This is a genomic window from Micromonospora sp. NBC_00821 (assembly GCF_036347035.1).
Taxonomy (GTDB): domain Bacteria; phylum Actinomycetota; class Actinomycetes; order Mycobacteriales; family Micromonosporaceae; genus Micromonospora; species Micromonospora hortensis.
The window spans coordinates 2,921,546-3,152,231 of sequence record NZ_CP108880.1 but is presented as its reverse complement, the minus strand read 5'-3'; the positions used below and the strand labels follow the sequence as shown (position 1 = coordinate 3,152,231).

Annotated in this window: 190 protein-coding genes, 1 tRNA gene, 3 rRNA genes and 6 pseudogenes (1 of these 200 only partly in view); 87 read left to right on the top strand and 113 right to left on the bottom strand. The window is 70.0% G+C overall.

The features are described 5' to 3' along the window. Nucleotides 1–6: 6 nt before the first annotated feature. The 6 genes from OHB44_RS14275 (at nt 7) to OHB44_RS14250 (ending at nt 7,008) form a co-directional block, all read left to right on the top strand. The gene (locus OHB44_RS14275) at nt 7–840 is read left to right on the top strand and encodes an ABC transporter ATP-binding protein (protein WP_330440974.1); all 834 of its coding nucleotides are present in this window, start codon (nt 7–9) and stop codon (nt 838–840) included. A 31-nt stretch (nt 841–871) separates the two neighbouring features. After that, complete coding sequence (locus tag OHB44_RS14270; protein ID WP_238684972.1) at nt 872–1,855, top strand: ABC transporter substrate-binding protein; 984 nt, start codon at nt 872–874, stop codon at nt 1,853–1,855. Between the two features lie 5 nt (nt 1,856–1,860). Then, complete coding sequence (locus OHB44_RS14265) at nt 1,861–3,960, top strand: iron ABC transporter permease (protein WP_330441229.1); 2,100 nt, start codon at nt 1,861–1,863, stop codon at nt 3,958–3,960. 25 nt (nt 3,961–3,985) lie between these two features. Then, the gene (locus tag OHB44_RS14260; protein WP_330440973.1) at nt 3,986–4,891 is read left to right on the top strand and encodes a siderophore-interacting protein; all 906 of its coding nucleotides are present in this window, start codon (nt 3,986–3,988) and stop codon (nt 4,889–4,891) included. A gap of 131 nt (nt 4,892–5,022) precedes the next feature. Next, nucleotides 5,023–6,483, top strand: a complete 1,461-nt coding sequence (locus OHB44_RS14255; RefSeq protein WP_330440972.1) for an SDR family NAD(P)-dependent oxidoreductase — start codon at nt 5,023–5,025, stop codon at nt 6,481–6,483. A 48-nt stretch (nt 6,484–6,531) separates the two neighbouring features. Beyond that, complete coding sequence (locus tag OHB44_RS14250; RefSeq protein WP_238684976.1) at nt 6,532–7,008, top strand: heme-degrading domain-containing protein; 477 nt, start codon at nt 6,532–6,534, stop codon at nt 7,006–7,008. Nucleotides 7,009–7,054: 46 nt separating this feature from the next. Here OHB44_RS14250 and OHB44_RS14245 read toward each other — a convergent pair whose 3' ends face one another. Then, nucleotides 7,055–8,431: an FAD-dependent oxidoreductase gene (locus OHB44_RS14245; RefSeq protein WP_330440971.1), complete on the bottom strand. Its 1,377-nt coding sequence runs from the start codon at nt 8,429–8,431 to the stop codon at nt 7,055–7,057. 236 nt (nt 8,432–8,667) lie between these two features. Here OHB44_RS14245 and OHB44_RS14240 point away from each other — a divergent pair, with 236 nt between their 5' ends. Beyond that, a complete protein-coding gene (locus OHB44_RS14240; protein ID WP_330440970.1) occupies nt 8,668–10,044 on the top strand; it encodes a serine hydrolase domain-containing protein in 1,377 nt (458 codons plus the stop codon). An 86-nt stretch (nt 10,045–10,130) separates the two neighbouring features. Then, the gene (locus tag OHB44_RS14235; RefSeq protein ID WP_330440969.1) at nt 10,131–11,459 is read left to right on the top strand and encodes an alpha/beta hydrolase; all 1,329 of its coding nucleotides are present in this window, start codon (nt 10,131–10,133) and stop codon (nt 11,457–11,459) included. A 54-nt stretch (nt 11,460–11,513) separates the two neighbouring features. Here the strand turns inward: OHB44_RS14235 and OHB44_RS14230 are convergent, their stop codons facing one another. Then, nucleotides 11,514–12,734 carry an MFS transporter gene (locus OHB44_RS14230; protein ID WP_330440968.1) on the bottom strand — a complete coding sequence of 407 codons (1,221 nt, stop codon included), beginning with the start codon at nt 12,732–12,734 and terminating at the stop codon, nt 11,514–11,516. Nucleotides 12,735–12,775: 41 nt separating this feature from the next. Here OHB44_RS14230 and OHB44_RS14225 point away from each other — a divergent pair, with 41 nt between their 5' ends. After that, nucleotides 12,776–13,885 (top strand): ROK family transcriptional regulator, encoded by a 1,110-nt coding sequence (locus OHB44_RS14225; protein ID WP_266302855.1) that lies wholly within the window; start codon nt 12,776–12,778, stop codon nt 13,883–13,885. 86 nt (nt 13,886–13,971) lie between these two features. Here OHB44_RS14225 and OHB44_RS14220 read toward each other — a convergent pair whose 3' ends face one another. The 3 genes from OHB44_RS14220 to OHB44_RS14210 all read right to left on the bottom strand — a co-directional run bounded on the left by OHB44_RS14220 (nt 13,972) and on the right by OHB44_RS14210 (nt 16,221). Beyond that, on the bottom strand, nt 13,972–14,355 hold the full coding sequence (locus OHB44_RS14220) for a MerR family transcriptional regulator (RefSeq protein WP_266302856.1): 384 nt from the start codon (nt 14,353–14,355) through the stop codon (nt 13,972–13,974). Between the two features lie 105 nt (nt 14,356–14,460). Continuing rightward, on the bottom strand, nt 14,461–14,913 hold the full coding sequence (locus OHB44_RS14215) for an Rv0361 family membrane protein (protein WP_330440967.1): 453 nt from the start codon (nt 14,911–14,913) through the stop codon (nt 14,461–14,463). A gap of 57 nt (nt 14,914–14,970) precedes the next feature. Beyond that, nucleotides 14,971–16,221 carry a L,D-transpeptidase gene (locus tag OHB44_RS14210; protein ID WP_330440966.1) on the bottom strand — a complete coding sequence of 417 codons (1,251 nt, stop codon included), beginning with the start codon at nt 16,219–16,221 and terminating at the stop codon, nt 14,971–14,973. Nucleotides 16,222–16,435: 214 nt separating this feature from the next. Here OHB44_RS14210 and OHB44_RS14205 point away from each other — a divergent pair, with 214 nt between their 5' ends. Both OHB44_RS14205 and OHB44_RS14200 read left to right on the top strand, forming a co-directional pair. After that, complete coding sequence (locus tag OHB44_RS14205) at nt 16,436–16,972, top strand: hypothetical protein (protein WP_330440965.1); 537 nt, start codon at nt 16,436–16,438, stop codon at nt 16,970–16,972. Between the two features lie 234 nt (nt 16,973–17,206). After that, a complete protein-coding gene (locus tag OHB44_RS14200; protein ID WP_330440964.1) occupies nt 17,207–18,340 on the top strand; it encodes a DUF1996 domain-containing protein in 1,134 nt (377 codons plus the stop codon). A 271-nt stretch (nt 18,341–18,611) separates the two neighbouring features. On the opposite strand, the gene OHB44_RS14195 is transcribed toward OHB44_RS14200, so the two are convergent. The 8 genes from OHB44_RS14195 to OHB44_RS14160 all read right to left on the bottom strand — a co-directional run bounded on the left by OHB44_RS14195 (nt 18,612) and on the right by OHB44_RS14160 (nt 29,915). Then, nucleotides 18,612–19,589 (bottom strand): hypothetical protein, encoded by a 978-nt coding sequence (locus OHB44_RS14195; protein WP_238684987.1) that lies wholly within the window; start codon nt 19,587–19,589, stop codon nt 18,612–18,614. Between the two features lie 32 nt (nt 19,590–19,621). Further along, nucleotides 19,622–21,151, bottom strand: coding sequence for an OmpL47-type beta-barrel domain-containing protein (locus tag OHB44_RS14190; RefSeq protein WP_330440963.1), 1,530 nt, complete (start codon nt 21,149–21,151; stop codon nt 19,622–19,624). A gap of 8 nt (nt 21,152–21,159) precedes the next feature. Beyond that, nucleotides 21,160–25,098, bottom strand: coding sequence for a ThuA domain-containing protein (locus tag OHB44_RS14185; protein ID WP_330440962.1), 3,939 nt, complete (start codon nt 25,096–25,098; stop codon nt 21,160–21,162). Between the two features lie 23 nt (nt 25,099–25,121). Beyond that, complete coding sequence (locus OHB44_RS14180) at nt 25,122–26,126, bottom strand: multicopper oxidase domain-containing protein (protein ID WP_091406920.1); 1,005 nt, start codon at nt 26,124–26,126, stop codon at nt 25,122–25,124. A gap of 349 nt (nt 26,127–26,475) precedes the next feature. Next, entirely contained in the window at nt 26,476–27,315 is an 840-nt protein-coding gene (locus OHB44_RS14175) for an amino acid ABC transporter ATP-binding protein (RefSeq protein WP_238684990.1), read from the bottom strand. Between the two features lie 5 nt (nt 27,316–27,320). Continuing rightward, nucleotides 27,321–28,115: an amino acid ABC transporter permease gene (locus tag OHB44_RS14170; RefSeq protein WP_091406922.1), complete on the bottom strand. Its 795-nt coding sequence runs from the start codon at nt 28,113–28,115 to the stop codon at nt 27,321–27,323. Nucleotides 28,116–28,242: 127 nt separating this feature from the next. After that, nucleotides 28,243–29,061: a basic amino acid ABC transporter substrate-binding protein gene (locus OHB44_RS14165; protein WP_330440961.1), complete on the bottom strand. Its 819-nt coding sequence runs from the start codon at nt 29,059–29,061 to the stop codon at nt 28,243–28,245. A 176-nt stretch (nt 29,062–29,237) separates the two neighbouring features. Next, entirely contained in the window at nt 29,238–29,915 is a 678-nt protein-coding gene (locus OHB44_RS14160; RefSeq protein WP_330440960.1) for a hypothetical protein, read from the bottom strand. A gap of 214 nt (nt 29,916–30,129) precedes the next feature. Between OHB44_RS14160 and OHB44_RS14155 the strand changes: the two genes are divergently transcribed. The 4 genes from OHB44_RS14155 to OHB44_RS14140 are packed head-to-tail and all read left to right on the top strand — an operon-like array spanning nt 30,130 to nt 33,181. Then, complete coding sequence (locus tag OHB44_RS14155; protein WP_238684993.1) at nt 30,130–30,765, top strand: SipW-dependent-type signal peptide-containing protein; 636 nt, start codon at nt 30,130–30,132, stop codon at nt 30,763–30,765. Nucleotides 30,766–30,774: 9 nt separating this feature from the next. Next, on the top strand, nt 30,775–31,407 hold the full coding sequence (locus tag OHB44_RS14150; protein WP_238684994.1) for a SipW-dependent-type signal peptide-containing protein: 633 nt from the start codon (nt 30,775–30,777) through the stop codon (nt 31,405–31,407). A gap of 11 nt (nt 31,408–31,418) precedes the next feature. Further along, a complete protein-coding gene (locus OHB44_RS14145) occupies nt 31,419–32,696 on the top strand; it encodes a signal peptidase I (protein WP_330440959.1) in 1,278 nt (425 codons plus the stop codon). Further along, the gene (locus tag OHB44_RS14140) at nt 32,693–33,181 is read left to right on the top strand and encodes a hypothetical protein (RefSeq protein WP_238684996.1); all 489 of its coding nucleotides are present in this window, start codon (nt 32,693–32,695) and stop codon (nt 33,179–33,181) included. The genes OHB44_RS14145 and OHB44_RS14140 overlap by 4 nt, the downstream gene beginning before the upstream one ends. Here the strand turns inward: OHB44_RS14140 and OHB44_RS14135 are convergent. The 3 genes from OHB44_RS14135 to OHB44_RS14125 are packed head-to-tail and all read right to left on the bottom strand — an operon-like array spanning nt 33,160 to nt 36,392. Next, complete coding sequence (locus OHB44_RS14135) at nt 33,160–34,089, bottom strand: sulfotransferase family protein (RefSeq protein WP_330440958.1); 930 nt, start codon at nt 34,087–34,089, stop codon at nt 33,160–33,162. The genes OHB44_RS14140 and OHB44_RS14135 overlap by 22 nt on opposite strands. 3 nt (nt 34,090–34,092) lie before the next feature. Beyond that, nucleotides 34,093–35,112, bottom strand: a complete 1,020-nt coding sequence (locus OHB44_RS14130; protein WP_330440957.1) for a sulfotransferase family protein — start codon at nt 35,110–35,112, stop codon at nt 34,093–34,095. Next, nucleotides 35,109–36,392, bottom strand: coding sequence for a glycosyltransferase family 4 protein (locus tag OHB44_RS14125; protein ID WP_238684999.1), 1,284 nt, complete (start codon nt 36,390–36,392; stop codon nt 35,109–35,111). The genes OHB44_RS14130 and OHB44_RS14125 overlap by 4 nt, the downstream gene beginning before the upstream one ends. 258 nt (nt 36,393–36,650) lie before the next feature. Between OHB44_RS14125 and OHB44_RS14120 the strand changes: the two genes are divergently transcribed. From OHB44_RS14120 to OHB44_RS14110, 3 genes are read left to right on the top strand one after another with little or no spacing between them, the layout of a single operon-like run. After that, nucleotides 36,651–37,613 carry a hypothetical protein gene (locus tag OHB44_RS14120; protein ID WP_330440956.1) on the top strand — a complete coding sequence of 321 codons (963 nt, stop codon included), beginning with the start codon at nt 36,651–36,653 and terminating at the stop codon, nt 37,611–37,613. Beyond that, nucleotides 37,606–38,385, top strand: a complete 780-nt coding sequence (locus tag OHB44_RS14115; RefSeq protein ID WP_238685001.1) for a sulfotransferase family protein — start codon at nt 37,606–37,608, stop codon at nt 38,383–38,385. Before OHB44_RS14120 ends, OHB44_RS14115 begins: the two co-directional genes overlap by 8 nt. Further along, nucleotides 38,382–39,863, top strand: coding sequence for a hypothetical protein (locus OHB44_RS14110; RefSeq protein ID WP_330440955.1), 1,482 nt, complete (start codon nt 38,382–38,384; stop codon nt 39,861–39,863). Before OHB44_RS14115 ends, OHB44_RS14110 begins: the two co-directional genes overlap by 4 nt. On the opposite strand, the gene OHB44_RS14105 is transcribed toward OHB44_RS14110, so the two are convergent. The 7 genes from OHB44_RS14105 to OHB44_RS14075 all read right to left on the bottom strand — a co-directional run bounded on the left by OHB44_RS14105 (nt 39,860) and on the right by OHB44_RS14075 (nt 49,277). Next, a complete protein-coding gene (locus OHB44_RS14105; RefSeq protein WP_238685003.1) occupies nt 39,860–40,714 on the bottom strand; it encodes a sulfotransferase family protein in 855 nt (284 codons plus the stop codon). The genes OHB44_RS14110 and OHB44_RS14105 overlap by 4 nt on opposite strands. Beyond that, nucleotides 40,711–42,312 (bottom strand): oligosaccharide flippase family protein, encoded by a 1,602-nt coding sequence (locus OHB44_RS14100; protein WP_330440954.1) that lies wholly within the window; start codon nt 42,310–42,312, stop codon nt 40,711–40,713. The genes OHB44_RS14105 and OHB44_RS14100 overlap by 4 nt, the downstream gene beginning before the upstream one ends. A 22-nt stretch (nt 42,313–42,334) precedes the next feature. After that, nucleotides 42,335–43,348 (bottom strand): Wzz/FepE/Etk N-terminal domain-containing protein, encoded by a 1,014-nt coding sequence (locus OHB44_RS14095; RefSeq protein WP_266302871.1) that lies wholly within the window; start codon nt 43,346–43,348, stop codon nt 42,335–42,337. Between the two features lie 24 nt (nt 43,349–43,372). Then, nucleotides 43,373–44,830, bottom strand: a complete 1,458-nt coding sequence (locus OHB44_RS14090; RefSeq protein ID WP_330440953.1) for an O-antigen ligase family protein — start codon at nt 44,828–44,830, stop codon at nt 43,373–43,375. Nucleotides 44,831–45,010: 180 nt separating this feature from the next. Then, nucleotides 45,011–46,303: a glycosyltransferase family 4 protein gene (locus OHB44_RS14085; protein WP_330440952.1), complete on the bottom strand. Its 1,293-nt coding sequence runs from the start codon at nt 46,301–46,303 to the stop codon at nt 45,011–45,013. Between the two features lie 245 nt (nt 46,304–46,548). Then, nucleotides 46,549–48,825, bottom strand: a complete 2,277-nt coding sequence (gene katG / locus OHB44_RS14080) for a catalase/peroxidase HPI (RefSeq protein WP_238685008.1) — start codon at nt 48,823–48,825, stop codon at nt 46,549–46,551. After that, nucleotides 48,822–49,277: a Fur family transcriptional regulator gene (locus OHB44_RS14075; protein ID WP_308193682.1), complete on the bottom strand. Its 456-nt coding sequence runs from the start codon at nt 49,275–49,277 to the stop codon at nt 48,822–48,824. Before OHB44_RS14075 ends, katG begins: the two co-directional genes overlap by 4 nt. A 198-nt stretch (nt 49,278–49,475) precedes the next feature. Here OHB44_RS14075 and OHB44_RS14070 point away from each other — a divergent pair, with 198 nt between their 5' ends. The 3 genes from OHB44_RS14070 (at nt 49,476) to OHB44_RS14060 (ending at nt 52,494) form a co-directional block, all read left to right on the top strand. Further along, nucleotides 49,476–49,883 (top strand): YciI family protein, encoded by a 408-nt coding sequence (locus OHB44_RS14070; protein WP_238685009.1) that lies wholly within the window; start codon nt 49,476–49,478, stop codon nt 49,881–49,883. 8 nt (nt 49,884–49,891) lie between these two features. Then, nucleotides 49,892–51,037, top strand: a complete 1,146-nt coding sequence (locus OHB44_RS14065) for an RNA polymerase sigma factor (RefSeq protein ID WP_330441228.1) — start codon at nt 49,892–49,894, stop codon at nt 51,035–51,037. 431 nt (nt 51,038–51,468) lie between these two features. Continuing rightward, entirely contained in the window at nt 51,469–52,494 is a 1,026-nt protein-coding gene (locus tag OHB44_RS14060; protein ID WP_238685010.1) for a glycoside hydrolase family 11 protein, read from the top strand. 256 nt (nt 52,495–52,750) lie between these two features. Here OHB44_RS14060 and OHB44_RS14055 read toward each other — a convergent pair whose 3' ends face one another. The 9 genes from OHB44_RS14055 to OHB44_RS14015 all read right to left on the bottom strand — a co-directional run bounded on the left by OHB44_RS14055 (nt 52,751) and on the right by OHB44_RS14015 (nt 62,665). Continuing rightward, complete coding sequence (locus OHB44_RS14055) at nt 52,751–54,196, bottom strand: serine/threonine-protein kinase (RefSeq protein ID WP_330440951.1); 1,446 nt, start codon at nt 54,194–54,196, stop codon at nt 52,751–52,753. Nucleotides 54,197–54,324: 128 nt separating this feature from the next. Beyond that, a complete protein-coding gene (locus OHB44_RS14050) occupies nt 54,325–55,218 on the bottom strand; it encodes an SGNH/GDSL hydrolase family protein (protein ID WP_330440950.1) in 894 nt (297 codons plus the stop codon). A gap of 193 nt (nt 55,219–55,411) precedes the next feature. Then, nucleotides 55,412–56,026, bottom strand: a complete 615-nt coding sequence (locus OHB44_RS14045) for a dihydrofolate reductase family protein (RefSeq protein WP_330440949.1) — start codon at nt 56,024–56,026, stop codon at nt 55,412–55,414. 245 nt (nt 56,027–56,271) lie between these two features. Further along, nucleotides 56,272–57,672 (bottom strand): non-reducing end alpha-L-arabinofuranosidase family hydrolase, encoded by a 1,401-nt coding sequence (locus OHB44_RS14040; protein WP_330440948.1) that lies wholly within the window; start codon nt 57,670–57,672, stop codon nt 56,272–56,274. Nucleotides 57,673–57,858: 186 nt separating this feature from the next. Further along, nucleotides 57,859–58,944 (bottom strand): hypothetical protein, encoded by a 1,086-nt coding sequence (locus OHB44_RS14035; RefSeq protein ID WP_330440947.1) that lies wholly within the window; start codon nt 58,942–58,944, stop codon nt 57,859–57,861. Nucleotides 58,945–59,001: 57 nt separating this feature from the next. Then, nucleotides 59,002–59,445 carry an OsmC family protein gene (locus tag OHB44_RS14030; protein ID WP_238685019.1) on the bottom strand — a complete coding sequence of 148 codons (444 nt, stop codon included), beginning with the start codon at nt 59,443–59,445 and terminating at the stop codon, nt 59,002–59,004. A gap of 25 nt (nt 59,446–59,470) precedes the next feature. After that, on the bottom strand, nt 59,471–61,210 hold the full coding sequence (locus OHB44_RS14025) for a multicopper oxidase family protein (protein ID WP_330440946.1): 1,740 nt from the start codon (nt 61,208–61,210) through the stop codon (nt 59,471–59,473). Beyond that, nucleotides 61,207–61,659: a DUF6220 domain-containing protein gene (locus tag OHB44_RS14020; protein ID WP_330440945.1), complete on the bottom strand. Its 453-nt coding sequence runs from the start codon at nt 61,657–61,659 to the stop codon at nt 61,207–61,209. The genes OHB44_RS14025 and OHB44_RS14020 overlap by 4 nt, the downstream gene beginning before the upstream one ends. A gap of 10 nt (nt 61,660–61,669) precedes the next feature. After that, nucleotides 61,670–62,665, bottom strand: coding sequence for a carboxymuconolactone decarboxylase family protein (locus OHB44_RS14015; RefSeq protein ID WP_330440944.1), 996 nt, complete (start codon nt 62,663–62,665; stop codon nt 61,670–61,672). Nucleotides 62,666–62,809: 144 nt separating this feature from the next. Between OHB44_RS14015 and OHB44_RS14010 the strand changes: the two genes are divergently transcribed. The 4 genes from OHB44_RS14010 (at nt 62,810) to OHB44_RS13995 (ending at nt 67,025) form a co-directional block, all read left to right on the top strand. Then, nucleotides 62,810–63,940: a sensor histidine kinase gene (locus OHB44_RS14010; RefSeq protein WP_238685023.1), complete on the top strand. Its 1,131-nt coding sequence runs from the start codon at nt 62,810–62,812 to the stop codon at nt 63,938–63,940. Then, on the top strand, nt 63,937–64,599 hold the full coding sequence (locus OHB44_RS14005) for a response regulator (protein WP_238685024.1): 663 nt from the start codon (nt 63,937–63,939) through the stop codon (nt 64,597–64,599). Before OHB44_RS14010 ends, OHB44_RS14005 begins: the two co-directional genes overlap by 4 nt. 109 nt (nt 64,600–64,708) lie before the next feature. Further along, complete coding sequence (locus tag OHB44_RS14000) at nt 64,709–65,422, top strand: hypothetical protein (RefSeq protein ID WP_266302885.1); 714 nt, start codon at nt 64,709–64,711, stop codon at nt 65,420–65,422. A gap of 76 nt (nt 65,423–65,498) precedes the next feature. Beyond that, nucleotides 65,499–67,025, top strand: a complete 1,527-nt coding sequence (locus OHB44_RS13995) for a gluconokinase (RefSeq protein ID WP_330440943.1) — start codon at nt 65,499–65,501, stop codon at nt 67,023–67,025. On the opposite strand, the gene OHB44_RS13990 is transcribed toward OHB44_RS13995, so the two are convergent. The 4 genes from OHB44_RS13990 to OHB44_RS13975 are packed head-to-tail and all read right to left on the bottom strand — an operon-like array spanning nt 67,003 to nt 71,112. Further along, complete coding sequence (locus OHB44_RS13990; RefSeq protein WP_238685030.1) at nt 67,003–67,893, bottom strand: ABC transporter permease; 891 nt, start codon at nt 67,891–67,893, stop codon at nt 67,003–67,005. The two genes, OHB44_RS13995 and OHB44_RS13990, sit on opposite strands and share 23 nt — an antisense overlap. After that, complete coding sequence (locus OHB44_RS13985; protein ID WP_238685031.1) at nt 67,893–68,786, bottom strand: ABC transporter permease; 894 nt, start codon at nt 68,784–68,786, stop codon at nt 67,893–67,895. The genes OHB44_RS13990 and OHB44_RS13985 overlap by 1 nt, the downstream gene beginning before the upstream one ends. Beyond that, nucleotides 68,783–69,895 (bottom strand): ABC transporter ATP-binding protein, encoded by a 1,113-nt coding sequence (locus OHB44_RS13980; protein ID WP_330440942.1) that lies wholly within the window; start codon nt 69,893–69,895, stop codon nt 68,783–68,785. Before OHB44_RS13980 ends, OHB44_RS13985 begins: the two co-directional genes overlap by 4 nt. Next, nucleotides 69,892–71,112 carry an ABC transporter substrate-binding protein gene (locus OHB44_RS13975; RefSeq protein WP_238685033.1) on the bottom strand — a complete coding sequence of 407 codons (1,221 nt, stop codon included), beginning with the start codon at nt 71,110–71,112 and terminating at the stop codon, nt 69,892–69,894. The genes OHB44_RS13980 and OHB44_RS13975 overlap by 4 nt, the downstream gene beginning before the upstream one ends. 185 nt (nt 71,113–71,297) lie before the next feature. Between OHB44_RS13975 and OHB44_RS13970 the strand changes: the two genes are divergently transcribed. Next, nucleotides 71,298–72,380 (top strand): LacI family DNA-binding transcriptional regulator, encoded by a 1,083-nt coding sequence (locus OHB44_RS13970; protein WP_238685034.1) that lies wholly within the window; start codon nt 71,298–71,300, stop codon nt 72,378–72,380. A 147-nt stretch (nt 72,381–72,527) separates the two neighbouring features. Then, complete coding sequence (locus tag OHB44_RS13965) at nt 72,528–75,989, top strand: alpha-glucuronidase family glycosyl hydrolase (RefSeq protein ID WP_238685035.1); 3,462 nt, start codon at nt 72,528–72,530, stop codon at nt 75,987–75,989. A gap of 196 nt (nt 75,990–76,185) precedes the next feature. Here OHB44_RS13965 and OHB44_RS13960 read toward each other — a convergent pair whose 3' ends face one another. Next, a complete protein-coding gene (locus tag OHB44_RS13960) occupies nt 76,186–79,185 on the bottom strand; it encodes a glycoside hydrolase family 95 protein (RefSeq protein WP_266302895.1) in 3,000 nt (999 codons plus the stop codon). A gap of 454 nt (nt 79,186–79,639) precedes the next feature. On the opposite strand from OHB44_RS13960, the gene OHB44_RS13955 reads away from it, so the two are divergent. Both OHB44_RS13955 and OHB44_RS13950 read left to right on the top strand, forming a co-directional pair. Then, the gene (locus tag OHB44_RS13955; RefSeq protein ID WP_330440941.1) at nt 79,640–79,951 is read left to right on the top strand and encodes a hypothetical protein; all 312 of its coding nucleotides are present in this window, start codon (nt 79,640–79,642) and stop codon (nt 79,949–79,951) included. A gap of 157 nt (nt 79,952–80,108) precedes the next feature. Beyond that, the gene (locus OHB44_RS13950) at nt 80,109–81,113 is read left to right on the top strand and encodes a hypothetical protein (RefSeq protein ID WP_238685038.1); all 1,005 of its coding nucleotides are present in this window, start codon (nt 80,109–80,111) and stop codon (nt 81,111–81,113) included. Here the strand turns inward: OHB44_RS13950 and OHB44_RS13945 are convergent. After that, complete coding sequence (locus tag OHB44_RS13945; RefSeq protein ID WP_330440940.1) at nt 81,086–81,928, bottom strand: helix-turn-helix domain-containing protein; 843 nt, start codon at nt 81,926–81,928, stop codon at nt 81,086–81,088. The two genes, OHB44_RS13950 and OHB44_RS13945, sit on opposite strands and share 28 nt — an antisense overlap. Before the next feature lie 121 nt (nt 81,929–82,049). Here OHB44_RS13945 and OHB44_RS13940 point away from each other — a divergent pair, with 121 nt between their 5' ends. Together OHB44_RS13940 and OHB44_RS13935 are read left to right on the top strand one after the other, a co-directional pair. Next, a complete protein-coding gene (locus OHB44_RS13940; protein ID WP_266302899.1) occupies nt 82,050–82,394 on the top strand; it encodes a DUF1330 domain-containing protein in 345 nt (114 codons plus the stop codon). Nucleotides 82,395–82,485: 91 nt separating this feature from the next. Next, nucleotides 82,486–83,361, top strand: coding sequence for an alpha/beta fold hydrolase (locus OHB44_RS13935; protein ID WP_330440939.1), 876 nt, complete (start codon nt 82,486–82,488; stop codon nt 83,359–83,361). A gap of 7 nt (nt 83,362–83,368) precedes the next feature. Here the strand turns inward: OHB44_RS13935 and OHB44_RS13930 are convergent, their stop codons facing one another. After that, nucleotides 83,369–83,599 (bottom strand): hypothetical protein, encoded by a 231-nt coding sequence (locus tag OHB44_RS13930; protein WP_238685041.1) that lies wholly within the window; start codon nt 83,597–83,599, stop codon nt 83,369–83,371. 125 nt (nt 83,600–83,724) lie between these two features. Between OHB44_RS13930 and OHB44_RS13925 the strand changes: the two genes are divergently transcribed. Then, nucleotides 83,725–84,120 carry a hypothetical protein gene (locus tag OHB44_RS13925; RefSeq protein ID WP_330440938.1) on the top strand — a complete coding sequence of 132 codons (396 nt, stop codon included), beginning with the start codon at nt 83,725–83,727 and terminating at the stop codon, nt 84,118–84,120. Between the two features lie 15 nt (nt 84,121–84,135). Here OHB44_RS13925 and OHB44_RS13920 read toward each other — a convergent pair whose 3' ends face one another. The 3 genes from OHB44_RS13920 to OHB44_RS13910 form a co-directional block, all read right to left on the bottom strand. Next, entirely contained in the window at nt 84,136–84,519 is a 384-nt protein-coding gene (locus OHB44_RS13920; protein ID WP_238685105.1) for a hypothetical protein, read from the bottom strand. A gap of 122 nt (nt 84,520–84,641) precedes the next feature. Beyond that, nucleotides 84,642–85,811 carry a hypothetical protein gene (locus OHB44_RS13915; protein ID WP_238685043.1) on the bottom strand — a complete coding sequence of 390 codons (1,170 nt, stop codon included), beginning with the start codon at nt 85,809–85,811 and terminating at the stop codon, nt 84,642–84,644. Further along, entirely contained in the window at nt 85,808–86,323 is a 516-nt protein-coding gene (locus OHB44_RS13910; RefSeq protein ID WP_238685044.1) for a SigE family RNA polymerase sigma factor, read from the bottom strand. The genes OHB44_RS13915 and OHB44_RS13910 overlap by 4 nt, the downstream gene beginning before the upstream one ends. A gap of 353 nt (nt 86,324–86,676) precedes the next feature. On the opposite strand from OHB44_RS13910, the gene OHB44_RS13905 reads away from it, so the two are divergent. Then, nucleotides 86,677–87,723, top strand: coding sequence for an SMP-30/gluconolactonase/LRE family protein (locus tag OHB44_RS13905; protein ID WP_330440937.1), 1,047 nt, complete (start codon nt 86,677–86,679; stop codon nt 87,721–87,723). Between the two features lie 52 nt (nt 87,724–87,775). Here OHB44_RS13905 and OHB44_RS13900 read toward each other — a convergent pair whose 3' ends face one another. Then, nucleotides 87,776–88,414 carry a hypothetical protein gene (locus OHB44_RS13900; protein WP_330440936.1) on the bottom strand — a complete coding sequence of 213 codons (639 nt, stop codon included), beginning with the start codon at nt 88,412–88,414 and terminating at the stop codon, nt 87,776–87,778. Further along, the gene (locus OHB44_RS13895; RefSeq protein WP_238685047.1) at nt 88,411–88,572 is read right to left on the bottom strand and encodes a hypothetical protein; all 162 of its coding nucleotides are present in this window, start codon (nt 88,570–88,572) and stop codon (nt 88,411–88,413) included. The genes OHB44_RS13900 and OHB44_RS13895 overlap by 4 nt, the downstream gene beginning before the upstream one ends. Before the next feature lie 74 nt (nt 88,573–88,646). On the opposite strand from OHB44_RS13895, the gene OHB44_RS13890 reads away from it, so the two are divergent. Together OHB44_RS13890 and OHB44_RS13885 are read left to right on the top strand one after the other, a co-directional pair. Next, nucleotides 88,647–92,750, top strand: coding sequence for a tetratricopeptide repeat protein (locus OHB44_RS13890; RefSeq protein ID WP_330440935.1), 4,104 nt, complete (start codon nt 88,647–88,649; stop codon nt 92,748–92,750). A 100-nt stretch (nt 92,751–92,850) separates the two neighbouring features. Further along, complete coding sequence (locus OHB44_RS13885; protein ID WP_330440934.1) at nt 92,851–93,711, top strand: oxygenase MpaB family protein; 861 nt, start codon at nt 92,851–92,853, stop codon at nt 93,709–93,711. Between the two features lie 134 nt (nt 93,712–93,845). Here the strand turns inward: OHB44_RS13885 and OHB44_RS13880 are convergent, their stop codons facing one another. Genes OHB44_RS13880 through OHB44_RS13865 form a run of 4 tightly spaced genes read right to left on the bottom strand, consistent with a single transcriptional unit; the run spans nt 93,846 to nt 99,332 of the window. Beyond that, complete coding sequence (locus tag OHB44_RS13880) at nt 93,846–96,170, bottom strand: glycoside hydrolase family 3 N-terminal domain-containing protein (protein ID WP_330440933.1); 2,325 nt, start codon at nt 96,168–96,170, stop codon at nt 93,846–93,848. A gap of 38 nt (nt 96,171–96,208) precedes the next feature. Then, nucleotides 96,209–97,075, bottom strand: coding sequence for a carbohydrate ABC transporter permease (locus tag OHB44_RS13875; RefSeq protein ID WP_091407036.1), 867 nt, complete (start codon nt 97,073–97,075; stop codon nt 96,209–96,211). Further along, entirely contained in the window at nt 97,072–98,070 is a 999-nt protein-coding gene (locus OHB44_RS13870) for a carbohydrate ABC transporter permease (RefSeq protein WP_238685051.1), read from the bottom strand. Before OHB44_RS13870 ends, OHB44_RS13875 begins: the two co-directional genes overlap by 4 nt. After that, complete coding sequence (locus OHB44_RS13865) at nt 98,067–99,332, bottom strand: extracellular solute-binding protein (RefSeq protein WP_238685052.1); 1,266 nt, start codon at nt 99,330–99,332, stop codon at nt 98,067–98,069. The genes OHB44_RS13870 and OHB44_RS13865 overlap by 4 nt, the downstream gene beginning before the upstream one ends. A gap of 181 nt (nt 99,333–99,513) precedes the next feature. Between OHB44_RS13865 and OHB44_RS13860 the strand changes: the two genes are divergently transcribed. The 5 genes from OHB44_RS13860 (at nt 99,514) to OHB44_RS13840 (ending at nt 105,973) form a co-directional block, all read left to right on the top strand. Next, nucleotides 99,514–100,518, top strand: a complete 1,005-nt coding sequence (locus OHB44_RS13860; RefSeq protein ID WP_238685053.1) for a LacI family DNA-binding transcriptional regulator — start codon at nt 99,514–99,516, stop codon at nt 100,516–100,518. Between the two features lie 145 nt (nt 100,519–100,663). Then, entirely contained in the window at nt 100,664–102,511 is a 1,848-nt protein-coding gene (locus OHB44_RS13855) for a glycoside hydrolase family 15 protein (protein ID WP_238685054.1), read from the top strand. 128 nt (nt 102,512–102,639) lie between these two features. After that, nucleotides 102,640–103,194 carry a hypothetical protein gene (locus OHB44_RS13850; RefSeq protein ID WP_330440932.1) on the top strand — a complete coding sequence of 185 codons (555 nt, stop codon included), beginning with the start codon at nt 102,640–102,642 and terminating at the stop codon, nt 103,192–103,194. Between the two features lie 319 nt (nt 103,195–103,513). Then, nucleotides 103,514–105,706, top strand: coding sequence for a HelD family protein (locus OHB44_RS13845; RefSeq protein WP_330440931.1), 2,193 nt, complete (start codon nt 103,514–103,516; stop codon nt 105,704–105,706). A gap of 24 nt (nt 105,707–105,730) precedes the next feature. After that, complete coding sequence (locus tag OHB44_RS13840) at nt 105,731–105,973, top strand: hypothetical protein (protein ID WP_330440930.1); 243 nt, start codon at nt 105,731–105,733, stop codon at nt 105,971–105,973. 94 nt (nt 105,974–106,067) lie between these two features. Here the strand turns inward: OHB44_RS13840 and OHB44_RS13835 are convergent, their stop codons facing one another. Then, nucleotides 106,068–106,841 carry an alpha/beta hydrolase gene (locus OHB44_RS13835; protein WP_238685057.1) on the bottom strand — a complete coding sequence of 258 codons (774 nt, stop codon included), beginning with the start codon at nt 106,839–106,841 and terminating at the stop codon, nt 106,068–106,070. Nucleotides 106,842–107,151: 310 nt separating this feature from the next. Here OHB44_RS13835 and OHB44_RS13830 point away from each other — a divergent pair, with 310 nt between their 5' ends. Then, the gene (locus OHB44_RS13830) at nt 107,152–107,760 is read left to right on the top strand and encodes a TetR/AcrR family transcriptional regulator (RefSeq protein ID WP_238685058.1); all 609 of its coding nucleotides are present in this window, start codon (nt 107,152–107,154) and stop codon (nt 107,758–107,760) included. A 97-nt stretch (nt 107,761–107,857) separates the two neighbouring features. On the opposite strand, the gene OHB44_RS13825 is transcribed toward OHB44_RS13830, so the two are convergent. The 4 genes from OHB44_RS13825 to OHB44_RS13810 form a co-directional block, all read right to left on the bottom strand. After that, on the bottom strand, nt 107,858–109,297 hold the full coding sequence (locus OHB44_RS13825; RefSeq protein WP_330440929.1) for a dihydrolipoyl dehydrogenase family protein: 1,440 nt from the start codon (nt 109,295–109,297) through the stop codon (nt 107,858–107,860). A 1-nt stretch (nt 109,298) separates the two neighbouring features. Next, the gene (locus tag OHB44_RS13820; RefSeq protein ID WP_238685060.1) at nt 109,299–109,856 is read right to left on the bottom strand and encodes a hypothetical protein; all 558 of its coding nucleotides are present in this window, start codon (nt 109,854–109,856) and stop codon (nt 109,299–109,301) included. Between the two features lie 79 nt (nt 109,857–109,935). Then, nucleotides 109,936–110,235: a hypothetical protein gene (locus OHB44_RS13815; RefSeq protein ID WP_238685061.1), complete on the bottom strand. Its 300-nt coding sequence runs from the start codon at nt 110,233–110,235 to the stop codon at nt 109,936–109,938. 249 nt (nt 110,236–110,484) lie between these two features. Then, nucleotides 110,485–111,720, bottom strand: coding sequence for a low temperature requirement protein A (locus tag OHB44_RS13810; protein ID WP_238685062.1), 1,236 nt, complete (start codon nt 111,718–111,720; stop codon nt 110,485–110,487). A 228-nt stretch (nt 111,721–111,948) separates the two neighbouring features. On the opposite strand from OHB44_RS13810, the gene OHB44_RS13805 reads away from it, so the two are divergent. After that, nucleotides 111,949–112,365, top strand: coding sequence for a hypothetical protein (locus OHB44_RS13805; protein WP_238685063.1), 417 nt, complete (start codon nt 111,949–111,951; stop codon nt 112,363–112,365). A 45-nt stretch (nt 112,366–112,410) separates the two neighbouring features. On the opposite strand, the gene OHB44_RS13800 is transcribed toward OHB44_RS13805, so the two are convergent. Continuing rightward, complete coding sequence (locus OHB44_RS13800; protein ID WP_238685064.1) at nt 112,411–112,920, bottom strand: hypothetical protein; 510 nt, start codon at nt 112,918–112,920, stop codon at nt 112,411–112,413. 180 nt (nt 112,921–113,100) lie between these two features. On the opposite strand from OHB44_RS13800, the gene OHB44_RS13795 reads away from it, so the two are divergent. Next, complete coding sequence (locus tag OHB44_RS13795) at nt 113,101–114,345, top strand: PQQ-dependent sugar dehydrogenase (RefSeq protein ID WP_266302911.1); 1,245 nt, start codon at nt 113,101–113,103, stop codon at nt 114,343–114,345. A gap of 60 nt (nt 114,346–114,405) precedes the next feature. Here OHB44_RS13795 and OHB44_RS13790 read toward each other — a convergent pair whose 3' ends face one another. Beyond that, nucleotides 114,406–114,963 carry a GNAT family N-acetyltransferase gene (locus OHB44_RS13790; RefSeq protein WP_330440928.1) on the bottom strand — a complete coding sequence of 186 codons (558 nt, stop codon included), beginning with the start codon at nt 114,961–114,963 and terminating at the stop codon, nt 114,406–114,408. Nucleotides 114,964–115,167: 204 nt separating this feature from the next. On the opposite strand from OHB44_RS13790, the gene OHB44_RS13785 reads away from it, so the two are divergent. Continuing rightward, nucleotides 115,168–115,731 carry a DinB family protein gene (locus tag OHB44_RS13785; protein WP_266302913.1) on the top strand — a complete coding sequence of 188 codons (564 nt, stop codon included), beginning with the start codon at nt 115,168–115,170 and terminating at the stop codon, nt 115,729–115,731. Nucleotides 115,732–115,828: 97 nt separating this feature from the next. Here the strand turns inward: OHB44_RS13785 and OHB44_RS13780 are convergent, their stop codons facing one another. Beyond that, the gene (locus tag OHB44_RS13780) at nt 115,829–116,170 is read right to left on the bottom strand and encodes a VOC family protein (RefSeq protein ID WP_238685067.1); all 342 of its coding nucleotides are present in this window, start codon (nt 116,168–116,170) and stop codon (nt 115,829–115,831) included. Nucleotides 116,171–116,365: 195 nt separating this feature from the next. On the opposite strand from OHB44_RS13780, the gene OHB44_RS13775 reads away from it, so the two are divergent. After that, nucleotides 116,366–117,937, top strand: coding sequence for an LPXTG cell wall anchor domain-containing protein (locus tag OHB44_RS13775; RefSeq protein ID WP_330440927.1), 1,572 nt, complete (start codon nt 116,366–116,368; stop codon nt 117,935–117,937). A gap of 144 nt (nt 117,938–118,081) precedes the next feature. On the opposite strand, the gene OHB44_RS13770 is transcribed toward OHB44_RS13775, so the two are convergent. The 3 genes from OHB44_RS13770 to OHB44_RS13760 form a co-directional block, all read right to left on the bottom strand. Further along, complete coding sequence (locus tag OHB44_RS13770) at nt 118,082–118,903, bottom strand: alpha/beta fold hydrolase (RefSeq protein WP_330440926.1); 822 nt, start codon at nt 118,901–118,903, stop codon at nt 118,082–118,084. A gap of 19 nt (nt 118,904–118,922) precedes the next feature. Continuing rightward, the gene (locus tag OHB44_RS13765) at nt 118,923–119,492 is read right to left on the bottom strand and encodes a DJ-1/PfpI family protein (protein ID WP_266302916.1); all 570 of its coding nucleotides are present in this window, start codon (nt 119,490–119,492) and stop codon (nt 118,923–118,925) included. A gap of 89 nt (nt 119,493–119,581) precedes the next feature. After that, nucleotides 119,582–120,325 (bottom strand): GntR family transcriptional regulator, encoded by a 744-nt coding sequence (locus OHB44_RS13760; RefSeq protein WP_238685070.1) that lies wholly within the window; start codon nt 120,323–120,325, stop codon nt 119,582–119,584. 459 nt (nt 120,326–120,784) lie between these two features. Between OHB44_RS13760 and OHB44_RS13755 the strand changes: the two genes are divergently transcribed. From OHB44_RS13755 to OHB44_RS13715, 9 genes are all read left to right on the top strand, one after another. Beyond that, complete coding sequence (locus tag OHB44_RS13755) at nt 120,785–122,149, top strand: extracellular solute-binding protein (protein ID WP_238685071.1); 1,365 nt, start codon at nt 120,785–120,787, stop codon at nt 122,147–122,149. 101 nt (nt 122,150–122,250) lie between these two features. Beyond that, nucleotides 122,251–123,096, top strand: a complete 846-nt coding sequence (locus tag OHB44_RS13750) for a carbohydrate ABC transporter permease (protein WP_238685072.1) — start codon at nt 122,251–122,253, stop codon at nt 123,094–123,096. Beyond that, nucleotides 123,096–124,007, top strand: a complete 912-nt coding sequence (locus OHB44_RS13745; protein WP_266302918.1) for a carbohydrate ABC transporter permease — start codon at nt 123,096–123,098, stop codon at nt 124,005–124,007. Before OHB44_RS13750 ends, OHB44_RS13745 begins: the two co-directional genes overlap by 1 nt. Beyond that, nucleotides 124,007–125,074 (top strand): ABC transporter ATP-binding protein, encoded by a 1,068-nt coding sequence (locus tag OHB44_RS13740; protein WP_266302919.1) that lies wholly within the window; start codon nt 124,007–124,009, stop codon nt 125,072–125,074. Before OHB44_RS13745 ends, OHB44_RS13740 begins: the two co-directional genes overlap by 1 nt. Further along, entirely contained in the window at nt 125,074–126,150 is a 1,077-nt protein-coding gene (locus OHB44_RS13735) for an ABC transporter ATP-binding protein (RefSeq protein ID WP_238685075.1), read from the top strand. Before OHB44_RS13740 ends, OHB44_RS13735 begins: the two co-directional genes overlap by 1 nt. 23 nt (nt 126,151–126,173) lie before the next feature. Next, the gene (locus OHB44_RS13730; RefSeq protein WP_330440925.1) at nt 126,174–126,320 is read left to right on the top strand and encodes a hypothetical protein; all 147 of its coding nucleotides are present in this window, start codon (nt 126,174–126,176) and stop codon (nt 126,318–126,320) included. 76 nt (nt 126,321–126,396) lie between these two features. After that, nucleotides 126,397–127,857, top strand: a complete 1,461-nt coding sequence (locus tag OHB44_RS13725) for an NAD-dependent succinate-semialdehyde dehydrogenase (RefSeq protein ID WP_238685076.1) — start codon at nt 126,397–126,399, stop codon at nt 127,855–127,857. Continuing rightward, nucleotides 127,854–128,003, top strand: a complete 150-nt coding sequence (locus OHB44_RS13720; protein WP_238685077.1) for a hypothetical protein — start codon at nt 127,854–127,856, stop codon at nt 128,001–128,003. Before OHB44_RS13725 ends, OHB44_RS13720 begins: the two co-directional genes overlap by 4 nt. After that, nucleotides 127,996–129,243, top strand: coding sequence for an iron-containing alcohol dehydrogenase (locus tag OHB44_RS13715; RefSeq protein ID WP_238685078.1), 1,248 nt, complete (start codon nt 127,996–127,998; stop codon nt 129,241–129,243). Before OHB44_RS13720 ends, OHB44_RS13715 begins: the two co-directional genes overlap by 8 nt. A gap of 115 nt (nt 129,244–129,358) precedes the next feature. Here the strand turns inward: OHB44_RS13715 and OHB44_RS13710 are convergent, their stop codons facing one another. Then, the gene (locus OHB44_RS13710) at nt 129,359–129,772 is read right to left on the bottom strand and encodes a hypothetical protein (protein WP_330440924.1); all 414 of its coding nucleotides are present in this window, start codon (nt 129,770–129,772) and stop codon (nt 129,359–129,361) included. Nucleotides 129,773–130,239: 467 nt separating this feature from the next. Between OHB44_RS13710 and OHB44_RS13705 the strand changes: the two genes are divergently transcribed. The 3 genes from OHB44_RS13705 (at nt 130,240) to zwf (ending at nt 133,463) form a co-directional block, all read left to right on the top strand. Further along, nucleotides 130,240–130,698 (top strand): hypothetical protein, encoded by a 459-nt coding sequence (locus tag OHB44_RS13705; protein ID WP_330440923.1) that lies wholly within the window; start codon nt 130,240–130,242, stop codon nt 130,696–130,698. 443 nt (nt 130,699–131,141) lie between these two features. Continuing rightward, a complete protein-coding gene (locus OHB44_RS13700; protein ID WP_258395732.1) occupies nt 131,142–131,276 on the top strand; it encodes a hypothetical protein in 135 nt (44 codons plus the stop codon). Nucleotides 131,277–131,969: 693 nt separating this feature from the next. Next, a complete protein-coding gene (zwf, locus tag OHB44_RS13695) occupies nt 131,970–133,463 on the top strand; it encodes a glucose-6-phosphate dehydrogenase (protein WP_330440922.1) in 1,494 nt (497 codons plus the stop codon). Between the two features lie 224 nt (nt 133,464–133,687). Here zwf and OHB44_RS13690 read toward each other — a convergent pair whose 3' ends face one another. Together OHB44_RS13690 and OHB44_RS13685 are read right to left on the bottom strand one after the other, a co-directional pair. Beyond that, on the bottom strand, nt 133,688–134,227 hold the full coding sequence (locus OHB44_RS13690; protein ID WP_330440921.1) for a DinB family protein: 540 nt from the start codon (nt 134,225–134,227) through the stop codon (nt 133,688–133,690). Between the two features lie 308 nt (nt 134,228–134,535). Further along, entirely contained in the window at nt 134,536–134,988 is a 453-nt protein-coding gene (locus OHB44_RS13685; RefSeq protein WP_330440920.1) for an effector-associated constant component EACC1, read from the bottom strand. A gap of 90 nt (nt 134,989–135,078) precedes the next feature. Between OHB44_RS13685 and OHB44_RS13680 the strand changes: the two genes are divergently transcribed. Beyond that, nucleotides 135,079–140,904 (top strand): caspase, EACC1-associated type, encoded by a 5,826-nt coding sequence (locus tag OHB44_RS13680; protein WP_330440919.1) that lies wholly within the window; start codon nt 135,079–135,081, stop codon nt 140,902–140,904. A 433-nt stretch (nt 140,905–141,337) separates the two neighbouring features. Here the strand turns inward: OHB44_RS13680 and OHB44_RS13675 are convergent, their stop codons facing one another. Then, entirely contained in the window at nt 141,338–142,165 is an 828-nt protein-coding gene (locus OHB44_RS13675; protein ID WP_330440918.1) for a hypothetical protein, read from the bottom strand. Nucleotides 142,166–142,204: 39 nt separating this feature from the next. Between OHB44_RS13675 and OHB44_RS13670 the strand changes: the two genes are divergently transcribed. From OHB44_RS13670 to OHB44_RS33485, 3 genes are all read left to right on the top strand, one after another. Beyond that, complete coding sequence (locus OHB44_RS13670; RefSeq protein WP_330440917.1) at nt 142,205–142,831, top strand: TetR/AcrR family transcriptional regulator; 627 nt, start codon at nt 142,205–142,207, stop codon at nt 142,829–142,831. Nucleotides 142,832–143,572: 741 nt separating this feature from the next. Beyond that, nucleotides 143,573–145,261: a hypothetical protein gene (locus tag OHB44_RS13665; RefSeq protein WP_330440916.1), complete on the top strand. Its 1,689-nt coding sequence runs from the start codon at nt 143,573–143,575 to the stop codon at nt 145,259–145,261. A 51-nt stretch (nt 145,262–145,312) separates the two neighbouring features. Then, nucleotides 145,313–145,486, top strand: coding sequence for a transposase (locus OHB44_RS33485; RefSeq protein WP_353962153.1), 174 nt, complete (start codon nt 145,313–145,315; stop codon nt 145,484–145,486). Between the two features lie 197 nt (nt 145,487–145,683). On the opposite strand, the gene OHB44_RS13660 is transcribed toward OHB44_RS33485, so the two are convergent. Next, nucleotides 145,684–147,201, bottom strand: coding sequence for a hypothetical protein (locus OHB44_RS13660; RefSeq protein ID WP_238685088.1), 1,518 nt, complete (start codon nt 147,199–147,201; stop codon nt 145,684–145,686). Nucleotides 147,202–147,998: 797 nt separating this feature from the next. On the opposite strand from OHB44_RS13660, the gene fxsT reads away from it, so the two are divergent. The 4 genes and pseudogenes from fxsT to OHB44_RS13640 all read left to right on the top strand — a co-directional run. Beyond that, the gene (gene fxsT, locus OHB44_RS13655) at nt 147,999–151,331 is read left to right on the top strand and encodes an FxSxx-COOH system tetratricopeptide repeat protein (RefSeq protein ID WP_330440915.1); all 3,333 of its coding nucleotides are present in this window, start codon (nt 147,999–148,001) and stop codon (nt 151,329–151,331) included. A 924-nt stretch (nt 151,332–152,255) separates the two neighbouring features. Continuing rightward, entirely contained in the window at nt 152,256–152,948 is a 693-nt protein-coding gene (locus OHB44_RS13650) for a hypothetical protein (RefSeq protein ID WP_330440914.1), read from the top strand. A 149-nt stretch (nt 152,949–153,097) separates the two neighbouring features. Further along, nucleotides 153,098–153,256 (top strand): annotated as a pseudogene (locus tag OHB44_RS13645) (IS701 family transposase); the annotation flags it as partial. Nucleotides 153,257–153,527: 271 nt separating this feature from the next. Further along, nucleotides 153,528–153,611: pseudogene (locus tag OHB44_RS13640) on the top strand (IS5/IS1182 family transposase); the annotation flags it as partial. 31 nt (nt 153,612–153,642) lie between these two features. Here the strand turns inward: OHB44_RS13640 and OHB44_RS13635 are convergent. Then, on the bottom strand, nt 153,643–153,969 hold the full coding sequence (locus OHB44_RS13635; protein ID WP_196930466.1) for a DUF6355 family natural product biosynthesis protein: 327 nt from the start codon (nt 153,967–153,969) through the stop codon (nt 153,643–153,645). Between the two features lie 270 nt (nt 153,970–154,239). Beyond that, nucleotides 154,240–155,220, bottom strand: coding sequence for a helix-turn-helix domain-containing protein (locus tag OHB44_RS13630; protein WP_266302935.1), 981 nt, complete (start codon nt 155,218–155,220; stop codon nt 154,240–154,242). A 243-nt stretch (nt 155,221–155,463) separates the two neighbouring features. Between OHB44_RS13630 and OHB44_RS13625 the strand changes: the two are divergent. Continuing rightward, a pseudogene (locus OHB44_RS13625) lies at nt 155,464–155,771 on the top strand (helix-turn-helix domain-containing protein); the annotation flags it as partial. Between the two features lie 758 nt (nt 155,772–156,529). Here the strand turns inward: OHB44_RS13625 and OHB44_RS13620 are convergent. Then, complete coding sequence (locus OHB44_RS13620; RefSeq protein ID WP_238685094.1) at nt 156,530–157,696, bottom strand: PucR family transcriptional regulator; 1,167 nt, start codon at nt 157,694–157,696, stop codon at nt 156,530–156,532. A 249-nt stretch (nt 157,697–157,945) separates the two neighbouring features. Between OHB44_RS13620 and OHB44_RS13615 the strand changes: the two genes are divergently transcribed. Continuing rightward, nucleotides 157,946–158,416 (top strand): hypothetical protein, encoded by a 471-nt coding sequence (locus tag OHB44_RS13615; RefSeq protein ID WP_330440913.1) that lies wholly within the window; start codon nt 157,946–157,948, stop codon nt 158,414–158,416. Nucleotides 158,417–158,559: 143 nt separating this feature from the next. On the opposite strand, the pseudogene OHB44_RS33480 reads toward OHB44_RS13615, so the two are convergent. Next, a pseudogene (locus tag OHB44_RS33480) lies at nt 158,560–158,639 on the bottom strand (IS5-like element ISSoc13 family transposase); the annotation flags it as partial. A gap of 40 nt (nt 158,640–158,679) precedes the next feature. After that, nucleotides 158,680–159,075: a hypothetical protein gene (locus OHB44_RS13610; RefSeq protein WP_330440912.1), complete on the bottom strand. Its 396-nt coding sequence runs from the start codon at nt 159,073–159,075 to the stop codon at nt 158,680–158,682. Nucleotides 159,076–160,107: 1,032 nt separating this feature from the next. Here OHB44_RS13610 and OHB44_RS13605 point away from each other — a divergent pair. Beyond that, nucleotides 160,108–160,428, top strand: coding sequence for a hypothetical protein (locus OHB44_RS13605; protein WP_330440911.1), 321 nt, complete (start codon nt 160,108–160,110; stop codon nt 160,426–160,428). A gap of 246 nt (nt 160,429–160,674) precedes the next feature. Here the strand turns inward: OHB44_RS13605 and OHB44_RS13600 are convergent, their stop codons facing one another. Beyond that, entirely contained in the window at nt 160,675–161,178 is a 504-nt protein-coding gene (locus OHB44_RS13600; protein ID WP_330440910.1) for an anthrone oxygenase family protein, read from the bottom strand. Further along, nucleotides 161,175–162,032, bottom strand: coding sequence for an NAD(P)H-binding protein (locus OHB44_RS13595; RefSeq protein ID WP_238687177.1), 858 nt, complete (start codon nt 162,030–162,032; stop codon nt 161,175–161,177). The genes OHB44_RS13600 and OHB44_RS13595 overlap by 4 nt, the downstream gene beginning before the upstream one ends. A gap of 103 nt (nt 162,033–162,135) precedes the next feature. On the opposite strand from OHB44_RS13595, the gene OHB44_RS13590 reads away from it, so the two are divergent. The 5 genes and pseudogenes from OHB44_RS13590 (at nt 162,136) to OHB44_RS13570 (ending at nt 166,854) form a co-directional block, all read left to right on the top strand. After that, complete coding sequence (locus tag OHB44_RS13590; RefSeq protein WP_330440909.1) at nt 162,136–163,095, top strand: AraC family transcriptional regulator; 960 nt, start codon at nt 162,136–162,138, stop codon at nt 163,093–163,095. A 19-nt stretch (nt 163,096–163,114) separates the two neighbouring features. Next, a pseudogene (locus OHB44_RS13585) lies at nt 163,115–163,993 on the top strand (IS5 family transposase). Nucleotides 163,994–164,037: 44 nt separating this feature from the next. Next, entirely contained in the window at nt 164,038–164,469 is a 432-nt protein-coding gene (locus OHB44_RS13580) for an ankyrin repeat domain-containing protein (RefSeq protein ID WP_238687175.1), read from the top strand. Nucleotides 164,470–164,725: 256 nt separating this feature from the next. Continuing rightward, on the top strand, nt 164,726–165,625 hold the full coding sequence (locus OHB44_RS13575) for an aldo/keto reductase (RefSeq protein WP_238687174.1): 900 nt from the start codon (nt 164,726–164,728) through the stop codon (nt 165,623–165,625). 575 nt (nt 165,626–166,200) lie between these two features. Next, the gene (locus OHB44_RS13570; RefSeq protein WP_238687173.1) at nt 166,201–166,854 is read left to right on the top strand and encodes a hypothetical protein; all 654 of its coding nucleotides are present in this window, start codon (nt 166,201–166,203) and stop codon (nt 166,852–166,854) included. 392 nt (nt 166,855–167,246) lie between these two features. On the opposite strand, the gene OHB44_RS13565 is transcribed toward OHB44_RS13570, so the two are convergent. Then, nucleotides 167,247–167,873: a maleylpyruvate isomerase N-terminal domain-containing protein gene (locus OHB44_RS13565; protein ID WP_330440908.1), complete on the bottom strand. Its 627-nt coding sequence runs from the start codon at nt 167,871–167,873 to the stop codon at nt 167,247–167,249. 369 nt (nt 167,874–168,242) lie between these two features. Further along, nucleotides 168,243–169,199 carry a tyrosine-type recombinase/integrase gene (locus OHB44_RS13560; protein WP_330440907.1) on the bottom strand — a complete coding sequence of 319 codons (957 nt, stop codon included), beginning with the start codon at nt 169,197–169,199 and terminating at the stop codon, nt 168,243–168,245. 557 nt (nt 169,200–169,756) lie between these two features. On the opposite strand from OHB44_RS13560, the gene OHB44_RS13555 reads away from it, so the two are divergent. Both OHB44_RS13555 and OHB44_RS13550 read left to right on the top strand, forming a co-directional pair. Further along, entirely contained in the window at nt 169,757–170,326 is a 570-nt protein-coding gene (locus OHB44_RS13555; protein WP_330440906.1) for an NADAR family protein, read from the top strand. Continuing rightward, nucleotides 170,323–170,967, top strand: a complete 645-nt coding sequence (locus OHB44_RS13550; RefSeq protein ID WP_330440905.1) for a hypothetical protein — start codon at nt 170,323–170,325, stop codon at nt 170,965–170,967. Before OHB44_RS13555 ends, OHB44_RS13550 begins: the two co-directional genes overlap by 4 nt. 55 nt (nt 170,968–171,022) lie before the next feature. On the opposite strand, the gene OHB44_RS13545 is transcribed toward OHB44_RS13550, so the two are convergent. Together OHB44_RS13545 and OHB44_RS13540 are read right to left on the bottom strand one after the other, a co-directional pair. Continuing rightward, a complete protein-coding gene (locus OHB44_RS13545) occupies nt 171,023–171,646 on the bottom strand; it encodes a DUF3885 domain-containing protein (protein ID WP_330440904.1) in 624 nt (207 codons plus the stop codon). 37 nt (nt 171,647–171,683) lie between these two features. Next, entirely contained in the window at nt 171,684–172,412 is a 729-nt protein-coding gene (locus tag OHB44_RS13540) for a HEAT repeat domain-containing protein (protein WP_330440903.1), read from the bottom strand. A gap of 278 nt (nt 172,413–172,690) precedes the next feature. On the opposite strand from OHB44_RS13540, the gene OHB44_RS13535 reads away from it, so the two are divergent. Next, nucleotides 172,691–173,110, top strand: coding sequence for a DUF4259 domain-containing protein (locus tag OHB44_RS13535; RefSeq protein ID WP_330440902.1), 420 nt, complete (start codon nt 172,691–172,693; stop codon nt 173,108–173,110). A 146-nt stretch (nt 173,111–173,256) separates the two neighbouring features. After that, entirely contained in the window at nt 173,257–173,664 is a 408-nt protein-coding gene (locus tag OHB44_RS13530; RefSeq protein WP_330440901.1) for a hypothetical protein, read from the top strand. A 148-nt stretch (nt 173,665–173,812) separates the two neighbouring features. Here OHB44_RS13530 and OHB44_RS13525 read toward each other — a convergent pair whose 3' ends face one another. The 3 genes and pseudogenes from OHB44_RS13525 to OHB44_RS13515 form a co-directional block, all read right to left on the bottom strand. Beyond that, nucleotides 173,813–174,010, bottom strand: coding sequence for a hypothetical protein (locus OHB44_RS13525; protein WP_330440900.1), 198 nt, complete (start codon nt 174,008–174,010; stop codon nt 173,813–173,815). 260 nt (nt 174,011–174,270) lie between these two features. Beyond that, nucleotides 174,271–174,390, bottom strand: a pseudogene (locus OHB44_RS33475) (hypothetical protein); the annotation flags it as partial. A 597-nt stretch (nt 174,391–174,987) separates the two neighbouring features. Continuing rightward, nucleotides 174,988–176,106 carry a hypothetical protein gene (locus OHB44_RS13515; RefSeq protein ID WP_330440898.1) on the bottom strand — a complete coding sequence of 373 codons (1,119 nt, stop codon included), beginning with the start codon at nt 176,104–176,106 and terminating at the stop codon, nt 174,988–174,990. A 320-nt stretch (nt 176,107–176,426) separates the two neighbouring features. Between OHB44_RS13515 and OHB44_RS13510 the strand changes: the two genes are divergently transcribed. The 4 genes from OHB44_RS13510 to OHB44_RS13495 all read left to right on the top strand — a co-directional run bounded on the left by OHB44_RS13510 (nt 176,427) and on the right by OHB44_RS13495 (nt 182,105). Continuing rightward, a complete protein-coding gene (locus OHB44_RS13510; protein ID WP_330440897.1) occupies nt 176,427–177,158 on the top strand; it encodes an NUDIX hydrolase in 732 nt (243 codons plus the stop codon). Beyond that, on the top strand, nt 177,155–178,306 hold the full coding sequence (locus OHB44_RS13505; RefSeq protein ID WP_330440896.1) for a 5'-methylthioadenosine/S-adenosylhomocysteine nucleosidase family protein: 1,152 nt from the start codon (nt 177,155–177,157) through the stop codon (nt 178,304–178,306). The genes OHB44_RS13510 and OHB44_RS13505 overlap by 4 nt, the downstream gene beginning before the upstream one ends. Further along, complete coding sequence (locus OHB44_RS13500) at nt 178,303–180,312, top strand: hypothetical protein (RefSeq protein WP_330440895.1); 2,010 nt, start codon at nt 178,303–178,305, stop codon at nt 180,310–180,312. Before OHB44_RS13505 ends, OHB44_RS13500 begins: the two co-directional genes overlap by 4 nt. A 533-nt stretch (nt 180,313–180,845) precedes the next feature. Next, the gene (locus OHB44_RS13495) at nt 180,846–182,105 is read left to right on the top strand and encodes a site-specific integrase (protein WP_330440894.1); all 1,260 of its coding nucleotides are present in this window, start codon (nt 180,846–180,848) and stop codon (nt 182,103–182,105) included. A gap of 56 nt (nt 182,106–182,161) precedes the next feature. On the opposite strand, the gene OHB44_RS13490 is transcribed toward OHB44_RS13495, so the two are convergent. The 9 genes from OHB44_RS13490 to ald form a co-directional block, all read right to left on the bottom strand. Further along, a tRNA-Pro gene (locus tag OHB44_RS13490) sits at nt 182,162–182,235 on the bottom strand. Nucleotides 182,236–182,445: 210 nt separating this feature from the next. After that, the gene (gene der / locus OHB44_RS13485; protein WP_238687164.1) at nt 182,446–183,852 is read right to left on the bottom strand and encodes a ribosome biogenesis GTPase Der; all 1,407 of its coding nucleotides are present in this window, start codon (nt 183,850–183,852) and stop codon (nt 182,446–182,448) included. Further along, nucleotides 183,849–184,529, bottom strand: a complete 681-nt coding sequence (cmk, locus tag OHB44_RS13480) for a (d)CMP kinase (RefSeq protein ID WP_238687163.1) — start codon at nt 184,527–184,529, stop codon at nt 183,849–183,851. Before cmk ends, der begins: the two co-directional genes overlap by 4 nt. A 196-nt stretch (nt 184,530–184,725) precedes the next feature. Continuing rightward, nucleotides 184,726–185,496 carry a pseudouridine synthase gene (locus OHB44_RS13475; protein ID WP_210784817.1) on the bottom strand — a complete coding sequence of 257 codons (771 nt, stop codon included), beginning with the start codon at nt 185,494–185,496 and terminating at the stop codon, nt 184,726–184,728. Beyond that, the gene (scpB, locus tag OHB44_RS13470) at nt 185,483–186,598 is read right to left on the bottom strand and encodes an SMC-Scp complex subunit ScpB (protein WP_330440893.1); all 1,116 of its coding nucleotides are present in this window, start codon (nt 186,596–186,598) and stop codon (nt 185,483–185,485) included. Before scpB ends, OHB44_RS13475 begins: the two co-directional genes overlap by 14 nt. Next, a complete protein-coding gene (locus tag OHB44_RS13465; RefSeq protein WP_330440892.1) occupies nt 186,591–187,664 on the bottom strand; it encodes a segregation and condensation protein A in 1,074 nt (357 codons plus the stop codon). Before OHB44_RS13465 ends, scpB begins: the two co-directional genes overlap by 8 nt. 41 nt (nt 187,665–187,705) lie before the next feature. Further along, the gene (locus tag OHB44_RS13460) at nt 187,706–188,629 is read right to left on the bottom strand and encodes a ParA family protein (protein WP_030487987.1); all 924 of its coding nucleotides are present in this window, start codon (nt 188,627–188,629) and stop codon (nt 187,706–187,708) included. A 179-nt stretch (nt 188,630–188,808) separates the two neighbouring features. After that, on the bottom strand, nt 188,809–189,774 hold the full coding sequence (locus OHB44_RS13455) for a site-specific tyrosine recombinase XerD (RefSeq protein ID WP_238687160.1): 966 nt from the start codon (nt 189,772–189,774) through the stop codon (nt 188,809–188,811). Nucleotides 189,775–189,812: 38 nt separating this feature from the next. Continuing rightward, nucleotides 189,813–190,928 carry an alanine dehydrogenase gene (gene ald, locus OHB44_RS13450; protein WP_238687159.1) on the bottom strand — a complete coding sequence of 372 codons (1,116 nt, stop codon included), beginning with the start codon at nt 190,926–190,928 and terminating at the stop codon, nt 189,813–189,815. Nucleotides 190,929–191,220: 292 nt separating this feature from the next. Here ald and OHB44_RS13445 point away from each other — a divergent pair, with 292 nt between their 5' ends. After that, nucleotides 191,221–191,496 carry a TM2 domain-containing protein gene (locus tag OHB44_RS13445; RefSeq protein ID WP_330440891.1) on the top strand — a complete coding sequence of 92 codons (276 nt, stop codon included), beginning with the start codon at nt 191,221–191,223 and terminating at the stop codon, nt 191,494–191,496. 85 nt (nt 191,497–191,581) lie between these two features. Here OHB44_RS13445 and OHB44_RS13440 read toward each other — a convergent pair whose 3' ends face one another. From OHB44_RS13440 to recN, 9 genes are all read right to left on the bottom strand, one after another. After that, complete coding sequence (locus tag OHB44_RS13440) at nt 191,582–192,187, bottom strand: NUDIX domain-containing protein (RefSeq protein WP_266302967.1); 606 nt, start codon at nt 192,185–192,187, stop codon at nt 191,582–191,584. Next, nucleotides 192,184–193,935: a CTP synthase gene (locus tag OHB44_RS13435; protein ID WP_091407255.1), complete on the bottom strand. Its 1,752-nt coding sequence runs from the start codon at nt 193,933–193,935 to the stop codon at nt 192,184–192,186. Before OHB44_RS13435 ends, OHB44_RS13440 begins: the two co-directional genes overlap by 4 nt. Before the next feature lie 163 nt (nt 193,936–194,098). Next, the gene (locus tag OHB44_RS13430) at nt 194,099–196,513 is read right to left on the bottom strand and encodes a hypothetical protein (protein WP_238687180.1); all 2,415 of its coding nucleotides are present in this window, start codon (nt 196,511–196,513) and stop codon (nt 194,099–194,101) included. After that, on the bottom strand, nt 196,513–197,682 hold the full coding sequence (locus OHB44_RS13425) for a glycosyltransferase family 4 protein (protein WP_330440890.1): 1,170 nt from the start codon (nt 197,680–197,682) through the stop codon (nt 196,513–196,515). The genes OHB44_RS13430 and OHB44_RS13425 overlap by 1 nt, the downstream gene beginning before the upstream one ends. Further along, entirely contained in the window at nt 197,675–199,363 is a 1,689-nt protein-coding gene (murJ, locus tag OHB44_RS13420) for a murein biosynthesis integral membrane protein MurJ (protein WP_330440889.1), read from the bottom strand. The genes OHB44_RS13425 and murJ overlap by 8 nt, the downstream gene beginning before the upstream one ends. Nucleotide 199,364: 1 nt before the next feature. Next, nucleotides 199,365–200,231, bottom strand: a complete 867-nt coding sequence (locus tag OHB44_RS13415) for a hypothetical protein (RefSeq protein ID WP_266302970.1) — start codon at nt 200,229–200,231, stop codon at nt 199,365–199,367. 67 nt (nt 200,232–200,298) lie between these two features. After that, entirely contained in the window at nt 200,299–201,243 is a 945-nt protein-coding gene (locus OHB44_RS13410) for a copper transporter (RefSeq protein ID WP_238687124.1), read from the bottom strand. Between the two features lie 27 nt (nt 201,244–201,270). Next, nucleotides 201,271–202,449: a putative cytokinetic ring protein SteA gene (gene steA / locus OHB44_RS13405; RefSeq protein WP_091407271.1), complete on the bottom strand. Its 1,179-nt coding sequence runs from the start codon at nt 202,447–202,449 to the stop codon at nt 201,271–201,273. Nucleotides 202,450–202,568: 119 nt separating this feature from the next. Further along, nucleotides 202,569–204,326 (bottom strand): DNA repair protein RecN, encoded by a 1,758-nt coding sequence (gene recN / locus OHB44_RS13400; protein WP_238687131.1) that lies wholly within the window; start codon nt 204,324–204,326, stop codon nt 202,569–202,571. 89 nt (nt 204,327–204,415) lie between these two features. Here recN and OHB44_RS13395 point away from each other — a divergent pair, with 89 nt between their 5' ends. Continuing rightward, complete coding sequence (locus OHB44_RS13395) at nt 204,416–205,435, top strand: helix-turn-helix domain-containing protein (RefSeq protein WP_330440888.1); 1,020 nt, start codon at nt 204,416–204,418, stop codon at nt 205,433–205,435. A 79-nt stretch (nt 205,436–205,514) separates the two neighbouring features. Here the strand turns inward: OHB44_RS13395 and OHB44_RS13390 are convergent, their stop codons facing one another. The 5 genes from OHB44_RS13390 to OHB44_RS13370 all read right to left on the bottom strand — a co-directional run bounded on the left by OHB44_RS13390 (nt 205,515) and on the right by OHB44_RS13370 (nt 212,149). After that, nucleotides 205,515–209,234, bottom strand: a complete 3,720-nt coding sequence (locus OHB44_RS13390) for a S8 family serine peptidase (protein WP_330440887.1) — start codon at nt 209,232–209,234, stop codon at nt 205,515–205,517. Nucleotides 209,235–209,391: 157 nt separating this feature from the next. Next, on the bottom strand, nt 209,392–210,276 hold the full coding sequence (locus OHB44_RS13385; RefSeq protein WP_091407282.1) for an NAD kinase: 885 nt from the start codon (nt 210,274–210,276) through the stop codon (nt 209,392–209,394). Between the two features lie 109 nt (nt 210,277–210,385). Then, nucleotides 210,386–211,246 (bottom strand): TlyA family RNA methyltransferase, encoded by an 861-nt coding sequence (locus OHB44_RS13380; protein ID WP_330440886.1) that lies wholly within the window; start codon nt 211,244–211,246, stop codon nt 210,386–210,388. Nucleotides 211,247–211,286: 40 nt separating this feature from the next. Further along, nucleotides 211,287–211,562 carry a hypothetical protein gene (locus OHB44_RS13375; RefSeq protein WP_238687128.1) on the bottom strand — a complete coding sequence of 92 codons (276 nt, stop codon included), beginning with the start codon at nt 211,560–211,562 and terminating at the stop codon, nt 211,287–211,289. Continuing rightward, nucleotides 211,559–212,149, bottom strand: coding sequence for a phasin family protein (locus tag OHB44_RS13370; protein ID WP_238687129.1), 591 nt, complete (start codon nt 212,147–212,149; stop codon nt 211,559–211,561). Before OHB44_RS13370 ends, OHB44_RS13375 begins: the two co-directional genes overlap by 4 nt. A gap of 111 nt (nt 212,150–212,260) precedes the next feature. Here OHB44_RS13370 and OHB44_RS13365 point away from each other — a divergent pair, with 111 nt between their 5' ends. Beyond that, nucleotides 212,261–212,599 (top strand): SCP2 sterol-binding domain-containing protein, encoded by a 339-nt coding sequence (locus OHB44_RS13365; RefSeq protein ID WP_088947517.1) that lies wholly within the window; start codon nt 212,261–212,263, stop codon nt 212,597–212,599. 12 nt (nt 212,600–212,611) lie between these two features. Here the strand turns inward: OHB44_RS13365 and OHB44_RS13360 are convergent, their stop codons facing one another. After that, complete coding sequence (locus OHB44_RS13360) at nt 212,612–213,643, bottom strand: HAD-IIA family hydrolase (protein WP_330440885.1); 1,032 nt, start codon at nt 213,641–213,643, stop codon at nt 212,612–212,614. Beyond that, the gene (locus OHB44_RS13355) at nt 213,640–214,662 is read right to left on the bottom strand and encodes a tetratricopeptide repeat protein (RefSeq protein ID WP_330440884.1); all 1,023 of its coding nucleotides are present in this window, start codon (nt 214,660–214,662) and stop codon (nt 213,640–213,642) included. Before OHB44_RS13355 ends, OHB44_RS13360 begins: the two co-directional genes overlap by 4 nt. Between OHB44_RS13355 and OHB44_RS13350 the strand changes: the two genes are divergently transcribed. Further along, the gene (locus OHB44_RS13350) at nt 214,651–216,672 is read left to right on the top strand and encodes a hypothetical protein (RefSeq protein ID WP_330440883.1); all 2,022 of its coding nucleotides are present in this window, start codon (nt 214,651–214,653) and stop codon (nt 216,670–216,672) included. The genes OHB44_RS13355 and OHB44_RS13350 overlap by 12 nt on opposite strands. Before the next feature lie 90 nt (nt 216,673–216,762). Here the strand turns inward: OHB44_RS13350 and rrf are convergent. The 4 genes from rrf to tyrS all read right to left on the bottom strand — a co-directional run bounded on the left by rrf (nt 216,763) and on the right by tyrS (nt 223,906). Further along, a 5S ribosomal RNA gene (gene rrf / locus OHB44_RS13345) occupies nt 216,763–216,879 on the bottom strand. Nucleotides 216,880–216,964: 85 nt separating this feature from the next. Next, nucleotides 216,965–220,073, bottom strand: a 23S ribosomal RNA gene (locus OHB44_RS13340). A gap of 382 nt (nt 220,074–220,455) precedes the next feature. Then, nucleotides 220,456–221,970 (bottom strand): 16S ribosomal RNA (locus tag OHB44_RS13335). The 16S, 23S and 5S rRNA genes sit together here, the layout of an rRNA operon. A gap of 643 nt (nt 221,971–222,613) precedes the next feature. Further along, on the bottom strand, nt 222,614–223,906 hold the full coding sequence (gene tyrS / locus OHB44_RS13330; RefSeq protein ID WP_330441227.1) for a tyrosine--tRNA ligase: 1,293 nt from the start codon (nt 223,904–223,906) through the stop codon (nt 222,614–222,616). 99 nt (nt 223,907–224,005) lie between these two features. Here tyrS and OHB44_RS13325 point away from each other — a divergent pair, with 99 nt between their 5' ends. Next, a complete protein-coding gene (locus OHB44_RS13325) occupies nt 224,006–224,395 on the top strand; it encodes a PaaI family thioesterase (RefSeq protein ID WP_330440882.1) in 390 nt (129 codons plus the stop codon). 22 nt (nt 224,396–224,417) lie between these two features. Here the strand turns inward: OHB44_RS13325 and OHB44_RS13320 are convergent, their stop codons facing one another. The 5 genes from OHB44_RS13320 to OHB44_RS13300 form a co-directional block, all read right to left on the bottom strand. Then, nucleotides 224,418–225,761 (bottom strand): hemolysin family protein, encoded by a 1,344-nt coding sequence (locus OHB44_RS13320; protein WP_238686743.1) that lies wholly within the window; start codon nt 225,759–225,761, stop codon nt 224,418–224,420. 228 nt (nt 225,762–225,989) lie between these two features. After that, the gene (locus OHB44_RS13315) at nt 225,990–226,631 is read right to left on the bottom strand and encodes a YgjV family protein (RefSeq protein WP_238686744.1); all 642 of its coding nucleotides are present in this window, start codon (nt 226,629–226,631) and stop codon (nt 225,990–225,992) included. A gap of 9 nt (nt 226,632–226,640) precedes the next feature. After that, a complete protein-coding gene (locus OHB44_RS13310) occupies nt 226,641–227,141 on the bottom strand; it encodes a GNAT family N-acetyltransferase (protein ID WP_238686745.1) in 501 nt (166 codons plus the stop codon). 46 nt (nt 227,142–227,187) lie between these two features. Continuing rightward, a complete protein-coding gene (locus OHB44_RS13305) occupies nt 227,188–228,663 on the bottom strand; it encodes a serine hydrolase domain-containing protein (protein WP_330440881.1) in 1,476 nt (491 codons plus the stop codon). A gap of 49 nt (nt 228,664–228,712) precedes the next feature. Further along, nucleotides 228,713–229,216: an ArsR/SmtB family transcription factor gene (locus tag OHB44_RS13300; RefSeq protein WP_238686747.1), complete on the bottom strand. Its 504-nt coding sequence runs from the start codon at nt 229,214–229,216 to the stop codon at nt 228,713–228,715. A 127-nt stretch (nt 229,217–229,343) separates the two neighbouring features. Between OHB44_RS13300 and OHB44_RS13295 the strand changes: the two genes are divergently transcribed. After that, nucleotides 229,344–230,216 (top strand): universal stress protein, encoded by an 873-nt coding sequence (locus tag OHB44_RS13295; protein WP_238686748.1) that lies wholly within the window; start codon nt 229,344–229,346, stop codon nt 230,214–230,216. On the opposite strand, the gene OHB44_RS13290 is transcribed toward OHB44_RS13295, so the two are convergent. Further along, nucleotides 230,209–230,686, bottom strand: the 3' portion of a protein-coding gene (locus OHB44_RS13290) for an FMN reductase (RefSeq protein WP_238686749.1). 161 nt of this gene lie beyond the right edge of the window; only the last 478 of its 639 coding nucleotides appear in the window; its start codon lies off the right edge, out of view; the stop codon is at nt 230,209–230,211. The genes OHB44_RS13295 and OHB44_RS13290 overlap by 8 nt on opposite strands.

Here is a 230,686-nt window from a genome sequence, read left to right as displayed (position 1 = left end):
AACCTCATGCAGAGCGAGTTGGCGTCGGTCAACGGGGAGCGCAGCCTGTCCGGCGTCGACCTCCGTCTGGGCTATCACGGTGTGCCGGTGGTGCACGGCGCCGGGATCGATCTCCGCGCGGGTGCCGTCACCGCACTGGTGGGGCCCAACGGCAGCGGCAAGTCCACACTGCTGCGGGCCCTGGCCCGGCTGCACCCGATCGAAGCCGGCATCGTGCACCTCGCCGACGGTGTCACGGCCGCCAGCCTCGCGGCCCGGGAGTTCGCCCGGCGGGTCACCCTGCTCGCTCAGAGCCGGCCGGTGCCCAGCGGTGTCACCGTCCGCGACGTCGTCGGCTACGGCCGCCACCCCTACCGGGGGCGCTGGCGCACCGAGGACCCGGACGGTCCCGCCGCCATCGCACGCGCCATGGACGTCACCGGCGTCGCCGCGATGGCCGACCGCCCCGTCGACGAACTCTCCGGAGGCGAGTTGCAGCGGGTCTGGTTGGCCACCTGCCTCGCCCAGGACACCCCGGTTCTGCTCCTCGACGAGCCCACCACGTTTCTCGACCTGCGCTACCAGGTGGAGATCCTCGACCTGGTCCGTGACCTCGCGGACGATCACGGCGTCGCCGTCGGCGTCGTGCTGCACGACCTCAACCAGGCAGCCGCCGTGGCGGACGAGGTGGTCCTGTTGCAGCAGGGCCGGGTCCGCGCCACCGGCACCCCGGCAACGGTGTTCACCGAGAACGCCCTCACCGAGACCTACGGGATCCGCATCGAGGTGACCACCGATCCGGTCAGCGGATTGGTCACCACCCGCCCCGTCGGGCGGCACCAGATCCGCGCCCTGGTCTGAACACCCCCATCCACAGCAGAGAAAGACCGTCATGACCCGTACCCGTTTCACCGCCCTCATCGCCGTCGTGGCCGCGCTGACGCTCGGCGCCTGCGGCACCACCGAGAACGCCGCGGCCCCCGACACCTCCGCCTCGGCGTCCGGCGGCCCGGTCACCGTCACCGACAGCCGGGGCAAGGAGATCACCCTCAAGGCGCCGGCGACCAAGGTCGTCGGGCTTGAGTGGGGCGAGGTCGAGCTGCTGGTCAGCCTGGGCGTCATGCCCGTCGGTGTCGCCGACCCCAAGGGCTACGGCACCTGGGTCACCTCCGCGAAGCTCGACCCGGGCGTCAAGGACGTCGGGGTCCGCGGGGAGCCCAGCGTCGACGCGATCGTCGCCCTCCAACCCGACCTCGTCGTGATGGAGGACGACCGGGGCGCCAACATCGTCAGTCAGCTGGAGAAGTTCGTACCCGTCGTGGTCGCCAAGGGCAGTGACGCCACCGACAACCTCGGCCGGATGCGCACCGACCTCAACATGATCGCGAAGGCGGTCGGCAAGACCACCGAGGCGGAGAAGCTGCTCGCCGACTTCGACGCCGCCATCGCCGACGGCAAGAAGAAGATCGCCGACGCGGGTGCCGCCGGCCGACCGTTCGCCATCGCCGACGGCTGGAAGGAGGGCAGCACCGTCAGCATCCGGATGTTCGGCACTGGCGCGCTGGTCTCCCAGATCGGCATCCAACTCGGCCTCACCAACGCCTGGACCGGCAAGACCGACGAGGTGTGGGGCCTGGGCCAGACCGACGTCGAGGGCATGACGGTCCTCAAGGACCCGAACACGCACCTCTTCTACAACGCCTCCGACGGCGACGACGTCTTCGCCGACGGTCTCGCCGGCAACGCCATCTGGAAGTCGCTGCCCTTCGTGCAGAAGGGCAACCTGCACAAGATGCCCAACGGCATCTGGACCTTCGGCGGTCCACTCTCCGGCAAGCAGTACATCGACGAACTCGTCAAGACGTACGCGGTGTGAGCGTGCTGAACGCGCCCCCACGCCCGGAGCCGGCCACCCTGCCGGCTCCGGGCGGACGCCCGGCCGTGCCCCGCATCGCCGTCGTCTTCGTCGCCGCGATCCTGCTGCTGCTCGTGGTCGGCGCGGTGCACCTCACCCAGGGCACCTCGACCGTCGGCGCCCTCGACCTGCTGCGGCTCGCAACCGGCGCCGACGACGAGGCGGCCCGCGTCCTGATCGCGTCCCGCCTGCCCCGGCTGCTCGCCGGGCTCGCCATCGGCGTGGCGCTCGGGTTCGCCGGGGCGGCGCTGCAGTCGATCGCCCGCAACCCGCTCGCGTCCCCCGACACCCTCGCTGTCAACGCGGGCGCCCACCTGGCGATCGTCGCCGTCGCCGCGTTCGGCGTCTCGCTGCCCGCGCTGCCGGCCGGTGGCCTCGCCCTCTGCGGCGGGCTGGCCGCCGCCGGCCTGGTGATGGCGATGTCCTCCGGTGGGCAGGCCGGCACCACCCGGCTGATCCTCGCCGGCTCGGCGACCGCGCTGGCGCTCGGGTCGGTGACCACAGTGCTGCTGCTCCTGTTCGAACAGGCCACCATCGGACTGTTCGCCTGGGGCAACGGCTCGCTGGTGCAGAGCGACCTGACCGCGCTGACCCAACTCGCTCCGGTGATCGTCGGCGCCGCCATCGTGCTCGTGCTGCTCGGGCACCGCCTCGACATCCTCGCCCTCGGCGACGACACCGCCACAGTGCTCGGCCTCGACGTGCGGCGCACCCGGCTGACCGTCATGGTGCTGGCCGTGCTGCTCTCCGCCGCGGCAGTCACCCTCACCGGCCCGGTCGGCTTCGTCGGCCTGTGCGCACCGGTGATCGTCCGGCTACTCGCCCCCGTGGTGCCGGGGGTGCACCGGCACCGCGTCCTGCTGCCGTTGTCCGGCATCGCCGGGGTCATCATCGTGCTCGGATCCGACGTGCTGCTGCGGGCCGTGATGGGCGGGCAGGCCGGGGTCGACATTCCCACCGGCGTGGTCACCACCCTGTTCGGCGCGGCGATCCTCATCTGGCTGGCCCGCCGGCACCGCGACGCCGGCCCCACCCGTCGTCCGCCCGGCGGGCACGCGGCCGTCCGCTCCGCCGCCTTCCACCGCGGCGTCGTCGCCGTCACCGCCACCCTGGCCGTCTGCGCAGTGGCGGTCGGCATGCTCGCCGGTGACACCTGGGTGCTGCTCGGTGACGTGGTCAACTGGGTCAACGGCACCACCGGGCCCGCGTACACCTTTGTGCTGGACCAGCGGTGGCCGCGCGTCGCCGCGGCGGTCCTGGCCGGCGCGGCGCTCGCGGTCGCCGGCACCACGGTGCAGGCGGTCTGCCGCAATCCGCTGGCCGAACCCGGCATCCTCGGCATCACCGCCGGTGCCGGCCTCGGCGCGGTCTCCCTGCTCACCTTCGTGCCACTGGCCGGGGTGTGGGCCGTTTCCGGCGTCGCCGGGCTCGGCGCGATGCTGGCGTTCGCCCTGGTCTACGGCCTGGCCTGGCGCGGCGGACTGAGCTCCGACCGACTGGTGCTGATCGGTTTCGGTGCGTGGCAGGGCGGCATGGCGGTCATCACCTACCTGGTCGTGGCCTTCGACCCGTGGAACACCGGGAAGGCGTTGACCTGGCTGTCCGGCTCCACCTACGGCCGGATGCCCACCCAGGTGCTGCCGGTGCTGATCGCCCTGCTGGTGCTCACGCCGGCCGTGGTCGCCGCCCGCCGGGAGCTCGACCTGATGGCGCTGGACGACGACACCCCCCGCGTGCTCGGCGTCCGGCTGGAACGCACCCGGTTGATCGCGCTCGGCGCGGCGGCGCTGCTCACCTCCACCGCCGTCTCGGCCGTCGGGGTCATCGGTTTCGTCGGTCTGGTCGCCCCGCACGCCGCGCGGGCGCTCGTCGGGGGCCGGCACTCCCGGGTGCTCCCGGTGGCTGCCCTGCTCGGCGCGGCGCTGGTCAGCATCGCCGACACCTTCGGTCGGACGGTCATCGCGCCGGCCCAGATCCCCGCCGGCCTGGTCACCGCCATGATCGGCACCCCGTACTTCGTCTGGCTGCTGTGGCGCTCCCGCGCCGTGGCGAGCACCACCCGGTAGAGCCGCCCGAGTCGAGAGAGGCACCATGACCGAGACCCTGCCCATCGCCCCGTGGCGCGTGTTCACCGTCACCGTCCGGGCGGTACGCCGCCTGAGCCCGTCCTTCACCCGGGTGACCTTCACCGGGGCGGACCTGGACCGCTTCGCCGACAACGGTTACGACCAGCGGATCAAGTTGGCGATGCCGCTGCCCGGTCAGGACCGGGCGACCCTGCCGGACGGCGCGGACTGGTACGCGACGTGGCGGGCCCTGCCCGAGCACCTGCGCAACCCGATACGCACCTACACGGTGCGTGCGGTCCGCCCGCACCTGGCCGAGGTGGACGTCGACCTGGTGCTGCACGGCGACAGTGGCCCGGCGACGCGCTGGGCTCGGCGGGCCAGCGTCGGCGACGAGATCGCGCTGGTCGGGCCGGATGCCGGCTTCGACGGCAACCACGGCGGGGTCGAGTTTCGACAGTCCACCGGCGGCACGCTGCTGCTGGCCGGGGACGAGACCGCCGTGCCGGCGATCAGCAGCATCTGCGAGCGGCTCCCCCTCGACGCTCGGGGCACTGTCGTGCTGGAGGTGCCCGACGCCGCCGACGTGCTGCCGCTGCTCGCGCCGCCCGGAGTCGAGGTCCGCTGGCTGGCCCGGGGCGCCGACGGCTACGGCAGCCGGCTGGTGCCCGCCGTCGTCGCGGCGGCCGGGGAACTGCTGGCCCCCGGCGTGTCGGAAGCCGCCCAACCCGTGTCGGACGTCGACGTGGACACCGAGATCCTGTGGGAGGTGCCCGAGCAGGTGGCCTCGGCGCCGCTCTACGCGTGGCTGGCCGGGGAGGCCGGTGTCATCCGTAACCTGCGCCGGCACCTGGTCGCCGAGCGGGGTCTGGACCGGCGGGCGGTGGCCTTCATGGGCTACTGGCGTCTCGGTCACGTCGACGCCGACTGACAGCGCCGCGAGGCGCACCACGCCGGACGGCCGCGAGGTGCGTCGGAGGCCGTGAGGCGCGTACCGTTTCGGGTCGGACTTGGGGCGGGTCGGCTGGAGCCGGCACGGGATACGGGACGAGACAACGACGCATGACGGTGGACAACATTACCGAAAACGGTCAAGAGGGTATTGACCGAAGCCGGCTGGAGGCCTGCCTCAGCGTCTTCGAGGCGTTGGAGGCGCTGCCCTCCGACCATCCCGACGTGGTGCAGGTGCAGCGGGCCACCGCCCGGCTCTACAAGGTGATCAAGCAGCGGCGGCGGGAGGAGCGGCGCGACGCCATCCTCGCCGCCGACCGGGCGGTGACGGAAGCCACCGCCACCGGCGCTCCGGGGCGGATCGACGACGAGACGCAGGGCATTCCGCTCGCGTCCTCCGTCGCGGGCGAGACGGCCGGCTTCCTGCACAATCCGCGCGGCTGCTACGTCTGCAAGCAGCGCTACCGCGAGGTGGACGCCTTCTACCACCAGCTCTGCCCGTCCTGCGCCGCGCTGAACCGGGAGCGCCGCGACGCCCGCACCGACCTGACGGGCCGGCGTGCGCTGCTCACCGGCGGCCGGGCCAAGATCGGCATGTACATCGCGCTGCGGCTGCTGCGCGACGGCGCGCACACGACGGTGACGACCCGGTTCCCGCACGACGCGGTACGCCGCTTCGCCGCGATGCCCGACAGCGCGGACTGGCTGCACCGACTGCGGATCGTCGGGATCGACCTGCGCGACCCCGCCCAGGTGATCGCCCTCGCCGACGACGTCAGCAGTCAGGGCCCCCTCGACATCCTGATCAACAACGCGGCGCAGACCGTCCGCCGGTCCCCCGGGGCGTACGCGCAGCTCATCGCCGCCGAGGCCGCGGCCCTGCCGGACGGCCCGCTGCCGGAGCTGATCACGTTCGCCAAGTCGGACGGGCAGAGCGGCCCGGTGGGCAGCCTGACCGCCGGGCCACAGTCGACGGCGCTCACCCCGCACGCGCTCACCGCGCTGGCACTGACCAGCGGCTCGGCCTCGCCGGAACGGATCGCGGCGTCCACTGCCATCGACGCCGGGGGTCTCGTGCCCGACCTCGACTCGGTGAACAGTTGGGTCCAACGGGTCCAGGAGGTGGACCCGGTCGAGCTGCTCGAAGTGCAGCTGTGCAACGTCACCGCACCGTTCGTGCTGGTCAGCCGGTTGCGTCCGGTGATGGCCGCCGCGTCGGCCCGCCGCAAGTACGTGGTGAACGTGTCGGCGATGGAGGGCCAGTTCGGCCGCGGGTACAAGGGGCCGGGGCATCCGCACACCAACATGGCCAAGGCGGCGCTGAACATGCTGACCCGCACCAGCGCCGAGGAGATGTTGACCGACGGCATCCTGATGACCAGCGTCGACACCGGCTGGATCACCGACGAGCGCCCCCACCCGACGAAGATGCGGCTGGCCGACGAGGGCTTCCACGCCCCACTCGACCTGGTCGACGGCGCGGCCCGGGTGTACGACCCGATCGTCCGTGGCGAACAGGGCGAGGACCTGTACGGCTGTTTCCTGAAGGACTACGCGCCCTGCGCCTGGTGATCGCCCCGCAGGACGAGGATGATCGCCCGCACCAAGAAGGAGAAGAACATGTCAGCTGACCGTGAATCGTGGCCGACGCTGGACGAGCTGCTGCGCGAGGAGAACGAGCTGGAGCTCGCGGGCCTGTCCGAGACCGACGCGTACGAGCTGGGGATGCTCGCCGTCACCGCCGCGACCGAGCAGCGACTGCCGGTCTCGGTGGGCGTGTGGCGGGCCGGGCGGCAGCTGTTCCACTGTGGCCTGCCGGGGTCGACGGCGGACAACGACGCGTGGCTGCGCCGCAAGGGTCGGGTGGTGATGCGGTTCGAGCACTCCTCGCTCTACATGGCGCGGCTGTGCCAGGACAGGCAGGTGACGCTGGCCGAGCGGTTCGGCCTGCCGGCCTCGCGGTACGCGGCGGCCGGGGGCGCGGTGCCGTTGCGCGTACGCGGCACCGGCGTGGTGGGCTGGGTCGGTGTCTCCGGGCTGCCGCAGCTGGACGACCACCGTTTCGTGGTCGACATCCTCCGCAAGCTCCCCCGCTAGAGCGCGTTCCCGGCGGCCTCGCAGGCGAGGCCGCCGGGTCACGCGCTCAGCGTGTGCGCCGGTTGGCGCGCAGGGCGCCCAGGAGCACGCCGGGGCGGGCCAGCGAGTGCGGGTGTTCGCGCATGGAGACCACGTCGTTGAACCGCCGCGCGGTCGCCACGTCCGTGACGGTCGCGGCGATGACCTGGCCGCTGGCCCAGCGGGAGAACCGGTAGCCGCGCGGGTAGGGCCCGTCGACGTGGGGCAACGCCAGGTCCGCCGAGGTGGAGAGCGACCAGGCGGCGTCGACCACTACCTTCTGGAGCGCGAGGTAGTGGCGCGCGGGCGCCCGCAGGTCCGGGCCGGACCGAAGGTACGTCGACAGGCAGGCCGCGTGCAGGGCCGACGCGGTCATGCCCTGCCCGTACACCGGGTTGAACGACGCGACGGCGTCACCGACGCTGATCAGGCCGGCCGGGAACCGCTTGAGCGCGTGGAAGTCCCGTCGCCGACTGTCGGCGTGGTGGTAGGTCTGGACGTCGCCGATCATCTCCTGGTCGGCGACCTCGCCGAACTCCGGTGGGAACTGCTCGCGCAGGCGGCGGACGAAGTCGTCAGCGGTACGCCCCGGACGGTCGTTGCCGTAACCGGCCATCATGGCCATCCACCGGCCGTCCTCGATGGCGAAGAACGCGGCCCCTGCCACGTCCGTCGCCGTCCTCGGCGTGTTCAGGGCCAGGACGACAGTCGAGGGCGGGGTGACCTCCGGGCGGCGGAACAGGGCTGTCGCGTAGTTGAGGTGCACTGTCATCCGCCGGGTGACCGGCCGGTCCCAGTCGGCCTGCTCCAGCCAGTCCGAGAGTCGGCTGGACCGCCCCATGGCGTCCACCACGAGGTCAGCGCGTTCGACACCGGGCACCCCACCGACCTCACAACGGACGCCGGTGACCGTGGTGCCGTCGAACACGAGGCCGGTGGCGCGGGCGGTGATCGTCTTGACGTTGGGCAGTCGGAGCACCTGCTGGCGGATCAGCCCTTCCAGCAGCGGCCGACTGCCGGCCAGACTGTCGGCGTCGTCGGGGACGACGACCTTCAGACGCCCGTCGAGGTAGTTGCGCCGGGCCGCGGGCGGCGCCTCGACCGCTCCGCGCGCCAGTGCCTCGTCGCGGAATCCGGGAAACAGCCGCTCCAGCTGGAAGAGGCCGCCGGGCAGCAGCGCGTGCAGCTGCGTCCCCTGGGGTACGCCGGGCCGCGCGCCGGTCACCTGCGGGTCGTCCCGGTCGATGATGACGACGGTGTCGGCGTGGTCGGACAGCACCCGGGCGGCCAGGAGACCGGCGACGCTGCCGCCGACCACGACGGCCGTGCCCATCGTCGGGGACGGCTGGTCAGGGGGTCGATCCGCATTCAGCTCTGCGAAGACCCGGGACGGGGAGAGGGACATCGTGCTCTCCAAGGGGGTAACGGGGTGTGTGCCCTCCCCGGTTACTGTCCGCGACCGTGCGCGGACAGACCGGTGGACGGTCATTCGACGTTTTGCCCGCCGATCGTCGCACAACCACCTGAACGGCAACCGGCTGTGTCCGCCAGATGACGACCTGTTGACCAATGGGCCGGACGGGTCCGACGTTCGGACGGGTCAGGTGGCGCGTGTCCTGGCCGGCTGTCACGATCTCCGGCATGCCCGTCGCACGTCGAACTCTGCTCGGGATCGGCCTGGCCGCCGCGACCTCCGCCCTCACCGGTTGCGGTGCCACCGGCGCGCCGAACCCCGGTTCGGCCGGCTCTGGCGACGCGGCGACCGGGAAGGGCGCCACCGGCAGCCGGGTCGGATTTGGTCCGGCGGGAGACGCCGGGCCGCCGCTCAGGGCCCCGGACGCACCGGTCGGCGGCAACCCACCGGTCCGTCCGGCCCCCTACGGGCAGGACGTGACCGCCCTGCTCCGGCGACACCTGCCCGCGACCCCGCAGACCGTGCAACACAAGGGTTTTCCCGGTGCGGTCGCTCTCGTCCTGGTGGGCGGGAAGGTGACCGTGCACACTGCTGTCGGTGAGGCGTTGCGGTATTCGGCGGGCCCGAAGCTGCTCGCGGCGAACCAGCGCGTCGCGATGCGCCCGGACTCCATCTTCGACCTCGCCTCGGTCACCAAGGTGTACACGGCCATCCTGCTGTTGCAGCAGGTCGACAAGGGACGTGTCGACCTCGGCGCTCCGGTGCGCGACTACCTGCCCGCCTTCACCGGCGCGGGCAAGGAGCGGATCACTGTCGAGATGCTGCTCACCCACACCAGCGGCCTTCCCGTCGGCGCCAGGGTCACCGGCCTTCGCGACAACGCGGCCCGCTGGAACGCCGTGCTCGGTACGCCGCTGGTCTCCGGCGCCGTGCCGGGAAAGACGTTCCGCTATTCCAGCGTCGGGCTCATGGTCGCCGGCAAGATCGTCGAGAAGGTCACCGGCCAGCGGCTCGACCAGGCGCTCAAGACCCACCTGACCGACCCGCTCGGCCTGCGCGACACCGGCTTCAACCCGAACAGCTGGCTGTCGCCCGCCGCGAAGGCCAGCCGGCTGGTCGCCACCGACGCCCGCTCGTCCCGGGGGCTGCTCCGTGGCGTCGTCCACGACGACGTCGCCAATCACCTCGGTGGCATCGCCGGTCACGCCGGCATCTTCGCCTCCGCGACCGATCTCGCGGCCATCGGCCAGCTGCTCCTCGACGAGGGCATCCACCGGGGTGAGCGGATCCTCGCCGCGGCGACGGTGCGCCGGATGCTCACCAACCACAACGCCGGCAAACCCGCCATCGACCCCGAGCGCCCCAACCGGACCTCGGCGCACGGCCTCGGCGTCGTGCTCAACCAGAGCTGGTTCATGGGGAAGCTCACCTCGGCCCGGACCTTCGGCCACACCGGATTCGCCGGCCCCTCGCTGGTGGTCGCGCCCGACCGCAGACTCGTCCTGGCGCTGCTCACCAACCGCGCGCACCCCAACTGGAGCTGGTCGAACCCCGACCCGGTCCGCGCCGCCGTCGGCGACCTGCTCGCCACGAAGGTCAACTGACCGGAAGGTGTGGACCATCGCGTCCCACCCTGACACGATACTTGCGCTAGTAGTGCAAATACTTCGTCCGTCCAGGTGGAGGATCGATGCACACATCTCGCCGGAGCCTGCTCTCCGTGGTGGCCGGGATCGCCCTCGTGGCCAGCCTGTCCGCCGTCGCCGTTCCACGCGCCGCCGAAGCCACCGCCACACCGACGCACCGTCCAGTGATCTTCGTACACGGCAGCGCGGGATCGGCGGCGCAGTTCGAGACCCAGGCCAAACGGCTGGCCAGCAACGGGTACCCGATCGACATCATCGAAGCCCACGAGTACGACTCCCCGAGCATCGCGACGATCCTGCCCCAGGTGTACGCGGGACTCGACGCACGGATCTCCCGCCTGCTGGCGGCCACCGGCGCGGACCGGGTCGACCTCGTCGCGCACTCGCTGGGCACCTTCGTCTCCCAGGGCTATCTCACCAGCTCGCCGGTGCGTGCCGCCCGGGTCGCGCACTACGTCAACCTGGACGGGCGCACCGCCACTTCCCCGCCGGGTGGTGTGCCCACGCTCGCCATCTGGGGCGAGGGTGACCCGGCCCGCACCGTCGTCGGCGCGACAAACGTGCACCTGCCGAACCAGTCGCATACCCAGACCGTGTCGTCGGCGGAGTCGTTCACCGAGATGTTCGGCTTCCTCCGGGGCCACGCGCCGCACACGACGCGGATCGTGCCGCAACTCTTCGGCACCGCCCGGGTCTCCGGCCGCGCCGTGCTCTTCCCGAGCAACGTCGGTGTCACCGGTGCGACCATCGAGGTCTACCCGGTCAGCCCGTTGACCGGCGGCCGACTGTCACACCGGCCCGCACACCGGCTGCCGCTCGGCGGCGACGGCTCGTTCGGCCCCCTCCCGGTGCTCGCGACGGCCCGCTACGAGTTCGCCATCGTGCGCCCGGGCGCCGCGACGCACCACTTCTACTTCCAGCCGTTCCTCCGCTCGGACTCGTTCCTGCGCTTGGCGACCAGCGAGCCGGGCGAGGGCCTCAGCGGCCTGGTCGAGACCAGCGACCGGCACACGGCGCTCACCATCCAACGGCAGAAGGAGTGGTGGGGCGACCAGGGCGACGCCGGCGACCACCTCTGGATCAACGGCAGGGATGTCCTGAACACGGCGAACGCACCGCGCGTCAAGCGGACGATCGGCATCTTCGCCTTCGACGACGGCAGCGACGGCGTCACCGACCTGACGGCCCCGTTGCCGGAGTTCTTCAGCCAGACCTTCATCACCGGCATGGACGTCTTCATCCCGGCGACGCCGGCACACCTCGGCCTGGTACGGATCACCGTGGGCCAACGCGGCGGCGGCCACGAGGTGATCAACGTGCCCAACTGGAGATCGAGCACCGATCGGGTGACGGTCAGCGTGGACGACTTCTGACCGCGTCTCGCGGACGGCCCGGCCGCCTCAGGTGGCCGGGACCGCTCGCACTCGTCAGACCGTGGCCGGGACCCGCTCGCGCACTCGTCGCCCGACGGCGAAACTGACCAGCCCCAGGATCAACCCGATGACCGCCAGAACGACGCCCACCCGGGCCGGCGCGAGGTAGCCGAATCCGGCGGCGATGGCGACGCTGCCCAGCGCGGCGCCCAGGCTGTTCGCGATGTTCATGGCCGACTGGTTGACCGCCGCACCCATCAGTTGCGCTCCCGGGGCGACGGTGATCAGTCGTGCCTGCAGGACCGGACCGAGATACAGGCTGGTCGCACCGACCAGGAACGCGCCGACGAACAGGCCGACGCGGGTCGACGCCACGAGGCTGAACACGGCGATACTCACGATCATCGCCACGAAGCCGATGACCATGCTCCGCTGGAGGTCGCGGTCCGCCAGCCAGCCGCCCAGGGCGTTGCCGACGGTCATGCCGAGGCCCACAGCGACCAACGTCCACGGCACCGTCGCGGCGGAGAGGCCGGTGACGTCGGTGGTGACCGGAGCGATGTAGGTGTTCACCGCGAAGAACCCGGCGAAACCCACCGCGCCGGTCGCGGCGACCAGCCAGACCTGCGAGGTCCGCAGCGCCCGCAACTCGGCGGCCGGCGAGCCGTCGACCGCCGCGGCGACCTCCGGAACGACCGCCAGCACCGCCAGCAGGGTGAGCACGAAGAAGCCGGCGATGACCAGGTACGCGACCCGCCAGTCGACCGCCTGCCCGAGCCGCGTGATGAGGGGTACGCCAACCAGGTTGCTCACTGTCAGACCGCCGAGCACCGTGGCGAAACCACGGGCCTCGTTACCGGGGCCCATCAGGGTCGCCGCGAGCAGACCGGCCGCACCGAAGTACGCGCCGTGCGGCAGCGCCGCCACGAACCGGGCCACCAGCACCAGGTCGAAGGTGGGGGCGAGCGCCGACGCGACGGTGCCGACGGCGAACAGCACGAGCAGCCCGAGGACGAGCTTCTTGCGGGGCAGGCGTGCGCTCAACGCGGCGATCAGCGGCGCGCCGACGACCACACCGAGCGCGTACGCGGTGATCATCCAGCCCGCTCGGGCGACGGCGTCCGACGACGACTGCGCGTACTCGTGCGGAAGCAGACCACGGGCGATGTCGGGCAGCAGCCCCATCGCCACGAACTCGGTCAGGCCGACCGCGACGCCGCCCAGTGCCAGGGCGGCCAGCGCCGCCAACCGTCGACGTCTACTCAACTCGATCACCGAAAAAATTTAGCAACAGCGTTGCGTAATAGGGTGGTGAGATGACTCGCGTCACTGCCGACGTCACCTTCCTACGCGGCTACAACCAGGCACTGGTCATGGCGGTGGGGCGCACGAATCGCACGTTCGAGCGCGCGACGGTGGTCGAGGCCACCGGCCTGACGCCACAGGCGGTCTCCAAGGTCATCGCCCGGCTGACCGCCGACGGCCTGATCCGCCCCGCCGGCGTGCGACGTCCAGGCATCGGCAAGCCCGCTGTCGTCTACGAACTCGTCCCGGACAGCCGGTACGCGATCGGCGCCCACGTGGCCCGACGCACGCTGCGGCTCGTCCTGGTCGACCTGGCCGGCGCCGTGCACCACTCGGCGGTCAGCCCACTGCCCCGCGACTTCACCCCGGAGCAGCTCCTCGACGCCCTGAGCGCCGGCATCGACACGATGGCCGGCATCGGCGACCTGCGGAGCCGGCTCACCGGGCTGGGCATCGGCATGATCGGCCCGCTCGACCACGCCAACGGCCTGGTCCGCGACGCCCACGGTCTGCGGCACTGGCACGACGTACCGCTGCGCGAGATCGCCGAGAAGCACCTCGGCCTCCCCGTCCACCTGGACAAGGACGTCACGGCGGGGATCACGGCGGAGGCCTGGCGGCACGGCGCGACGTTCGGCGACGCGGCCCTCATCATGGTCGAGTCCGGCATCGGTGGAGGCTTCTGGCTGGGCGGTGCGGCCCACCGGGGGGCGCACACCAACGCGGGCGAGTTCGGCCACACGGTCGTCGACCTGACCGGGCCCCGCTGCGTCTGTGGCCGGCACGGGTGCCTGGAGATCGTGCACCACCGGGCCACCGAGGCCGGAGACACCGCACACGCCGCCCGCGTGCTGGCCGTCGGCGTCGTCAACCTGCTTCAGACCCTCGACCTCGCCCACGTGGTGCTGGCGGGCGCGGACCTCCTCCGGCACCCGCAGACCTATCTCGCGGCGGTCACCGAGGCCGTCGGGGCGGACGCCCGGCGCGCGGACTGGCTCAGCACCACTGTGGCCCTGTCCAGTCTCGGCGCGGACGTGATCGCCGCGGGCGCCGCCATGCAGGTTCTCGACCAGCACTACGGCATCCCGGAGTTGGCTCATCCCCTGATCGTTGGCAGTTGAGCAGCTCGACACGCCGAACGGCGCCCTGCTGCGCTGCCACCGATCGCCGCGAGCTCAGATGCCTGCGACGGGGGCTCGCCGCGTCGCTACGCCACCGCGGCGTCGGTGTCCGTTCGGGTGCAACCGTTGGTCGGGCTCTCGCTGAGCGCGATGACCTCGTCGAGCCGCTTGCGCGCCTGCCGGAGCTGGGTGATCTGCCGGTCGATGCGGTCGCGTTCGGCGCGGAGCATGGCCCGCGACTGCGGTGTGTTGACCTTCGCGTCGACGCAGGGCAGCAGGTCCAGGATGGTTCGGCTGGACAGGCCGGCGGCGTACAGCATCTGGATCAGATACACCCGGTCGACAGCGTCGTCGAGGTAGTGGCGCTGACCGCCGCTGCTCCGTGTGGCAGCCAGCAGGCCCTGCTCCTCGTAGTAGCGCAGGGCGCGTACCGACACCCCGGTCTTGGTGGCGAGTTCCCCGATCCGCATCGACCCCTCCCCCAGCCGGTGACGCCCAGCCACACAGCTCTCCCTCACGCGAACGTCAGGTTTTACCGTAGCTCGCGTACCGACTTCCCTGCACGGCACGGTGACTCACTGGCAGACGCGCCAGTCGCCGTTCTCCTTGACCAGCGCCACCCCCTGCGTGAACCTCGCACCGGTGGCCGCCTGGACCGCCTCGACCTGGACGGTCCCGGTGACCCGCCCGTTGTAGTTGTTGACGTTCACGCCGGTGATCTCGTAACTGCTGATCGTCAACTGCGCGCTCTGGATCCGGGCGAAGTCCTCCTGCGTCATGGTGTCGCGCACCCGGTCGCACAGCCGCCCGTACGCGCTCGCGTAGTTGCCGGCCCGCACGTCGTCGAGGTAGGCCGTCGCGGCCACCCGGACCGGTTCGACGGACTCCTTGACCGAGCGGTAGAGCCAGAGGCCGACGCAGGTGCCAACCACGCAGCACAACGCCAGGAGGGCGCCGACGACGAGCAGGACCGTACGAAGCGTCCGGTTGGGCCTCGGGGCGGGAACCATCATCGGCTCGTACGTCATGACCCGGAGGGTAGGGCCGCCGGGCCAGCGGCGAGAGCCCGCCGGGCGCCCGGTGGTTCAGCCTCCGGAGGCGGACGGCCCCGGCGTCGGCACGCCACCGGCGACCGCGCGGGCGGGCGGCGCCGACGCCGGGGCCGGTCGCAGATCCGCGGGTACGGGCAGCGCGCTGCCCTTGACGAACTGGCCCCAACTGGTGTTCCAGGCTGTCCAGCCGTTGCCCGACTGGAGCCGGACCTCGGTGCCGGTGAAGGTGACCAGGTCACCGACCCGGGTGACGCCCATCAACCAGTCGGCGTTGGCCGCCGAGATGTTCGTGCAGCCGTGTGAGACGTTGCGGTGTCCCTGATCCGACACGGACCAGGGTGCCCCGTGGATGAACTCGCCGCCCCAGGTGAGCCGTTGCGCGTCCTCGACGTTCACCACGTAGCCGCCGTTCGGCTCGCCGCGCGTGTCGAACGTGGTGTACTGGTGCTTCTCCATGATCACCATCTTGCCGCTGGACGTGGGGGTACTGCGCTTGCCCAGGCTGACCGGGATCCTGCGGATCAGCTTGCCGTCGCGCAGCACGCGCATCTGCTTGGTGGCGTTGTCGACTTCGAGCGCCACCTGCCGTCCGATCCGGGACGTCGCGGTGCGGTCGGCGTCACCGACGTGGTTCTTGCCGATCGGCAGCCCCGCCAGGCCAGCCCGGACACTGATTGTCGTGCCGGGCCGCCACAAGTCGGGAGCCCGGTAATAGACCTGGCTGCCGTCGTCCACCCAGGACCAGGCACCCGGCTGCGGCGGGTTCGTGGTGACGAACAGCCGACGCTGCACGTCGGCCCGGGCCGCCCTGGCGATGGGCGGATCGAAACCGATGGTCACCGGCATCGCGGTGCCGTACGTCTGCTTGTCGGCGAAGTACAGGGTGCTGCTCACCTGCGGCTTCGTCGACGCCGCCGCGGTGGTGAAGGTGGTGGTGCGGGTGGTCGTCCGCCCGGAGTCGCCGGTGGCCGTCACCGCCACGGTGTAGGTCTGCTGCGGGCGCAACGCAGCGCTCGGCACCCAGGCCGAGCCGTCCTCGCGTGGCTCCGCCCGGACCAGCGCGCCGGTGTCGTCGACGATGCGCACGGCGGTGATCTTCCCGCCCGTGACGAGCGGAGCCACCTCGGCGCTGAGCGGCACGTCCCGGGAGAGATCGGCGGGCGTGAGGGTCAGTTCGGGCGAGGGCACCACCTGCTCGGCGGGACGCACGGCGGCCTTTCGCTCGGTGGTGCACCCACCGAGGACCAGCGGTGTCGCCGCGACGGTCACCGCAACGAGCGCCATACGCCTTCGCAAACCCATCGAACGTCCCCCGGCTTCCGCGTGCTCCGTGGCGGCAATTCTCTCCGCGCCGACGGTGCCCTGTGCTGTTTCCGGAAATCACGCAACGAAGGTGGGAACGTTCGGCACGGCACGCGGTCCGGGTCCGTCCGTTGCGCTTCCCTTTCGTGATCCTCGGGGCATCGAAGCGTGATGCCGCCGTGGAATGCTGGCCGACATGCGCAGAAGACGACGTCAGTGGATTCTGCTCCCGCTGCCCCTCCTCCTCCTGACCGCCTGCACCCCACCGGATGAGCCGATCGTCGCCCTCGCCGTCCAGGACGGCCGGCCGGTCGGCGTCCTGGTCACCTGCGAGGACAGGGTTGCGCGCCTCGCGGTATTCGAGAACAACCATCAGGGTGAACCGGGCAAACGAACCCTGATCAGGTGGAGCATCGACGGCCCGCCCGCGAGCGAGATCGTGGAAGTCGCCCTGTTGGGTCAGCCGCCGGAGGGCTGGGAGGTCGCCGGCGTTGTCGGTACCCCAGCGGCCGAGGCGGGCATCGATCCGGACGTCGAGCCGCTCACCGAATTTCTGCCCGGGGTCACCTACACCGTCAGCGGGTCGAGCCGCCGTGACGCCATCCCGGTGGACTTCACCCTCGCGGACCTCCCACGGATCGGCCCGGACCAGGTGCTGGCGCCGCGCGGACAGGACTCGACGACTGTCGTGTCCCGGGAGACCTTCCTGCGCAAGGCACGGGACAAGTGTTGAGCAGGACGGCGGTCGCGGGGACCCAGCAGAGAAGCAGAGTGCCGCCGCAGCCGTCGATTACGGTTTTTAGAGGAAAATCAAAGAATTGAGATTGAGTCGACATCGCGGCGGCTCCGCAGAGCTGACCAGGCAATCGCTGAGCGCTATTTAAGGGAGAATTAATCGTTTCAGTGGGAAACGAGCAGGGGGCCGACTCGTATTCTTCGTGCTCGGAAGAAAGGTGCGCCCCCGTTGATGAATCTCCGATCCACCCCTCGACGCCGCCGTTCAGTCACCGCGCTGCTGCTGGTGAGCGTGGCGCTCGCCGGCGGATGCAAGGAGGCGCCGGGCACGCCCGGCGCGTCCGGCCCGTCCAGCGACACCGGCATCGGCTCGCCCGGCCCGGATGCGCCGACGGCCACCGCCCCTGGCGGCCCGTCGGCCACGCCGAGCGCCCCGGGCACCTCGGCCACCCCGTCCGCGCCGGGCAAGCCGGGAACGCCGGCGACCAGCGCCGCCCCGCCCACCGCGTCCGGCGGCTGGATCACCATCGACGCCGCCGCTCAGGCCGCCGCGACGAAGGCGTTCTTCGCGCGTAAGCCCAAGCCGGTGACCGGCAACCCCGTCAAGGTGCCCGAATTCAACGTCGGCTGTACGACCAGCCACCACAACAGCGACGACCCGATCGTGCTGCCGAAACTGGTGGGCGGCTCGCACAACCACACGTTCTGGGGCAACAGGTCGACCGATGCCAACTCGACAGCGGAATCGCTGCGGGCGTCCAAGGCGACCACCTGCAACTCACCGGACGACCAGTCCGCCTACTGGGTGCCGACGATGTACCAGAACGGCAAGGTCGTGGACCCGAAGGAGGTGACCGTCTACTACGGTTCCCGCCTGAAGGACCCGAGCAAGACCCAGCCGTTCCCGTTCGGCCTGCGAATGATCACCGGTAACGCCAAGAACCAGGTCGACACCCCGGACAAGCAGGGCAACCACTTCTGGTGCGCCGGCATCGGCGGCGAGATCGGCCGCAGCGCCGACAAGACGTTCCCGGTCTGCGCCAAGACCGCGAACATCGTCCGGCAGATCACCTTCCCGGACTGCTGGGACGGCAAGCACCTCGACAGCCCCGACCACAAGGCGCACATGGCCAACGGGGACCACACCGGGGCGTGCCCCAAGAGCCACCCGGTGCCCGTCCCCTCGGTGTCCTTCGTGATCTCGTACCCGTTGAGCGCGAACACGGACGGCATCACGCTCGCGTCCGGCACGTCGTTCTCCATGCACGCGGACTTCTTCAACGCGTGGAAGGACGAGGCGCTCGCCGCACGGGTGCGCAACTGCCTCGACCAGGGCGTCAAGTGCAACTCGGCCGGTAACTTCTAGTCGACGAGGCCCGACGGTGGCGGCCGGTCACCCCCTGGGGGCGACCGGCCGCTCTCGCGTGTGCCTCGCACTCGTGCTGACTCTGGGGCTGAGGGCGGCGCTTTGGCTAGCCCACCCTCTCCATGTGCTGATGAGCGGTATACCTCAGAGGTATGAATATGCCCCTGAGGTATACCCCTCACTGCCGCATCCGCCCCGACGGAGGTGACCGACGGTCACCGCCGGCCGCCGGCTGCGCGCCCACGCCCCAGCCAGGGTTGGACTCACTCGTCTAGAGCCGGGCGGCGCCCGCCTCGGTGGCCTCCTGCACCGCCGAGGTACGGCGGACCTCGGCCCGCTGGTCGCCGGCGTCCTCCCGATCCGGGCCGGCCACCCGGGCCGACCGGTTGGTGGTCGTGGCCGCCTGGTCGCCGGTCACCCCGCCGCGGATCCGGTTGTTGGCGGCCACCTGGGCGGCCGGGTTGTTGTCGGTCACCGTCAACTGGCCGTTGATGATGTTGTCGTCGACGGTGACGCCGCCGGTGGTGCTGGTGATGCTCACGTCCCCGCCCCAGTAGCCACCGGAGGCACAGCTGTCGAGCGTGCCGTTCGGGCCCACCTGCACGCCGCCCAGGTTGCCGGCGAACGTGGCCTTGCCGCGCACCGCGCTGCCGCACACGACGCTGCCGGTGGCGCTGTTGAGCACCGACAGCGTGCCGTCCACGAACGAGTCGTGCAGGTCGGTGTAGTAGGTGCCGGTGCTGCTGAGGTTGCGCTGCACCTGGGTGCCACCGTCGAGCCGGACCTCACCGGCGCCGACGGTGACGGTCCCGGCGACCGTCGACCCCTCGGCGAACAGGAAGCTGTCGATGGTCGCGCTGCCCTTCGGTCGCACTGTCACGTTGCCGGTCTGGGCGTTGGAGAGGAAGATGCCGTACCCGCCGGCGGCCAGCACCACCTGCCCGTCGACTGTGGTGTCGGTGGCGTCGAGGTAGCCGTCCGCGGACACGCGTACCTCGCCGCTGACCCGGCCACCGGTCACCACCAGGTTGCCGCCGGCCGCGACGGTGACGTTGCCGGTGATCGTGGTGCCGGTGAGCGCGCAGGACTCGCCGGCGGGCACGAGCAGGTCGTTGGGCACTGTCACCGCGCCACCGGTGCCGATGCAGTGGGTGACCAGGTCGGCGTGTGCGGTGGGCGCCACGGCCAGCACCGAGGCCGCGATGACGGCGCTCACGGTGGCGAGCTTGGCGACGGTACGTCCGGGCATCGTGGTTCTCCCTGTCGGTGAGGTTCGAGGACTCATGCGCCGACGTCCGATCGGGCCGCGGCCCGGACGATGGCGCCCTGCTGCCGCCGGTCGAGCGTGCCGCCGGTCACGAGCGCGGCGGTGACCGCTTCGACGTGTCGGACGAACTCGGCGTGGCCGGGGTAGTCGGCGTGTTCGTCGATCAGATCGTTGATGGTGCAGCCGTCGCCGGTGTCCGCGTTGGCCACACCGGTGTCGCCGCCGTCGATGATCACGGTGGCCCGGGTGTCCGAGTCGGGGCAACGGTCGGTGCCGTCGACCACCACTGTGAACGACGTCGACTGCTCGGTGGAGGAGTTCCCGGCCGCGTCGGTCGCCCGGTACCGCACTGTGTGCGCGCCGGGTGCGCGGACGGCGACCGGAGCGGTGTACGCCGTCCAGGCCCCGGCGTCGAGCGCGTACTCGATCTTCGCCACGCCGGACTCGGTGTCGGTGGCGGTGACGGTGACTGTCGCGCCGCCGACGTACCCGCCGTCGTCGTTGCGGTCACCGGCCACAGTGGCGGCGACAGTGGGTGGAGTCGTGTCCTCCGCCTGCGGTTCGACCACTGTGAAGTGGGACATCTGCTCCGCCGACGTGTTGCCGGCGACGTCGGTGGCCCGGTAGTGCAGCATGTGCATCCCGGCCGCGTTCACCACGATCGGGTTCGTGTACGCGGCGAAGGCCGCCCCGTCCAGGGCGTACTCGATGGTGGCGACGCCGGAACCGCTGTCGGTGGCGGTCAACGTGGCGGTGGCCGTACCGATGTAGTTGCCGTCGTCGTCGCGGTCGCCGGCCAGCGCGATCGCGACCACCGGCGCTGTGGTGTCGTCCTCCCCCGGCTCGACGATCCGGAACGCCACCGAGCCGACGGCGCTGGTGTTGCCGGCCTGGTCGGTAGCGCGGAACTGCACCGCGTGGTCGCCGATCGCTGTCACCCGCACCGGCTCGGTGTACGGCAGGAAGCTGGTGTCGTCGACCTGGTACTCGACGGTCTGCACCCCCGAGTCGGCGTCGGTGGCCGTCACTGTCACGGTGGCCGCGCCGAGGTAGTTGCCGTCCTGGTCCTGGTCGCCGGAGACCGCGGCGGTCACTGTCGGCGCGGTGGTGTCGCCACCGCCACCGCCGTCGGTGACCACCAGCTCACCGACCATCGAGCTGTGGCCGGGGATCGAGCAGAAGTACCGGTACCGGCCCGGCGTCAGCGTCACTGTCGCCTGGTGGCGGCCGTCGTTGGCGTCGAACGGGCTGGCCAGGATGTTGAGTGTGACGTCGTGGTTGTAGCCCTCGGTGCTGGTGTCGAAGGTCAGCGTGTGCGGCATCCCGGTGGTGTTGCCGGTGGCCGCGCTGTTCTCCCAGATGATCGTTGTCGCTCCGGCCACCGCCGTGGTGGGCGCGGACTTGTACTGGGTGATGCTGTCGTCGGCGGTCCAGGTCAACACCTGGTCGGCGGCGACGCGCGGGGCGGCGGAGGCGGGCGCCACTGCCAACGGGATCACCGTGAGCAGGAGCGCCGCCAGCGCGGCCGTCAGTCGTCGGGTCATCGTCACTCCTAGAGTTCCCGCGCACGGATGTTGCGGAACTCGGTCAGGTCGTTGTCACCGTGGTTCTGCAGGCCGATGAAGCCGCGCAGGAACTGCCGCAGGTCGGTCGGCGGGTCGCCGGCTCGCGACGACTGCTTGCCGGGCGTGTTGTCGAACTCGTTGATCACCACGCCGTTGCGGATCATCGTGTAGTGCTGACCGACGGCGCGGATCTCGTAGTCGTTCCACTCGTTCTTCGGCGTCACGCCGGCCTGGGCCAGCGGCACCGGGTCGAAGTTGTAGACCGAGCCGGTCTTCTGCGGCTCACCGGTGTCACCGTCGTAGATCTGGATCTCGTGTCCGCAGTAGATCGCCATCCAGGCCGCCGAGGTCCGCGCCGACCCGACAGTGCCGCAGCTGTCCGGTGGCCGCTGGTCGAGGGGTGTTCGCAGGTCCGGGAACCGGATGAAGACTCCGGTGTTGGCCCGGCCGGTGCCTGGCGCGATGTCCCGGAACTGCAACTTCAGCGAGAAGTCGCCCAGCTCCTTGGTGTGCCAGAGCATGCCCAGGCCGCCGCTGGAGCGCAGTGACCCGTCCGGCTGGATGCCGAACTGTCCCGACGGCGCCTGCTGCCAACCGCGCAGCGACTCGGTGGTGCCGTCGAAGAGCGGCTCGTACCCGGTGTGCCCGTCCCGGCCGATCTGCGACGCGGCGGCCAGGCGGGTGAGGGTGCCGGCTTCGCGGGTGCTGAGCAGGTCGTCGTCCTGCAACGTGCGGGCGACCGCTGTGACGTGCCGGACGAACCCGTTGTGGTCGGCCCAGGTGCTCTCGTCGTCGATGAGGTCGTTGGCCGTGCAGCCCTGCCCGACAGTGCGACTGGGCACCCCGGTGTCGGTGTCGCCGAGCCACACCGTCGACCGGTCGTCGGGCACCGCGCAGCCCACCGTCACAGTGGTCTGCACCGTCGCCGTCTGACCGTCGGCGTACGTGACGGTGAGCTTCGCCGTGTAGGTGCCGACAGTGGCGTAGGTGTGCCGGGGGTCCGCCTCGGTCGACGTGGCGCCGTCGCCGAACTCCCAGCGGTGGCTGACGCCGCCGGAGCGGGAACCGGTGAAGGCGATGGTCAGTGGCTTGTTCTGCACGGCGACCGAGGTCGCCGCCGGTGCCGGGGTGGGCGCCCCGCCGGTGTAGGTGACCCGGATCAGCTTCTGGTTCGCGTGCAGGCTGAAGAAGCCGCCGCCGTAGTCGAGCAGGTAGAGCGCGCCGTCCGGGCCGAACTTCGCGTCCATCCAGCTCTGCAGCCGGTTGTCGCCGTTGCCACCGGGGATGATGGCCCGCAGCGACTCGGCGTACACCGGTGGGGCGGCCTGCGGCACGCCGGCCGGGTCGACGGTGACCGCGACCCGGTTGGCGGCGTTCGACTGGTCGCCGATGAACCACTTGCCGTCCCAGTGCTCCGGCCACGCCACGCCGCTGGTGGTGTCAACGAGGCTCCGGTGGTACGTCGGGCCGGACATGATGGCCTGTCCGCCGCCGCGCAGGTACGGCTGCGTGTAGGTGGCGTCGGCCGCCACGTAGGTCGGCAGGCCGCTGCCGTCGGTCCGCTTCGGGAACACCGGGCCGCCACCGTCGGGCGAGTACCAGATCATGTTATCCCGGGCCGCCGGGATGTCCTCCAGTCCGGTGTTGCGTGGCGAGGTGTTCTTCAGGTTGTCGCAGTCGTACCAGCCGGTCAGCACCGTCGCGTCGGTGTTGCTGCGGTCGCGGTACGGCTGCCGGTTGCCCATGCAGTACGGCCAGCCCTGGTTGCCGGCGGAGGTGATGATGGTGGCCGTCTCGTACTTCGCCGGGCCCAGGGTGGGGCTGGGCGACGAGGCGTCCGGGCCGACCCAGCCGGCGGTCAGCCACTGGTGCACCGGGTCGATCTGGAGGCGGGCGATGTTGCGAACGCCCATCACGTAGATTTCCGGCCGGGTCTTCTCGGTGCCCGGTGGGAACAGGTTGCCCTCCGGGATGGTGTACGTGCCGTCTGGCTCCGGGTGAATCCGGATGATCTTGCCGGCGAGGTCGTTGGTGTTGCCCGACGTGCGGCGGGCGTCCTGGAACGAGATCCCCTCGTACTCCTGGGTCCAGTTGTTGCCGGCGTAGCCCTGCGACCCCTCGGAGGAGTTGTTGTCGCCGGAGCCGACGTAGAGGTTGCCCTTGGCGTCGAACGCCATGCCGCCGCCGGCGTGGCAGCAGCTGTGGATCTGCACCGGGAACTGCAACAGGTCCTTGCGCGTCGCCTGGTCGACGCTCTGCGCCTGCCGGTCGTAGGTGAACCGCGAGACGGTCCGCTGACCGACCCGCTTCACCCGGTCGACCGAGTCGTGTGGCATCCAGTAGACGTAGAGCCAGCCGTTCTCGGCGAACGCGGGGTCGGGCACGATGCCGAGCAGACCCTCCTCGTTCTTGACCAACTCGGAGCCGCTGCCCCGGTTGCCCATCACCTCCAGGGTGGTGAGCAGCTTGACCTGCTTGGTTCGCGGGTCAAAGGAGTGGATGGTGCCGCAACCCAAGCCGACCTTCGGGTTGTTCCAGTCCGCGATCGGGCCGCTCGGGCAGGCCGCCTTGCCGACGTAGAAGACAGTGCCGTCCGGCGCGATGGTGAGCCCGTGCGGCTCGCCGATCTGGTCCAGCTGCCCGGTCTGGTTGGCGGCGGTGAGTCGCTCCACCTTGTAGTTCGCGGCGATGGTGGCCTGGCAGTCGCCGCGTACCCGACCTGTGGTCCAGTTGAGGGCGCCGACGAGGTGCGTGCGGAACGCCTCCTCGCCGTAGCTGCCCTCGGTGTGGCCCATGCCGGTGTAGAACGACCGGCCGCCGTCGTAGTCCCGGCACCAGGACACCGGGTGGAAGGCGCCGTTGGCGGCCGCCCCCGGGTTGTAGTGCCGCTCCTCGACCTGGGCGAGCGTGTGCACGGTCCCGATCGGATTCGGGTCCCAGTTCTCCCAGCGGTCGGACCGGGTGAGGGTCATCGGCAGCGACGCGGTGGCCGGGTGCTTGCGGTCCAGGATGTTCACCACCGCGCGGTTCACCGCGGGTGGCTCCGGGGCGGTGGTGCTGCCGGTGAACAGGCGCAGGTCGGCGAGTTGGACCAGCGGTTCACCGCTGTTCGCTGTGACGTTGAGCCGGTAGCGCGTGAACTCCTGCGGCGCGGCGATGTCGAACCGCCGGGTCTGGTACCGGTCCGGGAAGGTCTGCCCGGTGCGGCGGTCCAGGTCGGTCCAGCTCTGACCGTCGGTGGAGCCCTGCAGGGTCCAGTCCTTCGGGTCCCGACCTGAGGAGTCGTTGGCCGACGTGAGCGCGTACCCGGTGATCTTCTTCGGTGCGCTCAACTCGTACGCCACCCAGGCGGTCGGCGTGCGGACGAGCCACTTCGTGTTGGCGTCGCCGTCGGTCAGTTTCTCCTTGGTCTCGTTGGGCGGGTTCTCGCCGCTGGCGGTCACCCGGGTCACCGGCTCGGCGACCGGGATCGCGCCGGCCGGGCGGGTGCCGATCAGCCCGGTGAACCAGGTGGAGTCGACCTGGGCGCGGGCGGCGTCGGCGATGCCGACGAAACCGCCGCCGGCCTTGACGTAGTTCTGCAGCGCCGACTCCTGGTCGCGGTTCAGTGCGGCGCCCGTCGCGGAGAGAAAGACCACGCTGCGGTACGCGGACAGGCCGGCCGCGGTGAAGGCGCCCGGGTCCGTGGTGGCCGTGACATCGATGTCATGGAGGGCACCAAGCTGTTTGATGGTGTCCACCGCGCGTGCGACCGGGTCCTGTTGCTCGGCCACGGGGCCGTGGAACACCAGGACCGCTGTCTGCTGCGGCGCCGCCGCCTGCGGGGCGGCCGCCGTTCGTGGTGCGGCCGCAGCCGCCGTCGTCGCCGGGAGCAGTGTCGCCAAGGCCGCTACCGCGGCAAGGGTTCGTCGTAGTTTTCTGGTCATGCCCGTCCCCACTTTCGGTTCGGTCAGCTTCCGTGCGTGTGGGTGTGGCCCTGGAACCGGTGGATCGCCTCCTCGGCGCCCGGCGGCATGCTGCCGTCGGCGTTGCGCACCAGGAAGATCCCGGCCATGCCGCCGTCGGAGTGCGTCTGCACGTGGCAGTGGTACATCCACGCGCCGGGTCCCACGCCCTCCCCGGCCAGCACCTGGAAACCGAACGAGCTGCCGGGGTTGAGGTCCTTGTTGTCGACCACCAGGCTCGGGTCGCTCGGCCCCTCCAACATCCCGGTGCGGTTGTCCGCCCAGCGGTGCGCGTGCAGGTGGAAGGTGTGGAACAGGTTGCCGTGGCCGATGGCGATCCACTCGACGCGCTCGCCCAGGTTCGCCTCGAACATCGGGGTCGCCGGAGCCATCTTGTTGTTGATCATCATGTCGTGGAACACCGCAGTGAACTGCTTCGACGGCAGGATGTCGCCACGCCGTCGGACGATCAGCGCGCCGTACAGTCCTTTCGCGACACCGCCGGTGCCGTGGTCGGTGCCCATCGCGTGATCGTGGTAGTGCCAGTAGCCGGCACTGCCCGGCATGTACCGCCGACCCGCCGCGGCCACCATCTCGTGGGAGCGCCAGACGTACGTCCGCGTCTCACCCGGGTTGTTGAACGAGGCGTTGAACGGGCTGCCGTCGGACTCGGTGCTGTAGTCCACCCCGTGCGGATGGATGGACAGCCGCTGGTTGGTGGTGTTGACCAGGGTGATCTCCAGCGTGTCACCCTCGTACATCTCCAGGATCGGGCCCGGGACGGTGGCCTGACCGGGTGCCAGGCCGTACCCGAACAGGTTGCCGGGCAACTGCTCGGCGTAGATGGTGATCTTCTTGGTGACACCGGCGGCGGCCCGGGCGGGGCTGCCGCCGAACGCGGTGCCGATCGTTGGGGCGGACGCGCCCAACGCCCCGGCGGCGAGCGCGCCGGTGGCGATCAGCGATCTGCGGGACAGGTGGCGGTGAGGGCCACCAGCGTGATCGTCCATGGGTCTCCGTTCCCGACCGGGCGAAGACGCGACGAGGGCAGGGTGCATTGACCGCCGAGCACGGGCGGTGGCACGACTGAGGGTGAGGCTCGTCGCGGGCTTTGCTCGGAAGACTCAGAACTTTCGATGGATGACAGCAACTTATGTAATCCATCGACGAAAGTACAGGTCTGATTGCAAAAAGATTACCTTGACATCACGACGTCCGTCGATTGACATGAAGCTGACACGGAGCCCGTCGACCTGGTCGGTGGCGGGGCGGACGCCGCCGCCCCTCCCGGGCAGCGCACAGAGGAACGCCGGGCTGCCCTCGATGAGGCAGCCCGGCGGGGACGTACGGGAGGTGCTGTCAGAGGTGGTGGCGATCGTCCGCCGGCAGGCTGGGGGTCTGCGGCGGCGCGGACGCCTGGTCCGGCTGACCGAGCTGCGCGACGCGGGTCGGGTCCAGGACCCGGGCGAGGAACGCGCGGGTCCGTTCGTGCTTCGGCGCGCCCAGCACGTCCTGCGGCGGCCCCTGCTCGACCACCACACCGCCGTCCATGAAGACGACCCGGTCGGCCACGTCGCGGGCGAACGCCATCTCGTGGGTGACCACCATCATCGTCATGCCGTCCTCGGCCAGCTTGCGCATGACGGTGAGCACGTCGCCGACGAGTTCCGGGTCGAGCGCGGAGGTCGGCTCGTCGAAGAGCATCAGCTTCGGCTCCATCGACAGCGACCGGGCGATGGCCGCCCGCTGCTGCTGCCCACCGGAGAGCTGCGCCGGGAAGGCGTCGGCCTTGTCGGTGAGCCCGACGCGCTCCAGGTTGGCCCGAGCGATCCCCTCGGCCTCGGCCCGACCTCGCCGAAGCACCCGACGCTGGGCGATGGTGAGGTTGTTCAGGACGGTCAGGTGCGGAAACAGGTTGAACGACTGGAACACCATGCCGATGCCGCGGCGGACCGCGTCGATCTCGACGTCGGGGTCGGTCATCTCGACCCCGTTCACCCAGATCTTGCCGGCGGTCGGCTCCTCCAGCAGGTCGACGCAACGCAGCAGGGTCGACTTGCCGGAGCCGGACGGCCCGATGACGCAGACCACCTCACCCTGGCCGACCTCGAAGTCGATGCCCTTGAGCACCTTGAGCGGCCCGAAGGACTTGTGCAGGTCGCGGATCTCCACGGCGGGGCGGGATGGGGTGGTCGTCATCGGGGTCACCGGGCCTTGGCGTAGCGGAGTTCGAGGCGTCGTACCACCTGCGACAGCGGCAGGGTGATCACCAGGTAGGCGAGGCCGGCCACCAGCAGCGGCGTCGCGTTCACCCGGTCGTTGAGCATGTCCCGACCGAACTTCGTGATCTCGATCGTCTGCGCCGTCACCCCGAGCACGTAGGCCAGCGACGAGTCCTTGGTGAGCAGGATGAGCTCGTTCGTCAGCGGCGGGATCACGATCCGGAACGCCTGCGGGATGACGATCGTGCGCATGGCGGTGAAGTGCGACATGCCGAGGGTCCGCGCCGCCTCCATCTGCCCCTTCGGCACGGCCTGGATGCCGGCCCGGATCGTCTCCGCCATGTACGCCGCGGCGGTCAACCCGAGGCCGATCGCGATCGAACCGAACACCCCGCCCGGAATCTCGCGCTCCGGGAAGGCGATCGGGATGCCGTACCCGACGAGGAAGAGCACCAGCAGCGCGGGCAGACCCCGGAACAGCTCGATGTACGCCGTCGCCACCCAGCGGTACGGGGCCACCCGGGACAGGCGCATCAGCGCCAGGATGGTGCCGAACACGAGGCCGAAGGCGAACGCGCCCAGCGTGTAGAGAATGGTGTTGCGCAGCGCGACGGTGATGATCGTCGGGAACATCGACTTGATGATGTCGACGCGGAAGAACGCGTCGGCCAACCTGTCCCAGTCCGCGGCGACGAGCACCGTGGCGATGATGGCGATGAAGACCAGGTACTGGAGCCCGAGAGACAGCCGCTCCCGCTGGCGGCGTCGCAGCTTCACGTTCGCTCGTTGCCTTCCCGGAGGTTACCGACGTCGGAGGGCGCGCGGGACGCGCGCCCTCCGGTACTACGCGGCGCTCAGGCGCTCGGCCGCTATGCGCGGCTCAGGCGCTCGGCCGCTGTGCGGCTCAGGCGCTCGGCCGCTTACCGATCCACTTCTCGTAGATCGTGTTGTACGTGCCGTCCTGCTTGGCCTTGGCCAGCACCTCGTTGATCTTCTTGAGCAACTCCGGGTTGGCGTCCTTCTTCACGGGGAAGCCGTACTGCTCGCCGGTGTCGAACTCGGCGGCCACCTCGAACCCGCCCGGGTTCTTCTTCAGGTACTCGGTCCAGACCGGCAGGTCGTTGATGGCGGCCTCGACCTGGCCGTTGGAGACGGCCTGCTGGAGGGCGGCGAGGTCCTCGAACTCGACGAGCTTCAGGCCCTTCTCCGCCTCGAGCTTCTTGGCGTAGTCACGACCCGTGGTGGCCGCCTGGACGCCGAGGTTCTTGCCCTTGAGGTCGTCGAGCGACTTGTACGTCTTGCCGGTCTTCACCAGCATCGCCTGGGTGGCGTCGAAGTAGGGGTCGGAGAAGTCGACGACCTTCCGCCGCTCCTCGGTGATGGTCATGCCGGCGGCTGCCGCGTCGCACTTGCCGGTGTTGAGGTCCTGGCCGGACTTGATTCCCTCGAACGGGGTGTCGATGATCGTCTGCTCGACGCCGAGCTCCTTGGCGACCAGGTCCATGATCTCGACGTCGAAGCCGGTCACCTTGCCGCTGGCGTCCTTGGACTGGAACGGCGGGTACGGCAGGTGGGTGCAGACGGTCAGCTTGCCCGCCGCGACCAGCTTGACGCCGCTCGCCTGGACCTCGCTGTCGTCCTTCTTCGCGCAACCGGCGGTCAGCGCGAGGGCGGCGACGGCCACGACGAGGCCGGCCTGACGGACGGCGTTGGGGAACCTCACGGCTGTGTCCCTCCGATTCGGCTTCCATTGCACAGAAAGCCAATCTGGTTCATAGACTTTGCGATAAGCGACCGTACCCGATCCGGCGCGTCGCCCCCAGATCACACCGGGACCGCTCGGTCGACCCCGCCCGGCCACCTCCGCCGGCAAACCCGACACTTGCCCCGCAACGTGCCTCAGCCACCGGTTCCCTCGGCCGCCCCGTCGGGGGTGAGGGCCCCTTCGTGGGGGTCTGTGTCCAGGAACACGTGCTGGTGGCCCTGGCCGGAATCGACGCTGATCTGATCGAGCTGGGTCGCCGCGACCGACCAGATCGTCGCGGCCTCGGCCGCCTGCCGCGCGGTGACGTCCAGCAGGGCCGCCCGTTGCGCGACCGGAACGCCGGCCGCCAGAGCGTAGGCGTCGACGGCCAGCGACGCCTGCTGGACAGCTCCGCGCAATCCTCCGCGCGCCACGTTGGTGGCGGTGGCCCCCGACGGCGGGTCGGCGAACGGCTCGGCCGCCTGGCGCATGACCTCCTGCCACTGGCGTGCCTTCGCCGGATCCGGCGCACGTCCGCCGGTCGTCTCCGTCTTGATGGCGGTCAGGACCGGGGCGACCTGGTCGCGGACCCGTCGGGCCGTCTCGATCAGCTCCACGATCTGCTGAGCGTCCCGCTTCGCCTCGTCCTGCTTGATGCTCGCGATGGTCGCCTCGGTGGCGTCCGGACGGCCCACCTGGTAGCCGATCAACCCACCCAGCAGCGCGGTGACCAGTGCGATCACCCCCGCGACGGCTACCGAGCGCACTGTTCGCTGGCGGCGCACGTCGGCCTTGTCCAGCTGGTAGGAGGGTCGGCCGGTACGGCGCGCCATCGGATCTCCTCACATCGATGGTGTGGGGCCAAAGATTAACCGGCCCCGTGACGTCCGTCGATAGTGCCGACCGGTGGGTCCGGCCGCCCGCCTGTACCCTCTCGTGCCGACTTGAGTGCTTTGGGTGTTTTGTCCATGTCTGGTGCTTATCGTGATCCTTGCGCCGCTGGCACCGGCCCACGACAACCAACCGCCCAGCACCGAGGAGGACACATTGAGCGAACCGACAGGGGTGGCAGTGGAGAAACCGAGCAGTCGAGGCCGCCGCCGCAAGCTGAAGGCCATCCTGGCCGGAGGAATCGTCCTCGGCCTCGGTGCCACGATCACCCTCGCCGCCTGGAACGACTCGGAGTACGCCACCGGCACGTTCACGGCGGGCACCTTCAGCATGGAGGGCAGCACCAACGGCACCACCTACGCCGAGCACAACACCGCCGGCACGGCGGCAGCGTTGACCTTCAGCACCGGCTTCGACGACATCAGCCCCGGTGACGTGGTCGCGGCACCGTTCGCCGTCCGGCTGACCGCCGCCACGACGTACGACGCGACAGTCACTGTGGCGTCAGCGACCCCCGCTCCACCCGCCTTCGTCGGCCTCACCTACGGGATCGCGACCGTCCCGGCCTTCGCCGACTGCAGCGCGACACCCACCACCCCGACCTGGATCGTGGCGCAGGGCACTCCGCTCAACTCGGTGGCCGGCGCGGTGCCGTTCAACCTGACGCAGGGCACCCCTCCCACGACGCCGGGCGCTCCGGTGAACCTCTGCTTCGTCGTCACGGCGGGGGGCACTCTGGTGCAGGGCACGTCGGTAACGGAAACCTGGCAGCTCCTGGCCGAGTCCGTCTAGGTGGTGGCCGTGGTCAACCGTCGGACGCCGGCCGGAACACCACGGCTTCGCCGGACCCGTGCCGTACTCGCTGGCGCCCTCGTTCTCGGCCTGGGGACGACGTCCACGCTCGCCGCGTGGACCGACAGCGAGTACGGCACCGGGTCGTTCGGCGCGAGCGTCTTCGGCACCGAATCGCAGACCGCCTCCAGTACCTGGGCCAGCCACACCCCGGTGGCGAACGCCGCGGCGCTGGCGTTCAACGCGACGGCGATGTCCCCCTCGGTGTCGTTCTACGCCTTCATCGACATCCGGACGACCTCGACGACGAACGTCGGCGGCACTGTCGCGCTGACGAGTTCGTCGAACAACTCCGGCGCCCTGTTGCCCGCGCTCGAGTACCGGGCGGTGCGGACCGCCACCACCAGCACCACGTGTGCCGCCGCAGCCTTCTCCGGTTCACCCACCTGGATCGTCGGGCCCGGTTACTCCGCCATCACCGCGGTTCCCGGCTCGCCGGTGTCGTCCCCCATCACCGTGCCGAGCGGCGCGACGCCGCAGCTGCGGTTCTGCTTCGAGGTCCGGGTCCAGGCCGGCGCCAGCAACGCGTACCAGGGCACGACCGGGATCGTCACCTGGGTGTTCACTGCCACGTCTACGTAAAGGATCTGCAGATGGTGGGACGCGAACGTCGACGGCACGGCACCCTCGCCCGGATCGGCGACCTGGTGCTGACAGTGCTCGCCGTCGGTGGGACGGCCTGCGTCGTCCTCGTCCCGCTGGCGTTCTTCTTCGACATCTCGCTCATCCTGTTCAAGACCGGGTCGATGGGCCCGACCATTCCCGCCGGGTCACTGGCCGTGGTGCGGGAGATCCCCGCGTCCGAGGTCCACGTGGGAGACGTCGTCACCGTCGACCGCACGCCGCTGGCACCGATCACTCACCGGGTCGTCGACATCGCCAACGGCGGCGGGCCCACCCGCCTGCTCACCCTGCGGGGGGACGCGAACGCGACCAACGACGCCGCACCGCACGCGGTGAGCCACGTACGGCTCGTGGAGTGGTCGGTGCCCAGGCTCGGGTACGCGGTGCGAGCCGTGTCGAACGTGTACGCCACGAGTCTGATCACGATCGGGGCCGCCGCGATCGTCACGTGGGCGTTCTGGCCGCGCGGGGGCGAGCAGGGGACCCGGCGACGCCGGCGACCGGATTCGGCGGTGCCGGACGACGCGGGGGCAGTGCCGGAGATCGGCACCCAGCCGAGCGGTCCGGGAGCGCACGGCGACTCGACGCTGGGGCGCATGTTGGTGGTGCTGGCGGTACTGCCGGGCGTCGCCGCCGCGGTCCTGGCGACGCCGGGCCAGGCCCGTGCGGACACCACCGAGGAGGTCATCCGGAGCAGGCACCTCACACTGGTCTCGATCGGCGACAACGATCGCATGACGAACCTGGCGCCGGACCAGCCCGTGCCCTGGCAGGTGGGCGTATCGGCACACGCGAGGCAGCCCGGTGAGGTGACCATCTCGCTCTCGGCGTCGGGCCCCCTCACCGTCCGACCGGACGGACTCCAGGTGAAGGTCGCCGTCTGCGCCATCCGGTGGGTGAAGGGTGCCTGCCCCACCGGCCAGGGTGAGCAGGTCCTCGCCGACGGTCCTGCCACCAGACTGGCCGCACACCCGATCATCATCAGCTCGATGCGCGCCGACCAGCAGCGTTGGGTGCTCGTCACCGCGAGCCTGCTCGCCAACTCGGTGGCCTCGGGGTCGGCGGACCTGATCGTCACGGCGACCGGGTTCGGCGACAGCGCATCGGCGGGCGGCACTGTCGGCCCGCTGCCGCGCACCGGAACCAACCTGTGGACACCGCTGCTGGCCGGAGGCGGTGCGCTCTTCACCGGTCTGCTGCTCGTGCGCGCCGCGCGCCGGCACCGCATCCCCGTGGGGCGGCCGTGAGACGTGCACGCATCCGCGCTCTGCCGACCCGGCAGCGAACCGGTCACGTCCGGCGGCGCTGGCTCGCCGGTGCCACGGCCCTGCTGCTCGCCGGCACCGCCGTCGTGCTCCCACCGCCGCAGTCGACGCTGGCCGCCTGGACCGACACCGAGTACGGCCGCGGCTCGCTGCAGGCCGGCACCGTCAACCCACCGACCAACCTGCAGTGCACAGCGGGTCTGCTCACCCCGCCGACCTTCACCTGGACCCTGCCGGTCGGCGGCCTGACGCGCAGCGGCTTCACCTGGTCGCTGTCGGGCGGCTTCACCGGCGGCGGCACTCTCGGCCCCAGCGCCACCTCGATCACCCTCTCCGGGGCGCTGCTGTCCATCGGGAGCGGCACCTTCAACCTGGTGGCGAACGGCCCGGGCGGCTGGACGTCGACCCCGGTCACCGGCACGGTCAGCATGCTGACGGCTGTGCTCTACTCCTGCAGCGTGCCGTAGGCCGGGTAGCCCCACTCGGCCAGCGGCTTCTCCAGCACCCGTTCGATAGCGGCGAGCTGCGCCGGGCTGAGTTCGTCCCGGTACGCCTCCGCCCGGCCCACAGTGAAGTCGTAGCGGGAGAAGCCCTTCTCGAAGGCTGTCGACCAGCTCAGCCCGAGGAAGTCGAGCATCCGGCCGACCTGCTCGCGCGGCTGCTCGACCAGGTCCTCGTAGCGCACGTCCAACCACTGGTCGACCGGGTGACGCAGCCGGGCCTGCGCGAAGGCGTCCATCAGCATCTTCCAGCCCAGCGCGGCGAGCACCTGGAAGGAGCGACCGGACTCGGCCCACTCCTCGCGCAGGTCGGACGGGAGCGGGCCGTAGATCCAGTTGTCCGGCCCACGCCACCCGTCCCACCAGCCCATCTGGAGCCACGAATTGGCCACCGCCCGGCCGTCGCGCACCACGTTGACCACCCGCAGGTCCGGGTACGCGGCGTGCAGCAGGCCGGTCCGTGGCCATCCGGTGAGGTGGTGCACCAACTGCTGGCAGCCCTGCCGTGCGATCCGCTCGTCGAAGAAGGCCCGCAGCCGCCGGGTCACGAACGGGGTCAGGTCCTCGGCGACCAGGTCCCGACACGGCCGGGAGAAGCCGGCAAGCACCTGCCGGTCGAGCAGGTGGTACGCCTCCGACGGCGCCACCCGCAGCCGACCCCGCTCCAGCAGTCGTCGACTGTGACGCAGCGAGGTCATCCCCGCCGGGCGGGGCGCCGAACGCCGGTAGAGCGCGCCGTTGAACCTGCCCTTGGGGTTGAGCCGGGCCAGTTTGTCGTCCAGGCCGGAGACGAAGCCGACAGCGGGATGCCGGGAGAGCAACTCCTGGACCAGTGTCGAACCGCAGCGACCGGTGCCCACCACCAGTGAGAGCATCGTTCAGCCTTCCTGCCGGGTGGCGGGTGACGGAGAGACAGCCGGTTCCGCGGCGAGGCGGGCGGCGGGAGAGGTGGCCGCCGGGCGACGCAACGGGTAGCCGAACCGGGGCAAGACCACGGCGGTCAGCCCGGTCACCACGGCGTACGCGCGGGTGGGTAGCCCGGTCAGCCACTCGGTGTCGGCGACCACGTCGACAAGTCCGGTGCGGTGCCGCGACGGATTGCCGGCCACCGAGTGGGTGGGGGCGAGCCGCACCGTGGCCGGTGTCGGAAACGGAAGCTCGTCGGGGGGCGCGCCGACGAAGCCGGCGATCCGGGCGGTGACGCCAGCCGGATCGGCCACGAAGTCCTCGTACCGCACCCGCAGGTAGCGGCCCGGCGCACGACGGCGGTCGCCCCACAGCCGTACCGTCGCGGTGTTCCAGACCAGCCAGAGCAGCGCGGCCTTGCCGACCGGTGGCCGGCTCATCAGCTCATCGTCGGCGCGCCCGTCCAGCGGGCGTCGGCGACGCCAGGAGTACGCGGTGGCGCGCGGGTCGCGCACCACGTGCAGGACGTACAGGTCGATGCCGGGCAGGCTGCTGAGCAGGGCCCCGTACGGCGGCAGCTTGGAGGAGTCGACGATGACGCCGTCCGGCCGGCCGGCCAGGCCGTGTTCGGCGATCGAGGCGTAGAGCCGGGCCAGCTGCGTGTCGTCGGGGTGGCCCGCTACCGGCGGCTGCCCCCGACGCTGGCGGCGCAGCAGTGCGGGCAGCCCGCGCAGCCGCAGCCGCTGGGCCAACCGGGCGGCGATCCCGGCCGGGTCGGCGTCGGTCAGGTCGGCGCGCACCCGGGCCCAGAGCGGGCAGTCGGCGACCGGGGATCCGCAGCCGCACTGCCGGTTCTCCAGGATCCCGCGCCGCCACAGGTACCGCAGCTCGCCCGCCGCGAAGAAGCCCGGCAACTGTCCCAGGACCGTGGTCACCAGTGTGCTGCCACTGCGACCACTGCCGGCGAGGTAGAGCACCCGTACCGGGCTCATCGGACCGCTCCCCCACCGGCGGTGCCCCGGGCGGCCCGCCGCCGCGACGGCAGCGCCTCGGCGGCCTCCGCGTACAGCCCACGGATCCGGTCCAGGTGCCGGTCCGGGGCGAACTGGGCGGCGATCTTCGCCCGGCCGGCCCGGCCCATCCGGTACGCCCGCTCCGGGTCGGCCAGGAGGTCGTTGAGCGCGTCGCCGAGGGCCGTCGGCGCGTCGGCGGCGACGACGCGGCCATCCACCTCGGGCTCGACCAGTTCGGGAAGACCGCCCAGGTCGGTGGCGACCACCGGCACACCGCAGGCGAACGCCTCCAGCACCGCCATCGGTTGGTTCTCGTGCCACCGGGACGGAACGGCGACCACCGCCGCCGACCGGATCAGCTCGTGCAGGCGCGGCTTGTCCAGACGGCCGTGGAACCGGACCCGGCCGGGCACCCGCCGCGCGGCGAGCGCCTCCAACTCCGGGCGGGCCGGGCCGTCTCCGGCGATGTCCACGCTGACCCCGTCCGGCAGCGCGGCGGTCGCCTCGATCAGCACGTCGACACCCTTCTCCGGCGCGAGTCGGCCGGCGAAGACGACACCGCCGCCGGGCGTCTGCTTGGCCGCGACGCCGGTCAGGTCGACGAAGTGGTTGACCACCCGCAGCCGGTCCGGGTAGACGCCAGCGCGGCGCATCACGTCGGCCAGGAACCCGCTCGGGCTCACGAAGAGCTGCACCGGGTCGTACGCGTCGAACTGCCTGTGCAACCAGGACTCGACGGCGAGCAGGCCACTGCGCGACAGCGATCCGTCCTTGCAGCGGCGACGGGCCGCCTGCAACGGGCCACCGGTGACGCACGCCTGGCAGGGGCGACCCCGGTCCAGCAGTTGGTAGCTCGGGCAGGCGAGCTTGTAGTCGTGCATGGTCAGCACGCACGGCACACCGGCGGCCCGGGCCGCGGCGAGCACCGACGGGGAGAGCTGGTGGTAGATGTTGTGCAGGTGCAGCACGTCCGGCCGAAAGTCGTCGATCACCCGGGCCAGCCCACGGCGGCTCGTCGGTGACCACAGCATCCGGCCGACGGCCACCGCGCGGGGCCGTACCCCGCTCGGCGTCGGCTCCAACTCCACTTCGGACGGGAACCGCGCGGCGTACGGCAGGGGCGACTCGTTCTCCGGGTGGCTCATGCCGAAGTAGGCGACGGTGTCGCCGGCAGCCCGCTGCAGGTCGGCGAGATCGAGCAGATACCCCTCCGCGCCGCCGCGGCGGTAGAGGAACTTGTTCACATGCAGCACGCGCATCGACTCGCCCTGCTCACGTCGATCGGGCGATCCGGGCCCGGAGGTGATGACCGGGGTCTGCCCGCCCCGGCCAGGGCCCACGGTATGCAGGGCTGGTCGGCGAGTCCAGCTCACGTTTGGCATGTGGCTGAACGGGTGATCTTCGTCTGCCCGTGCGGTCCGCGGCCTGGCCTCCCGCCATGATCTCCCGATAGCCTGGCTGCCGCCGGTCGCACCCGCTCGGATGTAGGGCCGGGCCGGTGTCCGACGAGGAGGACCGTGGCAGCCGACGACGAGGTCTCCGCGCTCGCGTACACCGCGCGGCGGGTCCGGCGGCATCTGCGCTGGGCGCGTACCGAGGGGATCGGACGGCTGATCGAGGAGGACCGCCTCAACCCGATCGACCGGATCGGCACCGCCCTGGCGAAACGACGCTGGCGACGGCGGGCCGGCCGGACGCCCGGCTCGGCGATGCCGGTCTACCTGGTCGGTCTGCAACGCTCCGGCACGAACATGCTGGTCCGGGGCCTGGACGCCGCGCCCGAGGTCGAGGTCCGCAACGAGAACGACAGCACTGTCTTCCACCGCTTCCAACTGCGCCCCGACCCGGTGCTGACCGCCGCCCTCCACCGCAGCCGGCACGCGTACGTCCTGGTCAAGCCGCTCTGCGAGAGCCACCGCGTGGACGAGTTGCTGGCCCTGCCGGGGGTGACGCCGGGGCGCGCGCTCTGGGTCTACCGCGACGTCGACGACCGGGCCCGCTCCGAGGTCGCCAAGTTCGGTGACGCGAACCTGCGGGCCCTGCGCGCGATCGCCGACGGCAGCATCGGCCGCCGGTGGCAGGGGCAACGCCTCGACGCCGACACGATCGAGCTGATCCGGGCCCACGACCCGCAGGGGTTGGATCCGCACAGCGGCGCGGCCCTGTTCTGGTACGTCCGCAACGCGCTGTTCTTCCAGCTCGGCCTGGACCGGCGGGCCGACGTGCTGCTTTGCCGCTACGACAGCCTGGTCGCGGAGCCCGCCGCGCAGCTCCGACGGCTCTGCGCCTTCCTCGACTTCCCCTACCATCCCCGGCTGCACGCGCACATCGCCCCGCGCACGTCGCACTGCGCGGCGAGCGACCGACGGCTACCGATCGACAGGCGCGTCCGGGCCCGCTGCGACGAGCTGACCGACCGGCTCGACCGCGCCGCGGCCGACGCCCGATCCGAGACGACGAAGGCGGTCGATCGTGGCTGAGACCGGAACCAGTACGGCGCCGATCTTCCTGGTCGGCTGTCAGCGGTCGGGCACCACGATGGTGCGCCTGGTCCTGGACTCGCATTCGCGGATCAGTTGCGGCCCGGAGACCCGGTTCCTGCCGGACCTGCGACGGATCGTCGGCCGGGACTGGGAACGACTGGCCCGCTTCGGTTTTCCGCGTGAGGACTGGCTGCGCCGGATCCGGGATTTCTTCGGCGGTGTGCACGCCGACTACGCCGCCGCGCGGGGCAAGACCCGGTGGGCGGACAAGACCCCGCTGTACGCGATGTCGCTCGACTTCGTCACCGAGGTCTTCCCGGACGCCCAGATCGTGCACCTCATCCGGGACGGACGCGACGTGGTGGTCTCGCACCGCAAACGGTTCGGCTACTGGTCGGCGGTGAAGTGCGTGGTGAAGTGGCCGCGCTACATCCGCGCCGCGCGGGCGGTCGGCGCGACCCTGCCGGCGGACCGCTACTACGAGCTGCGGTACGAGCAGGCGGTCAGCGAGCCGGAGAAGGCGATGCGGGGTCTCTTCGAGTTCCTCGGCGAGCCCTGGGAGGACGGCATCCTCGACTACGACAGCAAGCAGCACGACGTGGCCCAGAAGTACACCACCGAGGCGGAGCGACGACGCGCGGCGGTGGGCGACACCGCGCCGATCTACGGCTCCCGGGTGGGCAGCTACCGCCGAGAACTCGACCCGTTCCTCCGTCTGCTGGTCTGGGTCTTCTCCGGTCGGACCCTGCGCACGCTGGGCTACCGGTGACCCGCCCGGGCCGGCTGCGCGCGGTCGCCGCCGCCGTCGCCGTCACGTTCCTGCTCACCGCCGGCTGCACCGCCGGTGGTGACGATCCGCCGCCGGCCGCCACCCCCTCCGCGACGGCGGCGCCCGGAGTCGGCACGCCGGGGCGCACCGCCGGCCAGGTGAGCAACCCGTTCGGCGCGCACTGGGACTGGTCGCGGTACCAGCAGTTCGAGCCGTACCTGCGCCGGCTCGCCGGTTCGGCGACGTACGAGGAGATCTCCTGGTGCGAGATCGAACGGACCTCGGGGCAGGCCGACTGGGCCGGGCTCGACGAGATCGCCTCGCGCAGCCGGGAGCTGGGCATCACACTGCACCTGAAGATCCGCACGGGCGTGTGCTGGGCGACCGGTGGCACCGCCCGCTACACCCGGGGCGCGGCGAAGAAGACCGAGTCGGCGATGCCCACCGACCTCGGTGCGTACCAGCGGTTCGTCCGCTCCGTGGTGCAGCGCTACGGCCCGTACGGGGTGCGGGAGTACGCCATCGAGAACGAGGTCAACGCGCCGAGCTACTGGGCCGGCAGTCCCGAGGAGTACGCGCGGCTGGTCCGGGCCGCCGCCGAGACGATCCGCGCGACCGACCCGAAGGCGCGGGTGGTCGACTCCGGGATCAGCAGCGTCGCGTACGGCATGGGTGTCGCCGACCGGCTGGTACGCGCCGGGCGGATGCCCGAGGCCATCGCCGCCTACCAGGCGTACTTCCACCGTCGGGTCGGCACCCGGGGGCAGCAGATCCCGGCGGTGACCGGAGAGGCGCAACTACGCCGGGCGCTCGGCACCGAGACCAACAGCCGCAGCCTGCGCTTCCTGGCGGTGACCGAGTCGCTGCTGACCGACCGCACCGTCGACGTCCGTCAGGTGCATTTCTACGAGCACTTCAACGGGGTGCCCCCGCTGCTGGACTACCTGCGCGCCACCACACCGCCGGATGTGCCGATCCAGGCGTGGGAGGTCGGGCAGTTCTGGCGCGACGGCGACGGTGACCCGGCCAGCCGGGCGGCGGAGATGGTCAAGACGGTCACCCTGCTGGTCGCCGGCGGGATCGGCGAGATCAGTTGGCTGCCGTTGGCGTACAACCCGAACAACGCCGCCGGCAGCGAGGTCCGCTACGGCCTGCTCGAACCGGACGGCGCCGAACGGGACGCCGGCCGAATGCTGGCCGCCCTGGCCGACGCGGCCCGGGACGCCACAGTCACCCCGCTGCCCGCCCCGGTGGCCGGCAGGCTGCACGGGGTCGCGTTCGTCCGGGGCGGGTCGAGCACGCTGGTGCTCTGGTCGGCGTCGAACGCGCCGGTGACAGTGCCGGCGACACCGGGCGGAAAGACCGGGGTGGTGGGTTCCCCGCTGGGCGCGGCCGGCGACGGCACCACAGTGACCGACGTCCCCGTCCTGCTCCGCGCCGACCAGCCGGTGGACCGGATCCTCGCCGCCGTCCGCTAACGGGCCGGCCAGGGGTCGGGCCAGTCGAGCAGAGCGCTCAGGCGGGCGTTGTGCGGCGCGAAGTACGCGTCGAGTCGCTCGCGCAGAGCAGGGGTCAGCTGCGATACGCCGTTGTCGACGCGACGGGTGTGCCGGGTGAACGCCTCGGGGGTGAAGGCCGGCAGGCCGAGGAAGCGCAGCATGTCGCCGTACGTGCCGGCCGGGTCGGTGTGCAGGTCTTCGGTCCGGGCGACGTGGATCCGCTCTCGCGGGACCTGCGCGAACCACCGGTCCAACTGCTCGGCGTAGCAGCCCCGGGCCGCGTACGAATAATTGCGCAACGCCCGGTGCGCGGCGGCGCTGTCCGGGCCGCCGCGCGTTGCCCGGTCCAGCCGCTCCTCCTCCGCGTCGAGCGCGTCGGCGAAGGACAGCGGCTCGACGCCGTACGAGCGGGTGTGCAGGTAGTGCGAGTAGGCCCGCTGCACCGGATCGCGCAGCAGGACGACGAAGCGGGCCTGCGGCAGGGTCGCCGCGACCCGGGCCGGCACGCTCGGATGGAACAGGTAGTAGGGGCTCGCCTCGAACGTGCGCTCACCCGGGGCGAGGCGTGGGAAGTGCCCCCGGTACCACCGCACCCCCCGACCGTGGTGGACGCTGAAGTACTGCAACTCCTTACCGCTGGCCACCCGGACCTGGGGGTGCGCGGCGAGGTGGTGGTACAGCGACGTGGTGCCGCAGCGCTGCCCACCGATCACCAGGAAGTCGGGCAGCGGACCGGGCTCTCCCGGCCGGGCCGCGCGCCCCCACGCCCGTGCCGCGCGTACGCCCCGACGCAGCCGGTCGGTGACCTGACGCCGCACGATGCCGGTCACGAGCGGACCACGGGGCGGCCGGCGCCCACACCGGCGCCGTCGGCGGGGTCGGCGGCGGGGTCGGCGGCGGCGCGTCGACCACCTCGGCGGGTCACCGAACGCAACACCATGACGTCCTCCCGGCTGAGCCCGAGGGCGAGCACCACGGCGAGGTACGCCACCACGATCGCGGCCAGACCGACCACGAGCTGCCCGATCCCGCCCCCGACCAGCCACCGCACACCGAACCCGACGCCCATCGCGACCAGCGCGGCGACCAGGCCCTTGACCATGCCCGCCGTCACCGGCACGGTGTGCACCTGCGCGCGCACCTGCCAGACCCGGGCGACGTTCACCGCCGCCAACGACACCGCCCAGGCCACCGCCGCGCCGAGAATGCCGTACGCCGGGATGAGCCAGAGGTTGAGCAGGACGTTGAGCAGCAGGGCCGCGAGGTTGTCCAGCATGTTGACCGAGACCCGGCCGGACATGTTCAGCAGCGTCCCGCAGGGCCCGGTGGCGGCGTTGACGAGTTGGCCGAGCGCCAGCACCACAGTCACCGCCGCGCCGCCGGCCAGGCCCGGCCCACCGACCAGGCGCAGCAACTGCTCCGGGAAGACCAGCAGCGCCACGAAGGCCGGCAACGACAGCCGGAGCACCCAACCGGTGGCGACCCGGTAGATCCGGCGGACCTCGTCCAGTCGACCCTGATGGTAGAGGTGCGCCAGGTGCGGACCGAACGAGGCGTTCACCGGCGCCAGCACGAACACCGCGATAGTGACCAGCCGGGTCGCCACGTGGTAGACGCCGATCGCGTCGGGACCGTAGTCGAAGAAGCCGAGCAGCAGCGCGTCCACCCAGATCAGCCCGGTGGACGACAGCGACGAGACCCAGCTGACGGTGGAGAACCGGAACAGCTCGCCCGGCCGGTACGCGGGCCGGGCGGCGGGCACCCGGCGCACCATCCGGGCGAGCGCCACGAGGGCGAGCCCGGCCGCGCTCCAGCTCGCCACCACCAGCGCCCAGAACGCACCGGTCAGGCCCACTCCGAGGGCCAGCGCCAGCGCGGTGAGCACCAGCCGGGCGGCCGGCTCGTAGACCTGACCGATGAGCGCGTAGGCCCGCTGTGTGCGCCACCCCCGGGTGGCCGCGAGCGCGGCCTCGCAGACGGTGGTGGCGGGTAGGCAGAGCGCCGCCAACCGCAGCCCGGTGGTGAGCTGCGGGTCGTGCAGGGCGTCGGCGAGCCACGGCGCGCCGACCGCCAGAGCGAGGGCGATCACTGTGGACGCCACGGCCGAGATGCCGAGCCCGAGCCGGACCGCGCCCCGGAGGGCGGCCGGTTCGTCGTCGGCGAGGTGCACCGCCACGAACCGGGTCAGCCCGGCCCGGAAACCGGAGAGCGAGAGCAGCCCCAGCAGCGACAGCACGGCGTAGACCTGGGCGTACCGGCCGAGTTCGCGTACACCCAGGACCCGGGCCAGCAGCAGCATGACCAGGAAGAGCGCCACCTGGCTGAGCACGGCGCCGCCCAGGTTCAGCACACCGCCGCGGGCCATGCCGCGTACCTGCTGGTCGCCGGCCTCCGGCGCGGCCGGCGACCGGCCGGTCACCTCGCGCACCCGGCGGCTCGTTCCGCGACGGTCACGGCCGTGCCGCGGTCACGGTCTCCGCCGGCGCCGAAGGGGCCGCGGTGGTCGCCACCGGGGCCACCGGCCGGGTGGCGGCACGACCCCGGGAGAGCAGTTCGAGTACGCCCACCAGCAGCACCCCGAGCAGCAGACCCGCACCGCCCACCGGCAGGGCGGTGCGCACCAGCTCGGTCATCCGGCTCACCTCGTGCGCCTCGCCGATGCTGGTGACCTGCTTGGGATCGGCGGCCTGGGCCTGCGCACGCGCCGCCTGCAACCCCTCCCGCGCCTGGGACAGGGCGTTGGTCGCCGCGTCGCGCTGGGCGAGCAGGGCCTGGTAGTCGGGGAGCTTCGGCCCCAGCTCGTCGAGCTTCCTCTGGGCGGCGGTGATCGCGGCGGTCGCCGCGTCGACACCCCGGCCGTTGCCGACCGCCTGCATGGAGAGCTGCTGCTGGCGCAGGCTGGTCAGCTCACCCAGCGTGGCCTGGTAGATCCGGTCCGGCTGGGAGACCTTGTTCGCCTTCTCCCACTCACCGATGGCCTTGGTCGCCGCTGTGACGTCGGCGTTGGCCGCCTCGACCTCACCGGTGGCGATGCCAACCTGGGAGGAGAAGAGGAAGGCAAGCGCCCGGGTGGTGGTCGCGGTCAGCACCGGCGCGACAGTCGCCCGGTCGCCGGCGGTGTACGTCACCTCCAACTGGCTGCTCGCGCCGACCTGGCTGACGGCGAGCCCGTCGCGCAGCCGCTCCGGCGGCACCCCGGTGTCGGCGGCCACGTCGGCGAGGACGCGGGGCGAGGTGACCGCCGCGCCGAACGCCGCGACGAACTGGTTCGCCGCCTGCGTGCCGGTGTACTGCGTGCCGGCCGCGCCGCCCACCAGGGCCGGCGCCGCCACGTACGCGGTCCCGCTGAACTGCTGCGGCGCGAACAGGACGATGGCGGCCGCGGCGCCGGTGGCGAGCACCGGCACCCCCACGAGTACCCAGAGGCGCCGCCGGGCGACCCGCAGGTAGTCGACGATCTCCACTTTTTCCCCAATGCTGTCGTTCAGTCAAACCGGGACGGACGTGCCTCGTGGCTGCTCGCCGGTCAGGTTCGGAGCCGGTTGGCGGGCGATCACGCTGGCCGCCGCCGCGAACGCGACGAAGTACCAGAGGGTGACCACGTTGGAAATGACGTTGGAGGCGGCGCTGACCGCCAGGAACGCGGCGGCGCAGCCGGTGAATCCGACAGCGACGCCACGCTCGAAGCTGCCCGGAGGCGCGCGCCGCAGCGCGGTCCGGGCGGTGTGCAGAAAAGCGAACAGCATCAGCAGGTACGCCCCGAGACCGAGCAGCCCGGTCTCCACGTACGCCCGCAGGAAGTCGTTGTGCGGCTTCTTCGCCTCGTCGGTCTCACGCTGGGTCATGTTCGGCCCGATCCCGGTCACCGGGTTCCGGTCGGCGAGCGTGACGATCTCGGTCCAGTAGTCGATCCGCCAGGCCAGGGTGTTTCCGGTCGGGTCTCCGCCGACAGCGCGGGACGTACCGAGTTGGGCGAAGCGTTCGCCGACGGCGGGCACCAGTGCCACCCCGGCGACCGCCACCACGCAGAGAGTGACCAGCATCCGCTTGCTGCGATGCAGCGCCGCGACCACCACCAGCCCGATCGCCGCGCCGAGCAGGGCGCTGCGGGTGTTGGTGAGCAGCAGGAACAGCAGTGAGAGGGCGAGCAGCACCGCGAGGGACACCCGCAGTCGACGATCCAGGAAGCGGTACACCGCGAACCCGAAGATCACCATGAACATCAGGTAGCGGCCGAACGTGGTCGACTGGCTGAACGTGCCGCTGATCCGGGTGAAGTCGCCCTTCACCTCGGCCGGCGGGTTGCCGAGCAGCGACAGCACGACGGTGTAGCCCAGCGCCAGCACCAGGGAGGCGTAGCAGGCGAGCAGGACCCGACGGATCGCCGCGGTGTCCGGCATGAGCTGTTCCAGTACCACGAACATCACCACCACGGTGAGGATCCGCAGCGCCTCCAGCAGGCTGTTCGCCGGCCGGCTGGCACCGAGGGCGCTGACCACGCTGCTGGCGCCGACGAGCAGCATGGCCCAGCTGAGCGGGGAGCCGCGTAGCCGCCCGTGACGGCTGAGCTGTGCGGCCAGCCAGAGCCCGGCGGCGAGGAGGAACAGCACAGCGAGCAGTGTGGAGGGGTCCACCGCCCGGGCCGTTCCGGCGGAGTCGGCCTGGCCGGCGCTCGGGCCGGTCAGCTTGAACAGGTCGACGCAGGAGCGCACCGCGAGCATCAGCAGCACGTACCCGGTGAACCGGGTCAGCGCGAGGACGGCCACGGCGATCCCCGCTACCGCGGCGAGCGGCAGCACCATGCCCCTGCGGTCACCGGCCGCCATGGAGACGCCCGCGACCACCGCCACGACCGCGGCGGCCAGCGCCGCGCCGCCGGTGAGCAGGCGGGTCGGGTCGAGCCGCTTGGTCATGAGCGGAGTGACCTGCTGCGTGTGTTGTTCCACTGATCCCACTGAACTGAATCGGCGCTGCCCGGCCGCTGCCGGGCGCGGCCAACCGATGTCCTCCCGGCACAAGATCGGTTCAATCTAGTCCTGTCACCCCGACGGCAGAAGGGGCCGTTGCACCGACTGCTCCGTCCCCCGGGGGGCTGATCCGACACCCCACCGGCCGACGCCGTCCGGTCAGTCGGCGGCCCCCGTGGGTCGCGCGCTGCCCCGGCGGCCCGGCTCCGGAGCCAGCCGGAGATAGAGCTGCTCCAACTCGCGGGCGGCGGTGTCCCAGCTGTACCTGCTGGTGATCCGCTCACCCAGCGCCACCGCACCGGCCCGTTCGCCCGGCAGGTCGGCGAGCAGCGACGTCAACACCCGGACCAGGTCGTCCTCGTCGCCGTCGCGGAACAACCGCCCGCCGGCGGTGTCGGACGTGAGCACCTCGACGTGCGGCGCGATGTCGCTGGCGACCACCGGCAGCCCGTACGCGGCGGCCTCCAGCAACGTCAACGGCAGTCCCTCCAACCGGGACGGTTGAACGAAGCCGGCGGCACCGGCGTACAGCTCGGCGAGCAGGTCACCGTAGGCGAACCCGGTGAAGACGATCCTGTCGTCCGCCCCGGCTTCCCGGCGCAGCCGGTCCACGAAGTCGTCGGTGAACGACGACCCGCCGACGATCGCCAGGCGCAGCGGGGTCTCGGTCCGGCGGAAGGCCCGGATCAGCAGGTCGGCCGCCTTCTCCGGCACCAGCCGACCGACCAGCAGCAGGTAGCCGCCGGGGGTCAGCCCGAACCGGTCCTGGATCTGACGGGTCCGCGCCGGTCGGGCCGGGTTCACGCCGTTGGGGATGTAGGTCGTCGGGCGGCCGAACCGGGCGTCATAGTGGGCGGCGAGCCCCTGGGAGACCGCCACCCGCTGGTGCGGAACGTACCCGCTGAACCAGTGGGCGCTGCCCAGCACCGCCCGCGCGGCGAGCCCCCATTTGCTCCGCTGGTTGTCCAGACCGTGCACTGTCAGCACCACGCGTGCCCGGGACAGGGCACGCGGAAGTGGGGCGACCAGGGCCGGCCCGAGCCCGTGGTAGTGCACGATGTCGGGCCGCGCGGCCACCGCCGCCATGGTCGAGGTCGCCGCGTGCACGATGGCGTCGAGGTGTTTACTCGAGATCGTGTGGGTCTGGCGCAGCCGTACGCCCCGGTAGCCGTCGGCGGGTGTCTCGCCGTAGCTCCGGCGGCAGTAGACGGTGACCTCGTGGCCGTAGCTGGCGAGCCGGCTGGCCATCTCCTCCACGTGCCGTTCGATCCCGCCGTAGGTCGCCGGTATCCCCTTCTGGCCGATCATCGCGATCCGCAGCGGCCGCCAGACGGTGCCGGTGTCGGCGACGCCCGCTCGGGACCGCCGGGCGGGGACCACCCGCTGCCGGGGTATCGCAGGGCTTTCGGCGTGCTGGTCCACGTCCTCGGCCTGCAGGTCGGGATGGGCCACGTTGACTCCCTGCGTGACTAGGTCCGCGCCCGCCGCCCGGGCAGGGTCAACACCTTGCCATGGATGGGCCCGTCCGCCAGCTGATCAATGAGACAGGAAAATCATCCATGGGATTCGTCGCGAAGGGAATGGCACCGGGGTGACATCGAGGTGGACGGCGCCGGTGCCGCGTCGAACGGCACGCAAAGGGCGACGAGCCCCGGTCGATCACGTGCGGATCGGCCGGGGCTCGTCGGTGGTACCTGTCAGGCGAGATCGAACCGGTCGAGCTCCATGACCTTGGTCCAGGCGGCCACGAAGTCGGCCACGAACTTGTCGCGGGCGTCCTGGCTGGCGTAGACCTCGGCGAGGGCGCGCAGCTGCGAGTTGGACCCGAAGATGAGGTCGACCGCGGTGGCGGTCCACTTCACCTCGTCGGTGGCCAGGTCGCGGATCTCGTACACGTGCTCGTCGGACTTCGACGCGCTCCACCGGGTGCCCGGGGAGAGCAGGTTGGCGAAGAAGTCGTTGCTGAGCACGCCGGGCCGGTCGGTGAGCACACCGTGCTGGCTGCCGCCGACGTTGGCACCGAGGGAGCGCAGGCCGCCGATGAGGACGGTCATCTCGGGCGCGGTCAGGTTGAGCATGTAGGCACGGTCGACCAGCAGCACCTCCGGCTGGGTCTTCTCGCCAGCGCGCAGGTAGTTGCGGAAACCGTCGGCGCGCGGCTCGAGGACCCGGAAGGAATCGGTGTCGGTCTGCTCCTGGGTCGCGTCGGTGCGGCCCGCCCGGAACGGCACTGTCACCTCGACGCCGGCGTCCCGCGCCGCCTTCTCGACGGCGGCCGAACCGGCCAGCACGATCAGGTCGGCGAGCGAGATGGTCGCCCCGCCGGCAGCGTTGAACTCCTGCTGGATGCCCTCAAGGGTGGTGAGGACGGTGGCCAGCTGCTCGGGCTGGTTGACCTCCCAGCTGCGCTGCGGCTCGAGGCGAATGCGCGCGCCGTTGGCGCCGCCGCGCTTGTCGGTGTGCCGGAAGCTCGCGGCAGAGGCCCAGGCGGTGGAGACCAGCTGGTCGATCGTGAGACCGGACTCCAGGACCTTCGCCTTGAGCGCGGTGATGTCGGCGTCGCCCACCAGCTCGTGGTCGACGGCCGGCACCGGGTCCTGCCAGAGCTGCGGCTCGGCCACCCACGGTCCGAGGAAGCGCTCGATCGGGCCCATGTCGCGGTGCAGCAGCTTGTACCACGCCTTGGCGAAGGCCAGCGCGAACTGGTCGGGGTTCTCCAGGAAGCGGCGGGAGATCTTCTCGTACGCCGGGTCGACGCGCAGCGACAGGTCGGTCGTGAGCATCGTCGGCCGGTGCTTCTTCGCCGGGTCGAAGGGATCCGGGATGATCGCCTCGGCGTCCTTGGCGACCCACTGCTTCGCACCGCCGGGGCTGGTGGTGAGCTCCCACTCGTAGCCGAAGAGGATCTCGAAGAAGCGGTTGCTCCACTGCGTCGGCACGTCGGTCCACGTCACCTCGAGACCACTGGTGATCGTGTCGGCGCCCTTGCCGCTGCCGTGGGTGCTCAGCCAACCCAGGCCCTGCGCCTCCAGTGGAGCGCCCTCGGGCTCCGCGCCTACGTGGTTGTCGGCGACGCCGGCACCGTGGGTCTTACCGAAGGTGTGACCACCGGCGATGAGGGCGACGGTCTCCTCGTCGTTCATCGCCATCCGGCCGAAGGTCTCCCGGATGAAGTGCGCCGCCGCGGCCGGGTCCGCGTTACCGCGCGGGCCCTCCGGGTTGACGTAGATGAGCCCCATCTCGGTCGAGCCGACGCCGGCCGCCATCTCCTTCTCGGAGGCGTAGCGCTCGTCGCCCAGCCAGGTGTCCTCCGGACCCCAGAAGATCTCCTCGGGCTCCCAGACGTCCTCGCGACCGAAGCCGAAGCCGAAGGTCTTGAAGCCCATCGACTCCAGGGCGACGTTGCCGGCGAGCACGAGCAGGTCGGCCCAGGAGATCTGCTGGCCGTACTTCTGCTTGACCGGCCAGAGCAGCCGGCGGGCCTTGTCCAGGTTGGCGTTGTCCGGCCAGCTGTTGAGCGGGGCGAACCGCTGCCCACCGTCGCCGGCGCCGCCGCGGCCGTCCTCGATGCGGTACGTGCCGGCGGCGTGCCAGCTCATCCGGATCATCAGGCCGCCGTAGTGGCCGAAGTCGGCCGGCCACCAGTCCTGCGAGGTGGTGAGGACCTCGACGATGTCGCGCTTGAGGGCCTCGACGTCGAGCTTCGCGAACTCCTTGGCGTAGCTGAAGTTCTCGCCCAGCGGGTTGCCCTTGGACGAGTGGGCGTGCAGCACCGACAGGTCGAGCTGGTTGGGCCACCAGTCCCGGTTGGTGCGCGGGCGACCACCGGTCTTCGGGGTCGGCGAGTCGATCGCCGGGTTCTCACTCTCGCTGCCGTGCGCGGTCACCGAGTCGTGCGCGACCGGGCAGCCGGCCGCTGCCTTCTGGTCCACGCCCTGCGCACTGACGGGGCCGTTGTCCTGGGTGTCGCTCATGTACTTCCTTCCGAGCTTGCGGATCTCTGGGGCGTGCGGTCGGTCGCGCAGTCGGGGCAGGTGCCCCAGTAGACGACCTCCGCCTCGTCGACCGTGAACCCGTGGTCGCCCGAGGCGGTGAGACAGGGGGCGTGACCGACGGCGCAGTCGACGTCGGCGATGGCGCCGCAGGAGCGGCACACGACATGGTGGTGGTTGTCCGCGATCCGGGACTCGTAGCGGGCCGTCGCCCCGGCCGGCTGGATGCGCCGCACCAGGCCGGCGTCGGTGAGCACGCGCAGCACGTCGTACACCGCCTGGTGGGAGACAGTGGGCTGCTCCGCGCGGACCAGCGCGATCACCGCGTCGGTGCCGACGTGCGGGTGGTCGCGCAGCGCCGCGAGCACCGCCAACCGGGGCCGGGTCACGCGCAATGAGACGGCCCGCAGCTGCGCCTCGAAGTCGGACATCACGAGTACGAACACTAGCTCACTATTTTGGAACGAATCAAGTTTTGCGCCCTCCGAGGTGCCCCAACGGCGGACGATTCACCCGAGATTAACCTGCGGGAGGAAAAAAACCGGACAGCGATGTCGAGAAGCGCCTACCGGCTTCGTCCCCGCAGTGAACGCGACCACAATGGGTCGCAGCCAGCACCGAGGAGCACCACGATGGCGAAGTACCTGCTGCTCAAGCACTACCGGGGCACCCCGGCCACGGTGAACGACGTGCCGATGGACCAGTGGACACCGGCGGAGATCTCGGACCACGTGCAGTACATGCGCGACTTCGCGGCCCGACTCGAGGGCACCGGGGAGTTCGTCGACGCCCAGGCCCTCGCCCCGGAGGGGACGTTCGTCCGGTACGACGGCGAGGGCCGCCCGCCGGTCACCGACGGCCCGTTCGCCGAGACCAAGGATCTCATCGCCGGCTGGATGGTGATCGACGTCGACAGTCACGACCGGGCCGTCGAGCTGGCCGGGGAGCTGTCGGCAGCTCCCGGGGCGGGCGGGAAGCCGATCCACGAGTGGCTGGAGCTGCGCCCGTTCCTGAGCGAGCCCCCCACCATCACTGAGTGACGGCTTCGATGGACGAGACGCTGCTGCGCAGCCTCACGCCGAGCGTCCTCGGGATCCTCGTCCGCCGCGGAATCGACTTCGCGGCGGCCGAGGACGCCGTGCAGGACGCCCTGGTCGAGGCGGTCCGGGTCTGGCCGGCCGACCCGCCGCGCGACCCGTTGGGCTGGCTGACCACTGTGGCGTGGCGACGGTTCCTCGACGCGGCCCGAGCCGACACCGCTCGCCGTCGGCGCGAGGATCTCGTCGACGAGGAACCGGGGCCAGGGCCGGCCCTCACGGTCGACGACACGCTCCAGCTCTACTTCCTGTGCGCCCACCCGTCGCTGACGCCGTCGTCCGCTGTCGCGCTCACGCTGCGCGCCGTCGGCGGGCTGACCACCCGGCAGATCGCCCACGCCTACCTGGTGCCCGAGGCGACCATGGCGCAGCGCATCAGCAGGGCCAAGCGCACCGTGTCCGGGCTGCGGTTCGACCGACCCGGTGACGTCGCCACCGTGCTGCGCGTCCTCTACCTGGTCTTCAACGAGGGCTACTCCGGTGACGTGGATCTCGCCGCCGAGGCCATCCGGCTCACCCGGCAGCTCGCGGCCGCGATCGACCACCCCGAGGTGGCGGGGCTGCTCGCCCTCATGCTGTTGCACCACGCCCGGCGCGCCGCCCGGACCGGGCCCGACGGCAGCCTGGTGCCGCTCGCCGAGCAGGACCGCCGCCGATGGGACACCCGGTCGATCGCCGAGGGCGTCGAGATCCTGCAGGCGGCGCTGGCCCGCGACCAACTGGGTGAGTTCCAGGCCCAGGCGGCCATCGCGGCGCTGCACGCGGACGCGCCGACCGCCGCCGAGACCGACTGGGTGCAGATCGTGGAGTGGTACGACGAGCTGGCGCGCCTGACCGCGAACCCGGTCGTCCGACTCAACCGCGCGGTGGCGGTCGGTGAGGCCGACGGCCCCCGGGCCGGGCTGAAGGCACTCGCGGCGGTGGACGACGCACTGCCCCGGTACACGGCGGTGGCGGCGTACCTGCACGAGCGCGACGGCGACCTGGCAACGGCGGCGCGGCTGTACGCCGAAGCCGCCCAGCAGGCTCCCAACCTCGCCGAACGCGACCACCTGACCCGCCAGTCCGCCCGGCTCAACGCCCTGCTGCGTCGCTGACCCCGCGGGCAACGGCAGCGGCTGCCCGCGCCCCTCGCCACGGCCGGGGCACCTGGTCCGGAAAGTCTCCGGAACTTTCGGCAACCCCCACCCCGACCGATGTTCAGGTGTTGCGACGCCGCAGTGACGGCCCCGGACTCTGATCGACTACTGACCTGGATGGATGTCGCTCCGGTGACGACAGCGGTGTTGCCACCCTGTTTCCGAAAATTGTTGACAAGGCGACGGCTGGGTTAATACGGTCGCCATCGACGGCGCTCGATTGTCGTCAGCACCGGCCACCACGACCCACTTCTCCGATCGTCGTGCAGGACGACCGGCCCACCACCACCGAGCGGTACGACGCCGTGGCCCTTACCCGACCACCGGCAGCCTGCCGAGGCGTACCGCGCCGCTGGCCCCCGCCAGCCGTCAGAGGAGGCAACAGTTCCATGACCGACACCAGCCACACCAAACCGAGAGGTCGCGGCCGCATGCGGCTGCTCCTGGGCGCCGCATGCGCCGCCGTCGTGGCCGTCGCCGGCACGATGACGGCCACCAACGCGTACGCCGAGGCCGACCGGACCCTCACGTCGAACCTCACCGGCACGCACAACGGGTACTACTTCTCGTTCTGGAAGGACAGCGGCAACGCCAGCATGACGCTGCGCGCCGACGGCCGGTACACCAGCAGTTGGGACCGGAGCACCAACAACTGGGTCGGCGGCAAGGGTTGGGCCACCGGCAACCGACGGACGGTCACCTACTCGGGCAGCTACAACCCGGGCAACAACAACACCTACCTCGCCCTGTACGGATGGACGCGCAACCCGCTCATCGAGTATTACGTGGTGGAGAACTTCGGCACCTACAACCCGAGCAGTGGCGCGCAGCGGATGGGCACTGTCACCACCGACGGCGGCACCTACGACATCCTCCGCAGCCAGCGGGTCAACGCCCCGTCGATCGACGGCAACCAGACGTTCTACCAGTTCTGGAGCGTCCGCCAGCAGAAGCGCTCGAGTGGCACCATCACCACCGCCAACCACTTCGACGCGTGGGCCCGGGCCGGCTTGAACCTCGGCACCAACCACAGCTACCAGGTCATGGCCACCGAGGGTTACCAGAGCAGCGGAAGCTCCGACATCACCGTCCGGGAGGGCAGCGGCGGCGGCAACCCGACCACCCCTCCCCCCACCGGCAACCCGGGGACCGGCAACTGCAACGCGACGATCTCCGCCGGCCAGCAGTGGGGTGACCGGTTCAACCTCAATGTCGCGGTCAGCGGCACCAACAACTGGGTCGTCAGCCTCGGCCTCGGTGGCGGCCAGAGCGTTCAGAACAGTTGGAACGCCGCCGTCAACGGCAACAGTGGCACCGTCACCGCGACGCCGAACGGCAACGGCAACAACTTCGGCCTAACGATCATGGCCAACGGCAACTGGAACTGGCCGACGGTCACCTGTCGCACCAGTTGACCCCGAGAGGTTCCTGACACATCGCATCACTGGCGTGGCGGCTTCGGTCGCCACGCCAGACTGCGTTGCGCGGGCAACCTCTCGCCCGCCTACCGTCCATGACGGCGTCGGGCCGGCCCCGCTCGACGTGCCCTTTGCTCTGCACCCGCCGAGGCACCGCCGGCCTACCGCTGCATGGCGCTTCCGCGGGTGCAGAGCAAAGGGCGGCTCTTGCGGCACGGTCCAGCCGCGAGACCATGGGCGTCACCGCCGTCCGCTACGCCTGCGGCGCCGCGGTCTCTCCTCCGGCCGTCGAATCCTCCGCCGACGGTTGCAAGGTGGGGTCCGCCGCGGGGTTCTCCGTCGTCCCCGAGGTCGGCGGCGCTGTCGTTCCGTCTGTCGGGGCTGCCGTCGGGGCTTTCGTCGGCTCGGCGGGAGCGCTCTCGGACGCGGTGGGACCGGGCGCGTCCGTAGTGCTCCCACCGGACGGCGTCGACGGATCCACCGTCCCCTCGCCCCGCGTCGGAGTCGGCGTCGGAGTCGGAGAGCCGGGCGCCCGGACCGGCATGCCCGCCGAACTGCGGGTGGCCGGTTCACCGCCGCCGACGCCGGGGCCCGGTTCCCGCTCGGGCGGCACCGTTGGCGACACCGCTGGCGGCACCACGGGAGGCGTCGACGGTCGCCCGGTCGGGCCGGGCATGATCCCGATGGGATCGGCGAGCACCAGGACGGCAGCCGCAGCGGCCAACGATCCGAGAAGCACCGCGAGCGCTCTGGGCCCGGGAGTGACGGCCCGGCCCGCAGTGCCGCCGACGGCCGACCGCCGGGCAGCCGTGACCTCGGTTCGCACCCCGACCTCGGTCGCCCCGGTCGCGGTGGCCGGCAGGTGGTCAGACGGGTCCGCGAGCGTCTGCGCCGCCCTCGCCATGGCCTCCGCCGTCGGAAAGCGGTGGGCGGGATCCTTGGCCATCGCGGTGGCGACCACACGCCGGACCTCCGCCGGAACGTCCTCGGGCAGCGGCGACGGTTCCTCTTCGAGATGCCGCAGCGCCACCGCGACGGCATTCTCGCCCTCGTGCGGCGGCCGACCGGCAAGGCAGTGGTAGACGACAGCCCCCAGCGCATAGATGTCTATCGCCGGTGTGATCTCGTTCTTCGCTACCTGCTCGGGTGCCATGTACAGGGCAGTGCCGACGATCTGGTTCGCTCCGGTCAGGCTCGCCGCTTCCTGCGTCACCGCAACACCGAAATCGACGAGTACGACGTGCCCGTCCGGCTCGATGATCAGATTGCTGGGTTTGACGTCACGATGGACGACACCGGCGTCATGCGCGGCCTGCAACGCACGGGCGGTCTGCGCGGCGATCGACATCGTCTCGGCCACGTCCAGCCGGCCGACCTCGGCGATCCGCTCCGACAGGGGCTGCCCCTGCACGCATTCCATCACGATGTAGGCGAGGGCCAGCGCTCCGGACTGGGACACCTCACCGTAGTCGTAGACCTGGGCGACACCCGGATGACGCAGGGCCGCCATCGCCCGCGCCTCGCGCCGGAACCGCTCACCGAAGCCGCCGTCGGTAACCAACCGTGGTTGCAGCATCTTGACCGCCACGCAGCGGTCGAGGGTTTCGTCGACCGCCCGCCACACGTCACCCATTCCGCCGCTGGCGATGCTTTCGACCAGGCGGTAACGGTCTCCGACGACTTGCCCCACATTCGGCATAGCTTTCGGTACCCCGGACTACCCGATCTCAAGCACGGCGAGGCTGGGCACCGCGCCGCGTCGGCGCACCGCAGGAGAAACCCGCCCCGCCGCTGCCGGCGGGGCGGGCTCGGCCGTCTACGGCCCGGTCAGCTGTTCAGCCTGGCGATCAGGGCGGTGGCCATGCCCTGCTCACCTCGGGCGTTGGGGTGGAACGGCGCGGCCGAGTTCTGCGGCACCAGACCCTCGACCCACCGGGTGCCGCTGCCCTTGCACGCGTCACGGCCGATCGACGGCGTGTAGACATCGGCGTAGGTGGCGCCGTTGGCGCTCGCGACGCTGGCCAGCATCGCGTTGAGCGACTTCTCGACGCCACGCAGGTACGGCACGTCCTGGTAGGCGATCGGAACGACCGGCCAGCAGCCGTAACCGCTGTCCGGCAGGATCGCCGGATAGCCGAGCACCACGACCCGCGCCCCCGGCGCGGCCTGCCGGACCGCCTGGACCACGGCGGTGATCTTCGGCGTGGCGGCGACGATCCGCGCCTGCAACTGGTCGACACCTCCGGCGGTGTACCGGTTCTTGCACGGAGATCCGAGCGGGCTGCTGACGCTCGCCTCCGCGCAGTCGCCGATGATGCCGGAGAAGCCGATGTCGTTGCCGCCGATCTGCACCGTCACCAGCGACGTGTTCGACGTGACCGCGTTGAGCTGCGGCGGCAACGCGATGCCCAGTTGGCCGCTACCGCCGTAGAGGATGTCGTCAGTGGTGGCGCCGGAGCAGCTCACGTCGGCGAACGACGACGAGCCCGCGGACGCCGCCACCAACGACGGGTAGTTGCGGTTGGACCGTAGGCAGTTGAGGTCGACCTGGGTCGGGATCAGCGGACCTGCGGTGTACGAGTCGCCCAGCGCGACGTAACGGCCGGTGGGCACGGCGGCGCTGGCCGGGGTGGCAACGGTGAGCAGCACGCCGGCGGTGGCGAGGGCGAGTGCGGCCAACCGGGTGGCTGCCCGCAGGCGGGGCAGGCGGGGACGGGTCATGGCGCCTCCCAGGAGGGGGATCAGGGTGGTGGTGCCCGAGATCCTGTCGCCGCAGCCGCCAATCGTCAATATCGATAGCCCTCACTAAAAGCCGGTCCGAAGTGTGGGATGAATCGGTGGTGGTCAATCCAGCGGTGCGTACCACTGGGCACCGGTGGCCCCGATCCGCCGGGACTGCTTCCCCGAAGCGCGCCTAGTTTCCGGCCGGCACCTGGTCCTTGATCTCGTCGTATCCGACCGGAGTCGGTGCCGCGCCCGGGGCGTAGATCACGCGAAGGACGCCGGTCGGGAACGCCTCCGACGCCACCAGTCGCAGGTGGTACGCCGCGTCTCCCTCGTCGAACAGCTTGCGGCCCTTGCGCGCGGCCACCGGATGCACCAGCAGACGCAGCTCGTCGACCAGGCCGGCGGCGAGCAGTTGCTGCACCACGGAGATCGAGCCGGGGATGAGGATTCCCCGGACGTCGGCCTCGGCCTTGAGCGCGGTGACGGCGTCGATGAGGTCCCCGTCGATCAGCTCGGAGTTGCGCCAGGAGAACTCCAGGGGCTGGCGCGAGGCGACGACCTTGCGCATGTCGCCGAGCTGCTTGGCGAACGGCGCGTCCTCGCCACCGGCGGCCTCCCGGTCGGGCCAGGCTCCGGCGAAGCTGTCGTACGTCTCGCGGCCGATGAGCAGCACGTTGGCGGCGTCGTAGTCCTCGGTGACGGCGCGGCCCATGTTCTCGTCGAAGTACGGGAAGTGCCAGTCCGGGTCGATCTCGGCCACGCCGTCGGCCGAGATGAACAGCGTGGAGATGACAGTTGCCATCGCGGGGTCCCTTCGAGTCGGGTGATGTCGGTAGGTCGACCGGCGCATCGTCCCAAACTCGTCGGCCACAGGCCGCCCCCATGGTGCGTGTCGTACCCCCCGCTTGGTGCGGGGTCGACTCGCGTTCACGACGGTCGCGGCGTCAGGACGACCGGGATACCGCGACTTCCATGAACCCAAGTGGCGTGGTGCGGGCGGGCCCGGCAGGATGCCGTGCCCGCCCGTTGGTGGTCAGTCGAGCGTGATCACACCGGGCGCTGCAGGGTCAGCAGACCCGGCCGGTACGGCAGCAGGCCGTAGTCGCCGCCGGAGTTGGGGGAACGGCCCTGGTAGAGCAGTTGCAGGTTGCAGGCGTCGACGGTCATCGTCTGGTCGGCGTTGGTGCGCAGCAGCTCACCGTGGCTGATGTCGTTGGTCCAGGTGGCACCGCTGTTGGCCTTGCCGGCGAACGGGTTGCTCTCGCTGGTGGCCTGCGGCGTCCACGAGCCGCCCAGGCTGGTGGCCGTGAACGAGCGGAAGTAGCGACCCTGCGAACCGATCGCCTCGACGATCATGAGATAGCGGGTCTGGCCCTGGAGCTTGTAGACCTGAACGGCCTCGAAGAGGTTGTTGGTGGTGTCGCTCATGATGGTCGTGTAGTTGGAGCCGAAACTGCCCGGGAAGTTGCCGATCGGCATGCTGGCCCGGTAGATCTTGCCGTTGTCCCCGGCAAAGAACAGGTACATGTTCTGGTCGTCACCGATGACTGCCTGGTCGATCGGGCCGGTGCCCGAACCGGTGATGCTTCCGCTGAACAGCGTCTGTGCCGCGGACCAGCCGTTCGGGTTGGTCGGGTTGGTCGAGGTCCGGTACGAGAACGCGGGCCCACCCCACTGGTAGGCGAGCACCCAGATGTTCTTCGGCGCGAAGTAGAACAGCGACGGCGCGACAGTGCCGGAGTTCATCGCGTTCTGGCTGGCGGAGGCCATCTGCGAGTAGTTGGTGAAGAGGCCGAAGTTCATCGAGCCCCACCGGGTGCCGTTGTCGTGGGTGGTGGCGTAGACGAGTTGCTGGCCGTTGTAGGGGGCCACGGTGAAGTCCTTGAGCGACACCCAGCCGGACTTCGGCTGCGCCAGCGCTCCCGTCGAGGACCACCGGTACGTCGACGGAAGGTTGCACGTCGGCGGGTTGGTCGGCGGATCGGTGGGCGGATCGGTGGGCGGATCGGTGGGCGGATCGGTCGGCGTCGTGTCACCGGTGCAGGTGACACCGTTCAGGGCGAAGCTCGTCGGTGCTGGATTGCTGCTCGTCCACGACCCGTTGAACCCGAACGACACAGTGCCGTTGGTCGGGACCGCAGCGTTGTAGCTCACGTTCTTCGCCGTCACCGCCGACCCGCTCTGCGTCAGCGACGTGTTCCAGGCCTGCGTCACCGTCTGACCGGCGCCGTACGACCAGGTCAGCGTCCAACTGCTCAACGGGTCACCCAGGTTCGTGATCGCCACGTTGGCGCCGAAGCCGCCCTGCCACTGCGACGACACGGCGTAGTTCACCGAACAACCCTCGGCTGCGGCACCGGCCGGCAGGGCCCCGACAACTGTCGACGACACCAGTAAGCCGACGCCGGCCGCAACCAGACCAACATTGGTGGCTCTGGATCTGGTCATATAGCACCCTCCTCGCGGGACGGCGGCCTATGCATTGGTGGTGGTCGCTGCGCGGTGACCGATTGTGAACGTTAACAGGCCGCGTCAGGTATGGTACGGGAGCGCTCCCATGCACTCAACAGTATCTATCTCCCGTTCTCACCTACGTCGACTTCACCGGTGCGGCGGGCCCGGCAGCGACCTTCCTCAGACGACGGTGAGGGTGAGGACACCAAACTGGTTACTCCGCTGCACGTAGTGCGGCAGATAGAGCTTCCACGTCACGCTCAGCTCGCGCCCGGCCCGCATCGAGGCCGGCACCTCGGCGACCATTTCGAACACGGCACTGCCGCCGGCGGGGATCTGCGGGAGCGCGCGGCAGTTCAGCCGGTACAGCTGGGCCGAGTTCACCGCGTCGTTCGTCGCGTCGCCGAGAGAGAACCGTTCCATCAGGTAGCCCGGGCAAGGGTCCAGCACGAGGGGGCCGCCGGTCGGGTTGCCCAGCGTCACCCGGAAGGAGAGCCGCGACCCGGCGGCGGCGGTCGCCGGCCCCTGAACAGCGACGGTGAGCTTCTCGAGCGGCGAGGACGGGGGCTTCGACACCGTCACCGGCTCGGTGAACCCGCTCGCGGACAGCGTCCCCCGCGCGCGGGGGTGCACCCTCTCCCCCTGCGGACAGCCCGGACGCTCGTCGGCGGTGACCGGTGCGCGCAACCTGCCGCCGTCGTGCGGCAGCTCGATCGCGAGCTCCAACGACCCCTTCACGGGCTGACAGAACGGCCCGGACCAGTCCAGGCGCAGGCTGGCGTTGCCGCCGGCCGGCACGGCGACCACCCGGGTACGGCCCTCCTCGTCGATGCCGTGGGTGTAGAGCATCGGGATCTCACGGCCACCGGCGAGCATGGTCGTGGGTACCTCGCCCTGCAGCGTGCACTCGACAGTCGACGAGTTCCGCACGTCCACCTCGCCGATGAGCTTGCCGATGGCGGCGTCGAAACCCCGAGGCGTCTCACCGCCGGTGCCGGGCCGCGTCCAGGTGGTGAGCCGGCCGGTCAGCTGCTCTGCCCGGCACGGTTCGCTGCCGGCGGCCGGCGTTCTCGGCGCGGCGGGGCGGCCGTTGAGGTCCTCGCCGGTGATCTTCAGATCGGCCCAGGGCGCGCTGCCGTCGGCGAGCAGCTCGGTGGGCGCCGGCTCCGCGACCGTCGGGTCCGAGCGACCTGACTGGGCGTTCGGGTCGGCGCAGGCCACCACCGCGGTGAGGACGATCAGCAGTGGCACCAGTAGTCGACGCATGCCGTCACCCTTACACCAACGAACCGCACAGGCCTGAGTAGCAGTGCTCAGCGCCGGTCAATCTCCGGTGGGCGCGGGGCCCTCGGCGATCGCGACGGGAGTGCCGAGCTCAACGGTACGGGAGACAGTGCACAACCGATCGTGCGACTGCTGCAACGACCGGGGCAGCGCCGCGCGGGCCGCGTCGCCCTCCGCACCCTCGGGGAATGTGACTGTGAACTCGACCCGCAGGTTCCGCATCCGGTTGCCGCCGGCCTCGTCGCGGATCTTGTCACCGGTGACGGCGACGGCGAACCCGGTCGGCTCGGCACGACGACTGGTGATGTGGTCCACGTCGACAGCGGTGCAGCCGCCGATGGCGGCCAGCAGCAACTCCACCGGCGTGAAACTGCCGTCCTCGCCCGTGCCCAACGACACCGACCCGCCACGGGAGTTCCGCACGACGTAGTTGCCCAGGCTGGTGCGCTCGATCGCCACCGAACGGAAGGTGTCATCGGTCATGACAGAAAACTACAGGCCTCCGTGATCACGAGTACATGAGATGCAGCGTCATCCCGGCATCGGCGTGCGCCAGGTTGTGGCAGTGATTGGCCCACATCCCCGGGTTGTCGGCCCGGAACGCCACCTCCCACACCTCGCCTGGACGGACGTCGAAGGAGTCCAGCCACAGCGGGCTCCCGGCCACCGGCTCGCCATCGCGGGCCAGCACCAGGACGTGGTGGCCGTGCAGGTGCCACGGGTGCACGACCTGCGACCTGTTGACGATGGTGAACCGTACGACGTCGCCCAGGCGTACGACCTGCGGCGGGATGTCCGGGTCGGCCGCGCCGTTGACGGTGTGGGCGTACCGGGGAAGCAGTCCTCGCAGGTCGAGGCCGCGATCGAGGACGAGGGTGAACGTCTTGTCGAACCGGGACCAGGGCACCGGGGCGGTCGCGCCGTAGCCGAGCGGATCGAGCACCGGCCAGGCGCCGGTCGCCGTCGACACCGGGCCGGTCGAGTAGACCGCCCGCCCGTCGACGAACAGCGCCACCGGGGTCGCCGGCGCGTCGAAGACCAGGTCGTAGCGTCCCCCGGCCGGGATCAGCACGGCGGTGTCCACCAGCGGCGTCGGGCCGCGCAGGTCGACGCCGTCGATCGCGGCCACCCGGAACGCGGTCCCGGCCACCGCGTACCGGTGCGTCGTGCTGTCGGTGTTGATCAGCCGCAACCGCACCGGCACGCCGCCGTCGAGCTTCTCCACTCTCGGCGCGGGCAACGGACGGCCCGCCAGGGTGTGCACCGGCACTGTGACGTCGAGGCCGGTCACCGGGCCCGGTCGCACCACCAGCACCCCGTAGAGACCCATCCGCACGCCGACATCGGAGGCCGAGTGCGTGTGGTACCAGTACGTGCCGGCCTGGTCGGCGCGGAACCGGTAGACGAACTCCTGCCCGGGCCGCACCGCCGCCTGCGTCACCCCGGGCACCCCGTCCTGATCGTTCGGCACGTCGTACCCGTGCCAGTGCAGGGTGACCCCGCGCCCGATGTCCCGGTTGCGCAGCGTCACCTCCAGGACGTCGCCGACGGTAGCGGTCAGCTCCGGTCCGGGGACCTGCCCGTTGAACGCCCAGGCCGCGACGTTCCGGCCGCCCGCGTCCACGGTGGCGGTTGCGGCGGTCAGTGTGAACCGCCGGGTGGGTTCGTCGGCGATCCGGGCCGCCGCAAGACCATGATCATGCGGTACGGCGGGCGCGGCGCCCGGGGCGACGGTCAGCCCGGTTCCGGTCAGCAGCGCCGCGACCGCCACCACGAGGGCCACCCGGGACACCGTCCGGGACGGGCGGGCACCGAGCGCACGCGCCGAGATCACCGTCGCCGCCACGACCCCGGCGACCGCGAGCAGCCCCGCCCCTGCCGACGCCGGATAGCCGTGCAGGACCGTCAGGAGCAGGGCGCTGCTCGTGGCGTACCCGGCGAAGAGCAGCGGAACCGCGACGGCCCGGATGTCACCCGGGGCCCGCAGCAACCGCGGACCGGCGACGCCCACCGCCGCGAGCGACAGTGGGGCCGCGATGAGGACCTTCTCCGCGGCGAACCACCAGCCGGCGCGGGCGAGGGCGGTGACCGTGATCGCGCGGGCGAGCGTGGCGAGCAGCGCGACGGCCGCCAGTCCCAGTGCGAGCGGGCGGCGGCGGACGGCGGACGCGGCGCCACCGCCCAGCCAGGCGGCGGCCGCGAGGACCGCGATCACGAGGTCGGCCACGAGCAGCGAGCCGGTGGTCACGCCGGCTCTCCTTCCCGGGTGACCAGCCGGGCCGCTTCGGCGGGAGCCGGAGCGGTCAGCTGTCGCGCCGCCCGATGGACGCCGACCACGACGTGCACCGCGATGATTCCGTTGAGCGCGTGCAACCCGCCGATGGTCAGGCCGAGCGGGGTGCTGACACCCGACGCGTCGGTGGACGCCTCGGCCAGCATGGCGATGATCGGCTGGAGGACGACGAGGCCGATCGGCAGGATCGCCAGTCCGATGACCTTTCCCGGCGCCTTCGCCAGCGCCGCGAACACCGCGGTGAGCACTGTGAGAATCGGGATGACCGCCATGCCGTTGACGCTGTGCAGCGCGTACGCGTCCTCGCCTGCGGGTCTGGTGAACGCGCCCACGGCGGCGAGGACGAACTGCACGGCGAACGCGACGAGCAACACGGCGCTGACGATGACGAGAGCCTTGCGCATGGGTTACCTCCTAGAGGCGCGCCGAGGCGAGAGCCCGGGCGACGTGATCGGTGGCCGTGATCGCCCCGTACGCGACCAACCGCACGAGGTCGGCGTCGGCGGGGTGGGAGAGCCGCCAGAGAGCGACGTCGCCCGGGCTGATGGCGCTGGGCGCGAACGCCGCCAGCAACGCGATCCGCGTCCCGATGCGGTCCGTGCCCGGCACGTCCCGGACCAGGTCGACGGCCCAGTCCGCGGGCCGGGCCGGGAACCGCCCGTCCTCCCAGCGCACGGTGGCCGTGACGGTCTCGCGCGCCACGTCGCCCAGCAGCAGATCCCCACCCCGCACGGCGGCGTCCCGCAGCGACGCGTAGGCGACGCCCACCGGGCTGTCCCCCGCCCAGGCGGGAGGTGATGCCGCCGGGTCGGCGTCGAGGAGCGGAAGGCTTGCGCCGGGCTCCTTCGACTCCCGGGCCGCCTTGGCGTAGAGCCGGCCCCCGACCGAGCGCACCAGCGGGGAGCGTTGCAGGCCGCCGGGGAGCAGATCGGGGTCGAGCAACGCGGACACGACCCGGTTGATGAAGTGGAAGGCGAGCAGGGTGCCGGTGATCTCCGGGCCGTGGGTGCTGGTCCAGTCGGCGGCTCTGGGGCTGCGGCTCGCCTGCGCCCAACCGACGAGCACGGCGTGCCTCGGCTCGGGGGGCGTCTCGCCCCGGGCGACGGCCTCGGCCAGCTTCGGTACGCCCAGCGCGTGCAGCAGCAGCACGTGGGCGTCGACGCAGAACTGACAGCGGTTGGCCCGGGACACCGTCGCCGCGACGAGTTCGCGGTCGACCCGGGGCGCGTCCCCGGCGAGCAGCGCCTCCCGCATCAGCGCCCAGGTCGCGGCCAGCACCTCCGGCACTGCCGAGAGCGCCTGGAAGGTCGGCAACGGCCCGAGGAAGTCGTCGCGTAACTGTTGGTAGACCGCCGCGGTGCGGCCGGTGGCCGCCCTCGGGGGCGTGGGGGTGAAGAAGCGGTATGTCATGAGCTCGATGCTTGCGGCGGCGGGCCGGGAAAACGTCGTGCCGCCGCAGACACTTGCCCCGCCGCTCATACCGCGACCGTGGTACGCCGCAGGTACCACGCGCGCGGGATGCTGCACCGACGACGGCCGTTCTACAGTGCGTCCATGCGCCGTGACCTCCCGTACGCCCTCGGCGGTCTCGCCCTCGGCGTCCTCCTGCTCGGCAACGCTGTGCTCACCCCGGACGCCGCGCCGGTCGAGGTGCTCGACGTCGCCCTGGTCCTGGCCACTGTGGTGGCGCTGGCGGCGTGCCGGCGCTACCCGGTGGTGGCGCTGGGCGTGGTCACCGTCGCCATGCTGGCCGTTCACGTCCGGGTGCACCCCGGGGTGTCCGCCGCGTTCCCCGTCCTCTGCGCGGTCTACGTCAGCGCCTGGCAGGGACACCGGTCGGCCGCCGCCGTGGCCAGCCTCGCTTTTCTCGGTAGCTTCCTGGCCCGCGACATCTCGATGGCGCCGGCCAACCGGCCAGGTCAACTGGTCGCCGAGCGGACGGCCTTGCTGCTCGGCTGGTTCGTGGCGGCCAACGTCGCCGGGCTCGTCGCGCGGCAGCGCCGGGCGTACCTGGAGCAGGTCGAGCAGCGGGCCTTCGAGGCCGAACGCACCCGCGAGGAGATGGCGTTGCGGCGCGCCGGGGAGGAGCGGCTGCGCATCGCCCGCGACCTGCACGACTCCCTGACCCACAGCATCTCGGTGATCAAGGTGCAGGCGGGGATCGCCGTGCACCTGGCCCGCAAACACGGCGAGGAGCCGTCGGCCACGCTGCTGGCGATCCAGGAGGCCAGCGGCGCCGCGATGCGCGAACTCCGTACGACCCTGGACGTCCTCCGCGCGCCAACCGACGGCGATCGGGTCGGGCTGGCCCGGGTGGACGAGCTGGCCGAGCGCACCCGGGCGGTCGGCGTACCGGTGCAGGTGACCGTCACCGGTCAACGCGGGGACCTGCCCGACGAGGTCGACCAGGCCGGGTACCGGGTCATCCAGGAGGCCCTCACCAACGTGGCCCGCCACGCTGGGCCCGCGACCGCGCACATCCAGGTGGAGTACGCCCCGGCGGGGCTGACCGTCGCGGTCACCGACGACGGTCAGGCGTCGCCGGCTGAGCCGCTGACCCCGGGCGTGGGACTGCGCGGCATGCGGGAACGGGTCAGTGCCCTGGGCGGCACGCTGCGGACCGCCGCGCACGACGACCACGGGTTCACCGTCCGGGCCACCTTCCCGCTACGGGAGCCGGAATGATCCGGGTGCTGATCGCCGACGACCAGGCGCTGATGCGAGCCGGCTTCCGGGCACTGCTCGACGCCGAGGACCACCTGGAGGTCGTCGGTGAGGCGACCGACGGCACCTCGGCTGTCCACCTGTCACGGTGTCTGCGCCCGGACGTCGTCCTGATGGACGTGCAGATGCCCGGCCTCGACGGCATCGAAGCCACCCGGCGCATCACCGCTGATCCCGACCTGGCCGCGATCCGCGTTCTCATCCTCACCAACTACGGGCTCGACTCCTATGTGTTCGCCGCCCTTCGCGCGGGCGCCAGCGGCTTTCTCCTCAAGGACGCCGACCCCGCCGACCTGCTGCACGCCGTCACCGTCGTCGCGCGCGGCGACGCGCTGCTCGCGCCGACCGTCACCCGCACACTGATCAGTGAGTTCGTGGCCGGCCCACCGCCTGCCGTGCCGACGGCCGGACGTGACGTGCTGACCGCCCGGGAGCAGGAGATCGTCGAGCTGGTCGCCCGTGGGTTGACCAACGACGAGATCGCCGCGCGCATGGTGATCAGCCCGCTGACCGCCAAGACACACGTCAACAGGGCGATGACGAAGCTGCACTGCCGTGACCGGGCCCAGCTGGTCGTGTGGGCGTACGAGTCGGGGCTGATCACGCCGCGTCGGCGGTGATCGCCGCCCCCGAGGCAGCAGTGGATCAGCCCCCCCCTTGGGAACATGAGGGAGAGTCGACGCACTAGCATTGCCGCCGTCCGCGACGGCTCTGCTGAATCGAGGCGACATGCGTTGGCTCCGTCGATTGCTGGGCGGTAGGCGAGTCCAGCTCGACCCGGGACGCCAGCAGGCGCTGCTGCACGACGTCCAGTCCCGGTACGGCCCCCACGCGCGGATCCGGTTCACCGAGCAGGTCGACGCGCTCACCGGTTCGCTCGACAGTGACGACGGCCTGGTGGTGGCGACCCGGATCGTGAGTCAGGTCGCCGACGAGGCCCACGTGGACCTTCAGGCCCAGGCCCAGGAGATCCACCGGCGAACGGGCCGGCGACTGCTGGTGCACCGCCGTAACTACCGGCCGCTGTGGAAGGAGGCGGGGCCCAACCTGCGCTGGCCGCTGTTCGCGTTGCCGTGCGGCTTCCACCCGTACGCGCAGGTGGCCGCCGCCGTCACAGTGGTCGGCAGCCGGGCGCCCCGGCTCGACCGGGTGACCGACCCGAACCCGCTGGTGACCCGCGTGTTCGAGGTGCTCGACCTGACCACCTCCGGCTGGGAGTACGGCCGGGTGCGGGTGGACACCGACGCCGCCACCCTGGCCGATCGGCTGATCGTCAGTGCCGGGCGGGTCCTCGCGGCCATGGACGACCCGCCGCGGCTGCCGCCCGCGGTCCGGGAGCTGATGCGTCGTAACAACACCGTCGCCGTGCACGATCCGGCCGGCCCTCGGGCGGTTGGCGGGATCAACCTGGGCGCGCGGATGCGCGAGGAGTTCCTGGTCTGAGCCCGGCGAGCCCGCGGTGACGACAACTGCGCGCAACAGCTTGCCGGCCCGGTGAACACCGCTCGACCATGTGCGGATGGGGCCGGAGCGTCGGGTGATCGTCGGTGTCGACGTGGGCACCACTGCCGTGCGGGCTGTCGCGTTCGCACTGGACGGCACCGCACGACATGTCGCGACGCGGGAGTACCCACTGCTTGAACCGGTGCCCGGCTGGCAGGTGCAGAAGCCCGACGTGCTGATGGCGGCCACAGTGGCGGCGATGTCCGCGTGTGTGGCCGGCACCGCCGGTGCGGAGGTGGTAGCCGTCGCGCTCAGCTCCGCCAGGTACGGCCTGATCGGGCTGGACTCGGCCATGACGCCGGTGACGCCACTGCTGACCCAGCGCGACACGCGGTCGTCGGAGGCGGCCCGTGAGTTGCGGTCGTCGGGCCAGAGCCGGGAGCTGCACCGGTTGACGGGCACACCCGTGCACCCGATGAACCCGCTCTGCAAGCTGCTGTGGTTCGCCCGCCACGAGCCGTATCTCTGCACGGCGACGCGATGGTGGATCGGCCTCAAGGACTACGTCGTCCATCGGCTCACCGGAATGTTGGTGACGGAGTTGTCCTCGGCATCCGGCACCGGAATGTTCGACGTGCACCGTCGGCTGTGGAGTTCCGTCGTACTCGATCTTGCCGGGGTGTCCGAGAGTCAGCTACCCCCGGTGCTGCCCACGACGGCGGTGTTGCGGTTGTCGCCGACGGCCGGGCGCGCGGTCGGCCTACCCTCCGGCACACCGGTGGTCGTCGGCGCGGGAGACGGCCCGTTGCGGAGTCTGGGCGCGGGGGCGATCGACCCCGCCGTGGGTGGCCTGACGCTCGGGGCCACCGGGGCGCTGCGGACTGTCGTCGAGGCTCCCCTCACCGACCCGTCGGAGACCTTCTCCTGCGGTGCGTTGACCGACGACGCGTGGGTTGTCGGCGGTGCGCTCAGCAACGGCGGCAACGTCGTACGGTGGGCGGGACGCGTCCTCGGTGACGACGGTGCGGCGCCCGCGCTCCTGGAACTCGCCGAGCGGATCGCACCGGGCAGTGACGGGCTCGTGATGCTGCCCTACCTGCGGGCCGACGAGGCCCCGCCGCGGGGCTGCGCCCCGCCGGGCGCGTTCCTGGGCCTGCGCAGCGAGCACTCGCGCGGGCACCTGGTCCGGGCCGCCGTGGAGGGTGTCTGCCTGCAACTCGCTGGTGTCCGTGACCGGCTGGCCGAGCTGACGCCGATCCACAGCGTCCGCCTGACCGGTGGCGCCTTCGGGTCTCCGCTGTGGCGTGAGGTGATGGCGGCGGTGCTGGACTGCCCGGTCCGCGTCGCGGGTGTGGCCGACCAGGTCACCCTAGGGGCGGCGGCCCTCGGGCTCTTCGCGACCGGTCACACCTCCGATCTTCAGCAGGCGGTCAGCCAGCTCGATCCCGGCGTCGCCGGCGGCGAGCCCGTCGCTGTGGACCCGGCTGTCGCCGCCGCCTATCGCGGTCTGCGGGCGAGGCTGCCCGCGCTCCTCAGCGTCGCGGGTCGCCTGGGCGAGATCCTCGACGCCGGCGCCGGCCTCAGTGCTCCGGTTCGTCCTTGACCCGCGCCACCAGTTGGGTCGGATTGACGTAGCGCAGCGCGACGACGAGGAGGACCAGCATCATCGAGGTGTAGATGACCGCCATGGCGTCGACCGACTGCTGAGCCCTGATCCCGGACGCGGACATCGAGTAGTAGAGCGCCACCACCAGGGTCTGCGAGTCCGGCCCCGCGGTCAGGAAGGTGAGCTCGAACATGCCCACGGTCCGCACGAGTACGAGGATCGCGGAGGCGAGGATGCCCGGCACGAGCAGCGGCGTGAGGACCCGGAGGAACACCGTGCGCAGGCCCGCGCCGCACATGCGCGCCGCGCTCTCGATCTTCGGGTCGATCTGCTCGATGAACGGGGTCATGGTCAGGATGACGAAGGGCACCGACGGCACGAGGTTGGCGAGCACCACCCCGGACATGTGCCCGGCCAGGCCGAACTTGTAGAGGACTGTCGCCAGCGGGATGCCGTAGGTGATCGGGGGCATCAGGATGGGCAGCAGGAACACCAGGAAGATCAGCCGTTTGCCCGGGAAGGAGCGCCGGGCGAGGGCGTAGGCGGCCGGCACGCCGATCACCAGCGAGAGACCCACGACGAGTACGGAGACCTCCAGCGTCACGACGATGACCTGGAGGAGCGCGAACTCGTCCCAGGCTCGGGCGTACCAACTGGTGGTGTAGCCGTCCGGGAGCCAGGTGTCGAACCAGCGCTGGCCGAACGAGCTGACCAGCACGGACGCCACGACGCCCAGCAGGTTGAGGAAGAAGAAGATGACGACGCCCCACACGATCCAGGCGGCCGGGCGGGCGACGATGCGCCGTCGCCGGTCGGTGCTGGTGGCGGCGGGCCGCGCTGGTGGGGCCTGGGTGGTCGTTGCCATCAGCCCTTGCCTCCGGTGGAGCCGGTGTAGAAGCGGCTACGAGCGGCCAGCACCACAGCGATGATGACCAGCTCGACGAAGCCCATGATCATGGCGATCGCCGACGCGTACGGGTAGTCGTACTGCTCGTAGGCCGCCTGGTAGGCGGCGAGGGAGATGACCCGGGTCTCCCCGGCCGGGTTGCCGACCAGTACGGCAGACGGGAACACGCTGAACGCCAGGACGAACGTCAGGCAGAAGGTCGTGGCCAGGCCGGGCATCAGCAGCGGCAGGGTGATCCGGGTGAACCGGCGACGCCAGTCCGCGCCCAACGTCGCGGCCGCGCGTTCCAGGGTCGGGTCGATGCCGGACAGGTACGAGAGCACCAGCAGGAACGCGAACGGAAAGCCGGTGATGACCAGCGAGAAGAACACGCCCCAGTAGTTGTGGGTCAGCCGCACCGGCTCGTCGACGAGGTTGCTGGCCAGCAGGATCCGGTTGAACCAGCCGGTCGGGCCGAGGAAGTTCAGCAAACCCTGTGCGGTGAGGACCGTGCCGAGCGTGATCGGCACTACCAGCAGCGTGGTGACCAGCCGCTTGCCCCGGAACCGGCCGCGCATCCGATAGGCGATCGGCACCGCGGCGAGGACGTTCAGGAGCGCGGCGGGCAACGCGATCCGCAGCGTGATCCAGATCGTGCCCCGCTCGTAGGAGTCGGAGAAGAACCGGGCGTAGTCGCTGAACGGCCCACCGTTGGTCGGCTGGAACGAGAGCGTCAGCCCGTAGAAGAACGGATAGAGGAACAGGGCGATGACGAAGACCAGGGCCGGGACCAGTAACCAGAGCTGACGGTCGACGCCCCGCTCGGCGAGACGGTGCTGCCAGTGCGCCAGCGGCCTCCCGGGCCCGCTCACCGGGTCGTCCCCGCAGCCTCCGGGAGGCGGTCGGTCTCCCGCGCCGCGTCGGCGGGATAGACGAGCAGCCGCTGCGGGTCGACGGCGAGCTTGACCTGGTCGCCCGGGGCGATCCGCTGCTCGGTCCGCAGGTGCAGCAGCAGCCCGGTGTCGGTGCGGGCCTCGGCCGCCAACTCGCGGCCCTGGTACTCCACCACCTCGACCGTCGCCGACATGGCGTTGCGGGTCTCGCCGGGGCCGTCGACGCGGATGTCCTCGGGGCGTACCGCGACCATGGCGTCCGCCCGGGGCTGAAGATCCCCCACCACCTCGCCGATCAGGCGGTGACCGGACGACTCGACGGTGGCGCGGGGCCCGTCGAGCTGCTCCACCTGCCCCCGCCACAGGTTGCGGTAGCCCATGAAGTCGGCGACGTGCCAGTTCGCCGGTCGGGTATGCAGCTCACGCGGCGAGCCGATCTGCTGCACCCGCCCCTCCCGCAGCACCACCAGCCGGTCGGCCAGGGAGAGCGCCTCCTCCTGGTCGTGGGTCACGTAGACGGTGGTGAGCCCCAACGACTGGTGCAGCCGGCGGATCTCGGTCCGCATCTCCAGGCGCAGTTTGGCGTCGAGGTTGCTCAACGGCTCGTCCATCAACACCAGGGACGGCTCGAACACGACGGCGCGGGCGATGGCCACGCGTTGCTGCTGGCCACCCGAGAGCTGACCGGGCAGCTTGTCGACGTGGTCTTCCAGTCGTACCAGCCGCACCGCCTCCTCCGTACGCCGGCGCGTCTCCTCCTTGGGCAGCCGCCGCATCCGCAGCCCGAAGGCGATGTTCGCCCGGACCGTCAGGTGCGGAAAGAGGGCGTAGCTCTGGAACACCATGCCGAAGCCGCGCCGCTCCGGCGGGAGCGTGTCGATCCGGCGCTCGTCCTGCCAGATGCTCCCCTCCGTCAACGGCAGCAGCCCGGCCAGGCAGTTCAACGCCGTCGACTTGCCGCAGCCGGACGGGCCGAGCAGGGCGATGAACTCCCCCGCCTCGATCGTCAGGTCCAGTTCGGTGAGCGCGGCCTGGCCGCCGAATCGGCGGGACACCCCGTCCAGCCGCAGCTGGGTGAAGGCGCTCATCCCTGCTTGACCTTGCCGCCGCCGATCTCGCGGTCCCAGCGGCTGAACGCCGCCACCAGGCTCTTCGCGTCGAGCGGGACCTCGGTCGGGTTGCCGGCGATCAGCGCGTCGTACTCGGGGCGACCGAACTCCCGGATCGCGTCCTGGCTCTTCTGCGGCGCCGACGAGAGCTGGACCTCCTTGATGGCCGGGCCGGGGTAGAAGTACCCCTCGTCGTACGCCTTCGCCTGCTGTTCAGGGGTGAGCATGAACGCCAGCAGGGCCAGCACGGCGGCCTGGGTGTCGGTCGACACGCCCTTGGGCAGGACGGCGTAGTGCGCGTCGGTGACCCAGTGGAAGCCGTCGATCGGGGTGATCCTGGCCTCCTTGGGCACCGTGCCGAGCACCCGCGGGTTGATGTCCCAACCGGTCGTGCTGACGATCAGGTGCGCGGTGCCGTTGGCGAGGTTCTTCATCGTCTCGGTGGTGCCGGACGGGTAGTAGTCGACGTACTGGCCCAGTTCCTTGAGGAAGGCCCACGTCTTGTCCCAGCCCGCTGTGGGGTCCTTGGGGTTCGAGTCGCCCAGGATGTAGGGCAGACCCATCAGGAACGTGCGCCCCGGGCCGGAGTTGGCCGGCCGGGCGTACTGGAATTTCCGGGGGTTGGCTCTGGCCCAGGCGAGCAGCGCGTCCGCGCTGGTGGGTGGCGTCGCCAGGCGGGACGGCAGATATTCGAGCAGCGGACCCGACGGGTAGTAGGTGACGGTGACGCCCGCGTTGCCGGCGAGCTTCTGCATCGCGGCGGCCGGCTCCAGGTAGTTGCTCATGCCGCCGAGGCGGTCCTGGAAGGTCGGCAGCAGGTCGATCCAGAGCCCCTGCTCGATGCCGGCGGCCAAGCCGTCGACGCCGGTCAGCACGAGGCCGATGTCCACCCGGTCCGCCCCCTGCTGGGCCTTGATCTTCCCGGCCAGCTCGGGCGCCGGCGCCTTCGAGTAGGTCACCCGGGAGATCACGTCGGGGTTCTTCGAGACGAACTCGTCGATCATCCCCTGGGTCAGCTGGAGGTTGCCCGCCACGTCGAGGACGTTGAGCGTGACGGCCTTGCCGGGCCGCTGTGGCACCTCGCCGGTGCTGTCGCCAGTGTTGTCGCCGGGGGCCTCGGGTGCCCCGCACCCGACAGTGCCCACCAGGAGCGACGATGCCGTGACCAGGAGAGCGCCGCGCCGCGTGATACCCATGAGCCGTTCCCTCCGCCAGGTGTCATCAGTGCTGATTGAGGCAGCCGGCGCGCCGCGGCGGCAACGGGTTGCCATGTATTGCCTCGCGCGAATGTGATCGGACCGCTGGATTGTTGCGGGGGCATTGCCGAGTATTCACGGCCGCCATAGCATGATCACGGCGCCTAGCCGGGAGGAGCATGCAGATGCCCGACCACACCAGGCCGCCGGGAAGGCGAGTCACGATCTACGACGTCGCCCTCGATGCGGACGTCTCGCCGTCCACCGTGTCCCGCGCCTTCTCCCGACCGAGTCGGGTCAACTCCGAGACCGCCGAACGGATCCGGCAGGTCGCCGAGCGGTTGGGCTACCGGACCAACCCTCTCGCTCGCGCCCTCACCACGTCGCGGACGCAGATGATCGCGCTGGTCATCGCCGACATCACCAACCCGGTGTACGCCGAGATCGTGCGCGGCGCGCAGGAGGTGGCGGCCGACGGCGAGTACACCACGGTGCTGATCGACGCCCAGGAGTCCGACCGGCTGGAACGGGCGGCGGTCGAACGCACCATGTCGACAGTCGACGGCATCGTGCTGGCCAGCAGCCGGATGTCCGACTCGGCCATCCGGATGGTCGCCAAGCAGCGGCCGGTGGTGGTCCTCAACCGCGCCCTCGCCGACGTGCCGTGCGTCGTCACTGACGACCCGCGCGGCGTGCGGCGGGCCGCCGAGCACCTCGGCGAGTTGGGACACGACCACATCACCTACGTCGCGGGGCCGCAGGCGTCCTGGCCCAACGGTGTGCGCTGGCGTTCGCTGCTCGAAGCCGGCATGGAGCTGGAGATCAAGGTTCGCCAGATCGGGCCGTTCAGCCCCACCCTGGCCGGCGGTGAGCGGGCCGCGCAGGAGCTGTGCGCGCGTCCCGCGACGGCGGTCCTGGCCTTCAACGACCAGATGGCCATCGGGATCATCCGCGGTCTCAGCCGGATGGGCGTCAACGTTCCGGGCGACGTCAGCGTCGTGGGCTTCGACAACATCCTCGCCGCCGACATCGTCACCCCCGGGCTCACCACCGTCGCGGCACCGCTCTACGCGGAGGGCTCGGCCGCTACCCGGCACCTGCTCACGATGATCGAGGGAGCGCCCGGGCACACCGGCCGGCCGATGGTCCTGCCGGTACGCCTCGTGGTCCGCGACTCGACGGCCGCGCGCAACCCGAGCCCCGGTCGGGCCCGACCGGGGTGGGTGCGGCAGCGGCCCGTTCCGGGCCCGGCGGTCCGCCTGCCGTGAGGGCCGCGCGGCCCCGCGACAAGAAACGACAACTCGTTGCCGGGGCGGAGCCACGCCGGGAAGGATCGACGCGCATCCATCCAGCAACGTCGTTGCGCTCGCGGGACGGGCCGAACGGCGTCCCAGCGAACGAACGAGGAGATGGCGATGAACCGAGCTTCGGTACCCCGGCTACGGCGAACCCTCATCGTGCTGGGCACGGCACTGGCCACCGTCGCGGCCACCCTCACCGTCGCCACCACCACGCCGGTCGCCGCGGCCCCGTCGCCGGACGACTACAACGGCTCCGACCTGTGGCTGCGGTACGTGCCGGTCGACGACGCGAAGCTGCTGCGTGACTACCGCAGCGCGGTCACGGCGATCGTGGTCGAGAACGCCGACGCCACGAAGGTCCACCGGCACACGACGGACCTCGCCATGGCCCCCGGTTCGAGCGAGAAGCTCGTCGAGACCACGCTGGGCGCCGCCCGGGACGAACTGGTCCGCGGTCTGGGCGGGCTGCTCGGCCAACCGACACCCACGGCGACTGTCGACGGCGGCACGGTCCCCGACGGCGCGGTAGTGGTGGGCACGCCGACGAGTTCGCCGCTCGTGGGCCGCACCATCGCGACCCGCGACCTGGCCAAAGTGGGCGACGAGGGCTACCTCGTCCGGTCGGTGTCGAGGGGCGGGGCACGCTTCACCGTCATCGCCGGCAACAGCGACCTCGGCGCGCTGTACGGCACCTTCGCCTTCCTCCGGCTGCTGCAGACCCAGAAACCCATCGACCACCTCCGCGTCGCGGAGTCACCGAAGATCAAGCATCGGTTGCTGAACAACTGGGAGACCGAACGTCTCTACGCGGGCAACAACGCCTCCGGAATCGGCGGGCTGAACGGGGAGAGCGGGGCGATCTTCAACTTCGCCGCCACCGGTGCCAGCGCCGGCCGGAACCTGCCCGTCATCCTCGACCGCTACCTCGTCATGGCCCGCGCGTTGGCGTCGCTGGGCATCAACGGCATCACCATCAACAACGTCAACGCCGACAACGCGTACCTGACGAGCACCCGCATCGCGCAGGAGGCGGCCCTCGCCGACGCGCTGCGTCCGTACGGGATCAAGCTGGGCCTGTCGATCCGCTACACCGCGCCCACCGACAGCCGGTTCGCCCCCGACACGCTGACCAACAGCCAACTCGATCCGTACGGCGCGGATTTCCGGGGCTGGTGGCACCGCCGGGCCCAGCAGATCCAGGCCGCGATCCCGGACTTCATGGGCCTCACCGTCAAGGCCAACTCCGAGGGCCAGCCGGGGCCACAGGACTTCGGGTACGACCACGGTGACGGCGCCAACGCCATCGCCGCCGCGGTGGCGCCGCTCGGGATGACGGTGCACTGGCGGACGTTCGTCTACAACGCCGAGGTCGACAACGACCGACTCAAGCGGGCCTACCTGGAGTTCGGGCCGATCGACGACGAGGTCCAGCCGGACGGCAGCCGGGGGCGCTTCGCCGACAACGTGTTCCTCCAGACCAAGAACGGGCCACTGGACTTCCAGGCCCGGGAGCCCATCCACCCGATGTTCGGCCGGATGGAGAACACCAACCAGGCCCTGGAACTCCAGATCACGCAGGAGTACACCGGCCAGAACTGGATGCTGGCCTACCTCGGCCCGATGTACGAGGAGATCCTCAAGACCGACACGTACGCGACCGACGCGAACGGGCAGCTGCTCAAGAAGCGCCTGGTCGGCAACATCGTCGACGGGACCGCCCAGCACCACCCGGACACCGCCATCGTGGGTGTCGCCAACCTCGGCAACGCGGACAACCTGACCGGGCACCACTTCGCCCAGGCGAACCTCTTCGCCTTCGGACGTCAGGCGTGGGACTGGACGCTGGAGTCGGCGGACATCGCGACCGACTGGACGCGGATGACCTGGAGCAACGACCGGCGCGTCGTCGACACCATCCACCGGATGATGATGGGCTCGTGGGAGTCGCTGGTGAGCTACCAGACGCCGCTGGGCATCGGCCACCAGTTCGCCGAGGGCGTCCACTACCGCCCCGACCCCGCCGACTGGGCGGGCCGCGACGACTGGAGCCCGATCTACTACAACAAGGCCGACAGCGTCGGTCTGGGCTTCGACCGCTCCCCCACCGGCAGCAACCTGGCCGCCCAGTACTTCCCCCGGCTGCAGCAGCGCTACGGGAACATCAAATCGGTCCCGGAGAACCTGCTGATGTGGTTCCACCACGTGCCGTGGGGCCATCGGATGGACAGCGGCCGGACGTTCTGGGACGAGCTGGTCTACCGCTACCAGATGGGCGTGCAGTACGTGACCTGGATGCGGGAGACCTGGGACGCGCTCCAACCCGACATCGACGCACGCCGGTTCGCCGAGGTACGCGCCAAGCTGGCGGTGCACGAGGCGGACGCCGCCGACTGGCGGGACACCTCGGTGAACTACTGGAAGGAGTTCAGCGGGCGGGACATCCCCGTCGACGACGCGCCGCTGTCGGCGACGATCGTGGTGAACGGGAAGAGGTTCGGCGGCTTCAACCTGTCGGACGCCTCGTACACCATTCCGGTGCCGGCCGGGGCGTCGCCGACCATCACCAAGGTGCGCACGGCCGACCGGAAGGCCCGCTACGAGATCATCTCCCAGGCCGCCGGCGTACCCGGTCAGGCGGTCGTCAAGGTCACGACCGAGAGCTTCTTCGGCCCCCTGGTGAAGAACTACGTCTTCAACCTGGTGCCCGACACGACGCTGACGGCAGTGCGCGTCAACGGCACACGTCTGGCGTCCTTCGCGCCGACGGTGCTGCGCTACAACGCCCTCACGCCGGCCGGCACCACTACCGTGCCGACGGTCACCGCCAGCGCCGCCGACTCCGCCGCCAGTGTCGCTGTCGAGCAGGCGACGAGCCCCACCGGGCAGGCTCGGGTCACCGTCACCAACGGCGGCGCCTCGTCGGTCTACACAGTTGACCTGAACACCACCATCACCGGCAGCGACGAGTTCGCCTCGGCCCAGCTCGGCCCGCAGTGGCAGTGGGTCCGGCCGGATGAGAGCAGCCGGCGTCTGGCCGACGGGTCCCTGGTCATCACGGCCCAGCAGGGCGACCTCCAGGGCAACGCCAACACCGCCAGGAACCTGGCCCTGCAGGACGTCGACGGCGACTGGACCGCCGAGTCCCGGGTCGTCTTCTCCCGCCCACTGGCCGCCAACAACGAGCAGGGCGGTCTGCTCGGGTACGCGGATGACAACAACTACGTGAAGCTCGCCTGGGAGATGGGCAACGCCACCGCGGCGGTCAACAAGACCCGGATCGTCTTCCTGCGCGAGCAGAACGGCACGGCGTCCACCTTGGAGATCACCGGAGCCGACGCCCAGCGCATCGTCGGGGCCGACGGCGCCATCTGGCTACGACTGACCAAGATCGGGGACAGCTACCGCGCCTACTACTCCACCGACGGAAGCGTGTACCGCTACGTCGGCTCCACCACGCTGAACGTCGAGCCGACGAAGGCCGGGCTGCTGGCCTTCAACCGGGCCGGCACCTCCACCGACCTCGACGTCGCCTTCGACTACTTCCGGATCGAGAGCCGCGGCGAGCGCATCCGCTGAACCAGCACGTCGATGTGCTGTTGAGCGGTATACCTCAGAGTCATAGTCATACCTCTGAGGTATACCGCTCAATACCGCGTCCGCCCGACGACGGCGACCGACGGTCAGGACCACCGCAGCACCGCAAGCCGCGACCGGGCCCGTCCCCCAGTGGGGACGGGCCCGGTCGTGCTCCCCCGAGCAGGATTCGTTGCCGTCAGCCCCCGATCGCGATGGCGAAGATGTGCATGGTCGGCACGTTCGTGGCGGGCCGGGCGCTGATGTTGGGCAGCACGACCGAGGCCACCGCCTTGCTCTGCAACGCGACACCCACGTAGTAGACGCAGGCCGCTGTGGCCTGACGGCCGTTGTTGGGCCGGTTCTGGTACGCGGACACGATGGCCGCGGTGCCCCCGGAGTGCGGCCCGCCGTACCAGTCCGGCGTGCTCAACGTGAACGTCTGGCGGGTGCCGTCGGCGTAGACCACGGTGCCTGTTCCCGACACCGCGCCGTAGGTGCCGGTCAGCAGGAAGCCGAGCGTGCTGCCGGTGCCGGTCACGCCGATGGTCTGGCCCGAGGCGATGGCGTTGTCGGCGGCCCCGGAGCTGACGTTGGGCCAGCGGAAGTTGACCCCGTTGCGGCTCACCGTGCCACCCGGGCTGGCACCGGCCTGCGCCAGGGCCTGCGCGGAGAGCGAGGCCCCGCCGCCGTCGAAGTTCCCGACGTTGGTGTTGCTGTCGCTGGTGATGCCGACGTTGCTGAAGCTCTGCTCCAGCGTCGGCGTGGTGGCACCGGAACTGGTGACCCGGTAGGTGCGTCCGGCCTGCACTGTGACGTCGATCAGGTCGGACTCGATCCGGGTGGTCCGGGCCGCCGTACCGTCGGCGGTGTCGACCACAGTGACGGTGCCGGTCAGGATCCGGGAGCGCAGGCGGACGGTGCCGGCCCGGTCCGGCCGGATGAGGATCTCGGTGGCCACACCGCTCGCCCAGGTGATGCCGACGGTGTGCCCACCCCGACCGCGCAGGCCGGTCACCCGCCCGCTCGGCCAGGCCGGCGGCAGCGCGGGCAGGACATGCAGCTCGCCGGTGTGGCTCTGCAACAGCATCTCGGCGATGCCGGCGGTGGCGCCGAAGTTGCCGTCGATCTGGAACGGCGGGTGCAGGTCGAACATGTTCGGCGCGAGCCGCGCGGTGGTGGCGAGGTAGCGGATCAGGTCGTGGGCCCGCTTGCCCTCCTCCATCCGAGCCCAGAAGTTGATTTTCCAGGCCAGCGACCAGCCCGTGCCGTCGTCGCCGCGCAGCGCCAGGGTCCGCCGGGCGGCCTCGAACAGCTGCGGGGTGCCGCGCTTGGTGATCTGGTTGCTGGGGGCCAGACCGTAGAGGTGCGAGATGTGCCGGTGGTTGGGCTCGGTCTCCACCCAGTCGTAGAGCCACTCCATGATGTTGCCGCGCGAGCCGACCTTCATGGGCGGGAGCCGGTCCCGGGTGGCGCGAACCTGCGCGCGGAAGGTGCTGTCCACGTTGAGGATCTCGCTGGCCCGGGCGCACGCGTCGAACAGGTCCCGCAGGATCTGGTTGTCCATTGTCGGCCCGGCACACACGCTGGCGTTCGCGTGGTGGCTCAGCTCCGGCGAGTTCGACGGGTTGGTCACCAGGTAACCGAGGGTCGGCTCGGTCACCAGGGTGTTGAGGAAGAACTGCGCCGCGCCCTTCATGGCCGGGTAGTTCGTCCGTAGGAACTCGATGTCGCCGTTGAACAGGTAGTGGTCCCAGATCAACGTGGACAGCCAGGCGCCGCCGGTCTGCCACATGCCCCAGAACGCGCCGTCCACCACAGCGGTGGCCCGCCACGCGTCGGTGTTGTGGTGGGTGACCCAGCCGCTGGCGGCGCCGTACTGCACCTGGGCGGTCCGCGCTCCGGCGACGGCGAGATCCCTGACCATGTCGAAGACCGGGTTGTGGCACTCGGCCAGGTTCGTGGTGTTGGCCGGCCAGTAGTTCATCGGCAGGTTGGCGTTGATCGTGTATTTCGAGTCCCACGCCGGGGCCAGCGAGTCGTTCCAGATGCCCTGGAGGTTGGCCGGCTGAGTGCCGGGCCGCGACGACGAGATCAGCAGGTAGCGCCCGTACTGGAACAGCAGCGTGGAGAACTGCGGGTCGTTGACGCTGTTGTGCTGGGCGATCCGGACATCCGTCGTCTGGTCGGCCGCGGACGTGCGGCCCAGATCGAGAGTGACCCGGCCGAACAGCGCCTGGTAGTCGGCCACGTGCCGGCTGCGCAACTGGTCGTAGCTGCTGGCCCGCGCGGCGGTGAGGCGCTGCCGGGCGATGCCCTGGTAGTCGCCGCCGACGTTGCGGTAGTTGACGTAGCTGGAGCCGATGGAGATCAACAGGGTCACGCTGTTGGCGTTTGTCACCCGCAGGGTGCCGCCGGAGCTGGACACGCTGCCGCCGCTGACTGTCGCGTTGGCCAGGGCCAGGAAGCGGACCGCACCGGTGACGCCCTCCATGTTCCCGGAGACGCCGTCGAGGCCGATCGTGGTGCCGTCCGGGCTGGACACCGTTGTGCGCTGCGGGCTGTCGAAGGTGGCGGTGAAGCTGATCGAGCCGGTCCGGTCGGCGGTCAGTCGCATCGCGATGACCTGGTCGGGCGCGCTGGCGAACACCTCCCGCTGGTGACGAACCCCGTTCAGCACGTACGAGGTCGTGACGGTGGCGGTGGTGAGGTCGAGCGTCCGGTCGTACTGTGACGCTCCGCTGGCGGAACCGAAGGCGAGCCGGAGATTGCCGACGGTCTGGTAGGCAAGCTGGCCGCCGGGGTTGCCCATCATGGTCTGGTTGATCAGATCCTGGGCCTGGGTCCACTGGTTCGCGTTGACCAACCGGCGGATCTCCGCGAGTGCTCCCGCGCCTCTGGGGTTGCTGGGATCGTGCGGCCCACCGGCCCAGACGGTGTCCTCATTGAGCTGAAGTCGCTCGGTGTCGACGTTGCCGTAGACCATGGCGCCGAGCCGGCCGTTGCCGATCGGCAGCGCCCGCAGCCAGTCGGTCCCGGCCCCTTCGTCGTACCAGAGGGCGAGGTCCCCGGCGGCCAACACCTGTGGCGGTGCCGCCGAATCCGCTCGTGCCACGGCGGTCCAGGGCACCGGCAGGAGAGCACCGCCCGCGCCGGCCGCGCCGACCTTGAGGGCCTGCCGTCGGGTCAGGTCTGACATCGATCCTCCAAACGGTGACCAGTCCGGCCACCCCGAAGCGTGACAACTATGGGACTCGACATGGGGATCCGCTTGGTGGCGCCAACCGGGACCCTGCCTGAGCAGGCCGACGCCGGGCCTTGGCGAGCCAGACATCTGATGTGTTTCGGGAAGGTTACTCCGGGGCCACAGAATAGGCAACGGTCGATCGATGGACAGAGGTGGCACGGCTCTGGCCGGTCAGCGGAGCGAACGGGCGGGTGAGCAGCGGCGGCCCGACGCGGCACAGCACGGCGACCCGCCAGAATCACGCCGACGACCACCCAGTCAGACGGACATACATCAGATGTACGAAGGAGGGCAGCCGAGCTGGCCGTTGCACCAGCATCCGTGGGCACCCCGAAGCGGCAGCGCAACCCCGGCGGGTCCACGGACGTGTAGTGGGAAACCCGATCGATGTCGCACCGGAGGAACGATGACCCCGACCCGCAGCACGTCGTCTGGCACCGCCACCCCGACCGCCTGTCCGGTGAGCGCCGCCACCCTGCAACGCGCATCGGGGCTGAGCAACGCCCTACGGATCGATCCCGCCCACATCAAGTGCGCGAGGCAGTGGGCCACGGCCGGTGTGATCGCCGTCGACCCCGGGATGCAGGGCGACGGTGTGCTGCTGTTCAAGCACTCGGACGGCAGATGGCAGAAGCTGGGCGAAGGCAGCGCACTCGAATGCACCCCGTTCGGCATCCCGGCGGAGATCGGCGACCAGGTCGGTTGCCGCGACCACTGAGCAGGTGGCGTCGACGCGCCCGGCCGGCAGCGAGCACAGGGCGTCCGCGATGGTCTGCACACCGCAGCGCACATCGCGGACTGCGACTCCCGTACGCAATCGGGTTGTTCTCTGCCGGCGCACGGGTGACCATGGGCGGCATGGCGGGAGTTCGGGGGTGAGATCGCCTCTGCAAGGTGGACTGCCGCCCGGCGGCGCGGTGGTGGTCGGGGCCGTCGTGGAGATCGCCTGCGACGAGTCGGGATTCTCGGGTACGAACCTGCTGCACTCGACCGCCCCGGTGATCACGCACGCGAGCGTCGACCTGACCGTCGACGAGGCGGTCGCGCTCATCACCGCCCTGCGGTCCGGGTTCCGGTTCGCGCCGCACGAGCTCAAGTCAGGCCGGTTCCTGCGCGGCTCGGGCGCGGACGAGGCACTGGAGTGGTTCCTGGCTGCGCTGGCCGGCCGCGCGCACGTCCACCTCATCGACAAGGAGTTCTTCCTCGTCACCCGGATCGTGGACTTCCTGCTCACCGAGCCGTCGTACGCGGCGGGTACCCGCCTGGCGCGCGAGCACCATCCGGCGGCTCTCGCCCTGCACGAGGCCGGACGCTCGACCGACGGCGACTGGGCCGCCTTCCTCTCGGCGTTCGTCGATCTGGTCCGGATGAAGCGGCGACTTCCGGTCGACCAGACCGTGCGGCGGTTCTTCCAGGCCCGGGACGCGCTGCGACGCCACGGCCTCGGCACGGTGGCCGACGCCGTCCTCGACGGGCTCCGCCCGAGTCACGTGCGGGCCGTGGTGGCCAGGCTCGACGTCGACGACCGCACGGTCCCTCCCCCACTGGAACCGCTGCTGCCGGCGCTGGCGGAGACGGTCCTGTCCTGGAGCGGCGGCCGGCGGCAGGTGCTGGTGACCCACGACGAGCAGAGCGCCCTGACGGCCGACCGACTGACCCGCCTGCAGCGGGTGTTGGCCGACGGCTACGCGTCGGCGGCCGGCGTCGACCGGGCTGGGACGTTGCCGAACGGGGTGTCGCCGCTGGCGGGGCTGGTGATGGTCGACTCCCGAGACGATCCGCGAGTGCAGGTAGCGGATCTCCTTGCGGGAGTGGCCCGGCGGATGCCCGGCATCATCGGCGACGCGCTCCGTCAGCCGCCGCCCGCTCCCGCAGGATGACGGGCAGCCGAGTCATGATCGGCACGGGCCCGGAGGGTCTGCGTGGTCGCCGAGTCAGCGGGAAAAAACGCCTCGACGGCCAACCCGGCGACTGTGACCTCCCGCGGCGTACCGAAGAGGGTCGTGGTGCTGACGAAGGACAACTCCTGGTCACCGTGCCGGTAGCGCAGCGGGACGAGAACACGTGAGAGGGCATCGCCTGGCGGTGTCGTCTCGACGTCGCCACCGGGATAACCGCGAAGCTCCTCGTGCAGGTCGTACAGGATCGGGTCGTTGGTTGTCGCCGCCTGCTGGTGCAGCCGTTTCAGCAGGTGGGCGCGCCACTCGGGCAGGTTCACGATGCGCGGTGCCAGACCGTCGGGGTGCAGGCTGAGGCGCAACACGTTGATCGGTGGAGTGAGCAGGTGGGGCTGCGCGTCCATGGTGAACAGGGCGACGGCAGGGTTGGCGTCGACGAGGTGCCAGTGCTGGTCGACGAGCAGCGCGGGGTACGGGCTGTGACCATCGAGGATCCGCCGTACGGCGGCCCGGACGGGTGTCAGCTCGGGGTCGCCCAGTTCGTGGCGCGGGAAGGCGGGCGCGTAACCGCCGGCCAGCAGCATCGTGTTGCGCTCGGCCAGCGGCATCTCCAGGTGTTCGGCCAGCCGCAGGATGAGGTCGGGGCTCGGCCGGGACCGCCCGGTCTCGACGAAGCTCAGGTGCCGGGCCGACACTCCCGCCTCGATCGACAGGTCGAGCTGGCTCATTCCGCGAGCCCGGCGCCAGTCGCGCAGCAGCTCCCCCACTGGTCGCCCGTGTCGGGTCGAGATCCTCACTCACCGACCCTAGTTCCGCACCGACCGCCGAGCCATTACCTGCGAGGTAATCGACAGCCCACCACGACACTGAAAAAATCGACTCCCACCTGAGAAAACACAACGCGAAGGACCGACAACCATGACCGCGTACGCGCTCGCACACCTCCGTAAGGCACCCGTCCACGCCGAGGTACTGACGTACCTGGAGCGAATCGACGCCACCCTCGCGCCTTTCGCGGGCCGGTTCATCGTCCACGGCGGCGCCGTCGACGTCCTGGAGGGCGACTGGCCCGGCGACGTGATCGTCATCGAGTTCCCCGACCTGAGCCGGGCCCGCTCCTGGTACCGGTCCAGCGCCTATCAGGAGATCAAGCCCCTGCGGACGAGGCACCTCACCGGCGAGGTGATTCTCGTCGACGGAGTCGAGCCGGGCCACGACTCGTCGCAGATGGCCGCGGCCATCCGCCGTACCACCGATCGGTAGCACCCGACGCGCGAGCGCCGTCCCCAAGAACCCGACGGCTCGCCGCCCGCAAGGCACCCCGACACAGGTCGGCCGTCCGTAGTCTCATCGAATGCAGGACACCCAGACGCACACCCTGGCCATTCCCGGCGTCGACCTGGTCTACGACGTCCGCGGCCCGCTACCTCCCGCTGGCGCCCATCGCGCGCTGCTCATGATCGGCCAGCCGATGGCGGCCGAGGGCTTCGTGCAGCTCGCGCCGCACTTCACGGACCGCACGGTGCTCACCTACGACCCGCGTGGTCTGGGCCGCAGCGTCCGCAAGGACGGTCGGTCCGACCACACGCCGCAGCAGCAGGCCGCCGACCTGCACGCGCTCATCCAGGCGCTGGACGTCGGTCCGGTCGACGTGTTCGCCAGTAGCGGCGGCGCGGTGACAGCACTCGAACTGGTCGCCACCCAACCCGACGACGTCGCCACCCTGGTGGCGCACGAACCGCCGATCAACGCTGTGCTCCCCGACGCCACGGCCGCCGAGCGCGCCCGAGCCGGCTTCTACGAGGCGTACCAGGCGAAGGGCTCGGGGGCGGGGATGGCCGCGTTCATCGCCATGACGTCATGGCAGGGCGAGTTCACCGATGCCTACTTCGCCCAGCCCGCTCCCGACCCGGCGATGTTCGGCATGGCCGCCGACGACGATGGCAGCCGCGACGACCCGCTGCTGTCGCAGAACTCGTGGGCGATCACCGACTACCGTCCCGACGCGAGCGTGCTCACCGCCGCGCCCACCCGGATCGTTGTCGCTGTCGGCGAGGAGTCGGCCGGCACGTACACCGCCCGCACCGCCCTGGGCCTCGCGGCGCTGCTCGGCCAGGAGGCCGTGGTGTTCCCGAGCCACCACGGCGGGTTCCTCGGCGGCGAGTTCGGCTACGCGGGCAAGCCCGAGGAGTTCGCCGCGCGGCTGCGGGAGGTGCTGGACGCGGGCTGACGTCCGCTCAACCGGTCGCCTCGGAGTAGACCTCGACGTCGTAGAGCAACTGCACGTCGCGGCGGCCGTTGGTGACGCCGACGAAGACCGGGTCACCGGCCGGGGTGCGGCCCTGACGCCACGCCTGTTCCCGGGCCGCCTCCCGCGACTCATGATGGGCCCTGCCCTGCTGATGCAGTTGCAACACCCGGCGGGCGGTGCCCCGGTCGGTGCCGAGGTGGATTCGCAGGAGAGGCATGCCAGGACCTCCTTGCTCGACGCTGAATCTCGTGCGGCTGGCCGACCAGCCGTATCGTGAGACGCGGGGGCGACGATCCGCCGTCTTCGATTAAACGCCACCCGCTGCGGTCGAGGAGGGCATTTATGACTGGTCTGGCGACCGTCGGCGCAATCGTGGGTGTCCTGCTCGTCGGTCTCGTGGTCCTGATCCGTAAGCCGGCCAACACCCGGTCGGTGCTCAGATGGTCGGCCCTGGCGATCACCGTGCTGGTGGCCGCCGTGCTGGTTCCCTTCACCGTGGACGACTCGGGCGCGGCGGCCGGCTACCTGCTCGGCGTTCCCGTCGTCGCGGCGTTGCTGCCCGTCCTCGCGCAACGGGTCGGTCGGCTGACCGTGGTCGCCGATCTGGTGGCCGCGCTCGTCCTCACGGGATGGGGTCTGCTGCTCGGGCTGGGCATCGGCGTCGCGTTCCTACCAGCGGTGATACTCCTGATCGCCAGCGCCGCGGGTACCCGGGCGCCGCGACCGTCCACCATCTGACCGGGTGACTGGCTGTCAGCCGTCGGGGGTGAACAGCCCCTGGACGCCGACGACGATCGCGATGAGGCCGAAGATCGCGAGCAACAGCCGGACGCCGGTGGCGCCGTCCGACCGCTCGTCGCGCGGCGTCGACCGCCCGGTCAACCGGTCCCACAGCAGGGCGAGCCCCACACCGATCCCCACCACCTCGAAGTGGAACACCCGGGGCCCGGACACCAAATGGACGATGAGGTAGTAGCCGCCGGTCACCAGGGCCACGAGGCCGACCACCCACGCGATCGGGGCGGCCCGACCGGCGAGGCGGCCCAGGTCGTCGCCGACGCGCGGCAGCAGCCGCAGCACCGCAACGGCGAGCAGGAAGCCACCGACGATGTTGGCGAGGTCGAGCAGCAGAGCCATAATCACGGGAGTCTCCGTCGGTCGGGTGATCAGCGGTGGGAGCGTACCCACGGACCGGCTCGGTTGAAACGGTCCGGACGGCACGCCCCCACGCCGGAGCTCAGATTGGGCTGCTCACCCTTTCAGCGCGTGCACCGCCATACCAGCGGCCGATACGCCCGGTTCTCGTAGACGGCCCCGACCACCGTCAGACCGTCGTCGCTGATCGCCTCGGCCGTGTAGGTGCCCGCCTCGGTCGCCCGTACCTCCGGTCTGCCCGCCAATCGGCGGGAGGTGCCGTCCGGGGCGACGACCAGCGGCGCACCGTCGGCGACCAGCACGTCACCACTGCCGGCGATGGCGCTCGCCCCCGGGAAGGGCAACAGGCTCACCGCTCCCGTGGTGAGATTCCACCGCACCGGCAGCATCTGCACGGCGCCGCTGCGTTGGTCGCCGGGAACCATGCCGATCGCCCATTCGCCCCGCGCCGACTCGACCGACGCCCGCGGGTAGCCGTCGGGCACCGCCAACGCCGCCCCGACGCCCTGCGGCGTCCACCGGTAGGGCTGTTCGCCCACGGTGCCGACGATCGTGCCGTCCTCCGTGATCCCGGTCGCGGACGACCCCCGCTGGCCGACCAACCGGTACTTCTGGGGGTGGTCCGTCGACCAGCGCACAGCCTGGTGCGAGTCGTCGGACCGGTCGGCGGTGCCCACGATGTCGCCCCGGCCGTTGATGGCGTGCACGAGCACCGTGTCGTAGCCGGGCGGCGTGGCCAGGAAACGCAGCTTCCCGTCCCGGTACAGCCATCCGGTGCCGTCTCCGTTGGTGCCCACCACATAGCCACGGGTGTTGACCGCGGCCGCGTGCCGCGCGGTCGCCGGCAGGACGACCGGCCGGCCGTCGGTCCACAGCACTACCCGTCCGTCCTCCTGCCCGGTGCCGATGTCGCCGACGATGTGCCGCCCGGTGGGATCAACGCTTTTGGCCACCGCGACCGGACCCTTGACCGGCTGCGGCAACCACGACGCCTGGCAGGTGACCGGCGGGCGCGGGGCGATCGACCCGGTGTTCTCCGGTGTCACCGCGAGCGCGGGCGGGGTCGGACCCGGCGGGCCGGTGGTCGCACCGACCTGAACGGCACCCACGACACCGACCCCGGCCAGCACCACCAGCGCGGCGATCCCACCGACTCGGCGACGCCGTCGGCGCCGCCGACCGTCGCGGACCGCCCGGCTCAGGTCGACCCGAGGCTCCGGCACCGGCGCCGCCCGCAGCAGCTCGGCGATCCGCTGCTCGTCCACGGTGGTCATCTCGGACTCCTCACTGACATCTCGGTCACGTCGAGCACCTGGCGGACGGCCGCCAACGCTCGAGCCGTCTGCGACTTCACGTTGCCCTCCGAGCAGCCCATCGCGGCGGCCGTGTCGGTCAACGACAGGTCGCACAGGAACCGCAGGACCAGCACGGTGCGCTGGCCGCGCGGGAGGCTGGCGAGCGCGGCGAGCAGGTTGTCTCGCTCGGCCAGGTCGTCGTGCGGCGTCACCGGTGAGCGCTCCGGCACCGGCACCGACCCCAGCAGGCGAACCTTCGCCCAGTTCAACCGCTTCTCATCGACGAGCTTGTGCACCAGCATCCGGTGTACGTACGCGTCGACGTTGTCGGCCCGGCTGACCCGGCGCCAGTTCACGTAGAGCGCCGTCACCGTCTGCTGCACCACGTCGTCGGCCAGATGGGCGTCACCGCACATCAGGAACGCGGTCCGATGCAGGCTCGGCAGTCGCGCGGAGACGTACTCCACGAACTCACCCTCGGCTTCCACCATCGAGGCTCCCTCCTCCGCATGCTCGACGGGACCGGACGGTGATCAGGTTGCGTCCCCGTCGAAGAACGGTCGGAAGCCCTACCGCTCGGCCGGGCCCGGGGGTGTCCCGCCATCACTGAGCTGTCCACTGTGGTTGTACCGGAAAGATTTCCGGAGACCGTTATGACATTGACCAGCGTCTTTGTGTTTTTGGCCCTCGTGCCGCTCGGAATCAACGCCGAAAGATTGCTGCGGGTTGCCAGCTCATCACCTAGGCTCCCGAATACCCACATCGACGGCCCGCCCTCACGCCGTGCCAGCCACCGACCTCGCACGCCGGCCATCGCCACCCTCGACGCCGATTGGAGTATTCGATGACCTGGCGTCCAACCATTGCCGCACTGGCCGGCCTGTGCCTGGCGGTCACCGCCACCCCCCTGTCCGCCGGTGCTGCCGTCGCCGCCACGCATGTCAGCGCTCACGCCGCGCTCGCCGGTCCGCCCGGCGCACCGCCCGGGGCCTGCCCGACGGGGGCCAGTTACGGCCCGCCGCTGCCGGCCAGCACCGTGACGGCCCCGCGAATCCAGGGTGGGTTCACGTTCCTCGAAGGGCCGGTCTGGGTCGCCGACGGCGGCTACCTGCTGTTCTCCGACATGACCGCCGGCACCGGGCCGTACAACGTCCAGCCGTCGACGATCCGCCGGTTCACCCCGCCGGCGAGCTTCGACACGTTCATCGCCGACGCCGGCAGCAACGGCCTGGCCCTCAGCGCCGACGGCCAGCAGCTCGTCGCGGCCACCCACGACCAGCGCAGCGTGTCCGCGTACCGGCTGAGCGACCGGGCCCGCAGCACCGTCGCGCCGAACTACCAGGGCCGGGCCTTCAACTCGCCGAACGACGTCGCGGTCCGTTCCGACGGCGTCGTCTACTTCACCGACCCCAACTTCCAGCGCGGCAACCGCCCGGACCAGATGAGCGGGCGTACCAGCGTCTTCCGCGTCTCCAACGGGCAGGTGTCGCTGGTCGACGACCGGTTGCGCCAACCCAACGGCATCTCGCTCTCACCGGACGGAACCGCGCTGTACGTGGGCGCCTACTCCGAGAACAAGATCTACAAGTACGCGGTCCAGCCCGACGGCAGCATCGGCGCCCGCAGCGTCTTCGTGAACTACATCGGCGGCCCGGACGGCGGCACGATCGACTGCGCCGGCAACGTGTACTGGACCTCGGGCGGGGACTCCCTGGTCCACGTCTACTCCCCCGCGGGCACCCAGCTCGGCACGATCCGGTCCGGCAACTCCGGCACCACCAATGTGGCGTTCGGCGGCCCCGACCGGCAGACCCTCTTCGTCACGTCGGGCCGGTGGGGCGACTCCGGGCTGTACAGCGTGCGACTGAACGTTCCCGGATATCCGTACTGACCGACGGCTGGATGGCGCGCCGCTGTCGTCGTAGCCCGACGAAAGCGGCGCGCTATCCGGTGGTCGCGGCGATGAACACCACCGCCCCGACCACCACCAGCGCGGCGGCCAGGAAGGTCTGCCGTCGGGCCCGGCGCAACGCCTCCCGGACCTGCCAGGCATGCGCAGTGGCGAGCAGCCAGCGCAGGTACGGATCGGTCCGGGCGATGTTGCGGCGCGCGGTGGCGAGCCCCGCCCGGAGTGCGGCCCGCTCCTGCGGCGGGACCGTCGACAGGCGGCGGGTGATCTCCGCAGCGATGCGGCGATGACGCAGCAGACCGTCGACGTCGACGGCGTACCCGCCGAAGTGGTACCAGGGCTCGGCCTCCAGCCGCTCGCGCAGGCCGCGCAGCTCCGGCCCGCTGAGCGTCGCCGGCGTGGTCATCGGCGGGACGAGCACCTCGCTGGTCCGCCAGATCGCCCAGGCCACGCCGAGCAGCGTCACCAGCAGACCGCCGCCCGCCCACGCCGCGTGGGCCCAGTCGGTGACCTTGCCGGCGGCGATCAGCGGGCCGCCGCCGAGCAGCAGCGCGCCCACCGCGCCGGCCGAGGAGATGATCCACCGAGCCGCCGCCCGACTGTCAGCGACGGAGTCCAACGGGGACGGCAGCGCGTCCAGTCCCGCGCCGCCCGTCGGCGACTCCCCGGTCATCGGCTGTCGTCGCGGAAGACGACACCCAGCGGACCGTTCTCGTCGTCGGGCAGATCGGTGTACGGCACCCAGCGCTGGCCGTCGAAGAACTCCAGCTCGCCGCTGTCGTTGATCCGCACGGCGTTGACGTGCGCAATCTCCTCAGGATCGTCAGCCATGGATACAGTATCGGTCAGCCCGGCAATCCACTTCGGCGTCGGGTCGTCCGCCGGGCGACCGCAGGGGGGCCTTCGTGATCCGGTTGACAGTCAGCGCGACCGACGTTGTCCTGGCCGTTCGGGCCGACCGGCGTCGACACCCGGTGGGCCCCGCCGACCAACGTAGCGCCGACCTGCTCTGGCGACTGCGCGGCGGCCCCTCGGTGGAGCTGTCGTACGAGGTCGGCGTCGTGCTCGGCCGCCGCTTCCTCGACGCCCCCGGCCCGGCCCTGCGCGCCGAGCTGGACCGCCCCGGCCGGCACCGGCTCGGCATCGAGGTCGCCGACCCGGCCCTGGCCGACCTGCCCTGGGAGACCCTGGTGCTGCCCGGCGAGGAACTGCCGCTGGCACTGCGCCCCGACGTCGACGTCTGCCGGATCGGCCCCGACATACCGGCACCCACGGTCCGGGTGGACGGCCCGCTGCGGATGCTCGCGGCGATCGCGAGCCCGGACGACTCGACCCACCCGCTGCTGGACCACGAGCGGGAGCTCGGTCGGATCCTCGGCGCTGTGGAGCCGGGGCATCGGCACGGGGTGAGGGTGCGCGTCCTGGAGTGGGGCAGCGCCGCCGCGATCCGGGCCGCCCTCGCCGAGGAGCCCTTCCACGTCCTGCACGTCTCCAGTCACGCGCGCCCCGGCGCGCTGCTGCTGGAGACCTCCACCGGCACGGAGGACCGCGTGGACGCCGCGCGGTTCCTGGCCGAGGTGCTGCCGCCGGGCCGGACCGTACCGTTGATCGTGCTGGCCGGCTGCTCCACCGCCCGGCAGGATCAACGGGAGCTGCCCGGACTGGCCGGCGCGCTGCTGACCCACGGCGCGCCGGCGGTGCTGGCGATGAACGGGACGGTCAGCGACGGGTACACCATCGAGTTCTGCGCTCGGCTCTACGAGCGGTTGGCTGCCAGCAGCGAGCCGGAGCTGTTGGCGGAGGTCTCCGCCGTACGCCGCGAGCTGGCCCCGACCGCCGCCGAGTGGTGGGTGCCGACGCTGTTCCTGGCCGATCCCGGGCTGCGGCTGGCCGGCGGACGGGGCGGCGCTGCCGTCGCCGCGCCGCCCGTCCAGTCGATCGTCGGGGACGGCGTGGTGCGCGCGCCCACGGACTTCGTGGGCCGCCGGGAGATCCTGCGTCGGCTGTCGCGGGGAAAGCTTCGGGTGCTCGTCCACGGCATCGGCGGGATCGGCAAGACGAGTCTCGCCGCGGAACTCGCGCGGCGGTTCCGCGACACGGGCGGCATCGTCGTGGCGACCCACGGCGACGCCGCAGTCGACGGGATCCTCGACGAGCTGCGCCGTCAGGTGGAGAGCCGGTGCGCCCGGGCGGCACCGGACGACCCGCTGCGGCGATGGCTCGTCGCCCTCGCCGCGCCGGGCCAGGACTGGCGGCGACGATTGGACGCGATCGGCACCGGCGGCCCGGCACTGCTGCTCGTCCTCGACAACGCCGAGGACGCCCTGGACGCCGAGCACCGGTTGGCCGACGCGGACCTGGCCGCGTTCCTCGCCGCCTGGGCGTCCCGCCACGAGCTGGTCGTGACCAGCCGGCACCCGTTCCCGGTCGCCGGTCTGGAAACCTGTCACCTCGGTCCGCTCTCCTGGCAGGAGACCCGCAAGCTGCTCTGGCGGCTGCCGGGCGTCGGCCAACTGGCGCCGGCCGAACAGCAACGGATGTGGCACCGGCTGGGTGGTCACCCGCGCGCGCTGGAATACCTCGACGGCCTGCTGCACGGCGGCAACGCGCGATCCGACGAGGTGGCCGGCCGCCTGGCCGCGGCCGGCGGTGGCCGGGACGCCGGGCCGGCCGAGGTCGGCACGCCGCTGGCCGAGGCCGGCACGCCGCTGGCCGAGGCCGGCGCGCTGGCCGCCGAGGATGTGCTGCTGCCCCGGCTGCTCGCCCGCCTGGAGGCCGTCCCGGCGGCCCGTCGGTTGCTGCTCGGCGCGGCGGTGTACCGCACCCCGGCGGACCGGACCGGCCTCGCCTGGCAGCTCGCCGACCCGACGGACGGCGACGACCCACCACCGGAACCGGCGGGACTGGACGAGTCGGTCGAGACGCTGTCGCAGCTGGGGCTGCTCGCCCCGGTGACCGGGGGCCACCTGGTGCACCGGTGGACGGCGGCGAGTTTGCTGCGGATCGCCGGCCGCGACGCGGTGGTGGACGCGCATCGCCGGGCGGGCCGCTACTGGGGCTGGCGGGCCCGGTCCAGCACCGACCAGCACGACTACATCCGCCGGGCCGTCGAGGCGCGGTACCACCACCTGGTGGCGGGTGACACCGACGAGGTCGTCACCTACTCCGAACTGGCCTGCCAGGAGTTGCACGCGGCCGGGCACTGGGCGTGGGAGGAGAAGATCTGGCGGGAGCTGCTGCCGATGGCGCCCCCCGGCTCGGCGCGCGGGGCGAGCTTCCTGAAGGGACTCGGCGACGTGCACCTCAGCCGGGGCGAGTACCCGCAGGCGACGCAGCGCTACGAGGCGGCGCTTGCCGTCTACCGGGATCTCGGCGACGACAGCGGGGTCGGCAAACTCCTGCACCAGTTGGGCCTGGTCGCCGACAACCGGGGTGACCGGGCAACCGCGGACCGGCTGTTCCAGGAGGCGTTGACGATCCTGAGCCGGCTCGACGACCGCTCGGCGGTCTCCCGGACCCTGCACCAGCTCGCCGGCATCGCCCGCGGCAACGGCGACGCCAAGCTGGCCATGTCGCGTTACCTGGAGGAGCTGGCGATCGCCCGGGACCTCGACGACCTGGAGGGGATCGCGGCGAGCCACCACCAGATCGGCGTACTCGCCTTCGAGGCCCGCGACCTCGTGAAGGCCGAGCAGTGCATCCAGGTGGCGATCACCGCCTACGGACGGTTGGGCGTCCGGGTCCAGCAGGGCAGCGGGCTGGTCATGCTCGGGCGGATCGACCTCGCCAGGTTCGCGTACGAGACCGCCGAGGAGCGGGTCCGCGCCGCCCTGAAGATCTTCGAGGAGGTCGGCAGCAACGGTCACATCGCGGAGTGCTCGCTGCTGCTCGGTCACCTCTCCCGCGACCTCGACGACCTCGAATTCGCCGAGAGCTGTTTCGCCCGCGCCCGGACGATCGTCGCGGCCCTCGGCGAAGACCCGCTGCTGCGCCGCTGCGACGAACTGCTCGGCGGCGTCCGAACAGTCCTCGGCCGGGCCGCCGAGGCGGTGCCGCACACCCTCAACGCGATCGGCGGGGACGACGAGCCGCCGCTCCAGGCGGCACTGGAATGGCTGGCCGTGCAGCGCCTGGAACTGGGCGCGCGAGCCTTCTCCGACCTGCTGGCCCGGCACCTCGACCGGCGGCAGGCGGCGCAGCGGGCCGAGTGGGTCGAGGCGTACCTGCGGTTCCGGTTCGACGGCTCCCACCCGACGCCGCTCGGCAGTGGCTACGTCCTGCTCGCCATCACCGCCGCCCAGGCGGGTGAGTTCGGCACCGCCCGGATGTGCCTGCTGCGGGCGTTGCCGATCTGCGCCGCCGCCGGCTACCAGGCGGGGGTCGCCAAGTGCCACGAGGACCTCGGCCGGGTGGGCCTGGAGACCCGCCGGCTGGCCGAAGCCCGGTCCCGCTACGAGCAGGCGCTGCAGGTCTACCGCGTGCTGCGCCACGAGCCCAACCAGGCCATCGTCCTGCACCAGCTCGGCCGGGTCTGTGAGGAGCAGGAGGACCTCGCCGACGCGGATGAGTTCTACCGCCGCTCCATCGCGATCAAGAAGCGGCTCGGGAACCTGTCGGGCGTTTCCAACAGCACCTTCCACCTCGGCCGGGTGGCCGGTCTGCGCGGCGACCGGGTCCTGGCCGAACGGTGCTACCGGACCTGCCTGCGGATCGACCGTGAGCAGGGCAACTGGGAGGAGGTGGCACTGGACCAGGTGGCGATCGGGCAGCTGCGCGTCGAGCAGGGCCACCCGGCGGAGGGCATCCCACTGATCGTCGAGGCACTGAGCATCGACCGGCAGATCGGGTCGACGAACGCGGCGCTGGACCTCAACGCGCTGCGCGAGCTGCGGGCCGGGCTCGGCGACGAGGCGTTCACCGCCATCCTCACCGACACCGTCGGCCCGGCCAACGCCGTCGAGGTGCTCGACCTGATCGCGGTGCTACCGACCACCGGCGAGCCGACCTGACCCACTCCGCCACCCGTACACTCGGTTGATGGCGCACCGCCCGTGGCAGCCCGCTGACAACCGTCACCTGGATGGATGACCAGAACCCGGGGGTCCGCCGATGAGAGGCCGCTACGACAACCTGACCCGCACCCGTGCTCTCGACCCGGAGCGCGACCACCTGGTCATCTACCAGACCATGCTGCGCTACGAGTTTCCGTGGGACATGAAGCTGGGGCTCAACCTCGCCTTCAACCGGTCGTTCTCCATCCCCGCCATCGCCACGGTGCACACCGCCACGGGCGAGCTGACCGAACGCACCCAGAAGCGGATCGACGACACCGGCCTGCTGATGTACGAGATGGTGCTCAACGGCTTCCACCAGCCTCGGGGCCGCGAGGCGTTGCGGCGCGTCAACCAGATCCACGGCCGGTACGACATCAGCAACGACGACTTCCGCTACGTCCTCGGCTGCCTGGTCGTGATCCCCACCCGGTGGTTGCAGGAGTACGGCTGGCGCCCACCCTGCTGCCACGAACGTCACGCCACGCACCTGTTCTATCGGGAGCTCGGCCGACGGATGGGCATCACCGACATCCCCGGGTCGTACGACGAGTTCGAGACCTGGTTCGACGCGTACGACGCCGCTCACCTGCAACCCAACGACGACGCGGCGGCCATCGAACGCGCCACCCGCATGCTGATGCTCACCCGGATCCCCCGAATGCTCGCCCCACTGGGAAACGCACTGGTCAGCGCCCTGTACGACGCGCCGCTGCGGGGCGCGACGCGGGTCGACACGCCGGTCTGGCCGGTCCGGGCGGGGTTGCACCTGGCCTTGCGGACGCGCTCGCGGTTGCAGCGATGGTTCGGTGCGCCGCGGACGACCGCGTTGTTCGCCGACGGGATCACAGCCAAGAGCTATCCCGACGGGTACGAGATCAGCCAGCTCGGCCCCCACCAGGACCGCGTGCCCGAGTGACACCTCGTGGTGCTGGCGTCGCCGGCTCGCACGCGCCGGGCCCTGCGCTGCCCGTGTGAGGTCAGCGCGCAGATCGGCGTGCGAGTGGGACCGGTCCGCCGACTGCCCGCTGGGGACAGTCGGCGGACCGGCTGTCAGCGGACGTCGGTGGTGGTCCAGCGTGGGGAGGCGGTGGTGACCGGGACGGTGTCACCGACCAGCGTGGTCACCGTCTGGGTGTCCCGCCGCGCGCTGGTGCCGACCCACAGCTCGACGTCGCCGGGCTCCACCACGCGGGTGAACGTGCGGCCGGAGAAGGCCAGACGGGTGGTGGGCACGGTCAGCTCGACAGTGACGGACTGGCCCGGTTCCAGATGGACTCGCCGGTAGCCGAGCAGCTGCGCCACCGGCCGGGTCACCGAGGCGACCAGGTCGCGACCGTAGAGCTGGACCACGTCGTCGCCGGCGACCGCGCCGGTGTTCGTCACCCGCACCGTCACCCCTATCGCCGCGTCGGTGGGCACCGTGGCGGGCACTGTGAGCTGGCTGTACGCGAACGTCGTGTAGGACAGGCCGTGGCCGAACGGCGCCACGGGCGTCGCCAGCAGGTTGGTCCCCGCGTTCCCCGCGCCGAGGGTTGGGTGCAGGTAGGAGTACGGCTGCGCGCCGGCCGACCCGGGCAGGCTGACCGGCAGCCGGCCCGACGGGTTGACTCGCCCGGAGAGCACTCCCGCGATCGCCCCGGCGCCCTCCTCACCCGGGAAGAACGCCTGCACCACCGCCGCGCAGCGTGAGAGCGCCCAGCCGATCGCGTACGGCCGGCCGGTGAGCAGCACGAGGACGACAGGTGTGCCGGTCGCCAGCACCGACTCGACCAGTTCGCGTTGGACGCCCGGCAGTTCCAGGTCGTCCCGGTCGCAGCCTTCGCCGACGGTGCCGCGCCCGAAGAGGCCGGCGTGGTCGCCGACGACCAGGACGGCGACGTCCGCGTCGGAGGCCGTGGTGACGGCCTCGTCGAAGCCGGACCGGTCGTCGGTGTCCACGTCGCAGCCGCGGGCCCAGGTGACGAGATCGCCGCCGAACTCGGCCCGCACGGCGTCGAGCACTGTCGACACCTCGATGCCGGTCTCCACGCCGGCGTGCTGGACGAGGACGTGGTTGAGGAACGAGTAGCACCCGAAGAGCGCGCTCTGCCGGTCGGCGTTCGGGCCGATGAGGGCCACCCGACGCCCCGACGGCAGCGGCAGCGCGTCCTGGTTGGCGACCAGCACTATCGATTCCTCGGCGAGCCGGCGGGCGATCGACCGGTGCTCCGGCGAGTCGAGGTCGATCGCCTGGGGCGGCTCGTCGTCGAAGGTCGCGTCGAGCAGACCCAGGTCCAGCTTCTGGCGCAGTACCCGCAGCACCGCGCGGTCGATGAGCGCCTCGTCGAGGGCGCCCGCCCGCACCGACTCCCCCAGGGTCAGATAGGCGTCGCCGGTCGGCAGTTCGACGTCGAGGCCGGCGGTCAGCGCCTGCCCGGCCGCCTCCGCGTGATCGCTCGCCACGTGGTGCAACAGGTTCAGGAACGCGACCCCGTAGTAGTCGGCCACCACCGTGCCGTCGAAGCCCCACTGGTCGCGCAGGATGCCGGTCAGCATGGTCGGGTCGGCGGCGACGGGCATCCCGTCGATCTCGGTGTACGAGTGCATGACGCTGCGGGCGTCACCGTCGATGATCGCCATCTCGAACGGAGGGAGCAGGACGTCGGCCAGTTCCCGGCGGCCGATGTGCACCGGGCCGAAGTTGCGCCCGGCGCGCGAGGCGGAGTAACCGGCGAAGTGCTTGAGGGTGGCGTGCACGCCCTGCGACTGCAGACCGCGCACGTACGACGTGCCGATGGTGCCGACCAGGTACGGGTCTTCGGCGATGCACTCGTCCACCCGGCCCCAGCGGGGGTCACGGATTACGTCGAGCACCGGAGAGAGCCCCTGGTGGATGCCCAGGGCCCGCATCGAGGCGCCGATCGCCGCGGCCATCTCGGTGACCAGTTCGGGGTCGAACGCGGCACCCCAGGCCAGCGGGGTGGGGAAGGTGGCTGCTTTCCACGCGGACAGCCCGGTGAGGCACTCCTCGTGGACGATCGCCGGGATGCCGAGCCGGGTTCCGGTGACCAGGTCGCGCTGGAACTTCCACAACCAGGGCGCGTGTTCGGCCGCGTCCACGGGGCGGGTGCCGTAGGTGCGGGTGAGGTGACCGAGCCCGTGCCGGGAGAACTCTTCGAGCTTGGCGTTCCCGCCGAACTCCCCCTGCATAGGGGCCACCGCCTCGCCGTCTTCCTTCTCCCAGAAGCCGACGAGCTGGGCGATTTTCTCCTCGATCGTCATTCGGCCGAGGAGATCGCGGACGCGGGCCTCGCCGTCGCGAGCGTCCGGTCGTCCGTGCTCGGGCCCTGTCTGAGCCGGCGTCGGCCCGCCCACTACCGTGTGGACCTCAGTCATGCTGTGCCTTCCTGTGGTTGTGCTCGTGCCGCTGCCGCTCAGCCCTTGACCGCGCCCTGCAGGCCTCCGACGATCTGCTTCTCCGCGAGCGTGAAGAAGAGCAGTGCCGGCAGCATCGCCAGCGAGGTGAAGGCGAGGACGCCTGCCGTGTCGGTGGTGTACTGGCTGGAGAAGTTCTGCACGCCCAGCGGCAGGGTGTGCAGGTTGACGTCGCTGAGCACGAGCAGCGGCAGCAGGAACGAGTTCCAGCTCGCCACGAACGCCAGGACGCCAACGGTGACGAGCGCGGGCCGCGACAACGGCATCGCGACGCGCCAGAGGAAGCCGAGTCGACTCGCGCCATCGATGGCGGCTGCGTCCTCCAACTCTCGCGGGATGGCCGAGAGGAAGGGACGCAGGATCACGATCGTCAGTGGCAGGGAGAAGGCGACCTGCGGAAGGATCACCGCGTAGTAGGAGTTGATCAGGTTCAGGTCACGCAGCATGAGGTAGAGCGGCAGGATCGCCGCCCCGGCCGGAAACAGCAGACCGAGGGTGAAGAAGGTGTAGAGCCCTTCCCGCCCGCGGAAGCTGTAGCGGGCGAGCACGAACGCGGCGGCCAGTCCGAGCACGACCACGGCCAGCGTGGTTCCCAGGGCGATGACCGCGCTGTTGAACGCCTGTTGCCAGAAGTTGCTCTGGGTCAGCACCCTGGCGTAGTTGTCCCAGACGAACGGGTCGGGCAGGCCGGCCGGGTCCGCGACGATCTGCGGGGTGGTGCGGAAGCCTCCGATGACCACGTAGATGACCGGGGCGATCGACACCGCCGCGATCGCGAGGGCGAGCGCGTAGGTGAGCGGCGTGCCCCAGGAGACCTGACGGCGTCCGGTGGACGGGGGGAGAACCGAGTTCACGGCCATCGTCACTTCGCCCTTCCGGTGATGGCGCCCTCGATGTCGCGGCGGAGCAGGAACCGCTGGAACAGCAGCGCCGCCACGAAGGAGATGACGAACAGGATTACCGCCACAGCGTTGCCGTAGCCCCACAGCCGGGCGAAGAACCCGTTGTCCACCATGTACGTCGCCATGGTGGCCGATGCGCCGAGGGATCGCACCGCGGGCACCGAGGTCACCCAGATCATGTCGAAGATCTGCAGCGAGCCGATCATGGACAGGAACATCCAGATCCGGATCGTCGGGCCGAGCAGCGGGATCGTGACGTGCCGTTGGATCTGCCACCAGCTCGCGCCGTCGATGGCCGCCGCCTCGGTCAGCTCGTCGGGCACATTGGACAGTCCGGCGAGGAGCAGGATGATGGCGAAGCCGACGTATTTCCAGGTGAGGATGGCCAGCAGGGTCCAGATGACAACATCCAGGTCCGCCAGCCAGGCTTGCACCAGGCCGCCCATACCCAGGGACCGCAGCAGCGCGTCGACAGTGCCTTCGCCGGTCAGCAGCAGCTTCCACATGATGCCGACGGTGACCTCAGCCAGCACGTACGGCACGAACACCAGCAGGCGGAACACTGCCCGCCCACGGAAGCGACGGTTGAGCAGCAGGGCGACGCCCAGGGCGATCGGGCCCTGGATCAGCAGCGACCCGAAGACGATGATCGCGTTGTTGCGCAACGCGTCGAGGAAGATCGGATCCTGGAAGGCGAGGGTGTAGTTCCGCAGACCGACGAACTCGGTGGGAGGGCCGACCCCGCGCCACCGGAACAGGCTGTAGTAGACCGCGAAGCCCATCGGCACCAGCACGAACATCACGTAGATCAGGACGGCCGGCGTGGTGAGCCCGATGATCTCGTACCACTTGCGGCGGTTGTCGGCTCGGCGGGCGGAGTCGCGCCCGGCCTTGTGGGGGCCCGCCGGCGACGCGGAAGCGCCGCCGGCGGGCATACGGATCTGGTTGGCGGAGGTCACTTGCTTGCGGCCGCCTTCATTGCCGAGACGACCTTCTCAGGCGTCCCGTTGCCGGCGAAGATGGCGACGATCGCGTCGTTCATCGCGTTGCCGACCGTGCTGCCGTACGCCGTGTCCAGCCAGAGCTGGACGTAGCTCGCCCCGGAGGTGGCCTCCAGGATGGACTTCAGCGCGGGGTCCTTCACGGCGTCCGCCGCGCCCTTGACGACAGGCAGGCCGGTGCCGGTCTCGGCGTAGCCCCTCTGCACCTCGGGGCTCACGAGGTACTTGAGGAACTCGACGCACTCCGCCGGGGCGTTCTTGGCGCAGGAGAACCCGTCGCCACCGCCGAGAGCCGCCTTCGGGTCGCCCGGGGAACCGGAGATCGCCGGCACCGGGAACCAGCCGAGGAACGACGCGAGCTTCGCCTTGTCCGTGGTGACGGTGTCCAGCGTGCCGCGGTTCCAGTCACCCATGAGCTCCATCGCGGCCTTGCCGTTGGCGAGCATGCCGTTGGCGCTGGTCGGGTCGTTCTGGCCCGGCGTGGCGATGAAGTTGGGCTGGAACGGCTTGGTGTCGATGAACGCCTTCAGGTCCTGGCCGGCCTTCACGAAGCACGGATCGTCGAAGTTCTTCTCCGCGGAGGCCTTCTTGAGGGCGTCGACCGAGCAGGCGCGCAGCGCCATGTTGTACCACCAGTGCGCGGCCGGCCACTTGTCACCGGCACCCACGGCGATCGGAATGACGTTGATCGCCTTGAGCTTGGTGACCGCGGTGTTGAGCTCCTCGAAGGTGGTCGGCGGAGCCGCGATGCCCGCCCTGGCGAACATTTCCTTGTTGTACCAGACGCCCTCGATGCCCATCCGGAACGGCAGGCCGTACTGCTTGCCCTTGACCTGCCAGATCTCCGCGGCGCTGCCGATGTCGCCGACCTCGGTCTTGGTCTGGTCGGTGATCTCCTTGAGGTAGTCGGCCTCCACCTGCTCGGTCATCTCGCCGCCGCCCCAGGCCTGGAAGATGTCCGGCGGGTCGCTGCTCAGCAGCGCGGCAGGGAGCCGGGTGCGCTGGAGCTGGTTCGTCTCGATCGCCTCGATCTCGATCTTGACGGTGGGGTGAAGTGCGGAGAAGTCCTTGGCGACCTTCTCCCAGTAGGTCTTGCCGGGCCCGTCCTGTGAGGCGTTGTGCCACCAGCTCAGGGTCACCGGGTCCTTGTACAGCTCGCTCTGAGGGGCCGCCTCTTCGCCGCCGCCGGAACACCCGGCGAGGACGACAACACTTGTCATTAACAGTGCCAGAACGGCACTCGCACGCCGCTTCGTTGCCATCGATGTCTCCTCGACTAGTCAGTCGCGGTACTCGGCCTGCGGCGAAGTTTTACAGTCATGTAACTTGATGTCAATCGGTATCGATAACGTTTTCGAGTCGCTGACGACGGGCCCCCGGCAGGGCCCTATCATCATCGACGTGGTGTTTCAGCAGCGCGTCAAGATGTCGGATGTGGCACGTACTGCCGGCGTCTCGGTCGCGACCGTGTCGAAGGTCGTCAACGGCCGCTACGGCGTGGCCCAGGCGACCGTGGAGCGCGTCCAGCGGGTCATCCATGAGCTCGGCTACGAGGCGAGCCTGGGGGCGCAGAGCCTGCGCAGCCACCGCACCAACGTGCTCGGCATCCTGGTCGCCGAGTTCGAGCCGTTCTCCACCGAACTGCTCAAGGGGGCGTCGCAGGAGGTCGCCGGGAGCGGATACCAACTGCTTGCCTACTCCAGCGGGGACGGCGAGGGCGCCGCCGTGGGGTGGGAACGGCGCTCGCTCGCCCGGCTCTCCGGCACACTCATCGACGGCGCCGTGATCGTCACACCGACAGTGGTCGAGACCGAACACAGCTTCCACGTCGTGGCCGTCGACCCCCACACCGGGCCGTCCGACCTGCCCACCGTCGACTCGGACAACTTCGCCGGCGCGGTGCTGGCGACCAACTACCTGCTGTCCCTCGGCCACACGCGGATCGGGCACATCAGTGGACGCACCGACCTCAAGTCCGCGCAGCTGCGCGAGGCCGGCTTCCGCAGTGCGATGGCCGAGGCCGGCGTGCCGGTGGACGAGCGGCTCGTCCGCGTCGGCGGGTTCCGGATCGAGAGTGCCGCCGGCACCGCCGCGGAGCTGCTCGCCCTCACCGACCGGCCGAGCGCGATCTTCGCGGGCAACGACCTCTCCGCTATCTCCACGATGACAGTGGCCCGCGACATGGGCCTGTCGGTGCCCGACGACCTGTCAGTGATCGGCTTCGACAACGTGCCGGAGTCCGCGCTGGTCAACCCGCCGCTGACGACCATCATGCAGCCGTTGCAACGGATGGGCGCCGAGGCGTTGCGCCTGCTCGTCGACCTGATCGCCGGCGTCGAACGCGACACCCACATCCGGCTCCCCACCGAGCTGGTCATCCGTTCCTCCTGCCGCCCGCTGCACTGACGTCCGGGGCCAGGCGGCGCAGCACCCCGGCCGTCGCCGTGGGACGTGGGAGCACGCGACAGGGTGGCGGAACGTGAATCTCACCTAAGTCGACAATTCCTCCCCTAGGTTCGGTGCGCAGGACGCAGCCGAACCGGGGAGAGACGTGGACAGCTATCCGGCGATCGAGGATCACGGGCTCATCGGCGACCTGCAGACCGCCGCGCTGGTGACGTGTGACGGGACCGTCGACTGGTTCTGCGCGCCGCGGTTCGACTCGCCGAGCATCTTCGCCGCCCTGTTGGACAAGGAGAAGGGCGGCTACTTCCAGATCGCGCCGCACGACGTGCGGTACGTGACCAAGCAGCTCTACCTCCCCGGCACGCCCATCCTGATCACCCGGTTCATTAGCGCCGACGGGGTGGCCGAGGTGATGGACTTCATGCCGGTCACCGGCGAGCGGGCCACCGACGCGCATCGGCTGGTCCGCACCGTCACCATGGTCCGGGGCAGCATGCGTTTCCGGGTGGAGTGCCGCCCGCGCTTCGACTACGCCCGCGAAGAGCATCAGCTCGAGCGCCACCACAACGGTTACGTCTTCCGCAGCCGGTCGGCGACGCTGACGTTCAACCCGGTCGACCCCGTGCGGCGGCTGATCTCCGAACAGGGTGACGTCCACCTTGAGGGCGGCGACCTGGTCGCGTACGGCACGCTGAACGAGGGCGACACCGGCGGGGTGGTCCTGGAGACGGGCGGAACCGAGCCGCGCATCTTCGCGCCGGAAGAGATCCAGGGCATGTTCGAGTGGACCCGGGACTACTGGCGGCGCTGGCTCGAACGTTCCCGCTACACCGGCCGCTGGCGGGAGATGGTCGAGCGTTCGGCCATCACGCTCAAACTCATGACGTACGCGCCGACCGGCGCGATGATCGCCGCACCCACCGCCGCGCTGCCCGAACTGGTCGGCGGGACCCGCAACTGGGACTACCGCTACACCTGGGTACGCGACACGTCGTTCTCCGTGCACGCACTGCTCGGCCTCGGCTTCACCGAGGAGGTCAGCCGGTACATGAACTGGCTCGACGAGCGGATCCGCGAGGCCGGCGACCACCAGGACCCGCTGAAGATCATGTACCGGGTGGACGGCTCCTCCGACCTGCACGAGGAGGTGCTGGACCACCTGGAGGGCTACCGAGGCTCCCGGCCGGTGCGGATCGGCAACGGCGCCGCCGACCAACTCCAGCTCGACATCCACGGCGAGGCCCTCTACGCCATGCACCTAGCCGACGAGCAGGGCATCCGCGTCTCGCACCAGGTGTGGAAGAGCACCGTCCGGCTGGTCGACTGGCTCTGCCACAACTGGGACCAACCTGACGCCGGCATCTGGGAGAGCCGCCACCACCCCCGCAACTACACCTTCGGTCGGGTGATGTCCTGGGTCGCGTTGGACCGGGCCATCCGGCTGGCCACCCGCACCGGCCGCCCCGGGGACATGACCTGCTGGACCGAGCAACGCAACCGCATCTACAACCAGGTCATGGAGCGCGGATACGACCGGGCCCGCGGCACCTTCGTGCAGGCGTACGACGAGAACGTGCTGGACGCGGCGCTGCTCGCCATGCCGGCGGTCGGTTTCGTCACGCCGAGCGATCCGCTGTGGCAGTCCACCCTGCAGGCGATCGAACGCGAGCTGGTTTCCGACAGCCTGGTCCACCGGTACGACCCGGTCCACTCCCCCGACGGCCTCCCGGGCCACGAGGGCACCTTCAACATGTGCACCTTCTGGTACGTCGAGGCGCTGGCCCGTTCCGGGCGCCTCGACGACGCCCGACTCACGTTCGAGAAGATGTTCACCTTCAGCAACCACCTCGGCCTCTATGCCGAGGAGATCGCCGCGACCGGGGAGCAGATCGGCAACTATCCCCAGGCGTTCAGCCATCTCTCACTGATCAACTCGGCGCTGACGCTCAACGACCTTCTCGACACCGAGGCCGACGCCCGCCGCCGCCGGTAGCGCCAGCATGGTCCGGTCAGCCGCCGCCGGGGCGGAGCCGACGGCGGGAAGGGCTTGACGCGCCCATGTCCATCGCGCATGGTCGATAGACATAGACCGTCTCGAATGTATGGACGCTGGGGGAACCGATGAAGGCATTCGTCACCACCATCTCGGTTGCGGCAGTGCTGCTCCTGGCCACGGGCGGCGCATCCCACGGCCAGCCAGCGGCCGACCCGCCCTGCAGCGGGCAGATCCACCCGAACCCGGGGTTCGAACGCGGCACCGCCGACTGGACGGCCGGCCCCCGCATCGTCGTGCTCGGCGACGCGACCCGACCCGCACACACCGACCGTGCGTACGCCACCTTCGCCGGGCTGGACGTGACGCGTGCCGACCTGCTGCGCACCACCGTCACAGTGCCGGCCAACTGCGACCTGACGGTCCGCTTCTGGGTGCGGACCACCACCACGGAGACCCGCCGCGGCGACTACCTGAACGTCGGACTGGCGGTCACCGGGATACCCCCGAAGACGAGGTTCTCGCTGGCCTTCGACGGCGGGGCGCAGTGGCGGCAGTACGTCATGTCGAGCGGAACGGGCACTACCGAGCGCACCGCGACGGCCAGCTTCCTCGCCAGCGAGACGGCTGGCAACGGCGTCACCGCCTTCGACGTCGACGACGTGTCCTTCACATTGAGCTGACCTGCGCGGAACGGCCCTCACCGCCCCTGATGCGACAGCCGACTCCGCCCGGAGTCCGGCTGAGAACAACCCAACCCCCGGCCTGAGGCCGAAGAGCGCCTCACCGCTCGGAAAGCATCCGCAGAACAGAAAAAGGCTCGACTGTCAATAAGAAAATGGCACCGGTGAGGCCATAAGCATCCCCGGAACTGCAAGGCATTGAGATTCCGATCTCTGCCGGCGGATTTCGTGGCCGTTGAGGGGAACCAACTCTATGCTTGCCGCCGAATGCGCTGCGGCTCATCCGGGCCGAGGGTTACCCCGATACAAGGATTTGCGAATGCACCGGAAGTCTGCCCCGAGCAACGGCACCGCCGGCGTTGGCGAAGTAGCACCTGACGGCCAACTGCCGGCCTCTACCGCAGAGGGTGCCGCGCCCCGGTCCGCGGTCGCCGAGGAACAGGCGTTTCTGGACTTGGCCACGGCCCGGCGCGACAGGCTGGCCGATCACCTACAGGTCGAACTTTCGTCGGAGCCCATGGACGCGTTGGAGCGGGCCCGGCAGCGCATGCTCCGGCAGCAGTACGACGAGCTACGGCGAGCAGATGAGGGGTTGGTCTTCGGCCGCCTCGACGGCCTCGACGGCACAGTGCGCCACGTGGGCCGTGTCGGTCTCCGTGATGACGGCGACGACACTGAGCCACTGCTGGTGGACTGGCGCGCTCCCGCGGCTCGGCCGTTCTACACCGCGACGGCTGTCGACCCACAGGGTCAGGCGCGGCGCCGGCACATCCGTACGACGGGATCGGCCGTCGTCGGCGTGGACGACGAGCCTCTGGACGGGAGCGCAACGGCGGAACTCGTCGGCGAAGGCGCTCTCCTGGCCGCCCTCGACCAGCGGCGCACCGGTCGCATGTCGACAGCGATCTCCACCCTGCAACGCGAACAGGACGACATCGTCCGGGCGGAGGCGACCGGCCCGTTAATCGTCCAGGGTGGTCCCGGCACGGGTAAGACAGTGGTTGCCCTGCACCGCGTCGCGTACCTGCTGTTCACCCACCGAAAGATGGCCGACCAGGCGGTCCTGGTCCTGGGCCCCTCGCCGCGGTTCCTGCAGTACATCGCCCAGGTGCTGCCCGCGCTCGGTGAGACCGCCGTCGTCTCGGCGACCTGCGACACCCTGCTGGCCGACGTTCAGGTGGGCCGCGACGAGAGCCGGCTTCTCGCCGAAATCAAGGGTCGCGCTCTCTGGCAGCCCACGCTCGAAGGCTACGTCGCGTCGCTGCTCCCCCGACCGCGCGAGCTGAAGCTGCGCTGGGAGGGCGAGTTCTACGTCGTTCCAGCCGCGACCGTGGCGCAGGCGCTCGCCTCGGCGGTGCAGGGACGCCCGTACCACCGCGCCCGCGCGGCGTTCGCCGAGCAGGTGCACCACCTCCTTGCCGATGTCGTCGCCGAGCAGCGCGAGGCGCTGATGGCGGAGATGGAGGAAGGCTTCGAGGACATCCTCGCCCGCGTCGACAAGGGCATGGGGCATGACCACTCCTCCACCCGGACGTCCACCGGCAGCGACATCGACGGGTTGCTCTCCGAGGAGGAAGTCGAGCAGCTTCGTTGTCGTATCGCCGAGAACGCCACCATCGCCCGGTTCATCGAGGCATGGTGGCCCACCCTCGACGCCGAAGCCCTGCTGGGTGACCTCCTGACCGACCGCACCCTGCTGGCCAGGTTCGCCCCGCAACTGTCCCCCGACGAGATCACCGCCGTCGCGGCCGAGCCCACCCCATGGGCATCAAGCGACATCCCCCTGCTTGACGCGCTCGCCGACCTGCTCGGCGAGGTCGACACCCCGCAACCACAGGGCGAGTTCCTCGCCGAACGCGCTCGCCGCCAGCGCGCCTGGGTGTACGGCCACGTCGTCGTCGATGAAGCGCAGGAACTGTCCGAAATGCAGTGGCAGATGGTCCTCCGGCGCTGTCCCAGTCGCTCCATCACCGCCGTCGGCGACATCGACCAGGCCGAGGCAGCCCACCGGCACACCAGTTGGGCACAAGCGGTACGGGCTGCCTTCGGCGACCGTTGGACCGCCGCGGAACTCACCATCTGCTACCGGACCCCCCGCGAGGTCATGGACCTCACCGAACCGGTCCTGACGAAGGCTGGCAGCCACAACACCCCGCCACGAGCGGTACGCTCCTCCGGCATCGCCCCCTGGGAGCGCACGATCACACCGGCTGAGCTCGCCGACGCCGCCGTGGAAGCAGTGCGGCAGTTGCGGCAACGGTGGCACGGCGGCACTGTCGGCGTCATCGCCCCCGCGGACCGCATCGCCACACTCCAAGCGGTTTTGAGAGATGTGCCAGTGCTCACCGCAGCCCAGTCCAAGGGACTGGAATGGGACGCGACGCTCCTCATCGACCCTCAGGGCATCGCCGCCGAACCGCGCGGCTGGAACGGCCTCTACGTCGCGCTCACCCGATGCACCCAGGAACTCGGACAGCTCACACTTACGCAGCGATCAGGCTGTGCGGCTTAGCCGCGTAGGCAGAAGGGTTGGCCGTTGGCCGCCGTGGCCGCGCTGGACGTACCGGTCAAGCTCCTGACCAGCCTGGGCTTCGGCATCGACGCCTACGACGGCGTCAACCATGTCGAGGTGCTGGAGAACCTCGCCGCGCTCGACGCCCGATGCCTCTACCTCGACCGCATCGAGAACACCATCGGCAGACGCCAGGTCATCACACGCATCCAAGCGTTCCGCGACGAGCTTCTCGGCGCACGCCTCCCCCGCGCCTTCCCGCACTGATCCGACACCGCGCCCAGCCGGCCGGGCGTGCCCGCCACCGTCAATCCTGCTGACTGACTCACCGACGGCTCATCGCAGCTTCGGCAAACCCTCGTCAACCTTGACGACTCTTGGACATCTGCATCGAGCGGGCGGTGGCGCGGGCGGCAGTGTCGATGAGGTCTGCGACCGGGCCGGGTTGCGAGACCGCCACGGCGTGGGAAGCGGCGATCTCCACTGCCGTGGAACCCGCCCGGTCGGCCAGGAAGCGCTGCAGGTCCGGCGGAATGCCCTGGTCCTGGGTGGTGATCAAGGTCCAGGAGGGAATCGTCTTCCAGGCGGCCTTGGTCACGCCCTCCTCCTGGGCGCTCGCCGAGGCGGGTCGCTGCGTCGCCGCCATGATTTTGGCGGTTTCGGGGTCGACATCGGCGGCGAACACCTCGGGGAACTTGTCCTGGAAGATGTACTGATCCATTGTCGTGCCGCCGTCGTCGGAGGGGATCGGCACCATGTTGATGCTGGTGGCGAGCTGACTTCCGGGGTACTTGGTGAGCAACCCGATCACACTTTCGCCTACGTCCGGGCTCACGCTGGCGACGTACACCAGGGCCTTGACGTTGGCGGCACCGGCCGCGGCCTCGGTCATGACCAGCCCGCCGTAGGAATGGGCGGCCATCACGACCGGTCCGGGCAAGCTGTCCAGAAGAGCCCGAACGTACGCGGCGTCCTTCTGCACACCGCGCAGCGGGTTGGCGACGGCGATGACCGGGTACCCGCGACGTTTGAGGTCGGCAATCACCCCATTCCAACTCGACGAGCCGGCGAATGCTCCGTGGATCAGCACAACTGTCGGCATCTCCTGGGCAGACATGTCAGAAGCAGCGCTCATCTGGAGTTCCTTTCGAGAGGCCCGCGACCGGCTGCCTGCGGGTTGCAGACCGGACCGACGAGGACGGTCGACGGAGCATTTCCCCGGCACCGCGAATCAACCCGCGCGATCCCAGCTCCAAAGGGGTTGCAGCATCCAGAATCCGGCACTGATCAGGCCACTGTCAGCGAGATCGCAGAACGAAGCGCCAAACGCCCGGCTGGCATCTGACTCGGACAGAAGATGAGCCGCACGGTGCGCGGCAATTGAGTGACGCGCCCAATGCCGCCGGCACAGATCAGACCGAACGTTCTGTCGCTAAGATAGGTGGATGGCGAGCGACGAACCCACTGCCCGGCCCTCTGAGGCACGCCTCAAGCTTCTCCGGACGGCGACCAGGATCTTCTACGCGGAGGGCATCCACGCCGTCGGCGTCGACCGGATCATTGCCGAGGCGAAGGTGACCAGGGCTACTTTCTACCGTCACTTCCCCAGCAAGGACGACCTCATCCTGGCCTACCTGCGGGAGGTGCATCAGCTGGAGCGCGGCATGGTCGACGAGGCCCTCGCCGCCAACCGATCGCCGGTCGATCCGCTCCTCGCCATCACCACTTCCATCGCCCAGAACATCCAGTCCCCCGGGTTCCGTGGGTGCGCGTTCCTGAACGCCGCGGCGGAATATCCGGACACGAACCATCCCGTACACCAAGAACTCATGGCCCACCGGCAATGGTTCCTGGAAACCATCACCACGCTCATGGCACAGGTCCACGAGGGAACGGCGGATCCCGCAGCGCGCCACTTCGTCATGCTCCGCGACGGCGCCATGGCGGCCGGATGTCTCTCCGACCCCACATTGGTGTCCGAGACCTTCCTGCGCGGTGTGGAAGGGCTCCTCAGAATCAACTCGGAGCGTCAGTCGGCGGAGTCAGCCGGTTAGCCCCTGCGCGACCAGCCCACACGACAAGAGCTGGGCCACCCCGGGTGAGGGATGACCCAGCTCATCGGCGATGGCGCGGACGGCGGCACGGCTCAGGTCAGCGGCCGTACGCCTCCAGCAGGCGCAGCCAGACCTCGCTGACGGTCGGGTACGCGGGCACGGCGTGCCACAGCCGCTCCAGTGGGACCTCACCGACGATGGCGATCGTCGCGGCGTGGATCAGCTCCGCGACGTCCGGGCCCACGAGGGTGAGGCCGACGATCACCCGCCGGTCCTCGTCCACGACCATCCGGGCCTGCCCCTGGTAGCCGTCGGCGTGCAGCGCGGCCCCGGCGACGGCGGCCAGGTCGTAGTCGACGACCCGGATCCGCAGTCCAGCGGCCTCGGCGGCGGCTGCGGTCAGCCCCACCGACGCGACCTCCGGGTCGGTGAAGACGACCTGCGGCACAGCACGCTCGTCGGCCGTGGCGACGTGCCGACCCCACGGGCGGTCGTCTGCCGCTTCGCCCCGGGCCCGCGCCACGATCACGTCGCCCACCGCGCGAGCCTGGTACTTGCCCTGGTGGGTCAGGAGCACACGCCGGTTGACGTCCCCGGCCGCGTACAGCCATCCGTCGCCGGTCAACCCGCCGGCACCGTCGACCACCCGCAGGGTGTCGTCGACAGTGAGCCAGGCGCCCGGCTTCAGGCCGATCCGGTCGAGGCCGACGTCGTGCGTGTTCGGCGTACGGCCGATCGCGACGAGGATCTCGTCGGCCTCGACCTGTTCGCCGTCGGTGAGCGTGATGTGCACCGTGCCGTCCCCGTCACGGTTCACCGAGGTGACCTCGGCACCGAGATGCACCGACACGCCAGCTTCTCGCAGGGACTGCGTGACCCGCTCGCCGACGAACGGCTCGGCCGCCGTGAGCACTCCGTCGCGCACGAGCACCGTCACCGCCGATCCGAGGCCGGCGTACGCGGTCGCCATCTCCGTGGCCACCACGCCACCACCGATGATGGCGAGCCGGCCGGGAACCTCGCTCGCGGCGGCTGCCTCACGGCTGGTCCACGGTGCCGCCTCGCGCAGACCGGCGATGTCCGGCACCAGTGCGCTACTTCCGGTCGCGATGACGACCGCGTGTCGGGCGGTGAGCGAGGTGGTGACGCCGTTCGCGCCGGTCACCTCGACGATTCGGTCGGCGCCGATCCGCCCCTGGCCCCGATGCAGGGCGATGCCCGCGGAGTTCAGCCAGGACACCTGACCGTCGTCCTTCCAGTGCGAGGCAAAGTCGTCCCGGCGGCGCAGCACGGCCGCCGCGTCCAACTCGCCGGTTACCGCCTCGCGCGCTCCAGGCAGCTGACGAGCCGCCCGGAGCGCGGTCTGACTGCGCAGCAACGCCTTGGTCGGCATGCAGGCCCAGTACGAGCACTCACCACCCACCAGTTCCCGCTCGACGATCGCGGCGGTCAGGCCGCCCTGCACGACGCGGTCGGCGACGTTCTCCCCCACCGGCCCCGCGCCGATGACAATGACGTCGTACGTGGCGTTGTCCACGTCAGTTTCCCTTCGCGGCGCGGCCGAGGCGGATGGCCGCGATGAGGAAGAAGATGGCGCCGGGAATGGCGTAGCCGATCGCGTTGGTCAGTGCCGGGTTGTCCGCGGAGGCGGCCGCGACGAACGACCCACCGGCGAGAACGGAGATGCCACCGCTGATGATCATCGGCCATTGGCCACCCATCGCGCGGCGGCTGACGGCCACGATCAGCTGGACCAGTCCGGCCACGACCGCCCAGGCGCCCCAGACGCGCAGGACCGCAGGAATACCGGACGCGCTGGCGACGCCCAGGCCCACCGCGGCGAGCAGGCTGATCGCGACGTTCACGTACAGCAGGGTGGGCGAGCCGGTGGCCCGCGACGCGCGGACGTCGACGATGGCGGCGGCCACGTCGAACAGCGGGTAAAGCACGAGCAGCGCGGCGGTGAGGGGGTTGAGGTGCGTGGCGAGGGGGAACGTCACGGCAGCCCAGACGATGGCGAAGGCGAAGCGACCGAAGTACAACCGCCGCAGGGCAGCGGCCGTCGTCGAGATGCCGGGAACGGCAAGGGTGGTCATGGTCATCCTCTCGGTGATTCCAGAGCGTGAAGGGCCGCCCAGCGGGGGTGGGGCCGCCGCCGGGAGGGGAAGTGCGGTGCTACTCGATGTTGGAGAACAGCCCCGTGATCTCCACCTGGGCGCCCTGGAGCCCACCGAAGACGGCACCGGCGGCGGGCGTCGCGACTGCGGCAGAGGCGTCCTCGTAGCTGGCGAAGTACAGGTCGAGCGTCCGGTACGCGGGAGTGGGCGTGCCGTCCTCCTTCGGCCACACCTTGGCCGACTCGACCCGCTGAAGCTTCGGGAACGTCTCGGCGGCTCGGCGTACGTCTGCGAAGACCTTCTCGAACTCGTCGGGGTCTGCGGGGTTACCGATGACGAGGGTGATCTTGGTGGGCACGGCGCTCTCCTTCAGGCACAACCGTCCACCCGACTGGCACCAGGTGGAACGAACGTTCTGTCTGTGAGAACCGTACCCGCTCAGTTTGCCGCCGTCAAGACCGACCGTTCTATCTAGAAGTGGCGATTGGCGGGGTGGCGTTCGCTGCTGCCCGGGTAAAGAAGTACCGGGTTCGACATGTCCGTGCGGTGCGTGCCTGTCCGGGCGCTTACGCGACCCAACGGGTGATCGGGGCCACCGACCGCCGCGTCACGCCTCGGAGTCGCGCTCTCCGGACGTCTCCCGACCGATCGGCGAGGCGGAAACCTCCAGCGGCCGGCCCCGCCTTCGCAGCGCGTCCAGGAGCGCGACCAGGGCCAGCGCTCCGGCCACCACGCTCAGCCCGGCCATCGGCGTCCAACGGGCCAACAACGGCGTGAACAGCAGCAGGGCGGCCAAGCCGATGAGCTGGGATCGGGAGGCATGGCCGAAGATCTCGTATTCCAGCCGCATACGGGCGACGAGGAAGAGCATCGGACCGCCCACCACGAACAGCAGCCAACTGGGTCGAGGCTGCCCGAACGGATGATCGATTACCAGTTCGTAGCCGACCGCCGTGACGAGCACGCTGAGCACGATCAGCATATGCGTCCGTTCCGAGACCGCGCCCAGACGGCCGGGCATACCCGCCCGGTCGAACGCCTCCGTCAGCAGCAGACCGGCGCGGTGGAAGTAGATCCGCCAGAGCAGCGCGCTGGTGGCGAACGCGACCGCGAAGGCGGCTGCCCGCTCGGCGGAGTAGTCCGCGCCGCTGAAGACCACGCCGATAACCAGAATCGACTCACCGAGCGCGATGAGGACCATCTGCTGGTAACGGTCCGCGAGATGGGTGCCGGCGATCCGCCACCGACCTACCTTCGAGACCCCGAGCCACGGTAGCGGCCAGCCCAATGTCCAGGCGAGGTAGTCGACAGCCAGGGCGACGACCCACAGCGGCAGGCGGAGGTGATCCGGGCCCAACGCGCCGACCAGCCACAGCGGCGCGCTCGCCAGAGCCCACACGACAAGCCGGAAGGGCACCAGCCGTCGCGGATGGCCACGCAGCGCGACGGCGACCACGAGCGGCCGCACCACCATCACCATCAGGTACGCGACAGCGAACGGCAGCGCTCGCTCCTCCATGGCGCGGGGCAGCGTCACCGCCATGATCAGGCCGGCGAACATGGTGCCGACCACAACGGCCTGGATGATCGGCTGCTCCGGTTCGTACCGGCTGGTGATCCAGGCGGTGTGCGACCAGATCAACCAGAGAGCCAGAAAGAGCAGCAGGGTACGCCCGAACCCCATGACGAGCGTCCACCCGGTGTCATCGCCCAAGCCGGCGAATCGTTGCGAGACCCGGGTGAGGGCCACAACGAAGGCCAGATCGAAGAACAGCTCCAGGAACGTCGCCCGACCCGAACTCCTTGGAGGGCGCAGCAGCTCGGCACCCCGCCCCGCCGCCATCGTCCGCCTCCGTCCGCCCCTGACTACCAACGAGCTGGACGCCAGCGGAGTTGCGACAACGCTCACGTGGTGTCTGGGTGGCACGGTGGCTGTTGTCTCTGACACGCAGATCGTGCGGCTGAGCGAGGGCACGTGCGCCGCCAGACGGGTTGCCTGCTCGATACCCTGCGTCTGTGCTTCGACCTCCACCTCATGACACAAACCGCTCGCAGGGGACCCGGGTGCGCGGTGGATGAGGTGGAGGAGGTGTGGACGCACGCCGAGCTGGATGACCTGACCATCATCTGGAACCGGGCCGCTGACTACGGCGCTGACGGCGAGGCTCCCGACGGCACTCCACCCGGGATCGTGCAGCTGTCGTACCTGCTACGCGTCTACAACTCGGTGATGGGTGGTGGCCTGGGCTTCGCTGTTGAGGTGAACGAGCCCTTCCGGTTGAGACGAGCCGTGGACGCGATGCGGTACTTCGGTTTGGCGCAACTCGCCGAGCTGCTAGCAGACGTCATCGAGCACGACCTGGACGGTGACCACGCCGATTCCCGGGACGACGACCTGGAGACCCTCCTCGGCCCCCGAGGCGAGCCCCTGGCGACTGCGTTCAGAGCCAGAGCTGCTGACAGCCCCGCCGACTTCGGCCTGGAATGACGGCGGCGCGTCTGGCGTGACCGTGACGGGGCGGGCGTTGACCGGTCAGGGCACGAAGGCGGAGGGCAGCCCGAGTTCGGCTCGGGCCACCTCGATGAATCGGCGCTCGGCCTCCCACAGGGCGTCGAACCGATCCGCGGGCAACGCCTGGGCCTCGCTACCCGCTCGTGTGGCCGCCAGGAGCCGGGCCTGGCGCACCAGCTCCGACGAGCCGCTCACCACCTCGACGTTGCCGGCCACCAGCCGAAGCGCGGTCTTGGTGCTCTCCAGTCGCTCCCGGTAGCGGCTGCCCTCGTCGTCGAAGAACGGCATGAGATCACCCGGATCGCGCGGGCGCGGCACCGCGGTGATACGCGCCGCCGGGTTGAGGACGTGGGCCACGTACTCCCGGACGGCGCCGATGAAGTCGGTGTACGCGTTCAGCCGGATGTCTCGCCACTGTCGATCCTGGTCGCGCCGCCACAGCCGATCCTGAGCCCGGACGGTGAGCCACCCACCGATCAGGACGGCCAACATTGTCGTCGTCGCGGTGACACCCGCCTGGATCAGACTCACCGGCACCACCGTTCGCATCGATCGGTGACTCACCCTACCGCCCGTTGTGGCCCTCCCCCGGGAGTCGCGGGACGGCCAGCTACGGAACACGCAGACGTCGGTTGGATATCGATTCGAGCCAATGTATCGTGGGAACGCTCCCAGACCGCGTCCACCACCCACCTGCTCGAGGAGCTGAACATGTCACGACGACGTCGTCGCCCGGCCGCCATGCTGGCCGGGTTGCTCGTTCTGGCCCTGGCTGCGTCTTTGTCGCCACCATCGCCGGTGGCCGGCACCGCCGCGGCCGGCCCATCCAAACCCCGTGCTGTGGCACTCGCTGAGCTGACCGTGGTCTCCGAACGGGTCGCTTTCGGTCTGCAGCGTCCGATCGCGATCACCGGGCTGCCGGACGGCCGGATGCTGATCGCGGAGAAGAACGGCACCGTCCGCGCCTACCACCCCGACACCGGCCTGGCACCCGACCCGGTGATCGACCTGACCGCCCGGATCGACGCGTCGGACAACGAGCGCGGCCTTCTCGGCATCACTCCGGCGCCGAACTTCGCGCGGACCGGCATGCTCTACGTGGCCTACACGAGCCTGCCGGCCGGCGCGCTGACCCTGGCGCGAGTGTCCATCAACGCTCCTGATCGGGTGCAGGTGCTGCTCACCCAGGCGCACGCCGAGTACGGCAACCACAACGGCGGACAGGTGGCCTTCGGCCGCGACGGCTACCTCTACTGGTCCCTCGGCGACGGTGGCTTCGCGAACGACCCGTTCAAGAGCGGCCAGAACCTCGGCACCCTGCTCGGCAAGATCCTGCGAATCGACGTCAACCGCAGCTGCGGGGGAAAGCCCTACTGCGTGCCCTACGACAACCCGTTCGTCCGCACGGCGGGCGCGCGGCCGGAAATCTGGGTCTACGGGCTGCGCAACCCGTGGAAGTTCTCCATCGACCCGGCCGACAACTCGCTGTGGATCGGTGATGTCGGTCAGGGCCTGATCGAGGAGATCAACCACGTCCGCCCGTCGCAGCGTGGCGCGAACCTCGGCTGGTCCTGCCGAGAGGGCACGCCGGTCTTCGACGAGACGCAGTGCCGGCCGGGCGTGCGGCTCACCGACCCGATCGTCGAGTACGACCACTACATGACGGAGAACTGCTCCATCATCGGTGGCCTGGTGTACCGGGGGTCGGTCACCCCGGAGGCGCGGGGCACCTACATCGCTAGCGACTACTGCTCGACCCGCGCTTTCGCCGTGCGTCCCAAGTCCACGGGCGGCTACGAGACCGCCGAGATCGGCACCTTCCCCACCCAGCCGACGGCGTTCGGCGCCGATGTGAACGGCGAGCTGTACGTGCTCAGTGACCTCCCGGGGTGGCTGAGCAAGGTGCGGTTCGAGCGGGTCCAGCCGACCCCCACCGGCGGGGCGGCGATCCGCTGAACCTCGGGTGACACCCGCGCTACCTCTGGGGACGGCCGCGTTCGGCGGCCGTCCCCAGGCTCACTCCGATGCAGGCTCACGCGCCTCTGTTGCAAGCAGGCCGAGCCACTGCTCGGCGTCCCAGGCGTGGAACCGCTCCACCTCCACGAACCCGAGCTTTGCCGCAAGGCGCATCGAGCCGACGTTGGCGGTTTGGGTGGTGAGCACCACCGGATCGCCGGGGAGGACGCCGTCGAGCCAGTCGAGTGCCGCCGCGCACGCCTCGGCGGCGTACCCGAATCCCCACGCCTGTGGCAGGAACAGGTAACCGAGGTCGACCTTCCCCATGGCAGCCGGGCGATGGTGGCCCGTTGCTCTTCTGAGCAGGATCTGGCCGATCATCGCCCCGTCGAGATCAACGACAAAGCTCCCGGGCCACCGCTCGGGCACTCCGGGCATCTCGCGCTCAAGCTCGCCAGGCAGGCGCGGACCACCGAGGTAGGTGTTCACCTTTGGCGACGCCAGCAGCTCGATGAACGCAGCACCGTCCCGGGCCTCGGGCGCACGGAGCACGAGCCTCTCGGTCCTGATCGGAGCAGGCGGCCAATCGACCGCTCCCAGGTCTGCCATGCGCGTCATCGGTCGAGACTGGCACACCTGGGTCAGGGAAACCCGACCCAGCCAGCCGGGTTGTCAATGTCAACAGTCACTCACGCGGCGCGGCCCGAAGGGCACAGCGGCCCCAGCGTCATCCCCTGGTGCGGTATGCGCTCGCGGCCCACGGCCGTTGACGGCGTCCGCGAGGGACGCAGCCAGCGCTCTGCTGTAGGTAACGTGCGGGAAATGACAAGGAGCGAGCGAATCGCGGACCAGTTGGACCGGCACTGGCACAGGAACCTGCGGCCGCGGTTGCACGGTCTCGCCGATGAGGAGTACTTCTGGGAGCCGGTGCGGGGCTGCTGGAGCATCCGCCCACGTGGCACGTCGGCCGCACCGATGTCGGCGGGTTCAGGGGAATGGACGATGGACTTCGCATCCCCTGACCCGGTGCCGGCTCCGGTGACCACGATTGCCTGGCGTCTGGCGCACATCATCGTCTCCTGCCTGGGCTACCGGGTCGGATGGCACTTCGGCGGCCAGGACGTCGACTCCCAGACGTTCGCCTACGCGGGGACCGCCGACGAGGCGCTGAGACAGCTCGACGAGATGTACGGGAGATGGAACGCGGGAGTCCGCGGACTCTCGGACGCCGACCTGGAGAATCCGCCCACTGTGGGTCCCGAACGGTTTCCCATGGAGGGCATCGTCCTGCACGTCAACAGGGAGCTGATCCATCACGGCGCCGAGATCTCCCTGCTGCGCGACCTCTACCGCTGGCAGGACGACACCGCGCCGCGCCGCGTGTGACTTCCGGTATCCGGCGATCGCTTCGGCAACCTGGGTGCGGTTCGCTGGTGGCCCGCCGGCACGGCCTGGTCGTGGTGGTGAACCGCGCGGACCTCCGTCAGACCGGCTCCCCGCCGATGCCGATCTCGTTGCCGTCCGGGTCGCGGAAGGTGGCCTTGCGGACGCCGTTGTCGTAGGTCTCACGCACGGCCGGCTCCAGGCCGCGCTCGACGATCTGGGCGATGCGGGCGTCGAAGTCGCTGACGAAGACGGTGTGCATGGCGTGTCCGGCATGGTCGGGCCGCACCTCGATGAACACGTACCGGTGCTCGGCGAGTTCCCACACCGCCTCGGTGTCGTTCGGTAGGAACGACGGCGGGGCGCCGAGGAGTTGCTCGTACCAGGCCGCCGCGGCGTCGTAGTCGCGAACGGGGATGCCCGCGAACAGATCTACGGTCATGACGCCATGTTAGGGGCTCGACCCCGGAGGATCAGAAAAACGGCAATCGCCCTGGTGCGGCACCCGACCTCACGGAGGTGCCGGCCCTCCGTTCGGCCCGTATCCGCCGGTGGCGCCCGAGCGGGGCGGCATCAGCCCTGACGGCCTCATAAGCTCCACGGGCTCTACTGATCAATCCCACGGAGGAACCCGGTAATGCCCAAGCAACTCGCCCGGCGCTGGCTTGCCGGGATCGCGGTAGTAGGCGCGCTCATCGCCGCCTCCGCCATCCCCGCCTTCGCCGCCCCTGCCGCCAAGGACCTCGACTTCTACGCCAGGGATGTGGTTGTCGCCCCCGACGGCCCTGCAAAAGGATCGAACCTCTTTGCCCGCACCCGCACCAGCACGATGGAGTGGGGCGAATACACAGTCAAGGTGGACCGGAGCAAGGTCGCTGGCTTCGCCGACGTGAGGATCGACGGCAGTACTGACTCCTGCACCGAGTCTGGTGCGATCCTCACCTGCAAGGTGGTGGCAAAGGAGAACGACTATTACACGTACATGACCATGGTCAACCTGGTCGTGCGGGCGAAGAAGAGCGCCACGCCCGACCAGCAGGGCGACATCAAGTTCACCGTCACCGATGGCGACGGCGGTTCGGCCACCTACCACTCGAGCGTCAGCATCGGTGAGGGCGTGGATCTCGCCGGCATCGAGCAGGGGCTCCAGCTGACAGGCGCCCTCGGCGGCACACTCGGCGTCCCGCTCACAGTGACGAACCGCGGCGAGAAGGCCGTCAACAGCGTGGTGCTGTTCTTCGAAGGCGGCTACGGTTTCGGTCCGTCGAAGCGGTACAAGAACTGCGAGTACAGCCCCGCCGACTCCTTCCGCCATGCCTTTGCCTGTCGGTTCCCCAACACCATCGAGCCGGGCGGCGCCGCACGGCTGGACTCCAGCTTCGGTTTCACCGTGCCGGCCGACGACCCGGCCCCGAACGGTCACACGGGCGTGGCGCGCTGGTTCACGCCGGCAGACTGGGAGGAGTCCCAGTCCTTCAACCCAGTGCGACTTGGGCAGCAGGGCACCGAGGGGGAGCTGAGGCTTGAGCCGGTTGGCCCGCACAGCAGGTCGCGGCAGACAGACGTCAACGACCAGAACGGCACGACGGTGATGAGACTCCAGGTCAGCGGTGACCAGGGGGCTGAGGTGGCGGCGCTCGGGACGCCGACGACCGCGACCGGAAGGGTCGGCGCCACGGTGCCGTTGAAGGTCGGCTACATCAACAACGGCCCGGCGTCCGTCAACGTCGACGGAGCCAAGGATCTCCGGGCCCGTACCGTGCTCTCGCTGCCGAGTGGCGTCACGGCCGTACGCGTTCCGATGACCTGCTCGAGCTACGGGGACTGGGTGCCCGGAAAGCTCGGCGCCGAGAAGTACCGCTGCACCGAGCACACACGCCTGGCGCGGGGCGAGAAGATCGAGTACGAGTTCGAGCTGCGCCTCGACGAGGCCGGCACCCGGGCCGCCCAGGTGCGGCTGACCTTCGACGCGGGCGTGGATCCCAACCCAGCCAACGACAGCGCGACGATCACCATCATCGCGAGCGCTGACGGCGGGAGCGAGGATCCCGGTGGGGATGACGGCCAGGGAGGCGGGGACACCGATGGCTCGCTGCCGATCACCGGCGCCAAGGCCGGTCTGACCGCCGGCATCGGTGGCGTACTGCTCGCCGCCGGGGCTGCGGTCTTCGTGGCGGTTCGCCGCCGCAGGACCCGCTTCGTCGCCTGATCTACTCCCCGCACCAACGGTGCCCCGTCGATCTCAGGTCGGCGGGGCACGGGCTCGCCCTCATGACCTGCCGTGACTCCGCACGGTCGTCGCCCTGGCGCGCAAGAGCACTCGGCCCTGAGGTCGCGCGGCCTGCCGCGACATTCAGTAACCTCGGTCCGGGTGGAGGAAGCACGACAGCAGTTGCCTGAACTCGTGCGGGTGCTCGATCGCCGGCACGTGCCCGCATCGGCCGAACACGTGCAGACGGACGTCGGCCAGGTGGTCGAGCAGGGGCTGGGCTGCCGTTTTGAGCGGGGTGACCCGGTCCTCGGCGCCGTGGACGAGCAGCACGGGCGCGCGCACCGCTGCCAGTGTTTGCGCCGAGAGGGTGAGCTCGTCGACCCATCGTGCCCTGGGTGGCGGAAACAACGACGCGAATGCGGCCGCCCCCGCTCGCATCGCGGCCGCACGGGCGTCGACGGCCGAATCGGTCACGAGTGATTGGTCGAGGACGAGGCGACTCAGCATGTCTCGTGCCCCGATCGGGCCGGCGGGGGCGGCCCAGACCGCGTCGAGGTCGGCGGACAGCGGCGCCCCGGGGGCGCCCATCGTCGAGACCGCCACGACACGGGTGACCTGCTCAGGGCGCGCGGCCGCCAACGCCAGCGCCACAGCACCGCCCATCGAGTGACCCACCACGGCGTAGTCCTCGATACCGAGAGCATCCATCAGGCCCGCGGCCTGCTCCGTCCACAGTCGCAGCCCACCCCGGGAGCCCGCCGGGATGGGTGTACGGCCGAACCCCGCCTGGTCGGGAGCGATCAGGTGCCAGGACCCGTCCAGCGCCTGCGCCGTCGTTGCCCAGGCTCCGGACCCGGTCGTGCCGGGTCCGGAGCCGTGCAGCATCAGCACCGCGGGTCCCGTGCCGCTCTCCAGGACGTGGACGGGGCAGCCGTCGACTGCGATGGTCCGAAGTGCGGTCACCAGGGCAGGCCCGGTGTGCTCATGCCGACGCGGGGTCGACGGACTTCGAGAAGAGTTCCATCATCGCCCTGCCGAATTGCGGCATGTCGGGCCACCCCCGGCAGGAGACGAGGTTGCCGTCCACGACGTCGGGAGCGTCGATGACCGTCGCGCCCGCGTTCTCCATGTCACCGGTGATGGGGGGGAAGCACGCCGTCTTCCGACCCTTCAGCAGCCCGTACACCGCTGGAACCTGCGCGCCGTGGCACACCAGCGCGATGGGGAGGTTGCGCGCGAAGAAGTGCTCGGTGATGCGCCTGACGTCGGCGTCGACGCGGATCCACTCGGGGGCACGTCCCCCGGGAATGATGAGGGCGTCGTAGCGCTCGACGTCGACCTGGGACCAGGGCACGTCGACCGGCAGCTTGCGGCCGTTCTTCTCCACGTAGGCGTCGGAGTTGGGGTCGAACTCGTGGATGACCAGTTGCACGTCGCGCATCGTCCGTGACGAGACGTCGACGTCCCAGCCGCCCTCCTGCACTCGGTAGTAGGGATACATGGTGTCGAGCTCCTCGGCGGCGTCGCCGGTCAGGAGCAGCGCTCTGGGCACCTGCTTCTCCTCGCGTATGGGGGCGGGTGAGGTGGATCCAATCCGATCCGATCAGGATTGAGTTAGCATTCCTGGGCCCAGCGCGCCCGTCAAGCCTCTACCGCCATTGCGCCCGCGCCCTCGATCTCGTCGAACAACCGTCGAAAACGCTCGCCGGACCGCAGGATGTGCCGACGCATCGCGTAGGCGGCGGCGTCAGGGTCACGCGCGGCGATCGCGGCCACAACTTCCTCGTGCTCGGCCATGGCCAGGTGAGTGACCTGGGTGTCGTGGTGAAGCCGGAAAAGGTGCACGTGGCTGTGCAGGCGAGCCAGCGCCTCACGGATGACCTGGTTCTCCGCGCTCAGGGCGACGAGATCGTGAAAAGCGGCGTCGCGTAAACCGAAGGCGCCATAGGCCATGAGCCCGTTGCCTCCCTCCAGCTCCGCCATCTCCTCCAACATCCGTCGCAGACCGGCCACCTGCTCCGAGGATGCGCGTTCGGCGGACCTGCGCGCCGCGGCCGGCTCGAGGAGCAGGCGGACCTCGAGCATGTCCTCGAATCGGTGACGGGTGATTTGGGGAGGAATGCGGTAGCCGGCATGGGGTACGCGCACGACCAGGCCCTCGGCCTCCATGCGGTTCAGAGCGTCTCGGATCGGCGTCTGTGAGACCCCCAACTCCCGCGCCAGGACGTCGATCGTGACGCGGGAGCCAGGCTCGATCCGTAGCGACATGAGCTGTTCGAGCAGCGTGTCGTACACCTCGTCGGCAAGCCGGCCGCCAGCTTTTCCCGGCAGCGTTGCGCCCGTCACGGCCCTGCGGCCCCGAGCGATCATCGCGTCGTCGTCCATCGTGACGTGAGGTCCCTTCTTGCACCTTCGGGAATCTGTTGACATCAGTCACAAGGCTGCGACATGCTGACGCCCCAACTCGATCGTATAGGAAAAGTGCCGGATGCTCGCCGTCCGGCACGATCGCGGAACCGCCCGCCATCGCTCCACTTCGATCACCTGGAGCTCCCATGATCATGCTCCACGTCCTGCCCGGTTCGTCACCAGCCCGCAGCTGGCCCGAAGGACTTCTCAACGGCAGGGAGCCCCGGTACACCGCTGCGTACTCGTGACGCCGGCCCGCGGGTCGGCCCCGCGTCAACCCGGCGACACGCCTGAACAACCCAGCAACTGCTCGGCGAAGCACATAGCGAGGTTCTAGAAGTCCCCACCGAGAAAGCAGGCTTAGAGATGCGCCATCCGAAGCGAATAGGAAGAATTTCCACCCCCGGCCGAAAGGTACGGCTGGCGACGGCGGCCATGCTGCTGGTGGCCACGACCATGACGGCTTGCGGCGAGGGCAAGGACGACGGCGAGAAGGCGAGCGCCCCCAAGGCGCCGGCGACCATCCCGGAGCTCACCACGGATCCGCTGACCCTCAGCTTCATCTGGTTCGACTGGCCGCCCGCCAAGGCACTGGAAGCCTTCGCGAACGCGGAGTACAAGAAGGAACGGCCGAACGCGACCGTCAAGGTCAACACTGTGCCGAACGCGAACTGGCACGACGCGATGTTCACCCAGTTCGCGGCGCGCAAGACCGACTTCGACATCGCGATCCTGGACTCGCAACACATCGGCGAGGCCGTGACGAACGGCAACATCCTCGACCTCACCGACTTCGTCAAGGAAAACATCGACGTCGCGGCCTACAACCCGTACCTCCTGGCGGCCTACGGCCAGTTCCCCCAGGCGGAGACCGGCAAACGCGACGAGAACGCCAGCCTGTACGGACTGCCGCTGCTCGGCGACACCTGGACGATGATCTACCGCAAGGACCTGATCGGCGACAAGCCGCCGCAGACCTGGGACCAGATGATCGCAGCCGCCGAGAAGTGCCAGAGGGACAACCCCGGCGTCAGCGGGCTGGCTTTCCACCAGGCCAACGGCTCCGACGCCGCGGCCGTCACCTACAACACTGTCAACGGCGTCTACGGCGGCAACCTCTGGGACTCCAAGACGCGCAAGATCGATGGCGTCATCAACGACGCTGCCGGCCAGGAGGCGATGGACGTCCTGGTCAACAAGATGAAGCCGCTGACCGCCAAGGGCTCCGGCAACTGGTTCATCGACGAGGTGAACGCGGCCGTCGCCCAGGGCAAGGCCTGCATCGCGTTCAACTGGATCGCCGCGAGCGGCGGTCTGCTCGATCCGAAGCAGTCGACGCTCGGCACCACCCGGGAGCAGATCCTCGACAAGCTGGGTTTTGCCACCCTGCCGAGCCAGAAGACGAACCTGGTCCCTCTCGGCGGTATGGGGATGCACGTGTCGGCCTACTCCGCCACGGCAAACCAGACCGAGGCCCTGAACTTCATGAAGTGGTTCGAGCGGGCTGACGTCCAGAAGAAGTGGGCCGCGGCCGGTGGCGTGCCATCGCGGACGGACGCCCTGGAGTCGCCCGAGTTCCTCAATGCCGGGCCGTTCAACCAGGTGTACACCGACTCGGTTCCGCGGATGCGGGACATGTGGAACGTGCCCGAGTACGCACGCCTCGTCGATATCGAGAACACCAACGTGAACGCGGCTCTCAACGGCGCGAAGAAGCCGAAGGATGCGCTCGACGACATCGCCAAGGAGCAGCAGGGCGTGCTCGACTCGAGCAACCGCAAGGGTGGCGGCGGACTGTGAGTGACCCCGTCCCTCTGACGACCGACGATCCCGGGCAGGTGGCGTCCGCAAGGCCGCCTGCCCGGCGTCGGTCCCCTCGGCTGAGCGACCGCGGGCTCGCCGTGGCCTTCATCTCTCCCGCGATGCTGCTGCTGCTCGCCATGTCGGTGTTCCCGTTGCTGTGGGCGTTGTACCTGTCGTTCACCGACTACTCGGCCACCCGCGGGGGGCCCGCCACTGTCATCGGGTTCGGCAACTACACCGCCATCCTGACGTCGGCGCAGGTCCACACGAGGGCCCTGACGACGTTGATCTACGTGGTCGGCGCGGTCGGCCTGCAGACAGTGCTCGGATTCGGCATCGCCTACCTGATCTCACGGCGCACGCACGGGCGAGGAGCGCTGACCACGCTGTTCCTGGTTCCGATGATGCTGTCGCCGGTCGTGGTCGGGCTGTTCTGGCGCTTCATGCTCGACGCGCAGTTCGGCGTGGTCAACAGCATGCTCGGCTCGCTCGGCCTGGGGCAGGTGGAGTGGCTCACCCGGCAGCGGACGGCACTGCTGTCCCTGATCGTGGTCGACACCTGGCAATGGACGCCGTTCATCATGCTCATCGCACTCGCGGGCCTGACCGCGGTACCCAAGTATCTCTACGAGGCCGCCTCGATCGACCGGGCCTCCGAGTGGTTCCGGTTTCGCACCATCACCCTTCCGCTGGTATGGCCGCTGCTTCTCATTGCCGTGATGTTCAGGGCCATCGAGGCATTCCGGCTGTTCGACCTCGTCTACATCCTCACCAACGGCGGCCCGGGTGTCTCCACCGAGACGTTGTCGTTCCACATCTACAAGGTCGCGTTCCTGGGCTTCAACACCGGAACCGCTTCGGCGTACGGAATCCTCATGGTCCTCGTCGTCATCGTCCTCACGCAGTTCTACCTGCGCTACCTGAACAAGCTCAAGGAGGGCTGATGGCCGTCTCCGTCGACGAGGCCGTGTCCACAGGTCCTGCCCGGGACCACACGCCCCCCGCGCGCCGCCTGGGCGGCCGAGGTCGCTCCGTGCTGGAGGTCACGCTGCTGACCGTGCTGGCCGTCGTGATGCTCTTTCCGGTGCTGTGGATGATCGAGACGTCCATCAAGGAGAACCGGGACGTCTACGCCATCCCCGCCAAGTTCTTCGACTTCAAGATCACTCTGGAACATTACAAGGACGTGTTCGTCGACCCCGGCGGCGGTCGCTCAGCCTTGTCCGTCGCGTTCCTCAACTCCGTCGTGGTCGCCGGGGTCTCCACGGTGCTGGCCACCGTGCTGGGGGTCCCGGCGGCCTGGGCCTACTCACGCTTCGCCGTGAAGGCCAAGAAGGACCAACTGTTCTTCATCCTGTCCACGCGCTTCATGCCGCCCGTGGTGGTCGTGGTCCCGATCTTCCTCATGTACCGCCAGGTCGGACTCATCGACAACAAGCTCGGCCTGATTCTCATCTACACCGCGTTCAACGTCCCGTTCACGATCTGGATGATGAAGGGCTTCGTCGACGAGGTGCCCGCGGAGTACGAGGATGCCGCCATGCTCGACGGCTACACCCGTTTGCAGGCGTTCCGGCGATTCACCCTTCCCCTGCTCGTGCCCGGCATCGCCGCGACGGCGGTCTTCGCACTCATCTTCTCGTGGAACGAGTTCGTGTTCGCCACCTTCCTCACCTCCAGCGACGACGTCCGGACGGCCCCACCCGCGATCGCCGGCCTCATCGGCGGCACCACGACGGACTGGGGTCTCGTGGCCGCCGCCTCCGTGGTGTTCGCCCTGCCGGTGCTCGTCTTCGCGTACCTGGTGCGCAAGCACCTCATCGCCGGTGTGACGCTCGGGGCGGTGCGACGCTGATGGCGGGCATCGAGGTGACCGCCCTGCACAAGCGCTACCCGGACGGGACGGTAGCGGTTGAACACGTGGATCTGTCGATCGGCCACGGCGAGCTGTTCGTGATGCTCGGGCCCTCGGGTTGCGGCAAGACGACCACGCTGCGGGCCATAGCCGGCCTGGAGAAGCAGACGACGGGCGACATCCGCATCGGCGACACGCTGGTCAACGACCTGCCGCCCGCCGAGCGCGACATCGCCATGGTGTTCCAGTTCTACGCCCTCTACCCGCATCTGAAGACCCGCGACAACCTGGCGTTCCCGCTGCGGGCAGAGGGACTGCCCAAGCCGGAGGTGCACGAGCGGGTCACCGAGGCCGCCCGGCTGATGCGGCTTGGTCCGCTCCTGGACCGGCGACCCCGCCAGCTGTCCGGCGGGGAGCAGCAGCGCGTCGCGCTCGCTCGCGCCCTGGTGCGACGACCGCGCGCCTTCCTCATGGATGAACCGCTCACCAATCTGGACGCTGAACTGAGGGCGGACATGCGCACCGAGATCAAGCACCTGCAGGGGGAGCTGGGGGCGACGATGGTCTACGTCACCCACGATCAGGTCGAGGCGATGTCGCTCGGTCACCGAATCGCCATCCTCAACAAGGGCCGTGTCGAGCAGATCGGCACGCCGCTGGAGGTCTACGACCGTCCCGCGAGTCTCTTCTGCGCCGCATTCATCGGCTCCCCGCCGATGAACCTGATCGAGGTGGAGGTGGCCGACGGGAAGCTGCGCGGTGAGGGCGGACTGGCCCTCACGCCACCGCCAGGCCTGCCGCGCGACCGTCGCCTGATCGCAGGCGTCCGGCCGGAGGCGCTGGAAGTCACCGCACCAGGGGCGGAACAGTCGGTCCCGGCCCGCGTGGTCTCGGCGGAGTGGCTGGGCGACGAAATCATCTACGTGGTCGACCACGGCGGCCAGCGCGACGTACGGGTTCGGATGCCACCGACTGTCCGTTTCGCCGCTGACGCAACGGTCGGGCTGCGGCACACCGGCGGGAACCCGGCGGTCTACGACGTGAGCACGGAAGAGCTGGTGGCCTGATGGGAACCGTTGCCGCGCGCGGGCTGCGCAAGTCCTTCGGAAAAGTCCAGGCACTCGACGGGGTGACGCTGGACGTGCCGGACGGCTCGTTCTTCGTCGTACTCGGGCCCTCCGGGGCAGGCAAGACGACGACCCTACGAGCGATAGCCGGCCTCGACAAGCTTGACGCCGGGTCGGTGCATCTGGACGGCCGGGACGCGACCGGTGACACCCCGGCCGCCCGCGACCTGGCCATGGTCTTCCAGAGCTACGCCCTCTACCCGCGACACACGGTGTACGAGAACATCGCCTCGCCGCTGCGGGCACGCCGCTGCTCGTCAAGTGAGATCGCCGCCGCCGTGGAGCAGATGTCGAGCCTGCTGCACATCGAACGTCTGCTGCAGCGTCGTCCCGCCCAGTTGTCGGGCGGTGAGATGCAGCGCGTCGCCCTGGCCCGGGCGCTGGTCCGTCGCCCGCGCGCGTTTCTCATGGACGAACCGCTGACGAACCTCGACCTCAAGCTCCGTGTCGAGATGCGCACCGAGCTCACCCGCATCCACCGGAGCCTCGGAGCGACCTTCGTCTACGTGACGAACGACCAGGTCGAAGCCCTGTCCATGGCCGACCAGGTCGCGGTCCTCAAGGAGGGAGAGGTGCAACAGGTCGGAACGCCGACCGAGGTGTACGAGCGTCCCGCCAACCAGTGGGTCGCGGGATTCGTCGGGAGCCCGCCGATCAGCCTGCTCGCCTGCCACGCCGAGGGAGATCGTCTGGTCGGTGCGGCAGGCTGGACGCTACCGCGGCCCCGCTGGACCACGGCCGAGGACGGTCGTGAGCTGCTGCTGGGCCTGCGGGCGGAGGACCTGTCCGTCGAGCAACGTGGGCACGCGTCGTTGTCGGGTGAGCTCTACGGGCTTGAGCCACTCGGTGACCGAACGGTGGTCGACGTCCGAGTGGGGACGGAGATCCTCAAGGTCAAGGCACGACCCACCGTCACCGGTACGCCGGGCGAACGGCTGCTCGTCACTGTCGACCTGGATCGGGCGCACCTGTTCGATGCGGGCACCGGGCTGTCGCTGTCCGAGGCGGGGCGGTAACGGCATCCGGCGGCGACGGCGACATGCGCCCGCACCCGGTGGTCGAGCCGCTGTGGACCCTCACCAGCGAGCACGGCCTGACGACGCTGGGACGACAGTGGCCCGCGAAGGCGATCGGCGGCGCGGGCTTCGCCCCGCCCAGCAACCTCTCCCCCGACGAGGGCGTGTGACCCGTCCGTCTACGCACACAGCGCGATCGCTAAAGGCACGCCGGACATCACGAAGAAGATCACAGGAGGCGACGCGATGAGTGACCCGATGAACGTGCTGGCCCCCGAGCACCGGCGGCTGCGGATCGGCGACGCCTGGCGCGACGCCGCGAGCGGAGCAACCTTTGCCGTCGAGGACCCGGCCACCGGCAAGACCATCGCCGAGGTGGCGGACGCCGACGTCGTTGACGGGCTCGCCGCAGTGGACGCGGCGAGCACGGCGATGGCGGAGTGGGCGGCGACCCCGCCGCGGAAACGGTCAGAGTTGTTGACCGCGACGTACCGGGCACTGACCGAGCGATCCGAGGATGTTGCCCGACTCATCACGCTCGAGATGGGCAAGCCGCTCGCCGAGGCTCGTGGAGAGGTGGCCTACGGCGCCGAGTTCTTCCGTTGGTTCGCCGAGGAGGCGGTCCGCGTCGAGGGTCGCTACAGCACCGCTCCCTCAGGTGGATACCGCATCCTCACCGTGCCGAAGCCGGTCGGACCGTGCGTCTTCGTGACGCCCTGGAACTTCCCGTTGGCCATGGGTGCCCGCAAGATCGCTCCTGCGCTGGCCGCGGGCTGCACGACGATCACCAAGCCAGCAGGCCAGACGCCACTCACCATGCTGTTCCTGGCCCGCATCATGGAGGAGGTCGGCGTTCCCCCGGGCGTCGTCAACGTGGTGACCACCAAGCGTTCCGGCGAGGTGGTCTCCGCACTGCTGGCCGACAGTCGGACCCGCAAGCTCTCGTTCACCGGGTCGACCGAGGTCGGGCGCGTACTGCTTCGACAGGCTGCGGACAACGTGCTGCGCACGTCCATGGAACTGGGCGGCAACGCGGCCCTGATCGTGTGTGCCGACGCTGACCTCGACGTCGCGCTCGACGGTGCCATGGTGGCCAAGATGCGCAACATCGGGGAATCCTGCATCGCCGCCAACCGGATCTACGTCGAGGAGCCGATACGCGAGGAGTTCGCGGCGCGCTTCGCCGAGCGGATGGGCGCGCTTTCGGTGGGCCATGGTCTCGACGACGGCGTGAACGTCGGGGCGTTGATCGACGAGGCCTCGGTCACCAAGATCGACGAACTCGTCGCCGATGCGGTCGATCGCGGCGCCCGGGTCCTGGTGGGCGGCGAACGTCCGGATGGGCCGGGCCACTTCTACCCGCCCACGGTCCTCGTCGACGTGCCCGACGACGCGCGGATGCTGAAGGCGGAGATCTTCGGCCCGGTGGCGCCGATCATCTCGTTCACGTCCGACGACGAGGTGATGGCGAAGGCCAACGACACCGAGCACGGCCTGGCCGGATACGTCTTCACCCGTGACCTCCAGCGGGCGCTCCGGTTCACCGAAGGCCTGGACACGGGGATGCTCGGCATCAACCGTGGCCTGATATCGGACCCGTCAGCTCCGTTCGGCGGCGTGAAGCAGTCCGGGATCGGCAAGGAGGGGTCGCACGAGGGCATCCTCGAATACCTCGACCTCACCTACGTGGCGATCGACCTCCCGTGACCGGCCTGCCGCTCCGGGCGCCCGCCGCGCGCGCCTGCGCCACCCGGGCCGCCAACCTCGCCGACGCCGTCCCGGTCTCGCAGGTGACCTGGACGTCCGCCCCGCTCATCGCCGCCGACGTTCCGGAGAGGCACCGACATGCTTGAGACCGTCCGCGGACCACGCCAGCTGATAGTGGGCGAAGGGGTCGCACAGAACATCCCACGAGTGGTTGCCGAAAGCGGCTCGCGAGTCCTCATCGTGACCGACCAGATTCTTCTGGGGCAGCCGGGCGTGGCCGAGATCGTGGCCGCCGTGCGGGAGAAGGTCACTGTCGTCGAGGTGTTCGCCGACGCGACTCCGGACGTACCACTCTCCGACGTCGCGGTGGCCGTCTCGGCCGCCGCCGAGGTGGACGCCGACGTGATCCTCGCCATCGGGGGTGGCACGGTGATCGACCTCGCCAAGATCGTCGGCGTCATTCGCCGCCACGGTGGAAGCCCCCGCGATTTCTACGGCGAATCGAGAGTGCCGGGACCGACGATTCCTCTCGTCGCGGTCCCGACGACGTCAGGCACCGGCTCCGAGCTGACACCCGTCTCGGTGTTGACCGACCCGGACCGCGAGCTGAAGGTGGGGGTTTCCAGCGTCCACATCGTGCCCGACTTCGCCATCGTCGACCCCGAACTCACCTACACCTGCCCGGCGACCGTCACCGCCCACTCCGGCATCGACGCCTTCTGTCACGCCGTGGAGAGCTACACCGCGCGACCCCGGGCCCACGGACCGCGCGACCCGGTGGAGCAGGTGTTCCTCGGCCGCAACCCGATCACCGACCACTACGCGCTCCGCGCCGCGGAGCGAATCGCCCGTAGCTTGCGCCGTGCTGTCACTGACGGAGGCGACACGGACGCGCGCGCTGACATGTCCTACGGGTCCATGCTCGCCGGGCTCGCCTTCTCCCACGCGGGCAACGCGGCCCCGCACGCTCTCCAATACCCCATCGGCGCAGCCACGCACACGCCGCACGGCGTGGGCGTCGGGCTGCTCCTGCCCTACGCGCTGGACGCGGCCAGGGATGCGATCAGCGACCGGCTGGCCATCCTCGCCCGGGTGTGCGGGCTCGACGTGACCGACGCCTCCGACGCCGAGGCCGCAGACACGTTCCTCACCTGGCTCGATGAGCTCCTTGCCGACATCGGCATCCCTCGCACCCTGGCGGACATCGGCGTGGCACGCGCCGACCTCCCGCGCTTCGCGGAGATGGCCAGTGGCGTCACCCGCCTGATCCAGAACCATCCGGGCCCGACCGACACCGCCAGCCTGGCCGCGATCCTCGAAGCGGCCTGGACCGGGGACCGGACCCGACACGCCCTGACTCCAAGCAGAGACAGCTCCTCCACATGACGACGAGTTCCCTGCCCCACTCTGGGTGTCGGAATGCTCGGCCACGCCATCGCGCCCGACGTCGCAACCCTCCTCGGGTGAAGCCTTCCCGGCAATCCAGCCTAGGGATGCTGGATCATGTCCCGGTCTTGGGAACCCATGCAGGAGGCCATGCCGGCGGCGGTAGCGTTCCGCCACCTACACCAAGATCGTTCCGGGCGCATTCGTAGTACTTGTCGCGGTACTTCTCCATCTCCCGAATCGCCGGCAGCCACTGCTCGGCATCCGTCAACCGACCACGTGCGTACCAATCGAGACGGTGGACAGCTTGATGCCAATCACGTGCAGCAGCAACAACCTCCGGGCTGCCCAATAGCAGCATCGATTCCCACCGCGCTCCACGATCGTCCTCCGCCGCGGCCAAGAGCGGGAGCCCCTCTTCCGGGGTCAGGTGGGCCGCGGAGTGGTCGAACCCTCGCGCTGCCGCGATGCGACACGACAGGTAGGCCCACCGCTTGACGGAGCCGCCATATTCGGCATACACCCGCATGCGGCTCTCGTCCCAACGGACCCGCTGGCTGCGCCGCCATCGTGCTCGCTCCCCCGCGCTGCTGACAAGGTAAGAGGCGAGGGCTCCCACGATCACGCCGACTAGCGCTGGAAGCTGCTGGGCAAGGACAACCATCGACCATCCAAACCTGCCGCGGACCCGCAAGACCCGCCACGATCGTCACTCAACCTCTGCCGCACATCCGCCGCCAACGATCGCAGACGCGCGCAAGGCATACCCCCGAGGCGAGGGGGTGGATGTCCACCGGCACCACGGTAAGACCACTGCGGACACGCCGGCACGATCGTGACCGAGAGCGTCCACCGGCACCAACTACGGCCGGGTGCTCCTGGGCGGCTCGGTCGCCGGCCGATAGCGCCCTCCGCCGGCAAGCGTCGACCGGCATGGCTGCAAAGAAGCTGCACGGCGGCGCGCTGCCGTTGGGGGGACTGCCGCATCATTGACTGATGAGCGACTCCAGGATGCAGGTGCGAGCACGGGTGCGGCACGAGCCTGACCGCTCATACGCCGTACTGGTCGAGGGTCCGGACGGCGAGGTGGAGGTAGGCCGCACGGGTAAGACAGCAGATCTCTGGGCACTGGCCCAGGCCGGTGCAGCTCGCCTATTCGGTGAAAGCCTCGGCGCGGACAACCTCACCCTGCACGTCCCCCAGCCGCCCTACGGCCAGGACGGGCAGTGGGTTCGCATCGTCTTCGTGGAGGATTCGGATGACCCCTCCGAGAGCGCCGACATCGGTGTCCTGGCGCAGGCGCGCTGGTTCGGCCACGAAGGCGCCTGGTTCGTAACAGTCACCGGTACCGGTACCAGCATCGTTCCGAGCGAGCACCTGGACTTCGAACCAGTTGTCACTGATGAACAAGTAGCGGCGTTCCACACCTACATCACCGCTGCGGCCGCAGGCTGAGGCCGTGCCGCCCGTCCACCGCTGACCCACACACCGTGGAGCGGGCCTGCCCTGCGGTGACAGGCTGGAGCGCCCCTACCGGACGAATGCGCTTGTCACCGCAGGCAGGTCTGCTCTGCTGCTGCCTGGTCGAGGGTCGACGGGATGGCCACCCATCCCCGCAGCCTGAGCGCCCCGGCGGAGGCAGCCGGGGAATACGCCCCTGTGGGCGAGGACGCCGCGCCGGCCGCGCTATCGCGACCCGCCTACCGCAGCGGTGAGGCGGCACGAACTATCGCCCCACGATCGTCGATGCGCTTCCCAACGTCGGCAAGAGCTGGAACAGCGTAGGGTCGGCGTGCAGAGAAGGACTTCGCGCCCGCCGCGGGTCTCCTGTCACCTGCCGCCGCGATCAGGCGAGTACCACGCTGCACGTTCACCGACCTGCTCCAGGAGGTTCGATCATGTCCAAGGACTCGACGAGCAAGGCGAACGTCAAGAAGAAGGGCAAGACGATCAAGGAGAAGCAGACTGCGAAGCGCCTGAAGCGCGACGAGCAGAACGGGCAATCCTCAAACATCGTGTCCACCGGGCGCTGACGCCGGCAGAATCGCTCCATTCTCCGAGTACGGCGATGACGGTGGGGACTGACAATCGTCACGTCCCCACCTGCCGCTGCTGCCGTAGAACCGCGGGCCAGTCGCAGAGTCCCAGAGGATCCGGCGGGCGCTGGGACGCCGAGCGAGGACCAGCAGACCGCGGATGATGAGCTACGCCCCATTCCGAGATGAGAGCCGCAGGCAAAACCGCTGCGGTGGAGCTGGCTGACGCAGCGAGCATGAGGTCCCCCACCGCCCACCGACGCCGCTCCCGCTCGCGTTGGGCACCTCAAGAATCCGCTGCGGCCTGGTGCTGCGGGGCGAGCACTCTGCCGGTCATATTCCGGTCACAGGCGGATACGAACAGCCCTTCAATGAGACCGGCATCAGGATGGGCCACCACCACCAGACCAGCGCAACGCCGCAACCGCCCGCTGGCGGTCCGCGGCGCCGCCGTCGGCGAGACCGTTGACCTCCGCGGGCTATCTGGCCACGATCATTCGTACCACCATCACGTACGCCGACAGACCGCACCGGATCGCCTACCCATCAGCCGAGCATGGGACGCTCAAGCTCCGTGACCAACGGGGCACGCCGCGTGGCCCCGGACACTACCGCCACAGCCCGCGCTATCCCTGGCAGGACAGCACCGCCCCCGATCCCACACCCCTTGTGCCCGGAGGAACGCAGACCATGGACCACGCATCTCAGCTCATCCAGGAGCGGAGTGCCCCGCCGGCCACGCTGGTGATCTTCGGCGCCTCCGGTGACCTGACCCGGCGTAAGCTGCTGCCCGCCATCGAGAGCCTGGCTCGGCATGAGCGGCTCCCGGACCAGTTCGCGGTGGTCGGCGTCGCCCGTACGTCGATGACCGACGAGCAGTTCGCCGAGAGCGCCCTCGGCGAACGCACCCTCGCCAGCAAGCGGCAGCTCCTGGGCGGCGTGCGGTACGTGGCCGGCGGCTACGACGACCCGGAGACCTACAAGCGGCTCGTGGAGACCCTCGACGAGTTGGACGCACAACGGGGCACGTCCGGCAACCGCCTCTTCTACCTGTCCACCCCGGCCGGGGCCTTCGAGCCGGTGATCAACGGACTGGCCGCTGTCGGGCTCAACCAGCCACGCGAAGGCTCCTTCTCCCGCCTGGTCATCGAGAAGCCGTACGGGCGCGACCTGGTCACGGCCCGCGAGCTCGACGGCGTCGTGCACAGCGCGTTCGACGAGCACCAGGTCTTTCGCATTGATCACTATCTGGGCAAGGACACCGTCCAGAACGTGCTGGCGCTGCGCTTCGCGAACTCGATCTTCCAGCCCATCTGGGATCGCTCCTGGGTCGACCACGTGCAGATCACCGTCGCCGAGACCCTCGGCGTCGGCAGCCGCGGCGGCTTCTACGAGGACGCCGGCGCGATGCGGGACATCGTGCAGAACCACGTGCTCCAGGTCCTCGCGCTGGCACTGATGGAGCCACCGGCCTCATTCGAGGCTGAGGGCCTGCGCAACGAGAAGGTGAAGCTGCTGCAGGCGATCCGGCTCCCCACCGACCGGGACATCGCCGAGGCCGCGGTCCGGGGCCAGTACACCCGGGGCGGCACCCGCGAGGAGCTGATGGCCGGCTACCGCGAGGAGCCCGGCGTCGACCCCCTGTCGCGGACCGAGACCTACGCCGCGATGCGGCTCAACGTGGACAACTGGCGGTGGGCCGGAGTGCCGTTCTACGTCCGCACCGGCAAGCGCCTGCCGGCCCGGCTCACCGAGGTGGCGCTGCAGTTCCAGCGGCCGCCGCACCTGCCGATCCCGACCGACCAGCTCACCGGCCTCGACGCTGACGCGCTGATCCTGCGGATCCAGCCGAACGAGGGCATCTCGCTGCGCTTCGGCGCCAAAGTGCCGGGCCACTCCTTCCGGGTCCGCACCGCCACGATGGAGTTCTCCTACGACCAGACGTTCGTCGAGGAGTCCCCGGAGGCGTACGAGCGTCTGCTCCTGGACGCGCTGATCGGTGACGCGTCGCTATTCATCCGCAGCGACGAGGTGCAGCAGTGCTGGCGGATCGTCGACCCGATCATCGACAACTGGGAGAAGGACAACTCGCCGATCCCCACCTACGAGGCCGCCTCCTGGGGCCCGACCGACGCCGACCGGCTCATCGGCCGGCACGGCCGCAAGTGGCGCAACTCCGCGTGACCCTGCCACAACGAGTGTGACCGCGCTGCTGAGCCCGATCGCTTGGTCTCACCATCGACTCGCAGCGCGGTCCTCTCAGTGGACCGGTCACCGACGTCCGCCCGCTGACGCTACGGAACTGGTTCGGCCGGCCGATGAGGCTCGCGACGGCTTCTACCGCGCCGCGCGAGGCAGCCTCGGTGTCCCCGGCGGCGGCTGCGGCAACGCCTTCAGCTACGACAGGGTCACAGGCCGGTTCGCCCGTCGATGCACTCGCGCAGGAGGTCGGCGTGGCCGGCGTGCCGCGCATACTCCTCGAGCACGTGGACAAGCACGTCGCGTGTGCCGTGGCTGCCACCGTCGACCGGCACCTCGCGGCCCAGGTCGGCCTCCTCGAGGGCGTCGAGCCATTCGTCGGCCTTGGCGATCTCGGCCTTCCAGGTTGCGAAGGCGTCCTTCACCATTGCTGGGTCGGGGACCGCGCCCCCGAAGTCCCCACCCGGGTCGTCCTCGTGCTGGTAGAGGAGCGGTGCGTCGGTCCGCCCTTGCAGCACACGCTGGAACCAGTGGTTCTCCACCTGAGCCAAATGGCGCACCAGGCCGAGCAAGCTCAGGGTGCTGGGCGGTATCGGGCGTCGGCCGAGTTGCTCGGCGTCCAGTCCGTCGCACTTCATCTCTATGGTCAGACGGTAGTTGCCGAGGTACTCCCGGTAGGTCGCCTTTTCGCCGACGGGTTGACCGAAGGTTCTGGGGTCGTCCTCCGGTGCGGTCCACAATTTGCTCACGGCGCCACCCAATAGCGGGCGGACTGCACCAGTCAAGCGATTTGCGGTGCCCCAATGTCGACGGCCGCCAGGAGGAATTCGATCGCCGCTCGCTCGTCGGCTAGAAGCGAATGTTGACGCATCCGCGTCTTCGTCCAGAGGTTCGAAGTCGGTCGCCAGCGGCTCGGGGACCGCGGATCCCAAGCGGAGTCAACGTGTACCGCATCAACCGAAGTACGACGTCGCTAGACCTGAGACTGCGAGACCTCCCGTACAGGAAGCTCTCGCGGGGGCACTGCTGGCGCGGGTGTCCCGTCACGGGACATCCGTCACTGTGTGATCGCTGGGGGCACCGACGGGTCAGGGCCGGCGTTCGGGCTCTCGTCCGGCGAGTCGCCGAGGGCAGCGCCCGTCGCGAAGAGCAGCCGTTGGACCGCCTCGTGTACCGTCCTCTCCGCGACGTTGTCACCGCTGATCTCGATCCGCAGCGGATCCTCGCCGGCCCGCGACGCGGTGAGCGTAAGCGACCGGCGCCGGTCCCGGCTGAGCCACAGTCGCATCGCGGTCACCGCTCCCGCCACCACGCTCGGCCCACCGAGCGCGATCACCAGCTCCGTCCACTGACCCTTGCGGCCGACCACCGGGGTGCCCTCCTCGGTCGCCCGCAGGCCGTCCACCTCGCGCAGATCCATTACCAATTCGGCGCTCGCCGCTTGCAGCGGCTCGTCATCGGGTGTGAGTGTGGACAGGCCGGGAAGCAGCACGATTCGAGCGGATGGCATAAAGAGACCTCCGGACTTGCTACTGTGGTCGGTCGGTAGCTAGCCGTAGGGTAAGGCACTCACCGCAGGAACGTGGGCCAGGAGCCGCCGATGTATCGGGCACTTCTCGTGTGCAACTCCCTGTACGAGGCCGACCCGAAGCTGCATGCCCTGCACGGCCCCCGCATCGACGGACGTTTGCTCAGCGCCGCGTTGACCGACGACGAGATGGGCGTGTTCGCCTCAGAGCACGTATCGATCCTCTTTGATGCCTCACGCGCCGAGATCGCTGAGGCGGCCAACCGGTTCTTCAGCGACGCCGAGCCGGACGACGTGCTGCTCTTCTACTTCAGCGGGCACGGCCGCAGCCGAAACCAGAAACTCTATCTCTGTGCCCGGGACACAACGTCCAGCCTGCTGCCCGGTACCGCTGTCTCCAACGACACGCTCAACGACATCATCGGCGATTCATTGGCCCGAGCGAAGGTGATCGTCTTGGACTGCTGCCACAGCGGTGCGTTCAAGGGTCCGGTCGCCGTCGAGCGGCTGCTAGCCGGCAAGGGCCGGTTCGTGCTCACCGCCACCGCCGCATCAGAGACGGCTGCTGACGCCGATGGTGAGGACCTGCCGAGCCCGTTCACCAACGCACTGGTCGACGGACTGCTGCACGGCGCCGACGACAAGGACGGCGACGGCATGGTGGATCTCGCTGATCTGTATGAGTACCTGCAAGCCGCCGTGCGAGGCTCGTCGGAGCCTCGGCACCGCTTCGACGGGTTCGGCAACGTGCCGATCGCCCGGCGGCCCGTGTCAGTCGCCGCCGACCTGCCCGACGGGCGCAGTGAAGCCGAGCGACTTTCGACGCCCCCCGAGGACTCGGATCACCCGTTCCTGGATGGTACGACTACCGCCACCGTCCTCAGCCCGCGGCGGGTAAGTCGGTTCCGTGCGGCCATGCGCAAGGATGTGGGCCGCTCCGTGCCGCGTCGCGGGTCGGCCGCCGACTTCATGCGGGCCGCCCTTCTGATGCGCGAGGGCCGGCTGACCCGGGCCGGTGCGCTGCTGTTCGGCGAGGATCCGACCGCGGTGGTACCCACCGCCACTGTCCAGTGCACCCATTACCACGGCCCCGGCAAGGACGCGCCGATGGACAAGCGCACCTTGGGAGGGACGATTCCCGAGCAGATCAAGCAGGCCCGTGACTTCGTCGCTGAACTCGCTCGACTCGGCGAGGTGCCAACTACGGGCGCGGCCGTCACCGAGCCGGTCTACCGCTACCCGATGATTGCCGTCCGCGAGATCATCGCAAACGCGCTCGCCCACCGCGACTACCAGCAGCGCGAGATGTGCGTACACGTCCGGGTCTTTTCCGACCGGATCGAGGTGACCAGCCCAGGCACCTGGGCGGGAGCCGAGTTGGCCGACGACGAGCAATGCCCGCTCAGCGAGCTGCGCAGCGAGTCGCGGCAGCGCAACTTCTGGCTAGCGCATGTGCTGAGCTGGAACAAGTTGGTAGAGAGCGAAGGGGCCGGAATTCCCCGGGCGGTCGCGGATTGCCGCCAGCAGGGCGCCGCCGGGCCGATCGTGGCTCGTTCCGGGGAGGCGGTCACGGTCAAGATCTTTCCGTCTGCCCCGCTCGGCTCGACCGTGTTTCCGGACGACTCCGCGGTCAGGCTGACGGGCGCGCTGGCCGACCTGCACGGCAGGGGTGCGTCGTCGATCAAGGTCTACATTTCGGCTACCCAGAAGGACCTACTGGACCATCGGGCCGCCGTGCACACAGCGGCTCGGCGTTTGGCGATCGACGATGTGGCCATGGAGGCGTACGGCACCCAAGTCCAGTCACCCCTGGAACGCTGCCTCGCCGACGTACGACGCAGCGACGTCTACGTAGGGCTGTTCGCCTGGCGGTACGGGTACCGCCCGCCAGGCCAGGAATCCTCCATCACCGAACTCGAGTATCGGGAGGCAATCGCCGCCGGCAAGCCCTGCCTGATCTTCCTGCTCGCGGAGGACACGCCCTGGCCGGTCGACATGATCGACCGGGATGCCGACTGGCAGCGGATCATCGCGTTGCGCCGCGAGCTCCAGGAGCGCCATCTCTGCGCCTTCTTTTCCAACGTGGACGACCTCGCCGCCAAGGTGACCGTCGCACTGGCCGACGTACGCAGGCATCGACCTCCGGGCCGCGAGTCCGCCGACCCGGACACCCACCTGCCGCAGGCCCTACGCAGCCAGTACTACCAGCAGTTGGCGATGAGGTACCGGGCGATGCACTTGGACGCCGTCTCACCGCGGCCCACCAGCGGCTACCTCACCGTCGGGCTGCCCGAGGTGTTCGTGGAACCACGGGTGCACGAGGATGCCCGGCCGGAGATGCCCCTCGCCTGGTGGCGCTGGGCCAGCTCCACATCCGACGGCGATGCTGGTGGGCTGCCCGGCGTGGTGGACCCGGAAGATGTGGAGCGGCTCTGGGACGAATACGCGGCCAAGGACGAGCTGTCGCTGTTCGACGTGGTGTCCGACCCGGGCAGGCGCACGATCGTGCTGCTGGGCGACGCCGGTTCCGGCAAGTCCGCGGCCGCGCGGTACCTGACGCTGACGTTGGCCGGCGTCTGCGTCGAGCCTCGACTGAGCGCGCTGGACCGGTATTTACCCGTCCTGATCGAGCTGCGCTCCTACGCCACCCATCACGGGGACGGCCGGTGCGACGGCTTGCTCGACTACGTCGGCCACCGCCACCAGCAAGGGCTCGCCGGTTTCGACCAGGACGTGCTGGAGGCGTACCTGCGCCAGGGCGGCCAGGCGTTGTTCCTGTTCGACGGCTTGGACGAGGTGTTCGACCCGGCGCAGCGGGAAGAGGTGGCCGCGCAGATCGCCACGTTCGCCAACGAGTACCCGGGGGTGCTGGCAGTGGTCACCTCACGGGCGGTCGGCTACCAGCGGCACACCTTTGCCAACGCGGGCTTCGACCATTTCACCCTGGAGGATCTCGACGACGAGCAGATCGCGAGGTTCCTCGGCAACTGGTACCGCCATGTGATGCCCACGCCGGCTGTCGAGGCAGAGCGGCAGCGGCGGCAGATCCTCGACGTGGTGGGCAGTTCTCGAGCGATGCGCGAGATCGCCGGCAACCCCCTGCTGCTGATGCTCATGGCGATCGTCGGCCGGGGTCACCCGCTGCCCCGCAACCGACGCCGGCTCTACGCGCACGTCACCGACGTACTGATCTCCGAGTGGGATGTGACCAAGCAACTGCGCGAGAGCCACGGCGACGTGCCGTCGCTGGACCTGCAGGCGAAGCGTCGACTGCTGCGTCACCTGGCGTATTGGATGCAGTTCCGCGAGTCCGGCCCCGCCGGAAACTACATTGAATCCGACGAACTCGCGCGCATCTCCCGGGACCACCTCGTCGCGTTCTACGGTTTCGAGAATGAGCGGGCGCTCGCCATGGCCTACTCGATGATCGACAAATTGCGGCAGCGGAGCTTCATCCTGGAACGATACGGACTGCGACTGTTCGGGTTCGTGCACCGCGCGTTCCTGGAGTTCTTCTGTGCCGAGGAGATCGTGGACAGATGCGAGCAGGACCCGACCACCTGGGACCTCGATCGTCTGCGTTCGCTGTTCCGCGAACACTGGGCCGATCCGTCGTGGCGGGAGGTGCTTCGACTGGTCGCCAGTGCCCTGCCCGCCCAGACCGTCAACAAGCTGGTCACCCTGCTCGCCACCGAGGCCACTCAACCGTGGCCGCCGCTGAACCTGACCGGGCCGCCGTGGAACCTGGTGCTGGCTGCGCAGTGCGTGGCCGAGGCGCCGCAGCCCGCCGAACTGGCCGGCGCGGGCACCGCCGTGCTGCGCCAGGTCGTGCGTCTCATCGAGCATGGCATCTCCGCCGACGACCCGAACCTGGTGGACCTCACTGAGCAGGAGCTGCTGTCCCCGATCCGGGCGCTCGGCCCGAGTTGGCCCGGCCGGGAGATCTTCCTGCACTGGTACCGCCGCCGCGGGGTCCGGACCAGTTGGCGATCCGGCTCTCCCTTCGCCACGCGGATCGCCGCGGTGCTGTCCACCACCAAGGAGCAAATGGAGGAGCTGCTGGTCAGGGAACTCGGGCAGAGCCCCGATCGACAGGCTGGCGTCACACTGGTCGCCGGGCTGGCCGAGGCGGCTGGCCAGCTGGACACCACGAGCCGCGGCCGCCGGTACTGTCGGGACCAACTGCTCGTCCAGGCACGGGCAGAGGCCTCCACGGCGGTACGGCAAGCCGCGGTACGGGCATTGGTCGCCCACTTCAGCGCCGACCCCGACCTCATCGACATGCTCCGCGGCCTCGCCGATTCACCTGACCCGGCGGTACGCGCGATCGCCGTCCAGTCCCTCGGCGGGGTCGAATCGTCCGAGGACATCCGCCAGTTGCTACTGGCGCGTGCCACCGAGGACCGGGACGCAACGGTACGGCGGGCCGCTGCGGAGATACTCGCCGCGCGGCCCGACCTGCCGGGCGTACCCGAGATGATGCAGCGGCTGCTGGCCACCGACACCGACCCCGGTGTGGTGCAGTGCGTGCTGAAGGGTCTGTTGGTTCTGCCGCAATACGCCGAGACCGCAGGAGCCACGGCGTTGCTGCGGGTCAACGGCCATTCCCCGGACGAGGTCCGATGCTGCATTCTGACCGAGCTGCTGCCGGAGCGACCCGGCCCGGAGAACACCGAGCTGTTGCTGAAGCTGGCCTGGTCGGACACGTCCGCGCGGGTCCGCGCGGTGGCCGTGCGGCGGTTGGCGCTCGTACCCGACTCGCAGGGGCGCTGCCGGGCCCGATTGATCGACCAGATCGAGCAGGACGGGGAGTCCTCCGTGCGGGCCGCCGCGGTCGCGGCTCTGATCGACCGGGACCGCGCCGACGACACCGGGTGGACCGTGGTGGCCCGCACGGCTCACGTCGACGAGGACGCGACGGTACGCCTCGCCGCGGTGCGCGCGCTGGCCAAGGCCTACCCCGACCACCGCACCGGGGAACTGCTGCTGGAGAGCGCCCGCAGCGATCCGACCGCGAGCGTCCGGCTCGCTGCGGTCGACCTGCTCACCGGGCGACCGCTGTTCGGTCACGCGACCCGAGATCTGCTCATCAGCCGAGCCTCCCAGGAGCGGGACCCGATCGTCCGGCTGCGGGTCACCCGTAGCCTGGCCCGTCTCGCCGACCCACCGGACCCTGAGGTGCGGGAATGCCTCGCCGAGCAGGTCCGCCGGGACCCCGACCCCAACGTGCTGCGCGCGGCCGCACAGGCCCTCGCCGGCCACGGCGACACCGACGGCCTGGTGGCGACGCTGTGCCGGCGGGCCCGCAGGGACAGCTACGCAGGCAGTCGGCTGGCCGCAGTGCAGGCCCTCTGCACGGACGGGAGCCCTGACGCGGTGACCGACGTGCTATTGGAGTGCATCGAGACCGACACGGAGCCGGCCGTGATCGACGCGGCGCTGCACCGTCTGACCCAGCCGGACCTGGCGCCAATGGCCGCGGCGGTCAGGACGCGGCTGATGCGCCGCCTGGCCGACGACGACCCGGCCGTCCGCGCCCGCACCGCCGCCGCGCTCGGCGAACACTTCGGGACCGATCCCGCGGTGCGCATGCTGCTCGTGGGGCTGATCCGCGACGACCCGGACCTCGATGTCCGACGCCGGACCGTGGAGCAGCTGGCGACCATGCTGACCGACTGGCTGGAGGGTCGCGAGCTGCTGATTCGGCTGGTGGACCACGACGACTGGGAGATCCGCCGGACTGCGCTGCTCGCGATGGCGCGCCACAACGGTGCGGACCCCCGGACCCGCACCGTGCTCGTACGCCTCGCCCATCAGGAAGACGATGACACCGTCCGCTGGTTGGCCGGGCAGCTGCTGGCCACGCTGCCCGGTACCAGCCCCGACGATTTCCCGTGACCGGCGTCGGTCGCGCTGCAGGCGGGTGGCGACGGGGCGACTTTTAGCTCAAACGATCATTCGAGTCCGCGCCACCGCCCACTGGTCCCCATGTGGTCCCCAGCCCTCAGGTGTAACCCAAGGACGTAGAGCCCTGTTGCTGGGTCCCACCGCGCCCCGCTCCCCCGCCATCGGGGTCGTGCCGTCACCAGAAAACAGCGTGCGCCCGCCCGTCGCGACTCGCCTACCCCGGGCAAGGGGTTCGTCTCGGTGGGCCGCCACGGACCGACGCCCGACGTGGGATACGCCTAATCGGCGCCATCCCGCTCAGCTGACGATCAGCCCACCTCGGTCCGGCGCCAGGCGTTCGGAACCCGTCTTTGTCACGAGCCCTCTCCGCCGGAGGCGCCTCCGCGAGGCGACGCGGTGCGCGCTCACGCCGATGAGCGGATGTCTATGCCTGCGCGCTCTCCGGCGGTTCGACGCGCTGCTGTGCTGGATGGCGACGCTGGCCATTGGGCAGATCGGCCTGCCGATGGTCTGATCGAAATGACTCAACGGGACCGGTGCGTCGGTCATTCGGTATCGCCTGGGTGGGAGCGGATGTCAGGCGGATCAGGGTGATGCTGTAGGCGACGATCCACACGACCCAGATCAGCCAGCCGACAAGGCCGAGGAGACCGACCGGACCGGGGTCGTCGATGACCAGGGGGCTCAGCACGGCCGAGCCGAACTGGAGCGCGGCGGCCAGCAGGCCGATCCCGCCGTGCCAGCGGCGGATCAGGCCGGCGCGTCGGCCGCTGATGGACAGGCCGGTCATGGCCAGTGCCAAGAAGGTGCCGTTGAAGATGAACAGCGCGTTGTGCAGTGCCCAGAGTCCGGCGATCGTGCTGCTGTCCTGCGCGGTCGTTGACGCGAGCGCGAGCCGCGCGGCCATCACGCCGGTGAAGGTTATGTTCTGCAGGATCACCCCGGCGAATCCGACCAGGGACCAGGCTGTGCCTTGCTCGCGGTCGGTTCGCCACAGCACGGAGACCGCGCCGGCGCCGAAGAGGGTGGCCAGCACCCAGGCGATCGGTGCGAGTGCTGACGCGAGGCCGACGGTGTCCTGTTGGGTGGTGAAGAACTGGACAACGTCGTTGGTCTCCGCACCGGTGTGGGGCAGGCCGGCTGGCACCAGGAAGGCGTTGATGGAGACGATGAGGATGGCGAAGCCGAGTCCGGCGAGTCCGGCGATCCGCGAGAACGTCCAGGTGCTTCCGACGCCAAGTTTACGCGACATGTATTCAATATAAGGCACGAAAACCGAAAGGGGCAAGTCATGACCGCCGAGACAGGCAGGCGCAGGTACGAATCACTGCGCCGGGCGGCGCAAGCGGCAGAGACCAGGGGTGAGATCTCCAGCGCCGCTCGTCGACTGTTCCTCTCCCGCGGCTGGGCGGCGACCACGGTACGTGACGTGGCGCGGGAGGCCGGGGTCTCGGTGCCGACCGTCTACGCGGTGTACGGGAACAAGACCGGGCTGATCCAGGCCCTGGCCGACGCGGCAGACATCGCCGCGGATCCATCGCAGTCGCTCGCCGAACTGGATGGGGCCGAGAACGATCCGGTGCGGCAACTCGCGGCGATGGCCGGCTACGACCGGCGCCTCTACGAGCGCGCCGGTGACATCATCGCGCTCGTGCGCGAGGCGGGCCGCACCGAGCCCGAGCTGGCGACGGCCTACCGCGACGGCCGTCAGCGGGGGGACGAGACCAGGATCCAGGTGTTCTCGTCGTGGCCGGGCGGCGTTCTCCGGCAAGGATTGGACATCCCGTCGGCCGTCGACATCTACGCGGCGATCTGCAACATCGACGTCTACACCACACTGACCGACGAACGCGGCTGGCAACCCGATCAAGTCGAACGCTGGTGGACCGAGGTCCTGGCCCGCGAACTCCTGAGCTGACGTGTCAGGAGGCGCCTTATGACAGGCCGTCCTGGTACGGAAGATTACGAGGTAGACGACGACCACGAAGGCCACGCCACCTCGTCCCACGGGCACCGCATCCGAAGCCAGGCGGGTACTGGCCGCGACTGACCGTCGGCAAGCCGGTCGCAAACCACTCCCAGCGGTTACGGCGCTCTTGCCGGCGCTCCGGAGGGAAATCCTTGCCCCAGCGCAGTGTGGACAGGTTGATCGGCACGTTCACGACCACGGTCGTGACGATGCCCGTGGCCCAGGTCGCGGCTGTTGCATTGCCCGAGTCCAGGGATACCGGTCCGCAGTGTCATGGTCCAGGCCGCAGGCATGGACGAAGGTCGCGATCAGCGGGGCGCGCGGCAGGGTGTTGCGCGCCCAACATCCAGATAGCGAGGCCGGTCCGAAGGGGAGGGTGATGTTCCGTCAGCACGACGCGGCTCGATCCCGAAACCACCGCCGCGATCGCAAGCAGTCCCGGCTACCGGAACGGTATTGATCGATGTCTTGACTCTATACGCCGCCCTGCTCATGATTTACTGCGGCCGTTCAACAGTGAGGGTCAATGTGATGACGCAGGGAGAACCACCGGCAGGAGGCCCCACATCAGCCGTCACTCTCAGCGAGCTAGGAAAAAATGGCCGACTCGCGCGCGCCGGTCGAGGCACGAGGGACTGGCTGACACGTAGGGCCCATCGGCGGGAACTGAGTATCGCGAGCCTCGGTTCGGTGCTCCTCGCTGTCGCGATGATCTGGCTGATTCCGCCGTACGCGATTCGCATGCTGACTGCCGGCGCCAGGACTGTGCCGATCGCCGACCCGGCCCACACCATCGTCGGTGACGTGGGTGACCCGACGGCCCAAGCATGGCTGGTGGGATGGGGTGGCCACGCGCTCACCCACCGTCTGCGTGGCCTGTGGGATACCAACGCTTTCTATCCCGACACGTACGGCCTAGCCCTGAACGACAGCCTGCTCGGCTATGCCCCGGCAGGGCTGATAGGCAATGGTGTAGTCGGCGCCGTGCTGCGCTACAACATCCTGTTCGTGCTGGCATTCGCGCTCGCCTTCCTCGGCGGCTACGCGCTCCTGCGCCAACTTGGCGCGAATAAGGTCGCCGCCGCGGTAGCCGGGGCCGCCCTCGCCTACGCGCCCTGGCGCTACGGCCACGACGGACATCTGAACATTCTCTCCACCGGTGGTATCACTCTGGCCCTGGCGATGCTGGCGCGCGGCCACGGACTCTCGTTCACCCGCGGCTACCTTGCCGAACGAGTCCGGCCGGGGTGGGCGTTCGCTGGCTGGCTGGTCGCGGCCTGGCAGGTCAGCCTAGGCTTCGGCGTGGGGCTGGGATTCGTATACGTCCTCGCCGCCCTCTGCCTGATCACACTGACAGCCTGGCTGATCCACCGCCCACGCCTTAGCCTCCGGCTGATCGTCAGTGATCTGATCGGCGGGCTGATCTTCACCGCGGTGACCGGATACTTCGCGTACGCGTACCAACACGTGCGCGAGCTCAACCCACAGGTCACCCGGGACTGGGACTACGTTGCGCATTTCTCCCCGACACTGCGCGGACTTCTCGTGGCGCCGCAGTCCTCGCTGCCCTGGGGCACCCTGCACAACGACGCCCGCACCGCTCTCGGTAACGTACCGACTGAGAAAGTGCTGCTATGCGGGTACGCGCTGTATCTACTGGCCTTCGCCGGCCTGTTCCTATCCCGCTGGTCACCGGTGCAACGGCTTCTGCTGCTGTTGGGGGCGGTCGTCGGAGTGTTGTTCGCGCTGGGCACGAACGGGCCGATCTACCGCCTGCTCTATCTTTACGTGCCCGGGTTCGATGGATCCCGTACACCAGGCCGCTTGATCTTGTGGCCCACTCTCTGCCTGGCCATCCTCGCGGCCGGCCTGGTCAGCCACCTGGCCGAGGTGGCTCGCAGGGACGCCACGCCGGAATGGTCGGTGAGAGCGCCACGGCTACTGACCGTTCCGTTGCTGGTCCTCGTGCTAGCTGAGGGCCTACCTGACCTGGACCACCCCCAAACCCCAGCCAAACCGGCCGCGATGGCGCTAGCCTCCGCGCACGCTCCCATCATGGTATTGCCGTCCAACGACGGAATCGATCTCCACGTCCTCCTTTGGTCGACCGACGGTTTTCCCACCATGGTCAACGGTGCGGCCAGCTACACCACACCCAACCGTCAGGCGATCCGCGACGTTATGGCGACCTTCCCCAGCAAGCCGGCCTTGGATCGGTTGCACCAGCTCGGCATCCGCAGCGTCGTCCTGCTGCGCGACCGGGTCTACGGTACCCCGTACGAACCACTGCTTGACGTCCCCGACGTACCCGGCATCACCCGCCATGACGTCGGGCCAGACGTGGTTTTCACCATCGACACCAACACCAAGAACCCCTAACGAAACGCTGTTGGGCGTGTCCTCGGGACACGAGGATCGTTCTGTCTGAACGTGAGGAGGGGTGAGCAGCCGCCGTGGATCGTCTCGGACGAACTCTGGGCCGAGATCGAACCACTGTTGCCACCCCGACCACCACGCCGGCACCGGTTCCCCGGGCGTAAGCGCCTCGACGACCGCAGAGTGTTGTGCGGAATCCTGTCCATGCTTCACACCGCGATTCCGTGAAGGTTCCTGCCTCAGGAGTCGGGGTTCGGCTTTGGGAAGACCTGCTGGCGGGGGTTGCGGGACTGGAACGACGCCGGAGCATGGCAACGACTGCACGAGATCCTGCTCGGCAAGCTGCGGGCCACCGATCAGCTGGACATGTCGAGGGCGGTGATCGACGGCTCGCACATCCGGGCGCTTGCCCGACCGAAGGTCTGCTACGCCGACAGTGCCGCGTCGATCGCGCTGATGAGGATCTGCTCCATGCCGTCGGGGGATGTTGCTGTCGGTTTTCCTTTGAGGTGCCCCAACCAGCCGTAGACCGTCATCGAGCCGCCGGCGATGCCCGGGAAGTCGCTGTCGATCCCGCCGGCGTACGTCGACGTTCTCCGCAACAGTTCATCACTGGGGAGGTACGCGCCTACCTCGTTTGCGTAGCCGGCGAACAGCAGCCGGCTCGACGTGCCGTATCGCGCCCGGAAGTAGACGGCGTATCCGGAAACGATCTCGCCGCCGGCCAGCAGAAGCCGGAGGTCCGGGCTGCCGGTGAACCTCCAGGACTGGACGGGCACCGGGATCGACGTCGCGAACGTGCCGGCGTCGATCTGCGCGATCATCTGCCGCGCGTGCCGCCGGTAGTAACCCGGCAGGGAGACATTGTTCGACCGCACGGTGTAGGCCGCGGACACGTTCCGAAGATTGCCCGCGGTCAGCGTCACATCCAGCGGCAGGCTCACCTCCCGGTAATGGGTCGTCGTCGGGCCGGCGACCGGCCGACCTGGCCGCAGCAACGCCGTCGTGACGGCCTGAGCGAGTTCGGCGCCCCGCAGGCTCCGCTGGGCCCAACCCCGCGCACCGGCAGGGTTCTGGTCACCGGCCGGCCCGAGAAGGAACTGGGCGAAGGCGCCGGTCGCCTTCTCGATCCGGGTGACCGCGTCCCCCGGGTAGTCCGGGTCGAACATGGTCTGCGACCCCGCCACCACCGGGTGGCACCCGTAGCTGAACAGCACGGCCAGCGGCTCACCACCCGGCGTACGAGCCGTGAGGACAGGCACGTCCGACTCGACGTACGGCAGACTTTCCCGGTTGTACGAGAAGTGCTGGTCGACGACCTGGTAGTCGAGCGTGCACGGCGTCCGCGGACCGTCGAGCGTGTCTCGGACCAGTTGCACGATCCGCGCGGCCAACTGGTCGCCGTAGGCACGCACCTGTGCCTGCTGGGCCGAGTCCATCGCGTACGAGATGAACGGGTCGAGTTTGTCGGGGAGCACCGGGCCGTTGTGCGTGTGCGTGGCCGTCAGCGCGAAGTTCTCCGACGCCAGCCCAAGAGCGACCACCTGGCTGCGGATCGACCGGTGCAGGCCACGCGCGAAACCGAGGACGTCGACGGTGACGATGACGTGGGGCACCCCCGCGTGCCAAAGGATCGTGCACCGCGCGAACAACGGCGCAGCGGCCCCGGTCGCCTTGCGGGGCACGTCGACGCCGTAACCGGCCAGGTACGTGCCCGCCGGTGGAGTGATCTCCACCTTCCCGACTGACAGCTCGGTGCCCGTCGCACCCCGTGCGGCGCTGCCGACGAGGCTCTGGCCCACCAGCGACGCGGCGACGAGGGACCCACCGGTGAGCAGGCGGCGACGACCAACGGTCAGCGGCCGATCATTCGGTGTGTCGCCCTCGGCCGCCTGCGCCCGGAATTCCGACGTGGTGGCAGGCCTGAATCTGGACATGGTCATTCGGCAACGATCTCCCCCGTGAGACGCCGACGCGCGACCGCCGCCCCGCACCAGCATTGGATGGGCGAGCGACAGGCATCAGTATCAAGTTGAGGGAGATCATGGCGCACGCCAGGACCGTGGTCAATCGTCGCCTGCCATCTGCATCCCGCAGCACGGTTCGCTCACGGTGCGCGCGGACTGTATTGGCAGGGCGACACGACCGATTTGCCCCACCGCCGATGACGATGCTGAACACCTACGGCTCGACGCAAGATGCGGTCCGAGCCGTCGGCTGGGGCGGAAGCCGCGGCCTGGTTGGGTCAGGGCCGCACCCGCGAAGCCAAACGATGCGCAGGGATGACGAACCTGGTTGCCGACCCCGGTAAATGGGGAGTTTTCGGGGCGGTTCAAAACCTCATAGACAAACTTAAAGACCTGACCAGCGTTCCGCTGGTCAGGGCCTTGTCTGTCGGGACGGCCGGATTCGAACCGACGACCCCTTGACCCCCAGGACGTCTTGGTAAGCGTTCCCGCACGTCACGTGCGCTATCCCGAAGATCAGGCCGTGTGGCTGCCGGCTGTCATCGCGCATGCCGTGTGGTCCCCGCCTGGCCCCTGAATGCTAAGCGGCTTACCGCCCCCGGCTTCTCGGGGCTGGGGCGGTAAGCCGTGTGACCGGCTCTCCGCGCATGCACCCTGGTTGTCGGCAACAAGCCGCGACGCGGCGCGGCAACGTCTGGCTTGTGGTGGTCGGCCGTTGGGCGGGTTTCGCTAGGTCTGCTGGCGGATGGGTCATTGCTCAGAGATGCGGTTCAATGAGCGGTCAGCTTTTGGTGATCCGGTCGTGTCGGGGAGTGACGGTGAGCTTTCGGGGCCAGCCGTGGTCGCGGTGGTTTGTGGCCCTGTTGTTCATTCTGATGGCGGTTGTGACCACGGCGGTGGCGTTGGCGGTCAACGCGGCGAGCAGTGACGAGCGGCGGTGGCCGTGGGGCCTGCACATGATCCAGGACTACCCGTTCCCTTCGGTGTTGGTCCTGACGGTGGTACTCGCGATGTTGAGCATCATGGTGGTGTCGGTGCCGCGCGAGCGGGAAGCTCGTACCACTGGCGCTTCAGCCCTGGTCACGTCCATTGTCGATGCCTCGCCGGCCTCAGGGGACGGTGGGCCACCCAGCGGTACCGGTGTGATAGGTGCACCGCTAGGGGAACTGCCGGTCGTCGTCCGGGGACGCGACGGTGTAGTCAGTGACCTCGTGGCACCGCCTGGCGCCTATTCGCCGCAGGTTCGGGTCTTGGTGGGGATGGGTGGTTGCGGGAAGACCACTGTGGCGTTGGCGGCGGCGCGGGAGGCTCAGGCGTCCGGCTGGCGGGTGTGGTGGGTGTCGGCGGTGGACAGGGCGACATTGGTGGCCGGCATGTCGGCCGTGGCGCGGGAGGCGGGGGCGTCGGCAGAGGAGGTGACCAGCGCCGATTCGGATTTGGCGTTAGCGGGGGTGGTATGGGGGCAGCTCAATCGACTGTCCGGCCACTGGTTGTTGGTCATTGACAATGCCGATGCGCCTGAAGTGTTGGCCCCGGGCGGTACGAGTGTGGCGGGTGGTAGCGGTTGGTTGAGGTCTGCCGGTGCCGGGGTCGTTGTGGTGACCACCCGAGTGACTGATCGGGCGGTGTGGGGGCATCGGGCAGGGTGGTTCTTGCTGGGTGAGTTGGATCAGCAGGCGGCGGCGTTGATGCTGCTGGACCGGATGGGCCGTGCGGACGAGCCCGAGCTGATTGAGGCGGCGACGGCGGTGGCGGATCGGTTAGGCCGGCTGCCGTTGGCAGTGCACCTGGCGGGGTCGTATCTGGGTTCGGGCATGGCAGTGGTAGGGCTGGACGGCTACCTGCATCTGTTGACGGATCGCTCGCTGAGCGTGGTGGATGAGGGCGCGCCTGGGTGGGGGGAACAGGATCCGCGTCGGCTGATCATGTCGACGTGGGAGATCTCGTTGGACGCCTTGGAGCGGCAAGGCCGCGTACGGGCGCGCACCCTGTTGCGCGTGTTGTCGTTCCTGGGACCGGGCTCGGTGGTGCCGATGCCGATGCTGAACCCCTCGGTGTTGTCGGAGGCGGGGCTGCTACCCGATGGGGATGAGGGCCGCGCGGAGATGGCGGCCGGGTTGGCGGGCCTGCGGGCGGTGGGCCTTGTCGACGGGGCACCAGCCGGGGTGGATGGTTCTGGCGATGGACTGATAGTGCATCCGCTGGTGGCCGAGGTGTGCCGATGGCGAGCCGCGCGCGACGGGCAACGATCGTCGCTGATGGCGGCGGCGGCCGGAATGGTCGTGGCCGCGAGCGCACGGTTGAATCCGGCTGATCCTGCCGACTGGAACGGGTGGCAGGTGGTCGCCCCGCACGCGAGAGTAGCGCTCGGTGTGATCGCCGAGATGAGCGAAGACCTGATTGCCCGTGTGGTCGGTGTCAACAATGGTTTGACGTACCATTACACCGCTCACGGTTCGTATCCGGCGGCTATCGACCAAGGCGAAGACGTCGTCGCCGCTGCCGTCGCAAGAATGGGTGACGAGCACCCGGACACGCTGATGTCGCGGAACAACCTGGCTGCCGCCTACAGGGCCGCGGGGCGGTTGGGTGAGGCGATCCCGTTGTACGAGGCGACGCTTTCCGTGCGTGAGCGAGTGCTGGGTGACGAGCATCCGGACACGCTGATGTCGCGGAACAACCTGGCTGCCGCCTATCAGGCAGCAGGCCGGCTGGGTGAGGCGATTCCGTTGTACGAGGCGACGCTGGCCGCGTACGAACGAGTGCTGGGTGACGAGCATCCGAACACGCTGACGTCGCGGAACAACCTGGCCTACGCCTATCAGGCAGCAGGCCGGCTGGGTGAGGCGATCCCGTTGTACGAGGCGACGCTCTCCGTACGTGAGCGAGTGCTAGGTGACGAGCACCCGGACACGCTCACGTCGCGGAACAACCTGGCCTACGCCTCCCAGGCAGCGGGGCGGCTGGGTGAGGCGATCCCGTTGTACGAGGCGACACTTTCCGTACGTGAGCGAGTGCTAGGTGACGAGCACCCGGACACGCTCACGTCGCGGAACAACCTGGCCTACGCCTATCAGGCAGCAGGCCGGCTGGGTGAGGCGATCCCGTTGTACGAGGCGACGCTGGCCGCCTACGAACGAGTGCTGGGTGACGAGCACCCGAACACGCTGACGTCGCGGAACAACCTCGCCACCATCTACAACGCGGCGGGCCGGCTGGGTGAGGCAATCCCGTTGCACGAGGCGACGCTCTCCGTACGTGAGCGAGTGCTAGGTGACGAGCACCCGGACACGCTCACGTCACGGAACAACCTGGCTGCCGCCTACCAGGCAGCGGGGCGGCTGGGTGAGGCGATCCCGTTGCACGAGGCGACGCTTTCCGTACGTGAGCGAGTGCTAGGTGACGAGCATCCGGACACGCTGTTGTCGCGGAACAACCTGGCTGCTGCCTACAGGGCCGCGGGGCGGCTGGGTGAGGCGATCCCGTTGTACGAGGCGACGCTTTCCGTGCGTGAGCGAGTGCTGGGTGACGAGCATCCGGACACGCTGATGTCGCGGAACAACCTGGCCTACGCCTATCAGGCAGCGGGCCGGCTGGGTGAGGCGATTCCGTTGTACGAGGCGACGCTGGCCGCGTGCGAACGAGTGCTGGGTGACGAGCATCCGAACACGCTCACGTCGCGGAACAACCTGGCTGCCGCATATCAGGCAGCAGGCCGGCTGGATGGGGCGATTCCGTTGTACGAGGCGACGCTGGCCGCGTACGAACGAGTGCTGGGTGACGAGCACCCGGACACGCTGACGTCGCGGAACAACCTGGCCTACGCCTATCAGGCAGCAGGCCGGCTGGGTGAGGCGATCCCGTTGTACGAGGCGACGCTCTCCGTACGTGAGCGAGTGCTAGGTGACGAGCACCCGGACACGCTGATGTCGCGGAACAACCTGGCCTACGCCTATCAGGCAGCGGGCCGGCTGGGTGAGGCGATCCCGTTGTACGAGGCGACGCTGGCCGCCTACGAACGAGTGCTGGGTGACGAGCACCCGAACACGCTCACGTCACGGAACAACCTCGCCGCCGCTTACCGCCTTCGGGACGACAGCATGTAGCGCTGCGGCCGCCCGGAGACGGCCGAAGGCCGCCCGGCGAGCAGGCCGCGGGCGGCGCCGCAGTTGCACGGCTCCTTGGTCCAGAGAGCGAACGATTCGGCAGCCATTCCGGCTTGACACTTGAGACTTGACTACCGGTCAAGCAGAGCTAGGCACGCTCCAACTTGACTGATCTTGGTCCCCCAGACGGCGAAAGGGCCGACCCGATCTCCGGATCAGCCCTCTGACCTGCGTCGGGACGGCCGGATTCGAACCGACGACCCCTTGTTACAATCCGTAGCCATCCTGCCCTTGTCATTGACTATCAGAAGTAGACATTGAGCTGCGCAGACGTGATCAGGCAATGATCGTCACTTGTCACTGGTTGTCAACCATGCGCGGGGGTTTTCGGGGGTAAACGGGGGGCCGACAGAGGCGTCGCCAGTCCACCGCGTCCCGCTCCTCCATCAGCAGAACGCTCGTCACCAAGGGAGCAGTGCGCCTCCTACCCATTCGCTACACGCTGGCCGCAGGCATGGGGGTCGTGTCGGTGGGGCGAGATGAACCCCAACTACATGATCAGAATTGCTACTGAAACCTGCAATTGTGCTGACCATCGGCTTCCATGTCCCCGCTGTCGGAGGCCGGATTCGGGCCGCCTCGGCGCGGACGAGCGGCTCGTGAGGCACCGTCGCAGGCTCAGCAGTCACCCGATCTATGCCCGGACATCGACCCGGGTGCCGTCGGTGAGCGTCAGGCCCGGACCGACGGCCGTCTGCTCGACGTGGCTCGTCGGCGGAATGACCAGGAGGAAGCCTCCGCTGAACGCTCCGCACAACACACCGGTGACTCGTCAGGGCAGGGCCGCGTGCGTGTAACAGGAGGTCTTCTGCCGCAGGCCGGCTGGTGTCGGCGTACGCCCGGGCGAAGTGGCAGGCTGCTGTGGTGTCTGCAGAGCCGCGCAGCGACTACTCCTGGCTGTTCGACCTGGTGGCGACCGATCCGGTCATCCGCCACCTTGCGCTTGCCCGCCACCAGGCGTTGCTCGCCGCGGCGAACGGCGCGCTGCACCGCTCGAATGCTCTGTGGGCAGCTCATTACCGGTCGAGATCCAGCCAGACCCGCCTGGGCGCGGCATTGGACCAGGCGAGCGCCGATTTCCGGTGGCACCAGGAACAGACAATCTACGGGCCCCTCCACGCCTTCCGGGACGCCGCGGACGGTGACGATGCCACCCGCGCGCTGTGGGCACCGATCGCCGCCCTGTCCCTGCGGTGGGAGGCGGAATATCCCGATGAGTGGGGAGCGCCGGAGTCGTGGATGTGGTCCCGCTGGGGAACCAAGGAGGCCGTTCTTCGCCGTTTCGATCGCGCCGGTTGCCCGAAGAACATCCAGCCGGAAATCGCTGAGTTGATCCTTGCCGCGTTGCGGCGCCCGTATCGGTGCAAGGACTGGATGTACGCCTGCCTGGTCCGCCACCTCGACGACCCGTTGTTCTTCCACGGGGTGGAGATGCTGGCTTCGGCCGATGACCCCTCGGTCCGGATCCGAGCGCAGTTTGTTCTGCAGGTGGCCACACACCGCGAGCAACGGACCACCCGCACGAGTTGGCGACGTTGGCTCAAGGCAGCCGGCTGACCGCCTGGCTGTTGATACGGACAAATCGAGGGTACGGGCGTCCGCACCCTCCAGCCTGCGCCGCACCGCCAGCCATCCTGATTGCCGACGCCGAATTTTTCAGGTAAGCAACACGGCGCCGTCTTCGAGGCGCACCATGGTGCGCGAAGATTGCCGGCCTCCTCTCCGACCTCGAAGTCAAGACATGCTGGCAGTTGGCCGAGCAGGCCGGGCATGGTCGTCCGGACGCGATGCAGCGGCTGCTCTACCGGGCGAAGTGGGACGCCGACGCGGTACGTGACGATGTGCGCAAGGTCGTCGTCGACCGGTCGGTGACTGTCGGGCTCGGAAATCGGGCTTCGGCTACGCCGCCGGCGAATACTGGTTGATCAGGCCACCGAGGATTGGGCGTCGCTGGACCCGGGCGGTGGTCAGGTCTACGACCTTCGGCGGCCGACTCGGTGGCTGCTGGTCCAATGAGCCCTTTTCATCGTGACGGGGCTGGTCACGGCGGTGGGGTGGGGGCAGGGATCGACGTAGGGCGAGGCTCCCGGCAAGGCAGCAGTCGACCAAGATCCGATGCCCCAACCGGAAGCCTCGCTGTTGTCCTACCCTGCCGCGATTCCCCTGTCCGACCGCACCCTCATTTGCCTCGCTGACCTGATCCGCAACCACCGAACGCAGGTGGAGAATGGCGCAGCGCTTGGCTGGCGGTTCAACAAGTTTGACCCGAGTACCAGGCGTTGGATACGGCGTTGGCGCCGCCGATGTCCCACGTTCCCGGGCCGATGCACCAGGTCCAGTCGTCGCGGGGCCACGTCGCGTCGACGTAGATGAGCACATGGGTGTTCCCGCAGTGGTTGTACCAGGCCGTCACCGCGTCTTCGTAGTAGCCGCAAACCTGCGCGGCGACGTCCTCGCTGCCGGGCTTGGCCTGCTCCGAAACCGCGGTGGTTTCGGGTTGGGACAGGCGGGAGCCGGCGCCCGGACTTGCCTGTGCCACGGTCCCGGACAGGGTGAGTGCGCCGAGGATCGCGGTCACTGCCGAGATCCGAAACGCCGTTCTGTACCACATTTTCACAATGGTCTCCTGTCAGCCGCCGCTGCGGCCTAGATGATGGTGCTGGCTGCATGAAGTGATCGATGTACTTCCTCGCGCTCCTTCCATCGCGAAAACACGGACCGATGTAACACGCTCAAGTGAACCTTCTTCCGTAAGGCGGAATCAGATTCAACCCTGACTGAGCGGACTTCCTAAGATAAGAGTGCACGCCACAGCCGGGTCTGTCGTTACTGGTAAGCGCACAAGTCTTTAGTCTGCGCGTACTCTCGCGCACTGCTCGCGGAACTGGCGTGGCGAAAGGCCGTAGGCGCTGCGGAACGCCTGGCTGAAATGCGCCGGGCTGGTGAACCCCCACTGGGCGGCGATCGTGTGGATCGGGCGCGCGCCTAGTTGGGGGTTGGCGAGGTCGCGTCGGCACTGCTCCAGGCGACGCTCGCGGACCCAGCCGGCGACCGTGCGCCCGTCCTCGTGGAACAGCTTGTGCAGGTATCGCAACGAGATGTGATGCGCTGCGGCGATCGCGTCCGGTGTCAGGCGCGGATCGCCCAGATTCTCTCGGACGAAGGCGTAAATCTGAGCCATCAACGCTCGCCGCTGGGTGTGGGAGGGCACCGCGCTTTGGACGTCCAGCGCGTTGGCCAGTGCCGCTGTCAACACGTCAATGGTGAGGGTGGACAGCCGGGCGGCGTCCGACGGGCTGAGTTCGTCCATGTGCCGGGCAAGGCGCAGCAGGAATTGCGAAGATAACGCGCCGATGCCTTGGGCGCCAGGGATGCGAACTGCGCTCAGGCGTCGCAACTCCCGAGGCGGCAACGGCAGTAACGAGCGCGGGAAGCGCAGGAGCAGCAGCTGACTAACTGGCGCATCCGGGGTGAATTCGGCTACGTAGGGCCGGGAGGTGTCATACAGTATCAGGTCCCCCACGCCGAAATCTGTGCGCTGGCCGTCTTGCGTGATCATGCCGCCACCGCGCACAAGGCAACCCAGCTTGAACACCTCGGGATCGGCCTGCCGAATGAGCTTGGGAGTACGGTGGACCGAGTGCGGCATCGTGGTCATTAATGTCGCCTGCACGGGACCGAACTCGCTGATTCCGACCTGAGCCCGAAATCCGGGCTCCCACTGCGATTCACAGCGTAAATCGTAGGGCACCCAGAGCTTCGAGTTTACCTCGCGCCAGAAGGCGAACCCGTCTTCAACCGGGACCTCGGTGGTGCTGACTACGTCCATGACTCACCTTCGTGCTGTCGCTGCAGGGGTCAGACCACGATAGCTTGGCGTCGATATGGCGGCGTTGCGATGTTATGGCGCGGGTCAGGCATTGAGGGCTCTTCATCGTGATGGGTCTGGTCGCGATGGGTGGCAGGCAGCGTGTGTCGACATTGGACGAGGCTCCCGGTAAGACAGCCGTCGACCAAGACCCGATGCCCCAACCGGGAGCCTCGCTGTGCTGTCTTACCGTCTGCGGTCGCGCTGTCCAGCCGCACTCTGAACCACCTGGCTGACCTCATCCGCGCCGAACGCACCCGCCGCCGCGGCCGGTGGCGACGTCTTGATGCCGGCAGGCCCTGCTCACCCTGGCCCATCTGCGTAACGGTGACACCATCGCTCGACTGGCCTGCGGCTTCGCGGTCAGCGTCACCACGGTCTGGCGGTACGTCCGAGAAGCCATCGACTTGCTCGCCACGCGGGCCGAGGACCTGAACGCGGCCATGCGGCGCATCGCCAGGATCGCGTACGCGATCCTGGACGGCACCCTGATCCCGATCGACCGAGTCGCGCGGCGGTGACCACCGCGTCGAAGGCCGCCGTAAATGTCGTGTCCCGGTCGCGGAGCAGGAACCGCAGTTCGGCCACCCGCTGGTCGAGGTCCATCAGCAGGTTGCGCGCCTGCTGCGCTACCCAGGCGTTGTTCGGATGGGCGGTCACCCCGACGACGTGGACCTGGCGGGTGGCGATCTCGACGAAGACCAGCACGTAGACCCGCTTGAACAGCACGGTGTCGGTTCTCCGCCGCCAAGCGCAGCACCAGCCCACGGACCCGGTTGTCGACGGGCGGCCGGCCCGGCCGGGCATGCGGGTAGGTCCATCGTCGGGCGACCAGCTCCCGATGCCACCGAAGCAGTGTCGCTGGGGTGACGAAGAACGCCGACCAGCGCGGGCGGGGCAGCAGCCGCGACAACACCGCCAACACCACCCGGTCGGCGGGTTGAAGATCTGGGCGGTGCACCTGTCGGCGCAGCACCGCCACCTGATGCCGGAGTACCAGGATTTACACGTCCTTGGCCCCACCATCGCAGGCGAGCTGGGACAACGTCTGTAGAACCTGGCGAAGCAGCAGGTACATCAGCGATGTGCTCATGGCCTTCATCGTGTCGGCCAGGTCGATGTCGAGCGAACTGCAGCTCAGCCGGCGTAACCCAATTCTCGAGCCCCACAGGACGTCCGGCATGATCAGCTCGCTACAGGTTTCGATGCGTCTCGGTAACAAGCTGAGCTACATCAGTATGAAGAACATGGAGCTCACCCGGCTGCTCACCTAGCCGGCGAGGATCCGGGCGACGGCGGTGCTCAGCACGCGTACGCCGCGGGTCGAGCCCGCCTCCAGCCCGGTCAGGTCGCGCACCCGGGTCAGCCGGTAGTCGAGCGTGCGCGGGTGGATGCACAGCGCGGCCGCGGTGTCGAGCCGGTTCATGTCGTGCTGGTAGTAGGCGTCCAGCGTGGCGACCAGGTCGGGGCCGGCGTCGAGTTGCGCTCCGACCACCTGGAGCCACTGCCCGACCTCCGCCAGTCGGGCGGCGCCCAGCTCGGCGAAGACGTCGGTGACCGTGTACGCGTGGCGCGGCACGGCCCGCACCGGTGCGACCTCGCTGACCTGCCGGGCCAGCGCCACGGCGTCGCCGAACGCGCGCACCCGCCCAGGCGCGGTGCCGGCCGCGCACGGCCGGCCGGTCATCGAGGCCACGTCGCGGGCCAGCGCGAGCCCGCGCTCGACCGCCGGCTGCCGGCCGCCCGGCGAACTGGGGATCAGCGCGACCACCTCGTGCGGCTCCGGCCAGCTCAGCGGCATCCAGTGCGTCTTCAGCAGCGCGCCGGCGAACTCGTCCCGCGCCGCCTGGTCCGGCCCGGGCGACCCGCCGGCCACCCGGACCACCGTCGCGACGACGTGGTCGGGGACCGGCATGTGCAGGCCGCGCGCCAGCTCGGTCGCGCTGTCGTCGCCGGCCAGCAGCATCACCGTCAGCAGCCGCACCTGGGCGACGGTCGCCAGCGCGCGCCGCTGCCCCTCGATCCAGCCCCGGGTGTACGCGCCCTGGGCGGCCAGTCCCGCGGGAGCCAGCCAGGCGAGCGTGTGCATCGTCGCGGCGATGTCGTTCGGGCCGGCCGCCTCGTACACCTCGCGCAGCGTCAGCCGGGTGTGCACGAGCAGCACCTGCCGCTGCGCGGTCAGGGTGAGTCCCTTCTCGCCGCGCTGGCGGCCCATCGCGGCCATCAGGTCCAGATCCTGCACGTGGAACGGCGCGCTGTCCGCCGCGAGGTCGACCGTGCGCTGACGGAGGAAGACCGCGAAATCGAGCATCTCCGACCGCACCTGCGGCATGGCCGCGAGGTTGCGGTATTCCAGCAGCTCCTCCTGGTAGGCGTCCACCGCCCGGTGGGCGTTGTCGGCCACTCGCTGCCGCCAGAGGCTGAACAGACCGCCCATGCCGGTCAACGGTAATCGATGCGTTCCGGCCACGCCGCCCGGTTGACGCGGACCGGACAGCCTTGCGGACATTCGCAAGAACCGGGGTACGCCGGCGACCCGGTTCTCGCTCTGTCACGAAGACCCGGCCACCGGCACCCTGGAACGCTTCGCCATGGACGTCGGACGACGGCCCGGCCGGGTCGGGCGCGACCAGGTACGCGCCCCGGCATCCGCAGATCGCACAGCAATCGAGAGGTGGTTCTGGTTATGACATGGCGTAGTCGACCCTCCGCCGGAGCACGATCCGGCATCCTCCGCGCATCCAGTCTGCTGTTGGCCGCGACGGCGATGCTCGCCGCGTTCATGGCCGCACCGTCCGCGGCGGTCGCGGCACCCGCGCCGAGCGGCGACGCGGCTGTCGCCGCCATCGGAGCCGAGCGGGCATCGGCGAGCTCCGCCGGCACGTTGAGCGTCACGACGTCGACGGCGGCCGCCGCCTCACCGGCGAAGGGCGGCGGTTTCTCGGTGATGTCGGGCTCCTGCCCGTACGCCGGGCAGTACGTCGACCCGTGGCTGATCGTGTTCCAGGGCTGCACCCTCACCGGCCAGCCGACGACCGCGGTCAGCGCCCGGTGCTCCAACGGGGCCACCCTGGGCCCCGTGCACGTGCCGCCCGGCGTCTACGACATCTATGTCGACTGCTACCCGGCGTTCTTCAGCTCGCTCGCGTTCATCTGATCGGCCCACCCGGCACGGATCCCGTTGCGGGATCCGTGCCGGCGGTGCCGGTCTCAGGGCAGCGCGTCCAGGTGCGGGCCGACCGTGTTGGCGAAGCGGTTGCCGTTCGTCACGTCCCAGTTGACCGACCAGATCATCGCGCCGCAGGACCGACAACGGTCGGCCGCGTCCGTCGACCGCGAGGTGGATCTTCGTGCTCGGCCCGCCCGCGGGATCGACCGATGCCCTAAAGGGCCGGGTGGACTCGGCCTGCGTGTTGGGGCTCAGCACATTGTCCAGTCCTCGACAGCCAGGACCAGTTCTTCAGCGCCGGCAGCCGAGATGCTGTGCCGTTCGGCGATATCCGCGAGCACTGCTTCTTCTCTGACGTCGACGTTGTCCTCGGTTGCCTGGTTGAACTCGGCGTTGAGCACATAGGCCTGCTCCGACGGCACCTGGCACTCATCAGGCTGCGACAGCTTGTCGCGAACGACGGCCTGATGCAGCCGGTAGGCCCGCCAGGACGCGGGGTCGCCATCGGCGGCGTCCGTCCAGCGCCCCTCGGACGCCCATTCGAACACCGCGTAGCTGGGCACCACCTCACGCCGGTCGTACGTGACAACGATTGACAACGCCTGCCACCCCTGCCCGCGATGGCTCTCCACGATCTGCGTCGCCACGTCGATGACCTGCCGACTGTCGACGGGAAAGACGCGTAGCTCGACCCGCAAGGCCAGACGGCGAGCGCCGGATCCCGAGCTGACGTCCCGACGCTCAAAGGTGTCGTAGACGGGTTGGCGCTGTCCAGGCGTCGGTAGGCGAGTCGGCTGTGCCGACGGCGTGGCCGGTTGGCTAGGTAGAGCGGTGGTGCGAGCCGGCTCAGGTGTTCGGATAGCTGGTGACGGCGTCGGTCCGGCGGCAGAGACAGTCGGAGCGGATTGAGAAGGTGATGCCTCGCCGATGATCAAACCGACAGCGGCAAGAGCGCTCACACCGACACAGCACATGAAGAGTCCACCAACGACTACCACTGACAGGACGATTCCCACCCTCACGCCCGCCCGAAGCTGGGCCCCCGGGACCACCGGCTGCACCGAGGGCCGCCCAGCAGACGGCGACGCGTCGACTCCGGGCGGGTGCTGAGCGGATGGCTCCAACGAATCGGGTGTCTGCTGCACGGCGTCTCCAGTGAGAGGGCGTACGACAATTGTCGTGACCGCCGCAGCCACATACGCTCCGCCGAACAGTGAGACAGTCACCCCCGCCGAACGACTCACTGGTCGTCGAACGTCTACCGCACAAAGCTCTACCAGCACGAAACCTGCGACTTCTACAGCCGCCGGTTCCACGCCTCCAGACTCCTCCTGCACGTATCGGCTACCGTGACCGCGGGGTTTTCGCCAGGCCACCCTCGTGGGGAACGAGGAGATTCGAACCCAGTAGAACCTCACGTCGAGCCTCGTCAAGGCTTGTCATTGCTTGTCAAAACCCCTTGTTACCATCCGTAACCAAATCGAGCTTGTCATTGATTGTCAAGAGCAGGCGTTGAGCTGCACAGACACGATCATGCAATGGTCGCTTCTTGTCACTGATTGTCAACGGCAGGCGGGGGTTTTCGGGGGGTAAACGGGGGCCGGCCGACAGGACAGCGCTGGGTTCCACCGCGCCCCGCTCCCCCACCATCGGGGGCGTGCCGTCACCAGGCGAGCGACATGCAGACCGCGAGCGAAGCCGACATCACTCGCCGGGTGAACGAATACGCCGGCCAAGTAGCAGCCGCCACGGGCAGCACCCTCGCCAATCCCGCCGCCAGCTCCGCGCCGTGCGAAACCCTCGCCCGCTTCCGCGACCAATGGCGCTCCCAAGGGTGGACCATTACCGAGGACCGCACTTTCCCCAACGGCAGCGAGGGCACAATCACCGCCACGACCACCCCTGACGACTACTCCCTCACCGTGAGTGGCACCAGAAACCCGACAGCCCTCCTGCTCCTGGTCCACTCCGCCTGCTACAAGTCCGCCGAACCGCTCTGACGCCACCGCCGCGCAGCGGGCAAGCGCTGACTGTCGTCGTGACGCCCACAAGCCCTGTGCAGGTCGTCCGGCCTCGTCTGTCAGCGTTCGCGACATCGGGCGATTGTCCGCGCCTCGGCACGACGCCCGCCAACTCCGCCGACGCCTTGCCGAGCTAGACGCACAGTGGTGACCCCCTTCATGAAACCCATAGGGACACCCCCGGGTGCCCGGAACTGGCCACCCTGCCCGCACCGGACGGCGACGTCATCGGGACGTGCCCGAGAGGTGGACCCCGAGACCAGCCAGCAACAGGCTGATCAGGCTGGCACCGGCGCGTACCGAGTTCCACCACGTCCAGGCGGACGAGTAGGAAGCCCACATCCGGACCGCCTCCGCAGGATCGGTAGGCACGCCTGCGGCGTCGAGCGTCTCGTTCATCGGCACGTTAACGACCACCGTCGGGATGAACGCGCCCACCAGGTACACCCCCGCGGCCACCAGGAACAGCACACCCGCAGACCGCTTCCCGAGGATCAACAGGAACACACCGGTCACCGTGGCGGCGACGAGCGGGCCGAAGAACGTGACGAAGAACAGCGGATTCTGGATCCTCTGGTTGATGCTCGTCATGGCCCGGATCGCGGTGCCGGCGTCGGCGGCGTTCAGACCGGGCATCACCGCCACCGAAAAGGCGTAGTACACACCGGTGATCGCACCCGTCACCGCCAGGGTCGCCGCCGCCGACCAGGCGGCCAGGGTGGCGTTCATGCCCAGTCTCCACCGGGTGACGTGTCCCATGCACCAGCGGTGGCGGCGTCGCGGGCATAGTCGGTGAAGTCGCGCGGCCCGCGGCCCAGCGCCCGTTGCACACCATCGGCGAGCTGTGCGTTGCGGCCGTCCAACACCTTGCCGAACAGCTCGGTCAGCACCGCCGCGAGCTCCGCCGGCACGTCGTACCCGGCCATCACGGCGGCGTACTCCTCGGGCGAAACCGATCGGTAGCGGATCTCCCGCCCGAGCGCGTTGCCGATCTCCGACGTCGCCTCGGCGAAGGTGAGAAGCCGCGGGCCGGTCACCTCGTAGAGCCGCCCCGCATGCCCGTCGCCGGTCAGCGCCGCGACCACGATGTCAGCGATGTCGTCGGCGTCGACGAACGGCTCCGGCACGTTCCCGGCCGGGAGGATGACCTCGCCGCCGCGGATCGAGTCGGTCAGGAAGTCCTCGCTGAAGTTCTGGCTGAACCAGCTCGCCCGCACTATCGTCCAGTCCACTCCGGAGTCCTGGACCACCCGCTCGCTGAGTTTGGCCTCCTCCTCGCCCCGGCCGGACAGCAGAACCATCCGTTCGATCCCGCCGGACACCGCTTGTTCGGTGAACGAGCGGATCGTCGCGAGGGCGTCCGGCGCGACCAGGTCCGGGTAGTACACCAGGTAGACCGACGAAACCCCGTCCAGTACGGGCGCCCAGGTGCGCTGGTCGGTCCAGTCGAACGGCGGCTCGCCGACGCGGGAGCCGACCCGCACCGGCCGGCCGAGTTCGGCGAGCCGGTCCACCACCCGCCGGCCGGTCTTGCCGGTGCCGCCCAGTACGAGGATTGGCTGCTCATCAACGTTCTTTGTCATGCCAACCAGTCAAGTCGAGGGCGAGCGCACCGGGAATGGGCGAGACTCTCGATCGCATGTCCCGGCGTCTCGACCGCCCACGTCACAGGGCTAACCTGAGCGCATGGATGCGCTCGCGGGGCTGCTGAACGGGCCGAGGGCGCGTGGTGCGTTCCTGATGCGGTCGGTGTTCGACCCGCCCTGGTCGGTACGGATCCAGGATCGCGCGCCCCTCACCCTGGTCACCATGCTGCGCGGCACGGCGTGGGTGGTGCCGGACCGGGGTGCTCCGGTGCCGCTGCAACCCGGCGATGTCGCGATCATCCGTGGCCCGGAGCCGTACACGATCGCCGACGACCCCGCCACGGCACCGCAGGCAGTGATCCATCCCGGAGAGCGCACCACCACGCCCGCCGGGGACGAGTTGTGCGAAATGATGGACCTGGGTATCCGGACCTGGGGCGAACGCGCTGACGGAACCGCGGTGCTGCTCAATGGCACGTACCAGTTGCAGGGCGAGGTCAGCCAACGGCTGCTGCGGGTCCTGCCACATCTCCTGGTGCTGCCGGCCGGTGCACTGGACAGCCCGCTCATCCCGTTGCTCAGCGACGAGATGACCAAGGACGAGCCGGGGCAGGAGGTGGTCCTGGACCGCCTGCTCGACCTACTGCTCATCGCCGCACTCCGGGCCTGGTTCTCCCGGCCGGAGGCGGCGGCGCCCGCCTGGTACCGAGCGCACGCCGATCCGGTGGTCGGCAGGGCGTTGCGGCTGCTGCACGACCAGCCGGCAAAGCCCTGGACGGTGGCCACCCTCGCGGCCGGCACCGGTATCTCGCGGGCGGTGCTGGCCCGCCGGTTCACCGAACTGGTCGGCGAGCCTCCGATGGCGTACCTCACCAACTGGCGGCTCACGCTGGCCGCCGATCTGTTACGCGAACCGGACGCCACCGTCGGCGCGGTGGCCCGCCAGGTCGGCTACGGCAGCTCATTCGCACTCAGCGCGGCCTTCAAACGGGTACGCGGTCTCAGCCCGGCCGAACACCGGCAGGCCGTCGGGTCGCCTGATTTCACACCAGTGGGATGACCTCGTGGCCACCATACCGGTGACGAGGCGGCACGACCTGACCGACGCTCAGTGGGCGGCGCTTGTGCCGCTGCTTCCCAGGGGTAAGAGGCCGGTCGGCCGCCGAAGTGGAGTAAACGGCAGTTCATTGATGGGATCCGGTGGCGAGTGCGGGTGGGCTCGCCATGGCGGGACGTGCCTCAGTGCTACGGACCTTGGCAGACGGTCTACGGACTGTTCCGTCGCTGGCAACGCGCCGGGGTGTGGCAGCGGATCGTCGCCGGGCTGCAGACCCGCGCCGACGCGGCCGGTCTGATCGGCTGGGATGTCAGCGTCGACTCGACCATCGCGCGGGCGCATCAGCACGCCGCAGGCGCCCGCACCCAACCCGAGCGGCAGAAGGAACCACCCGGCGGAGTCGAGGACGAGCCCGCTGATCACGCCCTGGGCCGGTCGCGCGGCGGCTGGACCACGAAGGTGCACCTGGCCTGCGAGCAGGGCCGCAAACCCCTGGCGATGCTGGTGACCGGCGGGCAGCGCGGCGACAGCCCGCAGTTCAGCCGGGTCCTGGCCTGCATCCGGGTCCCTCGGGCAGGCGGCGGCCGACCCCGCACCCGACCCGATCGAGTCTTGGCGGACAAGGCATACAGCTCACGCGGCAACCCGGGCGGAACTACGCCGACGTGGCATCCCGGCGACCATCCCGATCAAGATCGACCAGGCCGCCAGCCGGCGCAGGAAAGGTGCGAAGGGCGGCCGGCCACCGACCATCGACCCCATCGCCTACCGCCAGCGTCACGCCGTCGAGTGCGGCATCAACCAGCTCAAACGCCACCGAGCTATGGCCACCAGATTCGACAAACTCGCTGTGCGCTACCAGGCCACGCTCCACGTCGCCGCGATCAACGAATGGCTCTGAAGGTGCCACCCGCTGGACTGCAAAACTTGCCTACCCTGAGGACCGTGAACAAGCGACAGCGAAAGAAACTCATCAATCGCCTGATGGAGGCGGTGCTCCGCGAAGACGCAGCGATCGCCAACGCCGCCCTGCGCGTCGGAGCGGACCCCAACGCGGCCGACCGAGAGGGCACGACCCCGCTCTACCAGGCTTCCGTGCACGGCGCGGTCGATCTCGTGCGGCTCCTTCTTGCCGCTGGCGCTGCGCCGGACACCGAAAGCGGGCACGGCCGGGAGGGCACGCCCCTCTGCGCTGCGGCGGCCTGGGGACATACCGACGTCGTGCAAGAACTTCTCGCCCACGACGCAGACCCGAACCTTCGCGAAGACCGAGGAACCGGCTACTCACCCCTGGACTGGGCGCTACGAGGCGACCACTCACAGACGGCCAATCTGCTCTTGGCCGCTGGCGCCTACTCCGCCGCCGCTGACATCTGAAACGCGCCCTAGTGCTGCCGCCGACACGTCGACTCTCACGCCACGCCAGACGAACGGTCGGCGCCCCTGGGCCGCCAATGAGCGTAGGGGTCCCGGATGGCGGCCCTGTGCGGGAATGCTCACCGGACGGGTCCTGCCGCGCACAGGCCATCTGAGCTGTGGCGTCCCGTATGAGGTTCCTTGGTCCCGATGGCGCAGACCGGGCACCGCTAACGGACTGGACCTCAATTGCGGTTGAGGTTTTAGGGTGTGGGTCATGCCAAGTGCCGAGATGGGAACGCGTTTATCCATGGGTCGCGATACTTTCGGCCACCAGGGATTCGGCGCGATGAGGTTGCGCGATGGAACCGCCGACGGCACCGACCGTGACCCGGTGGCGGTCGTCCACGCCGCCCTTGATGCGGGCGTCACGATGGTGGACACCGCAGATGCCTACCAGAATGAAGAGCTGGTCGGCCGGGCAATCCGAGGGCGCCGTGATGAGGTGCTGCTGGCCAGCAAATTCGGGTTGGTATGGCGAGGTGAACTCGCCGGTGGCTTCGACGTACGGGCTGACCGGTCGTACGTGCGGCAGGCGAGCGAGGCGAGCCTGCGACGGCTCGGTGTCGACGTCATCGACCTCTACTACCTGCACCATCGCAGTGAAACGGTCCCGATCGAGGAGACCGTCGAAGCCATGGCCGAACTGGTCAACCAGGGGAAGATACGCGCCCTTGGCCTGTCCAACGTGACGGCGGACGACCTACGCCGCGCACACGCCGTCCACCCGATCGCGGCGCTACAGGAGCAGTGGTCACTGGTGCAGAGCGACATCGAGCAGGAGCTGCTGCCTACCGCGGTTGACCTCGGGGTGGTCATCGTGGCCCACTCCCCAAACGGTCATGGACTCCTCCACCAGCCTCCGAGCACAGCCGACGAGCAAGTAGCGAGCGGCCTACGCGCCGCACTGGGCGAAATCGCCAGTAGACACGACACTACGAGCGGGCAAGTCGCACTGGCCTGGGTGCACCACCGGCAGCAGGCACACGGTGTGCCGGTCATCCCGATCCCGGGGACCACCAGCGTCCGCCACCTGCGTTCCAACGTCGCCGCGGCCGACCTAAGCCTGTCCGACGACGACCTGCGCCGGCTCGATACCCTCCGAGCTGCGTCGTGAACCGCACACCGTGTCCGGTAGCGGATCGTCTTACGGGGGCGGGTTGGACGGGCTTCATGCTCAACATCGCCAGGCTCCCAACTCACCGGGAACCCAGCCGCGCTATCGCCCACGCTGCCCCGGACTGAATGAGGATGCAGTCCAATGTCGGCATTGAACATCCGGTCATGCCGCAGACAACGCGCGGGGCGGCTTCGAACGCCGCTCGTAGCACCATCGCCGACTACGTGCGGTAACCGAGAGCAGCGACAGTCAACCCGTGTTGGGACAGGTTATTGCCGTCCCGGTGGAGCCGATCTCGTCTGCCATAGCCGCGAAGGTGTAGCGCAGCATGTGTACGCATCCTCAGCACCCGGATTCCTGCGGGCTGGGCCAGGTGCTTACGCGGGTGCGAGGCGGTTTGCCGGTCCATCCGCACGCCGTTGGGTTTATTCAGCTCGTCCGGCTTGGCAGCGAAGTGCGATGGGTGGCCAGGGCGGTGGCGGTTTCGACGGCTGACACGGGCACCCCGCTGCGCAAGCCGCACGCTGGAGCAACGGACGGACGAGAACGCTGCCGACGCCAGACGGCGCGTCATGCAGTCCGGCCGGCTGCTGCGGATGCGCGCCGACGCCGCCGGCCTCCTGGACGACTTCAGCCACCAGGTACGAACCCGCTACCCGCACCCCGTCGCCTACCGCTGGAGCAGGGCACAGGTCCTGCTCTCAAACGGCGCCGACGGGTCGGCGAACTACGCCATCCTGGAAACGGCCGAGGTCCTGCTCTGCTATTGCGCGCTCGAGGTCGAGGATCTGCCCGCCGCCATCGCCGACGCCCACGCCGACCTGACCACCCTCCTGCAACGGGCGTCGTTCCTCGCCGATCTTCCCCTCGTCCATGTCAATCGCATTCACTGGGACTCTCTCCGCAAGGTCGCACGGGTGGAGTTCGAGGAACTGACCGGAGACAACGTGCTGGTCCCGGTGCGGGAGCGGACCTACGGGTCTAGTGACCTGGAAGCCGGAAGCCTCTACCTGGCGACCGACGACGGCCGTCTGCATCTGCTTCGCCCGTTCCTTATCCGCCAGCGATGCGCGAAGTGCCGCGGCTGGGAGACCCTCCACATCGACAACTTGCCGCACATCGCCACCGTCCAGATCAAGAGTCTAGAACGCGGCCACACCATTCAGGATCCGCAACTGTGGGACGCCTTCGAGCATGTCGGGCTCGTCGAGCGGCCGGGCAGCTGAGCCCCAGCCGCCCGCCGGCGTTCCCTGAGACATGATCGATCCCTAGTCGACGACAACGAGAGCGGCAAGCGCACGCCACTGGGCGAAGGGCAGGCCGTCCTGCCAGTTGTCGGTCGTCGCCGTAGGCGTCGTCACCGGCGACCCATTAACAAGACAGTCCACCGGCCCACCGCGGTGCGATACCCAGCGCGTCAGCTGCGGTTTCGCCGAAGCCAACGCTGTCGGGCGGGCGTCCCGGCCACATCCGGTGACGTCCTGCCGAGAGATTGTCACTTGGGCCCATCCGGCGAATCTGCGAATGCACTGTCATCGGCATGACAGCGCACGGCTCCAGGCGCTACCAACGCGCGACAGCGGCAGATAAGGACCGTGCAGAGCGAGCGCTCCACCAGCTAGAGGGCGGAGATGGAGGTGGGAGCTCGTTCTTGCCGAGCTAGCGCGCGTATCACGTTCAGGGAGCCGTGTCGCCAGGCCGCGAGGCTGCTCAGCAGGTGGATTGTCGCTTCAGTCGCTGTCTGCGGCATCGGTGGGGTCGGCAAGCCGAGGCTGACTGCTAGGTCGTCGGTGTGCACGACCAGCTCCATGACCCGGGTCAGCAGGAAGTCGTCGACTTCCAGGCCCCAGTCGCCGAGGTCCACGATGCGGTCGGGCGGTTGCGCTGTCACCGTGGCACCCAGGTCGGTCAATGCCGTATCGACCGCGTCCGCCAGTTCCCTGGGGCTCGTCGCTGTAGCTGTCTGCTCGCTGCGGCGCCGGATGTCGATGTTGTCGGCACTGTCCATGCCTGAAGTCACCCAGGCGTTGCCGGTGAAGTGCTCCAGCACCGAGATCGCCGATTTTCCTGGTGGCGCGGCGAGGAGCGTCACGGTCTGAGTGACCTGGTTGGCCAGATGGCGGGCGAGGCCGCCGGTGGAGAAGTCCGGCAGGGCGCTGGGCGAGGACCATTGCTCGGCCAGTATCGGATTGCGCAACAGGGCTAGGGCGGCCTCGGCAGCATCCAGGAACGCGGGTCGGATCATCGAGTGCACGATATGGCCGCACAGGAATCGTTGTCATCCCCCGCACGAGTCAGCGAGGAGCGGCTCCCCCTTCCGGATCTGTGATCATCGGCATCCGAACACCGAGCCGCGCGTCGCTGGCAGACCATCCGTTAAGCAACGTCACCAATCGGAACGTCCGCCGGTCCTCCAGGCGTCACGAATGCCGATCAAGCGATCAGCGGGAGGCCAGCTACCCCGATGCAGCTCTGTACGACAAGTCGTACCGGAATCTGCACCGGAGCAAGTGGGCCGCACCCAGCCCCACTCGACTCAGGTCCGCCGATCGACGACAAGAGCAACACGGTCGGCCGGGCCGACTCCCGGCCCAGCCGACCGTGTTGCCCGCGTCTACACCCCTTCCCCGATGCCCAGTTGCACCTGGATCTCCTGCGCCCGTTCGGCCGCCGCGCTGGCGCCGTAGTGGCGAGGCATGTCCTCCGAGGTCCAGCCCAACAACAGCATCAGGTCACCGGTATTTCCGCCGGCACGCTTCCACTCGTGGGCGAAGTTATGCCGCCAGCGGTGGGCGTGCACATTCGCCACACCAGCGGCGAGACCCAACCGCTTCAGACGAATCTTGATGCCGTTGGCCGCCAACCTCCGGCCGCCACGGTCGGCGAGCCACAGATCCGGCAGCTCCGATCCCTTGTGCTTGACCCGCGCGCCTAGGTAGCGGCTGATGGCCCGGGCCGTCTTCGGCCCGAATCGGACCCGTCGGTCCTTGGCGCCCTTGCCGTGGTAGTGGACCGACTCCGTGTTGAGGTCGACGTCGTCGAGCAGCAGGTTGCCGACCTCCGACAGACGCGCTCCGGTGTTGTAGTACAGGCGGATGATCGCCTCGTCACGCAGGTGCGGGAAGGTCTTGCCCTTGCAGGCGTCGAGGAGCTTCTTCGTGTCCTCGTCGCGGATGATCGGGATCAGCTTCTGTGGCGTCTTGGGCTGTCGCACCCGGTCCATTGGAGAGCGGTCGATGTCCTCCTCGACCAGCAACCACTTGAAGAACTGCTGCAGACCTTTGTGCTTGTTCAACGCCGTCGACGCCGACCGGGTCTCGATCATCCACGCCTGAAACGCCTCCGCATGTCCCCGGGTCACCTCGGTGGGGTCCTCCGCGGCGTCGACGGCATCAGGGTCGGGCGAATGCTCGGCCAGGTAGCGGGCCAACTGCGCGGCGGCGAGGAGGTAGTTGTACCGCGTCGTCTCCGGGTAGTTGCCCGCCCGCAGCGTCCGGTCCCAGTCGCGCAGGTATCCCGCCCAGGTCGAGGACAGGTCGGTCGTGAGCTTGGTGAGGTCCAGTAGAGCCATGTCGGTCACCCGTCGAGTCAAGGGGTCGATAAGCGGCGTGCTCGACCTCGACGAACCACCATGAACACGAAAAAGAGGGTTCCCACAGGCTCTGACCTGTGGAAACCCTCTCGCTGTCGGGACGGCCGGATTCGAACCGACGACCCCTTGAACCCCAGTGAACTAGCGGGCCTACCGGCGTCTGCCGGACGGTACCGGCCCATGTCGAACATGCAGGTCAACGGACAAGCGACGGTCCGACCCACATCGAGCCTTACCGGGCCGTCCCGGGCCTTCCGTGAGACGGTTGTGAGATATCACGGCGGTCCCGGGCTTGGGAGAGGCGCTGGAGATCGTTAGCCAGCGCCTCTCGGCGGCTACGCAGCCGTCGACCCTAGGATCCCGACGGCATGCGGTCCGAAACCATGATCAGGGGCGGACGGGTGATTCCAGCACCACGAGCAGTTGGCCACCGCCACCGGAGAGAGATCCGCTATCGCGGAAGCGATGCGCGGCTCACCACGCACGGCAGGCAAACCCGATGGCGCGTGACATACGGTTCTGGCAGTCTGCCGAACATGCCCGACACCGCGCTCCCGCCGCGCAGCCTGCGCGAGCTGCGGGCGCTCGCCGCTTCGGGCGGGCGGGTCAAGTACCTGTTCTTTTGGGGGCATCAGCCCCAGTCGGACGGCGGCATCGGACCGGGCTGCCTGAGCCAATGGTGGCCGGCGCCGTTCGTCGTGGACTGGGTCCGGTACGCCACCGCTGAGCACTACATGATGATCGGCAAGGCACGTCTATCCGGCGACGATGCGATCGTCGCGCAGATGCTTACGGCATCGCACGCGGGTACGGTCAAGGCCCTGGGCCGGAAGGTCCGCGACTTCGACCAGGCCACCTGGAATACGCACTCCTTCGACCAGGTCGTCGCCGGCAACGTGGCCAAGTTCAGCCAGCACCCCGACCTCGGGCGGTACCTGTCACGTACGGGCAATCGGATCCTGGTGGAAGCCAGCCCGGTAGATCGAGTCTGGGGCATCGGCCTGTCCGCCACGGACCCACGCGCACTCGATCCCGCCCAATGGCGCGGCCGCAACCTTCTCGGCTTCGCGCTGATGCACGCCCGCGCGCAGCTTCCCAACGGATGAACCTCAAGGTCCGCGTACATCAGGGACGACTCGGCGCCGAACAGTTCCGCGTCATCCGTCCAGCCAAGCCGGTGACCGGCGCCGTACTGGGCGACAGCAACCCCTGGTTCGTTTTGGAACTCAACGCCGACGCCGCGTTCACCATCACGGGCCTGTGGATGCTGGCCGCCCGGTCACGCCACACGCTGATCCATCTACCGTTGCGGGGCAATACGCCACCGGAGCCATCCCTCGCCACCGTAGCCGTCGGTGAGCTCAATCTGGTACTCGGCCATCGCGACCTGCAGTTCGCCCCGAACCGGTGGAAGCAGCCACGCCATCGCTTGGGAGCTGGGGCGCAGCACACCATCGCCTGGAATCCGAACGACGTCCCCACCTGGGACGAGGTCCACGAACTCAACCGGCGAGCCCGCCGGTGTTCCTCCCACATAGACAGGTTCCACCAGCGCCTGCACACGCACACCGTGTTCATGGCCGGCAACGCTGTCGCGTTCCGGCGCACAGCCCGGTACGTCCTAGACATGGCGCTCTGGCGACCCGACCTCGGCCATCCCGACACCTACCACTCCGCGACAGTGCACCCCGCGGACGGGCATTTCGCCACCACCGGGCAAGGCATCTACCTCATCAGGTGGCGGTAACGGGCCGCCCGACCGCCGGCGCGCGCCGCCACACACCTGGTGCTGACCATGGGCGCTACAACCCGGCCGGGTGTGTGGACAGCCAGCCGCAATGCCGCTCGCGCAACGCGTCCCGTTCAGCCGACGAGGACAGGATCACGTCCATGCCGCCGTCGTAGGGGTGATACAGCCACCGCAGACCGACGTCGGCGATGATCGCGTTGGCGATCACATCATCGGCGACCTGCCGCAACAGCCCATCGAGACAGCCGGCCGACCACGCAAACTGGCTGGCATACAGGTGCATCCAGCTCTCGAAGCCCAGCTCGTCGTCCATGCAGACGCTCGTCCAGTACGTGGCATCCGGGTGCGCCGCCACGGTTTCCGGTGGCCGGCAGGGCTTCCGTGGCTTAGGTGTATCGGAGTAGCCCGCGGTGACGACCAGAAGTTCGGGATCGGTAACCAGTTCAGCGAGGACGGTGTTGTGCCTGGCCAGAACGACCGCGTACTCGTCCTCCGTGTCGGGAACGACCGCGTACTCGTCCTCCGTGTCGGGATAGCGCTTGGAGCCCGGCAGAGTGTGGAACCGCACCCACCGGTCCCGCACGGCTCGAAGTTCGTACGGCAGCTTCGAACAGCCCGGCCACCGCTCATCCCACAGCCGCGAAAGTGCGGCGGCGTCCACAGCGTTGCCGGCCATCGGCCCGTGCGGTCCCTCAACTTGACGTCCGTCGCCTTCAGGCATCCGCACAATCGATCCATTCGACTGTCGCGAACAGGTTGGGCCGGGCAACCACGAACGCCGCCTCAATTAGTGCGGACTCCCGCGCATCCTCGACGACCTGCTGCCACGGCTTGCCGAAGTCGAGTGGCTTGTCGAGCCGCTCGTGGTCGTTCCAGAACGTGCGACCGTCCGTGACTGCCCACAGCTGGAGGTACAGCACCGCCTGATCGTGGTCAGCCAGGTCATTGATGACGTCCACAAGCCGGGCAGACGGCCAGGCCCGCTGGATGCTGCCGGCCGTCGTCGGTAACGATGCCGTCAACGGAGGCAGGACCTCCTGCCGCGCTCCCAGCACCGTCAGCGCGTGACGGATCGCAACCGCCTCGGTCCAGTCCGGCCCGTCGCCGCTGCCGCGCTGCCGCCGGTATGCGTCCCGCAGCTTCGGCACCGCCTCTCGAAGGCCGAGCTCAGCGATAGCCAAAGCCGACCACTCCCGCACTGTCTCGTGCTCGCTGCTGAGCAGGTCGATCAGCGCGGGCCCCGCAGCGGCATCGCCGAGGTGCTCGAAGACCTCAATCGCGGACAACTGGCCGAATCGTTCCAGCGTTCCGACGGCGGCCGCCAACGGCTGAACCACATCGCCCCCGATCGAGATCAGCTCAGCCTTTGCGTCCTCGGCGATCTCGGACGAGTCGTCGTCCAGCAGCCTGATAAGCCGCCCGATCTCACCTACCACAAGCACGAAGCTTGCCGTACCGAGCGAACCAGCACCAGCGAGATTCCCTGCGCAGCGTTCAGGCGCAAACGTATCCACCCAGCCGCGGCCAACACCGACCTAACGAGCGCGAGCTACACGAACGGCTGCCTGTTCCCGCAACGAGCTCGGCAGCCGGCGCGCCCACCGTCGCCGTTCCGACCCGTCGATCGCCACCCGGGTACCGCAATAGCCGCCTTGTTGTTCGGTGGAGTCCTGTCGGCGGCGGGTGCGAGAATGCCGCGCAACCGATCTTGGGAGGTTACGTGGGGACCTGGGACAGCGGACCGTTCGACAACGACACCGCCGCTGACTGGTGTGGTGACCTCGACGACGCCGACGTGGCCGAGCGCCCGGTGCTGGTCCGCGAGGCGCTGAGCCGGGCTGCCGGCGAGGATAGCTACCTCGATGCCGACGTCGCTTGCGAGGCGATCGCCGCAGCCGCGATCGTGGCCGCGCAGGAGCCCGGCGGGCAACCGATCTCTTCCCCGTACGCGCCGGACTTCCTACGCGACGGCGGCCAGCTCGATCTGCCAGACGACCTGGCGGCATTCGCGGCAAGGGCCCTCGACCGGATCATGGCCGCGGACTCCGAATGGCGCGACCTCTGGCAGGACGCCGCCGCAGGGGACGCCAACCCAGCCTTCGACGCCGTCCGCAACCTGCGCAGAGTCCTGACGGCGTAGGGACGGCTGGTGGCAGCGTCCGGCGGCACGCCGCCATCGCTGCCGAAGGGGCCGAGGGCTTGGGGACGGGTATGGGTATGCCATGGCGTCGCAGCGCGGATGAGTTCACGCGGATCCTGCGCAAACACGGTCAGGAGCCGACAGCCGTGACCGACGTTGCGGCGGCGTGGCGAGCGTTCCGTGAGTTCCTTGACGTGGAGATCGAGGGTCTCGTCCCCGAGCCAGACGTCGACGGCTTCATCGTCCAATGGGGCCGCTACTCCTGGCAGGGAGGGCGACAATGCGTCTCATTCACCCGTCAGCTGGCGGTGCCGAGCGGCAGTGGCGATCCGCAGCCGGACTACTGGCAGGTGGACCTCACGTTGGTCTTCGACGATGCAGCCGGTCTGGCCGTTCTGGAAAGCGGCCACCAGTCGGACACCGGATTCTACTTCCGACCCGTCGGCCCGCAGCGTGACGACGCGGTCGTTGAGGCCGGGCGACACCTTCAGTTGGACGCCGCCCTGACCGTTAGGCCCGCCCACAGCAAGCTGTCCTTCGACCGCGTCTGCTGACCATTCCCGCCCGCGCTTTCCCTTACCCTCGTCTTCCTGCCTGCCGAAGTGAGCACGCGCGTCGATCGTCCCAGCGACCGTCGCCGCAGATCCCTTCGGCCTTGTCGACTGACGAATCCGCGCCGCAGAGGTATAGCCCTGGCGCGCCTCAGCGGCCGAGCTGCCGGTTGAGCTCTTCAAGCACATCGATAATCTCCAGTCGGCTGGCGCCGGCCGGCATGACACGCGTGGTGCCGTAGGCGAGCTCGACCAAAGCCGATCGCACGGCGGCGAGCTCGTCGGCGGTGACGTCCAGTTGATGCCAGGATGCGTTGGCCGCGGGGACGACCTCCTCGCGCAGCCGCACGGCAACCCCCGTGCCATATCGGCGTCCGCGCCCGTCCGAATCTCCCACTCGTCGTCGCCGAGGTCGTCCAGAGCCATGCCGAGGACGCCCGCCAACAGGTGGAGCATCTGCGGATCGCCGGCGAGTCGGACGCCGGTCGGAACGACCCGGACGGCGGTGCGAACAATCGGCACGTCGTCCAGACCGACGCAGCGCTCGCCCAACATGAACTGCACGTTCTGTCGCTGCCAGCCACGGGCCAATTGCAGGGCAGTCATGCCGTCGGCGCTGACCGCGTCGATGGCGGCGCCAGCCAGCAGCAGGGCCGCAATGACCCGTTGCTCGTCGCGTTCGACCGCGTGCATCAACGCCGTCCGCCCCCGCGCGTCGCGGGCGTTCATGTCGGCACCCGCCTGCAGGAGCACGTCCACCGCGGCGTAATTCGCCGCGCCGGGCCGCCACGACTATCACCGGGGTGTCGTCGGAACGCCGTTGGTCGGCGTCCGCACCGTGTGCGAGGAGAAGACGCAGCACCGCCGGGGCGACGGATCGCATCACCGCCTTGATGAGCGGTGCCTCCTCGCTCGGGCCGGTGGCCGCCCCCGCCTCCAGCAGGACCCGCAGCGTCGCAAAAGCTGCCGGCGTCGGACGGAACGCGGTGTGAGACACGGCCTCGGTCAGCACGCTCGACCTGCTGGCGGATTCCACCGTAAGCGCCCAGTGGGCGACGAGGGACTCCACAACCTCCGTGTGCGCCTCGAGTACGGCGGCGCGCAGCGGCGAGGGGGTGTAGGGATCGGCGTTACCGATGCGGGCGCCGGCGTCCATTAGCAGGCTCACGATCCCCCGCCGGCCGCCGCGCGCAGCCTCAGCCAGCACCGAACCTCGGAACCGGCCAACCGTGACGTTCGGGTCCGCGCCGTCGGCCAGCGCCTGCCCGACGGCGACCTCGTCACCAGCCTGCACCGCGTCGACCAGGCGCTGATCGGCAGCCTCGTTCATCGATCATCACCCGTCAGGTCAGCGAACGCACGCAGATGCAGCCGCGCCGCAGGGTTGCCGACGAACCAGGCGAAGAAGTCGCTGTCCGCATCAAGGCCAGCACGAACCGCGTCACACCAGTCCTGCCGATCAAGCACGGCCAGATACTGCTGCAAAAGGTGGTCTCGCTGTTCATCGGTGCATCCGGATCGCTGCGGAGTCTTGTCCGCCAATTGGTCGGCAATCACCGCAGCGTCGACGTACCTGTTCGCGGTTGGCGCCTGCCGGCCCAGATGAGCCGCATGCGCGGCGAGGACATGAGGTGCCGGCGGATAGTGCTCGAGGGTCATGCCCATGCCACCGCAATCAGCCATGACCTTCAACAGTCGACCGGTGTGATCGACCAGGTCATCGTCGGCCTCGGTCCCGGTGATCGCTTCGTGCAGGTGAGCTGCAGTGGCGACCTTGCCGGCAAAGTAGCCGTTGAGGAAATCACCGTCGCAGGCGTGGCGCAGCAGCCATCGACGCGAAGCGTCTGCCACGTGCCGGCAGAGCGCCTCGATGACGTAGACCCGTCCCCAACCAGCAACACGCTGGGCCAGCCACAACAACGCATGTTCGCCTCCGCGGCGACGTCGCAGCGCCTCGGCGGCCAACGGCCCGAACCTGTCCGACAGCAGGCCGATGGTCTGGATCAGCGGGATGTCCTCCTCCGCCCAATCCGTGGCAATCAGGGCCAACCCAACAGTGGCCGAGCATCGATCAGTGCTGTGCCGCACCAGCCACCGGCCGGTCTGCCGCACCCGCTGCCGGTCGGCGCGCAGCGCCGCTGCAGCGATGTGCTCGTTGTGATGGATCGGGACGTCAGCCTGGCAGAACGCGTCGGCGAGTTCGCTCGGTTGCGCATCGGCCTTGCCGAAGTGCATGTCGAGGACGGCGGCAACGTCGACGCCGCGGAGGCGCTGATCTTTCCGGGTCTGCGGACGCTGCCGCCGGCAGCGGTGGAGTTCGTCGTCCGGATACGGCTCGCCATCACGCGGCAGGGGCGAGTCCGGATCTTGCTGATGCAGGCGCAGGGCGTGTTCGAACAGGGCGGTCTGGGGTCCAAGCGATCCAGGCTCGGTCGCCACGCTCACCAGCGGACGGAGGGCTCGATTCTCTCGATCATGGCCGGGATGATGCCAGCCCGGACCGACCACGGCAAGTGATTAGGCGCTACGCCGAAACCGTGAAGTGGCTACCGAGCCATGCGCGGCACTCGGCCGGCTTTGTCCCACTACCCCACTTCATCGATCGCTTAGCCTAGACACCGCCCTTCCCGGCATCACCGCTACCGCGTATGGCGGTGCCACCGCACTCGTGGCACCTCTTGGTGATCGAGCCACTACTCAAAGTGTCGGCCTTGCGACAGCGCCGATCCCTTTTTGTCGTATCGACAAAAAGCTATGGTCGAGCAGTGCCCGATGACACCTGGGAACCACCCCTGATCATGCTCGCTGTCGATCTCGTGATCCTCACTCTGCGCGGTGGTCGTCTAAACCTGCTTCTCGTGCGGCGCGGTGTTGAGCCGTTCGTCGGGCGGGCAGCGCTGCCTGGTGGGTTCCTCGCCGATGAGCGCGAGGACATCCTCAGCGCCGCCCGCCGGGAGCTGCGGGAGGAGGCAGGGCTCACCGACATCCCGCACCTGGAGCAGCTCGGTACATACGGCGACCCCGACCGTGACCCTCGTGGACGCGTGGTCTCCGTCGCCCACCTCGCCGTCGTACCGCGCCTTCCCGAGCCCATCGCCGGAACCGACGCCGCGGCCGCCGAGTGGACGCCGGTCGACGATGTACTGGCCGCGCGGGTACCGCTCGCCTTCGACCACTTGCGCATCGTCGTCGACGGGGTGGAGCGCGCTCGCTCCAAACTGGAGCACACGGACCTGGCGACGGCCTTCTGCCCGGAGGTCTTCACCCTCACGGAGCTACAGCAGGTCTACGAGGCCGTCTGGGGCACGCCGCTCGATCCCCGCAACTTCTACCGCAAGGTCCAGGGCACGAAGGGCTTCGTGGTCCCCGCCGGTCCGCCCCGCGCCACGGGCACCGGCCGCCCGGCCCGCGTCTACCGCGCTGGTCCGCGCCGGAACCTCTACCCACCCATGATCCGCACGGTTCCGACCGTCGCAGCCGGAGGAGACGAGAGATGACCAGACCCGTGGTCGTGCTCACCGCACTGGACCTCGAGTACAACGCAGTCCGCGAACGTCTCACGAAAGTCGAACCGCACGTACATCCGATGGGCACGCGCTTCGAGCGTGGCACCGTGACCGGAGGCTCCTGTGAAATCGTTCTCGGCCTTGTCGGCAAGGGCAACCACCCCTCCGCCGTCATCGCCGAGCGCGCCATGACCGAGTTCGACCCGGAAGCGGTCATTTTCGCCGGCGTGGCCGGGGCGCTCTGGCCCTCCGTCGGCCTCGGCGACGTCGTCGTGGCCACCCACGTGTACGCCTATCACGGCGGCACTAGCGAGAGCGACGCTTTTCGCACCCGGCCTCGCGTGTGGGAGATCCCCCATGCCTGTGATCAGCTCGCCCGGCATCTTGAGCGGGAGCGAGGCTGGGCGCGGGGCCTCGCCGGAGGAGTGCCCAAGGTGCGGTTCGGCCCAATCGCCGCCGGGGAGGTCGTCCTCGACTCGGCGTCCTCGCCTGAGGCGGCGCGCATTCGTGATCATTACAACGACGCGTTGGCGGTGGAGATGGAGTCGGCCGGGGTCGCCCAGGCCGCCCACCTGAACCGCTCTCTGCCGGCCGTCGTCGTCCGTGGCATCAGCGACCGTGCCGACGGGACCAAGGTCGTCACCGACGGCGATAACTGGCAGCTGCGGGCCGCCGCCAACGCCGCGGCCTTCGCCCTCGCGCTCGCTCAGGAGCTCGGGGCGCAGTATGGCTCCTCCTCTCGCCGCCCTCGGAAAGAAGCAGGTGATGCGTCGATGTCCGGCTCAGTCAGAAACGTCGCCAAGGGCAACGCTCACGTCGGATTTCAAGCACACACCGTTCACCACGCGACCGTCTACGGCGGGCCGGGCGGTGCGGGCGGGGAGACATTCCACGACCAGCTCGCGGACTTGCGCGCCTCGCTCCGTAAGTTCCATGAGGCGGGTGACGTGGACGCGGTCACCTACCGCGCGGCGGAGCAGGAGCTGGACGCCGCCGCCGCCGACGTGCCCCCGGCCGACGACGAGGCACGGAGCCGCGCGACCACAGCTCTGCGGAAGCTGCGCGGCCTGCTGCTGGACTGGACGGACCTCGCCACACGGGTCACGGGGCTCATGTCGGCTCTGCGGGATCTGTCATGAGCGCCGGACCGCAGGAAAAGACGTTCACCAACGTCGCGGACGGTAAAGCCCACGTGGGCTTCCAGGCCCAGGAGGTCCACATCGAGGGCGGATACCACGTCAGCGACGACGACCCGCCGGAGCGGCAGTTCGAGGTCGGCCTCCGCTACCTGGAGATCAGCGCCCCGCCCGAGGCGAGAGAGCTAATCATGAAAGCGATCACCCGGGGCTACCAGAACTCCCGCGCCTACTTCTATCTGGCGCTCGCACTGTTGAGCCGCCGTACCCTGCAGAGCCTGACAGACCAGGAACTCGCGCAGCTGGCATACGTCCGCCGCTGGGCGGCGCAGCGCTCCGAAGATCCCTGGGCCCGGGGCATCAACGCCGTCGGCTCGCTGCTGGACTCGCTGCCGCAGACCACGGCGGAGACTCCCGACCCGGCCGCGATCGGTGTGGTGGTCAAGGAGTTCGAATCGCTCAACGCGCCCCTGCAGGAAAGCATCCTCAACCACCTTGAGGTCTTCTTGGCCGGCCCGCACCAGGACTGGACCTGGCAGAAGACGTTCGCGACCGCCCGGCGGGACAAGACGGCCAACGACCGGGTGGAGCGGGTCTGGAAGTTCTTCCAGCCCAAGCCGATCCCTCCCCGGCCGGTTCCGCCGCCCCCGATCCGTACCGAGGCGGCGGACTATCTACGCGCCCTCGGCGGCTCGGCACTGCTCCTCGTCACGGGCCTCGCGGTGGTCCAGTACGCCTGGGCCCACTCATGGCTTCGCTCAGCCGGCTACCTGATAGTGGCTCTTGGAGCCGTCGTCGTCGCGGTCCGGGCCGGATTCAGGATCAGGCTGGCTCGGCATCGACGCCGAGCAGCCCGCCAGCGTCTCACCTTCACACCCCGGCGTGCTCCCACACAGTCCGACCGGTTCGCTTCAGCGATGGACTCCCTGTTCGACCGCCACTTCGGCCGTTACCTGCCGCCGGACATAGCCCGGGAGACGTGGCTGGCAGAGACGGCGGGCATCCGGCAGACCCTCCGTAACGAGTTGGTCGAGCTATACCGGGAGCAACCGGTCGACGCCAAGCGTGTCGCCTGGCTAGTGAGATTCCTCGCCAGCGATGTCAAGCGGCAGTGGCTCAGCGGTGAGCTGACCGCGGATCCCGAGGACTCCCGAGTGCCATCCTCGACGCGGACCGCCTTCGGCACCGCGGTGTTCGCCCTGGTGGTTACCGGGCCGCTGCTGCTGTGGCAGGCCCTCGCCGAGGCGCCGTTCACGACGGTGATCGCGACGGCCGGAATCGTTGCCGGGACCCGGCTCGCCATCCAGGGCTGGCTCGCGATCCTCCTCGAGGGCCACCGCTACCGGGACGACATCGACCGGGTCCGGCACGACTACGAGGACCGGCGCGCGGCGTACGACCGGTGGGTGCGCAAGTTGGAATCGAAGCCGACCGACGCGGAGATGGCGCACTGGCTCGACTGCGACCGCAAGATCCTGGTCGAGGACACGCTGCGGCACTACCGCGTGGCCGCGCAGGACGTCATAGCGCACGCCTTCATCGAGGCGCCCGTGCCCGGGTGCAAGCGGGCCCGGGTCAGCAAGGGACCCTGGCGCTACTCACGATACAAACTTCTCCTCTTCCTGCTCACCAAGGACGGCGTCCGCCAGGTCACGGTCACCCTCGACTTCGAAACCATGGAACTCGGCGATCAGCAGCGTCTCACCTACCAGTACAACTCGGTCGTGGCGGCGCACGTCGTCGATGCCCGCAACGGCGAGAAAAAGCTCTCCCTTACCCTGACGAACAATCCCCGGGACGAGCTGACGATCACCGGTGAGTGGCCAGGCATGCCGGAACTCGGCGACGACGACCGCATCGCCTCCCAGGTCTCCCTGGACGCCTCGGGCCTCGAACGCACCCTGCACGTGCTGGAGGGCATCGCTGCCGAAGGCAAGGAATGGATCACCCACGAGAACCGCCGAGAACACGCCGGCCTCCGGCGGCTCGTCGCAGCGATGGAGGGCTGACAGATGCGGTGCTGCTCGGCGCGGGGGTCAGGGTCGGACAGCACTGCGGTTTGGGATGCGGCGGGGTCGTGCTCGGTGACACGGACGTCATCGATCCAACCTCGCTCAGGGGTCAGCCAGCTGGTACCTGCGGACCTGCTACGGACGTTAGTGCCGACGCCTGCCGAAGGGTTGGTGATATCGGCTAGCTGCCGGCCCGGCACCTAGCGCTGACCCAGGGTCCGGCCGCGAAGAGGCCGCCACACCACTGCCCCGACCGGGTTGCCCTCAGAACAGTAGAAGCGCGTCGAACTCCGGTCCTTCGTCCCTGCTGGCCATGACACCTCGCCGGCCGCTCATACGGCGGCGGCCCGCGGGACCATCGCCCACCACTTCCTCCCCTGCCACTCGCCAGGGGAGTGATTCACCCTTGACGGATCGACAAGTAGGACCGTCACACGCAGGGAGGACATGCGGGGTTGTCGCGATGCTGTCGCAGCCGAACGGGGCAACGGTAGAGGTGGCAGAAGCTCACCTCTACCGAGGAGGACGTCATGAGACAGAACCCGAACCGGGGCCGCGTCTACCGCTGCTGCGCCTGTCGTGACAGCACCGGCCGACTACTCGGCCCCCGGTGCCCCAAGCTGTCCAAGGCGCGGCACGGCGGCTGGGCGTTCGCCGTCGACCTGCCGAGCCTGAACAAGCGCAGCACCATGCGCCGTACCGGTTTCGCCACCAAGGCGGCGGCCTCCGCGGCCCACTCTCATGTGCTTGAGTGCGAGCGGGCCGGTGTCAGCCTCGACGACAGCGAGACGGTCGCCCGCTACCTCACCTGCTGGCTTGAGACCAAGTCCCCGAGCCTCAAGACGAACACCGTGAACCGCTACACCGCCTACATCCACAACGACCTCATCCCCGCGCTCGGCGCCGTGCCCTTGGAGCGGCTCACTCACGACCACGTCACCCAGTTCATCCGGCGTGAGCTCACCGCCGGCCGCGGCCCAGTCACCCTGCGCCGCTGCGTGACGACCCTGTCGAGCGCGCTCAACGACGCCCGCCGCAACCACCGGCTGCCCCACAACGCCGCGCGCTTCGCCATGATCCCCCGACCGCCGGAGCCCGAGCTCACCTGCTGGAGCACCAGCCAGACAAGCGCGTTCCTGCGGCATTGCCACGCCGTTGAGGATCCGCTCGCGGACCTGTTCGAGTTGATGGTCTGCACCGGGATGCGCAAGGGCGAGACTCTGGGCCTGCACTGGGCCGATGTGGACCTCGAGGCGCGGGCACTGTTCGTGCGCTGGACGTTGGTCAGCGTCGACAACAGCCGCAGCATGTTGAACGCGCCCAAGACCCGCGGCAGCCGGGCCTGGGTCGCCCTGTCCGCCCGGGCCGTCGACGCGTTGCAGCGGCAACGCCGCCGCCAATGTCGGCAACAGGTGACCGCCCGCCATCACGACAATCTCGACCTTGTGTTCGCCAGACCCGATGGGCAACCCCTACGGCCGCAGTACGTGCTCGACCACCTGCGCCGCCTCACCGCCGACGCCGGGCTCCCGGCGATTCGGGTGCACGACCTGCGACACATCGCCGCCACGATAATGATCAACCAAGGGGTGCCGATCGCCGTTGGTGTCCAAGACGTTGCGCCACAAGAACGTGGCCACCACCATCGACATCTACGGCCACCTCACCCGCGATGCCGCCGCCGACGGCGTGAGCGCCACCTGCGCGGCCCTCGACGCGGCCGACGCCCGGGCCGACTGAGCACCATTGCAAGATCCGTGCGTGAATGCGACAGCAGCGCGACAAAATAGCCGTGAAACGATCGCAGGGGATATGCCTTCGTCGGCATATCCCCTGGTCAGATGCGTCGGGACGGCCGGATTCGAACCGACGACCCCTTGACCCCCAGTCAAGTGCGCTACCAAGCTGCGCCACGTCCCGCCCCCGCGTGGTTTCCCCCGCGGCAGCCGGTACAGCTTAGCGCAGCAGCTGCGGCCCGTCCGCACAGGCCCCACCGGCGTCGCGGCGCATCCGAACCACCCCACAGGGAGCCACCGCACAACCCCTAAAGCGTCCTAGGAGGGTGGGGTTGGATAGGGAAATGCCGGATGGGCGGGGCGCCCATCCGGCATTTGACAGAACTGGACCGCGTCAGCCGTGCGCCTTGCCTCGGCCGCCGGGGCCGAGCTTCTTACGCGGGCGGACCGAGATCTCGATCGGGCTGCCCTCGTACCCGAATTCCTCGCGGAGCTTGCGCTCGACGAAGCGCTGGTAGCCGGCGTCCAGCGGGCCGGTGGTGAAGAGCACGAACCGGGGCGGCGCCACACCGGCCTGCGTCGCGAACAGGATCCGCGGCGCCCGCCCACCCCGCACCGGGTGCGGGGTGGCCTGCACCAGCGCGGTCAGCCACTGGTTGAGGTGCGCGGTCGGCACCCGGGTTTCCCAGCTGGCCAGCGCCTTGTTCAGTGCCGGTGCCAGCTTGTCCACGGCGCGGCCGGTCATCGCCGACAGGTTCAGCCTGATCGCCCAGGGGATGCGGCGCAGCTCCCGGTCGATCTCCTTGTCCAGGTAGTACCGACGGTCGGCGTCGACCAGGTCCCACTTGTTGAACGCGATGACCAGCGCGCGGCCCGACTCGGTCACCATCGACAGGATCCGCTGGTCCTGCTCGCTGATCGGTTCGCTGGAGTCCAGCAGCACCACGGCCACCTCGGCGGCCTCGATCGCGCCGGCGGTCCGCAGGCTGGCGTAGTACTCGGTGCCGCTGGCCTTGCCGACCCGCTTGCGCAGCCCGGCCGTGTCGACCAGTTGCCAGGTCTGACCGCCGATCTCGACCAGGCTGTCCACCGGGTCCACGGTGGTGCCCGCCACCGAGTCGACGACCGCCCGCTCCTCGCCGGAGAACCGGTTGAGCAGGCTGGACTTGCCGACGTTCGGCCGCCCGACCAGCGCCACCCGGCGCGGTCCGCGCGGACGGTTCTCCACGATCGCCGGGGCCTCCGGCAGCGCGGCGAGGATGGCGTCCAGCAGGTCGCCGGAGCCGCGTCCGTGCAGCGCGGACACCGGGAACGGCTCACCGAGACCGAGCGACCACAGCGAGGTGGCCTCCATCTCGATGGAGTTGTTGTCGGCCTTGTTGGCGACCAGGATCACCGGCTTGGCGCTGCGCCGCAGCATCTTCACCGCGGCCTCGTCCACGTCGGTGGAGCCCACCATCGCGTCGACCACGAAGAGCACCACGTCGGCGGTGACGACCGCCGTCTCGGCCTGCGCCGCGATGGCCGCGGCCCGGTCCTTCGCGTCCGGTTCCCAACCGCCGGTGTCCACGACTGTGAACGCCCGGCCGTTCCACTGCGCGTCGTACGGGACCCGGTCGCGGGTCACGCCAGGGACGTCCTCGACGACCGCCTGACGGCGGCCGATGATCCGGTTGACCAGAGTGGACTTGCCCACGTTGGGGCGGCCGACGACGGCGACCACCGGCTGGGGGCCGCTCGGTTCCTCGACGATGACGTCGGGCTCCCGCAGCTCGACCCACCCACCACCATCGCTACTCATGCCACGCCCCGCTCGGTGAGCATGTCGCGCAGCCGCGCGACGACCTCGTCGATGCCCAGCTCGGTGGTGTCCAGCACCACCGCGTCGGGCGCCTGGGCGAGCGGGTTGACCTTGCGGGTCGAGTCGAGGCGGTCCCGCCGGGCCAGATCCGCGGCCGTGGCCGCCACGTCGGCGGCGTCCTCGGCGCTGCGCCGGGCGGCACGGGCCGCCTCGGAGGCGGTCAGGAAGACCTTCAGGTCGGCGTCCGGCGCGACGACCGAGCCGATGTCGCGGCCCTCGACCACCATCCGACGAGCGTTGGCGATCATCTCGCGTTGCCGGGCGACGAGCAGCTCGCGGACAGCCGGCACGGCGGCGACGGCGGATACCGCCCCGGTCACCTCCGGGCCCCGGATATCCGCGTCCACGCCCACGCCGTCGACGGTCACGGCGTACCCCTGCGGGTGGGTGCCGATGTGCAGCTTGACCTCGCTGGCGACCTTGGCCACCGACGCGGCGTCGGCGAGGTCCACGCCGGAGCGCAACACGGCAAACGTGATCGCCCGGTACATCGCCCCGGTGTCCAGGTAGCGCGCACCGATCGCGACGGCGAGCCGCCGCGACACGGTGGACTTACCCGAACCGGACGGCCCGTCCACAGCGACCACACATCGCCCGGTCCGTACGTTTTCCTCCACCGTGTCCTCCTCAGCCCGTACCTCACGGATCGCCCGGTGATCTGGCGCCGCAAGCGGTTGTCAATCGTCATCAATCATGCCCGGGTCCATTGGCGGACCCGCGCGCGACGCCGCCGGAGGCGACCCACGCCACCCGGGGCGGCCGCGTCCCGGCCATCGGTGGAGCCTACCGGCTGCCGTACCCCGAACTCGGGGGTCAGTCACCCACCACGTTGAACAGGGCGGCGACCTCGGCGTTGGTCAGCCGCCGGATCCGCCCGGTCCGCAGGTCACCGAGCCGGATCGGCCCGATCGAGGTACGGACCAGCCGGGTGACCGGGTGACCGACCTCATCCATCAGCCGCCGGACGATGTGCTTGCGCCCCTCGTGCAGGCTCAGCTCCACCTGGGCGGATTTGCCGAGAGTGTCGACCACCTTGAACGAGTCGACCTTGACCGGCCCGTCCTCCAGCTCGACGCCGGCCAGCAGCCGCTTGCTCAGGTTGCGCGGGATCGGCCCGACCACCTCGGCGAGGTACGTCTTGAGCACCTGGTACGAGGGGTGCATGAGCTTGTGCGCGAGGGTGCCGTCGTTGGTGAGCAGCAGCAGGCCCTCGCTGTCCGCGTCGAGCCGCCCGACGTGGTAGACCCGCTGCTCCAGCCGGGCGCCGATGAAGTCGGCCAGCTCGTTGCGTCCCTTTTCGTCCGCCATGGTGGTAACCACCCCACGCGGCTTGTTCATCGCCACGTAGACCAGGCGAATGTCGACCTGGAGGCGCTCCCCGTCCACGTGGATCACGGAGGTGGCCGGGTCGACCTTGTCACCGAGCTTGGCGACCCGCCCGTCCACCGTGACCCGGCGGCGGAAGATCAGGTCTTCGCAGGCACGCCGGGAACCCACGCCGGCGGCGGCGAGCACCTTCTGCAGGCGCTCAGCCCCCTCGTAGACGGGCGCGTCGGCTTTGGGGGAACGATTATCGGGTCGCATCAGCAAGCTCTTCTACGTCGTCGGGCAGGAAGGGTGCGAGGGGCGGCAGCTCGGCGACCGTGTTCAGCCCGAGCTTCTCCAGGAACAACGTGGTGGTCCGGTAGAGGAACGCCCCGCTGTCCGTTTCGGTGCCGCACTCCTCGATGAGGCCACGGGTGACCAGCGTACGGATGACCCCGTCGCAGTTCACACCCCGGATGGCTGAGATTCGCGAACGGGTCACCGGCTGCTTGTACGCAACCACGGCGAGCGTCTCCAGCGCCGCCTGGGTCAGCCGCACGGACTGCCCGTCCAACACGAACCGCTCAACGTACGTAGCGTATTCCGGCCGGGTGTACAGCCGCCACCCGCCGGCCGCCCGGCGCAGCTCGAACCCGTGCCCGGCCGCCGTGTAACCGGCGGCGATCTCGTCGAGTATCGGCCCGACCCGTTCGGCGGGTTGCTCCAGCACCTGTGCCAGCACCAGTTCGCTGACCGGCTCGTCGACGACCAGCAGGATCGCCTCCAACGCGCCGCGTAGCTCGGGGTCGGACAGCTCGGGCGCGGGCTCCGGCGCGACAGTCGCCCGCCGCCGCCCCGCCAGCTGCCGCCGGGGTACGTCCCCAGCGCCACCCGACTCCCCCACCGTGGCGTCCGTCACCGCACCGAGGTTCGGCCCCGTCGAACCCACCCCGTCCGGGGCCGCCTCACCGCGATCTGGCTCACCCTGGCCCACCTCGTCCGAGGGCACCCCGGGGGAATCGGGCCCACCCGCGGCCACCCCAACGGGATCGGGCCCACCCGGGGCGACCTCACCAGGGCCTGGCCCGTCTGCGGCCACCTCGACAGGGCCCGGTCCACCCGGGCTCACGTCGACCGGGCCCCGCCCATCCGGGTCAACCTGCGCGGACGCCGACGCGACCACGTCCGGTTCGACGGAATCGGGCGCGGCTTCTGGCTCCGGGCGAGGCGCTGCCGCCTCGGGTGCTTCGGCCTCCGGTGGGGCGGCTGACTCGTCCGGCTCCGTGGGGCTGTCGGCGGCGGGCGGGCGGGGGCGGTCCCACGGGGGGACCCAGGCGGCGGCCTGGTCGGCCAGCGAGTCCCGACGTTGCTCGTCACTCATCCCGCGCACCCTCCGTCGTTCCCGTCCCGTCCGGCCCGCCGGCCTCCCGCGTCGGCACAGGGTCAGCCCCCGCCGGCCCAGGTTCTGCCACCGCCGGCTCAGGCGCACTCCCGGCACGCTCAGACCCCGCCGGCTCAAGCTCAGCCCCCGGCGGCTCAGCCTCAGCCCCCGCCAGTTCCGGCTCGGGCTCCGGTGACTCCGGGTCGGCCGGGGTGCCGGCGTACTCGTCGACGTGCAGTTCGGTGTCGCCGTCGACCGGGCCGGTCCAGCGCACTGTCAGCTCCTCCAGGGCCTGCTCCTGCACGAACGACACCAGGCCCTCCCGGTACAGCTCCAGCAGCGCAAGGAACCGGGCCACCACCTCCAGGGTGGCCTCGCAGTCCGCGCAGAGCAGCGAGAACGTGGCGGTGCCGGCCCGGCGCAGCCGGGCGGCGAGGATCGCCGCGTGTTCCCGGACACTGACCCGGACCATGTGCACATGGGCGATGGAAACCTCCGGCACCGGCTTCGGGGTCATCGCCTTCACGGCCAGCTTCAGCAGCCGCTGGGGGCCGATGCCGAGCACCAGATCGGGCAGCGCCTCGGCGTAGCGGGCCTCCAGGCTCACGGCACGCGGATACCGTCGGCCGCCGACGGCCTCCAGCTCGGCGATGTGCGCCGCCGCCTCCTTGTACGCCTTGTACTGCAACAGCCGGGCGAAGAGCAGGTCCCGTGCCTCCAGCAGGGCGAGGTCGGCCTCGTCCTCCACCTCGGCGGCGGGCAGCAGCCGGGCCGCCTTCAGATCGAGCAGGGTCGCGGCGATGAGCAGGAACTCGCTGGCCTCGTCCAGGTCCCAGTCGTCACCCATCGCCCTGATGTAGGCGATGAACTCGTCGGTAACCGTGTGCAGGGCCACCTCGGTGACGTCGAGTTTGTGCTTGCCGATCAGTTGCAGCAGCAGGTCGAACGGGCCGGTGAAGTTGGCCAACCGCACCGTGAACCCGGTGGCAGCCGGGTCAGCGGGCTGCACACCGCCGACCACTGCCGCGTCGGCGGTCTGGGGTGGGTCGAGGGGTGGCGCGGTCACCGGACGACCGTAGTCCACGAGGCGGGCAATGGGCGTTCCGGCTACCGCTCCGACTGGGCGGCGATCACCTCGCGAGCCAGTTGACGGTAGTTACGTGCCCCGGAGGAGGCCGGGTCCATCGTCGTGATGGGTGCACCGGCCACGGTGGACTCGGGGAACTTCACCGTCTTGGTGATGACCGTCTGGTAGACCTTGTCGCCGAACGCCTCCACCACCCGCTGGAGGACCTGGCGGCAGTGCGTGGTGCGGCTGTCGTACATGGTCGCGAGGATGCCTTCGAGCTCCAGGTCGAAGTTGAGCCGCTCGCGCACCTTGTCGATGGTGTCCAGCAGCAGTGCCACACCGCGCAGGCTGAAGAACTCGCACTCCAGCGGGATGAGCACGCCGTGCGCGACGGTCAGCGCGTTGATCGCCAGCAGGCCGAGTGACGGCTGGCAGTCGATCAGGATGTAGTCGTACTCCTTGCGGACCGTGCGCAGGACCCGGGCCAGGGCCATCTCCCGGGCGACCTCGTTGACGAGCTGGATCTCGGCGGCGGAGAGGTCGATGTTGGCCGGCAGCAGGTGCAGCCCCGCGACGTCGGTCTTGATGACGACGTCCTCGGCGATGATGTCGTCCTGCATGAGCAGGTTGTAGATGGACAGGTCGAGGTTGTGCGGGTTGACGCCGAGGCCCACCGAGAGCGCGCCCTGCGGGTCGAAGTCGACGAGCAGCACCTTGCGGCCGTATTCCGCGAGCGCGGCGCCCAGGTTGATCGTGGTCGTCGTCTTACCGACGCCACCCTTCTGGTTGGCCATCGCGATGATGCGCGCGGGGCCGTGCCGATCGGTCGGCATCGGCTCCGGGATGGGCTTGCGCATCGTGTAGGCAGCCGGGTCCGCAGGACCCAGGTCCGCGCCGAGCGTGGCCTGCTGCTCGCGGAGCTCCGACGTCCAGGTCTCGGCACGGTCACCGTTGCCAGCCATGTGCTCGTTGCCCCCTCCCGACGACCCACCCGGCGTCGGAGCCGTCCGACGTCCTTCGCGGCGCCGCTGCGCACCCCGGTCGTGTCGCTCCAGGAGGTCCGCGCCGATGCCGACTGTACGCCACCGACCAGCAGGGGGTTCGGCACCGGCCCGGCGTGTCGGCGTCGACAGCGACCGGTTCAGCCCTGGGCGCGGGGATGCGCGGTCGCGTACACCTCGCGCAACCGCTCCACGGTGACCAACGTGTAGACCTGGGTGGTGGTCACCGACGCGTGGCCGAGCAGTTCCTGGACCACCCGGACGTCGGCGCCGCCGTCGAGCAGATGGGTGGCGTAGGAGTGGCGCAGGGTGTGCGGGGAGACCGCGGCCGGCCCGTCGACGGGCAGCCCGGCCCGGTCGGCGGCGCGGCGCAGGATGCCCCAGGCGCCCTGGCGGGACAACGCGCCGCCGCGGGCGTTGAGGAACACCGCCGGGGTGCCCCGGCCGGCGGCGGCCAGCCCGGGACGGGCCCGGACCAGGTAGGCGCGCACGGCGTCGACGGCGTACCCGCCGATGGGCACCAGCCGCACCCGGCCGCCCTTGCCGCGCAGCAGCGCCGTGCCGTCGTCGGTGTCGAGGTCGTCCACGGCGGCGCCGACCGCTTCGGAGATGCGCGCGCCGGTGCCGTACAGGAACTCCAGCAGCGCCCGGTCGCGCAGCGCGAGGGGCGCGTCGTCACCGGTCGCGGTGATCGGGCCGGCGGTCTCCAGCAGCCGGACCACGTCGTCGACCGGTAGCGCCCGGGGCAGCCGCCGGGGCGGCGTGGGCGGGCGGACGTCGCGGCTCGGATCGGCGCCGGCCAGGCCCTCACGCACCGCGAAGCGGTGCAGGCCCCGCACCGCGCTGGCCGCGCGGGCGGCGGAGGAGACGGCGAGGGGCGGGTGCGCGTCGTCGCCGGCGCGCAGCCGCGCCAGGTGCGACTCGACGAGGCCGGCGCCGACCGACGCGAGGTCGGTGACGCCGGCATCGGCCAGGGTGGCGAGATAGCGGTCCAGATCCCGGCGGTACGAGGCGAGCGTGTTCGCGGACAGGCCACGTTCGACGGTCAGGTGGTCGAGGTAACCGCGAACGGCACGGCGCAGCGCCGGCGTGGGTGCGGTGCCCACGCCGGCGGAGTCCCTGCCGCCGCTCAGCCCGCCACCGTTCAGGCCAGGGCGTCGGCCAGCGGGAGCACGTCCATGCCGTGCGCCTCGGCGACCGGGCCGTAGGTGACCTGCCCGGCGTGGGTGTTGAGGCCCAGCGCCAGCGCCGGGTCGTTGCGCAGCGCCTCGCGCCAGCCCTGGTTCGCCAGTTCCAGGGCGTACGGCAGGGTGACGTTGGTCAGGGCGTAGGTGCTGGTGTTCGGCACCGCGCCGGGCATGTTCGCGACGCAGTAGAAGATCGACTCGTGCACCTTGTAGACCGGGTCGGCGTGCGTGGTGGGGCGCGAGTCCTCGAAGCAGCCGCCCTGGTCGATGGCGATGTCGACAAGCACGCTGCCCGGCTTCATCCGGGAGACCAGCTCGTTGGAGATCAGCGTCGGGGCCTTCGTGCCGGGCACCAGCACCGCGCCGATGACCAGGTCGGCGTCGAGCACGGCGCGCTCGACCTCGTAGGCGTTGGAGGCGACGGTCTGCAGGTGGCCCCGGTAGATGGCGTCGGCCTGCCGCAGCCGGGCGACGTTCTTGTCCAGCAGCAGCACCTCGGACTGCAGGCCCAGCGCGATGGCGGCGGCGTTCATGCCGGAGACGCCCGCGCCGATGACCACGGTCTTGGCCGCGTACACGCCGGAGACACCGCCGGGCAGCACACCGCGCCCACCACCGGTGCGCATCATGTAGAAGGCGCCCATCTGCGGGGCGAGCCGGCCGGCCACCTCGGACATCGGGGCGAGCAGCGGCAGCGACCGGTCGGGCAGCTCGACGGTCTCGTACGCGATGCCGGTCACCCGGCGGTCGATCAGCGCGTCGGTGCACTCCTTGGAGGCGGCCAGGTGCAGATAGGTGAAGAGCACCTGCCCCTCACGCATCCGGTGGTACTCCTCGGCGATCGGCTCCTTGACCTTGAGCACCAGCTCGGCGGTCTCCCACACCTCGTCGGCGGTGGCGAGGATCGTCGCGCCAGCGGTGGCGAACTCCTCGTCGGTGATGCTGGAGCCAACCCCGGCGCCGGACTCGACGAAGACCTGGTGGCCGCTGCGGGTGAACTCGTTGACACCCGCTGGCGTGATCGCCACGCGGTACTCGTGGTTCTTGACCTCGCGTGGGATTCCGACCTTCACGATGCAGACACCTCTCTTCGGGGCTGCTCTCCCCCGACTGCTCGGTGCCACGACGGCCCCTTTGCCATCGCGGTACACCGGTCCTGCGGCGGCAGTCTAGGCGCGCCCGGCACCGCCGCGAGCCAGCACAGTGGCACCCGGTGCCCGGGTGTCCTGACGATGTGTCAGGGCACCGCCGGCATTCGGCGGTCGAGCGTCACCTCAGCCAACAGGACAATGTTTCACCATTATCGTCCCATCTGCCGGGCGGCGGTGCGGACAGCCGGCGAGTGGATCACTAATGTGTCCGCCCATGACCACTCCTCCTTACCAGCCCGGTTACCCCCAGCCGGGGCACCCCCAGGGCGTCTCCGACAAGAGCAAGATCGTCGCGGGCATCCTCGGCATCCTGCTCGGCACCTTCGGTGCCGGTCGGTTCTACACCGGACACACCAAGATCGCCGTTCTCCAGCTCGTCGTGAGCCTGGTGACCTGCGGCGTCGGCGCTCTCTGGGGCCTCGTCGACGGCATTCTCATCCTGGTCAACGGCGGAACGGACGCGCAGGGACGTCCGCTGCGCGACTCCTAGACCAACAAACGGAAGGGGCCCCGCGGCTGACCGCGGGGCCCCTTCTCGTGCGTACTCCCCCACCGGGCTGGACCGGCGGCGACGCTCAGCGCGGCAGCGGCGCGTCCGCCCGACGCAGCTGCGCGAAACCGGTGTCCCGGGCGCGGGCCGCGGCCAGCAGCCCGGCCACCGCTGACGCGTTGGTGATCTCACCGGCCAGGACCATGGCGACCGCCTCGTCCAGGTCGATCCGGACGACCTGGAGGTCGGCCTCCTCGTCGTGGCGCTCATGCCGCTCGTCGGCCGGCACATCGGCGAGGTCGCGGGCCAGGAACACCCGCACGATCTCGTTGGTGAACCCCGGCGAGCTGTGCAGGTCCACCAGCACGTCGACCCGCCCGGCGGTGAGGTCGGCCTCCTCGGCCAACTCCCGCAGCGCGGCCACCGGCAACTCCTCGCCGGAGACGTCCATCAGACCGGCCGGCAGCTCCCACAGGTGCCGCCCGACCGGGTGCCGGTACTGCCGGATCAGCACCACCTGGCCGGCGTCGTCGAGCGCCACCACTGCCACCGCCCCGACGTGCCGGACGAGGTCCCGCAGCGCGGTCCCACCGCCCGGCATGGTCACCTCCTCGGTGACCACGTCGAAGATCCGCCCCCGGTACCGCTCCTCCCGGGAACGCACCTCGTAGCGGTGCTCAAGGTTGCTCACGAGGCCGACGACGCCTTCGTCGCGGCGCCGTTGCGGGCGGCCTTACGCGTCGTCGGGGCCTCCGCCGCCGCGTCCAGGTCGACGGGCAGCTGGTCGGCCTGCGAGTACGCCACCGCCGCCTTGACGAACGAGGCGAACAGCGGGTGCGGGCGCGTCGGGCGGCTCTTCAACTCGGGGTGCGCCTGGGTGGCCACGAAGAACGGGTGCAGGCTCCGGTCCAGTTCGATGAACTCGACCAGCCGGCCGTCCGGCGAGGTGCCGGAAATGTGCAGGCCCGCCTTCGTCAGCGCGTCCCGGTAGGCGTTGTTCACCTCGTACCGGTGCCGGTGCCGCTCGCTGATCTCGGTGCTGCCGTACGCCTCGGCGACGATCGAACCCTCGGTCAACGTCGCCGGGTACGCGCCCAGCCGCATGGTGCCGCCCAGGTCACCGCGACCGGCGACGATGTCCTCCTGGTCGGCCATCGTGGCGATGACCGGGTGGGCCGCCTGCTCGTCGAACTCCAACGAGTTGGCGCCGTCCAGGTCGGCCAGGTGCCGGGCCACCTCGATGGTCATGCACTGCAGGCCGAGGCACAGGCCCAGCAGCGGAATGCCGGCCTCACGGGCGTACCGGGCGGTGCCGATCTTGCCCTCGATGCCGCGGACGCCGAACCCGCCGGGGATGAGGATGCCGTCCACCCCGGCCAACGCCGCGGCGGCGCCGGCCGGGGTGACGCACTCGTCGCTGGGCACCCAGCGCAGCTGCACCCGGGCCCGGTGGCCGAAGCCCGCCGCCCGGATCGCTTCACTCACCGACAGGTACGCATCGGGCAGGTCGACGTACTTGCCGACCACCGCGACGGTGACGGTGTGCCGGGGACGGTGCACCCGCTCCAGCAGATCGTCCCAACTGGCCCAGTCCACGTCCCGGAAGGAAAGGCCGAGCCGGCGCACCACGTACGCGTCGAGCCCCTCCCGGTGCAGCACCTTCGGGATGTCGTAGATGCTCGGCGCGTCCGGGGCGGCGACGACCGCCTCGGCGTCCACGTCGCAGTAGAGCGACAGCTTCTCCTTGAGCTTCACCGGGATCTCCCGGTCACAGCGGAGCACTATCGCGTCCGGCTGGATACCGATGTTGCGCAGCTGCGCCACCGAGTGCTGCGTCGGCTTGGTCTTCAGCTCACCCGAGGGCGCCAGGTACGGCACCAGCGAGACGTGCAGGTAGAAGCAGTTGTCGCGGCCCAGGTCGTGGCGGACCTGACGGATCGCCTCCAGGAACGGCAGCGACTCGATGTCGCCGACAGTGCCACCGACCTCGGTGATCACCACGTCGGGGACCTGGCCGTCCTCGTCCGGGTCGGCCATCGCCAGGATCCGCGACTTGATCTCGTTGGTGATGTGCGGGATGACCTGAACGGTGTCGCCCAGGTACTCGCCGCGCCGCTCCTTGGCGATCACGTCGGAGTAGATCTGACCGGTGGTGACGTTCGCCTTGCCGGACAGCGCCCGGTCGAGGAACCGCTCGTAGTGCCCGACGTCGAGGTCGGTCTCGGCGCCGTCCTCGGTGACGAAGACCTCACCGTGCTGGAACGGGTTCATCGTCCCCGGGTCGACGTTCAGGTAGGGGTCGAGCTTCTGCATCACCACGCGCAACCCGCGCGCTGTCAGCAGGTTGCCGAGGCTGGAGGCGGTGAGGCCCTTACCCAGCGAGGAGGCGACGCCCCCGGTGACGAAAATGTGCCTGGTCGTCCGTGCTGATGGGGCCAAGGCCTGCTCCCGTGTCGTCTGTCGCGGTCATGCAGACCGCCGTGCTTGATCAGCAAAGTGATCACGCGATCCACGGGATTTGACGGTAACACCTCCCGGGCGGGTACCCGCAGGCCGCACCCCGGCTGCGACACCTCCGGGCCATCCGGACGAGGCCCGGCGCTCAGGACGCGGCAACCTCCGTCGATGACCGGGAGACCTGCCGGGGCGCTACGGGCACCGTCGGCGCGGCGTCCGGCGTCGACCCGCTCGCGGTCGGCTCGGCCGGTTCGTCGGCGTCCCCGCGGCGCTCGTCCGCAGGGTCCGACGCCGGTCGGGCGACCTTCGCCGGCGCGCTCGGGGTCGGCCCGGTGATCGGACGGGGATGCACGGCACCCAGTGGCCCGCCGCCGCCCGTCGGACCGTCGCCCCCACCGACCGGGCCGACCCCGCCGGACCCCGAGTCGTCGTCGGCGCCGTTGGCGCGGGAGCGGTCCGCTGCCGGACGGGTCCGGTCCGCGGCGTGCCCGAGCACCCGCAGCGACGCCAGGGCGGCCATCGGCACCACCAGGGCGGCGGCAGCGCCCATCACGTCCAGGGCCGCGCCGTCGAGCACACCACCGAGCACCGCGGCGACCACAGTGCCGGCCATCGCGGCCCGGACCGCCGGGTAGATGCCGAACAGCCGCATCAGCCCGCCCCACGGCTGCAACAGGGCGAACCACACCAGCAACCCGCCGGCCAACGCCAGCACCGTCAGCGGGCTGTTGACCAACGTCTCGAAGTTCTCCGTGCTGGACCGGTGCACGGCGAACCCGCCAGTGCCGTCACCGAGCGCGGAAAGGAACCGACCCAGGCTGCCCCGCTCCGCCGCAGGACGCCGCAGGTCCACCACGGCGAACCCGATACCGACCGCCAGCGCGGCCATGGCGGCCCAGGCCAGCCGGCTGATCGTCAACCAGCCGCCGGCGCTGATCACGGCGGCGACGCTCACCCCGGCGGTGAGCGCGATCGCGCCGACCGGGTCGGCGCCCAGGTACGGGCTGCCGACCACCACCACGGCGAGGCCACCCACCGCCACCATCACCGCCGGCCGCCAGCCACGGTGCACCCGTTGGGCGAACCAACCGGCGGTGACCAGCGCACCGGCGAGGAACACTCCCAGCCCCACGGTGCTCAGCCCGGCGTACCGGCCGCCCTGCAACGCGGAGTAGCCGACCACGCCGTTGAGCTGCAGGCGGGCCCCGGTGAGCACGTCCAGCCCCACCACGAGCGTGGTGAGGCCGGCCACCGCGCCGAGCGGCCCGAGCGTGTTCGCGTACCCGGGGGCGAACCGCACCGCCGCGGTGCCGGCGGCCACCAGCAACGCGGTCACCCCGGCGAAGATCCACCCCGGGTGCTCACCGCGCCACCAGGGCACCGCGTCGGTCAGCAGCGCCGCCGGCACTGTCAACGCCGCGGCGACCAGCAGCAACTCCATCACCGCCACGATCCGCCCGGAGACGGGCGTCGGGCCGGCCGGGCCGGCGTGCGGACGGGCCCGGCGCAGCAGCGGCAGGATCGCGAGGGCCAGCAGCACCTGCACCCCGGCGAGCAGCGCGAAGAACACCCCGGAGACGGAGCGCTGGGCGGCCGCCTCCCGGTCGGCGTTCGCCGGCGCGTTGATGGCCTCGGTCAGGTCGGCGGGACGGCCGCCGGTGCTGACCGCCGGACGGCCGAGGAAGAGCCGCTCCGGCATGGGCCGGCCCAACGCGGCCAGGGCGGTCGGCGCGAGGTCGACAAGTTGCAGGTACCCGTCCCGGCCGGTGCTGGCCGAGGTGAGCCACCCCCGCTCCCAGCCCGGCCCGTCGGCGACCGCCACGTGCAGCCGGGCCGGCTGGGTGGTGTCGGAGATCCCCGCGACCAGCACCAACGACCGTGGGGGTCGCGCCGCCAGCACCCGGGCCAGCTCGGCGTCCGCCGCGCGGGCCTCCTCGGCGCGGGTGGCCGGGTCGGCCCCCTTGACGGTGCCGAGGTCGACGATGCTCAGCACACACGAGCCGAGCAGCGGCCGCGGATCGGCCGGCAGCCCCGAGGCGTACCGGTCGACGCGGCCGAACGGTCGGGCGGCGGCCACCGCCGCGCCCGGGCCGACGGCGACGGAGCACCGCACCGACTCGGACAACGAGCCGGGCATGGCGCCCCAGGGCAGCCGCTGCTGGTTGTACTGGACCACGCTCTCCTGGTCGGGCAGGTTCGCGCCGATGCCGTCCGGCTGTTCCACCGTCACCGCCGCCGACGGGCAACCGTCGACCGACCGGCTGCCGTTCCACGCGGCGAAGCTTCCCGCGCCCAACGTCAGCCAGCCGTCCACCGGGCAGGTCGGCCGGTGCGCGGAACGCACCGACAGTGAGCCGATCGAGCCGTCCTGGGCCATCCGCCACAGCGTCGGGGTGCTCTGCGGATCCACGTCATCCCAGCGCAGCCCGGCGATCCCGGCGAGCACCACGAAGTCGGCGGTGCGTTGCGGGGTGCCCTGGGGTGGGCGGGCGGCGAGCGCGGTGACACCCAGCGCCACCACGAGCACTGTCAGCAGGGCGGGGGCGATTCGGCGCAGCATCACCGGTGTCCCGTTCTCGGGGCGTCGGAGCCCGGGGCGGCCGCCGGACCGCCGGGGTTCCCGGCCAGCTCGGCGTAGAGGGCAGCAAGCGTGGCGACGGTGTCCGCCTCGGTCGGCCACGTCGCCGCCCGTTCGGCGCCACGCCGGCCCAACTCCGCCCGCGCCGCCGGGTCGTCCAGCAACGCGCGTACGGCCGCGTCGACAGCGTCCACGTCACCGGCGGGGACCAGCGTGGCCGCGTCGCCGACCAGGCCCGGGAGCCCGCCGACAGCGGTGGCCACCAGTGGCACGCCAGCGCGCAGCGCCTCCTGGGCGAAGAGCTGTCGCGCCTCCCAGTCGCTGGTCACCACCGCCAGGTCGGCGCCGGCGAGCAGGTCGGCCACGTCGGTGCGGTGCCCCAGCAGGGTCACCGGTGCGCGGGCGGCGGAGGTCCGCGCGGCGAGCGGCAGATACGCCGGCCCGCTGCCCGCGATCACCACGACCGGCGGCGGGGTACGCGTACGCCAGCGGGCCGCCGCGTCGATCAGCACGTCGTAGCGCTTCTGCGGGTGCAACCGACCGACCGAGACGATCAACGGCTGGTCCGGGCGGACGCCGAACTCGGCGCGTACCGCCGCCGGGCGTCGACGCGGCGCGGGCAGCGCCGGCGCGGCGACCGGGGCCAGCCGGGCGTCGGCGGCACCCACCTCGGCGGCCCGTCGCACCAGGTCCTCCGAGGCGCCGAGCGCCACCCGCACGCCCCGGGCGACCACCCGTTCGACGAGCCGGGACACCCCGCCCCGCAGCCCCCCGGCGAGCACCGCGTTGTGCCAGGTGACGATCACCGGGGCGGCCGGACGGGCCAGCACGGCGACCAACCCGGCCCGCAGGCCGTGCGCGTGCACCACGTCGACGTGAGCGGCCGCGAGCGCCCGGCGCAGCGCGAGCACCGCCCGCGCGTCGGCCGGCGTCGGGCTGGCCGGGATCTCCACCGGCTCGAACCGCGCACCCACACCGGTGAAGTCGAACTGCTCCTGGGTGGCGGCGGGCCCGCAGACCAGGACCGTGGTGCCGCCCGCGACGAGGCCACGAGCCACCGAACGGACGTGCTGGCCGACCCCGCCGGTGCTGGACGCGAGCACCAACGCGACGGTGCCCGACCAGCCGGCAGGCAGAGCTGGCTCAGTCATGCGTCGCCGTCTCCTTCCCGTCGCCCCGCTGCGCGGAGCCCGCGCCCGGTGTCGGCGCACCGCCGGACGGCCCCCGCCGGCCCAGACGCCGCAGCACCCCGGCGAGCAGTGGCTGCACGTCCCGCCGGTCGACGAACCAGACCACGGCGAGGAACACCACCCCAACCAGAACCCCGGACAGCATGCCCTGACCGAACGCCGCCGCCGTCGTCGGGGTGCCGCCGTCCGACTGGTCGAGCCAACGGCTGAGGCCCAACCCGGCGAGCCCGGCCAGCACACCGGCGAGGCCACCGGCCGCTCCGGCCCGTGCCGCTCCCGCGAGGGCGGGACGGCCGGCGCTGCGCAACACCGCCACGAGCAGCAGGGCGCCGAGCACCAGCATCCCCACCGAGTTCGCGGCGGTCACAGCGAGCACCCGGTCGGCGGTGGGGAGCAGCACCGTCAACGGCAGCGCCACGGCCGGGACGACCAGCCAGCCGAGGGTGATCGCCACCGTCGCCGACCGCGTGTCGCCGCGCGCGTAGAGCGCGCGGGACAGGATCGCGAACAGGCCGTAGCCGAGCAGACCCGGCGCGAACCCGCTGATGGCCGCCGCGGTGGACTCCGGATTGTCCGGGTAGAAGAGGGCGGCGATCGGCTGCGCGGTACCGATCAACGCCGCGACGCCCAGGCAACTGAAAAGCAGCACCCCACGCACCGCGCCGGAGAGGGTCCGTCGATAACCGTCCTCGTCACCGGCGGCGCTGGCGGTGGCCAGGGTGGGATAGGACGCCACCGCCAGCGGCACGGCCAGGACCGCCCACGGCAGCAGGTAGATCGCCTGGGCCAGGTTGAACACCTGGGGGGAGCCGGTGGGGCCGCCGGAGACCCGGTTCAAGACCACCAGGAGCGCGATCTGCTGTGCGGCCACCGTCACCGCGCCGGCAGTGGCGAGGCCGCCGATCCGCGCCCGCGCGTCGGCGGTGAAGGCGTACCCGAACCGGGGCCGTAGCCGCAACCGCCGCAGCGGGATCAGCAGCGAGAGCGACAGCACGACGACGCCCAGGGTGGTGCCGCCGGAGAGGAGCAGTTCGCCGCTGCGGCCGACCTGGGCCACGGACACGCCTCGACCCTGAGCGGCCCCGAAGGCCACGTAGACGACGACCACGGTGAGGCTGGACAGCAGCGGCGCGATGACTGGCCAGGCGAAGCGTCGGTGTGCCTGGAGGACGCCGGTGAGCACGATGCCGATCCCGTAGAGCGGCAACTGCGGGGCGAACACGCGCAGCATCCGGGCGCCGGAGGCGAGTTCCGACGCCGATCGTCCCTCGCTGATCACCGAGATGATCGGGTCGGCGAACACGACGACGAGCACGGCGAGGGGAACCAGCAGACTCACCGTCCAGGTGAGCAAGGCCCCGGTGGTCGCCGCCACCGTCCGCCGGTCGTCCGCCGCGACCGCCCCGGCCAGCAGTGGCACAACCAGGCTGGCCAACGCCCCGCCCGCGACGATCTCGAAGACGATGTTCGGCACCGTGTTGGCGATGACGTACATGCCGCCCAGGTCGCTCTGCTCGACCACCCAGGTGAACACGGCGGTGCGGCCGAAGCCGGCGAGTCGGCTGGCCACGGTGAGGACGGCGATGAGCGCGGCTGCCCCGGCCAGCCGGCCGGCGCCGGCGAGGGGTGCCGGTCTGGTCACGTCAGTCGGCGCGTCGGCCCAGTGCGTCGAGGTCGCGGAGCCCCGGGGTCCGCTGGATCACCGCGGTGAAGCTGACCTTCTCGCTGGCGGCGGTGAGCCCGGCCAGGACGGCGAGCAGACCGGCCCGGCCCAGCGGGCCGGTACGGGCGGCGAGCGCGACACCGAGCACCGCCCCGAGCGCGTTCGCGCCACTGTCGCCGAGCATCACGTCCTCGGCCAGGTCGTCGCGGAGCAGGCCGGCGGCGGCGCCGGCAGCGCCCGCGGCGATCCCGCCCTGCGGGCCGCCGGTCAGCGGCGCCGCGAGCAGCAGCCCGGACTTGAGGGCGCGGCCCGGCCGCAGGTCGAGCAGATTCAGCAGGTTGGCCGTGCCGGCGATCACGCCGGCGCCGAGCAGCACGTCGACACCCCGGCCGAACGCACGATGCCGCTGCCGGCGCGGGTGCGCGGCGACCCGCGGGTCGGCGGCGAGCAGCGCGGCGGCGCCCAGCCCGGCGGCGCCCACCCCCACGACCTTGACCAGACCGGCGGTGACCCGCCCCTCGCGCAGCGCGGCGAGGTGCCCGGCGAAGCCCTTGGCCGCCTTCTGCTCCGGCCGCGCGCCGACCACGTCGTCGTACAGGCCGACGCCGCCCGCGCCGAGACCGGCGACCAGGGCGGCCCCACCGGCGGCGCCGCCGGTGGCACCGAACGCGCCGGCGGCGGCCGCGCCCGCGGCGAGCGCCGGCCCGGCGGCCAGGCTCACCGTGCGGCCACGGAAGTTGGTGCGGTCCAACGCGGGCCCGGCCGGCGAGGTACGCGCCTCACGCAGCACGTAGCGGGCCGCCGCGGCGCCCGCGCCGGCGATCAACAGCCGGCCCAGGGCGCTCACGCCGTCACCTCGCTGGCGCGGTCACGCGCCACCTGGTCGGATCCGGACACGGGGGTACGTCGTTCGCTCACTGGGGCAGTCTAGGCAACAGGCCGGAGGCGGCGTTGTCGCCGACGCCGTACTGCCCGGCCTTCTTCTCGGTGAGCTGCTGCACCAGGGCGAGGGTGGTGACCACCTGACCCTGCACGGTGTTGGCGTTGTCGACCGTGGAGATGGTCTGGGCGAGCACCGGGTCGCCGCGCACCACACCGACCAGGTTGCCGCCGACGGAACCGTTGCCGGCCACCACGATCGCCCCGGTGCGGTCGAACTGCTCGGCGATCTTGACCACCGATTCGTCCCGCTTGTCGGAGTCCTTGTCGACGTACGGCTGACCGCTGACCACGACGACCGCCTCCGCCGAGGCGGTGACCTTGTTGCTGTCGGTGGTCAGGTAGCCGGCGTTGTTGTAGGCGGCGAGCACCGCCCGACGGTCGGCGTCACTGACCGGCGCGACGCCCTGGGGCCGGTCCAGCAGGACACTGGCCAGCAGCGCGCTGGAGGTCTCCACGCCGTGCCCGTTGCCGGGCAGGCCGGTGGTCTGCGCGGTCGGGCGGGCGGCGGTGACGGCCAACTCCAGCAGGTTGGAGTTGTTGTCCGGGTTGATGAACTTGTCCTGCAGGTCGATCTGGCCGGTGATGGTGGCCCCGGCCTGCTGGAGCTTCTTGAGCACGCTCTCGGTGTGGTCACGCCCGTTGGGCAGGCTGAGCACCGCGACCCGACGCGCGGTGAGGGTGCCGGGCAGGAGGAGCTGGGAGGTCTGCTCGGCGAACTCCTCTTCCAGCGCGAGTTGCTTCTCCATGTTGCTGACCGTCTGACGCCACTGCTGGTTGTCCTTGCGCAGCCCGGTGACCTGCTCCTTGAGCGAGTCGGCGACCGGGCCGTTGAGGGCGGCTGTGCCGACCACCAGGCCGATCGCCAGAGCCAGGAAGACCGCGGTGAGGGACACCACGTGGTAGCGGAAGTTGATCACGCTTGCAGCCTCTTGATCGGTCGGGAACTAGAAAAGCCGGTACAGCTGGAACACGAAATTGTCCCACCACTCGGCGACCACGCCCAGGTACGCCTTCCCGACTGTCGACACGGCCACCGCGGACGCCATCGCCGCGATCGCCGACAGCACCAGCAGCAGCAGCGACGAACCGGAGATGCTCTGCCGGTAGAGCCGGCTCACCCCCTTGGCGTCGACAAGCTTGCCACCGACCTTCAACCGGGTCAGGAACGTCGAGGCCATCCCGCCGCGGCCCTTGTCGAGGAACTCGACGAGGGTGGCGTGGGTGCCGACCGCGACCAGCAGCGAGGCGCCCTTCTCGTCGGCGAGCAGCATGGCCAGATCCTCGCTGGTCGCCGCAGCCGGGAAGGTGATCGCCGGCACACCGAGGCCGTTGACCCGGGGCAGGCCGGGCGCGCGCCCGTCCGGGTACGCGTGCACGATCACCTCGGCGCCGCAGCGCAGCACGTCGTCGGTGACCGAATCCATGTCCCCGATGATCATGTCAGGGGTGTAGCCGGCCTCGACCAGGGCGTCCGCGCCGCCGTCGACGCCGATGAGCACCGGCTTGAACTCCCGGATGTACGGGCGCAACACGTCCAGGTCGGCCTTGTAGTCGTAGCCGCGCACCACGATCAGGCAGTGCCGACCCTGCATCTGGGTCTCGATGTCCGGCACCCCGACACCGTCGAGCAGCAGGTCGCGTTCCTGACGCAGGTAGTCCATCGTGTTGGCGGCGAACGCCTCCAACTGCACCGACAGACCCTCCCGGGCGTCCGCCATCGCCTTACCGACCGACTCGGCGTCCTGAAGGCTGCCGTGCGCCACCGGCTCGTCACCGGCGAAGACCGTGTTGCCCTCGATGCGCACCTGGTCGCCCTCGCGGATGCGCTCGAAGACGCCCTCCCCCAGGTCGTCGAGGAGCGGAATGCCGGCGGCGATCAACACCTCCGGGCCGAGGTTCGGGTAACGACCGGAGACCGAGGGCTTCGCGTTGAGCACCGCCGCGACCCCGACGGCGACGAGTGAGTCGGCCGCCACCCGGTCCAGGTCGACGTGGTCGATGACCGCGATGTCACCGGGGCGCAGCCGACCGACCAGGCGTTTCGTCCGGCGATCAAGGCGCGCGGTGCCGAGGACTCTGCCCGGTTCGGAGTTCCGGTTCCGGCGCAACGTGGGTAGACGCATCGTGACCATCCTGGCATGTGAGGCAGGCTTTTCTGTCGCGACATGCCTGAGCAGGGCCGCCTACCCAGGGAAGCACACACCGGCACAAGCCGGTGTGCTTGCGCTCACAATACGCGGCGTCACAACCGCCTTTCCTTGGCGGCCACTGCCAAAAGCTCCTCGGCGTGAGCGATACCCAGATCCGAATCGGGCAAACCCGCCAGCATGCGCGCCAACTCCCGAGCCCGCTCGGTGTCCTCCACCACCCGCACCCCACTGGTCGTCACCGCGCCGCCGGTGTCCTTCGCCACCACCAGGTGCCGGTCGGCGAACGCCGCCACCTGCGGCAGGTGCGTGACCACCAGCACCTGATGGCTGCGGGCCAGTCGGGCCAACCGGCGACCGATCTCCACCGCCGCCTGCCCGCCGACCCCCGCGTCGACCTCGTCGAAGACCAACGTCGGCGGGCCACCGGAGCCGGCGAACACGACCTCGATGGCGAGCATCACCCGGGACAACTCACCACCGGAGGCGCCGCGCTGCAACGGCAGCGACGGCGCGCCAGGGTGGGCCAGCAACCGCAGCTCCACCTCGTCACCGCCGTCCGACGTGACACCCACCTCCACGCCGTTGACCGCAAGCGTCGGCTCGGCACGCCCGGCCGGACGGGGCAGCACCGCCACCTCGATCCGCGCGTGCGGCATCGCCAGCCCGGCCAGCTCGACGGTGACCTGGTCGGCGAAGCGGACCGCCGCCTCCTGCCGGGACGTGGACACCCGCCCGGCCAGGTCGGCCACCTCCACGGCGAGCCGCTGACCCTCCCGCTCCAACTCGTCGAGAACGTCGTCGGACATGTCCAGGTCGGACAGTCGGGTACGCGCCCGGTCGGCCCAGGCGATCACCCCGTCGACGTCGTCGGCGTACTTGCGGGTCAACGCGCGCAGCGCCGCCCGCCGCTCGTAGACGTGCTGCAACCGGGCCGGGTCCGCGTCCAGCGTCGCCAGGTACGCCGACAGCTCCGCCGACACGTCGGTGACCAGCGTGGCCGCCTCCTCCAGGCGGGCCGCCAGCTCACCGAGCGCCGGATCGGTGCCGGACTGCGCCTCCAGGGTCCGCCGGGCGGTGCCGAGCAGCGCCGCCGCGTCCGGGGTCTCCTCGGCGGCCTCCGCGCCACCGGCCACGCACTGCTGGGCGATCTGCGCGGCCGTCCGCAGGCCCTCGGCGTGCTCCAACCGCTGCGCCTCGGTCTTCAGCTCGTCGTCCTCACCGGGCTGCGGATCGACCCGGGTGATCTCGTCGAGGCCCAACCGCAGCAGGTCGGCCTCCTGGTTGCGCTCGCGGGCGTTGCGCCGACGGTCGGCCAGGTCGTCGACGACCCGACGCCACCCCGTGTACGCCTCACGCAGCGCGTCGAGCAGCTTCTCGTGCGCCGGGCCGGCGAACCGGTCCAGTGCGGCCCGCTGCTCGGCCGGGCGCAGCAACCGCAGCTGGTCGGACTGACCGTGCACCGCGACCGCCTGCTCGCCGACCTCACCGAGCATCGACACCGGCATGCTCCGGCCGCCGACGTGCGCTCGCGAACGCCCCTCCACCGTCACCGTGCGGCTCAACAGCACCGAGCCGTCCTCGTCGGGTTCGCCGCCCGCCTCGATGATCCGCGCGTGCACCGCGTCGGCGACCCGCCCGTGCAGCCGCAGCCGCCCCTCCACCACCGCACGACCGGGTTGGGCGCGGACCCGCCCGGCGTCGGCCCGGCCGCCGAAGAGCAGGCCGAGGCCGGTGACCACCATCGTCTTGCCCGCACCGGTCTCGCCGGTGATGACGTTCATGCCGCCGGTCAACGGCAGCGTGGTGTCTTCGATGACGCCCAGTCCGGTGATGCGCAGCTCTTCCAGCACAGCCACCGACAGTAGACGCGAGGCCCGACACTTGACCAGCCGACGGGCCCGGGTACGGCCCGTACCCGGCCGACGTACAGTTCTGCCCCGTGTTGGACGTGATCGGCCTGACCTCGGCTGAGGAGGAGCTCTACCGCTGCCTGCTCCAGCTCACCACCGCCCGCATCGACGAGTTGGCCGGTCGCCTGCACCGACCCCGTGAGCAGGTCATCGCCCAGGTCGAGGCACTGCGGGGCAAGGGCCTCGTGCAGCGCAGCGACAACGACCCGGACGCCCCGCTGCGCCCGACCGCCCCGGACGTCGCCCTCGGCGCGACGCTGCTGCGGCGTCAGGAGGACCTGGAGTCGGCCCGCCGACTGGTCACCCAACTGGCCGAGGAATACCGCTCCGGACTGCGCCGACACCACGTCGACCACCTGGTCGAGGTGATCACCGGCGCCCGGGTTCTTCGGGACCGGCTTCGCGACCTGCAGAACTCGGCCCGGACCGAGGTGCTCTGGTTCTGCCGGGCCAATCCTCTCGCCATGGCCGGCCCGGAGAATCTCGAGGAGTTCGACGCGCTGGCCCGTGGGGTCAGCTACCGGGCCATCTACGAACGTGACCTGCTACTGGAGCCGGGCGCGTTGGCCGACCTGGCCAAGGGGGTCGCCGCCGGGGAGCAGGCCCGCGTCCTGGACCGGCTGCCGGTCCGACTGGCCATCGTGGACGCCCGCACCGCCATCTGCCCGCTGGTGCCCGACCGCGACGGCGGCGAACCGAGCGCCGCCGTGATCGGCCGCAGTCAACTGCTCGACGCGCTACTCGCCCTCTTCGAGAGCCACTGGCGGGTGGCCACCCGGCTGCGCCTCGACGACCCCCTCGCCGTCGCGGCCCCCGAAAATCGACGGCCCGAGCCCGCTGACCAGCCGGGCGACGGCTACCAGCCCGACGCCGACGAAGCCCGGCTGCTGTCGCTGTTCGTGGCGGGCGTACCGGACAAGTCCATCGCCTCCCAGCTCGGGGTGAGCCGGCGCACCGTGCAACGGCGCATCGCCGACCTGATGGCCGCCGCCGGCGTGGACACCCGACCCGGGTTGGCGTTCCAGGTGGCCCGACGCGGCTGGCTCTGACGCGTGAGAGCCCGCCGTCGACCGACGGCGGACCCTCGACCGGCAGGGCGGGACGGCCAGGCCGCCCCGCCCCGCCCGATCAGCGCAGCCCGTACGCCTGGAGCACCGTCTGCTCGACGGTGTTCCCGGCCCGGTCGGCGGCGCGCACCCGCAGCGACACCGTTCCGCGCCCCGCCGGCACGGTAGCGGTGTACCGGGTGCCCGACCCCGTGGTCGGCGCGTTGCGCCAGGTGACGCCCCCGTCGAAGGAGACCTGCATCCGGACGCCGGCACCCCTCGGCGCCGGCACCCCGGCCGGCTGCCGCAGGGTCAGCCCGAGCTGGTGCGGCCGGTTGCCGCGGACCGTGCCGCCCAGGTCGGCCGGCACCCGGTAGTCCACCTGGAGCAACGACAACGCCGTGGCGGCGTCGCCCGCCGGTCGGGCCGAGGTGAACTCCCAGGCCGTGTCGGTCCGGGTGCCGTAACGCCACTCGGCCGAGGACCGCTGGGTGCTCACGTCCAGCCGGTAGCGGGCGGCTTCGGCGGTCGTGGGCACCGACGCCCAGCCGTCGGAGAGGTCCGCGATCTGCTGCCCGTTGCGGCTGACCCGCGCCGTGACGGTGTCCGACTCCTCGCTCTCGCCGGCCACGCTGTAGTGCCCGTCGGCGTCGACGAACTCGGGCACCCGCAACTCCAGGATGTCGCCGGTGCGGGTGGGCGCCGGCGCCCCTCGGGCCGGGACGGCCGGGCGGAGCACCGGCGCGTGCCAGATCTCGGTCACCCGGTCGTCGGCGGCGTAGCGCCGGGGCTGCTGGGTCAGACCACCGGCCAGCTGCCCCCACTGCATGAACATCTGCTTGTGCAGCACCCGTTGCTGCCACCAGGAGTCTCCGGAGCTGACGAACTCCTGCCGGGTGGTGCCGTTGCGGACCATCCGCTGGTCGTCGTTCCAGGCGTACTCCTGCCACGGACGCCAGCCGAACCGCTCCTCGGTGGCCCAGCCCGCACCCAGGTCGCCGTAGCTCGCTGTCACCTCGGCGGTGTTCTCCGCGGTCACCGTGTGCACGACACGCTCCGGCACCCGGCCCTTCGACACCTGCCACACGTCGTACAGGTAGGGGCTGTCCACTGTCAGCGTCAGGTCCAGCGTCGCCCGACCCTTGCGCGCCGCCGCGATCAGCCGCTGCCCGTCGTCGTACGCGACCACCATCGACGGGATCGGCAGCCGCTCTCCGGTGGGCCGCCAGACCGTCCACGCGCTCTGGTCCTCCGGCCGGACGACCAGCACCGCGGCGGCGCCGGCCGCCGCGGCGGCGGCCACCTGTTCCTCCTCCGAGCGGTTCGGGTCGGCGCCGAGCAGCACGGCGGCGCCCCGCACCCGGGTCAGTTCGGCGGGGGCGCCGGTGCCGGCCCAGAGCAGCGGCAGCTTCCGCCGACCGGTCGGCGCCGGCGACGTGCCCAGCAGGTTGATGTCCGACGGACCGGACACCCCGCTGATCGTCGCGTCCACCATGGGCGCGACGAGCTGCCACCGCGAGGCGAACTCGAACTCGCCCTGGCGCACCTGGCGGGTCGGCGTGACGTTGACCCGCTCAACGGTGCTGTAGGCCATCACGCCGTGGTCGATCTGCCGGCCATTGCCCAGCACCCGGTGCACGTAGTAGCTGAGCGTGGCCCGCTGCTCGCTGGGCTTCGGCGTCTCGATCCGCACCGGCGTGCCCCTGCGCGCGTCGAGCACCACTGTCAGGTCCCGGTCGACTGTCACCTCCGGCTCGATCATCTGGGTCATCTGCTCGTCCAGGGGAACGCCGTGCGTCATCAGCGCGGTCAGCACGTACGTGCCCTCCTCGACGTCCAGGGTGCCCTCGCCACCCCACATGCCCCAGAAGTCCGACTCGGGCTGCTCACCGAAGACGGTCAACCCCGGCGAGAGGCCCGGCTGACCCTGCCGGTCCAGCAGCTTGATGGTGAGGTGGTGCACGGGACCGCTGACGGTGAGCCCGACCGCGGTGCGCACCGCGACGCCGTCCGCGCCTGTCGCCACCAGCCAGCCACTGTGCACACCCCGGTCGAGCTTCGCCGGGTCCGCCCGCAGCGCCACGGCGACGCTGCCGCCGGCCGGCACTGTCACCTCGGCGCCGCCGACCGCGACCCCGTCGGTCTCGGCCGCACGGGTGTCCAGGTTGCGCAGCTCCAGGGCCAACCGCAGGGTCTGCGGGGCCGTGCCGCCGTTGGTGTACGTCACGGTCCGCTCGACCGCCGCACCGCCGGTGGAGATCCGACCGAAGTCCGCGGTGGCCGAGGCGTACACCCGCTGGCCGAGCGCCCGCGCCACGTCGACCCGACCACCACCCTGCTCGAACACGGTCAGCGCCGGGTTCGCCTTCGTGGTGCTGACCAGCGCGTCCTTGAGCTTCCCGGCCGGCCAGTCCGGGTGTTCCTGGGCGAGGATCGCCGCCGCTCCGGCCACGTGCGGCGTGGCCATCGAGGTGCCGGACGCGGTCGTGTACGCGTCGTCCACCGGCGTACCCATGGCGGTGCCGGCGGCCCGGGCGGCGACGATCCCGACGCCCGGCGCGGTGATCTCGGGCTTAAGGCCGTTGTCGCCGAGACGCGGGCCCCGGCTGGAGAACTCCGCCAGGTTGTCGGCACGGTCCACCGCACCGACGGTGAGCGCCGCCGCGGCCGCGCCGGGCGCGCCGACGGTACGCGCGGCGCCCGAGTTGCCAGCGGCGACCACGAACAGCGCACCGGTCTCAGCGGTCAGGTCGTTCACCGCCTGGCTCATCGGGTCGGTGCCGTCGGTGGGGTCGCCGCCGAGGCTCATGCTGACCACCTTCGCGCCGGAGTGGGCCGCCCACTCCATGCCCGCGATGATGGACGAGCTGTAGCCGGAGCCACCGTCGTCGAGCACCTTGCCGACCAGCAACCGCGCGCCCGGGGCGACGCCCTTGCGCAACCCGTCGGACGCCGCCCCGCTGCCGGCGATGGTGGCGGCCACGTGGGTGCCGTGGCCGTGCCCGTCGCGGGCGCTGCCGCTGCCGGAGAAGTCCTGCGCCTCGGCGATCCGACCGGCCAGGTCGGGGTGGGTGGCGTCGACGCCGGTGTCGAGCACCGCCACCGTCACGCCGGCACCGTCGCGCCCGGCCGCCCAGGCCGTCGGGGCGCCGATCTGCGGCACGCTGTGCTCCAGCGCCGGGCGGACCTTCCCGTCCAACCAGATACGGGCGATGCCAGCGCCCAGCCGGGGCGCGGCGGCAGTCGTGGTCCGGCTGGCCGGCGTACCGGCGAGCGTGGTCCACAGGTTGCCGAGGGCCCCCTTGCCGACCCGCAGCGCCGCGCCGTTGATGCTCTCCAGCGGCCGGGCGTCGGTGGCACCGGCAAGCGGCTTGACCCGCCCGGCCGCCTGCTCCTGGTAGCGCACGATCAGTGGCAACGCGCCCTGCGCGGCGTCGCCGTATCCGTCGGCGGCCAACTCCTGCACGTCGAACAGGTTGGCGTCGAGGACCCCACTCGAAACGTAGGGCAGGGCGTCGCTGGGCAGCACCCGCAGCCGGCCGTCGACCTCCAGGGTCTGGAAGATGACGCGCTCGCGCCCGGGTCCCGGGCGGACAGTGGCGGCGACCCGGCCCGGCGCCGCGGGCGCGAGCTCGACCTGGTCGCCGGTGATCAGGGTGATGCGGACGGGTGCGTGCTGGGCGGGCGTGCCCGACGTCGGGCCGGTGGGCCGGGCGGGCGGGTCGGCGGACGCCGGTGCGGCGACGCCGACCACCAACGCGCCGACCGCGCCGACGGCGAGCCAGCGTGGGGACCAGTGCATGCGATGGGCTCCTCTACTCCTCCAGGCCGCCATCCGTAGATGAGGGCCGATCGGAGTCTGCGTCGGAGCGTGTCACCAGGTCACTAGTCGCCCGCCGCCGCAGCGGCGACATGTCGTCAGGTGGACAACTGACATCCACCGACCGTGTGCGCCACGGTCACCGGCGGCTGCCACGCCAACCGTGAACGGGGAGGCCGAACTTGGCCACCAGCCGGTCGGTGAACGGGCGGGGGCGCAGCCGCACGATGCGTACCGGCAGGGCGCCCCGACGCACCGTCACCCGCGCCCCGGGTGGCAGGTCGTAGACGCGCCGGCCGTCGCAGGAGAGCACGGCGAGGGTGGTGAACGGGTCGACGGTGATCACGAAGGTCGACGTCGGGGCCGTGACCAACGGGCGGCTGAACAACGCGTGCGCGCTGATCGGCACCAGCAGCAGCGCCTCCACCTCCGGCCAGACCACCGGGCCGCCACCGGAGAACGCGTACGCGGTGGAGCCGGTGGGGGTGGCACAGACGACACCGTCGCAGCCATAACGCGACAGCGGCCGGCCGTCCACGTCGACGAGCAGCTCGAGCATCTGGGCCCGCTCGCCCTTCTCGATGCTGATCTCGTTGAGCGCCCAGGACTCGATGGTCGGCCCACCGTCGAACTCGGCCGTGACGTCCAGGGTCAGCCGCTCGTCGACGGTGTAGTTGCGGCCGACGACGTCCCGGACGGCGGTGTCCAGATCGTCGATCTCCGCCTCCGCCAGGAAGCCCACCTTGCCGAGGTTGATGCCGAGCAGCGGCGCCTTCGCGGGCCGGGCCAGCTCGGCGGCGCGCAGGAAGGTGCCGTCCCCACCGAGCGCGAAGACGATCTCAGCGCCCTCGGCGGCCTGCGGGCCGGCGACCGGCACCACGCCGGGCAGGTCGAGGTCGTCGGCCTCGTCGGCGACCACGCGTACCTCGAAACCGGCGTCGATCAGGTCGGCGGCGACCGACCGGGCGTGTTCCGTGCTGCGCCGACGGCCGGTGTGGGTCACCAGCAGCGCGGTCCGGCTCATCGGGCCGCCCGCCCACGTCGGACCGGGCGGCGTCGCGCCACCGGCGCCGCCACCTCGGCACGGCCACGTGTCACCGTGCGGCCCGTTGCGACACCCTCACTGCGCGCGTTCACCCTGCGACCTCCTCCGCCGCCACGTCCGGCACTTCGCCGGCCGTCGTCGAGCCGTCCGGCCCGGCCGCCACCACGGCCCGCACCCGCTCCGGGTCGGCCGCTGGTGCGCCCCGGCGCAACCATACGAAGAACTCCACGTTGCCGCTCGGCCCGGGCAGCGGGCTGGCCGCCACGTCAGCCAGTCCGAGACCGAGCCGCCCGGCCGCCGCGGCCACGTCCAGCACCGCTTCGGCGCGCAGCTCCGGATCGCGGACCACACCGCCGGCGCCGACCCGGTCCTTGCCGACCTCGAACTGCGGCTTGACCATCAGCGCCAGGTCACCGTCGTCGCGCGTGCAGCCGGCCAACGCCGGCAGCACCAGTCGCAGCGAGATGAACGACAGGTCGGCCACCGTCAGGTCGACCTGACCGCCGATCGCGTCAGCATCGAGGGTACGGACATTCGTGCGCTCCAGGACGCGGACCCGCTCGTTGGTACGCAGCGGCCAGGCGAGCTGCCCGTAGCCGACGTCCACGGCCACCACCTCGGCCGCGTCGGCGCGCAGCAGCACGTCGGTGAACCCACCGGTCGACGCTCCCGCGTCCAGGCAACGCCGCCCGGCCACGTGCAGCCCACCGGGGGCGAACGCGGCCAGCGCGCCGGCAAGCTTGTGCCCGCCTCGGGAGACGTACTCCTCGGCCGGGTCCGCACCGGTCACCAGGAGCGGGTCGGCAGGGTCGACCATCGCGGCCGCCTTGCGGGCGACCACCCCCCGCAGTTGGACCCGGCCGGCCTCCACCAACGCGGCGGCCTGCTCACGGGAGCGGGCCAGACCGCGCCGGACGAGTTCGGCGTCCAGCCGGTTACGACGTGCCATGCGTGTGGTTCTCCGGTCTGCTCAGGCCTGGTCGTCCCGCTCAGGTCTGGTCGATGGTGGCGAGGGTTTCCCGCAGCGTCTCGTAGGCCGCCTCGTACTGGGCGATCTGGTCGGCGGGCGCGAGCGTCGCCGCGTTGGCGATGGCCCGCACGGCGGCGTCCACCGCCGGATGCCGTGTCTCGTCGTCCCCGAGATCCGGCGGCGGCGCGGGGCGGACACCCACCGGCGGACCGGGCCGGGCCGGGAACGACCCGCCAGCCGGCGGACCGGGCCGGGCCGGGAACGACCCACCGGGCGGCGGACCGGGCCGGGTCATTCGGCGTCGTCCGGCCGCTGCCTGCGAATCGCCGCCTTCTTGGCGGGCATCACGGCCGGCGTCGGGACGTCCTCGTCGGCCGTCGGGCTGATCGTCGCCGGCGGCTTCTTGGCGACAGCCTTCTTCGCCACGGCCTTCTTAGCGACGGCCTTCTTCGCCACCGGCGCGGAGACCGGGGCACCGGCCGAGGCGTCGGACGGCACGAGACCGGTGCCGGGCTGCGCGGCGACGGTGGGGTCGGGTTGTGGCGTGGGGCCGGCGGTCGCCGCGTCGGCCGGCTCGGTGGACCGCGCCTCCCGCAGCTGCCGCTCCAGGTCGTGCACCCGCCGGGTCAGCTCGGCCACCTCGTCGGCGGTGGCCAGACCGACCGCGCCGAGGGCCCGGTCGACCTCGAAGCGGACCAGCTTGGTCAGCGCCTCCCGGTTGGCGGCGCCGGTAGTGACCAGTTCCTCGCCGAGGGCCTGGAGTTGGGCGGCGGTCGCGCCGCCGGAGCCGACGAGGCGACGTGCCACGTCCTGGGCCTTCTTCCGGGGCGCCTCCGCAAGGCCCATGGCCAGCTCGAGGTAGGCGCGCCACGCGTCCTGCATGCCTGAGTCCTTCCACGGGGCGGGGTGTGCAGGTGTCACGCTACCGGGCACCCCCGACCGACCCGTGCGGTACGGTGCCGAGGACGGCGTGGCGATCAGCGAGGGGGAGATGTGGCCAGCGTGGACGAGTGCCGGCAGGCGTTGCAGGAGCTGGCCGCCCGGTTGGATCGCAACGCCGAGACGGTACGCGAACGGATCGACCTGGACCGGACGCTGGCCTGCCGCATCACCGACCTGGACACCGCGTTCCACGGCCGGATCACCGGCGGCCGACTGGTCGAGCTGACCGACGGCGACGACCCCAAGGCCAAGATCGCGCTGAGCACGTCCAGCGACGACCTACTCGCCCTGGTCCGTGGCGACCTGGACGTCACCAGCGCGGTGACCTCCCGCCGGGTGTCGATCAAGGCCAACCCGTTCGACCTGCTCAAGCTGCGCAAGCTGCTCTGACGACCGCCCGGCTCACGCCGCCGAGGTCAAACCGAAACTCTCCACCGCGTGGGCCGCGTCCGGGCCCACCGGGCGGATCTTCGGCAGCACCGGAACCGGCGCCGACCAGGCCACCGCGCAGAGCGCCGCGAGGGCGTCCAGCGGTCGACCGGCCCCGGCCAGCTCCAGCGTGCCGTCCCGGTCGGTCACGGACCAGCCGCCAGCGTCCGCCGGGCCCGGGACCCGCACGGCGGCAGCCGGGTCGAAGAGCCCCGCCAGGTCTTTCGCGACGTACGTGGGACGTCGCTGCGGCTCCGCGGCCAGCAGTTCCGGTACTCCGCTGACGCCGGTGAGCACGAGCAGGCTGTCCAGCCCGGCCCGGCGGGCGCCCTCGATGTCGGTGTCCAGCCGGTCACCCACCACCAGGCTGCGCCCACCGCCGCTGCGCTTGGCGGCGGTCTCGAACAGCGCGGGCTCCGGCTTGCCGACCACCACGTCGGGGTCCCGCTCCAGTGCCGTCCGCAGCACGGCGACCAGCGACCCGTTGCCGGGCAGCGGTCCCCGCCCACTGGGCAGGGTCCGATCGGTGTTGGTGGCGATCCAGATCGCACCCGCACGTACGGCTACCGACGCTTCGGCCAGCTCGGCCCAGCCGACCTGCGGGCCGTACCCCTGCACGACCGCCGCCGGCTTCTCATCGGCCTGGGTGACCGGGTTCAGCCCGACCGCGCGCAGCTCCGCGCGCAGCGCCTCCGCGCCGACCACCAGCACCGACGCGCCGGCGGGCAGCCGGTCGCGCAACACCTCGGCCGAGGCGGCGGCGGAGGTGAGGACCTCCTCCGGTCGGGCCGGCACGCCCATACCGGTCAGCAGGTCCGCGACCTCGCTGGACCGGCGGGACGCGTTGTTGGTGGCGTACGCCACCGCCCGTCCCTCGGCGTGCAGCCGGGCCACCGCGTCGACGGCGCCGGGGATCGGCCGGTCGATCAGGTAGATCACGCCGTCCAGGTCGAAGACGACCAGGGTGTACCCGTCGACCAGCCGTTCCCCCACGCCCGCGCTCACCGCTGCGTCGACCCCGACTCGTCATCCCGGGCCGGGACGGTCCCGTCGGCGTTCGCCGCGTCCCCGTCCGTCACGCCGCTGTCGCCAGTGGTGGCAGCGTCGGCGTTGCCGGTTCCGGTGGGGTGACGGTCCTCGTCCTCGTCGTCGAAGCCTTCGTCGTCAGCGGGAGGGCCGACAGCGTCGTCCTCCTCGTCGTCGTCGAAGTCCTCGTCGTCGTCGTCGTCGTCATCGTCGTCATCGTCGTCGTCATCGTCGTCATCGTCGTCATCGACATCGTCGTCGTCATCGACATCGTCGTCATCGACATCGTCGTCGTCGACATCGTCGACATCGTCGTCGTCGTTCGTGTCGCTGGCCAGGTCAGCGTCGGGTCGGGCAGGCACCGCGCCGGGAGCGCCCGGGCCAGCGGCGATCTCCTCGGCGGCCTCGTCCTCCTCGTCACCCTCGATGACGACGCCGTCGAGTTCGAGCAGCCGCTCGGCGGCGTCGGTCTCGCCCTCGGTGTCCACGTCGGCAGCGCGGGAGAACCATTCGCGGGCCTCCTCGCGCCGACCGACAGCGAGCAGCGCGTCGGCGTACGCGTACCGCAGCCGGGCCGTCCACGGCACGGTGGCCTCGTTGGTGAGGTCCGGGACCTGGAGCATCGCGACCGCCGCGTCCTTCTGCCCGAGGTCACCCCGCGCGCCAGCGGCGACGATCAGCAGTTCGATCGCCACGGCCTGGTCCAGCTTCTCCCGGTCCGCGCCACGGAACAGGTCAATGGCCCGCTCCGGCCGGCCGAGAGCCCGCTCGCAGTCCGCGAGCACGGCCAGGTGGCTCTGCAGTCCGCTCATCCGGTGGTACGTGCGCAGCTCGGCGATCGCCGACTGCCACTCCCCCGCGCGGTACGCGGCCAGGCCGACCGCCTCACGGACAGCGGAGATGCGCGACGCGAGCCGCCGGGCGGCAAGCGCGTGCGCCAACGCCTCGGCCGGGTCCTCGTCGATCAGCTGCCCAGTGGCGACCAGGTGCCGGGCCACCGTCTCGGCGACCGGCTTGTTCAGCGAGAGCAGCTCAGCGCGGACGTCCTTGTCGAGGTCAGTCGCGACAATGTCGTCCGGCAGCGCCGGGGCCGAGCTACGCCCGCCCTCGGACGACTCGGAGCCACCCGCGCGGTCATCGCGACGGAACTCCCCCTCGCGACGCGGCCGCTCGTCGGACCGGAAACCCCCGGTACGCTCTCCGCCCCGGTAGCCGCCCTCGCGGTCACCGCCACGGAAACCACCCTCACGCGGAGCGCCCGAGCGCGAACCGTCCCGGTCGCCGCCCCGGAAGCCGCCCTCACGGGGAGCGCTGGAACGCGAACCGTCCCGGTCGCCACCCCGGAAGCCGCCCTCACGGGGAGCGCTGGAACGCGAACCGTCCCGGTCGCCACCCCGGAAGCCACCCTCACGGGGAGCGCTGGAACGCGAACCGTCCCGATCGCCACCCCGGAAGCCACCCTCACGCGGCGGGCCGGAGCGAGTGCGGTCACCACCCTGGTAACCGCCCTCGCGGCGATCACCACCACGGAAACCACCGTCGCGGTCACCACCGCGGAAGCCACCCTCACGGGGGGCGCTGGAACGCGAGCCGTCGCGGTCGCCGCCCCGGAAACCACCCTCGCGGGGAGCGCTGGAACGCGAGCTGTCCCGGTCGCCGCCCCGGAAGCCACCTTCGCGGCGATCGCCGCCACGGAAACCACCGTCGCGGTCACCACCACGGAAGCCACCCTCACGCGGCGGGCCGGAGCGAGTGCGGTCACCACCCTGGTAACCGCCTTCGCGACGGTCACCACCACGGAAACCACCGTCGCGGTCACCACCGCGGAAACCGCCCTCACGGGGAGCGCTGGAACGCGAACCGTCCCGGTCGCCGCCCCGGAAACCGCCTTCGCGGCGATCGCCGCCACGGAAGCCACCGTCGCGGTCACCACCGCGGAAACCGCCCTCACGAGGCGCGCTGGAACGCGAGCCGTCCCGGTCGCCGCCACGGAAGCCACCCTCACGGTCGCCACCGCGGAAACCGCCTTCGCGGCGATCGCCGCCACGGAAACCACCGTCGCGGTCACCACCACGGAAGCCACCCTCACGGGGGGCGCTGGAACGCGAACCGTCCCGGTCGCCGCCCCGGAAGCCACCCTCGCGGGGAGCGCTGGAACGCGAGCCGTCCCGGTCGCCGCCACGGTAGCCACCCTCACGGGGTGCGCTGGAACGCGAACCGTCCCGGTCGCCGCCCCGGAAGCCACCTTCGCGGCGATCGCCGCCACGGAAACCACCGTCGCGGTCACCACCACGGAAGCCACCCTCACGCGGCGGGCCGGAGCGAGTGCGGTCACCACCCTGGTAACCGCCCTCACGACGGTCACCACCACGGAAACCACCCTCACGGGGAGCGCTGGAACGCGAACCGTCCCGATCGCCACCCCGGTAGCCACCCTCACGGGGCGCGCTGGAACGCGAACCGTCGCGGTCGCCGCCACGGAAACCACCCTCACGCGGTGCGCTGGAACGCGAACCGTCCCGGTCGCCGCCACGGAAGCCACCGTCGCGGTCGCCGCCCCGGTAGCCACCTTCGCGCGGTGCGCTGGAACGCGAACCGTCCCGGTCGCCGCCACGGTAGCCACCCTCGCGGGGAGCGCCGGACCGGAAACCGCCCTCACGCGGGGCACCCGAGCGGGACCCATCACGGTCGCCGCCACGGTAGCCGCCTTCGCGCGGAGCGCTGGACCGCGAACCGTCGCGGTCACCGCCACGGAAACCACCCTCGCGACGGTCGCCGCCGCGGTAGCCGCCCTCACGGGGGGCGCTGGAGCGCGAGCTGTCCCGGTCACCACCACGGGAGCCAGAGTCGCGGCCGCCGGCGTATCCGCCTCGGGCGCCGCCGCTGTCGCGGTCTCCCCGGTACGGGGGCCGGCCTTTGTCATCGCGGCGCGGGCCGCGGTCGTTTCCGCCCGCACCGTCAGTACGGTCTTCGTAACGACGGGGACGGTCTCCGCCCTGCGGTCCTGAACTCACAGGTACATCCTTCCTGATTGCGCCACCAATGGCGCTACGCAGTCGAGGGCCGACCCGGATGGGGCGGCCCTCGACTGGAAGATTGTCCGGCGGCGTCCTACTCTCCCACACCCTCACGAGTGCAGTACCATCGGCGCTGGAGGGCTTAGCTTCCGGGTTCGGAATGTAACCGGGCGTTTCCCCTCCGCCATGACCGCCGTAACTCTATGAACATATCAAACAACCCCGGCACACACTCACGGGTGTTCGCTTGTTCAGAGTTGCACAGTGGACGCGTAGCAGCTTAGTAGTCAAGTCCTCGGCCTATTAGTACCGGTCAACTGAACCCGTTACCGGGCTTACATTTCCGGCCTATCAACCCAGTCGTCTAGCTGGGGGCCTTACCCCACAAAGTGGGTGGGATACCTCATCTTGAAGCAGGCTTCCCGCTTAGATGCTTTCAGCGGTTATCCCTTCCGAACGTAGCTAACCAGCCGTGCCCTTGGCAGGACAACTGGCACACCAGAGGTTCGTCCGTCCCGGTCCTCTCGTACTAGGGACAGCCCTTCTCAAGTATCCTACGCGCACGGCGGATAGGGACCGAACTGTCTCACGACGTTCTAAACCCAGCTCGCGTACCGCTTTAATGGGCGAACAGCCCAACCCTTGGGACCTGCTACAGCCCCAGGATGCGACGAGCCGACATCGAGGTGCCAAACCATCCCGTCGATATGGACTCTTGGGGAAGATCAGCCTGTTATCCCCGGGGTACCTTTTATCCGTTGAGCGACACCGCTTCCACTCGCAAGTGCCGGATCACTAGTCCCGACTTTCGTCCCTGCTCGACCTGTCAGTCTCACAGTCAAGCTCCCTTGTGTACTTGCACTCAACACCTGATTGCCAACCAGGCTGAGGGAACCTTTGGGCGCCTCCGTTACCTTTTAGGAGGCAACCGCCCCAGTTAAACTACCCACCAGACACTGTCCCTGAACCGGATAACGGTCCGAAGTTAGATACCCAAATCAACCAGAGTGGTATTTCAAGATTGCCTCCACCCATACTGGCGTATGGACTTCACCGGCTCCCACCTATCCTACACAAGCTAATTCGAGTACCAATGTCAAGCTATAGTAAAGGTCCCGGGGTCTTTCCGTCCTGCCGCGCGTAACGAGCATCTTTACTCGTACTGCAATTTCGCCGGGCCTGTGGTTGAGACAGTGGGGAAGTCGTTACGCCATTCGTGCAGGTCGGAACTTACCCGACAAGGAATTTCGCTACCTTAGGATGGTTATAGTTACCACCGCCGTTTACTGGCGCTTAAGTTCTCCGCTTCGCCCCGAAGAGCTAACAGGTCCCCTTAACGTTCCAGCACCGGGCAGGCGTCAGTCCATATACATCGAATTACTTCTTCGCATGGACCTGTGTTTTTAGTAAACAGTCGCTTCCCCCTGCTCTCTGCGGCCATACAACGCTCCACCCGCGCGGGGCTTCACGTCTCCGGCCCCCCTTCTCCCTAAGTTACGGGGGCAATTTGCCGAGTTCCTTAACCACAGTTCGCCCGATCGCCTCGGTATTCTCTACCTGACCACCTGTGTCGGTTTGGGGTACGGGCCGCTAAGAACTCGCTAGAGGCTTTTCTCGGCAGCATAGGATCACTGACTTCACCTGAATCGGCTCGGCATCACGTCTCAGCCTTCATGTGTTGCGGATTTGCCTACAACACGGCCTACACGCTTACCCCGGCACAACCACCGGCCGGGCTCAGCTACCTTCCTGCGTCACCCCATCGCTTGACTACTACCCATCAGGTTCCCACGCTCCCTCAGCTCAGTCCGAAGACCTCACCAAGTTCGGGTGGTTAGCACAACGAGGTTCATCAGGGACGCTCTTTCGCGGGTACGGGAATATCAACCCGTTGTCCATCGACTACGCCTCTCGGCCTCGCCTTAGGTCCCGACTCACCCAGGGCGGATTAGCCTGGCCCTGGAACCCTTGGTCATCCGGCGGAAGGGTTTCTCACCCTTCTTTCGCTACTCATGCCTGCATTCTCACTCGTGCCGCGTCCACAACTGGGTCACCCCGCTGCTTCACTCGCGGCACGACGCTCCCCTACCCATCCACACACCTGCACAAGGAATCAAGTCCAAGCGAGGATAAAATGTGAATGCCACAGCTTCGGCGGTGTGCTTGAGCCCCGCTACATTGTCGGCGCGGAACCACTTGACCAGTGAGCTATTACGCACTCTTTAAAGGGTGGCTGCTTCTAAGCCAACCTCCTGGTTGTCTATGCGACCCCACATCCTTTTCCACTTAGCACACGCTTAGGGGCCTTAGCTGGTGATCTGGGCTGTTTCCCTCTCGACTACGAAGCTTATCCCCCGCAGTCTCACTGCCGCGCTCTCACTTACCGGCATTCGGAGTTTGGCTGATTTCGGTAAGCTTGTGGGCCCCCTAGACCATCCAGTGCTCTACCTCCGGCAAGAAACACGCGACGCTGCACCTAAATGCATTTCGGGGAGAACCAGCTATCACGGAGTTTGATTGGCCTTTCACCCCTAACCACAGGTCATCCCCCAATTTTTCAACATTGGTGGGTTCGGCCCTCCACGCGGTCTTACCCGCGCTTCAGCCTGCCCATGGCTAGATCACTCCGCTTCGGGTCTAGGACACGCGACTGAATCGCCCTATTCAGACTCGCTTTCGCTACGGCTCCCCCACACGGGTTAACCTCGCCACATGCCACTAACTCGCAGGCTCATTCTTCAAAAGGCACGCCGTCACCCCGCAAGGCTCCGACGGATTGTAGGCGAACGGTTTCAGGTACTATTTCACTCCCCTCCCGGGGTACTTTTCACCATTCCCTCACGGTACTTGTCCGCTATCGGTCACCAGGAAGTATTTAGGCTTACCAGGTGGTCCTGGCAGATTCACGGCAGATTTCAGGGGTCCGCCGCTACTCGGGAACACCCACAGAAGGTCAGCAACTTTCACCTACCGGACTCTCACCGTCTACGGTCAGCCATTCCAGACTGTTCGACTAGCCACTGACTTTGTAACTTCTCGAACAAGTGTCAGCTTGTTCAGCAGGGTCCCACAACCCCGACCACGCAACCCCTGACAGGTATCACACGCAGCCGGTTTAGCCTCGATCCGCTTTCGCTCGCCACTACTCACGGAATCACTAAATTGTTTTCTCTTCCTACGGGTACTGAGATGTTTCACTTCCCCGCGTTCCCTCCACACACCCTATGTGTTCAGGTGTGGGTGACACCACATGACTGGTGCCAGGTTTCCCCATTCGGACACCCTGGGATCACAGCTTGGTTGACAGCTCCCCCAGGCCTATCGCGGCCTCCCACGTCCTTCATCGGCTCCTGGTGCCAAGGCATTCACCGTTCGCCCTTGACAACTTGACCACAAAGATGCTCGCGTCCACTGTGCAATTCTCAACAAACGACCAACCCACAACCCGATCCGCCCCACACCAAACCCAGCCCCTCTCAGGACCAACGGTATGTGGGGCCAGGCCATGCCTGGCAGACTTCCAGCCCCCACACAGGAGGCCGGCGCGTCTCTGAAACAACAACCAGAGGTTGTTCCTTCAGGACCCAACAGGGTGCTCACATTCTCCCCCAGCCGCACCAGAAGCCACCGTTCCCACCACCGAAGTAGCTGTACTAGGCGCCGCCGGCCGTTGCCAGGGCAAAACTTGCCAGTGTCTCCGCCATCTGAGCACCCCGACCCAACATTCGTGGGCCGCGGGCTCCTTGCACCCTTTCGGGTGAAGGTGCTCCTTAGAAAGGAGGTGATCCAGCCGCACCTTCCGGTACGGCTACCTTGTTACGACTTCGTCCCAATCGCCAGCCCCACCTTCGACGGCTCCCTCCACAAGGGTTGGGCCACCGGCTTCGGGTGTTGCCGACTTTCGTGACGTGACGGGCGGTGTGTACAAGGCCCGGGAACGTATTCACCGCAGCGTTGCTGATCTGCGATTACTAGCGACTCCGACTTCACGGGGTCGAGTTGCAGACCCCGATCCGAACTGAGACCGGCTTTTTGGGATTCGCTCCACCTCGCGGTATCGCAGCCCATTGTACCGGCCATTGTAGCATGCGTGAAGCCCTGGACATAAGGGGCATGATGACTTGACGTCATCCCCACCTTCCTCCGAGTTGACCCCGGCAGTCTTCGATGAGTCCCCGCCATAACGCGCTGGCAACATCGAACGAGGGTTGCGCTCGTTGCGGGACTTAACCCAACATCTCACGACACGAGCTGACGACAGCCATGCACCACCTGTGACCGCCCCCGAAGGACCTCACATCTCTGTGAGTTTTGCGGCCATGTCAAACCCAGGTAAGGTTCTTCGCGTTGCATCGAATTAATCCGCATGCTCCGCCGCTTGTGCGGGCCCCCGTCAATTCCTTTGAGTTTTAGCCTTGCGGCCGTACTCCCCAGGCGGGGCGCTTAATGCGTTAGCTGCGGCACAGGGAACCGGAGAGGCCCCCCACACCTAGCGCCCAACGTTTACAGCGTGGACTACCAGGGTATCTAATCCTGTTCGCTCCCCACGCTTTCGCTCCTCAGCGTCAGTATCGGCCCAGAGACCCGCCTTCGCCACCGGTGTTCCTCCTGATATCTGCGCATTTCACCGCTACACCAGGAATTCCAGTCTCCCCTACCGAACTCTAGCCTGCCCGTATCGACCGCAGGCTTGGGGTTGAGCCCCAAGTTTTCACGGTCGACGCGACAAGCCGCCTACGAGCTCTTTACGCCCAATAAATCCGGACAACGCTCGCACCCTACGTCTTACCGCGGCTGCTGGCACGTAGTTGGCCGGTGCTTCTTCTGCAGGTACCGTCACTCTCGCTTCGTCCCTGCTGAAAGAGGTTTACAACCCGAAGGCCGTCATCCCTCACGCGGCGTCGCTGCATCAGGCTTCCGCCCATTGTGCAATATTCCCCACTGCTGCCTCCCGTAGGAGTCTGGGCCGTGTCTCAGTCCCAGTGTGGCCGGTCGCCCTCTCAGGCCGGCTACCCGTCGTCGCCTTGGTAGGCCATCACCCCACCAACAAGCTGATAGGCCGCGAGCCCATCCCAAGCCGAAAAACTTTCCACCACCAGCCATGCGGCCAGAAGTAATATTCGGTATTAGCCCCCGTTTCCGAGGGTTATCCCAAAGCTTGGGGCAGGTTGCTCACGTGTTACTCACCCGTTCGCCGCTCGAGTACCCCGAAGGGCCTTTCCGCTCGACTTGCATGTGTTAAGCACGCCGCCAGCGTTCGTCCTGAGCCAGGATCAAACTCTCCAACAAAAAATTAGTTGAACAGCATCCTGACAACAAACAAATGTTGCCAAAGGAATCCCAACCAGCCAGCAAAAACTGACCAGTCCGGGGTATAAATCATAATTGGCACTGGCTTTACAAGCACCCTGTTGAGTTCTCAAAGAACAACCACACACCGACCAGAAGCCCCACCACGTGGAACCCCAACCGGGGTATTTCCCGCTCTACATCCCCGGCGCTTTCAGCGCCAGGCACTTTTACTACGTTACCCGCTCGTTTCCGCCGTGTCAAACCGATATTTCGCGGTTCGTCATGCTTCAACCCGATAACGCGGGCACCATGTCGCAACCGGCTTGCGCCGCTCTCGTCATGGATTCGGCAGGCCGGCCGTCGCGATTTCTCGCGACCCGCCCGGTGCCCTGCCGGTTCGTAACCATACCCGGTCGGTTTCGCGGCGCCAAATCCGCCTCGCGGCGTTTCTGGCGGCACCTCCCGGTTGGGGCTCCGGTGGGCGTGCCCACCCGACCCCCAGGCCGTTGGCCGGCGCTCCGGCCGCTTCAGGCTTTCGCCTGTTTCGTCCGTTCCGCGCTGGCAGAGAGAAAGTTACGCGTCCGGCGGGATGATCGTCAAATCCGCCGGACGCGTCCCCCGTCACATCGTCGACAGGTGGCTATTCACCCAGCTCAACGCCCGCGAACGAACGCTTCCCCCGGCGCAGCACCAGGTATCGCCCGTGCAGCAGGTCGGCCGGAGACACCGTGGCGTCCACAGCGGTCACCCGGTTGTTGTTGACGTAGGCCCCGCCTTCGGCGATCACCCGCCGGGCCTCCTTGAGGCCACTCACCAGACCGGAGTCCCGCAGCAGACCCGCCACATCCGGCAATTCGCCGGTGAGGCGTACGAGACCCGCCTCGGTCAGGGCCGCGCGCAGAGTCTCCGGCGCCAGCTCGTCCAACGATCCGCGGCCGAAGAGCGCCTGACTGGCGGCGATCGCCTGTCGGGTCTCGTCGGCGCCGTGCACCAGGGTGGTCAGTTCCTCGGCGAGCGCCCGCTGCGCCAGGCGCGCCGCCGGTCGTTCGGCGGTGGCCTTGGCCAGCTCTTCCAGCTCGTCGCGGGTGCGGAAGCTGAAGTACCGCAGGTAGCGGTCGACCTCCTGGTCCTCGACGTTGAGCCAGAACTGGTAGAAGGCGTACGGGCTGGTCATCGTGGGGTCGAGCCAGACGGCACCGCCCTCGGTCTTGCCGAACTTCGTGCCGTCGGACTTGGTGACGAGCGGCGTGGTGAACGCCTGCACCGGCCCGGCGCCCCGTCGGCGGACGTAGTCGACGCCGGCGGTGATGTTGCCCCACTGATCGGAGCCGCCGAACTGGAGCTGACAGCCGTGCCGGCGGTGCAGCTCGAAGAAGTCGTTGGCCTGCAAGAGCTGGTAGCTGAACTCGGTGAAGCTGATGCCGGTCTCCAGGCGGGCGCGCACCACCTCCCGCGCGAGCATCTTGTTCACCGGGAAGTGCTTGCCCACGTCGCGCAGGAACTCGACGATCGACATCTCGCCGGTCCACTCCAGGTTGTTGACCAGCTGCGCCGCGGTGTCGCCGGAGTACGACACGAACGGCGCCAGCTGGTCACGGATGCGCTCGACCCATCCGGCGATCACGTCGGGCGGGTTGAGGGTCCGCTCGGCGCTCTCCTTCGGGTCACCGATCTGCCCGGTCGCCCCGCCGACCAGCAGCAACGGGCGGTGGCCGGCGAGTTGCAGCCGGCGGGCCATGGTGACCTGCATGAGCGAGCCGACGTGCAGGCTCGCCGCGGTGGGGTCGAAGCCCACGTAGTACGTGGCGGACTTCCCACCGTCGAGCAGCTCGCGCAGCTCGTCGAGGCCGGTCGAGTCCTGTATCAGGCCACGCCAGAGCAGGTCGTCGGTCAGGGAGTCCCGCCCGGGCGGCGGAGAGTTGCTGTCGGTCACGGTCACCGATTCTCCCCCATCGCCGGCACCAACCCGTACCGGGTTTGTCGCAACCCGCCCCGGCTAGGCTTGCGCCCGTTGATCGAGGAGGGCTTTGCCATGGAGATTCCGGATCTGACGGGCGGTTTCGTCGCCCTGCTCGGCCTCAAGTTCGAGGAGGCCAGCGCCGACCGGGTGGTCATCAGCTGGCGGGTCCGCCCGGAGCTGCACCAGCCGTCCGGCATCCAGCACGGCGGGGTGTACTGCTCGGTCGTGGAGACCGCGGCCAGCGTGGGTGGCTCCCTCTGGCTGGCCGACCGGGGCACCGTGGTCGGGGTGTCGAACCAGACCGATTTCCTGCGGGCCGTCCGGGACGGCGAGCTGACCGCTGTCGGCACGCCGGTGCACCGGGGCCGCAGCCAGCAGCTCTGGCAGGTGGAGATCACCGACGCCAACGAGCGGCTGGTCGCCCGTGGTCAGGTCCGGCTGCAGAACCTCACGCCCGCCTGAGCGACGGCATTCGCCAGACCGGTCAGCTGCGGGCCTCGTCCAACATCGGCTCCGCGGCCTGGTCGGTGTCGGTGTCGCCGTCGCCGTCGGCTTCATCGGGTACGCGGCTGAGCCGTACCTCGGTGATCGCCCGGTGGTCGATGCCGGCCACCACCAGCACCCAACCGTCGAGCGTGACGTCCTCCCCGGCGACGGTCGGGATGTGCCCGAGTCGGGTCAGCACCAGCCCGGCGACTGTGGTGTAGTCACCGGCCGGGCGCGACGGCAGCTCGACGCCGATGTCCGGCAGGTCGTGCACCGGGAAGGTGCCGGGCAGCAGCAGCGCACCGTCGGGGTCGCGCCGCACCGAGCGCACATCCCGGTCGGTCTCGTCGTAGATCTCGCCGACGATCTCCTCGAGGATGTCCTCCAGCGTCACGATGCCGTCGACGGCGCCGCGCTCGTCCACGACGAGCGCGATGTGCTGACGCTCGGCCTTGAACTGGCGCAGCGCGTCCACGACCGGTAGCGAGTCGGGCAGCAGCATCGGCGGTCGGGCGATCTCGTCTACCGGGCGGTCGTCGGGTACTCCCACCAGGTCGCGCAGGTGGATCACTCCGGCCGTGTCGTCCAGGCCGCCGTGGCGCACGACCGGAGCCCGGGAGTGCCCGGTGGCGGCCAGCACGAGCCGCGCGGCCTCCGCGGTGGTCCCGCTGTCGAGCGTGAAGACCTGCAACCGGGGTACGAGGACAGCCCGCAACCGCCGGTCGGCGATCTCCACGGCACCCGCGATGATGGTGCGCTGTTCCTTGGTGAAGCCGTGGTTGCCGGCGACGATGTCGCGCAGCTCGTCCGGGCCGATCTCCTCCGGCTGGTGTTTGGGGTTGAGCCCGACCAGGCGGACCACGATGTCGCTGGTGGCGCCGAGCGCCCAGACGGCCGGCCGGGTGAGGCTGGCGAGCAGGTCGAGCGGACGGGCCACCAGCAGCGCCCACCGCTCGGCGGACTGCATGGCGATCCGCTTGGGCGCCAGCTCACCGAAGACCAGGGTGACGAAGGTCAGCGCGAGGGTGACCGCCACGATCGCCACCGTCTCGGCGCCGCCGCCGAACATGCCGAGCAGCGGCACCAGGGGTTTGGCCAGCGAGACCGCCGCGGCGGCGGAGGCCAGGAAGCCGGCGAGGGTGATGCCGATCTGGATGGTGGCCAGGAAGCGGTTCGGGTCCTTGGCGAGCCGGGCCAGCACCCGCCCGGCCCGACTGGTGCGCTCCAGCCGCTGGATCTGGCTGTCTCGCAGCGACACCAACGCCATCTCGCTGCCCGCGAAGAGCGCGTTGATCACGACCAGGACTCCGACCAGGGCCAGTTGGCTCCCGTAGCTCTGCACGCCCGGTTCGCTCCCTCGTGGTGGTGGCACCGGCCGCTACGCGCGGCACCCGCCGGTCGGCGAGCCCGCCCGGCGTAGGCGTGTCTTTGCCCCGTCCGGTGCCGGCCGAATCCTGCCCCGGCGAGGCTACGCCGAATCGGACGAGGTGAGGCTACGCCGGGTGGGGCGACGGTGACGCAACGCCGGCCGGGGCGTCGGTGACGCAACGCCGGCTGGAGCGACGGTGAGTTAGGCCGACTGGGGCGTCGGTGACGCCGGTAGGTCGAGGACGTACGAGTCACCCTCTGGGCGGAAGCCGAGCCGGTGGTAGTACGGGGCCACCATCCGGGGCGGGCTGACCACCCGGTGGAAGCCCCTTTCGGTGAACAGGTGGCTGCGCCGGTAGACGAACTCGCCCGGGGTGAAGTCGCGGAACTTCGGGGTCACGTAGTCCAGGTCGATCTGGGCGACGCCGGGCGCCTCGGCGTGCGACAGGACCACGCCGACCACCTCGTCGGCCGTGACCACGAGGAACGCCGAGCGCCCCGACGCGTCCGGGTCCCAGTGGAAGCCGGGGTTGAACCGGGCGATGTCGGCGGCGTGCACCCGCAGCGTGTGCGCGAGGAACTGGTCGCCGACGCCGACCTCCACCACCTGGTAGGTCTTCTCGTCGTGCCGGGTGGCGAGCATGCCGCGCAGGTACCAGATGTTGATCACCGCGAGCACGACGTTGAGCCCGACGCCGGGCCAGACCTCGATCGCGGCGTTGTAGCCGATCAGCACGAAGCAGCCGATGAGGTTGAGCGCCCGCAACCGCAGGATGCGCGACTGCAGCAGCGACCAGACCAGCACCGCGGAGCCGGCCCAGCCGACGAGATCCAACCAGTTCACGCCGCGAGACTAGTGCCCGCCCAGGTCAGGGCCGTCGGCGGGCAGCTCCAGCAGCCACTCCTCGACGTCTTCGCCGCGGCCGTTGGCGTACCCCGAGTCTTCGCCGACCACCACGAAGCCGCACTTGCGGAGCACCGCGAGGGAGGCGGTGTTGTCCTTGGCGGCGCGGGCGTGCACCGGCCTGGGCAGCTCGCGCAGCAGGGCGGCCAGGGCCGCCGTGGCGTGGCCCCGACCCCAGCGCGCCCTGTCGATCCAGTAGCTGACCTCGGTCTGCCCCTCGGCCGGCCAGGCGCTCACGTAGCCGACCACCTCGCCGTCGACCTCGGCGGTGCGGACCAGGTTCGCCGGGTTGGTGAGCACCCGGGCCCAGTGTGCGGCGAACTCCCGCCGGTCGGTCGGGTCCTTGGGGCCGAAAGCTGCCATCCGGTTGGCCTCCGGGTCCTGCTGGTGCAGGAAGAACTCGACGAGGTCGTCCTCACGGACCGGACGCAGCAGCAGATCGGAGGTCATCGGCCGAGGGTACGCAACGGCTGTGACGCGAGGCGGCGGCGCGGAGTCAGCCGGCGACGGCTACGACCGCCAGCACGGCGGCGCCCACGGAGCTCGCCACCGACAGCAGTCGACGCCACGGCACCCGCGCGTCGACCACCGGCAGGGCGCGCCACCGGGTCGCCGCCAGGGCCACCCCCGCCGCCGACAGGCCGGCGCCGAGCGGCCACAGCCAGGCCGGCACCATCGACCAGTCCCCCATCCGGTGCCCCAGCCCGAGATAGGCGAACGCCCAGACCGCCGCCGCCAGCAGCGTCACCTGGTCCAGTTGGCGACGGCGGGCGGTGCCGAGCAGGGAGAGGCCGCCGAGGAAGGTGAGGACAACCGCGAGGCCGGCGCCGATCCACGGCAGCACCATCGACGTCGCCGAGTCGGCCTCCTTCGGCGGCACCCCGAGCAGCCGCAGCCCGATCGGCTCGACGCCCTTGTCGGTGTTGCCGAGCACCACCACCGCCCGGCCAGTTGCCCGCTCGAGGCCGACGTAGGACCGGAACCCGCCGGTGGCGCCGTTGTGCCAGACCACCTCGCGATCGCCGTGCCGGGTGGTGAACCAGCCGTACCCGATGTGGGTGTCGTCGTCCTCGCGGAAGCGCGCGGTGGCGGCGTCGGCACCTGGTGCGGTGCCGGCGAGGGTCGCGGCGAGCAGCCGGCCGAGGTCCTCGGCCGTGGACCAGGGGCCGGCGCCGGCCGGCGCGTAACCGGCTCCTGCCCACGGATCGAGCGGTCGGCCGCCCGCCCGGCTGCCCTGGGCGCGATCGGCCGGCAGGTCGTCGTCGCGGGTGGCGACGACGGTGGCCGTCATGCCGAGCGGCCGTAGCAGCCGGTCGTGCAGCAGCTCGGTGTACGCGACGCCGGCCTTCGCGGCGAGCGCGTGGCCGAGCACCGACGGCCCGAGGTTGGAGTAGTGGACCTCGCCGCGCTCGTCGTCGTCGGTGCGGACCCGGTCGGTGGCGCTGTGGATGGCGTCGACGCCCTGCCAGGCGTAGGGGTTTCCGCCGGAGACGTTGGACCAGAGGATGCGCGCCCACCCCAGCGGGGAGCCGGGGGCGAGCCGGGGCAGGCCGGCGCGGTGGCTGGCGAGTTCGGCGAGTGTGACGTCGCGGGCGGGGCCGGTGACCTCGGGCCAGGTGGCGCCGAGGCGGTCGTCGGGGCCGACGACGCCGGCGGCGACCTGGTCGGCGAGGAGCATGCCGGTGAGCGCCTTGGTGACCGAGCCGATCTCGAACGGGGTGCCGGGTTCCACGGGTCGAGCGTCGAGGTCTCGGTCACCCAGTCCGGCGGTGCGGATCCGGCCGTTCTCGACCAGGGCGACGGCGAGCCCGCGGTGCCCCGACGGGTCGGGCGTGGCCGAGCGGGCGGCAGCGGCCAGGTCGTGATCGCCGGTGGTCTGGGGGCCGAGTCGGGGCACCCGGGGCATCAACGCCACCCCGACCAGGCCGGCGATCAGCGCGACGAGGAGGACGGTGACGGTCGTCCGGCGCATTGTGGTTCCTTCGTGTGGTGATCGGATGGGTGGCCGAGCCCGCGTCTGGTCAGCGGCCGGCGGCGGTGAGGATGGCCAGCAGCGGCACCACGCGTTCGGCGGGGACCTCGTACCGGCCTCGGCCGGCGCTGCGCAGCCAACCGGCGGCGGTGATCTGGCGCAGGTGGTGGTGCAGTTGGCCGGTGGTGCCCAACTCCTCGATCTCGGCCAGCTCGCTGGTGCTCTGCCGGCCGCCGAGGATCTCGCGCAGTAGCCGCAGCCGCACCGGGTGGGCCAACGCGGAGAGGGTGCCGGGCAGCTCCTCCCAGTCGGCGGCGAGCAGGTCGTCGACGGTGCGGCCGTACTGCCAGTCGTAGTGCTGGCCGGCGAGGCGGACGGTGCCGGTGTAGAGCACCGCGCCCGACCCGTCGGATGGCAGGCGCTGCTTGAGGCCGTCGAGCGCCCAGAAGGTGCCCTCGGGCGCGGGTGGTGGTGGCGGCGCGGCGGCGAGCCGTTCGCTCAACGCGGCAACCTGTGCCTCCAGCGCGGCGAGTCGATCTTCCACGGTGTTCATGCGACGATACTACGAACATACGTAGTTACGTGCAAGTGCGAATCGACCCACCGCCGAGACCGGCGCGTCCGGCCCTTCCGGCACGCTCAGCGGGTCGACAATGACCTGACCGACCCAGGGAGCGCCGATGAACCGACCTGTCGTGGTGGGCGTGGACGGATCGCCGTCCAGCCTTGTCGCCGCCGAACACGCGGCGCGGGCCGCCGTGCTCCGGTCCCGCCCGCTGCTCCTGGTGCACGGCTACCTGCATCCGTCCGGCTACGGCGTGCCGCTCAACCCGTACGACCTCGGGGTGCCGGCGCCCTCCGAGGAGGCGCAGCAGATGTTGGAGCGCACGGCGGCCGAGCTGACCGGCCGGTGGCCGGGCCTCGCCGTCGAGGTGCGTCAGGTCCTCGGGGGCCCGGGGGCCACCATGATCGAGGAGTCCCGCCGGGCGGAACTGGTCGTGGTGGGCAGCCGTGGCCTGGGCGGGTTCACCGGGCTGCTGCTCGGCTCGGTCGGCGCGCAGGTCGCCGCGCACGCCCACTGCCCGGTGCTGGTGGTCCGCCCGGACGAGCAGCCGATCCCGGTGGACGGCCCGGTGCTGGTCGGCGTGGACGGGTCCGAGTCGTCACGGCTCGCCGTGGGCGTGGGCGCCGACGAGGCGGCGCTGCGGGACGTGCCGCTGGTGCTGGCGCACGTCGGCCCTCCGGACGGGGACCGGACCGTGCCGGAGGAGATCGAGGAGTCGCAGGCCGCGTACCAGGCGGAGGCGGTGCGGCTCCTGGCCGACGCCTCCGCCGTGGTGCGCGCCGAACACCCTGACCTGGTGGTGCGGGAGCATCCGGTGCGGGCGGCCGGCGCGGCCCAGGGGCTCATCGAGGCCAGCGGCACGGCGTCGCTGCTGGTCGTGGGCACCCGGGGCCGGGCCGGGTTCACCGGGCTGCTGCTCGGGTCGGTCAGTCAGGCGGCGATCCAGCACGCGCACTGCCCGGTGCTGGTCGCCCACCCGGTCAGCTGACCGGTGCGCCGCCGTCGCCTCGCCCGAGCATCTGCAGGAAGTCGGTGGTGAGGGCGAACGGGTCGGCCGGCCCGGTGGCCGGTGGCCGGCGCTCGATCTGGTCGGCCAACTCTCCGGCGGCGCGCCGGATCCGCGCGCGCAACGCGCCATCGGCGGTGCCGTCGGACCAGTCCTCCGGGGCGGCGAAGACCGCGGTCGGGACGACCACCGACCGAAGGTAGGCGAACATCGGGCGGACGGCGTGCTCCAGAGCCAGCGAATGCCGGGCGGTGCCGCCGGTCGCGCCGATCAGCACCGGCCGGTCGACCAGCGACTCGGAATCCAGCACGTCGAAGAAGGACTTGAACAGCCCGTTGTACGAGGCGCTGAAGATCGGGGTGACGGCGATGAGCCCGTCCGCCCCGGTCACCGTGTCGATGACCTCGCGCAGCGCCGCCGGCGCGAACCCGGTGAGCATGTTGTTCACCACG

Coding starts and splice junctions, on each gene's coding strand:
- OHB44_RS13430 (WP_238687180.1), bottom strand. CDS start 196,513: ATGCTGCGCCGAATCGCCCCCGCCCTGCTGACAGTGCTCGTGGTGGCG.
- scpB (WP_330440893.1), bottom strand. CDS start 186,598: ATGAGTGACGAGCAACGTCGGGACTCGCTGGCCGACCAGGCCGCCGCC.
- OHB44_RS14040 (WP_330440948.1), bottom strand. CDS start 57,672: ATGACCAGATCCAGAGCCACCAATGTTGGTCTGGTTGCGGCCGGCGTC.
- OHB44_RS13735 (WP_238685075.1), top strand. CDS start 125,074: ATGGGAACCGTTGCCGCGCGCGGGCTGCGCAAGTCCTTCGGAAAAGTC.
- OHB44_RS13915 (WP_238685043.1), bottom strand. CDS start 85,811: ATGACCACCGTGGACGAGCAGCGGATCGCCGAGCTGCTGCGGGCGGCG.
- OHB44_RS13935 (WP_330440939.1), top strand. CDS start 82,486: ATGCAGGACACCCAGACGCACACCCTGGCCATTCCCGGCGTCGACCTG.
- OHB44_RS13975 (WP_238685033.1), bottom strand. CDS start 71,112: ATGGGTATCACGCGGCGCGGCGCTCTCCTGGTCACGGCATCGTCGCTC.
- OHB44_RS13955 (WP_330440941.1), top strand. CDS start 79,640: ATGACCCCGACCCGCAGCACGTCGTCTGGCACCGCCACCCCGACCGCC.
- OHB44_RS13475 (WP_210784817.1), bottom strand. CDS start 185,496: ATGCGACCCGATAATCGTTCCCCCAAAGCCGACGCGCCCGTCTACGAG.
- OHB44_RS14045 (WP_330440949.1), bottom strand. CDS start 56,026: ATGGCAACTGTCATCTCCACGCTGTTCATCTCGGCCGACGGCGTGGCC.
- OHB44_RS14135 (WP_330440958.1), bottom strand. CDS start 34,089: ATGCTCTCACTGGTGGTGGGCACCGGTCGCTGCGGTTCGACACTGGTC.
- OHB44_RS13565 (WP_330440908.1), bottom strand. CDS start 167,873: ATGATCCGACCCGCGTTCCTGGATGCTGCCGAGGCCGCCCTAGCCCTG.
- OHB44_RS13300 (WP_238686747.1), bottom strand. CDS start 229,216: ATGAACACCGTGGAAGATCGACTCGCCGCGCTGGAGGCACAGGTTGCC.
- OHB44_RS13700 (WP_258395732.1), top strand. CDS start 131,142: ATGTCCAAGGACTCGACGAGCAAGGCGAACGTCAAGAAGAAGGGCAAG.
- OHB44_RS13550 (WP_330440905.1), top strand. CDS start 170,323: ATGAACCTCAAGGTCCGCGTACATCAGGGACGACTCGGCGCCGAACAG.
- OHB44_RS13895 (WP_238685047.1), bottom strand. CDS start 88,572: ATGGCTGACGATCCTGAGGAGATTGCGCACGTCAACGCCGTGCGGATC.
- der (WP_238687164.1), bottom strand. CDS start 183,852: ATGAGTAGCGATGGTGGTGGGTGGGTCGAGCTGCGGGAGCCCGACGTC.
- OHB44_RS13845 (WP_330440931.1), top strand. CDS start 103,514: ATGCACCGGAAGTCTGCCCCGAGCAACGGCACCGCCGGCGTTGGCGAA.
- OHB44_RS14250 (WP_238684976.1), top strand. CDS start 6,532: ATGTCAGCTGACCGTGAATCGTGGCCGACGCTGGACGAGCTGCTGCGC.
- OHB44_RS13880 (WP_330440933.1), bottom strand. CDS start 96,170: ATGACTGAGGTCCACACGGTAGTGGGCGGGCCGACGCCGGCTCAGACA.
- OHB44_RS13795 (WP_266302911.1), top strand. CDS start 113,101: ATGTCACGACGACGTCGTCGCCCGGCCGCCATGCTGGCCGGGTTGCTC.
- OHB44_RS13460 (WP_030487987.1), bottom strand. CDS start 188,629: ATGGCTGGCAACGGTGACCGTGCCGAGACCTGGACGTCGGAGCTCCGC.
- OHB44_RS13500 (WP_330440895.1), top strand. CDS start 178,303: ATGAGCGCCGGACCGCAGGAAAAGACGTTCACCAACGTCGCGGACGGT.
- OHB44_RS14160 (WP_330440960.1), bottom strand. CDS start 29,915: ATGGCGCGCCGTACCGGCCGACCCTCCTACCAGCTGGACAAGGCCGAC.
- OHB44_RS14145 (WP_330440959.1), top strand. CDS start 31,419: ATGGTGGGACGCGAACGTCGACGGCACGGCACCCTCGCCCGGATCGGC.
- OHB44_RS13560 (WP_330440907.1), bottom strand. CDS start 169,199: ATGGCTCTACTGGACCTCACCAAGCTCACGACCGACCTGTCCTCGACC.
- OHB44_RS13385 (WP_091407282.1), bottom strand. CDS start 210,276: ATGAGCCGGACCGCGCTGCTGGTGACCCACACCGGCCGTCGGCGCAGC.
- steA (WP_091407271.1), bottom strand. CDS start 202,449: ATGCGTCTACCCACGTTGCGCCGGAACCGGAACTCCGAACCGGGCAGA.
- OHB44_RS14030 (WP_238685019.1), bottom strand. CDS start 59,445: ATGACCGATGACACCTTCCGTTCGGTGGCGATCGAGCGCACCAGCCTG.
- OHB44_RS13685 (WP_330440920.1), bottom strand. CDS start 134,988: ATGCCATCCGCTCGAATCGTGCTGCTTCCCGGCCTGTCCACACTCACA.
- OHB44_RS14070 (WP_238685009.1), top strand. CDS start 49,476: ATGGCGAAGTACCTGCTGCTCAAGCACTACCGGGGCACCCCGGCCACG.
- OHB44_RS14000 (WP_266302885.1), top strand. CDS start 64,709: ATGCGTTGGCTCCGTCGATTGCTGGGCGGTAGGCGAGTCCAGCTCGAC.
- OHB44_RS14060 (WP_238685010.1), top strand. CDS start 51,469: ATGACCGACACCAGCCACACCAAACCGAGAGGTCGCGGCCGCATGCGG.
- OHB44_RS13615 (WP_330440913.1), top strand. CDS start 157,946: ATGACATGGCGTAGTCGACCCTCCGCCGGAGCACGATCCGGCATCCTC.
- OHB44_RS13965 (WP_238685035.1), top strand. CDS start 72,528: ATGAACCGAGCTTCGGTACCCCGGCTACGGCGAACCCTCATCGTGCTG.
- OHB44_RS13885 (WP_330440934.1), top strand. CDS start 92,851: ATGAGAGGCCGCTACGACAACCTGACCCGCACCCGTGCTCTCGACCCG.
- OHB44_RS14010 (WP_238685023.1), top strand. CDS start 62,810: ATGCGCCGTGACCTCCCGTACGCCCTCGGCGGTCTCGCCCTCGGCGTC.
- OHB44_RS13775 (WP_330440927.1), top strand. CDS start 116,366: ATGCCCAAGCAACTCGCCCGGCGCTGGCTTGCCGGGATCGCGGTAGTA.
- OHB44_RS13730 (WP_330440925.1), top strand. CDS start 126,174: ATGCGCCCGCACCCGGTGGTCGAGCCGCTGTGGACCCTCACCAGCGAG.
- OHB44_RS14245 (WP_330440971.1), bottom strand. CDS start 8,431: ATGTCCCTCTCCCCGTCCCGGGTCTTCGCAGAGCTGAATGCGGATCGA.
- OHB44_RS13595 (WP_238687177.1), bottom strand. CDS start 162,032: ATGACAAAGAACGTTGATGAGCAGCCAATCCTCGTACTGGGCGGCACC.
- OHB44_RS13590 (WP_330440909.1), top strand. CDS start 162,136: ATGGATGCGCTCGCGGGGCTGCTGAACGGGCCGAGGGCGCGTGGTGCG.
- OHB44_RS13425 (WP_330440890.1), bottom strand. CDS start 197,682: ATGACTGAGCCAGCTCTGCCTGCCGGCTGGTCGGGCACCGTCGCGTTG.
- OHB44_RS14255 (WP_330440972.1), top strand. CDS start 5,023: ATGACGGTGGACAACATTACCGAAAACGGTCAAGAGGGTATTGACCGA.
- OHB44_RS13790 (WP_330440928.1), bottom strand. CDS start 114,963: ATGACGCGCATGGCAGACCTGGGAGCGGTCGATTGGCCGCCTGCTCCG.
- OHB44_RS13660 (WP_238685088.1), bottom strand. CDS start 147,201: ATGACCATGTCCAGATTCAGGCCTGCCACCACGTCGGAATTCCGGGCG.
- OHB44_RS13305 (WP_330440881.1), bottom strand. CDS start 228,663: ATGCGCCGGACGACCGTCACCGTCCTCCTCGTCGCGCTGATCGCCGGC.
- OHB44_RS14190 (WP_330440963.1), bottom strand. CDS start 21,151: ATGACCCGACGACTGACGGCCGCGCTGGCGGCGCTCCTGCTCACGGTG.
- OHB44_RS13715 (WP_238685078.1), top strand. CDS start 127,996: ATGCTTGAGACCGTCCGCGGACCACGCCAGCTGATAGTGGGCGAAGGG.
- OHB44_RS14185 (WP_330440962.1), bottom strand. CDS start 25,098: ATGACCAGAAAACTACGACGAACCCTTGCCGCGGTAGCGGCCTTGGCG.
- OHB44_RS14235 (WP_330440969.1), top strand. CDS start 10,131: ATGCACACATCTCGCCGGAGCCTGCTCTCCGTGGTGGCCGGGATCGCC.
- OHB44_RS13995 (WP_330440943.1), top strand. CDS start 65,499: ATGGGGCCGGAGCGTCGGGTGATCGTCGGTGTCGACGTGGGCACCACT.
- zwf (WP_330440922.1), top strand. CDS start 131,970: ATGGACCACGCATCTCAGCTCATCCAGGAGCGGAGTGCCCCGCCGGCC.
- OHB44_RS14175 (WP_238684990.1), bottom strand. CDS start 27,315: ATGACGACCACCCCATCCCGCCCCGCCGTGGAGATCCGCGACCTGCAC.
- OHB44_RS13495 (WP_330440894.1), top strand. CDS start 180,846: ATGAGACAGAACCCGAACCGGGGCCGCGTCTACCGCTGCTGCGCCTGT.
- OHB44_RS13390 (WP_330440887.1), bottom strand. CDS start 209,234: ATGCACTGGTCCCCACGCTGGCTCGCCGTCGGCGCGGTCGGCGCGTTG.
- OHB44_RS14225 (WP_266302855.1), top strand. CDS start 12,776: ATGACTCGCGTCACTGCCGACGTCACCTTCCTACGCGGCTACAACCAG.
- OHB44_RS13780 (WP_238685067.1), bottom strand. CDS start 116,170: ATGACCGTAGATCTGTTCGCGGGCATCCCCGTTCGCGACTACGACGCC.
- OHB44_RS13835 (WP_238685057.1), bottom strand. CDS start 106,841: ATGAGCGCTGCTTCTGACATGTCTGCCCAGGAGATGCCGACAGTTGTG.
- OHB44_RS13905 (WP_330440937.1), top strand. CDS start 86,677: ATGACCTGGCGTCCAACCATTGCCGCACTGGCCGGCCTGTGCCTGGCG.
- OHB44_RS13710 (WP_330440924.1), bottom strand. CDS start 129,772: ATGCGGGTGTATGCCGAATATGGCGGCTCCGTCAAGCGGTGGGCCTAC.
- OHB44_RS13310 (WP_238686745.1), bottom strand. CDS start 227,141: ATGACCTCCGATCTGCTGCTGCGTCCGGTCCGTGAGGACGACCTCGTC.
- OHB44_RS13605 (WP_330440911.1), top strand. CDS start 160,108: ATGCAGACCGCGAGCGAAGCCGACATCACTCGCCGGGTGAACGAATAC.
- OHB44_RS13675 (WP_330440918.1), bottom strand. CDS start 142,165: ATGTCGCGTAAACTTGGCGTCGGAAGCACCTGGACGTTCTCGCGGATC.
- OHB44_RS14130 (WP_330440957.1), bottom strand. CDS start 35,112: ATGAGCCCGGTACGGGTGCTCTACCTCGCCGGCAGTGGTCGCAGTGGC.
- OHB44_RS13920 (WP_238685105.1), bottom strand. CDS start 84,519: ATGGCTCTGCTGCTCGACCTCGCCAACATCGTCGGTGGCTTCCTGCTC.
- OHB44_RS13620 (WP_238685094.1), bottom strand. CDS start 157,696: ATGGGCGGTCTGTTCAGCCTCTGGCGGCAGCGAGTGGCCGACAACGCC.
- OHB44_RS14020 (WP_330440945.1), bottom strand. CDS start 61,659: ATGCGCAAGGCTCTCGTCATCGTCAGCGCCGTGTTGCTCGTCGCGTTC.
- OHB44_RS13680 (WP_330440919.1), top strand. CDS start 135,079: ATGTATCGGGCACTTCTCGTGTGCAACTCCCTGTACGAGGCCGACCCG.
- OHB44_RS13375 (WP_238687128.1), bottom strand. CDS start 211,562: ATGACCCGGCCCGGTCCGCCGCCCGGTGGGTCGTTCCCGGCCCGGCCC.
- OHB44_RS13600 (WP_330440910.1), bottom strand. CDS start 161,178: ATGAACGCCACCCTGGCCGCCTGGTCGGCGGCGGCGACCCTGGCGGTG.
- OHB44_RS14275 (WP_330440974.1), top strand. CDS start 7: ATGCAGAGCGAGTTGGCGTCGGTCAACGGGGAGCGCAGCCTGTCCGGC.
- OHB44_RS14050 (WP_330440950.1), bottom strand. CDS start 55,218: ATGACCCGTCCCCGCCTGCCCCGCCTGCGGGCAGCCACCCGGTTGGCC.
- OHB44_RS13745 (WP_266302918.1), top strand. CDS start 123,096: ATGGCCGTCTCCGTCGACGAGGCCGTGTCCACAGGTCCTGCCCGGGAC.
- OHB44_RS13785 (WP_266302913.1), top strand. CDS start 115,168: ATGACAAGGAGCGAGCGAATCGCGGACCAGTTGGACCGGCACTGGCAC.
- OHB44_RS14005 (WP_238685024.1), top strand. CDS start 63,937: ATGATCCGGGTGCTGATCGCCGACGACCAGGCGCTGATGCGAGCCGGC.
- OHB44_RS13755 (WP_238685071.1), top strand. CDS start 120,785: ATGCTGCTGGTGGCCACGACCATGACGGCTTGCGGCGAGGGCAAGGAC.
- OHB44_RS14220 (WP_266302856.1), bottom strand. CDS start 14,355: ATGCGGATCGGGGAACTCGCCACCAAGACCGGGGTGTCGGTACGCGCC.
- OHB44_RS13930 (WP_238685041.1), bottom strand. CDS start 83,599: ATGCCTCTCCTGCGAATCCACCTCGGCACCGACCGGGGCACCGCCCGC.
- OHB44_RS13830 (WP_238685058.1), top strand. CDS start 107,152: ATGGCGAGCGACGAACCCACTGCCCGGCCCTCTGAGGCACGCCTCAAG.
- OHB44_RS14270 (WP_238684972.1), top strand. CDS start 872: ATGACCCGTACCCGTTTCACCGCCCTCATCGCCGTCGTGGCCGCGCTG.
- OHB44_RS13810 (WP_238685062.1), bottom strand. CDS start 111,720: ATGGCGGCGGGGCGGGGTGCCGAGCTGCTGCGCCCTCCAAGGAGTTCG.
- OHB44_RS14065 (WP_330441228.1), top strand. CDS start 49,892: ATGGACGAGACGCTGCTGCGCAGCCTCACGCCGAGCGTCCTCGGGATC.
- OHB44_RS13705 (WP_330440923.1), top strand. CDS start 130,240: ATGAGCGACTCCAGGATGCAGGTGCGAGCACGGGTGCGGCACGAGCCT.
- OHB44_RS13445 (WP_330440891.1), top strand. CDS start 191,221: ATGACCACTCCTCCTTACCAGCCCGGTTACCCCCAGCCGGGGCACCCC.
- OHB44_RS13555 (WP_330440906.1), top strand. CDS start 169,757: ATGCCCGACACCGCGCTCCCGCCGCGCAGCCTGCGCGAGCTGCGGGCG.
- OHB44_RS13970 (WP_238685034.1), top strand. CDS start 71,298: ATGCCCGACCACACCAGGCCGCCGGGAAGGCGAGTCACGATCTACGAC.
- OHB44_RS13960 (WP_266302895.1), bottom strand. CDS start 79,185: ATGTCAGACCTGACCCGACGGCAGGCCCTCAAGGTCGGCGCGGCCGGC.
- OHB44_RS13980 (WP_330440942.1), bottom strand. CDS start 69,895: ATGAGCGCCTTCACCCAGCTGCGGCTGGACGGGGTGTCCCGCCGATTC.
- OHB44_RS13505 (WP_330440896.1), top strand. CDS start 177,155: ATGACCAGACCCGTGGTCGTGCTCACCGCACTGGACCTCGAGTACAAC.
- OHB44_RS13910 (WP_238685044.1), bottom strand. CDS start 86,323: ATGGTGGAAGCCGAGGGTGAGTTCGTGGAGTACGTCTCCGCGCGACTG.
- OHB44_RS14200 (WP_330440964.1), top strand. CDS start 17,207: ATGAATCTCCGATCCACCCCTCGACGCCGCCGTTCAGTCACCGCGCTG.
- OHB44_RS13630 (WP_266302935.1), bottom strand. CDS start 155,220: ATGGACGTAGTCAGCACCACCGAGGTCCCGGTTGAAGACGGGTTCGCC.
- OHB44_RS14035 (WP_330440947.1), bottom strand. CDS start 58,944: ATGCGTCGACTACTGGTGCCACTGCTGATCGTCCTCACCGCGGTGGTG.
- OHB44_RS14015 (WP_330440944.1), bottom strand. CDS start 62,665: ATGACATACCGCTTCTTCACCCCCACGCCCCCGAGGGCGGCCACCGGC.
- OHB44_RS14215 (WP_330440967.1), bottom strand. CDS start 14,913: ATGACGTACGAGCCGATGATGGTTCCCGCCCCGAGGCCCAACCGGACG.
- OHB44_RS14205 (WP_330440965.1), top strand. CDS start 16,436: ATGCGCAGAAGACGACGTCAGTGGATTCTGCTCCCGCTGCCCCTCCTC.
- OHB44_RS13575 (WP_238687174.1), top strand. CDS start 164,726: ATGCCAAGTGCCGAGATGGGAACGCGTTTATCCATGGGTCGCGATACT.
- OHB44_RS13370 (WP_238687129.1), bottom strand. CDS start 212,149: ATGCAGGACGCGTGGCGCGCCTACCTCGAGCTGGCCATGGGCCTTGCG.
- OHB44_RS13740 (WP_266302919.1), top strand. CDS start 124,007: ATGGCGGGCATCGAGGTGACCGCCCTGCACAAGCGCTACCCGGACGGG.
- katG (WP_238685008.1), bottom strand. CDS start 48,825: ATGAGCGACACCCAGGACAACGGCCCCGTCAGTGCGCAGGGCGTGGAC.
- OHB44_RS13850 (WP_330440932.1), top strand. CDS start 102,640: ATGAAGGCATTCGTCACCACCATCTCGGTTGCGGCAGTGCTGCTCCTG.
- OHB44_RS14195 (WP_238684987.1), bottom strand. CDS start 19,589: ATGCCCGGACGTACCGTCGCCAAGCTCGCCACCGTGAGCGCCGTCATC.
- OHB44_RS13760 (WP_238685070.1), bottom strand. CDS start 120,325: ATGGACGACGACGCGATGATCGCTCGGGGCCGCAGGGCCGTGACGGGC.
- OHB44_RS13295 (WP_238686748.1), top strand. CDS start 229,344: ATGAACCGACCTGTCGTGGTGGGCGTGGACGGATCGCCGTCCAGCCTT.
- OHB44_RS13670 (WP_330440917.1), top strand. CDS start 142,205: ATGACCGCCGAGACAGGCAGGCGCAGGTACGAATCACTGCGCCGGGCG.
- OHB44_RS14260 (WP_330440973.1), top strand. CDS start 3,986: ATGACCGAGACCCTGCCCATCGCCCCGTGGCGCGTGTTCACCGTCACC.
- OHB44_RS13865 (WP_238685052.1), bottom strand. CDS start 99,332: ATGACAAGTGTTGTCGTCCTCGCCGGGTGTTCCGGCGGCGGCGAAGAG.
- OHB44_RS13820 (WP_238685060.1), bottom strand. CDS start 109,856: ATGACCACCCTTGCCGTTCCCGGCATCTCGACGACGGCCGCTGCCCTG.
- OHB44_RS13925 (WP_330440938.1), top strand. CDS start 83,725: ATGACTGGTCTGGCGACCGTCGGCGCAATCGTGGGTGTCCTGCTCGTC.
- OHB44_RS13940 (WP_266302899.1), top strand. CDS start 82,050: ATGACCGCGTACGCGCTCGCACACCTCCGTAAGGCACCCGTCCACGCC.
- fxsT (WP_330440915.1), top strand. CDS start 147,999: ATGAGCGGTCAGCTTTTGGTGATCCGGTCGTGTCGGGGAGTGACGGTG.
- OHB44_RS14055 (WP_330440951.1), bottom strand. CDS start 54,196: ATGCCGAATGTGGGGCAAGTCGTCGGAGACCGTTACCGCCTGGTCGAA.
- OHB44_RS14180 (WP_091406920.1), bottom strand. CDS start 26,126: ATGGACGATCACGCTGGTGGCCCTCACCGCCACCTGTCCCGCAGATCG.
- OHB44_RS14210 (WP_330440966.1), bottom strand. CDS start 16,221: ATGGCGCTCGTTGCGGTGACCGTCGCGGCGACACCGCTGGTCCTCGGT.
- OHB44_RS13380 (WP_330440886.1), bottom strand. CDS start 211,246: ATGGCACGTCGTAACCGGCTGGACGCCGAACTCGTCCGGCGCGGTCTG.
- OHB44_RS13900 (WP_330440936.1), bottom strand. CDS start 88,414: ATGACCGGGGAGTCGCCGACGGGCGGCGCGGGACTGGACGCGCTGCCG.
- OHB44_RS13990 (WP_238685030.1), bottom strand. CDS start 67,893: ATGGCAACGACCACCCAGGCCCCACCAGCGCGGCCCGCCGCCACCAGC.
- OHB44_RS14125 (WP_238684999.1), bottom strand. CDS start 36,392: ATGCGCGTGCTGCATGTGAACAAGTTCCTCTACCGCCGCGGCGGCGCG.
- OHB44_RS13570 (WP_238687173.1), top strand. CDS start 166,201: ATGCAGTCCGGCCGGCTGCTGCGGATGCGCGCCGACGCCGCCGGCCTC.
- OHB44_RS13325 (WP_330440882.1), top strand. CDS start 224,006: ATGGAGATTCCGGATCTGACGGGCGGTTTCGTCGCCCTGCTCGGCCTC.
- OHB44_RS13725 (WP_238685076.1), top strand. CDS start 126,397: ATGAGTGACCCGATGAACGTGCTGGCCCCCGAGCACCGGCGGCTGCGG.
- OHB44_RS14240 (WP_330440970.1), top strand. CDS start 8,668: ATGCCCGTCGCACGTCGAACTCTGCTCGGGATCGGCCTGGCCGCCGCG.
- OHB44_RS13545 (WP_330440904.1), bottom strand. CDS start 171,646: ATGGCCGGCAACGCTGTGGACGCCGCCGCACTTTCGCGGCTGTGGGAT.